Source organism: Pseudomonas kielensis (genome assembly GCF_030505375.1).
Taxonomy (GTDB): Bacteria; Pseudomonadota; Gammaproteobacteria; order Pseudomonadales; family Pseudomonadaceae; genus Aquipseudomonas; species Aquipseudomonas kielensis.
The window spans coordinates 222501-446126 of record NZ_CP130043.1 but is presented as its reverse complement, the minus strand read 5'-3'; the positions used below and the strand labels follow the sequence as shown (position 1 = coordinate 446126).

The 223626-nt window shown below is 61.1% G+C and carries 224 protein-coding genes, 4 tRNA genes, 1 rRNA gene and 6 pseudogenes (1 of these 235 cut by a window edge); 155 read left to right on the top strand and 80 right to left on the bottom strand.

Annotated features, from left to right (window positions below; translation table 11 throughout):
- Positions 1–9 precede the first annotated feature (9 nt).
- The 4 genes from Q1W70_RS02320 to Q1W70_RS02305 all read left to right on the top strand — a co-directional run bounded on the left by Q1W70_RS02320 (position 10) and on the right by Q1W70_RS02305 (position 3178).
- A complete protein-coding gene (locus tag Q1W70_RS02320; RefSeq protein WP_166591293.1) occupies positions 10–669 on the top strand; it encodes a transglutaminase-like domain-containing protein in 660 nt (219 codons plus the stop codon).
- A gap of 43 nt (positions 670–712) precedes the next feature.
- Positions 713–1336: a glutathione S-transferase family protein gene (locus tag Q1W70_RS02315; protein WP_166591294.1), complete on the top strand. Its 624-nt coding sequence runs from the start codon at positions 713–715 to the stop codon at positions 1334–1336.
- Between the two features lie 133 nt (positions 1337–1469).
- Entirely contained in the window at positions 1470–2402 is a 933-nt protein-coding gene (locus tag Q1W70_RS02310; protein WP_166591295.1) for an ABC transporter ATP-binding protein, read from the top strand.
- Positions 2399–3178 carry an ABC transporter permease gene (locus tag Q1W70_RS02305; protein ID WP_166591296.1) on the top strand — a complete coding sequence of 260 codons (780 nt, stop codon included), beginning with the start codon at positions 2399–2401 and terminating at the stop codon, positions 3176–3178. The genes Q1W70_RS02310 and Q1W70_RS02305 overlap by 4 nt, the downstream gene beginning before the upstream one ends.
- 50 nt (positions 3179–3228) lie before the next feature.
- Here the strand turns inward: Q1W70_RS02305 and Q1W70_RS02300 are convergent, their stop codons facing one another.
- Positions 3229–3750 (bottom strand): DUF2062 domain-containing protein, encoded by a 522-nt coding sequence (locus Q1W70_RS02300; protein WP_095167612.1) that lies wholly within the window; start codon positions 3748–3750, stop codon positions 3229–3231.
- 135 nt (positions 3751–3885) lie between these two features.
- Here Q1W70_RS02300 and Q1W70_RS02295 point away from each other — a divergent pair, with 135 nt between their 5' ends.
- The 11 genes from Q1W70_RS02295 to Q1W70_RS02245 all read left to right on the top strand — a co-directional run bounded on the left by Q1W70_RS02295 (position 3886) and on the right by Q1W70_RS02245 (position 14408).
- Positions 3886–6141, top strand: coding sequence for a DNA internalization-related competence protein ComEC/Rec2 (locus Q1W70_RS02295; protein ID WP_302098607.1), 2256 nt, complete (start codon positions 3886–3888; stop codon positions 6139–6141).
- A gap of 105 nt (positions 6142–6246) precedes the next feature.
- Complete coding sequence (locus tag Q1W70_RS02290; protein ID WP_162530197.1) at positions 6247–6882, top strand: MotA/TolQ/ExbB proton channel family protein; 636 nt, start codon at positions 6247–6249, stop codon at positions 6880–6882.
- A complete protein-coding gene (locus tag Q1W70_RS02285) occupies positions 6879–7307 on the top strand; it encodes an ExbD/TolR family protein (protein ID WP_166591298.1) in 429 nt (142 codons plus the stop codon). The genes Q1W70_RS02290 and Q1W70_RS02285 overlap by 4 nt, the downstream gene beginning before the upstream one ends.
- Entirely contained in the window at positions 7307–8317 is a 1011-nt protein-coding gene (gene lpxK, locus Q1W70_RS02280) for a tetraacyldisaccharide 4'-kinase (RefSeq protein ID WP_302098606.1), read from the top strand. The genes Q1W70_RS02285 and lpxK overlap by 1 nt, the downstream gene beginning before the upstream one ends.
- Before the next feature lie 23 nt (positions 8318–8340).
- Positions 8341–8526 (top strand): Trm112 family protein, encoded by a 186-nt coding sequence (locus Q1W70_RS02275; protein ID WP_095167619.1) that lies wholly within the window; start codon positions 8341–8343, stop codon positions 8524–8526.
- Positions 8523–9287 (top strand): 3-deoxy-manno-octulosonate cytidylyltransferase, encoded by a 765-nt coding sequence (gene kdsB, locus Q1W70_RS02270; protein ID WP_166591300.1) that lies wholly within the window; start codon positions 8523–8525, stop codon positions 9285–9287. The genes Q1W70_RS02275 and kdsB overlap by 4 nt, the downstream gene beginning before the upstream one ends.
- Entirely contained in the window at positions 9287–9751 is a 465-nt protein-coding gene (locus Q1W70_RS02265) for a low molecular weight protein-tyrosine-phosphatase (RefSeq protein ID WP_166591301.1), read from the top strand. The genes kdsB and Q1W70_RS02265 overlap by 1 nt, the downstream gene beginning before the upstream one ends.
- Positions 9748–10767 (top strand): UDP-N-acetylmuramate dehydrogenase, encoded by a 1020-nt coding sequence (gene murB / locus Q1W70_RS02260; protein ID WP_166591302.1) that lies wholly within the window; start codon positions 9748–9750, stop codon positions 10765–10767. The genes Q1W70_RS02265 and murB overlap by 4 nt, the downstream gene beginning before the upstream one ends.
- A 238-nt stretch (positions 10768–11005) precedes the next feature.
- Entirely contained in the window at positions 11006–11476 is a 471-nt protein-coding gene (locus tag Q1W70_RS02255; protein WP_166591303.1) for a (2Fe-2S)-binding protein, read from the top strand.
- The gene (locus tag Q1W70_RS02250; protein WP_302098605.1) at positions 11473–13788 is read left to right on the top strand and encodes a xanthine dehydrogenase family protein molybdopterin-binding subunit; all 2316 of its coding nucleotides are present in this window, start codon (positions 11473–11475) and stop codon (positions 13786–13788) included. The genes Q1W70_RS02255 and Q1W70_RS02250 overlap by 4 nt, the downstream gene beginning before the upstream one ends.
- Complete coding sequence (locus Q1W70_RS02245) at positions 13788–14408, top strand: nucleotidyltransferase family protein (protein WP_436799876.1); 621 nt, start codon at positions 13788–13790, stop codon at positions 14406–14408. Before Q1W70_RS02250 ends, Q1W70_RS02245 begins: the two co-directional genes overlap by 1 nt.
- A 99-nt stretch (positions 14409–14507) precedes the next feature.
- On the opposite strand, the gene rne is transcribed toward Q1W70_RS02245, so the two are convergent.
- Positions 14508–17705, bottom strand: coding sequence for a ribonuclease E (rne, locus tag Q1W70_RS02240; protein WP_166591305.1), 3198 nt, complete (start codon positions 17703–17705; stop codon positions 14508–14510).
- Between the two features lie 740 nt (positions 17706–18445).
- On the opposite strand from rne, the gene rluC reads away from it, so the two are divergent.
- The 3 genes from rluC to sppA are packed head-to-tail and all read left to right on the top strand — an operon-like array spanning position 18446 to position 21071.
- Positions 18446–19408 (top strand): 23S rRNA pseudouridine(955/2504/2580) synthase RluC, encoded by a 963-nt coding sequence (gene rluC / locus Q1W70_RS02235; RefSeq protein WP_166591306.1) that lies wholly within the window; start codon positions 18446–18448, stop codon positions 19406–19408.
- Positions 19395–20060, top strand: a complete 666-nt coding sequence (locus Q1W70_RS02230; RefSeq protein ID WP_166591307.1) for an HAD-IA family hydrolase — start codon at positions 19395–19397, stop codon at positions 20058–20060. Before rluC ends, Q1W70_RS02230 begins: the two co-directional genes overlap by 14 nt.
- Positions 20061–20081: 21 nt before the next feature.
- Positions 20082–21071, top strand: a complete 990-nt coding sequence (gene sppA / locus Q1W70_RS02225) for a signal peptide peptidase SppA (protein WP_185818833.1) — start codon at positions 20082–20084, stop codon at positions 21069–21071.
- 160 nt (positions 21072–21231) lie between these two features.
- On the opposite strand, the gene Q1W70_RS02220 is transcribed toward sppA, so the two are convergent.
- Positions 21232–21810, bottom strand: a complete 579-nt coding sequence (locus tag Q1W70_RS02220; protein WP_166591309.1) for a Maf family protein — start codon at positions 21808–21810, stop codon at positions 21232–21234.
- Between the two features lie 105 nt (positions 21811–21915).
- Here Q1W70_RS02220 and Q1W70_RS02215 point away from each other — a divergent pair, with 105 nt between their 5' ends.
- The 12 genes from Q1W70_RS02215 (at position 21916) to Q1W70_RS02160 (ending at position 31731) form a co-directional block, all read left to right on the top strand.
- The gene (locus Q1W70_RS02215; protein WP_008152342.1) at positions 21916–22443 is read left to right on the top strand and encodes a YceD family protein; all 528 of its coding nucleotides are present in this window, start codon (positions 21916–21918) and stop codon (positions 22441–22443) included.
- A gap of 13 nt (positions 22444–22456) precedes the next feature.
- Positions 22457–22639: a 50S ribosomal protein L32 gene (gene rpmF / locus Q1W70_RS02210; RefSeq protein ID WP_003179396.1), complete on the top strand. Its 183-nt coding sequence runs from the start codon at positions 22457–22459 to the stop codon at positions 22637–22639.
- Between the two features lie 3 nt (positions 22640–22642).
- The gene (gene plsX / locus Q1W70_RS02205) at positions 22643–23653 is read left to right on the top strand and encodes a phosphate acyltransferase PlsX (protein ID WP_182343966.1); all 1011 of its coding nucleotides are present in this window, start codon (positions 22643–22645) and stop codon (positions 23651–23653) included.
- Between the two features lie 125 nt (positions 23654–23778).
- Positions 23779–24717, top strand: coding sequence for an ACP S-malonyltransferase (gene fabD / locus Q1W70_RS02200; protein ID WP_302098604.1), 939 nt, complete (start codon positions 23779–23781; stop codon positions 24715–24717).
- Positions 24718–24733: 16 nt separating this feature from the next.
- The gene (fabG, locus tag Q1W70_RS02195; protein ID WP_166591312.1) at positions 24734–25477 is read left to right on the top strand and encodes a 3-oxoacyl-ACP reductase FabG; all 744 of its coding nucleotides are present in this window, start codon (positions 24734–24736) and stop codon (positions 25475–25477) included.
- Positions 25478–25669: 192 nt separating this feature from the next.
- Positions 25670–25906 (top strand): acyl carrier protein, encoded by a 237-nt coding sequence (gene acpP / locus Q1W70_RS02190; RefSeq protein WP_003175607.1) that lies wholly within the window; start codon positions 25670–25672, stop codon positions 25904–25906.
- A 109-nt stretch (positions 25907–26015) separates the two neighbouring features.
- The gene (gene fabF / locus Q1W70_RS02185; RefSeq protein WP_166591313.1) at positions 26016–27260 is read left to right on the top strand and encodes a beta-ketoacyl-ACP synthase II; all 1245 of its coding nucleotides are present in this window, start codon (positions 26016–26018) and stop codon (positions 27258–27260) included.
- Complete coding sequence (pabC, locus tag Q1W70_RS02180) at positions 27260–28075, top strand: aminodeoxychorismate lyase (RefSeq protein WP_182343968.1); 816 nt, start codon at positions 27260–27262, stop codon at positions 28073–28075. Before fabF ends, pabC begins: the two co-directional genes overlap by 1 nt.
- Positions 28076–28078: 3 nt before the next feature.
- On the top strand, positions 28079–29251 hold the full coding sequence (gene mltG, locus Q1W70_RS02175) for an endolytic transglycosylase MltG (RefSeq protein WP_166591315.1): 1173 nt from the start codon (positions 28079–28081) through the stop codon (positions 29249–29251).
- A 19-nt stretch (positions 29252–29270) separates the two neighbouring features.
- Entirely contained in the window at positions 29271–29903 is a 633-nt protein-coding gene (tmk, locus tag Q1W70_RS02170; protein ID WP_166591316.1) for a dTMP kinase, read from the top strand.
- Positions 29896–30882 carry a DNA polymerase III subunit delta' gene (locus tag Q1W70_RS02165; protein WP_166591317.1) on the top strand — a complete coding sequence of 329 codons (987 nt, stop codon included), beginning with the start codon at positions 29896–29898 and terminating at the stop codon, positions 30880–30882. Before tmk ends, Q1W70_RS02165 begins: the two co-directional genes overlap by 8 nt.
- Positions 30883–30942: 60 nt before the next feature.
- Complete coding sequence (locus tag Q1W70_RS02160; protein ID WP_166591318.1) at positions 30943–31731, top strand: TatD family hydrolase; 789 nt, start codon at positions 30943–30945, stop codon at positions 31729–31731.
- 241 nt (positions 31732–31972) lie between these two features.
- Here Q1W70_RS02160 and Q1W70_RS02155 read toward each other — a convergent pair whose 3' ends face one another.
- The gene (locus tag Q1W70_RS02155) at positions 31973–33106 is read right to left on the bottom strand and encodes an aminotransferase class V-fold PLP-dependent enzyme (RefSeq protein WP_166591319.1); all 1134 of its coding nucleotides are present in this window, start codon (positions 33104–33106) and stop codon (positions 31973–31975) included.
- Positions 33107–33186: 80 nt separating this feature from the next.
- Here Q1W70_RS02155 and Q1W70_RS02150 point away from each other — a divergent pair, with 80 nt between their 5' ends.
- The 4 genes from Q1W70_RS02150 (at position 33187) to Q1W70_RS02135 (ending at position 36185) form a co-directional block, all read left to right on the top strand.
- Complete coding sequence (locus tag Q1W70_RS02150; RefSeq protein ID WP_095167659.1) at positions 33187–33825, top strand: TetR/AcrR family transcriptional regulator; 639 nt, start codon at positions 33187–33189, stop codon at positions 33823–33825.
- A 140-nt stretch (positions 33826–33965) separates the two neighbouring features.
- A complete protein-coding gene (locus Q1W70_RS02145; RefSeq protein WP_166591321.1) occupies positions 33966–34934 on the top strand; it encodes a GTP 3',8-cyclase MoaA in 969 nt (322 codons plus the stop codon).
- Positions 34935–35001: 67 nt separating this feature from the next.
- Complete coding sequence (locus tag Q1W70_RS02140; protein WP_166591322.1) at positions 35002–35607, top strand: DUF4823 domain-containing protein; 606 nt, start codon at positions 35002–35004, stop codon at positions 35605–35607.
- Between the two features lie 17 nt (positions 35608–35624).
- The gene (locus Q1W70_RS02135; protein WP_166591323.1) at positions 35625–36185 is read left to right on the top strand and encodes a DUF1285 domain-containing protein; all 561 of its coding nucleotides are present in this window, start codon (positions 35625–35627) and stop codon (positions 36183–36185) included.
- A 69-nt stretch (positions 36186–36254) separates the two neighbouring features.
- Here the strand turns inward: Q1W70_RS02135 and Q1W70_RS02130 are convergent, their stop codons facing one another.
- Positions 36255–37475 (bottom strand): MFS transporter, encoded by a 1221-nt coding sequence (locus Q1W70_RS02130; RefSeq protein WP_166591324.1) that lies wholly within the window; start codon positions 37473–37475, stop codon positions 36255–36257.
- A gap of 213 nt (positions 37476–37688) precedes the next feature.
- On the opposite strand from Q1W70_RS02130, the gene Q1W70_RS02125 reads away from it, so the two are divergent.
- Positions 37689–38171, top strand: a complete 483-nt coding sequence (locus tag Q1W70_RS02125; protein WP_095167667.1) for a GNAT family N-acetyltransferase — start codon at positions 37689–37691, stop codon at positions 38169–38171.
- Between the two features lie 8 nt (positions 38172–38179).
- Here Q1W70_RS02125 and Q1W70_RS02120 read toward each other — a convergent pair whose 3' ends face one another.
- Complete coding sequence (locus Q1W70_RS02120) at positions 38180–39232, bottom strand: NAD(P)-dependent alcohol dehydrogenase (protein ID WP_166591325.1); 1053 nt, start codon at positions 39230–39232, stop codon at positions 38180–38182.
- 179 nt (positions 39233–39411) lie between these two features.
- On the opposite strand from Q1W70_RS02120, the gene Q1W70_RS02115 reads away from it, so the two are divergent.
- Positions 39412–40302, top strand: coding sequence for an AraC family transcriptional regulator (locus Q1W70_RS02115; protein WP_185818837.1), 891 nt, complete (start codon positions 39412–39414; stop codon positions 40300–40302).
- A gap of 84 nt (positions 40303–40386) precedes the next feature.
- On the opposite strand, the gene Q1W70_RS02110 is transcribed toward Q1W70_RS02115, so the two are convergent.
- Complete coding sequence (locus Q1W70_RS02110; RefSeq protein ID WP_166591327.1) at positions 40387–42051, bottom strand: electron transfer flavoprotein-ubiquinone oxidoreductase; 1665 nt, start codon at positions 42049–42051, stop codon at positions 40387–40389.
- A gap of 546 nt (positions 42052–42597) precedes the next feature.
- Between Q1W70_RS02110 and Q1W70_RS02105 the strand changes: the two genes are divergently transcribed.
- From Q1W70_RS02105 to Q1W70_RS02040, 14 genes and pseudogenes are all read left to right on the top strand, one after another.
- The gene (locus Q1W70_RS02105) at positions 42598–43347 is read left to right on the top strand and encodes an electron transfer flavoprotein subunit beta/FixA family protein (RefSeq protein WP_003226982.1); all 750 of its coding nucleotides are present in this window, start codon (positions 42598–42600) and stop codon (positions 43345–43347) included.
- Positions 43348–44278 (top strand): annotated as a pseudogene (locus Q1W70_RS02100) (electron transfer flavoprotein subunit alpha/FixB family protein). It abuts the gene before it with no gap.
- An 81-nt stretch (positions 44279–44359) separates the two neighbouring features.
- Positions 44360–45184 (top strand): substrate-binding periplasmic protein, encoded by an 825-nt coding sequence (locus tag Q1W70_RS02095; RefSeq protein WP_166591329.1) that lies wholly within the window; start codon positions 44360–44362, stop codon positions 45182–45184.
- 9 nt (positions 45185–45193) lie between these two features.
- Positions 45194–45550, top strand: coding sequence for a DUF4398 domain-containing protein (locus Q1W70_RS02090; protein WP_166591330.1), 357 nt, complete (start codon positions 45194–45196; stop codon positions 45548–45550).
- Positions 45547–46350 carry an OmpA family protein gene (locus Q1W70_RS02085; protein WP_302098603.1) on the top strand — a complete coding sequence of 268 codons (804 nt, stop codon included), beginning with the start codon at positions 45547–45549 and terminating at the stop codon, positions 46348–46350. Before Q1W70_RS02090 ends, Q1W70_RS02085 begins: the two co-directional genes overlap by 4 nt.
- A gap of 201 nt (positions 46351–46551) precedes the next feature.
- The gene (locus tag Q1W70_RS02080) at positions 46552–47991 is read left to right on the top strand and encodes an aminotransferase-like domain-containing protein (RefSeq protein ID WP_166591332.1); all 1440 of its coding nucleotides are present in this window, start codon (positions 46552–46554) and stop codon (positions 47989–47991) included.
- A gap of 90 nt (positions 47992–48081) precedes the next feature.
- A complete protein-coding gene (locus tag Q1W70_RS02075; protein ID WP_185818838.1) occupies positions 48082–48585 on the top strand; it encodes a translation initiation factor 2 in 504 nt (167 codons plus the stop codon).
- 159 nt (positions 48586–48744) lie between these two features.
- Positions 48745–48999 (top strand): YkgJ family cysteine cluster protein, encoded by a 255-nt coding sequence (locus tag Q1W70_RS02070; RefSeq protein ID WP_095167692.1) that lies wholly within the window; start codon positions 48745–48747, stop codon positions 48997–48999.
- Positions 49000–49040: 41 nt separating this feature from the next.
- A complete protein-coding gene (locus tag Q1W70_RS02065; RefSeq protein ID WP_182343976.1) occupies positions 49041–49646 on the top strand; it encodes an START domain-containing protein in 606 nt (201 codons plus the stop codon).
- A gap of 149 nt (positions 49647–49795) precedes the next feature.
- Complete coding sequence (locus tag Q1W70_RS02060) at positions 49796–50032, top strand: hypothetical protein (protein ID WP_166591334.1); 237 nt, start codon at positions 49796–49798, stop codon at positions 50030–50032.
- A 203-nt stretch (positions 50033–50235) separates the two neighbouring features.
- The gene (locus tag Q1W70_RS02055; protein ID WP_095167696.1) at positions 50236–50577 is read left to right on the top strand and encodes a ribonuclease E inhibitor RraB; all 342 of its coding nucleotides are present in this window, start codon (positions 50236–50238) and stop codon (positions 50575–50577) included.
- 389 nt (positions 50578–50966) lie between these two features.
- Complete coding sequence (locus Q1W70_RS02050) at positions 50967–52376, top strand: circularly permuted type 2 ATP-grasp protein (protein WP_182343978.1); 1410 nt, start codon at positions 50967–50969, stop codon at positions 52374–52376.
- A 12-nt stretch (positions 52377–52388) separates the two neighbouring features.
- Entirely contained in the window at positions 52389–53339 is a 951-nt protein-coding gene (locus Q1W70_RS02045) for an alpha-E domain-containing protein (protein ID WP_166591336.1), read from the top strand.
- A complete protein-coding gene (locus Q1W70_RS02040; RefSeq protein ID WP_166591337.1) occupies positions 53336–54145 on the top strand; it encodes a transglutaminase family protein in 810 nt (269 codons plus the stop codon). Before Q1W70_RS02045 ends, Q1W70_RS02040 begins: the two co-directional genes overlap by 4 nt.
- Positions 54146–54461: 316 nt before the next feature.
- On the opposite strand, the gene Q1W70_RS02035 is transcribed toward Q1W70_RS02040, so the two are convergent.
- Positions 54462–55229, bottom strand: coding sequence for a c-type cytochrome (locus Q1W70_RS02035; protein WP_302098878.1), 768 nt, complete (start codon positions 55227–55229; stop codon positions 54462–54464).
- A 623-nt stretch (positions 55230–55852) separates the two neighbouring features.
- On the opposite strand from Q1W70_RS02035, the gene Q1W70_RS02030 reads away from it, so the two are divergent.
- From Q1W70_RS02030 to Q1W70_RS01985, 10 genes are all read left to right on the top strand, one after another.
- The gene (locus Q1W70_RS02030) at positions 55853–57058 is read left to right on the top strand and encodes an acetyl-CoA C-acetyltransferase (RefSeq protein WP_166590820.1); all 1206 of its coding nucleotides are present in this window, start codon (positions 55853–55855) and stop codon (positions 57056–57058) included.
- A gap of 27 nt (positions 57059–57085) precedes the next feature.
- Positions 57086–59230, top strand: coding sequence for a 3-hydroxyacyl-CoA dehydrogenase NAD-binding domain-containing protein (locus Q1W70_RS02025; RefSeq protein WP_166590819.1), 2145 nt, complete (start codon positions 57086–57088; stop codon positions 59228–59230).
- Positions 59231–59326: 96 nt separating this feature from the next.
- Positions 59327–60055, top strand: coding sequence for an amidotransferase (locus Q1W70_RS02020; RefSeq protein ID WP_166590818.1), 729 nt, complete (start codon positions 59327–59329; stop codon positions 60053–60055).
- A 485-nt stretch (positions 60056–60540) separates the two neighbouring features.
- Positions 60541–61257 carry an MgtC/SapB family protein gene (locus Q1W70_RS02015; protein ID WP_166590817.1) on the top strand — a complete coding sequence of 239 codons (717 nt, stop codon included), beginning with the start codon at positions 60541–60543 and terminating at the stop codon, positions 61255–61257.
- An 82-nt stretch (positions 61258–61339) separates the two neighbouring features.
- Positions 61340–61966 carry a response regulator transcription factor gene (locus tag Q1W70_RS02010; RefSeq protein ID WP_182343984.1) on the top strand — a complete coding sequence of 209 codons (627 nt, stop codon included), beginning with the start codon at positions 61340–61342 and terminating at the stop codon, positions 61964–61966.
- Between the two features lie 9 nt (positions 61967–61975).
- Positions 61976–65602, top strand: a complete 3627-nt coding sequence (locus Q1W70_RS02005; protein WP_302098602.1) for a transporter substrate-binding domain-containing protein — start codon at positions 61976–61978, stop codon at positions 65600–65602.
- 144 nt (positions 65603–65746) lie between these two features.
- Positions 65747–66952 (top strand): EAL domain-containing response regulator, encoded by a 1206-nt coding sequence (locus Q1W70_RS02000; RefSeq protein ID WP_302098601.1) that lies wholly within the window; start codon positions 65747–65749, stop codon positions 66950–66952.
- Positions 66953–67078: 126 nt separating this feature from the next.
- Complete coding sequence (locus tag Q1W70_RS01995; protein ID WP_166590814.1) at positions 67079–67513, top strand: ANTAR domain-containing protein; 435 nt, start codon at positions 67079–67081, stop codon at positions 67511–67513.
- Between the two features lie 134 nt (positions 67514–67647).
- Positions 67648–68295, top strand: a complete 648-nt coding sequence (locus tag Q1W70_RS01990; RefSeq protein ID WP_166590813.1) for a response regulator transcription factor — start codon at positions 67648–67650, stop codon at positions 68293–68295.
- Between the two features lie 12 nt (positions 68296–68307).
- A complete protein-coding gene (locus Q1W70_RS01985) occupies positions 68308–71538 on the top strand; it encodes a transporter substrate-binding domain-containing protein (protein ID WP_302098600.1) in 3231 nt (1076 codons plus the stop codon).
- Positions 71539–71548: 10 nt separating this feature from the next.
- Here the strand turns inward: Q1W70_RS01985 and dkgB are convergent, their stop codons facing one another.
- Positions 71549–72352, bottom strand: a complete 804-nt coding sequence (gene dkgB, locus Q1W70_RS01980) for a 2,5-didehydrogluconate reductase DkgB (RefSeq protein WP_166590811.1) — start codon at positions 72350–72352, stop codon at positions 71549–71551.
- 138 nt (positions 72353–72490) lie between these two features.
- A complete protein-coding gene (locus tag Q1W70_RS01975; protein WP_166590825.1) occupies positions 72491–73399 on the bottom strand; it encodes a LysR family transcriptional regulator in 909 nt (302 codons plus the stop codon).
- A gap of 104 nt (positions 73400–73503) precedes the next feature.
- On the opposite strand from Q1W70_RS01975, the pseudogene Q1W70_RS01970 reads away from it, so the two are divergent.
- From Q1W70_RS01970 to Q1W70_RS01960, 3 genes and pseudogenes are all read left to right on the top strand, one after another.
- Positions 73504–74371, top strand: a pseudogene (locus Q1W70_RS01970) (pirin family protein).
- A gap of 149 nt (positions 74372–74520) precedes the next feature.
- Positions 74521–75147 (top strand): isochorismate family cysteine hydrolase YcaC, encoded by a 627-nt coding sequence (gene ycaC / locus Q1W70_RS01965; RefSeq protein ID WP_166590809.1) that lies wholly within the window; start codon positions 74521–74523, stop codon positions 75145–75147.
- Positions 75148–75321: 174 nt separating this feature from the next.
- On the top strand, positions 75322–76764 hold the full coding sequence (locus Q1W70_RS01960; RefSeq protein ID WP_302098599.1) for a mechanosensitive ion channel domain-containing protein: 1443 nt from the start codon (positions 75322–75324) through the stop codon (positions 76762–76764).
- 22 nt (positions 76765–76786) lie between these two features.
- Here the strand turns inward: Q1W70_RS01960 and Q1W70_RS01955 are convergent, their stop codons facing one another.
- The 4 genes from Q1W70_RS01955 to Q1W70_RS01940 all read right to left on the bottom strand — a co-directional run bounded on the left by Q1W70_RS01955 (position 76787) and on the right by Q1W70_RS01940 (position 81283).
- The gene (locus Q1W70_RS01955) at positions 76787–77176 is read right to left on the bottom strand and encodes a VOC family protein (RefSeq protein WP_166590807.1); all 390 of its coding nucleotides are present in this window, start codon (positions 77174–77176) and stop codon (positions 76787–76789) included.
- Between the two features lie 87 nt (positions 77177–77263).
- Positions 77264–79615, bottom strand: a complete 2352-nt coding sequence (locus tag Q1W70_RS01950) for a TonB-dependent siderophore receptor (RefSeq protein WP_256669857.1) — start codon at positions 79613–79615, stop codon at positions 77264–77266.
- Between the two features lie 169 nt (positions 79616–79784).
- Positions 79785–80798 carry a DUF4880 domain-containing protein gene (locus tag Q1W70_RS01945; protein WP_232534590.1) on the bottom strand — a complete coding sequence of 338 codons (1014 nt, stop codon included), beginning with the start codon at positions 80796–80798 and terminating at the stop codon, positions 79785–79787.
- Entirely contained in the window at positions 80768–81283 is a 516-nt protein-coding gene (locus tag Q1W70_RS01940) for a sigma-70 family RNA polymerase sigma factor (protein WP_166590805.1), read from the bottom strand. The genes Q1W70_RS01945 and Q1W70_RS01940 overlap by 31 nt, the downstream gene beginning before the upstream one ends.
- A 189-nt stretch (positions 81284–81472) precedes the next feature.
- On the opposite strand from Q1W70_RS01940, the gene Q1W70_RS01935 reads away from it, so the two are divergent.
- From Q1W70_RS01935 to Q1W70_RS01920, 4 genes and pseudogenes are all read left to right on the top strand, one after another.
- Positions 81473–81859: a type 1 fimbrial protein gene (locus Q1W70_RS01935; protein WP_302098598.1), complete on the top strand. Its 387-nt coding sequence runs from the start codon at positions 81473–81475 to the stop codon at positions 81857–81859.
- Positions 81860–81973: 114 nt separating this feature from the next.
- Positions 81974–82474, top strand: a complete 501-nt coding sequence (locus tag Q1W70_RS01930; RefSeq protein ID WP_166590803.1) for a sigma-70 family RNA polymerase sigma factor — start codon at positions 81974–81976, stop codon at positions 82472–82474.
- Positions 82475–82514: 40 nt separating this feature from the next.
- Entirely contained in the window at positions 82515–83489 is a 975-nt protein-coding gene (locus Q1W70_RS01925) for a FecR family protein (RefSeq protein ID WP_302098597.1), read from the top strand.
- A 97-nt stretch (positions 83490–83586) separates the two neighbouring features.
- Positions 83587–86038, top strand: a pseudogene (locus tag Q1W70_RS01920) (TonB-dependent siderophore receptor).
- Positions 86039–86062: 24 nt separating this feature from the next.
- Here Q1W70_RS01920 and Q1W70_RS01915 read toward each other — a convergent pair.
- Entirely contained in the window at positions 86063–87214 is a 1152-nt protein-coding gene (locus Q1W70_RS01915; protein WP_166590801.1) for an MFS transporter, read from the bottom strand.
- A 159-nt stretch (positions 87215–87373) separates the two neighbouring features.
- On the opposite strand from Q1W70_RS01915, the gene Q1W70_RS01910 reads away from it, so the two are divergent.
- A complete protein-coding gene (locus Q1W70_RS01910; protein ID WP_166590800.1) occupies positions 87374–88366 on the top strand; it encodes a diaminopimelate epimerase in 993 nt (330 codons plus the stop codon).
- A 112-nt stretch (positions 88367–88478) separates the two neighbouring features.
- Here the strand turns inward: Q1W70_RS01910 and codA are convergent, their stop codons facing one another.
- The 8 genes from codA to Q1W70_RS01870 all read right to left on the bottom strand — a co-directional run bounded on the left by codA (position 88479) and on the right by Q1W70_RS01870 (position 94090).
- On the bottom strand, positions 88479–89726 hold the full coding sequence (gene codA, locus Q1W70_RS01905; RefSeq protein ID WP_166590799.1) for a cytosine deaminase: 1248 nt from the start codon (positions 89724–89726) through the stop codon (positions 88479–88481).
- 13 nt (positions 89727–89739) lie between these two features.
- Positions 89740–91011: a cytosine permease gene (gene codB / locus Q1W70_RS01900; protein ID WP_185818644.1), complete on the bottom strand. Its 1272-nt coding sequence runs from the start codon at positions 91009–91011 to the stop codon at positions 89740–89742.
- Positions 91012–91248: 237 nt separating this feature from the next.
- Positions 91249–91605: a 6-carboxytetrahydropterin synthase QueD gene (gene queD, locus Q1W70_RS01895; RefSeq protein WP_007955941.1), complete on the bottom strand. Its 357-nt coding sequence runs from the start codon at positions 91603–91605 to the stop codon at positions 91249–91251.
- 63 nt (positions 91606–91668) lie between these two features.
- A complete protein-coding gene (locus Q1W70_RS01890; protein ID WP_302098596.1) occupies positions 91669–91881 on the bottom strand; it encodes a helix-turn-helix transcriptional regulator in 213 nt (70 codons plus the stop codon).
- A gap of 41 nt (positions 91882–91922) precedes the next feature.
- Positions 91923–92648, bottom strand: coding sequence for a hypothetical protein (locus Q1W70_RS01885; RefSeq protein ID WP_302098595.1), 726 nt, complete (start codon positions 92646–92648; stop codon positions 91923–91925).
- Positions 92645–92890, bottom strand: a complete 246-nt coding sequence (locus Q1W70_RS01880) for a hypothetical protein (RefSeq protein ID WP_302098594.1) — start codon at positions 92888–92890, stop codon at positions 92645–92647. Before Q1W70_RS01880 ends, Q1W70_RS01885 begins: the two co-directional genes overlap by 4 nt.
- Positions 92891–92939: 49 nt before the next feature.
- Complete coding sequence (locus Q1W70_RS01875) at positions 92940–93368, bottom strand: hypothetical protein (RefSeq protein ID WP_302098593.1); 429 nt, start codon at positions 93366–93368, stop codon at positions 92940–92942.
- Positions 93369–93451: 83 nt separating this feature from the next.
- Positions 93452–94090 (bottom strand): phiTE_072 family protein, encoded by a 639-nt coding sequence (locus Q1W70_RS01870; protein WP_302098592.1) that lies wholly within the window; start codon positions 94088–94090, stop codon positions 93452–93454.
- A gap of 48 nt (positions 94091–94138) precedes the next feature.
- Between Q1W70_RS01870 and Q1W70_RS01865 the strand changes: the two genes are divergently transcribed.
- Positions 94139–94642: a hypothetical protein gene (locus tag Q1W70_RS01865; protein ID WP_302098591.1), complete on the top strand. Its 504-nt coding sequence runs from the start codon at positions 94139–94141 to the stop codon at positions 94640–94642.
- A 22-nt stretch (positions 94643–94664) separates the two neighbouring features.
- Here Q1W70_RS01865 and Q1W70_RS01860 read toward each other — a convergent pair whose 3' ends face one another.
- Positions 94665–95588 carry a DNA cytosine methyltransferase gene (locus Q1W70_RS01860; protein WP_302098590.1) on the bottom strand — a complete coding sequence of 308 codons (924 nt, stop codon included), beginning with the start codon at positions 95586–95588 and terminating at the stop codon, positions 94665–94667.
- Between the two features lie 177 nt (positions 95589–95765).
- On the opposite strand from Q1W70_RS01860, the gene Q1W70_RS01855 reads away from it, so the two are divergent.
- Positions 95766–97082, top strand: coding sequence for a hypothetical protein (locus tag Q1W70_RS01855; protein ID WP_302098589.1), 1317 nt, complete (start codon positions 95766–95768; stop codon positions 97080–97082).
- A gap of 290 nt (positions 97083–97372) precedes the next feature.
- On the opposite strand, the gene Q1W70_RS01850 is transcribed toward Q1W70_RS01855, so the two are convergent.
- The 6 genes from Q1W70_RS01850 to Q1W70_RS01825 form a co-directional block, all read right to left on the bottom strand.
- Positions 97373–98188, bottom strand: a complete 816-nt coding sequence (locus Q1W70_RS01850) for a YfdQ family protein (protein WP_302098588.1) — start codon at positions 98186–98188, stop codon at positions 97373–97375.
- Positions 98189–98214: 26 nt separating this feature from the next.
- Positions 98215–98562 (bottom strand): YfdP family phage-associated protein, encoded by a 348-nt coding sequence (locus Q1W70_RS01845; RefSeq protein ID WP_302098587.1) that lies wholly within the window; start codon positions 98560–98562, stop codon positions 98215–98217.
- Between the two features lie 91 nt (positions 98563–98653).
- A complete protein-coding gene (locus Q1W70_RS01840; RefSeq protein ID WP_302098586.1) occupies positions 98654–98968 on the bottom strand; it encodes a hypothetical protein in 315 nt (104 codons plus the stop codon).
- Positions 98965–99381 (bottom strand): hypothetical protein, encoded by a 417-nt coding sequence (locus tag Q1W70_RS01835; protein ID WP_302098585.1) that lies wholly within the window; start codon positions 99379–99381, stop codon positions 98965–98967. The genes Q1W70_RS01840 and Q1W70_RS01835 overlap by 4 nt, the downstream gene beginning before the upstream one ends.
- A 129-nt stretch (positions 99382–99510) precedes the next feature.
- Positions 99511–99993 (bottom strand): Lcl C-terminal domain-containing protein, encoded by a 483-nt coding sequence (locus tag Q1W70_RS01830; RefSeq protein ID WP_302098584.1) that lies wholly within the window; start codon positions 99991–99993, stop codon positions 99511–99513.
- Positions 99994–100061: 68 nt separating this feature from the next.
- The gene (locus Q1W70_RS01825; RefSeq protein WP_302098583.1) at positions 100062–100214 is read right to left on the bottom strand and encodes a hypothetical protein; all 153 of its coding nucleotides are present in this window, start codon (positions 100212–100214) and stop codon (positions 100062–100064) included.
- A gap of 385 nt (positions 100215–100599) precedes the next feature.
- Between Q1W70_RS01825 and Q1W70_RS01820 the strand changes: the two genes are divergently transcribed.
- On the top strand, positions 100600–100917 hold the full coding sequence (locus Q1W70_RS01820; protein ID WP_302098582.1) for a DUF1654 domain-containing protein: 318 nt from the start codon (positions 100600–100602) through the stop codon (positions 100915–100917).
- Between the two features lie 53 nt (positions 100918–100970).
- Here the strand turns inward: Q1W70_RS01820 and Q1W70_RS01815 are convergent, their stop codons facing one another.
- On the bottom strand, positions 100971–101801 hold the full coding sequence (locus Q1W70_RS01815) for a S24 family peptidase (RefSeq protein WP_302098581.1): 831 nt from the start codon (positions 101799–101801) through the stop codon (positions 100971–100973).
- A 90-nt stretch (positions 101802–101891) separates the two neighbouring features.
- Here Q1W70_RS01815 and Q1W70_RS01810 point away from each other — a divergent pair, with 90 nt between their 5' ends.
- The 35 genes from Q1W70_RS01810 (at position 101892) to Q1W70_RS01640 (ending at position 130041) form a co-directional block, all read left to right on the top strand.
- Positions 101892–102098 (top strand): hypothetical protein, encoded by a 207-nt coding sequence (locus tag Q1W70_RS01810; protein ID WP_302098580.1) that lies wholly within the window; start codon positions 101892–101894, stop codon positions 102096–102098.
- Positions 102099–102166: 68 nt separating this feature from the next.
- Positions 102167–102589, top strand: coding sequence for a phage regulatory CII family protein (locus tag Q1W70_RS01805; RefSeq protein ID WP_302098579.1), 423 nt, complete (start codon positions 102167–102169; stop codon positions 102587–102589).
- 198 nt (positions 102590–102787) lie between these two features.
- Entirely contained in the window at positions 102788–103549 is a 762-nt protein-coding gene (locus Q1W70_RS01800) for a helix-turn-helix domain-containing protein (protein ID WP_302098877.1), read from the top strand.
- The gene (locus tag Q1W70_RS01795; protein ID WP_302098578.1) at positions 103546–104223 is read left to right on the top strand and encodes a replication protein P; all 678 of its coding nucleotides are present in this window, start codon (positions 103546–103548) and stop codon (positions 104221–104223) included. Before Q1W70_RS01800 ends, Q1W70_RS01795 begins: the two co-directional genes overlap by 4 nt.
- Entirely contained in the window at positions 104216–104425 is a 210-nt protein-coding gene (locus tag Q1W70_RS01790) for a hypothetical protein (protein WP_302098577.1), read from the top strand. The genes Q1W70_RS01795 and Q1W70_RS01790 overlap by 8 nt, the downstream gene beginning before the upstream one ends.
- Positions 104422–105717, top strand: a complete 1296-nt coding sequence (locus tag Q1W70_RS01785) for a tyrosine-type recombinase/integrase (RefSeq protein ID WP_302098576.1) — start codon at positions 104422–104424, stop codon at positions 105715–105717. Before Q1W70_RS01790 ends, Q1W70_RS01785 begins: the two co-directional genes overlap by 4 nt.
- A gap of 5 nt (positions 105718–105722) precedes the next feature.
- Positions 105723–106031: a hypothetical protein gene (locus tag Q1W70_RS01780; protein WP_302098575.1), complete on the top strand. Its 309-nt coding sequence runs from the start codon at positions 105723–105725 to the stop codon at positions 106029–106031.
- Positions 106028–106723 carry a hypothetical protein gene (locus tag Q1W70_RS01775; protein ID WP_302098574.1) on the top strand — a complete coding sequence of 232 codons (696 nt, stop codon included), beginning with the start codon at positions 106028–106030 and terminating at the stop codon, positions 106721–106723. The genes Q1W70_RS01780 and Q1W70_RS01775 overlap by 4 nt, the downstream gene beginning before the upstream one ends.
- 21 nt (positions 106724–106744) lie before the next feature.
- The gene (locus Q1W70_RS01770; protein ID WP_302098573.1) at positions 106745–107611 is read left to right on the top strand and encodes a hypothetical protein; all 867 of its coding nucleotides are present in this window, start codon (positions 106745–106747) and stop codon (positions 107609–107611) included.
- Between the two features lie 189 nt (positions 107612–107800).
- On the top strand, positions 107801–108109 hold the full coding sequence (locus Q1W70_RS01765) for a DUF2513 domain-containing protein (RefSeq protein ID WP_302098572.1): 309 nt from the start codon (positions 107801–107803) through the stop codon (positions 108107–108109).
- Between the two features lie 271 nt (positions 108110–108380).
- Positions 108381–108713, top strand: coding sequence for a phage holin, lambda family (locus tag Q1W70_RS01760; protein WP_302098571.1), 333 nt, complete (start codon positions 108381–108383; stop codon positions 108711–108713).
- Positions 108713–109048 carry an HNH endonuclease signature motif containing protein gene (locus Q1W70_RS01755; RefSeq protein WP_302098570.1) on the top strand — a complete coding sequence of 112 codons (336 nt, stop codon included), beginning with the start codon at positions 108713–108715 and terminating at the stop codon, positions 109046–109048. The genes Q1W70_RS01760 and Q1W70_RS01755 overlap by 1 nt, the downstream gene beginning before the upstream one ends.
- Positions 109049–109197: 149 nt before the next feature.
- The gene (locus tag Q1W70_RS01750; protein WP_302098569.1) at positions 109198–109647 is read left to right on the top strand and encodes a terminase small subunit; all 450 of its coding nucleotides are present in this window, start codon (positions 109198–109200) and stop codon (positions 109645–109647) included.
- Positions 109648–109652: 5 nt separating this feature from the next.
- Positions 109653–111332: a terminase large subunit gene (locus Q1W70_RS01745; protein WP_302098568.1), complete on the top strand. Its 1680-nt coding sequence runs from the start codon at positions 109653–109655 to the stop codon at positions 111330–111332.
- Between the two features lie 187 nt (positions 111333–111519).
- Positions 111520–112716, top strand: a complete 1197-nt coding sequence (locus Q1W70_RS01740) for a phage portal protein (protein ID WP_302098567.1) — start codon at positions 111520–111522, stop codon at positions 112714–112716.
- Positions 112709–113356 carry an HK97 family phage prohead protease gene (locus Q1W70_RS01735; RefSeq protein WP_302098566.1) on the top strand — a complete coding sequence of 216 codons (648 nt, stop codon included), beginning with the start codon at positions 112709–112711 and terminating at the stop codon, positions 113354–113356. The genes Q1W70_RS01740 and Q1W70_RS01735 overlap by 8 nt, the downstream gene beginning before the upstream one ends.
- A gap of 10 nt (positions 113357–113366) precedes the next feature.
- On the top strand, positions 113367–114572 hold the full coding sequence (locus Q1W70_RS01730; RefSeq protein ID WP_302098565.1) for a phage major capsid protein: 1206 nt from the start codon (positions 113367–113369) through the stop codon (positions 114570–114572).
- Positions 114573–114613: 41 nt separating this feature from the next.
- Positions 114614–115027: a hypothetical protein gene (locus Q1W70_RS01725; RefSeq protein WP_302098564.1), complete on the top strand. Its 414-nt coding sequence runs from the start codon at positions 114614–114616 to the stop codon at positions 115025–115027.
- The gene (locus Q1W70_RS01720; RefSeq protein ID WP_302098563.1) at positions 115020–115337 is read left to right on the top strand and encodes a head-tail connector protein; all 318 of its coding nucleotides are present in this window, start codon (positions 115020–115022) and stop codon (positions 115335–115337) included. The genes Q1W70_RS01725 and Q1W70_RS01720 overlap by 8 nt, the downstream gene beginning before the upstream one ends.
- 8 nt (positions 115338–115345) lie before the next feature.
- Positions 115346–115654 carry a phage head closure protein gene (locus Q1W70_RS01715; protein WP_302098562.1) on the top strand — a complete coding sequence of 103 codons (309 nt, stop codon included), beginning with the start codon at positions 115346–115348 and terminating at the stop codon, positions 115652–115654.
- Positions 115651–116121, top strand: coding sequence for an HK97-gp10 family putative phage morphogenesis protein (locus Q1W70_RS01710; RefSeq protein ID WP_302098561.1), 471 nt, complete (start codon positions 115651–115653; stop codon positions 116119–116121). The genes Q1W70_RS01715 and Q1W70_RS01710 overlap by 4 nt, the downstream gene beginning before the upstream one ends.
- Before the next feature lie 5 nt (positions 116122–116126).
- On the top strand, positions 116127–116474 hold the full coding sequence (gp17, locus tag Q1W70_RS01705; RefSeq protein WP_302098560.1) for a tail completion protein gp17: 348 nt from the start codon (positions 116127–116129) through the stop codon (positions 116472–116474).
- Positions 116475–116482: 8 nt separating this feature from the next.
- The gene (locus Q1W70_RS01700) at positions 116483–116950 is read left to right on the top strand and encodes a phage tail tube protein (protein WP_302098559.1); all 468 of its coding nucleotides are present in this window, start codon (positions 116483–116485) and stop codon (positions 116948–116950) included.
- 41 nt (positions 116951–116991) lie between these two features.
- Positions 116992–117420 carry a phage tail assembly chaperone gene (locus tag Q1W70_RS01695; RefSeq protein ID WP_302098558.1) on the top strand — a complete coding sequence of 143 codons (429 nt, stop codon included), beginning with the start codon at positions 116992–116994 and terminating at the stop codon, positions 117418–117420.
- A 23-nt stretch (positions 117421–117443) separates the two neighbouring features.
- On the top strand, positions 117444–117749 hold the full coding sequence (locus Q1W70_RS01690; protein WP_302098557.1) for a phage tail assembly protein T: 306 nt from the start codon (positions 117444–117446) through the stop codon (positions 117747–117749).
- A gap of 59 nt (positions 117750–117808) precedes the next feature.
- Complete coding sequence (locus tag Q1W70_RS01685) at positions 117809–118327, top strand: hypothetical protein (protein ID WP_302098556.1); 519 nt, start codon at positions 117809–117811, stop codon at positions 118325–118327.
- Between the two features lie 60 nt (positions 118328–118387).
- On the top strand, positions 118388–121753 hold the full coding sequence (locus tag Q1W70_RS01680; RefSeq protein WP_302098555.1) for a tape measure protein: 3366 nt from the start codon (positions 118388–118390) through the stop codon (positions 121751–121753).
- Positions 121750–122235 (top strand): DUF1833 family protein, encoded by a 486-nt coding sequence (locus Q1W70_RS01675; protein ID WP_302098554.1) that lies wholly within the window; start codon positions 121750–121752, stop codon positions 122233–122235. Before Q1W70_RS01680 ends, Q1W70_RS01675 begins: the two co-directional genes overlap by 4 nt.
- Positions 122236–122667, top strand: coding sequence for a hypothetical protein (locus Q1W70_RS01670; RefSeq protein ID WP_302098553.1), 432 nt, complete (start codon positions 122236–122238; stop codon positions 122665–122667).
- Positions 122609–125716: a host specificity factor TipJ family phage tail protein gene (locus Q1W70_RS01665; protein ID WP_302098552.1), complete on the top strand. Its 3108-nt coding sequence runs from the start codon at positions 122609–122611 to the stop codon at positions 125714–125716. The genes Q1W70_RS01670 and Q1W70_RS01665 overlap by 59 nt, the downstream gene beginning before the upstream one ends.
- 12 nt (positions 125717–125728) lie before the next feature.
- Positions 125729–126205 carry a hypothetical protein gene (locus Q1W70_RS01660; RefSeq protein WP_302098551.1) on the top strand — a complete coding sequence of 159 codons (477 nt, stop codon included), beginning with the start codon at positions 125729–125731 and terminating at the stop codon, positions 126203–126205.
- A gap of 65 nt (positions 126206–126270) precedes the next feature.
- Complete coding sequence (locus Q1W70_RS01655) at positions 126271–128184, top strand: hypothetical protein (protein WP_302098550.1); 1914 nt, start codon at positions 126271–126273, stop codon at positions 128182–128184.
- A 15-nt stretch (positions 128185–128199) separates the two neighbouring features.
- Entirely contained in the window at positions 128200–128934 is a 735-nt protein-coding gene (locus tag Q1W70_RS01650; protein WP_302098549.1) for a hypothetical protein, read from the top strand.
- 99 nt (positions 128935–129033) lie between these two features.
- Positions 129034–129543: a glycoside hydrolase family 24 protein gene (locus Q1W70_RS01645; RefSeq protein ID WP_302098548.1), complete on the top strand. Its 510-nt coding sequence runs from the start codon at positions 129034–129036 to the stop codon at positions 129541–129543.
- A gap of 9 nt (positions 129544–129552) precedes the next feature.
- The gene (locus Q1W70_RS01640; RefSeq protein WP_302098547.1) at positions 129553–130041 is read left to right on the top strand and encodes a DUF1353 domain-containing protein; all 489 of its coding nucleotides are present in this window, start codon (positions 129553–129555) and stop codon (positions 130039–130041) included.
- On the opposite strand, the gene Q1W70_RS01635 is transcribed toward Q1W70_RS01640, so the two are convergent.
- Positions 130010–130375 carry a hypothetical protein gene (locus tag Q1W70_RS01635; protein WP_436799875.1) on the bottom strand — a complete coding sequence of 122 codons (366 nt, stop codon included), beginning with the start codon at positions 130373–130375 and terminating at the stop codon, positions 130010–130012. The two genes, Q1W70_RS01640 and Q1W70_RS01635, sit on opposite strands and share 32 nt — an antisense overlap.
- Before the next feature lie 348 nt (positions 130376–130723).
- Here Q1W70_RS01635 and Q1W70_RS01630 point away from each other — a divergent pair, with 348 nt between their 5' ends.
- Both Q1W70_RS01630 and Q1W70_RS01625 read left to right on the top strand, forming a co-directional pair.
- Positions 130724–131050 (top strand): type II toxin-antitoxin system RelE/ParE family toxin, encoded by a 327-nt coding sequence (locus Q1W70_RS01630; protein WP_302098545.1) that lies wholly within the window; start codon positions 130724–130726, stop codon positions 131048–131050.
- A 167-nt stretch (positions 131051–131217) separates the two neighbouring features.
- Complete coding sequence (locus tag Q1W70_RS01625; protein WP_302098544.1) at positions 131218–131502, top strand: helix-turn-helix domain-containing protein; 285 nt, start codon at positions 131218–131220, stop codon at positions 131500–131502.
- A gap of 122 nt (positions 131503–131624) precedes the next feature.
- On the opposite strand, the gene Q1W70_RS01620 is transcribed toward Q1W70_RS01625, so the two are convergent.
- The 4 genes from Q1W70_RS01620 to Q1W70_RS01605 all read right to left on the bottom strand — a co-directional run bounded on the left by Q1W70_RS01620 (position 131625) and on the right by Q1W70_RS01605 (position 135015).
- Entirely contained in the window at positions 131625–131834 is a 210-nt protein-coding gene (locus Q1W70_RS01620; RefSeq protein ID WP_302098543.1) for a hypothetical protein, read from the bottom strand.
- Between the two features lie 93 nt (positions 131835–131927).
- On the bottom strand, positions 131928–132470 hold the full coding sequence (locus tag Q1W70_RS01615) for a hypothetical protein (RefSeq protein WP_302098542.1): 543 nt from the start codon (positions 132468–132470) through the stop codon (positions 131928–131930).
- Between the two features lie 15 nt (positions 132471–132485).
- Positions 132486–133658: a tyrosine-type recombinase/integrase gene (locus tag Q1W70_RS01610; RefSeq protein ID WP_302098541.1), complete on the bottom strand. Its 1173-nt coding sequence runs from the start codon at positions 133656–133658 to the stop codon at positions 132486–132488.
- Positions 133659–133935: 277 nt separating this feature from the next.
- Positions 133936–135015 (bottom strand): patatin-like phospholipase domain-containing protein, encoded by a 1080-nt coding sequence (locus Q1W70_RS01605; protein ID WP_185818643.1) that lies wholly within the window; start codon positions 135013–135015, stop codon positions 133936–133938.
- Between the two features lie 124 nt (positions 135016–135139).
- Here Q1W70_RS01605 and Q1W70_RS01600 point away from each other — a divergent pair, with 124 nt between their 5' ends.
- The 4 genes from Q1W70_RS01600 to Q1W70_RS01585 are packed head-to-tail and all read left to right on the top strand — an operon-like array spanning position 135140 to position 137741.
- A complete protein-coding gene (locus Q1W70_RS01600) occupies positions 135140–135448 on the top strand; it encodes a PepSY domain-containing protein (RefSeq protein ID WP_185818642.1) in 309 nt (102 codons plus the stop codon).
- Positions 135448–135759, top strand: coding sequence for a PepSY domain-containing protein (locus tag Q1W70_RS01595; protein ID WP_166590795.1), 312 nt, complete (start codon positions 135448–135450; stop codon positions 135757–135759). The genes Q1W70_RS01600 and Q1W70_RS01595 overlap by 1 nt, the downstream gene beginning before the upstream one ends.
- Before the next feature lie 3 nt (positions 135760–135762).
- Positions 135763–136431, top strand: a complete 669-nt coding sequence (locus Q1W70_RS01590; RefSeq protein ID WP_166590794.1) for a response regulator transcription factor — start codon at positions 135763–135765, stop codon at positions 136429–136431.
- Complete coding sequence (locus Q1W70_RS01585) at positions 136428–137741, top strand: sensor histidine kinase (protein WP_182344011.1); 1314 nt, start codon at positions 136428–136430, stop codon at positions 137739–137741. Before Q1W70_RS01590 ends, Q1W70_RS01585 begins: the two co-directional genes overlap by 4 nt.
- 49 nt (positions 137742–137790) lie before the next feature.
- Here Q1W70_RS01585 and Q1W70_RS27210 read toward each other — a convergent pair whose 3' ends face one another.
- Entirely contained in the window at positions 137791–138546 is a 756-nt protein-coding gene (locus Q1W70_RS27210; RefSeq protein ID WP_371927853.1) for a methyl-accepting chemotaxis protein, read from the bottom strand.
- 102 nt (positions 138547–138648) lie between these two features.
- A pseudogene (locus Q1W70_RS27205) lies at positions 138649–138795 on the bottom strand (HAMP domain-containing protein); the annotation flags it as partial.
- A 1363-nt stretch (positions 138796–140158) separates the two neighbouring features.
- Between Q1W70_RS27205 and Q1W70_RS01575 the strand changes: the two are divergent.
- Positions 140159–141475 carry a Na+/H+ antiporter family protein gene (locus tag Q1W70_RS01575; RefSeq protein ID WP_166590822.1) on the top strand — a complete coding sequence of 439 codons (1317 nt, stop codon included), beginning with the start codon at positions 140159–140161 and terminating at the stop codon, positions 141473–141475.
- Positions 141476–141646: 171 nt separating this feature from the next.
- Here the strand turns inward: Q1W70_RS01575 and trhP are convergent, their stop codons facing one another.
- Positions 141647–142972 carry a prephenate-dependent tRNA uridine(34) hydroxylase TrhP gene (trhP, locus tag Q1W70_RS01570; RefSeq protein ID WP_302098539.1) on the bottom strand — a complete coding sequence of 442 codons (1326 nt, stop codon included), beginning with the start codon at positions 142970–142972 and terminating at the stop codon, positions 141647–141649.
- Positions 142973–143128: 156 nt separating this feature from the next.
- Between trhP and Q1W70_RS01565 the strand changes: the two genes are divergently transcribed.
- Complete coding sequence (locus tag Q1W70_RS01565) at positions 143129–144190, top strand: AI-2E family transporter (RefSeq protein WP_166590790.1); 1062 nt, start codon at positions 143129–143131, stop codon at positions 144188–144190.
- On the opposite strand, the gene Q1W70_RS01560 is transcribed toward Q1W70_RS01565, so the two are convergent.
- The 3 genes from Q1W70_RS01560 to Q1W70_RS01550 all read right to left on the bottom strand — a co-directional run bounded on the left by Q1W70_RS01560 (position 144187) and on the right by Q1W70_RS01550 (position 145252).
- Positions 144187–144342, bottom strand: coding sequence for a hypothetical protein (locus Q1W70_RS01560; protein WP_166590763.1), 156 nt, complete (start codon positions 144340–144342; stop codon positions 144187–144189). The two genes, Q1W70_RS01565 and Q1W70_RS01560, sit on opposite strands and share 4 nt — an antisense overlap.
- Positions 144343–144456: 114 nt before the next feature.
- A complete protein-coding gene (locus tag Q1W70_RS01555) occupies positions 144457–144651 on the bottom strand; it encodes a hypothetical protein (protein ID WP_166590789.1) in 195 nt (64 codons plus the stop codon).
- A 247-nt stretch (positions 144652–144898) separates the two neighbouring features.
- Positions 144899–145252, bottom strand: coding sequence for a hypothetical protein (locus Q1W70_RS01550; protein WP_166590788.1), 354 nt, complete (start codon positions 145250–145252; stop codon positions 144899–144901).
- A gap of 245 nt (positions 145253–145497) precedes the next feature.
- On the opposite strand from Q1W70_RS01550, the gene Q1W70_RS01545 reads away from it, so the two are divergent.
- Positions 145498–146316, top strand: coding sequence for a shikimate 5-dehydrogenase (locus Q1W70_RS01545; RefSeq protein ID WP_302098538.1), 819 nt, complete (start codon positions 145498–145500; stop codon positions 146314–146316).
- Between the two features lie 36 nt (positions 146317–146352).
- Here the strand turns inward: Q1W70_RS01545 and Q1W70_RS01540 are convergent, their stop codons facing one another.
- The gene (locus tag Q1W70_RS01540; protein ID WP_166590786.1) at positions 146353–147000 is read right to left on the bottom strand and encodes a YceH family protein; all 648 of its coding nucleotides are present in this window, start codon (positions 146998–147000) and stop codon (positions 146353–146355) included.
- A 128-nt stretch (positions 147001–147128) separates the two neighbouring features.
- On the opposite strand from Q1W70_RS01540, the gene Q1W70_RS01535 reads away from it, so the two are divergent.
- Positions 147129–147638, top strand: a complete 510-nt coding sequence (locus tag Q1W70_RS01535) for a DUF1993 domain-containing protein (RefSeq protein ID WP_159994581.1) — start codon at positions 147129–147131, stop codon at positions 147636–147638.
- Positions 147639–147703: 65 nt separating this feature from the next.
- Here the strand turns inward: Q1W70_RS01535 and sstT are convergent, their stop codons facing one another.
- Positions 147704–148936 (bottom strand): serine/threonine transporter SstT, encoded by a 1233-nt coding sequence (sstT, locus tag Q1W70_RS01530; protein ID WP_166590784.1) that lies wholly within the window; start codon positions 148934–148936, stop codon positions 147704–147706.
- 300 nt (positions 148937–149236) lie between these two features.
- Between sstT and Q1W70_RS01525 the strand changes: the two genes are divergently transcribed.
- On the top strand, positions 149237–150391 hold the full coding sequence (locus Q1W70_RS01525) for an MFS transporter (protein WP_166590783.1): 1155 nt from the start codon (positions 149237–149239) through the stop codon (positions 150389–150391).
- A gap of 4 nt (positions 150392–150395) precedes the next feature.
- On the opposite strand, the gene nhaR is transcribed toward Q1W70_RS01525, so the two are convergent.
- Positions 150396–151292 carry a transcriptional activator NhaR gene (gene nhaR, locus Q1W70_RS01520; RefSeq protein WP_166590782.1) on the bottom strand — a complete coding sequence of 299 codons (897 nt, stop codon included), beginning with the start codon at positions 151290–151292 and terminating at the stop codon, positions 150396–150398.
- A gap of 136 nt (positions 151293–151428) precedes the next feature.
- Between nhaR and Q1W70_RS01515 the strand changes: the two genes are divergently transcribed.
- Together Q1W70_RS01515 and Q1W70_RS01510 are read left to right on the top strand one after the other, a co-directional pair.
- Positions 151429–151677 carry a hypothetical protein gene (locus tag Q1W70_RS01515; protein ID WP_166590821.1) on the top strand — a complete coding sequence of 83 codons (249 nt, stop codon included), beginning with the start codon at positions 151429–151431 and terminating at the stop codon, positions 151675–151677.
- A gap of 29 nt (positions 151678–151706) precedes the next feature.
- On the top strand, positions 151707–152456 hold the full coding sequence (locus Q1W70_RS01510; protein WP_166590781.1) for a TerC family protein: 750 nt from the start codon (positions 151707–151709) through the stop codon (positions 152454–152456).
- 77 nt (positions 152457–152533) lie between these two features.
- Here the strand turns inward: Q1W70_RS01510 and Q1W70_RS01505 are convergent, their stop codons facing one another.
- Positions 152534–152737, bottom strand: coding sequence for a hypothetical protein (locus Q1W70_RS01505; RefSeq protein WP_178117399.1), 204 nt, complete (start codon positions 152735–152737; stop codon positions 152534–152536).
- 179 nt (positions 152738–152916) lie between these two features.
- On the opposite strand from Q1W70_RS01505, the gene Q1W70_RS01500 reads away from it, so the two are divergent.
- Positions 152917–153591, top strand: coding sequence for a peptidase C39 family protein (locus tag Q1W70_RS01500; RefSeq protein WP_436799874.1), 675 nt, complete (start codon positions 152917–152919; stop codon positions 153589–153591).
- Positions 153592–153629: 38 nt separating this feature from the next.
- Here the strand turns inward: Q1W70_RS01500 and pbpG are convergent, their stop codons facing one another.
- Both pbpG and folD read right to left on the bottom strand, forming a co-directional pair.
- On the bottom strand, positions 153630–154568 hold the full coding sequence (pbpG, locus tag Q1W70_RS01495; protein ID WP_166590778.1) for a D-alanyl-D-alanine endopeptidase: 939 nt from the start codon (positions 154566–154568) through the stop codon (positions 153630–153632).
- 237 nt (positions 154569–154805) lie between these two features.
- Complete coding sequence (folD, locus tag Q1W70_RS01490; protein ID WP_095167791.1) at positions 154806–155660, bottom strand: bifunctional methylenetetrahydrofolate dehydrogenase/methenyltetrahydrofolate cyclohydrolase FolD; 855 nt, start codon at positions 155658–155660, stop codon at positions 154806–154808.
- Positions 155661–155936: 276 nt separating this feature from the next.
- Here folD and Q1W70_RS01485 point away from each other — a divergent pair.
- From Q1W70_RS01485 to Q1W70_RS01435, 11 genes are all read left to right on the top strand, one after another.
- Positions 155937–156013: transfer RNA gene (locus tag Q1W70_RS01485), tRNA-Arg, on the top strand.
- A 32-nt stretch (positions 156014–156045) separates the two neighbouring features.
- Positions 156046–156121 (top strand) — tRNA-His (locus tag Q1W70_RS01480).
- Positions 156122–156178: 57 nt separating this feature from the next.
- Positions 156179–156263: transfer RNA gene (locus Q1W70_RS01475), tRNA-Leu, on the top strand.
- 78 nt (positions 156264–156341) lie between these two features.
- Positions 156342–156417 (top strand) — tRNA-His (locus Q1W70_RS01470).
- A 403-nt stretch (positions 156418–156820) separates the two neighbouring features.
- Positions 156821–158131: a trigger factor gene (gene tig, locus Q1W70_RS01465; protein ID WP_265537395.1), complete on the top strand. Its 1311-nt coding sequence runs from the start codon at positions 156821–156823 to the stop codon at positions 158129–158131.
- A gap of 91 nt (positions 158132–158222) precedes the next feature.
- The gene (gene clpP, locus Q1W70_RS01460; protein ID WP_095167796.1) at positions 158223–158858 is read left to right on the top strand and encodes an ATP-dependent Clp endopeptidase proteolytic subunit ClpP; all 636 of its coding nucleotides are present in this window, start codon (positions 158223–158225) and stop codon (positions 158856–158858) included.
- Positions 158859–158971: 113 nt separating this feature from the next.
- Entirely contained in the window at positions 158972–160255 is a 1284-nt protein-coding gene (gene clpX / locus Q1W70_RS01455; protein WP_095167797.1) for an ATP-dependent Clp protease ATP-binding subunit ClpX, read from the top strand.
- 182 nt (positions 160256–160437) lie between these two features.
- A complete protein-coding gene (gene lon / locus Q1W70_RS01450; RefSeq protein WP_095167799.1) occupies positions 160438–162834 on the top strand; it encodes an endopeptidase La in 2397 nt (798 codons plus the stop codon).
- 147 nt (positions 162835–162981) lie between these two features.
- Positions 162982–163254, top strand: a complete 273-nt coding sequence (locus Q1W70_RS01445) for an HU family DNA-binding protein (protein ID WP_002552737.1) — start codon at positions 162982–162984, stop codon at positions 163252–163254.
- Between the two features lie 231 nt (positions 163255–163485).
- Positions 163486–165345 carry a SurA N-terminal domain-containing protein gene (locus tag Q1W70_RS01440; protein WP_166590776.1) on the top strand — a complete coding sequence of 620 codons (1860 nt, stop codon included), beginning with the start codon at positions 163486–163488 and terminating at the stop codon, positions 165343–165345.
- Positions 165346–165557: 212 nt separating this feature from the next.
- Positions 165558–166457 (top strand): DUF2242 domain-containing protein, encoded by a 900-nt coding sequence (locus Q1W70_RS01435; protein ID WP_166590775.1) that lies wholly within the window; start codon positions 165558–165560, stop codon positions 166455–166457.
- Between the two features lie 339 nt (positions 166458–166796).
- Here Q1W70_RS01435 and Q1W70_RS01430 read toward each other — a convergent pair whose 3' ends face one another.
- Together Q1W70_RS01430 and Q1W70_RS01425 are read right to left on the bottom strand one after the other, a co-directional pair.
- Positions 166797–167837 (bottom strand): AraC family transcriptional regulator, encoded by a 1041-nt coding sequence (locus tag Q1W70_RS01430; RefSeq protein ID WP_182344019.1) that lies wholly within the window; start codon positions 167835–167837, stop codon positions 166797–166799.
- 3 nt (positions 167838–167840) lie between these two features.
- Complete coding sequence (locus Q1W70_RS01425) at positions 167841–168971, bottom strand: carbon-nitrogen hydrolase family protein (protein WP_166590773.1); 1131 nt, start codon at positions 168969–168971, stop codon at positions 167841–167843.
- A 211-nt stretch (positions 168972–169182) separates the two neighbouring features.
- Here Q1W70_RS01425 and Q1W70_RS01420 point away from each other — a divergent pair, with 211 nt between their 5' ends.
- Positions 169183–171222 carry an NADPH-dependent 2,4-dienoyl-CoA reductase gene (locus Q1W70_RS01420; protein ID WP_302098536.1) on the top strand — a complete coding sequence of 680 codons (2040 nt, stop codon included), beginning with the start codon at positions 169183–169185 and terminating at the stop codon, positions 171220–171222.
- 256 nt (positions 171223–171478) lie between these two features.
- Positions 171479–172411 (top strand): 1-aminocyclopropane-1-carboxylate deaminase/D-cysteine desulfhydrase, encoded by a 933-nt coding sequence (locus Q1W70_RS01415; RefSeq protein ID WP_302098535.1) that lies wholly within the window; start codon positions 171479–171481, stop codon positions 172409–172411.
- Here the strand turns inward: Q1W70_RS01415 and Q1W70_RS01410 are convergent.
- The 3 genes from Q1W70_RS01410 to Q1W70_RS01400 all read right to left on the bottom strand — a co-directional run bounded on the left by Q1W70_RS01410 (position 172408) and on the right by Q1W70_RS01400 (position 175171).
- The gene (locus Q1W70_RS01410; protein WP_166590770.1) at positions 172408–172956 is read right to left on the bottom strand and encodes a cytochrome b; all 549 of its coding nucleotides are present in this window, start codon (positions 172954–172956) and stop codon (positions 172408–172410) included. The genes Q1W70_RS01415 and Q1W70_RS01410 overlap by 4 nt on opposite strands.
- Positions 172957–173154: 198 nt before the next feature.
- Positions 173155–173982 carry a phosphonoacetaldehyde hydrolase gene (gene phnX, locus Q1W70_RS01405; protein ID WP_166590769.1) on the bottom strand — a complete coding sequence of 276 codons (828 nt, stop codon included), beginning with the start codon at positions 173980–173982 and terminating at the stop codon, positions 173155–173157.
- Between the two features lie 79 nt (positions 173983–174061).
- A complete protein-coding gene (locus Q1W70_RS01400) occupies positions 174062–175171 on the bottom strand; it encodes a 2-aminoethylphosphonate--pyruvate transaminase (protein WP_166590768.1) in 1110 nt (369 codons plus the stop codon).
- Positions 175172–175280: 109 nt separating this feature from the next.
- Here Q1W70_RS01400 and Q1W70_RS01395 point away from each other — a divergent pair, with 109 nt between their 5' ends.
- Complete coding sequence (locus tag Q1W70_RS01395; RefSeq protein ID WP_302098534.1) at positions 175281–176141, top strand: LysR substrate-binding domain-containing protein; 861 nt, start codon at positions 175281–175283, stop codon at positions 176139–176141.
- Positions 176142–176255: 114 nt separating this feature from the next.
- Here the strand turns inward: Q1W70_RS01395 and Q1W70_RS01390 are convergent, their stop codons facing one another.
- A complete protein-coding gene (locus Q1W70_RS01390; protein WP_166590766.1) occupies positions 176256–177128 on the bottom strand; it encodes a LysR family transcriptional regulator in 873 nt (290 codons plus the stop codon).
- Positions 177129–177420: 292 nt separating this feature from the next.
- Here Q1W70_RS01390 and Q1W70_RS01385 point away from each other — a divergent pair, with 292 nt between their 5' ends.
- Positions 177421–178746, top strand: coding sequence for an MFS transporter (locus tag Q1W70_RS01385; protein ID WP_302098533.1), 1326 nt, complete (start codon positions 177421–177423; stop codon positions 178744–178746).
- Positions 178747–178821: 75 nt separating this feature from the next.
- Positions 178822–180219 carry an FAD-dependent oxidoreductase gene (locus tag Q1W70_RS01380; protein WP_302098532.1) on the top strand — a complete coding sequence of 466 codons (1398 nt, stop codon included), beginning with the start codon at positions 178822–178824 and terminating at the stop codon, positions 180217–180219.
- A gap of 7 nt (positions 180220–180226) precedes the next feature.
- Here the strand turns inward: Q1W70_RS01380 and Q1W70_RS01375 are convergent, their stop codons facing one another.
- The gene (locus Q1W70_RS01375; protein WP_302098531.1) at positions 180227–182089 is read right to left on the bottom strand and encodes a type VI secretion system Vgr family protein; all 1863 of its coding nucleotides are present in this window, start codon (positions 182087–182089) and stop codon (positions 180227–180229) included.
- Positions 182090–182308: 219 nt separating this feature from the next.
- Between Q1W70_RS01375 and Q1W70_RS01370 the strand changes: the two genes are divergently transcribed.
- Positions 182309–183013: a YebC/PmpR family DNA-binding transcriptional regulator gene (locus tag Q1W70_RS01370; RefSeq protein ID WP_095167828.1), complete on the top strand. Its 705-nt coding sequence runs from the start codon at positions 182309–182311 to the stop codon at positions 183011–183013.
- Positions 183014–183123: 110 nt separating this feature from the next.
- On the opposite strand, the gene Q1W70_RS01365 is transcribed toward Q1W70_RS01370, so the two are convergent.
- The 3 genes from Q1W70_RS01365 to Q1W70_RS01355 all read right to left on the bottom strand — a co-directional run bounded on the left by Q1W70_RS01365 (position 183124) and on the right by Q1W70_RS01355 (position 185776).
- Positions 183124–184437: a leucine-rich repeat-containing protein kinase family protein gene (locus Q1W70_RS01365; protein ID WP_302098530.1), complete on the bottom strand. Its 1314-nt coding sequence runs from the start codon at positions 184435–184437 to the stop codon at positions 183124–183126.
- Positions 184438–184520: 83 nt separating this feature from the next.
- Positions 184521–185273: an anti-sigma factor family protein gene (locus tag Q1W70_RS01360; protein ID WP_302098529.1), complete on the bottom strand. Its 753-nt coding sequence runs from the start codon at positions 185271–185273 to the stop codon at positions 184521–184523.
- Positions 185270–185776, bottom strand: coding sequence for a sigma-70 family RNA polymerase sigma factor (locus tag Q1W70_RS01355; RefSeq protein ID WP_166592372.1), 507 nt, complete (start codon positions 185774–185776; stop codon positions 185270–185272). The genes Q1W70_RS01360 and Q1W70_RS01355 overlap by 4 nt, the downstream gene beginning before the upstream one ends.
- Positions 185777–185934: 158 nt before the next feature.
- Here Q1W70_RS01355 and Q1W70_RS01350 point away from each other — a divergent pair, with 158 nt between their 5' ends.
- Positions 185935–187020 carry a catalase family peroxidase gene (locus Q1W70_RS01350; RefSeq protein WP_265537413.1) on the top strand — a complete coding sequence of 362 codons (1086 nt, stop codon included), beginning with the start codon at positions 185935–185937 and terminating at the stop codon, positions 187018–187020.
- Entirely contained in the window at positions 187017–187559 is a 543-nt protein-coding gene (locus tag Q1W70_RS01345) for a cytochrome b (RefSeq protein WP_166592374.1), read from the top strand. Before Q1W70_RS01350 ends, Q1W70_RS01345 begins: the two co-directional genes overlap by 4 nt.
- Here the strand turns inward: Q1W70_RS01345 and Q1W70_RS01340 are convergent.
- A pseudogene (locus tag Q1W70_RS01340) lies at positions 187451–188440 on the bottom strand (MFS transporter); the annotation flags it as partial. The gene Q1W70_RS01345 and the pseudogene Q1W70_RS01340 overlap by 109 nt on opposite strands.
- Before the next feature lie 83 nt (positions 188441–188523).
- Between Q1W70_RS01340 and Q1W70_RS01335 the strand changes: the two are divergent.
- Positions 188524–188976, top strand: coding sequence for a winged helix-turn-helix transcriptional regulator (locus Q1W70_RS01335; protein ID WP_166592375.1), 453 nt, complete (start codon positions 188524–188526; stop codon positions 188974–188976).
- A gap of 37 nt (positions 188977–189013) precedes the next feature.
- Here the strand turns inward: Q1W70_RS01335 and Q1W70_RS01330 are convergent, their stop codons facing one another.
- Positions 189014–190165: a M14 family metallopeptidase gene (locus tag Q1W70_RS01330; protein ID WP_182344032.1), complete on the bottom strand. Its 1152-nt coding sequence runs from the start codon at positions 190163–190165 to the stop codon at positions 189014–189016.
- 524 nt (positions 190166–190689) lie between these two features.
- A complete protein-coding gene (locus Q1W70_RS01325; protein ID WP_182344034.1) occupies positions 190690–191031 on the bottom strand; it encodes a DUF6124 family protein in 342 nt (113 codons plus the stop codon).
- A gap of 130 nt (positions 191032–191161) precedes the next feature.
- On the opposite strand from Q1W70_RS01325, the gene Q1W70_RS01320 reads away from it, so the two are divergent.
- Positions 191162–191821, top strand: a complete 660-nt coding sequence (locus tag Q1W70_RS01320) for a S24 family peptidase (protein ID WP_302098528.1) — start codon at positions 191162–191164, stop codon at positions 191819–191821.
- Between the two features lie 42 nt (positions 191822–191863).
- Here the strand turns inward: Q1W70_RS01320 and Q1W70_RS01315 are convergent, their stop codons facing one another.
- From Q1W70_RS01315 to Q1W70_RS01300, 4 genes are all read right to left on the bottom strand, one after another.
- The gene (locus tag Q1W70_RS01315) at positions 191864–193813 is read right to left on the bottom strand and encodes an acetyl/propionyl/methylcrotonyl-CoA carboxylase subunit alpha (RefSeq protein ID WP_302098527.1); all 1950 of its coding nucleotides are present in this window, start codon (positions 193811–193813) and stop codon (positions 191864–191866) included.
- The gene (locus Q1W70_RS01310) at positions 193813–194628 is read right to left on the bottom strand and encodes a gamma-carboxygeranoyl-CoA hydratase (RefSeq protein WP_166592380.1); all 816 of its coding nucleotides are present in this window, start codon (positions 194626–194628) and stop codon (positions 193813–193815) included. The genes Q1W70_RS01315 and Q1W70_RS01310 overlap by 1 nt, the downstream gene beginning before the upstream one ends.
- Positions 194629–194733: 105 nt before the next feature.
- Entirely contained in the window at positions 194734–196341 is a 1608-nt protein-coding gene (locus Q1W70_RS01305; RefSeq protein WP_159994630.1) for a carboxyl transferase domain-containing protein, read from the bottom strand.
- A gap of 11 nt (positions 196342–196352) precedes the next feature.
- Positions 196353–197516 carry an isovaleryl-CoA dehydrogenase gene (locus Q1W70_RS01300; protein ID WP_095167847.1) on the bottom strand — a complete coding sequence of 388 codons (1164 nt, stop codon included), beginning with the start codon at positions 197514–197516 and terminating at the stop codon, positions 196353–196355.
- A gap of 218 nt (positions 197517–197734) precedes the next feature.
- Between Q1W70_RS01300 and Q1W70_RS01295 the strand changes: the two genes are divergently transcribed.
- Positions 197735–199432 (top strand): AMP-binding protein, encoded by a 1698-nt coding sequence (locus tag Q1W70_RS01295; protein WP_182344039.1) that lies wholly within the window; start codon positions 197735–197737, stop codon positions 199430–199432.
- Positions 199433–200129: 697 nt separating this feature from the next.
- Here the strand turns inward: Q1W70_RS01295 and Q1W70_RS01290 are convergent.
- The 3 genes from Q1W70_RS01290 to Q1W70_RS01280 all read right to left on the bottom strand — a co-directional run bounded on the left by Q1W70_RS01290 (position 200130) and on the right by Q1W70_RS01280 (position 202493).
- Positions 200130–201029: a hydroxymethylglutaryl-CoA lyase gene (locus tag Q1W70_RS01290; RefSeq protein WP_166592382.1), complete on the bottom strand. Its 900-nt coding sequence runs from the start codon at positions 201027–201029 to the stop codon at positions 200130–200132.
- Positions 201030–201046: 17 nt separating this feature from the next.
- Positions 201047–201457 (bottom strand): MerR family transcriptional regulator, encoded by a 411-nt coding sequence (locus Q1W70_RS01285; protein ID WP_095167852.1) that lies wholly within the window; start codon positions 201455–201457, stop codon positions 201047–201049.
- 100 nt (positions 201458–201557) lie between these two features.
- The gene (locus Q1W70_RS01280; protein ID WP_166592383.1) at positions 201558–202493 is read right to left on the bottom strand and encodes a LysR family transcriptional regulator; all 936 of its coding nucleotides are present in this window, start codon (positions 202491–202493) and stop codon (positions 201558–201560) included.
- A 164-nt stretch (positions 202494–202657) separates the two neighbouring features.
- On the opposite strand from Q1W70_RS01280, the gene Q1W70_RS01275 reads away from it, so the two are divergent.
- Entirely contained in the window at positions 202658–203887 is a 1230-nt protein-coding gene (locus tag Q1W70_RS01275) for an acyl-CoA dehydrogenase (RefSeq protein ID WP_185818633.1), read from the top strand.
- A gap of 61 nt (positions 203888–203948) precedes the next feature.
- Here Q1W70_RS01275 and ftrA read toward each other — a convergent pair whose 3' ends face one another.
- Positions 203949–204926 (bottom strand): transcriptional regulator FtrA, encoded by a 978-nt coding sequence (gene ftrA, locus Q1W70_RS01270; protein ID WP_166592385.1) that lies wholly within the window; start codon positions 204924–204926, stop codon positions 203949–203951.
- A gap of 100 nt (positions 204927–205026) precedes the next feature.
- On the opposite strand from ftrA, the gene Q1W70_RS01265 reads away from it, so the two are divergent.
- A complete protein-coding gene (locus Q1W70_RS01265) occupies positions 205027–205461 on the top strand; it encodes a rhodanese-like domain-containing protein (protein ID WP_185818632.1) in 435 nt (144 codons plus the stop codon).
- A 7-nt stretch (positions 205462–205468) separates the two neighbouring features.
- Here Q1W70_RS01265 and Q1W70_RS01260 read toward each other — a convergent pair whose 3' ends face one another.
- A complete protein-coding gene (locus Q1W70_RS01260; RefSeq protein WP_182344044.1) occupies positions 205469–206128 on the bottom strand; it encodes a type 1 glutamine amidotransferase in 660 nt (219 codons plus the stop codon).
- Between the two features lie 258 nt (positions 206129–206386).
- On the opposite strand from Q1W70_RS01260, the gene Q1W70_RS01255 reads away from it, so the two are divergent.
- On the top strand, positions 206387–207166 hold the full coding sequence (locus Q1W70_RS01255) for an ABC transporter substrate-binding protein (protein WP_095167862.1): 780 nt from the start codon (positions 206387–206389) through the stop codon (positions 207164–207166).
- Between the two features lie 251 nt (positions 207167–207417).
- The gene (locus Q1W70_RS01250) at positions 207418–208134 is read left to right on the top strand and encodes an alpha/beta hydrolase (RefSeq protein WP_166592388.1); all 717 of its coding nucleotides are present in this window, start codon (positions 207418–207420) and stop codon (positions 208132–208134) included.
- 9 nt (positions 208135–208143) lie between these two features.
- Here Q1W70_RS01250 and Q1W70_RS01245 read toward each other — a convergent pair whose 3' ends face one another.
- The 3 genes from Q1W70_RS01245 to Q1W70_RS01235 form a co-directional block, all read right to left on the bottom strand.
- Positions 208144–208740 carry a DcrB/PsbP domain-containing protein gene (locus tag Q1W70_RS01245; protein WP_166592389.1) on the bottom strand — a complete coding sequence of 199 codons (597 nt, stop codon included), beginning with the start codon at positions 208738–208740 and terminating at the stop codon, positions 208144–208146.
- 82 nt (positions 208741–208822) lie between these two features.
- Positions 208823–209617 carry a hypothetical protein gene (locus Q1W70_RS01240; RefSeq protein WP_265537417.1) on the bottom strand — a complete coding sequence of 265 codons (795 nt, stop codon included), beginning with the start codon at positions 209615–209617 and terminating at the stop codon, positions 208823–208825.
- A gap of 190 nt (positions 209618–209807) precedes the next feature.
- Positions 209808–210740, bottom strand: coding sequence for a LysR family transcriptional regulator (locus Q1W70_RS01235; RefSeq protein WP_166592391.1), 933 nt, complete (start codon positions 210738–210740; stop codon positions 209808–209810).
- A gap of 115 nt (positions 210741–210855) precedes the next feature.
- Between Q1W70_RS01235 and Q1W70_RS01230 the strand changes: the two genes are divergently transcribed.
- The 3 genes from Q1W70_RS01230 to Q1W70_RS01220 all read left to right on the top strand — a co-directional run bounded on the left by Q1W70_RS01230 (position 210856) and on the right by Q1W70_RS01220 (position 212101).
- On the top strand, positions 210856–211353 hold the full coding sequence (locus Q1W70_RS01230; RefSeq protein ID WP_232534592.1) for a DMT family transporter: 498 nt from the start codon (positions 210856–210858) through the stop codon (positions 211351–211353).
- A 2-nt stretch (positions 211354–211355) separates the two neighbouring features.
- Positions 211356–211811 carry a DMT family transporter gene (locus Q1W70_RS01225; RefSeq protein WP_265537418.1) on the top strand — a complete coding sequence of 152 codons (456 nt, stop codon included), beginning with the start codon at positions 211356–211358 and terminating at the stop codon, positions 211809–211811.
- A 122-nt stretch (positions 211812–211933) separates the two neighbouring features.
- Positions 211934–212101 carry a metallothionein gene (locus tag Q1W70_RS01220; protein ID WP_166592393.1) on the top strand — a complete coding sequence of 56 codons (168 nt, stop codon included), beginning with the start codon at positions 211934–211936 and terminating at the stop codon, positions 212099–212101.
- 57 nt (positions 212102–212158) lie between these two features.
- Here Q1W70_RS01220 and Q1W70_RS01215 read toward each other — a convergent pair whose 3' ends face one another.
- Positions 212159–212386, bottom strand: a complete 228-nt coding sequence (locus Q1W70_RS01215; protein WP_095167875.1) for a DUF6555 family protein — start codon at positions 212384–212386, stop codon at positions 212159–212161.
- Between the two features lie 151 nt (positions 212387–212537).
- Between Q1W70_RS01215 and selD the strand changes: the two genes are divergently transcribed.
- Complete coding sequence (gene selD / locus Q1W70_RS01210) at positions 212538–213572, top strand: selenide, water dikinase SelD (protein ID WP_185818631.1); 1035 nt, start codon at positions 212538–212540, stop codon at positions 213570–213572.
- Positions 213572–214675 carry a tRNA 2-selenouridine(34) synthase MnmH gene (gene mnmH / locus Q1W70_RS01205; protein ID WP_185818630.1) on the top strand — a complete coding sequence of 368 codons (1104 nt, stop codon included), beginning with the start codon at positions 213572–213574 and terminating at the stop codon, positions 214673–214675. Before selD ends, mnmH begins: the two co-directional genes overlap by 1 nt.
- A 38-nt stretch (positions 214676–214713) precedes the next feature.
- Here mnmH and Q1W70_RS01200 read toward each other — a convergent pair whose 3' ends face one another.
- Together Q1W70_RS01200 and Q1W70_RS01195 are read right to left on the bottom strand one after the other, a co-directional pair.
- Positions 214714–215766, bottom strand: coding sequence for a permease (locus tag Q1W70_RS01200; RefSeq protein ID WP_166592396.1), 1053 nt, complete (start codon positions 215764–215766; stop codon positions 214714–214716).
- Positions 215767–215842: 76 nt separating this feature from the next.
- A complete protein-coding gene (locus Q1W70_RS01195) occupies positions 215843–216517 on the bottom strand; it encodes a histidine phosphatase family protein (RefSeq protein WP_095167910.1) in 675 nt (224 codons plus the stop codon).
- A gap of 332 nt (positions 216518–216849) precedes the next feature.
- On the opposite strand from Q1W70_RS01195, the gene Q1W70_RS01190 reads away from it, so the two are divergent.
- The gene (locus Q1W70_RS01190; protein WP_302098526.1) at positions 216850–217551 is read left to right on the top strand and encodes a glutathione binding-like protein; all 702 of its coding nucleotides are present in this window, start codon (positions 216850–216852) and stop codon (positions 217549–217551) included.
- 45 nt (positions 217552–217596) lie between these two features.
- On the opposite strand, the gene Q1W70_RS01185 is transcribed toward Q1W70_RS01190, so the two are convergent.
- Positions 217597–218217, bottom strand: coding sequence for a LysE family translocator (locus Q1W70_RS01185; RefSeq protein WP_166592398.1), 621 nt, complete (start codon positions 218215–218217; stop codon positions 217597–217599).
- 233 nt (positions 218218–218450) lie between these two features.
- Between Q1W70_RS01185 and hemB the strand changes: the two genes are divergently transcribed.
- Positions 218451–219425 carry a porphobilinogen synthase gene (gene hemB, locus Q1W70_RS01180; RefSeq protein ID WP_166592399.1) on the top strand — a complete coding sequence of 325 codons (975 nt, stop codon included), beginning with the start codon at positions 218451–218453 and terminating at the stop codon, positions 219423–219425.
- A gap of 18 nt (positions 219426–219443) precedes the next feature.
- On the opposite strand, the pseudogene Q1W70_RS01175 reads toward hemB, so the two are convergent.
- Positions 219444–220013 (bottom strand): annotated as a pseudogene (locus Q1W70_RS01175) (FAD-dependent oxidoreductase); the annotation flags it as partial.
- Positions 220014–220059: 46 nt separating this feature from the next.
- Positions 220060–220674, bottom strand: a complete 615-nt coding sequence (locus tag Q1W70_RS01170) for a LysE family translocator (RefSeq protein ID WP_166592400.1) — start codon at positions 220672–220674, stop codon at positions 220060–220062.
- A 150-nt stretch (positions 220675–220824) separates the two neighbouring features.
- Between Q1W70_RS01170 and Q1W70_RS01165 the strand changes: the two genes are divergently transcribed.
- Complete coding sequence (locus tag Q1W70_RS01165; protein WP_182344057.1) at positions 220825–221919, top strand: DUF1615 domain-containing protein; 1095 nt, start codon at positions 220825–220827, stop codon at positions 221917–221919.
- Between the two features lie 70 nt (positions 221920–221989).
- Here the strand turns inward: Q1W70_RS01165 and Q1W70_RS01160 are convergent, their stop codons facing one another.
- The gene (locus tag Q1W70_RS01160; RefSeq protein ID WP_166592402.1) at positions 221990–222295 is read right to left on the bottom strand and encodes a hypothetical protein; all 306 of its coding nucleotides are present in this window, start codon (positions 222293–222295) and stop codon (positions 221990–221992) included.
- A 703-nt stretch (positions 222296–222998) separates the two neighbouring features.
- On the opposite strand from Q1W70_RS01160, the gene Q1W70_RS01155 reads away from it, so the two are divergent.
- A 16S ribosomal RNA gene (locus Q1W70_RS01155) occupies positions 222999–223626 on the top strand; it runs 909 nt beyond the window's last position.

Below are 223626 nucleotides of genomic sequence, written 5' to 3'. Positions count from 1 at the left end.
AGCGTTCTCATGCACGAGTATCTAAGTCCCGGCCGCTTCATCGATAGTGACCACCCCTCGGTGGTGGAGTTCGCCGAAAAACATCGGGGCAGCAGTCGTGACCCGATCGCGCAGGCGGTCAATCTCTATTACGCGGTGCGCGAGGCCGTGCGCTACAACCCCTACACCTTCAGTCGTGATCCCGAGACACTGCGCGGCAGCTATGCCCTGGCCACCGGTGAAAGCTACTGCGTGCCCAAGGCCACTTTGCTGGCCGGCTGTGCCCGGCATTGCGGGATAGCCGCACGCATCGGCCTGGCGGACGTGCGCAATCATCTGTCGACTCCGCGCCTGATCGCCTTGCTCAAGAGCGATGTATTCGCCATGCACGGCTACACCGAGTTGTATCTGCAGGGGCGCTGGGTCAAGGCGACGCCGGCGTTCAATGCGCGGCTGTGTGAAGTGTTCGATGTGCCGGCGTTGGAGTTCGACGGGGTCAACGACAGCGTATTCCATGCCTTCAACCGGCAGGGGCAGCAGTCCATGGAGTACCTGGTGGATCATGGCCAGTTTGCCGATGTCCCCGAGGTGTTCTTTTTCGAGCACCTGCAGCAGTGCTACCCCCATTTGTTCAGCGAGCAAATGCCGGCCCTGTTGGGTGACATGCAGAGCGATTTGTCTGACGCCTGATCCGGCGTAGACTGCTGCGGCATTCATCCATTGAGGGAAGATCATGCTGAAGATCTGGGGTCGGAAAAACTCGTCGAACGTCAGGAAACCCCTGTGGGCGGCGCAGGAACTTGGCCTGGCCTACGAGGCCATCGACGCCGGCGGCGCGTTTGGGCTGGTCGATACGCCCGAGTACCGGGCCATGAACCCCAACGGCCGAGTGCCGGTGATCGAAGATGACGGGTTTGTCCTTTGGGAGTCCAACACCATCGTGCGTTACCTGATGGCCCGTCATGCCAATGGGACCCCTTGGTATCCGGCCGATGTCCAGGCCCGTGCCAGTGCCGAAAAGTGGATGGACTGGACCACTTCCAGTTTCGCCGGTCCGTTCCGCACTGTGTTCTGGGGGGTGTTGCGCACCCCGCCCGCGCAGCAGGACTGGTCGGCGATCAAGGCCGCGATCAAGGAGTGCGAAGCCTTGCTGGCGATGGCGGATCAGGCATTGGCCAGCCAGCCCTATCTGTCCGGTGCCGAGATCGGCATGGGCGACATTCCCCTGGGCAGTTTCATCTATGCCTGGTTCGAGATGCCTATCGAGCGCACCCATCAGCCCCATCTGCAAGCCTGGTACGCGCGCCTGAAACAGCGCCCGGCCTATCAGCAGGCGGTCATGACCGCGTTGACTTAATACTGACTATCAATACGCATGACTGTACTTGTGCGGCGTCGCCAAGCACCATAACGCTCATGCGCCGCGGTGGTTTTGCTCGCCGCGAGCCCCAACGTATTCCTCACTTCCCTTCTTGGTGCGTAAATCCGATATGAGTTCTGCTCTGTCCATCCGGCAGCTAACCAAAACCTACGGCAACGGTTTCCAGGCCCTGAGTGGTATCGATCTGGATGTCGCTGAAGGTGACTTCTTCGCTTTGCTCGGCCCCAACGGTGCCGGCAAATCCACCACCATCGGCATTCTCTCGACCCTGGTGAACAAGACCAGTGGCAGCGTGAATATCTTCGGTCACGACCTGGACCGCGACCCGGCCGGGCTCAAGCGCTGTATCGGCGTGGTGCCCCAGGAGTTCAACTTCAACCAGTTCGAAAAGACCTTCGACATCGTGGTGACCCAGGCCGGTTACTACGGGATTCCGTCCAAGGTGGCCAAGGAGCGGGCCGAGCAGTACCTGACCCAGCTTGGCCTGTGGGACAAACGCGATGTACCGTCGCGCTCACTGTCTGGCGGCATGAAGCGCCGGCTGATGATCGCCCGGGCGCTGGTTCACGAGCCGCGCCTGCTGATCCTTGACGAGCCCACTGCCGGCGTTGATATCGAACTGCGTCGCTCGATGTGGAGCTTTCTCACCGAGCTGAACCAGAAGGGCATCACCATCATCCTCACCACCCACTACCTGGAGGAGGCTGAGCAACTGTGCCGCAACATCGGCATCATCGACCACGGCACCATTGTCGAAAACACCAGCATGCGTAATCTGCTCGGCCAGTTGCATGTCGAGACGTTCCTGCTCGACCTCAAGCACGACATGCAGGTGGCCCCGCAGTTGATCGGCTACCCGAGCCGGCTGATCGACAGTCATACCCTGGAAGTCCAGGTGGATAAAGCGGTGGGCATCACTGCGTTGTTCGCTCAGTTGGCGACGCAGAACATCGAAGTGTTGAGCCTACGCAATAAAACCAATCGCCTCGAGGAGCTGTTCGTGTCCCTGGTGGAGAAAAATCTGGCGAAGGTGGCCGTATGAGTTCCGAACTGCAACCCAACCTCGTTGCCCTCAACACCATCGTTTACCGTGAAGTCCGCCGGTTTACCCGGATCTGGCCGCAGACCCTGCTGCCGCCGGCGATCACCATGGTTCTGTACTTCGTGATTTTCGGTAATCTGATCGGCCGGCAGATCGGTGACATGGGTGGCTTCACCTACATGGAGTACATCGTGCCGGGATTGATCATGATGTCGGTGATCACCAACTCCTACGGCAACGTGGTGTCGAGTTTCTTCGGCAGCAAATTCCAGCGCTCCATTGAAGAGCTGATGGTGTCACCGGTGTCCCCGCACACCATTCTGATCGGCTACACCCTGGGCGGCGTGCTGCGTGGCTTGATGGTCGGGGTCATCGTGACTTTGCTGTCGTTGTTCTTCACCGACTTGCAGGTGCATCACCTGGGCGTGACTGTCCTGGTGGTGGTGCTGACAGCCACTATTTTCTCGTTGTTGGGGTTCATCAACGCGGTGTTTGCACGTAACTTCGACGATATCTCGATTATCCCGACCTTTGTGCTGACTCCCCTGACTTACCTGGGCGGGGTGTTCTACTCCATCAGCCTGCTGCCGCCATTCTGGCAGACGGTGTCGCTGGCCAACCCGGTGCTGCACATGGTCAACGCCTTCCGCTACGGCATTCTTGGCGTGTCGGACATCAAGATCAGCATCGCCATCACCTTCATGCTGGTGGCCACCGTGGTGCTGTATGTCGGTTGTGCACGGTTGCTTGTCAGTGGTCGCGGGATGCGCACCTGATACCGTCACTCGGTGACAACAAAAAACGGCACCTCAGGAGGTGCCGTTTTTCATTTGGTCCGTCGGGCTTTCTTGCGTCGCGTCCACTGCCGGCCGACCCACCAACGCCAGTAGGTCATGGTCATGCAGTAAGCCAGGGCGCCGAGCACCAGGCCGGCCACCACCGAACCCAGCAGGAACGGTTGCCACAGCGTTGACAGTTCGCCGCTGATCCATTCCCAGGTCAGCTCCTCCGGCAGGCTGCGGGCGGGGACATTCATCAGCCAGGCGCCAGTCTGGTAGGTACAGAAAAACACCACCGGCATGGTGATCGGGTTGGTCAGCCAGACCAGGCTCACCGCGATCGGAATGTTTCCGCGCACCGAAATTGCCAGTGCCGCGGCCACCAGCATCTGCATGGGGATCGGCAAAAAGGCGGCAAACAGGCCCACGGCCATGGCTCGGGCTACAGAGTGGCGGTTGAGGTGCCAGAGGTTCGGGTCATGCAGCAGGGTGCCGAGAAAGCGTAAGGACTTGTGTTCCCTGATGCTGCTCGGGTCTGGCATGTAACGTTTGAATAAGCGCCGGGGCATAGGGCTTCTCGGTCAGTTCAGGCGGCAAGTATGCCCGGATTCGAGGAAACGCCCATTCAGACTTTGTGACAATTAATAAATGCGCGGCATCGTGACTCGGCTAATCCAAGAGAGGGAACTCTCAAGGACGGGCTTATGCGCACAGGGATGTTGGCGCTCGCGCTGGGTCTGTTGACCCTGGTTTTTTTGCCGGCCTTACCACCGGTCGGGATGTTGCTGGCGATGGTGTTGCTGGCGATGGTGTTGCTGGCGTTGATGCTGTTGCCGTTTCGCACCTATCCGCTGGCGTTTTTTCTGTTGGGCCTGGTGTGGGCCTGTATCAGTGCGCAGTGGGCACTCGATGACCGTCTGGCGCCGGAGCTCGACGGCCAGACTCGCTGGATTGAAGGCCGGGTCGTCGGCTTGCCCCAATACTCGCCAGGGGTAGTGCGTTTTGAATTGGCCGATGCCCGGGCGCGGCGTACCGAGGTGCCGACGTTGCTCCGGCTGGCCTGGTATGACGGGCCACGGGTCAACAGCGGCGAACGCTGGCGGCTGGCCGTGACGCTCAAGCGGCCAGTGGGCCTGCTCAACCCCCATGCTTTTGATTACGAGGCCTGGCTGTTGGCGCAACGCATCGGTGCCACGGCCACCGTCAAGGACGGACACCGTCTGCAGTCTGCGCAATGGGCCTGGCGCGACGCGGTTCGCCAGCGCTTGCTGGCCGTCGACGCCCAAGGCCGGGAGGGGGCGCTGGCGGCGTTGGTGCTGGGCGACAGCTCTGGGTTGAGCCGTGCCGACTGGCAGGTCTTGCAGGACACCGGCACCGTGCACTTGCTGGTGATATCCGGACAGCACGTGGGTTTGCTGGCGGGGATGGTCTATCTGCTGGTTGCGGGCCTCGCGCGGTATGGCCTGTGGCCGCAGCGCCTGGCGTGGTTGCCCTGGGCCTGTGGCCTGGCGTTCGCCGCAGCGCTGGGCTATGGGCTGCTGGCCGGATTCGAGGTGCCCGTGCGCAGGGCCTGCGTGATGATCGGCCTGGTGTTGTTATGGCGCCTGCGCTTTCGCCATCTGGCGGCCTGGTGGCCCTGGCTGCTGGCGCTGAATGCGGTGCTGCTGCTGGACCCATTGGCCAGTCTGCGCCCGGGGTTCTGGCTGTCGTTTGCCGCGGTGGCGGTGCTGATCTTCACCTTTGGCGGGCGACTGGGGCCGTGGCGCTGGTGGCAAACCTGGACCCGCGCCCAGTGGCTGATTGCGCTTGGCTTAGGTCCGGTGCTGTTGATCCTCAACCTGCCCATCAGCCTCACCGGTCCCTTGGTCAATCTGCTGGCCGTGCCCTGGATCAGCCTGCTGGTCCTGCCACCCGCCTTGCTGGGGACGTTGTTGCTGCCGGTGCCCTATGTCGGGGAGGGGCTGTTGTGGCTGGCTGGCGGCTTGCTCGATGGGTTGTTCAGTGCACTGAGCTGGGTGGCAGGGAAACTGCCGGCCTGGGTGGCGCCAGCAGTGCCTTTGTGGGCCTGGGCGATCGCTGTGCTGGGCGCGGTATTGCTGTTGCTGCCCAAGGGGGTGCCGTTGCGGCCACTTGGTTGGCCGATGTTGCTGCTGCTGGTGTTCGCGCCGCCCCGGGTGGTGCCCGAGGGCCGGGCCGAAGTCTGGCAGCTGGATGTCGGCCAGGGCCTGGCGATTGTGGTGCGTACCCGGCAACACACCTTGCTCTATGACACGGGGCCGGGTTTTCGCGGGTTTGACCTCGGCGCGCAAGTGGTCCTGCCGGCGTTGCGCAAGTTCGGTGTCCGCCACCTGGACCTGATGTTGATCAGTCACGCCCATGCCGATCATGCCGGGGGCGCACGCTCAATCTGGCGTGGCCTGCCGGTCAGGCAAGTCATCAGCGGCGAACCGCAGGATCTGCCGAATGAATTGCGTGCGTTGCCCTGTGCCAGTGGCAAGCAGTGGGAGTGGGACGGTGTGCGTTTTACCCTGTGGCATTGGTCTGGGGCGACTGACAGCAATCAGAATTCCTGCGTGTTGCAGATTGAGGCCAACGGTGAGCGCTTGCTGCTGACCGGCGATATTGACGCCCGTGCCGAGCGGGTGTTGCTCGATTCGCCGCTGGCGGTCAGCAGCCATTGGCTGCAAGCGCCGCACCACGGTAGCCGCAGCTCCTCGTCCGAGGCGTTTGTCCGTGCGCTGGCGCCCCAGGGGGTGCTGATTTCCCGGGGGCACGGCAACAGCTTCGGTCATCCCCATCCCCAGGTGGTCGAGCGCTATCAACGCCTGGGTGTGCAGATCTATGACAGTGCCGAGCACGGCGCGGTGCGCCTGCTTCTGGGGGAGTTCACGGCGCCGCAGGCGATGCGTCGCGCCGCGCGTTTCTGGCGCAGTGCGCCGTCTGTCAGCCCTGCGCCCTGAGGCGGCCCGGACTGGTGTCATGGCCGGGCACGGTCGTCGGCGGGCCCGGTCTCTACGGCCTGTCTGTATGCTAAAGTGGCGCACTTTTTCGAGGGGACTGTCACTGTGTGGGAATTGGTCAAATCCGGCGGCTGGATGATGTTGCCGATCATTTTGAGTTCGATCGCTGCATTGGGCATTGTTGCCGAGCGCCTGTGGACCCTGCGGGCCAGCCGTGTGACCCCGGAGCATTTGCTCGGGCAGGTCTGGGTGTGGATCAAGGACAAGCAACTCAATAAGGAAAAACTCAAGGAACTGCGCGCCAACTCGCCGCTGGGGGAAATCCTCGCCGCGGGCCTGGCCAACTCCAAGCATGGTCGCGAGATCATGAAGGAGTGCATCGAAGAGGCTGCCGCCCGGGTCATTCATGAGCTGGAGCGCTATATCAATGCACTCGGCACCATAGCTGCCATGGCGCCATTGCTGGGGCTGCTGGGTACGGTGCTGGGCATGATCGATATCTTCAGCTCGTTTATGGGCTCGGGCATGACCACCAACGCCGCGGTGCTGGCCGGTGGTATCTCCAAAGCCTTGATCACCACCGCCGCAGGCCTGATGGTGGGGATTCCGTCGGTATTCTTCCACCGGTTCCTGCAGCGCCGCATCGATGAACTGGTGGTTGGCATGGAGCAGGAGGCGATCAAGCTGGTTGAAGTGGTGCAGGGCGACCGTGACGTTGACCTGACCGAGGGCAAAGCGTGAAATTCCGCCGCAAACCACGGGAGAATGTGGACATCAACCTGGCGTCGCTGATCGACGTGGTGTTTATCCTGCTGCTGTTTTTCGTCGTGACCACCACTTTCACCCGGGAAACCCAGCTGCGGGTCGACTTGCCGGAAGCGGTCAGCGGCTCGCCGGCCGAAGACCAGCAGGCCAAGCAACTGGACGTCGCCATCAGCGCCGACGGGACGTTCTCGGTGAACAACCAGGTGCTGCCCAAGAACGACCTGGCCAGCGTGATCGATGCGCTGAAAAAAGAGTCCAATGGCGACACCAACCTGCCGCTGTCCATCAGCGCCGATGGCAAGACCCAGCACCAGGCGGTCATCACCGCCATGGACGCCGCCGGCAAGCTGGGGTTCACCCATTTGCGCATGACCACTGTTGAGGCGGCTCCGGCACCCTGATGGCCATGTCCGATCGATTGCTCACTGCGTGGTACGCCGGTCATCCGGCGCTCAAAGTCTTGTGGCCACTGGAGTGGTTGTACCGGCGCGTGGTCACGGCCAAGCGCCAGCGGTTCCTGGCGGGCGAAGGCGAGATCTACCAGCCCCCGGTGCCGCTGATCGTGGTCGGCAATATCACCGTCGGGGGTACCGGCAAGACACCATTGATTCTGTGGATGATCGAACACTGCCAGCGCGCCGGCCTGCGGGTCGGGGTGGTCAGTCGCGGCTACGGGGCGACGCCGCCCCAATTGCCCTGGCGGGTAGAGGCGCAACAGACTGCCGCAGTGGCCGGCGATGAGCCGCTGCTGATCGTCCAGCGTACCGGCGTGCCTTTGATGATCGACCCGGACCGCAGCCGTGCCGTCCAGGCGTTGCTGGCCACCGAGCCGCTGGACCTGATTCTTTCTGACGACGGCATGCAGCATTACCGCCTGGCGCGCGACCTGGAACTGGTGCTGATCGATGCGGCGCGCGGCCTGGGCAATCGTCGTTGCCTGCCGGCGGGGCCGTTGCGCGAGCCGGTGGAGCGTCTGCAAAGCGTCGATGCGGTGCTGTTCAACGGCGCCCTGGCCGATGCCGACGAGGGTTTTGCATTCCGCTTGCAACCCACAGCGCTGGTCAACCTGCTGACCGGTGAACGCCGCGGCCTCGAGTATTTCCCCGCGGGGCAGGCGTTGCACGCAGTGGCCGGGATCGGCAATCCGCAACGTTTCTTCACTACCCTTGAAACGCTACACTGGCAGCCTGTGTCACATGCGTTTGCCGACCACGCGCAATACAGCGCGGCGGCCTTGAATTTCACGCCATCGCTGCCACTGGTCATGACGGAAAAGGATGCGGTGAAATGCCGAGCCTTTGCTGCTGCCGACTGGTGGTACCTGGCGGTCGATGCTGCGCCTTCACCGGCTTTCGTGGCCTGGTTCGATACGCAGTTGATGCGGCTGTTGCCCGCACGTCTTTTGCCTTAAAACGCTTTTTCCAGGGAGTTTTCATGGACACCAAATTGCTCGACATCCTCGCCTGCCCGATCTGCAAAGGTCCGCTCAAGCTCAGCGCCGACAAGACCGAACTGATCAGCAAGGGTGCTGGCCTGGCATTTCCGATTCGTGATGGCATTCCGGTCATGCTGGAAACCGAAGCCCGTACCCTGACCACCGAAGAGCGCCTGGACAAATGAGTCACGCGTTCACGGTGGTGATTCCGGCGCGATTTGCCTCCACGCGCCTGCCAGGCAAGCCCCTGCAGATGATTGCCGGCAAGCCGATGGTCCAGCATGTCTGGGAACAGGCGCGCAAAAGTGCCGCCCAGCGAGTGGTGATCGCCACTGACGACGCGCGCATTGTCGAGGCCTGCCAGGCCTTTGGGGGTGAAGTGGTGATGACCCGGGTCGACCACAACTCCGGCACTGACCGCCTGGCCGAGGTCGCCAGCCAACTGGGTCTGGCGCCAGATGCCATTGTGGTCAATGTCCAGGGCGACGAGCCATTGATTCCGCCGAGCGTGATCGACCAGGTCGCCGCCAACCTGGCAGCCCATGCCGAAGCGGGCATGGCGACCCTGGCCGAACCGATCGAAGACCTTGAAACCCTGTTCAACACCAATGTGGTCAAGGTCGTCAGCGACCTCAATGGCCTGGCGTTGACCTTCAGCCGGGCGACCCTGCCGTGGGCGCGCGACCAGTTCGCCAAGAGCCAGACGCAAATGCCCGAGGGTGTGCCGTACCGCCGTCATATCGGGATCTACGCCTACCGTGCCGGCTTCCTGCATGACTTCGTCAGCTGGGGCCCCTGCTGGCTGGAAGACACCGAGTGCCTGGAGCAACTGCGCGCACTCTGGCATGGCGTGCGAATCCATGTCGCCGATGCCCTCATTGCCCCGCCAGCGGGGGTCGACACCCTTGAAGACCTCGAGCGCGTCCGTCGCCTGCTGGAGGCCTGATGCGGGTTCTGTTTGTCTGCCTGGGCAATATCTGCCGTTCGCCGACGGCCGAGGGCGTACTGCGGCATAAATTACGTACCGCCGGATTGACCGGGCAGGTCGACGTGGCTTCTGCCGGCACCGGCGACTGGCATGTCGGCAATCCGCCGGACAAGCGCAGCCAGGCCGCGGCGTTGCGCCGTGGCTACGACCTGTCGGCGCAGCGGGCGCAACAGGTGACGCGGGCCGACTTCTCCAGCTACGACCTGATCCTGGCCATGGACCAGAGCAACCTGCGCAACCTCAAGGCCCTGCAGCCGGCCCAGGGCAAGGCCGAGCTGGACCTGTTCCTGCGTCGTTATCAGTCGAGTGTCGATGACGTGCCGGATCCTTATTACGACGGTGAGCATGGCTTCGAACAGGTACTGGACCTGATCGAGCAGGCCTGCGATTTGCTGGTGATTGAATTGAAGGGACGCTTATGACTTTGCACCTGCAGTCGCAGGTTTCGCTCAAACCATTCAACAGCTTTGGCGTGGACGTGCGTGCGCAACTGTTCGCCGAGGCCCGTAGCGATGCCGACGTTCGCCAGGCGCTGGCGTATGCCGACGAGCACGGGCTGCCATTGTTGGTGATTGGGGCGGGCAGCAATCTGCTGCTGACGGCGGATATCCAGGCGCTGGTGCTGCGCATGGCCACTCGCGGTATTCGCCAGTTGAGCGACGACGGCACGCGGGTGGTGATCGAGGCCGAGGCCGGCGAAGCCTGGCACCCCTTTGTACAGTGGACGCTGGCGCAGGGCTTGTCGGGCCTTGAAAACCTCAGCCTGATTCCCGGTACGGTAGGGGCGGCGCCGATGCAGAACATCGGGGCCTATGGGGTGGAGATCAAGGACGTGTTCGCCGGGTTGACGGCCCTCGATCGCCAGACCGGCGAGCTGCGGGATTTCACCCTGGCCGAATGCAACTTCGCTTACCGCGACAGCCTGTTCAAACAACAGGTTGGCCGCTGGTTGATCCTGCGGGTGCGGTTTGCCCTGGACCGGGTCGAGCATTTGCACCTGGAGTACGGCCCGGTGCGCCAGCGCCTGACCGAGCAGGGCATCGAGCAGCCAAGCGCCAGTGATGTCAGTCAGGCGATTTGCAGCATTCGCAGTGAGAAGTTGCCTGACCCGGCGGTGCTCGGCAACGCCGGCAGCTTTTTCAAGAATCCGGTGGTCGGCGCCCAGCTCGCTGCACACATCCGCCTCGCGCACCCGGGCCTGGTCGGTTATCCGCAAGCTGATGGCCAGGTCAAGCTGGCGGCTGGCTGGTTGATCGAGCAAGCGGGCTGGAAAGGCTTTCGCGAAGGCGACGCCGGGGTGCACCGCTTGCAATCGCTGGTGCTGGTCAACTACGGCGGCGCCACCGGGCTTGAACTGCTCGAACTGGCGCAGCGGATCCAGAAAGACATACTCGAGCGTTTTAATGTCGAGCTGGAAATGGAACCGAATCGCTATTGAGCTACGCTTGAACGCTGAACCCAGAGCCCTGCACGCCCTAATGGTTGCAGGGCTTTTTTGTTAATGATCAGTTAACGTGATCTTCTGACGATGTTTTCCTTTGCTCCAACAAAGGCCCGGTGAAGACCCATCTTCACAAGAGAGCCCATCAGCCTGAGTCGATCTGCGTGTTCCGAACCCTCGCTACAGCGCGGCAGATAACTCGACCCCATAACCTCATGCATATGCGGGCGTGCCCATGATTACCCTGAAGCTCAATGGTCAAGACCATCAACTGGATGTCACCGAGGACATGCCGCTGCTCTGGGCGATCCGCGACGTTGCCGGTTACCGCGGCACCAAGTTTGGCTGCGGTATGGGCCTGTGTGGTGCATGCACTATCCATATCGACGGTGCCCCGGCACGCAGTTGCATCACCCCGATCGGCTCGGTGGTCGGCCAGGCTGTCAGCACTATCGACAATCTGCACCGCGATCCGCTCGGTCAACTGGTCCAGCAAGCCTGGCTCGATACCGCCGTCGCGCAGTGCGGGTTCTGCCAGGGTGGCCAGATCATGTCGGCCACGGCATTGCTCAAGACCCATCCCAATCCCAGCGATGAGCAGATCGAGACTGCGATGGTCGGCAATATCTGCCGCTGCGGTACCTATAACCGGATCAAGACCGCGATCCGCCAGGTGGCGACCCATCTGCAGGAGGCCAAGGCATGAGCCGCTTACCAATGGATTTTGTCCTGAGTAACCTCAGCCGACGCGGCTTCCTCAAGGGCGTAGGGGCCACGGGAGCGCTGGTGCTGGCGGCCAGTTGGGGCTGGCAGGACGCGTTCGCCGAGGACAAGAAGTTCGGTGCCGACGGCATGCCCAACGGCTGGGTCGATGACCCCACGGTGTACGTCAGCATCGCCGCCGATGGCACCGTGACGGTGCTGTGCAACCGCTCGGAAATGGGCCAGGGCGTGCGCACCAGCCTGAGCATGGTGGTGGCCGATGAGCTGGACGCCGACTGGGCCATGGTCAAGGTTCGCCAGGCGCCGGGCGATGAAGTGCGTTTCGGTAACCAGGACACCGACGGCTCGCGCAGCATGCGCCACTGGTATGAGCCGATGCGCCGGTGTGGGGCCGCGGCGCGGAGCATGCTGGAACTGGCGGCGGCCAATCAGTGGCAAGTGCCGGTCGGCGAATGCCGGGCGCAATTGCACACCGTCCTGCACCAGCCCAGTGGGCGTCAGTTGGGTTATGGCGCGCTGGCCGAGGCGGCCGCTGCCTTGCCGGTGCCGGCGCGAGAAAGCCTGCGGCTCAAGCAGCCTTCGCAGTTTCGTTATATCGGCAAGGAGTCGGTGCGTGCCATCGATGGCGAAGACATTGTCACTGGGCGGGCGGTCTATGGTGCCGATGTGCACTTCGAAGGCATGCTCTTTGCCACCGTGGCGCGGCCGGCGGTGTATGGCGGCACGGTCAAGTCCTTTGATGCCAGTGCGGCGCTGAAGGTGCCGGGGGTGGTCAAGGTGATGCAGATCGACAGCCGGCCGATTCCCTCCGAGTTCCAGCCGTTGGGCGGTGTGGCGGTGATTGCGAGCAATACCTGGGCGGCGATCAAGGGGAGCGAGGCACTGAAGATTGTCTGGGACGACGGCGCCAATGCCGGTTATGACTCGATCGCCTACCGCAAGGTGCTGGAAGCTGCGGCGCTCAAGCCGGGCAAGGTGGTGCGCAGCACCGGTAATATCGACGAGGCGCTGAACAGTGCCGACAGCAGCCTGGAGGCGACCTATTACTTGCCTCACCTGGCGCAGTCGCCGATGGAACCGATGGTTGCCGTCGCACGCTTCCAGGACGGTCAGTGCGAGGCTTGGGCGCCGAGCCAGGCCCCTCAGGTCACCCGTGAGCGTATCGCCGAACGCCTGGGCATACCTTTCGACAAGGTCAGGGTGAACGTCACCTTGCTCGGTGGTGGTTTCGGGCGCAAGTCCAAGCCGGACTTCATCCTTGAGGCGGCTATCCTGGCCCAGGCGCTCCCTGGCAAGGCAGTGCGGGTGCAGTGGACCCGTGAAGACGATATCCACAACTCCTACTTTCACACGGTTTCGGCCGAATACCTCAAGGCCAGTCTCAACCAGGACGGCATGCCCTCCGGTTGGCTGCACCGCACCGTAGCGCCAAGCATCACCGCGTTGTTCGCGCCGGGGATGAATCATGAAGCCGCTTTTGAGCTGGGCATGGGCTTTACCAACATGGCCTATGCGATTCCCAATGTGCGCCTGGAAAACCCTGAAGCCGCTGCCCATACCCGGGTCGGCTGGTATCGCTCGGTGTCGAACATTCCCCATGGCTTCGCCATCCAGAGTTTTGTCGACGAGCTGGCGCACAAGGCCGGCCAGGATCCGCTCAAGTACCAGATCAAGCTATTGGGGCCCGATCGGCAGATCGATCCACGGACCTTGAGCGAGGAGTGGAACTACGGCGAATCCCCGGAACGTTACCCGATCGACACCGCGCGTTTGCGTGCTGTGCTGGAAACCGCCGCCCAGGCCGCCGGCTGGGGGCGCGAGTTGCCCCGGGGGCGTGGCCTGGGGCTGGCGGTGCACTACAGCTTTGTCACCTATGTGGCGGCAGTCATCGAAGTGGAGGTCAGCGGCGACGGTACGTTGCTGGTGCACAAGGCGGACATCGCCGTCGATTGTGGTCCGCAGATCAACCCCGAGCGTATTCGCTCGCAGTTCGAGGGGGCTTGCGTGATGGGCCTGGGCAACGCCGTGCTGGGGGAGATCAGCTTCAAGGACGGTAAGGTCCAGCAGGACAACTTCCATATGTACGAGGTGGCGCGCATGTCCCTGGCGCCAAAGGTACTGGCGGTGCATCTGGTCACGCCCCCCGGCAATGTGCCGCTGGGCGGGGTTGGTGAGCCGGGCGTGCCTCCGATTGCACCGGCCTTGTGCAATGCGATCTTTGCCGCGACGGGCAAGCGCATCCGCAGTTTGCCCGTGCGTTATCAGTTGCAAGGCTGGCAGCAGGAAAAGGCGTGATGAGGCGCGTGCAGTGTAATGTCGGCGCGATCATTCTCGCGGCAGGGCAGGGCAGTCGTTATCGGCAAGTGGCCGGCGCCGACCAGGACAAGCTGCTGGCGCGGTGTAAAGGTCGCGACGGTGTTGTCCGGCCGGTGCTCGAACACAGCCTGCGCAATTTGCCGGACAGCGTCCAACCGCGCTGGCTGGTGACCACGCCGGACCGCCCCGAGGTTGCCCGACTGGCCCGTGCCTACGGCTGCGAAGTGCTGTGGCTGGCCTCCACGGGGATGGGCGACAGCATTGCTGCGGCAGTGGCGGCCTGCCCGGGACTGGGCGGCTGGCTGGTGGTGCTGGGGGACATGCCGTTTATCTTGCCGGCGAGTATCGATGAGGTCGTGGCACAGGTGACGGCCGATGCCATCAGTGTGCCGGTGCGGGCCGGCGAGTTCGGCCACCCTGTGGGGTTTGGCGCGTCGTTTGGCCCGGCGTTGATGGCGTTGTCCGGAGACCGTGGGGCCAAGCCGTTGTTTGCCAAGGCCAGGGTGGTCGAGGTGGTGGTGGACGATGGGGGCGTTTTGTGGGATGTGGATGTGCCACAGGCGCTGGTCTTTGATCAGTCCGCCGGGGGATACCTGTAGGCGCTTGCGGTTTGCTCGCGATGGGTGCGAGGGCGCAACCCGAATATAAAAAAAGCCCCGCCTGATTGCTCAGGCGGGGCTTTTTAGTGGCCGATGGAATCAGGCGAGGGGTTTAGGCTCGTGCTCTTTTTCCAGGGCCTCAGGGTGTTGCTCTACCACTTCTTCGACGGAACGCAGGTTTTCGTCGATGGCAGGGGCAGCAGGCTCGGCAGCGACTTCAGCGACCGGTGCAGCAGCGGCAGCCAGTTCGGCTTCCTTCTGCAGGCGCTCGGCTTCACGCTTGCGGCGACGCACTTCACGTGGGTCGTTCGGTGCGCGACCGTTTTCGGTCAGGACCACGGCTGGTGCAGCTTCGACAACGGGTGCAGTTTCGACAACCGGGGCAGCCGCTTCGGCCACGACTGGCGCTTCAACTGGCGCTGGCTCGGCAACCACAGGGGCAACCGGTGCCACAACCTCGGTGACTACGGCTTCAACCACGGCTGGCTCGGCTACCCAGTTGAAGGCGGTCTGCTCTTCGCGGGCTTCAGGTGCCTGTTCGGCTACCGGCGCTTCGACAGCAGGTGCTTCAACCACCACAGGGGCTTCGACTACCGCTTCTACAGCGACAGGTGTGTGCACCACGGCTTCGGCTTCAGCCACTACTTGCGGTTGTGCTTCAACAACCTGGGCTTCAACCACGGGCGCCACTTCTACAGCAGGAGCGGCTGGCGCTTCGACTGGGGTGGTGGCTTCCACGGCGGGTGCTTCAACCTCAGCGGTTGGCTGAGCAACGTCTTCAGTCACGGCGGCGGTAGCGCGCTCAGCTTGCTGATGAGCCTCGGCTTCGGCTGGAGCACTGATCACGCTGCTGGCAACCGCTGCGGTCACGGCCAGGCCGGCAGCCAGTTCAGCGCCCGTAGGCTCTTCGTTGCCTTCGGACTCTTCCGAGCCTTCGATCACGTTGCCGTTGGCATCACGTTGACGCTCGCGACGGTTGCTGCGGCGACGCTGGCCACGGGAGCGGCGACGTGGACGATCGCCTTCGGCGTTGTCCTGACCATCTTCCGACAGTTGCTCTTCGCTGGTTACCAGTTCTTCTTCGGCAACCGGGGCAGCAGCCTGTTCGGCACGTGGTTGACGCTCTTCACGCGGCGGACGCGGTGCACGCTCTTCGCGTGGCTGACGAGCTGGGCGCTCTTCAGCGACGGCGGTAGCAGCAACAGCGGCAGTAGCAGCGGCGGGGGCGGCATCCAGAGGCTCACGCAGTTCACGTACCGGACGGTCTTCACGATCGCCACGTGGCTTGCGCTCTTCACGGGGTGGGCGTGGAGCACGCTCTTCACGTGGGGCGCGAGGTGCGCGCTCTTCGCGAGCAACGGTCGGGGTCTCTTCACGGGCTTCGCGTGGTTGGCGCTCTTCGCGCGGCTCACGTGGAGCGCGTTCTTCACGCGGTGCACGTTCTTCGCGTGGCTTGCGTTCTTCATCGCGGCGACCGTTACGGTTGCGGCTCTGCTGACGGCCGTTGCGACGCTCTTCATTGCGGGCTGGACGCTCGGCGGCAGGTTTTTCAACCACTACCGGAGCGGCTGGCTCTTCCTTGGTGGCGAACAGGCTGACCAGCGACTTCACCAGGCCCTTGAACAGGCTTGGCTCTGGCACGGCAGCCGGAGCGGCTACCGGAGCTGCTGCGACTTCAACCGGCACCGGTGCGTTGGCACGGGCTGGGGCAGTCTTCACCGCGGCTTCCTGGCGAACCAGGGTGCGGGTGGCGGCGGCCGGTTGCACTTCTTCCACTTCAGCCGCGGCAGCTGCGATTTCGTAGCTGGACTGGTTGGTGTGGGCTTCCGGGCTGTCATCGCGCAGGCGCTGCACTTCGAAGTGCGGTGTCTCGAGGTGATCGTTCGGCAGGATGACGATGCGGGCGCGGGTGCGCAGTTCGATCTTGGTGATCGAGTTGCGTTTTTCGTTGAGCAGGAACGCTGCCACCGGGATCGGCACCTGGGCGCGAACTTCGGCAGTGCGGTCTTTCAGGGCTTCTTCTTCGATCAGGCGCAGGATCGCCAGCGACAGCGATTCAACGTCACGGATGATGCCGGTGCCGTTGCAACGCGGGCAGACGATGCCGCTGCTTTCGCCGAGCGATGGACGCAGGCGCTGACGGGACATTTCCAGCAGGCCGAAGCGCGAGATGCGACCGACTTGCACGCGAGCGCGGTCGGCTTCCAGGCATTCGCGGACTTTTTCTTCCACGGCGCGCTGGTTCTTGGCAGGGGTCATGTCGATGAAGTCGATGACGATCAGGCCGCCGATGTCGCGCAGGCGCAACTGACGGGCGATTTCTTCGGCGGCTTCAAGGTTGGTCTGCAGGGCGGTTTCTTCGATGTCGCTGCCTTTGGTGGCGCGCGCCGAGTTGATGTCGATGGACACCAGGGCTTCGGTTGGATCGATGACGATGGAGCCGCCGGAAGGCAGTTCAACGACGCGCTGGAAAGCGGTCTCGATCTGGCTTTCGATCTGGAAACGGTTGAACAGCGGCACGCTGTCTTCGTACAGCTTGATCTTGCTGGCGTACTGCGGCATCACCTGGCGGATGAAGGTCAGGGCTTCGTCCTGGGCTTCAACGCTGTCGATCAGCACTTCGCCGATGTCCTGGCGCAGGTAGTCGCGGATCGCGCGGATGATCACGTTGCTTTCCTGGTAGATCAGGAATGGCGCGGAGCGATCCAGCGAGGCTTCTTTGATGGCGGTCCACAGTTGCAGCAGGTAGTCGAGGTCCCACTGCATTTCTTCGCTGCTGCGGCCAAGGCCGGCAGTGCGCACGATCAGACCCATGTCAGCCGGGGCAACCAGGCCGTTCAGGGCTTCACGCAGTTCGTTGCGCTCTTCACCCTCGATGCGACGGGAGATACCGCCAGCACGTGGGTTGTTTGGCATCAGCACCAGGTAACGACCGGCCAGGCTGATGAAGGTGGTCAGGGCGGCGCCCTTGTTGCCACGTTCTTCTTTTTCGACCTGAACGATGACTTCCTGGCCTTCGCTCAGGACGTCCTTGATGTTGACGCGACCTTCAGGAGCTTTCTTGAAGTATTCGCGGGAGATTTCTTTGAGGGGCAGGAAGCCGTGGCGCTCAGAGCCGAAATCGACAAAGGCAGCCTCAAGGCTTGGTTCGATGCGAGTAATCCGGCCTTTATAGATGTTGGCCTTCTTCTGCTCGCGTGCACCGGATTCGATGTCCAGGTCGTAGAGGCGCTGGCCATCTACCAGTGCAACACGCAACTCTTCGGGTTGAGTTGCGTTAATCAGCATTCTTTTCATGTAGTACCGTCGGTTTCCGGGCTGCCGGAAACGGCGTTCGGCACACACGACTTCTCACGGTCGGTGTCAGGTGCGTCAGGAGTGGTTGGCCATTCCCGTGTCCAGCGAAGTCCGGCCAATGTGGGCCTTCATCGCGACGTACGCGTCCTGCTTGCTGTGGCTACTTAAGCACTCAGTCAGGAGGAGGAATCAACCGGCGACTGTGGACGAGATGAAGCGTCTAAATATAAGCCTAGTGCTACACGGTCCGACGGTTGTGCATCTCCACCCTACACGTATCCCTGATAATTCGGGTGCTGCCGCGCGCAGAATCCGCAGCGGGTTGGCATTTACCGTGTTCTCCAATGGGGAGTCCACGCTCATGGCTACACAAGACTGGGTGAAAGCTGTTTGGCTGGCTCCCAGCTTGTAACAGGCGTTGTTTCCGAAACTCTCGACCCAGGTGTGATTCGGGACTGACTGCACTTTGTGAACTGGCCGTAAATATCGGCGCAACAGACGAGTGGTACTCTGTTTGTTGCACTCGCTTCAGGCCTCATGTCACCTGCGCTTGTTACAATCACGAACCTTCCAGAAGATGCGAAAGCCCCGTAGGACGGCCTCGCGTCCTGATGAATTGCGTTGGTCAGGGCCGGCAGCTTGCCGTTTGTCCTCTGTCCAGCCGCTTTTGGCGGCGTTCGCGACTATAGCAGCAATGATTAAGTGCTTCAATTCCATAAAAAATTGTTATCATTCGCGACATGACGACGACTACCCCCCCGACCCCAGCCGTACAACTGCTGGAGGTCTCGCCGGAATATGCCGGCCAACGAATTGACAACTTCCTTCTTGCTCGGCTCAAAGGCGTGCCCAAGACCTTGATTTACCGCATTTTGCGTAAAGGCGAAGTGCGAGTGAACAAAGGTCGGATCAAGCCCGAGTACAAACTGCAGGCGGGCGACATCGTGCGCGTGCCGCCGGTGCGTGTGCCGGAGCGTGACGAGCCGGTGCCCTTGGCCCAGGGGTTGTTGCAACGCCTGGAAGCCTCGATAGTCTTTGAAGACAAGGCGCTGATCGTGATCAACAAGCCGTGCGGCATTGCCGTTCACGGTGGCAGCGGCTTGACCTTCGGGGTGATTGAGGCTTTTCGTCAGTTGCGTCCCGATTGCAAGGAGCTGGAACTGGTTCACCGTCTCGACCGTGACACCTCCGGCCTGCTGATGATTGCCAAGAAGCGCAGCATGCTGCGTCACTTGCACACGGCATTGCGCGGCGATGGCGTGGACAAGCGCTACATGGCGCTGGTACGCGGCAACTGGGCGAGTTCGATCAAGCAAGTCCGGGCTCCGCTCGGAAAGAGCAATCTGCGCTCCGGCGAGCGCATGGTCGAGGTCGACGAGGAGGAGGGCAAGGAGTCCGTGACCGTGTTCAAGGTCCTGCGTCGCTTTGGCGACTTTGCCACCTTGATCGAAGCCAAGCCGATTACCGGTCGGACTCACCAGATCCGTGTCCATACCTTGCACGCCGGGCACTGCATTGCTGGCGATACCAAGTACGGCGAGGAGGGGTTCTCCAAGGAGATTCGCGATCTGGGTGGCAAGCGATTGTTCCTCCATGCCTACATGCTGACTGTGCCGCTGCCGGACGGCAGTGAGTTGAAGTTGCAGGCGCCAGTGGATGAAATGTGGGCCAAGACCGTGGAGCGCCTGAGTGCACCCCTCTGATTGCAAACTACTGATTTTCGATTGGGATGGGACGCTGGCCGATTCCATTGGCCGGATCGTCGAGGCGATGCATGTCGCGTCCGAGCGCTCAGGTTTTGCGCTGTGCAGCGATCTGGCAGTCAAAGGCATTATCGGGCTGGGTCTGCCAGAGGCGATTCGCACCTTGTACCCGCAGATCGGTGATGCAGAGTTGGTGGCGTTTCGTCAGCATTATGCCGATCACTACATCGCGTTGGAGGCCGAGCCTTCGCCGTTGTTCGAGGGTGTGCTCGAGTCGCTTGAGGCATTTCGTGACGAGGGTTATCAGTTGGCCGTGGCCACCGGCAAGGCGCGTCGCGGCCTGGATCGGGTGCTGAAGTCCCATGGCTGGGAAGATTATTTTGATATCACCCGCGCCGCCGACGAAACCGCCAGTAAGCCGCACCCCTTGATGCTCGAGCAGATCCTGGCGCATTGCGCGGTCAGGCCTGAGCAGGCGCTGATGGTGGGGGATTCCTCGTTTGATCTGCAGATGGCTCGCAATGCCGGGATGGCGTCTGTCGCCGTCAGCTATGGCGCCCAATCCATAGAGGCGCTGCGCGCGTACGAGCCGTGCCTGGCTATTGATCATTTTTCGCAATTGCGTGCCTGGCTGGGTCAGCGGGCCAATTAAGTTCGGGTTGGGGTAGATGCAATGACTGACGAATGGAAGGCGCCTGTCAAAGCCAGTGCTGCAGATGGCGAAGACAAGAGCTGGAAACTGCTGGAAAAAACCCTGCTGGCCGGTGTGCAGGAGCAGCGGCGCTCGCGGCGTTGGGGGATTTTCTTCAAGCTGCTGACCTTTGTGTACCTGTTTGTCGCGCTGATCCTGTTCACGCCGCTGATGGATATTGAAAAGAGCGCGACGCGTGGTCCGGGCTACACCGCGTTGATCGAGATCACCGGGATGATTGCCGACAAGGAGCCGGCCAGCGCCGACAATATCGTTGGCAGTCTGCGTGCGGCGTTCGAGGATACCAAGGTCAAGGGTATCGTGCTGCGGATCAACAGTCCGGGCGGCAGTCCGGTGCAGTCCGGTTACGTCTATGACGAGATCGTGCGGTTGCGCGCCTTGCACCCGCAGATCAAGGTTTATGCGGTAATTTCCGATCTGGGTGCCTCGGGTGCCTACTATATTGCCAGTGCCGCGGACCAGATCTATGCCGACAAGGCCAGTCTGGTGGGCTCCATCGGTGTCACAGCGGCCGGCTATGGCTTTGTTGGCACCATGGAGAAGCTGGGTGTCGAGCGGCGTACCTACACCTCGGGTGAGCACAAATCGTTCCTCGATCCGTTCCAGCCACAAAAACCGGAAGAAACCCAATTCTGGCAGAGCGTGCTGGACACCACTCATCAGCAGTTCATTGCCAGTGTGAAGAAGGGGCGTGGTGACCGGCTGAAGGACAAGGAGCATCCGGAGCTGTTCTCCGGGCTGGTCTGGTCTGGCGAGCAGGCTTTGCCGCTGGGCTTGATCGATGGCCTGGGCAGTGCCAGTTCGGTGGCGCGGGACGTGATCGGCGAGAAGGAGTTGGTGGACTTCACCATCCAGGAATCGCCGTTCGATCGCTTCTCGAAAAAACTTGGCGCCAGTGTGGCTGAGCAATTGGCCATGTGGATGGGCTTTCACGGCCCGGCCTTGCGCTGATTACTGCACGACATGAAAAACCGGCCTGCGTGGCCGGTTTTTTTATGGTCTGTAGCCGCTGGCGCAGCCTGTGTTGGGTGGCGTAGTGACCCTGTGCACATTGTCGGGCCGAGCGAACGTCCTGCGGTCGTTGGTGTTGTCTCGCGCGGCTCGGCAGTGGCTACGGGATCTGGATGCCTTCGGCCAATAGCATGTCCACCAGGCGAATGAGCGGCAGGCCGACCAGGCTGGTGGCGTCCGGGCCTTCGGTGCGCTGGAACAGGCTCACCCCCAGTCCTTCGGCCTTGAAGCTGCCAGCGCAGTCGTAGGGCTGCTCGGCGCGCAGGTAGTGCTCCACGCGCGCGGGGTCGAGTGTGCGCATATGGACGGTGAAGGGGATGCAGTCGAGCTGGCAGTGGCCGCTCTGGCTGTTGAGCAGGGCCAGGCCGGTGAGGAAGGTCACGCTGGCACCGCTGGCGGCCAGCAGCTGTTCGCGAGCCTTGTCGAAGGTGTGGGGCTTGCCGATGATCTTGCCGTCGAGTACCGCGACCTGGTCCGAGCCGATGATCAGATGCCCCGGATGGCTGGCAGCCAGTGCCTGGGCCTTGGCCTGTGCCAGGCGTCTGACCAGCTCGATGGCGGACTCGCCTGCCAATGGGCTTTCGTCGATATCCGGGGAGCTGCAGGTAAAAGGCAGCTGCAAGCGAGCCAGTAATTCACGGCGATAAACCGAGCTTGAAGCGAGTAATAAAGGCAGCATAGGGCTCTCCAGAAGTCAGTCGCAAATTCTAGCGGGGGCTGCAAGTGACGGACAGGACTGAATTTCCTTTGACAAGGGCGGGTGCATCCCTATAATGCTGCGCCTATGTTGAATGACCCGATTCCACCTCACGTTGACCCGCGCAAATTGGCTGATCGTGGCACCACCCTCCAAGGTGAAATGCTGCTGGCCGATTTGGAGAGACTCTGCGACCCGCTTTCCGACACTGTCGGTACGGTGCAGGCTAAATTCGTTTTTGAACGAGATGAACGTAAATCTGTGGTGATCCACAGTTTTATCGACACCGAGGTCAAAATGGTTTGCCAGCGTTGTCTTGAGCTGGTCACCCTGCCGATTCACAGCGAATGCAGTTATGCTGTGGTAAAGGAGGGTGCGAATACCCAGTCGTTGCCGAAAGGTTATGACGTGCTGGAACTGGGCGAAGATCCTTTGGATCTGCAGTCACTGATCGAGGAGGAGCTTTTGCTCGCCTTGCCCATTGTGCCTGCTCATCATCCGGAAGAATGCCAGCAGCCGGCGGGTCTCGATGAGCCCGAACCGAGCGAGGACGAGGTAACGCGGTCCAACCCGTTCAGTGTATTGGCGCAGTTAAAGCGTGACCCAAACGTTTAGGAGTTAATCAATTATGGCTGTTCAGCAGAACAAAAAATCCCGCTCCGCCCGTGACATGCGTCGTTCGCACGACGCTCTCGAGGCAAGCACTCTGTCCGTAGAAAAGACCACTGGTGAAGTTCACCTGCGTCACCACGTATCGCCAGAAGGCGTATACCGTGGCCGTAAAGTGATCGACAAGGGCGCTGACGAGTAATCCTTGTCCGCTCAAGTCATCGCGATTGACGCAATGGGCGGGGACTTCGGTCCCCGCAGCATTGTTCAGGCCAGCCTTGCTTGTCTGTCTGCTACGCCCTCGCTGCACCTGACCCTCGTCGGTCAACCCTCCCTTCTTGAAGAATTGATCGCTGGCCAATCGGCTGTGGATCGCGCGCGCCTGTCGATTGCTCCGGCATCCGAAGTCATCACCATGGACGAAAAACCCGCCCAGGCCCTGCGTGGCAAGCCCGATTCGTCGATGCGCGTGGCGCTCGAGTTGCTGCGTGACGGCAAGGTCCAGGCCTGTGTCAGTGCTGGCAACACCGGCGCGCTGATGGCGTTGTCGCGGTTCGTGCTCAAGACGTTGCCGGGAATCGATCGTCCAGCGATGGTTGCGGCGATCCCGACACAAAAGGGTTATTGCCAGTTGCTGGATCTGGGGGCCAACGTCGATTGCAGTGCCGAGCACCTGTTCCAGTTCGCGGTGATGGGGTCGGTGGCGGCCGAGACGCTGGGGATCACCCGGCCCAGGGTGGCGTTGTTGAATATCGGCACCGAGGACATCAAGGGCAATCAGCAGGTCAAGCTTGCGGCGACCCTGTTGCAAGGTGCCCGGGGCTTGAACTACATCGGTTTTGTCGAGGGTGATGGCCTGTACCGGGGCGAGGCGGATGTGGTGGTCTGTGACGGTTTTGTCGGCAACATCCTGCTCAAGTCCAGCGAAGGCCTGGCGACCATGATTGCCGGGCGTATCGAAGCCTTGTTCAAGCAAAATCTTGCATCAAGGCTGGTCGGGGCCCTGGCATTGCCCTTGATGAAGCGCTTGCAGGCCGACCTGGCGCCTGCGCGGCACAACGGCGCGAGCTTCCTCGGGTTGCAGGGGATTGTGGTCAAGAGCCACGGTTCGGCTGGCGTGCAGGGCTTTCAGAGTGCGATCCAGCGAGCCTTGATCGAGATTCAGGAGAATCTGCCGCAGCGACTCCATGGGCGTCTCGAGGATTTGCTGCTTTAGGCATTTTCGTCGGACAATGCTTAAATGTGACCGCTCGGTTCAATTGGCCATCCAACTGTCAGTTTCTTGCGTCCCCACAGCGGGGCGTCAACTCTCCGACGACAAGATCATTAGGGGCTTGTTACATGTCTGCTTCCCTCGCATTCGTCTTTCCAGGACAGGGTTCGCAGTCCCTCGGCATGCTGGCCGAGTTGGGCGCGCAATATCCGCTGATCCTCGAAACATTCAAAGAAGCTTCCGATGCTCTGGGTTACGACCTGTGGGCACTGACCCAGCAAGGGCCGGAAGAGCAGCTCAATCAAACCGACAAGACCCAGCCGGCCATCCTGACCGCCTCTATCGCCCTGTGGCGCCTGTGGCTGGCTGAAGGTGGTGCGCGTCCGGCTTATGTGGCCGGTCACAGCCTGGGCGAATACAGCGCCCTGGTCGCGGCAGGCAGCCTGAGCCTGGGCGACGCCGTGAAGCTGGTGGAGCGTCGTGGCCAACTGATGCAACAAGCCGTTCCGGCCGGGCAGGGCGCCATGGCGGCGATTCTCGGCCTGGACGATGCTGACGTGCTGGCGGCCTGTAGCGAAGCGGCGCGGGGCGAGGTGGTCAGTGCCGTCAACTTCAACTCCCCGGGCCAGGTGGTGATCGCCGGTGCCAAGGCGGCAGTCGAGCGTGCCATCGAAGGCTGCAAGGCGCGGGGTGCCAAGCGCGCCATGCCGTTGCCGGTCAGCGTGCCGTCTCACTGTGAGCTGATGCGTCCGGCGGCCGAGCAGTTTGCCGAGTCCGTCGCTGCGATTGACTGGCAGGCCCCGCAGATTCCGCTGGTGCAGAACGTCAGCGCGCAAGTGCCGGCCGATCTGCAGACCCTCAAGCGTGATCTGCTCGAGCAACTGTACAAGCCAGTGCGCTGGGTCGAGTCCGTACAGGCGCTGGCGGCCAAGGGCGCGACCAATCTGGTCGAGTGCGGCCCGGGCAAAGTCCTGGCCGGCTTGAACAAGCGCTGCGCCGAAGGCGTGTCGACATCCAACCTCAATACCCCAGACGCTTTCGCTGCCACCCGTGCAGCGTTGGCCTGAATCAGGAGAAGCTTGCATGAGTCTGCAAGGTAAAGTTGCACTGGTCACTGGTGCGAGCCGTGGCATTGGCCAGGCTATCGCCCTGGAATTGGGTCGTCAGGGTGCCATCGTGGTTGGCACCGCGACTTCCGCCTCGGGTGCCGAGCGCATTGCCGCCACCCTGAAGGAAAATGGTATTCAGGGCACGGGCCTGGAACTCAACGTCACTAGCGACGAGTCCGTGGCCAGTGTTCTGGCAAGCATCCAGGAGCAGTTCGGTGCGCCAGCGATCCTGGTCAATAACGCCGGTATCACCCGCGATAACCTGATGATGCGGATGAAAGATGACGAATGGCATGACGTCGTCGATACCAACCTGAACAGTCTGTTCCGCCTGTCCAAGGGCGTTTTGCGCGGCATGACCAAGGCGCGATGGGGTCGAATTATCAGTATTGGTTCGGTTGTGGGTGCCATGGGCAACGCAGGCCAAGTAAACTATGCAGCCGCCAAGGCAGGTCTGGAAGGTTTCAGTCGCGCTTTGGCCCGTGAAGTGGGTTCGCGCTCGATTACGGTCAACTCGGTGGCCCCTGGGTTCATCGACACCGATATGACCCGCGAACTGCCTGAAGCGCAGCGTGAAGCCCTGCAGACACAAATTCCGCTGGGTCGTCTGGGGCAAGCTCAAGAGATCGCGTCTGTGGTCGCTTTTCTTGCGTCGGACGGTGCGGCTTACGTTACTGGGGCTACAATCCCGGTGAACGGCGGGATGTACATGAGTTAAATGTGACGGATCGCTTCAAAAAAATGTCATACGAGCTGTCTAAAATCCGTTATAAAGCTGCAATCTATTTATAGGCAGCCGGTCGTCAGGGTTTGAGGAGTGAAGCTTTCAGTTGAAAAACTGAAAAGCCTTTCTATACACTTACCCACTGGCCAGCTGCCTGAATTTGTCCATTAGGAGTGAAAACAAGGTATGAGCACCATCGAAGAGCGCGTCAAGAAAATCGTTGCTGAGCAACTGGGCGTTAAAGAAGAAGAAGTGGTGAACACTGCTTCCTTCGTTGAAGACCTGGGTGCCGACTCCCTTGACACCGTTGAGCTGGTGATGGCTCTGGAAGAGGAATTCGAGACCGAAATCCCTGACGAAGAAGCTGAGAAGATCACTACTGTACAAGCTGCCATCGATTACGTTACTAGCCACCAGGCGTAATAGTTTGTAATCGTTGTTCGCTGTCATGGAAAAACCGCACTGCCATCATGGCGTGCGGTTTTTTCTTTAGGTCTGATGCAAAGTCGTCATTTGAAAAAAGGAGAGTGCTGTGTCGCGTAGACGCGTCGTAGTCACCGGTATGGGTATGTTGTCGCCACTGGGCACGGATGTGCCGAGCAGCTGGCAGGGCATTCTGGCTGGCCGCAGTGGCATTGGTCTGATCGAGCACACTGACCTTTCTGCCTATTCCACTCGTTTTGGCGGCTCGGTAAAGGGCTTCAATGTCGAGGAGTACCTGTCGGTCAAGGAAGCTCGCAAACTCGACCTGTTCATTCAATACGGTCTGGCGGCCGGGTTTCAGGCAGTGCGTAATGCCGGCCTGGAAGTCACCGATGCCAACCGTGAGCGTATCGGCGTGGCCATGGGCTCGGGTATTGGCGGTCTGACCAATATCGAGGAAACCAGCCGCACGCTGCATGATTCCGGGCCGCGACGGATTTCTCCGTTTTTCGTGCCGGGCTCGATCATCAATATGATTTCCGGTTTCCTGTCGATCCACCTGGGTATACAGGGGCCTAACTACGCCATCGCCACCGCCTGCACCACCGGTACCCACTGTATCGGCATGGCTGCGCGCAACATTGCCTACGGCGAAGCCGACGTGATGATTGCCGGTGGTGCCGAAATGGCAGCCTGTGGCCTGGGTATGGGCGGCTTTGGGGCTGCCCGTGCACTCTCCACGCGCAATGACGAACCGACTCGCGCCAGCCGTCCATGGGACAAGGGCCGTGATGGTTTTGTACTGTCCGACGGTGCCGGGGCCCTGGTTCTCGAAGAGCTGGAGCACGCCAAGGCGCGCGGGGCGACCATCTACGCCGAGCTGATTGGTTTTGGTACCAGCGGCGATGCCTATCACATGACCTCGCCTCCGGCGGACGGTGCCGGTGCTGCGCGCTGCATCGCCAACGCCCTGCGCGATGCGCGGATCAATGGCGATCAGGTGCAGTACATCAATGCCCACGGCACCTCGACCTCGGCCGGCGACCTCGCCGAAGCCCAGGCGATCAAGACCGTGTTCGGCGATCACGCCTACAAGCTGGCCGTCAGCTCGACCAAGTCCATGACTGGCCACCTGCTGGGTGCCGCGGGCGCCGTCGAGGCGATCTTCAGCGTGCTGGCAATCAATGGCCAGGTGGCGCCGCCAACCATCAACCTGGACGAGCCTGACGAAGGCTGCGATCTCGATTTTGTGCCGCACACCGCGCGCAATATGGATATCGACGTGGTGCTGTCCAACTCCTTCGGGTTTGGTGGCACCAACGGCTCCCTGGTGTTCCGTCGGTTCGCCGACTGATGGAAAGCTGGGTCGACGGTCAGCCGGCTGACGCACTGTCGCTAAAAGACCGCGGCCTGGCCTACGGCGATGGCTTGTTCGAGACCATCGCCGTCAGGGGCGGCCAGCCCGTCTTGTTGGAGCGCCACCTGCAACGCTTGGCCGAGGGGTGCTCACGGCTAGCGCTGGCGGCGGATCACGGGTTGATTCGCGCCGAGCTGGTGGCGTATGCCGCTGCGCTTGGCGACGGCGTGCTCAAGCTGATCCTGACCCGCGGCGACAGCCAGCGCGGTTATGCCTTCGACCTTGCTGCCGCGCCGCGGCGTATCCTGCAAGGCAATCCCCCCGCACGTTATCCGGATGTTCATGCCGAGCACGGTGTGCGCCTGTTCCCCTGCGCTACACGTTTGTCCAGCCAGCCGCTGCTGGCCGGCCTCAAGCACCTCAATCGCCTTGAGCAAGTCCTTGCTCGCGCCGAGTGGCAGGGGCCTGAGTACGCAGAAGGGCTGATGCTGGATCTGGACGCCCGCGTCATCGAGGGCGTCTTCAGTAATCTGTTCATCGTGCATGAAGGTGTGCTGGTAACCGCCGATTTGCGCCGTTGTGGCGTCGCCGGCGTGATGCGTGGCGAATTATTGTTTCAAGCCAAGTCACTGGGGATCCCCACTGAAATCACTGACATCAGCCTCGAACAACTGCAACAGGCTGATGAGGTTTTCGTCTGCAACAGCGTCTACGGCATCTGGCCGGTGAACGCGTATGCTGCGCTGAGCTGGCCGGTTGGGCCGCTCACCCGTAAACTGCAGGGAATTGCCCGCGCGCTACTGGATGCTTGATTCGTGAGACGTAAACTCTTGCTACTGCTGGAAACCGGATTGGTTCTGGCGGGGCTGCTGCTGGGCGCTTCGGCCTGGAAAATCAATTCGGCGCTGGAACAGCCGCTCAACATTACTCAGGAAGAGTTACTCGACGTACCCACTGGCTCGACACCGTCCGGGACCTTCAATCGCCTGGAAGCCGACGGCGTGCTCGAGGACGCTTTCTGGCTGCGCCTGTACTGGCGCTTCAACCTGGCCACCCAGCCCCTGCACAGCGGCGAGTACCGCATGTTGCCGGGCATGAGCGCCCAAGGCCTGATCGGCCTGTGGCAGCGCGGCGAAGTGGTCCAGTACAGCCTGACGCTGGTGGAAGGCTGGAACTTCCGCCAGGTGCGTGCAGCGCTGGCGAAAAACGACAAGCTCGAACAGACCCTCGCCGGCCTCAGCGACAGCGAACTGATGGAAAAGCTCGGCCATGCCGGCGTGTTCCCCGAGGGCCGGTTCTTTCCGGACACCTACCGTTTCGTTCGCGGCATGACCGACGCCGAAGTGCTGGAAAAGGCCTACGATCGACTGGAAGAAGTGCTAGCCAAGGAGTGGAGCAAGCGCTCCCCGGATGTGCCGTACTCCGAGCCCTACCAGGCGCTGATCATGGCGTCCCTGGTGGAGAAGGAAACCGGCGTGCCGCAGGAGCGCGGGCAGATTGCCGGAGTGTTTGTACGGCGCATGCAGATCGGCATGATGCTGCAGACCGATCCGACCGTGATCTATGGCCTGGGTGAGCGCTACAACGGCAAATTGACCCGCGCGTCCCTGCGCGAGCCGACCCCCTACAACACTTATGTGATTTTCGGCCTGCCGCCGACGCCGATTGCCATGGTCGGTCGTGAAGCAATTCACGCGGCCCTCAACCCGGTGGCGGGCAGCAGCCTGTACTTCGTGGCGCGTGGCGATGGCAGCCATGTGTTCTCCGATGACCTGGATGCCCACAACAACGCCGTGCGCGAGTATCAGCTCAAGCGCCGCGCCGACTATCGTTCCAGCCCTGCGCCGGCCAATGGTGCGGTGACGCCCGAGGAGCCGGTGCCGGTCGTGCCCGAGGTGCCAGCGGTACCGGAATCGCCTGAGGCGGCCCCGCAGGCACCCGCACCGGCGTCGGCGCCTGACACCCAGGCACCGCAAGGCCCGCAATGACTCTGACTAAGGACTGCCTGTGACTGGCTTGTTTATTACCCTGGAAGGCCCAGAAGGCGCCGGCAAAAGCACCAATCGCGAATACCTGGCCGAACGCCTGCGTGACGCCGGTATCGAGGTGGTGCTGACGCGCGAGCCGGGGGGGACCCCTTTGGCCGAGCGCATCCGCGAAGTACTGTTGGCGCCGGTCGAGGAAGTCATGCACCCTGACACCGAGCTGTTGCTGGTGTTCGCGGCCCGCGCCCAGCACCTGGCCGAGGTCATCCGCCCGGCGCTGGCGCGCGGTGCGGTGGTGCTCTGTGACCGGTTTACCGATTCGACCTACGCCTATCAGGGCGCCGGCCGCGGGTTGTCGCTGGAGCGTATCGCCGCGCTGGAGACCTTCGTCCAGGGCGATTTGCGCCCGGACCTGACCCTGGTGTTCGATTTGCCGATTGAGATTGGCATGGCCCGCGCCAGTGCCCGTGGCCGACTGGATCGGTTCGAGCAGGAAGGCCGTGTGTTCTTCGAGGCCGTGCGCGCGGCTTTCCTGCAGCGTGCCGCGGCAGATCCGGGGCGTTACCTGTTGGTCGACGCCGCCCAGCCATTGACGCAGGTGCAGCAGGCGCTGGACGTCTTGCTGCCACAGTTGCTGGAGCGTCACCGTGGCTGAAGCCTATCCGTGGCAGGACAGCCTCTGGCAGCAACTGGCCGGCCGCGGGCAGCACGCCCACGCCTATCTGCTCCATGGCCCCAAGGGCATTGGCAAGCGCGCCCTGGCCGAGCGCCTGATGGCGCGCCTGCTGTGCCAGCGGCCAGAGGGCCTGGACGCTTGCGGGCAATGCAAATCCTGCCTGCTGCTCAAGGCCGGCAGTCACCCGGACAATTACATCCTCGAACCGGAGGAGGCGGACAAGGCGATCAAGGTCGACCAGGTCCGTGAGCTGGTCAGTTTCGTGGTCCAGACCGCGCAGTTGGGCGGGCGCAAGGTGGTGCTGATCGAGCCGGTGGAGTCGATGAACACCAACGCCGCCAACGCCTTGCTCAAAAGTCTCGAAGAGCCGTCCGGTGACACCGTGCTGTTGCTGGTCAGCCACCAGACCAGCCGCCTGTTGCCGACCATCAAGAGTCGCTGTGTGCAGCAGGCCTGTCCCTTGCCCAGCGAGGCCATGAGCCTGGCGTGGCTGGCCCAGGCCTTGCCTGATTGCTCTGAAGAGGAGCGCGTCGAGTTGCTGACCCTGGCGGCCGGCTCGCCGTTGGCAGCCGTCACCCTGCAGGCCCAGGGCGTACGCGAACAGCGGGCGCTGGTGGTCGACGGGGTCAAGAAACTGCTCAAGCAACAGCAGTCACCCACCCAACTGGCCGAAGGCTGGAATGCGATCCCGCTGCTGTTGTTGTTCGACTGGTTCTGCGACTGGTCGAGCCTGATCCTGCGTTATCAGCTGACCCAGGATGAAGCCGGCCTGGGCCTGGTGGATATGCGCAAAGTGGTGCAGTACCTGGCGCAGAAGTCCTCCCAGGACAAAGTGCTGAACATCCAGGACTGGATTCTCGCCCAGCGGCAGAAGGTCCTGAGCAAGGCTAACCTCAACCGTGTGCTGCTGCTCGAAGCCCTGCTGGTGCAGTGGGCCGGGTTGCCGGCTCAACGTTAAACCGCGCTGCCCGGACGTTGTCCGGGTGCCCCACCCATACGATTTAGTTGCAGCCTCACTATGCTTGTAGATTCCCATTGCCATCTCGACCGTCTCGACCTTGCCGCCCACGACGGCTCCCTGGACGCTGCCCTGGAAGCGGCGCGCCAGCGTGGGGTCGGGCATTTCCTGTGTATCGGCGTCAGTGCCGACAACGCGGCCGACGTCAAGGCGCTCGCCGAGCGTTATGACGACGTCGACTGTTCAGTGGGCGTGCACCCGCTGGACGTCCAGCCGGGCGCGGCGCCGGCGCTGGACTGGCTGTTGCAGGAACTCAACCACCCGCGGGTGGTGGCCATTGGCGAGACTGGCCTGGACTACCATTACGAGCCAGAGGCGGCCGAACTGCAGCAGCAATCCTTCCGCCTGCACCTGCAAGCCGCCCAGCAAACGGGCAAGCCGGTGATCGTCCACACCCGTGGTGCGCGCGCCGACACCCTGGCCTTGCTGCGTGAGGCCGCCTTGCCTCAGGCGGGCGTGCTGCATTGCTTCACCGAAGATTGGGACATGGCCAAGGCGGCGCTGGACCTGGGCTTCTACATCTCGTTGTCCGGCATCGTCACCTTCCGCAATGCCGATGCCCTGCGCGACGTCGCGAGCAAGGTGCCGGCCGATCGCCTGTTGGTGGAAACCGATTCCCCCTACCTGGCGCCGATTCCCTACCGTGGCAAGCCGAACCTGCCGCAATACGTGCGCGAAGTGGCGGAGTTCCTGGCGATGCTGCGCGGTGAATCCTACGAGCGGTTTGCCGAGCAGACCACCGAAAACTTCAAGCGGCTGTTCCCCCTGGCCCACGTCAAGTCGGCGTGAGCGACGGCCCTGGGGAGGGGGCAAATCGCAGGCAAAAAAAACCCGGGTTCTGGGGGGTGAATCCGGGTTAAGACCATTAGGAGTAAAACAAAGGCACGCGGTCCGTTGGTACCTATATCCACGCGCCACTTGGGGGAGATGACGCGCCGACATTTCAAGTATTGATCAGTATTGCGCCGAGTCCAGTCTGCTCCCCCGGTTTCTTAAACATATTTGGAATACCGGCGCTTCGCTTGAGTTCTCACTGCTTGGCGATGACCGAGACGATGGCGATAGTTTCGTCGATCACGCGTTTTTCAGTATAGAAATGCGGGGAAAAGCGCACGCCGGGCCCGCGCGGAATACACACCACCTGCTGGGCGGTGAGGGCCTTGTGCACGACCTGGTTATCGATGCCGTCGATGCTGAAGGACAGAATCCCCCCGCGCCGGGCCGGATTGAGCGGGCTGTGCAGGGTGATCCCGGCGATTGCGCCCAAACCGTCCTGCAGCCACTGCACGCGTTCGGCGATCAGGGCGGCCACGGTTGGCATGCCGACTTCTTCCAATAACGACAGACTCGCCTCCAGGGCCATCGCGCCGAGCATGTTCGGGCTGCCGCACTCGAAACGCCGGGCACTCTTGGCCGGCTCCCAGGTGGTGCGGCTGTAGTCGCCCATGTGTTCAAGCATGTGCCAGCCGAACTCGTGCAGCTTGAGTTGTTCGCGCAGTTCGCTACGCACGTAGAACACCCCTAAGCCCTCCGGGCCCAGCAACCATTTGTGGCCGTCGGCCATGGCAAAGTCGCATTGATAGCTCTGGACATCGAAGGGCAGGGCGCCGAGTTGCTGGATGGCATCGATGCAAAACAGCACGTTTTGCTGCTTGCAGCCGGCTCCCAGGCGCTGCAGGTCCAGGCGCAGGCCGCTGGCAAATTGTACGGCGCTGACCGACATCAAGCGCGTGCGGGGGCCGCAGGCAGCCAGCAGCGCGCCTTCCGGGTCATCGCCCTTGAGGCTGGCCTGGATCACTTCGACGCCTTGCGCCGCCAGGGCTTCCCAGACGATGCGGTTGGATGGGAACTCCTCGTCACTGATGACGATCTGGTCACCGCTCTGCCAGGGCAGTCCGAAGGCGACAAAAGACAGCGCTTCAGAAGTATTTTTGACCAGGGCGATATCGTCCGTCGATGGCGCGTTTAGCAGGCGCATCAGGCGTTCACGCAGGCGTTGCTCCAGCGCCATCCAGTCCGAATAGTCCCGCGCGCCCAGCAAAACGTTCTCCTGGGCGAAGCGCGCCACGGCGCTGGCCGCTCGATTTGGCCACGGCGCGACGGCCGCATGATTCAAATAGCGAAGCCCTGGAGCCTGTACAAATTCATCAAGAAACGTAGTCATGGTCGGATGATCCGTGCAATTTGGCGCAAGTTAGGCATAATACGCGGCTTCGAATTTTGACCCCTACAGACCTTTTTCTTATGCACAAAGAACCTCGTAAGGTCCGTGAGTTTCGTCGCCGCGAGCAAGAAATTCTCGACACCGCGCTCAAGCTGTTCCTCGAACAAGGTGAAGACAGTGTCACCGTCGAGATGATCGCTGATGCCGTGGGTATCGGCAAAGGCACCATCTATAAGCACTTCAAGTCCAAGGCGGAGATCTATCTGCGCCTGATGCTCGATTACGAGCGTGACCTGAACGAGCTGCTGCACTCTGCCGATGTCGATAAGGATAAGGAAGCCCTGTCCCGGGCCTACTTCGAATTCCGCATGCGCGACCCACAACGCTACCGGTTGTTCGATCGCCTGGAAGAGAAGGTGGTCAAGGGCAACCAGGTGCCGGAGATGGTCGAGGAGCTGCACAAGATCCGCGCCTCCAACTTCGAGCGCCTGACCCTGTTGATCAAGGGCCGCATCAGCGAAGGCAAGCTCGAAGACGTGCCGCCGTATTTCCACTACTGCGCATCCTGGGCGCTGGTGCACGGCGCGGTGGCGCTGTATCACTCGCCGTTCTGGAGCAATGTGCTGGAAGACCAGGAAGGCTTCTTCCAGTTTCTGATGGATATCGGCGTGCGCATGGGCAACAAGCGCAAGCGCGATACCGACACCCCAGGCAGCTGACTCATTCAGCGGCCTTATTGCGCCATGTTTTCCCTGTATGGCGCAGTGCCCCAGGAATATACTCAGGCTTAGGTATTGCTAAAACTTGATTTGTGAGTCAAGTTTTAGCTTTTCCGCACCGACTTCCGCCGGAGTAATCCATGATTGTTGACCGACAAGGCAGGCGCTTCCGCAATTTGCGAGTCAGCCTGACCTCCGCCTGCAACTATGCCTGTACCTACTGCGTGCCTAACGGCAAGCGACTGGTGGCTGCGCAGGACGAATTGTCGGCCGAAGCCATGGCGCGCGGGGTCGCGTACCTGATCGAGGCGGCTGGCATCGAGCGGCTGCGCATTACTGGCGGTGAACCGCTGGTGAGCCCGAAGCTGGAAACCTTCATGCAGGCGGTCGGGCAAATGGGCCTGGCCGACATCAGCCTGACCACCAACGGTCAGTTGCTGGGCAAAAAGCTGCCTTTGCTGGTGGATGCCGGCATTCGCCGAATCAACGTTTCCCTCGATACCCTCGACCCGGCAGCCTTTCGCAGTATCGCCCGGGGTGGCGATCTGCCGACGGTGCTTGATGGCATGCAGCAGGCCCGTGCCGCGGGCATCAAGATCAAGGTCAACATGGTACCGCTGCGCGGGCAGAACCTGGATCAGGTGATGCCCTTGCTCGATTACTGCCTGGAGCGCGGCTATGAGCTGCGCTTTATCGAATTGATGCGCATGGGCCACCTGGCGTCTGACTCGAATGCCTTCCTGCAACAGTTCGTCAGCCTCCAGCAGTTGCTCAGCCTGATTGGCGAGCGCTACGAATACCTGCAAGCCGATGCGCCGGTGGATGCCACGGCGGTGCGCTATGAAATCCCCGAACTCGGCCATTTCGGCGTGATCGCCAATGAAAGCGTTCCGTTCTGTCGGACTTGCTCGCGCCTGCGCCTGTCGTCCACGGGCTGGTTGCATGGCTGCCTGTCATCGAGCAATCGGCACTATGTCGGCGACCTGCTGGACAAGCCCCGTCACCAGGCCTTGCCGGCGTTGCAACGGCTGTTGGTCAAGGCGCTGGGGGACAAGCAGGAAGTGGCATTTTCCGGTGGCGCGACCGTGATGAAAATCATCGGCGGCTGAGCTGGCGCGGAAGCTGCATCTTGCCCGGATTCGCCGGTTTTCCGTCACCGGCTTCTGGAGGGTAAGGATGCGTAGCCTGGTTTTGCTGCTGGCGGTTGTCACGCTTGGCGGCTGCATGACTGTCAGCGACATGGGCGAAGGGGTTCGCTATCAGATGAGCGACGCCGGTTTTCTCGATCACAGCGACAGCCGTCGAGTGAACAACCTGCGTATTCAGCCAGACTCGTTCATCTACATTGCCCAGGGGCCGTTCGCCCCGCCGGGCAGTGCCGAGCCGCGCCCCAACGTGGTTGCCGAACAAGCCTTCAACGGTTTTATCGAGTATTTCCCGATGGTCCGTCGCGCCCGCGCGCCCGAGGGGCTGGATGCCGCCATGGGTGAGGCTCGGGCCGCCGGCGCCCATTACCTGCTCTACACCCGCTTTGCCAGCGCTGACGACCGCATCGGCAACTCCGATGAGTGGCTCGATCAAGAGGCGGTAGATCGCCTGGGCATCGACAAAGGGGTGATTCAACTGATGTTGATCGAGACCAGCACCCAGTATTTGATTGATACTGCACGGATCAAGAGTCGTGGCGGTTTACTGACGTTCCACGACACCAGGCCAGAAGATCTGCTGGGCCCGCCGCTGGCGCAATATGCGCGTAGCCTGCTGGGCCTGGGTGATCAATAGTTCAACGGGAGAACAACATGAGTGGTGCGCAGAAAGCTAACGATCTGCTGGGGCAAATCCCCAAGTCCAAAGGCTTGCCGCCGGTTCATCTGTGGAATCCCGACTTCTGTGGCGACATCGACATGCGCATCGCCCGCGACGGCACCTGGTACTACCTGGGTACGCCGATCGGGCGCAAGCCGATGGTCAAGCTGTTCTCCACCATCATGCGCCGAGATGGTGACGATTATTTCCTGATCACGCCGGTGGAGAAGGTCGGGATCACAGTTGATGACGCGCCCTTCGTGGCCGTGACTCTGGAGGTGCAAGGCGAGGGCGAAGCCCAGGTGCTGCGTTTCACCACCAACGTCGAGGACGTCACCGAAGCCGGGCCTGAGCACCCCTTGCGAGTGGTCATCGACCCGCAGACCCAGGAACCCGCCCCCTATGTGCACGTACGGACCAACCTCGAAGCCTTGATCCATCGCAATGTGTTCTACCAACTGGTCGAGCTGGCCGTCACCCGCGAACTCGACGGTCAGCGTTGGCTGGGGGTTTACAGCGGTGGCGAGTTTTTCCCCATCGGGCTCGAACCCTGATCGCGACTGGCACGAACACCCCCCTATCTCCTGTAGGAGCATGGCTTGCCCGCGAGCAGGCCAGCGCCCCTAAGCCTCCTGCAATGCCTGGCTCGCGAGCCGCCAGCGCCACAACAACCGCCCGACCGTAATCAACCAGTTCAACAGCGCCACGCCCAGCACCACCAGCAGCATCGTCGGCAGCCCTTGCTCGACGATGATCCTGCCCGCCAGCCAGGGAAAGCCGAACACCCCGACAAAATAGCCCAGGCTGAACAGCAGCAGGGCTTGTGGGGTGCTGCCGGGCGGCGCTTCGTTGGCCGCCAGGCCATTGATCACCGAGTAGGTCAGGCCGTAGCCGATACCCAGCACCACGGCGGCGAGCAGGTAGCTCAAGGCATCGTCGACGACGAAACTGAACATCAGCACCGACATCACCATCAACCCCGACAGTAGGCAGGATGCCCAGTAAGGGTCGCGCCTGACCACGAAGCTGGCAATCAACATGCGACTGGTAATCGCCGCGCTCATGAAACCAAGAAAAAACAGCGAGTAATCCAGCGCGCGCTCAGCGGCGTAGCTGGTCTGGAAGCTCGACAGACCGCCGAATACGCAACCACCGAGGCCCACCATAATGATCGGGAACAGCGCCCTGGAGGACATTACCCGAACCGTCGCCGCCCAAGTGATGCGCGATAGCGAGGCGTTGCCCAACTGGTTGGGTCGTTGTGCAAGCACCGTACCCAGGCGCCAGAACAGCAGTGCGCCGATCAGGCTGGCGAGGGCGGCGAGGAAAAATGCGCTGCTCAGCGGATAACCCAGGGCGCTGGCGGCGCGCCCCAGCAAGGGCCCGGACCCGATGCCGGTCATCATGCTGCCCGACAGCAGGGCGAAATACCTGGCCCGTTGCGCCGGGGTGACCAGCATGGCCACGATGATCGGCCCCAGGGTGTAAAACACGCCCCAGCCCAGGCCCAGGGTCAGGCCGAAAAACAGCAAGGCACTGCCAAATCCCGGCGTCAGGGCAAACCCCAGGCTGGCCAGCACCAGCAGGCCGCCGAACAGGGCAATCGAACGCGCTGCGCCGAACACGTCCGACAAGTGCCCGGAAACAAGCACCGCGGCGAAAGTGCTGAGTATCGCCGCAGAAATCACGCTGCCGGCATCGTGCTCGTTGCCGCCCCGTGAGCTGATCAGCAGGGACAGTAAAAAGGTTGAGCCGTAGGACAACGACAGCAGGTAGCTGGCGAGGCAGAACAGAGCAAACAGTTTTCCCGCGACGGCGGAGTCCGGAGTAGGGCGACGGGGCATGGACAGATCTCGTGACCGGTAGGTTGTCGAGCCCCTATCTACCACGGCCGGCCCGGGCGTTTGTTCTGTGGTTGGCGGTTTCAGGGTTAGTGAAGAGCGGAGTAACCCCTTTGCTCAGCAACAGCGTGGCCTGCACAAAGATTGACAGTGCTATGTGACGAACGGCGATTGGCGACATAGTATGGCGTTTTAATTCGTTCTCAAGGGACGTCCATGTCGATCGAGATCCGCCCGGCCACACCCAGCGATGCACCCCAAATTCTCGCCTTCATCACCGAGCTGGCGGATTACGAGCGCGCCCGACATGAAGTCATCGCCAGTGTGGCTGACATCGAGCGCAGCCTGTTCAGCGAAGGTGCCACCGCCCACGGCCTGATCTGCCTGCGCGATGGCCTGCCGATCGGGTTTGCGGTGTTTTTCTTCAGCTATTCAACCTGGCTGGGCAGTAACTGCCTGTACCTTGAAGACCTGTACATCACGCCCGAGCAGCGCGGTGGTGGCGCAGGCAAATACTTGCTGCGCCACTTGGCGAAGATTGCGTGCGCCAACGACTGCGGGCGCTTTGAGTGGAGTGTGCTGGAGTGGAACACCCCGGCCATCGAGTTCTACAAATCCCTCGGCGCCCAGCCCCAGGAAGAGTGGGTGCGCTATCGCATGGACGGCAATGTCCTGCGTGATTTCGCCGAGGGGCGCTGACGCCGTGCTCAGGCCTTGAGGGTCGCCATGTCGATCACAAAGCGATACTTCACGTCACCGGCGATCATGCGCGCGTAAGCCTCGTTGATCTGGCGGATATCGAGCATTTCGATGTCACAGGTGATTGCGTGCTCGGCGCAGAAATCCAGCACTTCCTGGGTTTCGGCAATGCCGCCAATCAATGAGCCGGCGAGGACCCGGCGGCTCATCACCAGTTTGCCGGCGTGGACCGGCGGATCGACGGGTTCAATCAAGCCCACCAGGATGTGCACACCGTCAAAGCGCAGCGTGTCGAGGTAGGGGTTGAGGTCGTGCTGCACCGGAATGGTGTCGAGCAGGAAGTCGAACTGTCCGGCCGCCGCTTCCATTTGCGCGGCGTCGGTGCTGACGATCACATGGTCGGCGCCCTGGCGACGACCTTCTTCAGCCTTGCTGGCCGATCGGGTGAACAGCGTCACTTCGGCGCCCATGGCCTTGGCGAACTTGATCCCCATGTGGCCCAGGCCACCCATGCCGAGAATGCCGACCTTGTCGCCTGCCTTCACGCCGTAGTGCTTGAGCGGCGAATAGGTGGTGATACCGGCGCAGAGAATGGGTGCGGCGCTGGCCGGGTCCAGTTGCGGCGGGATGCGCACCACAAAGTGTTCACTGACCACGATGCTGTCGGAGTAGCCGCCCATGGTGTTGCTGCCGTCGACCCGGTCCGGGGTGGCGTAGGTCATGGTCGGGCCTTCGAGGCAGTACTGCTCCAGGTCGGCCTGGCAGGCTTCGCAGTGGCGGCACGAGTCGACCATGCAGCCGACGCCGACCAGGTCGCCGACTTTATGCTGGCTGACGTGGGAGCCGATGGCCGTGACCCGGCCGACAATCTCGTGGCCCGGCATCAACGGGTAAACGGCAATCCCCCATTCATTGCGTGCCTGGTGGATGTCCGAGTGACAGACGCCGCAGTAGAGGATCTCGATCGCCACGTCGTCAGCCCGGGGGCTGCGGCGTTGGAATTGCACAGGGGCGAGGGGAGTGGTGGCCGACTGGGCGGCGTAACCGATGGCGGTGTACATGGTGAACCTCGCAAAAGCAGTGACAGGTGAGGCGGCGCATTCTGGGCGTCCGATCGGCCAGCGGCCATGGCGATTCCTCCGGGTGTCATGCCTAATCCTCCGGCATCGGCCGGCAAAGGCTCGCATTGGCGAGCAGACCTGCGATGATGCTTTCATCCCATTTTTGCGAAGTTTTTTCTATGTTGCTGACCCGTCATCTCGACGCCAATGCCAACCTGGTGGCGCTGATCGAGCCGCTGGCCGCCGGCGATGGTTTCACCCCGACCGCGTTGCCCGGCGTGCAGGTGCTGCGCGCCAGTTGCGACGTTGCCCGCGGCCCGCATATCTATGAGCCGAGCCTGATGATCATCGCCCAGGGCAGCAAACTGGCCTACCTGGGACCGCGGACCATGGAGTACGGGGCCGGGCACTACCTGATCCAGGCGTTGCCGGTGCCCTTCGAGTGCGAAACCTTTGCCTTGCCCAACGCCCCCTTGCTTGGTGTCTCGGTGGCGATTGACCGGGTGCTGCTGGGGGAGTTGGTGCTGGCCATGGGGCTGGCGCCGGGGCGCGGAGGCGCCGCGCAGACGCCCGAGTCGATGACCTCGGTGGTGCTCGATGACGGCATGCGTGGTTGTGTCGAGCGGCTGTTGTCGTGCCTGCACGATCCGCTGGAAAGCCGGATCATGGGCCCGGCGCGCCTGCGTGAATTGTTGTTCACCGCTTTGCGCGGGCCCCAGGCCGATGTGCTGCGGGCGCTGGTGGAGCAGCAAGGCCAGTTCGCCCGTGTTGCAGCGTCGATCAGCCATCTGCATGCGCACTACAACGAGCCATTGAACGTCGAAACCCTGGCCAGTTGCGCCAACATGAGCGCCTCGACCTTTCATGAACACTTCAAGCGCAGCACCCTGTTGTCGCCGGTGCAGTATTTGAAGCGCCTGCGCCTGCTCAAGGCGCAGACCTTGCTGGTGGCCGAAGGCCTGGGCGTGGCGCAGGTGGCGCATCGGGTGGGTTATCAGAGCACGTCGCAGTTCAGTCGCGAGTACAAGCGCTACTTCGAGCGCAATCCGGGGGATGAGCGCGCCGCCTGACGCCGCCTTGCGCGACTCCGAAGTGTTTTATTGCGGGCAACAAAAAGGCCCCCATTCGGGAGCCTCACTGTTCAGGCATACGGCTTACATGTTCGGGTAAGTCGGTCCGCCCGCGCCTTCCGGCGTCACCCAGGTGATGTTCTGCGCAGGGTCCTTGATGTCACAGGTCTTGCAGTGCACGCAGTTCTGGGCGTTGATCTGGAAGCGTTTCTCGCCGTCTTCCTTGGTGATCACTTCATACACGCCGGCCGGGCAGTAGCGCTGCGCAGGCTCATCGTAGAGCGGCAGGTTCTTGCTGATCGGGACGCTCGCGTCGGCCAGCTTGAGGTGGCACGGTTGCTCTTCTTCGTGGTTGGTACCGGAGATGAACACCGAGCTGAGCTTGTCGAAGCTGAGTTTGCCGTCTGGTTTCGGGTAGTCGATCTTCTTGCAATCGGCCGCCAGCTTCAGGCACGCGTAGTCTGGCTTGGTGTCGTGCAGGGTGAACGGCAGTTTGCCGCCGAAGATGTTCTGGTCTAGCCAGTTGACCCCACCGCCGATGATCGCGCCGTACTTGTGGATCGCCGGACCGAAGTTACGGCTGGCGAACAGTTCTTCGTACAGCCAGCTGCTCTTGAAGCTGTCGACATAGGCAGTCAACTCGTCGCCGCCTTCGGATTCGGCGAACAGGCGATCGGCCACCGCTTCAGCGGCGAGCATGCCGGATTTCATCGCCGTATGGCTGCCTTTGATCTTGGCGAAGTTCAGGGTGCCCAGGTCGCAACCGATCAGCGCGCCGCCTTTGAAGACCATTTTCGGCAACGAGTTCAGGCCACCTTTGCAGATTGCCCGAGCGCCGTAGCTGATGCGCTTGCCGCCTTCCAGGTACTGCTTGAGCACCGGGTGATGCTTGAGGCGCTGGAATTCGTCGAACGGCGACAGGTAAGTGTTGCTGTAGGACAGGTCGACGATGAGGCCCACGACCACCTGATTGTTTTCCAGGTGATAAAGGAACGAACCGCCCGTGTTCTCTTTGCCCAGGATGTCCAGCGGCCAACCGGCGGTGTGGACCACCAGGCCAGGCTGGTGCTTGGCCGGGTCGATTTCCCAGATTTCCTTGAGGCCGATGCCGTAGTGCTGGGCGTCGGCATCGCTGTCCAGGTTGAAGCGCTTGATCAGTTGTTTGCCGATGTGGCCACGGCAACCTTCGGCGAACAGCGTGTACTTGCCACGCAGTTCCATGCCAGGGGTGTACAGGCCTTCTTTCGGATTGCCTTCGCGGTCGACGCCCAGGTCACCGGTGATGATCCCGCGGACCACGCCATTTTCGTCGAACAGGGCTTCCTGTGCGGCGAAGCCAGGGTAGATTTCCACGCCCAGGTTCTCGGCCTGCTGGGCGAGCCAGCGGCACAGGTTGCCCAGGGAGATGATGTAGTTGCCTTCGTTGTGCATGGTCTTGGGCACAAAGAAGTCAGGAACCTTGATGGATGCCTCGGTGTTGCGCAGCACATAGATATCATCGCGCACGACCGGGGTGTTGAGCGGGGCGCCGAGCTCTTTCCAGTCCGGGAACAGTTCGTTCAGGGCCCGAGGTTCGAACACCGCGCCGGAGAGGATATGAGCACCGACTTCGGAGCCTTTTTCGACCACGCAGACGCTAATTTCCTTACCGGCTTCGGCGGCCTTCTGCTTCAATCGGCAGGCGGCGGAAAGACCAGCGGGGCCGGCACCGACGATGACCACGTCGAATTCCATGTATTCGCGTTCCACAGGTTATCTCCTACTCAAGGCTCAACAGTTTTTTTTCTAATTGGAGGTTTGGTGTCGCCCCGATCAATTACGCTGCCCTGTGGGCAGGAGGACAATCGAGGCCCACCTTTCTCTCTAGGTGGCGCATTATATCTACACCACTCTCAGCGTCCAATACAAACGTTTGTTTGAAATTGCTGGAAGCCAGATAAATCAAAGAAGCGCGGCTTATAACTGGCCATTTTGCCGTATTGACCGGAATAGGCGTTCCGGTCAAGATACGGGCGGTTTTGCGCTCGCCGTAGGCTGACTGTTGGTTTCAAGAGCACCTCTAAAGACAGGGCGAAGGCAGTATAAGGTGATGCGCAACGTGGGTTCGCGGCGAAGTCTACACGCTGTGAAAACGAATGACTTGTCAGTCACCACTGATGAACGGTCATTTACCTCCCGAGCAGGATTACCCGATACCCAGGCCGGCGTTTTTAGAGGTGCCCTTGTGCCCGATGAGCATCAACCGCCAGGTTCGCCTAGGCGACTTTCTTTTCACCGGAGAGTAACGAGGAATCCATGAAGGTTCTTGTAGCTGTCAAACGAGTGGTCGACTATAACGTCAAGGTCCGCGTCAAAGCGGATAACTCCGGCGTCGATCTCGCAAACGTCAAGATGTCGATGAACCCTTTCTGCGAAATCGCAGTGGAAGAAGCCGTACGCCTGAAAGAGAAAGGCGTTGCGACTGAAATCGTCGTCGTCTCCATCGGCCCGTCCACCGCTCAAGAGCAACTGCGCACCGCGCTGGCTCTGGGTGCCGACCGCGCCATCCTCGTCGAATCCGCCGAAGACCTGACTTCCCTGGCCGTTGCCAAGTTGTTGAAAGCTGTTGTCGACAAGGAACAGCCTCAGTTGGTGATCCTGGGCAAACAAGCGATCGACAGCGACAACAACCAGACTGGCCAGATGCTCGCTGCATTGAGCGGCTACGGTCAGGGCACCTTCGCTTCGAAAGTTGAAGTGTCCGGCGACAGCGTTGCCGTGACGCGTGAAATCGACGGCGGCGCGCAGACAGTTTCCCTGAAACTGCCAGCCATCGTCACCACCGACCTGCGTTTGAACGAGCCGCGTTATGCGTCCCTGCCAAACATCATGAAAGCCAAGAAGAAGCCGCTTGAAGTGCTGACTCCGGATGCTTTGGGCGTTTCCACCGCCTCCACCAACAAGACCCTGAAAGTCGAAGCGCCTGCTGCACGCAGCGCGGGTATCAAGGTCAAGTCGGTGGCTGAACTGGTCGAGAAACTGAAAAACGAAGCGAAGGTAATCTAAATGACTATCTTGGTTATTGCTGAACACGACAACAAAGTGCTGGCCCCGGCCACACTGAACACCGTTGCTGCCGCTGCCAAGATTGGCGGTGACATCCACGTTCTGGTTGCAGGCCAGGGCGCTGGCGCCGTGGCTGAAGCCGCTGCGCAAGTGGCTGGCGTGAGCAAAGTATTGGTCGCTGATAACGCCGCCTACGCACACCAACTGCCGGAAAACGTTGCGCCGCTGGTTGCCGAATTGGGCAAGGGCTACAGCCACATCCTGGCCGCTGCCACTTCCAACGGCAAAAACATCCTGCCGCGCGTTGCCGCGCAACTGGACGTTGACCAGATCTCCGAGATTATCTCGGTCGAAAGCGCTGACACCTTCAAGCGCCCGATCTACGCCGGTAACGCGATCGCCACCGTGCAATCGAACGCCGCGGTAAAAGTGATCACCGTGCGTGCCACCGGTTTCGACCCGGTTGCAGCCGAAGGTGGTTCGGCTGCTGTTGAAGCGGTGGCTGCAGACTCACGACGCTGGCACCTCCAGCTTCGTTGGCGAAGAGCTGGCCAAGTCCGATCGTCCGGAACTGACTGCTGCCAAGATCGTCGTTTCCGGCGGTCGCGGGATGCAGAACGGCGACAACTTCAAACACCTGTACGCCCTGGCCGACAAGCTGGGCGCTGCTGTCGGCGCTTCCCGTGCCGCGGTCGACGCAGGTTTTGTACCTAACGACATGCAGGTCGGTCAGACCGGCAAGATCGTTGCTCCACAGCTGTACATCGCCGTCGGTATTTCCGGCGCGATCCAGCACCTGGCCGGCATGAAAGACTCCAAAGTGATCGTTGCGATCAACAAGGACGAAGAAGCGCCGATCTTCCAGGTGGCCGATTACGGCCTGGTGGCGGACTTGTTCGAAGCCATCCCTGAGCTGGAGAAGCTGGTCTAATCCAGCGGCTTCACTTATAAAGAGCCCGGCCTTTTGGCCGGGCTTTTTTTTGTCCGCGAGTTGAGAGTGGAGACATACGCCATGGATTTGCGTCGCTTGAGCGGTTGGTCGATGTTCCTCGGCCTGGCGCTATTGCCCCTTGTATCGAACGCTGCCGGCAAATGCGAACGCCTGGTGGTGACCGGCAGCCCCGATGCGCCGCCCTATCTGTGGCAAGACCCGCAGGACCCCGTGCACCTGATCGGCGCCAATGCCGACGTGCTGCAGCAGGTGGCGGCGCAGATGGGGATCAAGGTCGAGTTGCGGTATGCCGGCAAGCGCTCCCAGGCGCTGGAGGAGGTGCGCAGCGGGCGTATCGACATGCTGGCGGATGCTTCGCTGACAACCGAGCAACTGGAGGCGCTGGACTACATACACCCGGCGCTGGCCAGCAATGACTACCTGGTATGGACTCGCAATGGTTCGACGCTGGACTACAGCGAGGCCAAGGATTTGAGCGGGCATGTCGGCGCGGTGTCGCAGCAGGCACGGTTGACCCAGGATTTCGCAGCATTCGCCCAATCGCAGCTGACCCTGGTCAGTACGCCGAACCTGACCCAGGCGTTTCAGAAGCTGTTGCTGGGCGAGGTGGAGTTTGTGTTGGCTGGGCGGTACGCCGGGATGGCCATGACCCAGACCCTGAGCATCGCCAACGACGTGCAGGCTTACGCCCAGCCGGTGGATAAACCCGGGCTATTCCTGGCTATTTCCCACAACTCGGCGTGCAACGATCCATGGTTGCGCGGACAGTTGGCCAAAAAGATGACAGAATTGCCCGCGTCCGGTCTGACTGAGGCCGTGCTACAGCGCAATCTGGAGCGCTGGAAGGCACAATTGAAACAGCCCGTCAGCACCCCAAAACAGTAGGGATTTTTAGTGACTATTCGACCTCTTTTCGCTGCCCTGGCCGTCACGGCTCTGGCGGGTTGTGCAGCCGATCCGGCGCCGAATGAACAAATGCGTTTGACCGGGCAAGCCCTGGAGCAGGCGACCGCGGTGGGAGCCACCGTGGAGGACGTGCCGGAACTGAAACTGGCGGAAGGCAAATACAGCCAGGCCAAGGCCGACATGGCCGACCAGTCATTCAAGGATGCCCGCGTCCAGGCCGAGCAGGCCGAGCTGGATGCACGCCTGGCCGAAGCCAAGGTCCTGACGCTTAAAAGCCAGGAGCAACTGAACGTTCTCAACACCCGCATCGCGCGCCTGCGCAAGCAGTTGGGAGACGCCCAATGAAACTCAAGAATGGCGTCCTCGGCGGCCTGCTGCTGGCCAGCCTGTACGGCTGTGCGGGCCAACACAGTGATGTGGCACTGCAACAAGCCTACAACGACTTCCAGAAGGTCAAGGAAGACTCCAACGTACTGCGCATCGCGCCCAAGGACGTGATCCGGGCCGGTGAATCCCTGGCCCGGGCCGATCGTCTGTCCAGCTATTGGGGCAGTGGCGCCGATGTGCAGCACTACGCCTACCTGAGCCAGCGTTACAGTGAGATCGCCCGGCAACATAGTGAGAAAGTGCTCAACGAAGAACGCGCAGCCAAGCTCGAGCTGGAGCGCCAACGCCTGCAGCTGGCGTTGCGCGAAGCCAAGTTGCTGAGCGTGCAGCAGCAGGGCAAATGGCTGGAAGAGCAGATCATCAGCCTGGCTACCACCCAGACCGATCGTGGCCTGGTGATGACCCTGGGCGATGTGCTGTTCGACACCGGCGAGGCGGAGCTCAAGAGTTCGGCCAACCGCACGGTGCTGAAAATTGTCCAGTTCCTGCAGCTCAACCCCAAGCGTGTCGTGCGCATCGAGGGTTACACCGACAGCACGGGTGGCAAGCAGGAAAACCGCAAACTGTCCCGGGACCGCGCCCAGGCCGTGGCCGACATGCTGATGGACCTGGGGATTGACGACAAACGTATTCACGTCGAAGGATATGGCGACGAATACCCGGTCGAGGCCAACGCTTCCGAACGGGGCCGGGCGCAGAACCGCCGGGTGGAAATTGTGTTCTCCGACGAAAAAGGCCAGCTCGGCGCTGCCCGCTAAGGTCAGCGTTACTGGAAAGCCCGGCACCTGTAGAGGTGCCGGGTTTTTTTTGGCCTGCCAATCGGCGCACAAAACAGTACAGTTTTTACTGACACTGGACTGTACGGTCGACTATTGTGGCAACTGTCCCCGTACACTTCTAAACTGTGCCGGTATAGTTCTCTACAAAAATAATATGCCCGTGAAATCGAGTGCTGCGTCATGACCAATCTTTTGCTCTATCAACGTATCGCTCAGCAACTGGCTGAGGATATCCGGCGCGGCGTCTATCAGCCTGGCGAGCGTGTGCCTTCAGTGCGCAAGATGAGCTCGCAGCTCAATGTCAGCCACGCGACGGTGCTCCAGGCCTATGCCAACCTGGAAGACCAGGGCCTGATTCGCGCACGTCCTCAGTCGGGTTACTACGTCCATCAGACCCCGGCCCTGACCGCGCCGACCCCGGATATCGCCCGGGTCGAGCGCCCTGGCCTAGTGACCCGCAGCAGCATCATCCAGCAAGTACTGGTGGAGTCACGCCGCGAAGGGGTGTTCCCGCTGGGCGCAGCCGTGCCCAGTGTCGACTATCTGCCGGTGCGGGCGCTGCATCAGCAATTGGCCAAGGTCACGCGCTTTCACAGTCCGCGGGCGTTCAGCTACATGTTCAGTCCCGGTTTCGAACCCTTGCGCCGCCAGGTAGCAATTCGCATGCGCGATGCCGGGGTGGTGGTCGACCCATCCGAAGTGGTGATCACCCACGGCTGTGTCGACGCCCTGCAGATGTCCTTGCGCGTATTGACCCGTCCCGGTGATCTGATTGCCGCGGAGTCGCCGACCTACTATGGCCTGTTGCAACTGGCCGATCTGCTCGGCCTCAAAGTCATCGAGATTCCCAGTGATCCGTCCACCGGCATGAGCCTGGAAGCCTTGCAACTGGCCGCCAACCAATGGTCGATCAAGGCCTTGGTGCTGACCACGCGTCTGAGCAACCCCCTGGGTGGCACCATGCCGGAAGACCGGCAGAAACAACTGCTGCGCCTGGCCTCGGACTTTGATATCCAGGTGGTCGAAGACGATATCTACGGCGAATTGATGTTCGAGCAGGGGCGCACCAAGTCCCTCAAGGCCTATGACCGCCTGGACCGGGTGATCTACTGTTCGAGTTTTTCCAAGACCCTGTCCCCCGGGGTGCGCATCGGCTGGATGATCGCCGGCAAATACCAGCAGGAAATCCAGCGCCTGCAGACCTTCAGTACCCACTCGGCCTGCAGCGTCACCCAGATGGGCATCGCGGCCTACCTGGAGAATGGCGGTTACGATCGACACCTGCGCTACATCCGCCAGGAATACCGCAAGAACCTCAGTGCGTTCCAGCTGGCAGTGCAGCAGTATTTCCCCGAAGGCACCCAGATGACCCGGCCCACTGGCGGTTTTATCCTGTGGGTCAGTTTGCCGGGACGGGTCAATACCCAGGAACTGCATGTGCGGGCCCTGCAACAGGGGATCAGCATCGCTCCAGGACTGATTTTCAGTAACACCGAGCAGTTCAACCACTGCATTCGCTTGAATTGCGGCATTCCCTGGAACCGTGAGGCCGAGCGCGCCTTGATGACCCTGGGCATGCTCGCGACCCAGCTGTGCCAGGAAACCGCCAGCGGATTTTGAGGCGTCGACGGGGCTGATCGAGATGGGCGCTTGTCAGCGTCCCTTCAACAGGCGAGCATATGGCCCTCTGCCGTTAGTGCTGTAGGGGTTATGAAAGCGATTTTTCCTGCTGGTGTGGTGTTGGTCTGCCTGCTGAGTATGTTCAATGGGGCGCGCGCGATGGCGGCGACGACTCCGGATCAAGCGGTTTCCAGTACGTCAACGACTAAGGTGGCAACCACCACTGCGGTCAAAAAAGTCGCGCCTGTGAAAAAGCCAGACACCGCGAAAAATCCCGCTGCCCACAAGCAACGACCGCCGATTGCCTCGAAATCCAGGGCAGCGAGCGAAGTGGTGCGCACCACTGAGTTGCCATCCACCAATATCGACCTGAGCCTGCCACCGGAAATGGTCCGTCAGTTGCAACCCATTGGCACCGTCCCGATCGTCAAGCGCGCGCCCTTGCTGCCGCCACTGTTCGAGGAAAAGCCCAAGGAAGAAAGCAAGTTCCAGCTCAACGGCCGGCTGATTACCAACGAAATGCAATTGCAGCTGCGCAATGAAGATCGTCGGGAAATCGAAGGGGCGGCCCTGGAATTCCAGTTCAATCAGTAAAAACCGACGGCAGGTGTGACCTGGCGACCTGACGCTTTGTCGCAAGACTGATCAGTCACGCGTATTTGCGCGAAAAACCCCTGGGCGGCCAATTTCAAACGGCTGTTTAAGCGGGTACTCTAGTCCCCGTCATTCCACACTCCCGAGGAGCTTGTCGTCATGAAATGCCGAGAAGGCTGTGGCGCCTGCTGCATTGCCCCTTCCATCAGCACACCGATTCCCGGCATGCCCCATGGCAAGCCTGCGGGCGAACGTTGTGTGCAACTGTCTGTCGATAATCTGTGCAGTATCTTCGGCCAGCCCGAGCGTCCTGCCGTCTGTGGCGCGTTCCAGGCGGATATCGAGGTCTGCGGCAGCAGCCAGGAACAAGCCATCACGCTGATCGGCTGGTGGGAGCAAATGACCGCGGCGTAGTGTGTTCAACGAACGGAACTTCAACAAGAAGGAACAAGACTATGGGTTCGCTGCATCGTATCGCTGTGTTGTGTGGGTTGAGCGCTGTTCTGGCCTCCACGGGGGTTCAGGCCGAAGACTGGAAAGTTGCCAAGAACGAAGACGGGATCAAGATCTCCCTGAGTGAAGTGCCAGGCTCCGACTACAAGTCCTATCAGGGCGTGACCTTGATGAAGACCACTGTCGCCAAGCTGCGGGCGCTGCAGGATGACGTGGTCGGGGCCTGTGCCTGGATCCACGATTGCAAGAGCCAGAAGCTGCTCAAGCAAGAAGGTGACCAGATCTGGACCTACACCCAGTTCAATACGCCTTGGCCCGTGACTGCGCGTGATTCGGTGATGCATATCACCGTCGTCAATGGCGCCGACGGCAGCCTGACCCGCAACCTGGAAGGCGTGCCGAAATACGTTCCGGAAGAAAAGGGTTTTGTCCGGGTGACCGAGGTCAAAGGCTTCTGGAAGTTTGTGCCCAAGGGCGATCAGGTCGAAGTGACGTATCAAGTGCACACCGAGCCAGGTGGCAGTGTGCCGGCGATGGTCGCCAACAAGTTTGTGGTCGATGCACCTTTCAATACCCTCAAGGCCCTCAAGGAGCGTGCCGAGAAGTAAGCACGCCTGTTCCTGGTCATCGGAACAACAGGGTTGGTGATAGCAACCCTGTTGCCAGGGCAAATCTTCGAGGGGCGGGGAACGAATGCCCGCCGACCCGGGTCGAGATGGAAGTAAGCCCATCTACGGGTTTTATCGAGGAGGCACCGATGCAAAAGTGGGAAATCACCTTTGTGGATGATCATGGTGTGCAAAGCATCGAACGCTTCGACTGCGAGCACCAACCTGACATGGAAAAGGCTGCGCAACTGATTCGCGCCAAACTTCTCCCGGTCCCGGCGGAGCTGGATCTCAATGACCTGGAAGGTCGCACCAACGACCCGACGCTCAAGAGCCTCAAAGATCAGAACAGCATTCAAATCCTCAGCATCTCCCCGATTCCATAATCCCACCTGTAACAAGGCCTTGGCACGCGCTCCGAGTTAGGGCTACTCTGCAAACGAGATCAGCGAATGGATCGCTAAGGTCTGGTCTTGTCAGCTACATGCTTGTTTCCCGGCGGCAATCTGATTGTCGTAGCGCCTGCACCATTCGGTTGCAGGCGCGGGGAGTACGGAAAGTCTATCCATTGGAAGTAGGAGGACGTTTCATGAGCACAGCCTATCAAGAAGACATCAGCAGCAGCGTGCTGCGCCGCATGAAAGAAGGCGGTTTTGATTTTTCACGGTTCCATCCCATCGAGTTCTACGCCATTTTCCCCGACGAGGAGGGGGCACGCAGGGCGGCAGGGCAATTTCGCGGTGAATCCTTGAATGCACAGATCAGTGTGCGCGACGACGGTGCCTGGTACCTGGAACTGAGCAAGGTGATGTACGCCACCTACGGCGGCATTGGCGATTTTGAGCAGGACTTCGAGGCGGTGGTCGAGCCTTTGGGGGGAATCATCGAAGGTTGGGGCGTCAAGCAGGAGGTACGAGGGCAACTCGCATAACACTATGAATAGCGACAACACTCAGCGACGGCTGACCCTTGGGGTCGGCCGTTTTCATTTGGGCCGGGGCAAATGCCAGGCAAAAAAAAGCCACCTGAGCAGGTGGCCAAAAGGGAAGAGGGGTAGCCAGCAAGCGAACGGTGCCGCTTGCTGCGTGATGGGCCAATTATCCGCGTGCCCGGGCGGGCAGTGAAATGAACTATGGCTATGCTGCTAATAGCCATAAGCATTGCTTCGCAATGAAGCGCGAGTGATCAGGTGAGGGTGTTTGCTGCACGGGATTGGTGCGAAGCCTTCGGGGTGAAAATCCAACTGATTGATATTAAAGGGTTTATGCCGCTGGCACGGGCCTTGCGATGCCAAGGTGTCCGGGTGACAAGGAGTACGGCATGATCCGCACCTATTTTGATGAGATGTACGATGCCAGCGGCCAGGTCCGCGCGCATTATCGAGAATTCGCCCGTTGGCTGGCAGAAACGCCTGACGAGCTTCTGGCTCAACGCCGACGCGAGGCCGATCTGTTGTTTCATCGCGCCGGGATTACCTTCACGCTCTATGGCGATGAGCAGGGCACCGAGCGCCTGATTCCCTTCGACACCATTCCGCGCAGCATCCCCGCCAGTGAGTGGCGGATTGTCGAGCGTGGCTGCATCCAGCGGGTCAAGGCGCTGAACATGTTCCTCGCCGACCTCTATCACGAGCAACGCATCATCAAGGCCGGCATCATCCCGGCCGAGCAGGTGCTGGCCAACGAACAGTACCAATTGGCCATGCAGGGCCTGGACCTGCACCGCGACATCTATTCGCACATCTCCGGGGTCGACCTGGTGCGCGATGGCGACGGCAGCTACTACGTGCTGGAAGACAACCTGCGCACCCCCAGCGGCGTGAGCTACATGCTCGAAGACCGCAAGATGATGATGCGCCTGTTCCCTGAGCTGTTCGCGGCCCAGCGCATCGCGCCCATCGATCACTACCCGAACCTTTTGCTCGACACCCTGAAAAGCTCGAGTCCCATCGATAACCCCAGCGTGGTGGTGCTGACCCCGGGACGCTTCAACAGCGCGTTCTTCGAGCACGCTTTCCTGGCCCGGGAAATGGGCGTGGAGCTGGTGGAAGGTGCGGACCTGTTCGTGCGTGACGACAAAGTCTTCATGCGTACCACCGATGGCCCCAAGGCCGTCGATGTGATTTACCGGCGGCTCGATGACGCCTTCCTCGATCCGCTGGCATTCAACCCGGACTCGATGCTCGGGGTTCCCGGCCTGCTGGCGTCCTATCGCAGCGGCAACGTGGTGTTGGCCAACGCCATCGGCACGGGGGTGGCGGATGACAAGTCGGTGTATCCATTCGTCACCGAGATGATCCGTTTCTACCTCGACGAGGAGCCGATTCTGAAAAACGTACCGACCTGGCAGTGTCGCAACCCCGCGGAACTGTCCCACGTGTTGGCCAACCTGCCCGATCTGGTGGTCAAGGAAACCCAGGGCTCCGGCGGCTACGGCATGTTGGTCGGGCCAGCGGCGACGGCGGCCGAGATCGAACAGTTCCGCGCACGGATCAAGGCCAAGCCCCATGCCTATATCGCCCAGCCGACGTTGTCCCTGTCGACCTGCCCGACCTTCGTCGAAAACGGCATCGCCCCGCGGCATATCGACCTGCGCCCGTTCGTCCTGTCGGGGCGCGAAACCCGGGTGGTGCCTGGCGGCCTGACCCGCGTCGCCCTGCGCGAGGGCTCCCTGGTGGTCAACTCCTCCCAGGGTGGCGGTACCAAGGACACTTGGATTGTCGAGGATTAAAGGAAGCTTGCCATGTTGAGTAGAACTGCCTCGGATCTGTACTGGATGTCGCGTTACCTGGAGCGGGCGGAAAACCTCGCACGGATGCTCGACATCAGTTATTCGCTGTCGTTGATGCCACAGGATGGCCGCGGCGATGGCCTGCACGAACTGGCGATGCCGTTGTTGATCACCGGCACGCTGGAAGACTACCTGGAGCGCCATGGCGCGTTGCACGCCGAGCGCCTGCTGCACTTCTTCGCCCTGGACGCCGCCAACCCGGCCAGCATCTACAGCTGTCTCGGGGCCGCGCGGGCCAGCGCCCATGCGGTGCGTGGCCGGATCACCGCCGACATGTGGGAAAACATCAACGCCACCTGGCTGGAAATTCGCGGCATTGCCGAACAAGGCCTTGGGCGTTATGGCATGAGCCGGTTCTGTGAGTGGATCAAGGAACGTTCCCACCTGTTTCGCGGGGCTTCCTACGGCACCATCATGCGCAACGATGCGTTTCGCTTCATTCGTCTGGGCACCTTCATCGAGCGGGCGGACAACACCTTGCGCCTGCTGGATGCGCGCTACGAAATGGCCGGCGACCAGGGCGAGGCGGTCAGCGATGGCACCGCCCACGCCTACTACCAGTGGAGTGCGTTGTTGCGGGCCCTGTCCTCATTCGAGGCCTACACCGAAATCTACCGTGATGCGCCCGGTGCCCGTCAGGTCGCCGAGCTGTTGCTTTTGCGCGCCGATGTCCCCCGTTCGTTGCGCGCCTGCACCGAGGAAATCGACCAGATCCTCGCCCAGCTGCCGGGCGCCAACGGCCGTCCGGCCCAACGCCTGGCGGCGGAAATAGACGCGCGCCTGCGCTACACCGGCATCCAGGAAATCCTCGACGAAGGCCTGCATGCCTGGTTGACCGAGTTCATCCCGCTGGTACGCCAGTTGGGCAATGCCATACACAGTTCCTACCTGGAGGCTGCATGAGACTTTCCATAAGCCACGAGACCACCTATCACTATGAGGATCAGGTGCGGGCGAGCATCCAGTATGTGCGGTTGACCCCCCACGACAGCGAGCGCCAGCACGTACTCAGCTGGCAACTGGAGCTGCCGCGACCGGTGCGTGCGCAGCTCGACCCGTTCGGCAACATCCTGCATGTGCTGACCCTGGACGAGCCCCATGAAGCCATCATCATTGGAGCGCGAGGGCAGGTGGACATCGATGAGTTGCGCGAGGCCGAACACGAGAGCCAATCGGCCCTGCCATTCCTGCGCTTTACCCGCCTGACCGAAGCCGACGAGGCCCTGCAGGCTTTTGCCTTACAGCAATGTCGGCAACGTCGCGACCGCAGCGCGCTGATCGACCTGATGCATGGCCTGAACCAGCACATCACCTACACCCCGGGCGCCACCGAAGTGCAAACCAGCGCCGCGCAAGCCTTCGCCGGCCGTGCCGGGGTCTGCCAGGACCACGCCCACACCTTTATCGCTTGTGCCCGCAGCCTGGGGATCCCGGCGCGTTATGTGTCGGGCTACCTGTACAGCGAAAGCAGCGAACACCTGGCCAGCCACGCCTGGGCCGAAGCCTGGCTGGACGACGCCTGGTACAGCTTTGACGTGACCAACCAACTGGCCCGTCCCGAACGCCACCTGAAGCTGGCAGTGGGCCTGGACTACCTCGACGCCTGCCCGGTACGCGGCATGCGTCGCGGTGGTGGCTTTGAGCAGATGCACGCCAAGGTGTTCGTCTCGCCGCTGCCGGCCCCGGTGATGTCGGTGCAACAGCAGTAGGCGGCGATAGCCCATCGCTCGCTCCCACGTGAACGGATGCTCAGTCCGGGGGCATCGCCTCCGGTTTGCTGCGCTGCACCTCCTGCCGATGTATGCGGCTTCGCCCCACGGCGCTAGGCGCCTCCCCCCGGATGGACACCTTCGCTCAGCCTGCCGATGGGGCGGGTGGATCAAGAGCTGCAGGCGAGCTAACGCTCGGCCTGTTGAGTGGTAAGGGCCGGCGAGGCGGCCTGCTTTATTCCAGGTGTATGAATTTTCCTGTGGGAGCGAGCCTGCTCGCGATGGCGCCCGCCCGGGCGCCGCATCCAGCGACCCGTCAGGGCTTCACCTTGCGTCCCGCCATATGGCGCAAATACGCCAACAATTGCGTCAACTCCTCATCCTTCAGCACCGCTTGGGAGAACCCCGGCATCTTCGCCTGGGGCCATTGGCGCAGGCTTTGCGGGTCGCGGATGTAACGTTCGAGAAACGGTGCACCAAAATATTCGGTGGGGTTGAAGGGGATGTTCAGGTCCGGTGCGAACTGCGCGTCACCTGCGCCGTTGAGGCGGTGACAGGCCAGGCAGTTTTTCTGGAACAGGGCAAAACCCAGGTTGATCGGGTCATGGGCGGGGAGGGCGGGGTCCGGCAGCAGGGCCGGGAAGCGCTCGGCGACGGCGGCCAGGCGCTTGATGGTCGCGACCTGGAATGGCCATTGCTCCGGGCTGATCCCCGCGGCCTGGGGGTGAGTCCACACCAGGTAGAACGGACCGGCGCTCGGTTTGCCAGGCGCCAGCGCCGGCCAGGGGTGCGCCGGGTCTTCAATGGCCAGCCAGGCCTGGGCGCCCTGTGTCGCGAGCAAGGGGGCCGCCGCCAGTTCGGCGGCAAAACCATCCAGGGCCACGGCCTGCAGGTGATGGTCGGCCTCGACGCCCATCAGCAGCGCCGCCAGGGGCACCGCACGGTAGTCCATGTCGCGCTTGTAGGAAACGTCGTCAGTCACATGAATGGTCTGTGCCAGCCGATGCTGCAGCAGCTCTTCTGTCTGCCAGGTGCGGCTGTCGGCACCCAGGTCCAGCACCAGTTGTGCGGCATGCAAAGGCATGCCCAGTAGCAGGGCTCCAAGCAGAATCAAAGCTTTCACGTGATTGCCATCCGGTCGTGGTCGTGCCGCCAAGGTTGGCACAAGCACACGAGTGCGAACAGTCAGGTTGAGCAAACCCCAGGCGCTGGATCAGCCAATCACCTTGGTCAGGTTCGGCAGAATCAGCAGCAGGGTGGTGGCGAATAGAATGAGCCCGGCTTGACGCACTTTCGATTGTTTGAACATGGCTGACCGCCTTTTTTGTTATTTCCTGAGCGTCGAATGCTTGCCTGCACATCTCCATCGGCAAAGCGCTGTAGGGTCAAGCTAACGGGCACCTCGGCAAAACCCGACGGCAACCTCGTAAGCTTTACCTTAGGGGCCACGCGGGCTGTGGCTTAGATCCATTTCATATCAGCTAAGCGCCAAAGGCATCTAAAAAAGCATGAGGCCTATTGCCACCTGCTTGGTCGCCCTTTTGCTAGACAGTTCGCCGACCTGAAACGGTTAACCCGATTGCTGGCGACCGTTCGTCTGAGCATGAGCGTCAAGGCCGTTGAGCGTATCGGTCATTGAATCCCACGCCCGGCAGCCTAAGGTGGACACTCATTGATCTTTTACCTGCCCGGCAGTCCGAGGATGTCATGACCCAAGCTTTGATTTTCGATGCGATACGCACGCCCCGTGGCCGCGGCAAGGCGGATGGCGCCTTGCACAGCGTCAAGCCGGTGAACCTGTTGGCGGGCCTGCTGGGGGCGCTGCAACAGCGTACCCAGCTCGACACCAGCCAGGTCGACGACATCGTGCTGGGGTGTGTGACGCCGGTCGGCGACCAGGGCGCCGACATCGCCAAGACCGCCGCGCTGGTGGCCGATTGGGATGTCAGCGTTGCTGGGGTGCAGATCAATCGCTTCTGCGCCTCGGGTCTGGAGGCGGTGAACCTGGGGGCCATGAAAGTGCGCTCCGGGTTCGAGGACCTGGTGGTGGTCGGCGGTGTCGAGTCCATGTCGCGCGTGCCGATGGGCAGCGACGGAGGCGCCTGGGCGCTGGACCCACAAACCAACCTGCACACTCACTTCACCCCGCAGGGCGTGGGTGCTGACCTGATTGCCACGCTCGAAGGCTTCAGTCGCGAGGACGTCGACACGTTCGCCCTGCAGTCACAACTCAAGGCCGCCCGGGCGCGGGCCGCGGGCGCGTTCAACAAGTCGCTGATAGCGGTGCAGGACCAGAATGGCATCGTGCTGCTCGAGCAGGACGAATTCATCCGCGCCGACACCACCCTCGAAGGCCTGGGCAAACTCAAGCCGAGTTTCGAGATGATCGGGCAGATGGGCTTCGACGCCACCGCGTTGCGGGTCTACAGCCATGTGGAGCGGATCCGCCACGTGCATACCCCGGGCAACAGTTCCGGAATTGTCGACGGCGCGGCACTGATGCTGATCGGCTCCGAAGCCAAGGGCAAGGCGCTGGGCCTGCAACCACGGGCGCGGATCGTCGCCACCGCGGTCACCAGCACCGATCCGACCATCATGCTTACCGGTCCTGCCCCGGCCACCCGCAAGGCCTTGGCCAAGGCCGGGTTGCGGGTCGAGGACATCGACCTGTTCGAGGTCAACGAAGCCTTCGCCTCCGTGGTGCTCAAGTTCATCAAGGACATGGCCATCGATCCGGCCAGGGTCAACGTCAACGGCGGCTCGATTGCCATGGGCCACCCGCTGGGCGCCACCGGCTGCGCGATTCTCGGCACCTTGCTCGATGAACTGGAAGCGCGCCAGCAGCGTTACGGCCTGGCCACGCTCTGTGTCGGTGGCGGCATGGGTATTGCCACCATCATCGAGCGCCTCTGAGCCCCCTGACTTCAAGGAAACCTGTTCATGACTGATGCCATTCGCTACGAAAAAGGTCAGGACCACATCGTGGTACTGACCATCGATATGCCGGGCCAGAGCGCCAACACCATGAATGCGCTGTACCGCGAGGCCATGGCGGCCTGTGTCGCGCGGCTGCTGGCCGAGCAGGACAGCATCGCCGGAGTGATCATCACCTCGGCCAAGAAAACCTTTTTTGCCGGCGGCGACCTCAACGAATTGATCAAGGTCGGCAAGCCCGAGGCCAAGGCGTTCTACGCCATGGTCCTGGAGCTCAAAAGCCAGCTGCGCAGCCTGGAAACCTTGGGTAAACCGGTGGTCGCGGCGATCAACGGCGCAGCGCTGGGCGGTGGCTGGGAGATCTGCCTGGCCTGCCATTACCGGGTCGCCCTGGACCACAGCGCAGTACAGATCGGCCTGCCGGAAGTGACCCTCGGCCTGTTGCCGGGCGGTGGCGGTGTGGTGCGCATGGTGCGCCTGCTGGGCCTGGAGAAGGCCTTGCCGTACCTGCTTGAAGGCAAGAAGGTCCGCGCCCGGCAAGCACAGCAAGCCGGACTGATCGATGAGCTGGCGGTGGATCACGCTGACTTGCTGGCCAAGGCCCGGGCCTGGATCCTGGCCAATCCGGCGGCGGTGCAGCGCTGGGACGTCAAGGGTTACCAGATTCCCGGTGGCACGCCGGCCCATCCCAAAGTCGCGCAGATGCTGGCCATCGCCCCGTCGATCCTGCGCAGCAAGACCCAGGGTTGCCTGCCGGCGCCGGAGAAAATCCTCTGCGCGGCCGTTGAGGGCGCCCAGGTCGATTTCGCCACGGCACAGTTGATCGAAACCCGCTACTTCACCGAACTCACCACCGGCCAGGTGGCGAAGAACATGATCGGCACCTTCTGGTTCCAGCTCAACCAGATCAATGCCGGCGGTTCGCGGCCGGCGGGTTTTGCGCCGTACCAGACACGCAAGGTCGGGGTGCTCGGTGCAGGCATGATGGGCGCCGGCATTGCCTACGTCAGCGCGGTGGCGGGCATCGAGGTGGTGCTCAAGGACATCAACCTGGCGGCGGCCGAGAAGGGCAAGGCCCATTCGGCGGCGTTGCTTGAGCAGAAGGTCGCCCGTGGCCAGTTGAGTGCCGAGCAGCGCGACGCCACGCTGGCGCGGATCACGCCTACCGAGCAGGATGCCGACCTGGCTGGCTGCGACCTGGTGATCGAAGCGGTGTTCGAAGACCGCGAACTCAAGGCCCGAGTCTCGGCGGCCGCCCAGGCGGTGGTCGGTGCCGATGCGGTGATCGCCTCCAACACCTCGACCCTGCCCATCGGCGGCCTGGCGCGGGCAGTGCCGGACCAGGGCAAATTCATCGGCCTGCACTTCTTCAGTCCGGTGGAAAAAATGCCCCTGGTGGAAATCATCAAGGGTGCCCACACCCGCGATGAGACCCTGGCCCGGGGCTTCGATTTTGTCCTGCAAATCAACAAGACCCCGATTGTGGTCAACGACAGCCGGGGCTTCTTCACTTCGCGGGTATTTGGCACCTTTACCAACGAAGGCATTGCCATGCTCGGCGAGGGTATTGCCGCGCCCATGATCGAAACCGAGGCCCGCAAGGCCGGGATGCCGATTGGCCCCCTGGCGATCTCCGACGAGGTCTCCCTGAGCCTGATGAGCCATATCCGCCAGCAGACCGCCAAGGACTTGCAAGCCGAAGGCAAACCACTGCCAGAACACCCGGCGTTTGCCGTGATCGACTTGCTGCTCAATGAATACAAACGGGCGGGCAAGGCTGCTGGTGGGGGGTTCTACGACTACCCGGCCGGCGCGCCAAAACATCTGTGGGCGCAACTGAAAACCCGCTTCGAGCAGGCTGACGGGCAGATATCGCCGCAGGACGTGCGTGACCGCCTGTTGTTCGTGCAGGCCATCGAGACCGTGCGCTGTGTGGAGGAGGGCGTGCTGATGTCGACGGCCGACGCCAACATCGGTTCGATCTTCGGCATCGGCTTTGCCCCATGGACGGGCGGGGCACTGCAGTTCATCAACCAGTACGGGATCAAGGACTTTGTCGCCCGTGCCCGCTACCTTGCCGAGCAATACGGTGAGCGCTTTGCGCCGCCGGCGCTGTTGCTGGAAAAAGCCGCCACGGGCGAACTGTTCTGAGGCGGTGAGGGGGCATCTCGGGGCTTGCCTTGCCAGGGTGTTTCAAGGCAGGCTCTGGGGTGTCAATTATTCCCATCATCGTGTCAGGTATTTTTTATGTCGCTACGCATCTGCATTCTGGAAACCGACATCCTGCGTCCAGAACTGGTCGATCAATACCAGGGTTACGGGCAGATGTTCCAGCGCCTGTTTTCCCAGCAACCGATTGCCGCCGAGTTCACCGTGTACAACGTGATGCAGGGCGAGTATCCCAGCGATGACCTGACATTCGACGCCTACCTGGTCACCGGCAGCAAGGCCGATTCGTTCGGTACCGACCCCTGGATCGAAACCCTCAGGACTTACCTGCTGACGCGCTACGAGCGCGGCGACAAGCTGCTGGGCGTGTGCTTCGGCCATCAATTGCTGGCGTTGTTGCTGGGTGGCAAGAGCGAGCGCGCGACCCAGGGCTGGGGCGTGGGGACCCACAACTACAAAATGGCGGCCAAGGCCCCCTGGATGAGCCCCGTGCGCGAGGAGCTGACGCTGCTGATCAGCCACCAGGACCAGGTCACCGCACTGCCGGAGAACGCCACGGTGATCGCCTCCAGCGATTTCTGCCCCTATGCCGCGTATCACATCAACGATCAGGTGTTGTGTTTCCAGGGGCATCCCGAGTTCATCCATGACTATTCGCGGGCGTTGCTCGACATTCGCCAGCAGTTTCTCGGCGAGCAGATCTACCAGCAGGGTGTTGCCAGCCTGGACAAGGACCACCACGGCAGCACCGTGGCCGAGTGGATGATGCGCTTTGTCGCGCACAAGCCTGACACCCAGGCGTCCTGATCCCAGGGGTTATCGTGGCGGGCTCGCGCCCTCAATCTGAACCGATGCTGAACGCCAGGGTGATTGCCCCGGCGCAGGCAAACAGCAAGGTTTACGCAGCGCCAGGCGCTGCGTAAGCTGCGCGCGTTTTCAACCTTTACGGAGACCCACAGTGGGTACTTGTTCGAGCGACAGTCGTCGGCCGGTTTCGATAACCGGCACCTTCTCGGCAAGATAACGCGCACCCCGCTTGTGCCGTTGTCTCGCCGATAAACAGCGAGCAGCGGTTTCCTCCGGTCACGGCCAGTCCTGGCTGACGTGTGACACCTCTCTCATCGACACTGAACAGCCTGTTCTGGCCACCTGGGGTGGACGTGACCGGCTGTCGACACGCCAGTCTATTGTCCGGCGCGTCACCCCCGGCCTGGTTGTTTACCGGGGCAGCGTTCGGTCGTACCGGCTTGATGGTCTTCCTGCACTTGGCAATTCAGTCAGGAAATCTACCGATGCAAGCACTCAACAACATCAATCTCGATTCACTGGTCGACACCCTGGTCAGCCTCAGCGCCGCGTTCATCCTGGGTGGGCTGATCGGCTACGAGCGCCAGTACCGCCAACGCACGGCAGGCCTGCGCACCAACGTGCTGGTGGCCGTCGGCGCGGCCATATTTGTCGACATGGCCAACCGCCTGGCCGGCGCCGAGGGGGCCGTGCGGGTGGTGGCCTATGTGGTCTCCGGCATCGGTTTTCTCGGCGCCGGGGTGATCATGCGCGAAGAGGGCCATGTCCGCGGCCTGAATACCGCCGCGACGCTCTGGGCCTCGGCGGCCGTCGGCGCCTGTGCCGGCGCCGACCTGGTGCTCGAAGCGCTGCTGGGTACCTTGTTCGTGTTGGCGGCCAATACCTTGCTGCGGCCGATCGTCAATAACATCAACCGCCAACCGCTGGATGTGATCTCGGCGGAAGTGACCAACATCGTCTATGTCATTACCCAGCGCTCCCGGCAAAAAGCCGTGTTTGCCTTGCTCGAAGCCGAGTTGGAGCGCAGCAACTACCCGGCCAGTGATGTCGATGTGCATGCCTTTGGCAGCGATGAAGTGGAGATCGAAGCGACCCTGGCCACCACCTCGGTGGACGGCGACGAACTGGACGCCCTGGTGGCGCGCTTGAGCCAGTCGCCGCTGGTGCAACAAGCCTTCTGGAGCCCGAGCACCACCGAGTGATGGCCCCGCCCCGCGCACTGGGCGGGGAATGTTGCGGCCAGACGGGATATCATGGCGTTTTGCTTGGTCTGCAGGGGTCTCCATGTACAAGGCATTGATCGTGGACGATCACCCGTTCATTCGGTCTTCAGTCAGGGTGCTGCTGGAACAGGAGCAGTTTGCCGTGGTGGCCGAGGCGGGCAACGGTGCCGATGCCGTGCAACTGGCGCGCGAACACGTGCCCGACCTGGTGCTGCTGGACATCACCATGCCCAAGCTGGACGGCCTGGAGGTCATCAGCCGGATCAGCGCCTTGCGCCTGCCCATCAGAATCCTGGTGCTGACCTCCCAGGCGCCGCAATTCTATGCCATGCGGTGCATGAAGGCCGGTGCTGCCGGCTACCTGTGCAAGACCGATGACGTGGGCGAATTGCGCAAGGCGATTGCCGCGGTGATGCACGGCTACACGTTTTTCCCCAACCTGGCCGACAGTTCGGTACGCCGCAGCGACGGCCAGACCAGCGAGCTGGAGCTGATCCAGAGCCTGACTGACCGGGAACTGAGCATCCTCCAGCAACTGTCCAACGGCTTGAGCAACAAGCAGATCGCCGAGGCAATGCTGCTGAGCAGCAAGACCGTGAGCACCTACAAGACCCGCCTGATCGAGAAGCTCAACGTCAAGTCGGTGGTGTACCTGGCGGACTTCGCCAAACGTAATAACCTGCTGTAGATGAGGTCCATGGGAAGGTACCTGGGCGCCCTCGGTGTCGTACTCCTGTTGCTTGCGAGCAGCGTGCTGGCGGCCGAGCCATTGACCTACAAGCTGTTGGGGCGCTCCACGGTCGAGGGGTATCAGGTCGAACTCGACGACAGCGACCGGCAGTGGTTGCGCAGCCAGGGCACTCTGGTGCTCGGGGCATCGGAGCCGGAGTACCCACCGTTCGGCATCACCAGCAATGGCCGTGACTATGAAGGCATCACCGCCGACTTTGCGCACCTGCTCGGGCAACTGCTGGGCGTTGAGGTCAAAGTTCGCAGCTACGGCTCGCGGGGCGAAGTGATCGCGGCACTCAAGGCGCGCCAGATCGATTTTCTCGGCACCTCCAACAGCTTCGAAGTAGCCGATCCGCAGGTGGTGCTGTCCAGCGCCTATGCCGATGACCAGCCGACCCTGGTCAGCCGAATCGATGCTCCCCAGGAGGTCACGCCGGACCTGGCGGGCAAGCGCCTGGCCATGGTCTATTACTACCTGCCTCCCGAACAGGTGCAGGCGTTCTACCCCAAGGCGCAGTTGCAACTGTACCCCTCGACCCTGAGTGCGATCGGTGCGGTCGCGTTTGGTCAGGCGGATGTCTACATCGGCGACGCCATCGGTGCCAACTATCTGATTCTGAAAAACTACCTGAACAACGTTCAACTGGTCGATTTCTCGCGCATGGAGGTCAAGGATTTTTCCTTCGCCCTGGCCCGAAACAACCCGCGCTTGCTGCACATAATCAATGCCGCGTTGGCCGCGATTCCCGCGGAAGAACGGCAGACTATCCTGCGGCGCTGGCATGCCGGCAGCGCCAGCCTCTCGGGGAAAAACCGTGTGCAGTTCACGGCCAGCGAACAGCGCTGGATGGACGCTCATCCCCGGGTTCGGGTGGCCGTCGACAGCAGCTTTGTACCGCTGTCGTTCTACAGCAGCGAGGGTGAGTTTCGCGGCGTGACGGCCGATCTGCTGGCCAAGATCAGCCTGCGCAGCGGCTTGAAATTCGACGTCCAACAAGGTTTCGCCGTGCCTGAACTGGTTGATCGGATCGAGTCGGGCCAGGCCGATCTGCTGGTGTCCCTGACCCCCAGTGCCGATCGAGTCGGCAAGTTGCGCTTCACCCGCCCTTATCTCAATACCCCCTACGTGCTGGTCAGCCGCGCGGGCGACAACGCGGCGGCGACCCTCGATCAACTGGACGGGCGGCGCCTGGTCCTGACCCAGGGCAGCGCCGTCAAGGACATGATCGCCACGCGCTATCCGGGCATTCAATTGCGCGAGGCGGGCAACGCCCTGGAGGCCATGGCCATGGTGGCCAGCGGCGAGGTGGATGCGGCGGTCAGCTCGCTGATCACCGCGCGCTACATGATTTCCTGGCAGTACCGCGATCAATTGCAGATCACCAGCACCGTCGGCACGTCTGCGGCCTATATGGCCTTTGCCACCGGGCTCGAGGCGCGGGAACTGCATTCGATCCTGGACAAGACGATGTTCAGCATCCCCCCGGAAGAAATGGACGAACTGACCAATCGCTGGCGCAGCGAGGTGGTGGTCGATGACAGTTACTGGCTGCGCTACCGTTCGACGATCATCCAGGGGTTTGCCATTGCCGGCCTGTTGTTGGTGGTGGCGCTGGTCTGGATCGGCTATTTGCGCCAACTGATCCGCAAGCGCGAACAGGCCGAACGGGCGCTCGGCGATCAACTGGAGTTCATGCGCGTGTTGATCGACGGCACTCCGCACCCGATCTATGTGCGCGATCGCCAGGGCTGCCTGATGGTCTGCAACAACGCCTATTTGCAGGTGTTCGGGGTTGAGCGCGAGTCGGTCATCGGCAAGACGGTGATCACCGGCAAGCTCAAGAGCGTGGTCGAGGCCAGGGTTTTCCACGAAGAGTATCTGCAGGTGATGGCGCAGGGACTGCCGCGTGTGCTCGATCGGCAGTTGACCCTGTCGGCTACGGATGTGCGCACCATCTATCACTGGATGTTGCCCTACCGGTGCAGCGATGGTCGGGTCAAAGGCATCATCGGTGGCTGGATCGACGTCAGCGAACGCCAGCAGTTGCTGGAACAGTTGCGCGAAGCCAAGAACGAGGCCGACGCGGCGAATCGGGCCAAGACCACCTTCCTGGCGACCATGAGCCACGAGATCCGCACCCCGATGAATGCGGTGATCGGCATGCTCGAGCTGGCGATGAAAAAGGCCGAGCAGGGGGTCATGGACCGCTTTGCCGTCGAGGTGGCCTCAGGGGCGGCGCGCGGCCTGCTGGAGTTGATCGGCGACATCCTCGACATCTCGCGTATCGAGTCCGGGCACCTGTCGCTGGCGCCCGAGCGCGCCAATCTGCGCGCCCTGGTGGAGTCGGCCGCACGGATTTTCGAAGGCCTGGCCCGCCAGAAGCAGTTGCACCTGCACCTGGAGGTGGATGCCGCCGCCAACCAGGACGTTTTGATCGACCCGTTGCGCTTCAAGCAAATCATTTCCAACCTGTTGAGCAATGCCATCAAGTTCACTGAACAGGGTCAGGTGCGCCTGCGTGTACAGGCCACGCCGGACGGTGACGGCCAGGGGCTGACGGTGCGCCTACGGGTGGAAGATTCCGGCAGCGGGATTTGCCTGGCGGACCAGCAACGGCTGTTCAACCCCTTCAGCCAGGCCAGCAACAACCAGCAGTCGGCGCGCAGCGGCTCCGGTTTGGGCTTGATGATCAGTCGCACGCTGTGCGAGATGATGGGCGGCACGCTGCAACTGTCCAGCATGCTGGGGCAGGGCACGCAGATTGAAGTGGGCTTGCACTTGCCGGTTCTCGAGTCCCTGGCCACCGCCCTTGTGCACAAGGAGGCGCCCCCAGTGCAGGGCCAGGTGCTGAGCATCCTGGTGATTGATGACTATCCGGCCAATCGTCTGTTGTTGTCCCAGCAACTGACTTACCTGGGGCATCGGGTCAAGGAAGCCCAGGACGGCGCTCACGGTTTGTGTGTCTGGCGCAGCCAGCATTTCGATGTGGTCATCACCGACTGCAACATGCCTCTGATGAACGGCTATGAACTGACCCAGGCGATTCGCGCCGAAGAGCGCACCTGGGGCATTGAACCCGGTCTGATCCTGGGCTTCACGGCCAACGCGCAGCCGGAGGAAAAAGTCCGTTGCCGCGAGGCCGGGATGGATGGCTGCCTGTTCAAGCCCATCAGCCTGCAGGACTTGAGTGCGTGCCTGGCATCCGTGGCCCCCGACACCGTGCCGGTCCCGACCCTCGAGGAGCGTCGCGAGCCCACCGATGCCATCGACCTGGACAACCTCGAACAACTGACCCGTGGTGACCGCGCGGTGCTCCGGAGCCTGTTGGGCGACCTGGCCAGCAGCAACGAAGAGGACATGTCGCGGCTACTGAAGTTGTTCACCCGCCATGATGTCAACGGTTTGGCAGACCTGGCGCACCGGGTAAAGGGCGGCGCGCGGATCATCAAGGCGCAAGCCCTGATTCACTGTTGTGAACGCTTGGAGGCCGCCTGCGAGGGGTTCGATGAGGCGCAACTGACGGCGGCGGTGGATCAATTGCAGCAGGCCATGGAGCGCCTGGGCGAAACCCTGGAACAACAGGTGGGCTAAGGGGCGAGGGGGAGCCGACTGTGCGGGGTCAATAGGTATGGGTAACTCTGGGAAATTTCCTACAAGTTTTAGGACGTTTCCTAATTAAGTTCAGGAAGTGGGCGGAGATAATCAGGCATCTTTTTTACATAACGGGCCGCCCAAATGATACTGCCGATCAGGGTTCTGGTACTTGAGGATCACCCCTTTGTCCGCGCTGTAGCCGTCAAGATGCTCACGCAATTGGGCTGTGAGGCGGTATTCCAGGCCAGTGACGGCGCGCAGGCGCTGGCAGTCCTGGAAGAAGTCGGTGCCGTGGACATCGCGCTGTGTGACCTGTGCATGGAGGGCATGGATGGCCTGGAGTTCTTCCGCCAGGTCGGGCAGTGCGGGTTGGTCGGCTCAATCATCATCAGCAGCTCGCTGTCGGCGGATCTGCGCCGCGCGGTGCGGCAGATCGTGGCGTTGTCGGGGCTCAGGCTGCTGGGGGATGTCGGCAAACCCCTGCATCCACGGGCGCTGGGCCAGTTACTGGAAAAACACCTGATCAGTCCCCGGGAAGAGCGAGTGCCGCCGCCAGCACCGCCGCCACCAGCCTGTGCCAACGAAGTGCGCCACGCCCTGCACGATGGCCAGTTCCAACCCTACTACCAGCCTAAAGTCGACCTGATGAGCAGTGCGGTTTGTGGTGTGGAAGTGCTGGTGCGCTGGCATCACCCGTTTCGTGGGGTGCTGTCGCCCGTGGCGTTCCTGCCGGAACTTGAGCGTGCCGGCTTGTTGGACTCGCTGTTGTTCACCCAGATCGACCAGGCCCTGACCCTGCAACGCCAGGCGCGCGAGCAGGGCTTTGCGATCAACGTTGCGTTTAACCTGCACGCCCAGCAACTGGCCAATCCGCTGCTGGTCTCCACCATCCGCGGCATTCTTGCGCTGCAGGGTACGCCAGGCTCGAGCCTGACCTTCGAACTGACCGAAAGCGGCCTGCTTGAAGCCCCGGCTACCAGCCTTGAGAGCCTGGTGCGCCTGCGCATGATGGGCTGCCAGCTGTCGATCGATGACTTCGGTGCCGGCTTTTCCTCGTTGCAGCGCCTGTGCCAGCTGCCGTTCAACGAGATCAAGCTGGACGCTGAGTTCGTCCGCACCTTTGAGGATCAACCACGTTGCCGGGCCGTGATCAGCAGCACCCTGGCCCTGGGGGATGCCTTGGGCATGTCGGTGGTCATCGAAGGGGTCGAGACCGAGCAGCAGCGCCAGCAGTTGCTTGCTTTGGGCTGCACCCAGGCTCAGGGCTACCTGTTTGCCCGCCCCATGAGCGGTCCCGATCTGTTGCATTGGCTGCAGGTGTCTGCAGTCGCGCAACAAAAAACTTGATCGAGCATGGAACTGTTTCTTTAGGAATAGTCCTACAGAAACGTCGCGGTGTTGCCCTTAGTCTTACAGCCTCTTGAAAGGGCTGGTTAAAGACCGGTCGCATTGTCTTTGCAGAGTTAGTCAACCATGCCAAATAAAGCCTTACGCATCCTTATCGCCGATGAGCAGCATTTTCATCGCATGAAAATCGAACGTGGCCTGAACCAGCTCGGTTACTACCGGATTGCCCCCGTGCACTCGCTCGAAGAGCTGCTGACGGTGGTGGAGTACGGCTGCGAACCCTTTGACCTGGTCATCCTCGATGCCAACCTGGCCGCCGGCGGCGGGCTGGACCCGCTGGGCTTGTGCCAGGACAACCTGCAGATCCGTCATGCCTTGATCTACGATGCCGAGCAAGCCGGGCTGCCTGCCCTGTATCCCGCTGCACAGCGCAAGGTGCGGCTCCATCAGGCCCGTCTACCCGACCAGGAAACCCTGGAGAGCCTGATGCGGCGTGTCGATACACCCATCCCACTGTCCGAGCGTGGACACGGCTGGCCGCGTGACAGTTTGCGTGCCTGAATAGCCTTGAACCGGACTACCGTTCGTCGGAACTATCAGATCTGACAGGTAGTCCGGGCCTTATCCCCGTGCAATAGTCTTGGCGCAGCCGTCGTGTCTGCGTTGGCGTACGCCTTCTACATCAGGAACTACCCATGAGTTCACTGTTGATCATCGATGATCATCCAGTTATTCGTGCCGCTCTGAAAATGGTGCTGGGAGCCCTCAAGGACGCCCGCAATCGGACGGTCTTCCAAACCATCATGGAGGCCTCCGACGGGATTGAAGGCCTGCAGATGATTCGTCAGCACGCGCCCACTCTGGTGGTGCTCGACCTCAATATGCCAGGGCTCAGCGGGCTGGATTTTCTCAGCCGCCTGCAGCGTGAGCGAATCTCCACGCGGGCGGTGGTGTTCACCGCCAATGAACCGCGGTTTTACATGGAGCGCTGCACCCGGGCCGGGGCCATGGGCTTCGTCGAAAAAACCAACGACCTGCAGGAGCTGTGCAAAGCCGTTCAAGCGTTGCTCAGTGGCTACACCTATTTCCCCCGGCTGGAGACCAGCACGGTCAATCTCAGCAGCGTGCAAATCGACGAGCAGCAGATGATCGACACGCTCTCGGACCGCGAGCTGAGCATCTTCCAGGCACTTGCCCAAGGTATCACCAACCAGGAAATCGCCGAGCGCCTGCACCTGAGCCACAAGACGGTCAGCACCTACAAGACCCGGCTGATCATAAAACTCAACGTGGAATCCCTGGTCCACTTGAGGGATTTTGCCAAGCGCAATCATCTGATCTGAAGGGCCATCGACATGCGTGCCTGGCTGCTGCTGTTGACGTTGCTCAACCTGTGCTGGTCGCCGAGCAGTCCTGCTGCCGGGCCGCAACCCTTGCAGTTGATGGGGCGCTCGAGTGTCGAAGGCTATCGGGTCGAGCTCGCGGCAACCGACTGGCACTGGCTGAGGAACCAGGGCCGTTTGCGGTTGGGGGCCTCGGCGCCGGATTACCCGCCTTTTGAAAACACGATCAACGGGGACAATTTCGAGGGCATCACCGCCGACTTTGCGGAGTTGATCGGTCAGTTGCTGCATATCCGGGTGGAGGTCCAGCGCTACGACTCGCGTCAGGCCGTGATCGCCGCGCTGAAGCAGGGTGAGATCGATCTGCTGGGGGCGGCCAATGGTTTTGAAGCGGCCGATCCGCAGTTGGTGATGTCCCAGGCCTATGCCGAGGATGCGCCCATCCTGGTGACCCGCCGGGGCGACAGTGCGCGCCTGGTGCCGGACCTGGCGAACCTGCGGGTGGCGATGCTCGACCATTACCTGCCGCCGCAGACTATCAGGGCGGCTTATCCCAAGGCGCACCTGCAGCTGTATAGCTCGACCCTGAACGCCGTCGGCGCGGTGGCGTTCGGCGGTGCGGATGTCTACCTGGGTGACTCCATCAGCGCCAGCTACCTGATCAACAACCACTACCTGAGCAACGTGCAACTGGCCCAATTCGCGCGGCTGGAAGTCAACCCGTTCGGCTTTGCCCTGAGTGTCGACAACCGGCGCTTGCGGCGCATCATCGACGCCGCGCTGGCGGCAATTCCGGAGCAGGAGCGCACCACCATACTGCGCCGCTGGAGCACCGGCAGCAGTTTTGGCGGCAGCCAACAGGTGCAATTGAGCGCGAGCGAGCAGCGTTGGCTGGAGCACCACCCCCAGGTCAAGGTTGGCTTCCTGCGCAACTTCGCACCGCTGTCGTATGAAGACGAAAATGCACAGTTTTCCGGGCTCGGCGCCCAGGTCCTGGACCGCATCAGCCTGCGCACCGGGTTGAAATTCCAGGCACTGGCGGGTGACTCCCTCGATGGCCAGATCGCCCGGCTCAAGGCCGGCGAGCTGGACGTACTGGCCGGGATCACCCCGACCCTCGAACGCCAGGCCATCCTGCGGTTCACCCGACCCTACCTGATCAACCCGTATGTGCTGGTCTGCGCGATCGGCAACAAGGCCCCAGTCACCCTCAAGGATCTGGCCGGCAAGCGGGTGGCGGTGGTCAGCCGCAACCCGCAACGCGATCTGATCCGCAGCCATGCCCCCAACGTGCGCTTCATCGAGGTGGACAGTCCCGCCCAGGCGATGGCGCTGGTGGCCAGCGGCGACGCCGAGGCGGCATTGAATACGTTGATCAGCGCGCGCTACATCATTGCCCGGCAATACCGCGACAAGCTCCAGGTGGCCAGTACCGTGGGCGCCGAACCGGTGCACATCAGCTTTGCCACGCAGCGTGGGGCCGTCGAGCTGCAGTCGATCCTGAACAAGGCGTTGCTCAGTATTGCGCCGGAAGAAATGGACGAATTGGCCAATCGCTGGCGCACGGGACTGCCGGTCGACGACAGTTATTGGGCGCGCTACCGCACCCCGATCATCCAAGGCTTTGTGGCCGCCAGCCTGCTGTTGCTGCTGGCGCTGGGCTGGATCACCTATCAGCGGCAGTTGATCCGCAAACGCCAAGTGCTGCTGGATCAAGTGCAGCAGGCCAGGGCCGCCGCCGACGACGCCAACCGCGCCAAGACCACCTTCCTGGCGACCATGAGCCATGAAATCCGCACGCCGATGAACGCGCTGATCGGCATGTTGGAACTGGCGAGCAAACGTGCCGAGCAGGGGGTGACCGACCGCGTCGCGATTGAAGTCGCATCGAATGCCGCGCAGCACCTACTGGAGCTGATTGGCGACATCCTCGATATCTCGCGGATCGAGTCCGGGCATTTGGCCCTGGTGCCGGAGCGGACCAACCTGCCGCTGTTGGTGACATCGGTGAGTGCGGTATTCGAAGGCCTGGCGCGGCAGAAAAAACTGGCGTGGCAGGTGGAGCTGGACGTGCGCTGCCAGCGCGATGTGTTGATCGACCCGATGCGCTTCAAACAGGTCCTGTCCAACCTGTTGAGCAACGCCATCAAGTTCACCCACACCGGGCACATTCGCCTGATGCTGCGGGTGGTGCCTGGCACCATGGCCGGGCATGTGGCGGTCAAGGTGGTGATCGAGGACAGCGGGATTGGCATCAGCCACGCCGACCAGCAGCGCCTGTTCAGCCCCTTTGTGCAGGCGGGCCAGGGCTCACAGGATGGGCGCAGTGGCTCGGGCCTGGGCCTGGTGATCAGCCGCACCTTGTGCGAGATGATGGCAGGACGTCTGCAACTGAACAGTGTGCTGGGCCGCGGGACCCAGATTGAAATTTCCCTCGATCTGCCAACACTGCCCCCCTTGAGCGAGTCGCCACCCGCCAGCGAACCCCCGACGACGAAGCCAGGGCGTTCGTTGAATGTGCTGGTGGTGGATGACTACCCGGCCAATCGCCAGTTGCTCGCCCAGCAATTGAGCCATCTGGGGCATCGGGTGCAGTTGGCCAAAGACGGAATAGAGGGGTTTCAATTCTGGCGCGAGCAGGTGTTTGACGTGGTCATCAGCGACGTCAACATGCCCGCGCTCAACGGGTATGAGTTGGCGGTCGCGATCCGCGACGAAGAACGCCGCCAGGGCTTGTCTTCCTGCCTGATCCTGGGCTTTACCGCCAATGCCCAGCCCGAGGAGAAGACCCGCTGCCTGGAGGCGGGGATGGATGATTGCCTGTTCAAGCCCATTGGCCTGCACGACCTCAGTACCGCCGTTACGCGGGGCACACTGAACACCCATGAGCCGCCGCCCCCTGCGTCCGTGGTCGATGCGGCCATTGACCTTAGTGGGCTGCGGCAGATGAGTGGGGATGATCCAGCGATGATCGATGATCTGCTGGTGCAACTGGCGGCCAGCAATGCCGAGGACATGGCACGGCTGCAGGCGCTGCATGCAGAAGGCCATGTGCCGGGCTTGCTTGAGCTGGCTCACCGCATCAAGGGTGGGGCGAAAATGGTCAGGGCCCGGCAGCTGATTCACGGTTGCGAGTTGCTTGAGGCCGCCTGCCAGGAGTCCGCCGACAGTGCGGCCCTGGAGCAGGCGGTGCAAGGCCTGGGGTCAGCCATGCGAGAGCTGGATCAGTACCTCAAAGGCTGAGCCGCGTGGGTCAATCCCAGTTCGGTGCGATGCCCTTGGGGCTGGTCAGGCGCTGACCGCGCTCCAGTCCGGCGATCAGTGCCATCTCGGCGTCACTGAGGGTCAGCCCGACCGCACCCAGGTTACTTTGCAGGTTGGCCCTCCGGGTCGATGACGGAATCACTGCGTAACCCAGCTGCATGGCCCAGGCCAGGGTCACTTGCGCGGCCGTCGCCTGATGCTGCTGGGCAATCTGCTTGATGACGGGGTCGTTGAGGATTTCGCCATAGGCCAGGGTCATGTAGGAGGTGATCTGAATACCGTGGCGTTGGGCAAATTCCACCACCTTGCGGTTCTGCAGATAGGGGTGCAGCTCGATCTGGTTGGTCGCGATGTTCTGCGCACCCACTGCGTCGATGGCTTGCTGCATCAGCTCGACGGTGAAGTTGGAAACCCCGATCTGCCGGGTCAGGCCCAGCTCCCGGGCTTGTTGCAGGGCCGCCATGAATTCCTCCACCGGTACCTGGTTTTCCGGGGACGGCCAATGGATCAAGGTCAGGTCCAGGTAATCGGTCTTGAGCTTGCGCAGGCTGTCCTTGAGGCTGGCGATCAGGTTGTCCCTGGCGAAGTTGGCGATCCAGATCTTGCTGGTGATGAACAACGCTTGCCGGTTGATACCGCTGGCGGCGATGGCTTCGCCGACATCGGCTTCGTTGTCGTAGATCTGTGCGGTGTCGATGGCCCTATAACCCAGCTCCAGGGCCGTGCTGACCGAATCGATGAGCACCTGGCCCTGCAGGCGAAACGTACCGAGGCCGAAGGCGGGAACAGACATGGGTGACTCCAGGAGGTGATGACGGGAATGACCCTGAGTATCCCGTGCCCCTGCCTTTAGAAAAACCGCTGTCCCGGCAAAGCATTGTTTACTGAAAATCACGAATGGGACCAGCCGCTGGAAGCTCCACGCTTGCCCCTAGGCAATATCGCTGTGGCTGAACTCTTCTCCCAGGAAATCGATCAGCGTGCGCACCGACGGCAGCAAGCCGCGGCGTGACGGGAAGATCGCATGGACAATCCCGCACTTGGGCGCCCAGCCCGGCACCAGTTCGATCAGGCGCCCGGCGGCCAGGTCGTCGCGCACCACCACGGCCGGCAAGTGGGCGATTCCCAGGCCTTGCAGCACGGCGGTGCGCAGGGCGATCAAGTCGTCGGTGACCAGGCGTGGATGATGGCGGATCAGCGCCGTGGCGCCCTGCGGGCCGAACAGTTCCCACTGGTATTCCCGTTGCGCCGCCCCCCAGTGCAGGCTGGGCAGGCCGCTCAGGTCGGCGGGCAGGGCGGGCGTCGACAAGCGCTGGGCGAACGCCGGGCTGCCCACCAGCACCTGGGTGCTGTTGCCTAGCACTTTCATCACCAGGTCGGTGTTTTCCAGGGGCGGAAACCGTACCCGCAGGGCGATATCAAACCCCTCGTGGATCAAGTCGACGCGGCGGTTGGTGCTCTCGATGAACAACTCCACCAGAGGGTACTTGAGCATGTAGCGCGTCAGCATCGGCCCGACCCAGGAATTGAGCAGCGCGGTCGGGCAGCTGATGCGCACCAGGCCCTGGGGTTCGGAGCGATTGCGCTCGATCAGTTCGGCGGCGCTTTCCGCTTCCACGCGCATTGCCAGGCAGCGTTGGTAATAGGCCTGGCCGATTTCGGTGAGCGAGCAATGCCGGCTGGTGCGGTGGATCAGGCGCACGCCCAGGCGTTCCTCGAGCTGGGCAATACGCCGGCTGAGCTTGGATTTCGGCATGTCCAGGGCACGCCCGGCCGCGGCAAATCCGCCGTGTTCGACCACCTCGGTGAAGTAATACAGGGTGTTCAGGTCTTCCACTATCGTTCCTCAAATAGAACGCTAAGAGCGATTTTTGCAGTCTATCCCATCAATGGTGGCGGATTTAAGCTTTGTCCATGTTCTGACTCAGCCCATTCGGAGGCACCATGAAAAACATCATCGGTATCTACACCAGCCCAAAAATGCACTGGGTGGGCGATGGTTTCCCGGTTCGCACGCTGTTTTCCTACGACAACCTGGGCAAACACATCAGCCCGTTCCTGCTGCTCGACCATGCCGGTCCTGCTGAATTTACCCCCACCAATGCCCGGCGGGGCGTTGGCCAGCACCCGCACCGCGGTTTCGAAACCGTGACCATCGTCTACGACGGCGAAGTGGAGCACCGTGACTCCACCGGCAGCGGCGGCAAGATTGGCCCTGGCGATGTGCAATGGATGACCGCGGCCTCCGGCATTCTCCATGAGGAGTTCCACTCCCAGGCATTCGCCAAGCGCGGCGGCACCCTGGAAATGGTGCAGTTGTGGGTCAACCTGCCGGCCAAGGACAAAATGGCCGACGCCGGCTACCAGACGCTGCTCGACGCCGACATCCCGAACATCGCCTTGCCGGACCAGGCCGGCAGCCTGCGCCTGATCGCCGGTGAGTTCGCCGGCCAGCGGGGGCCGGCACGTACCTTCACCCCGATCGACGTCTGGGACCTGCGCCTCAAAGGCGACAAGTTGCTCAACCTCGACCTGCACGATGGCCGCAACACGGCGCTGGTGGTATTGCGCGGCACGGTGCAGGTCAACGGCGTGGGAGCTGGTGCGTCAAGGGCAGTTGGCCCTGTTGGAGCGCAAGGGCGATCAACTGAGCCTGGAAGCCAATGGCGATGCCGTGGTGTTGCTGCTCAGCGGCGAACCGATTGACGAACCCATCGTCGGCCACGGCCCGTTTGTGATGAACAGCGAGCAAGAGATTCACCAGGCGTTCGCCGACTTCCAGTCCGGGCGCTTCGGCCAGATGCAGGGTTGACCCCTGCCGCTTCAAATCATGACTACGCTCCTTGAGCTGTAAGGGCTCACAGGTGGCGAACGAACAGCCGGTGCTGGACGTCCAGCATCGGCCGGGTACCCCCAACGCCGACGTTCACTCGGCATCGATAACACGCGAGGACTACTGCAATGACTACTTCTTACAAGCGTCTGGACAAGGATAATGCCGCCGTTCTGTTGGTGGATCACCAGGCAGGCCTGCTGTCGCTGGTGCGCGACATCGACCCCGACCGTTTCAAGAACAACGTGCTGGCCCTGGCCGACCTGGCCAAGTACTTCAAATTGCCGACCATCCTGACCACCAGTTTTGAAACCGGCCCCAACGGTCCGCTGGTGCCCGAGCTCAAGGCGATGTTCCCGGATGCGCCTTACATTGCCCGGCCTGGCCAGATCAACGCCTGGGACAACGAAGACTTCGTCAAGGCAATCAAGGCCACCGGCAAGAAGCAACTGATCATCGCCGGTGTCGTGACCGAGGTCTGCGTGGCATTCCCGGCCCTCTCGGCCCTGGCCGAAGGTTTTGAAGTGTTCGTGGTGACCGACGCGTCCGGCACCTTCAACGAACTGACCCGCCAATCGGCCTGGGACCGCATGTCGTCCTCGGGCGCCCAATTGATGACCTGGTTCGGCCTGGCCTGCGAGCTGCACCGCGACTGGCGCAACGATGTGGAAGGGCTGGGCACCTTGTTCTCCAACCACATCCCGGACTACCGCAACCTGATGACCAGCTACAACACCCTGACCAACAGCAAGTAACACTTGCCCGGGTGGCGTACGCCGATTCGGTACGCCATCCCTCATCCCCTGCAGGAGCAAAGTTGTGCTCCTGCAGGTTTTTCTGTGGTCCCTTCTTTGCCTGCCATCAATTGCTCCTACACTGTGTCGCAGTCCGTGCAATCGTCACGGCATTGGCATGGCTGGAGTGGTTCGATGCTGTCTTTTTTCACTGATCACCCGCTGATCTGCGCCTTGGCCCTGATTCTCCTCGACATGCTGTTGTGGCGGTTGCTCAGCGCCACCAGCAGTTACTGGAAGCTGCTGGTGCGGGTACTGATTTTCGCGTTGTTCAGCGTGGTGCTGTTCAACGAAGGCCTGAACCCGCTGCAGACTGCGCCCTGGCCGGACAATGTGCCGTTGCACCTGGCGGCGACCGGCCTGCAGATCGGCTGGTGGCTGTTCGCTGCGAGAACCCTGACGGTGCTGATCGGCGCGCTGATGATGCAGCGCGTCGGGCATACCGGGCGGTTGTTGCAGGACCTGCTGGGCGCGGTGATTTTCCTGATTGCGGTGATTGCCGCGCTGGCCTATGTCCTCGACCTGCCGGTCAAGGGCGTGCTGGCCACCTCCGGGGCAGTGGCGATCATTGTCGGCCTGGCGTTGCAAAGTACCCTCAGTGACGTGTTCTCGGGGATCGTGCTCAACACCACCAAACCCTATCAACTCGACGACTGGATCTCCATCGACGGCATGGAGGGCCGGGTCATCGACATCGACTGGCGTGCCACCCGCCTGCAGACCGCCCAGGGCAGCATGGCGGTGATTCCCAACTCGCTGGCGGCCAAGGCCAAAATCATCAACTTCAGTCGCCCCAGCGACATTTTCGGCATCGCGGTCAGCGTGCAGGTCAGCCCCCATGCGCGCCCGCAAACGGTGATCGAAGCACTGGAGCGGGCGATGCAAGGTTGCCGGCAATTGCTCGCGAAACCGGCCCCCAGCGTGGCATTGAAAAGTGCCAGCAGCAGTGGCGTGGAATACGAGATCAGCGCCTTTGTCAGCGCCATGCTGCACAAGCGCGAAGCGCGCAATGCCCTGTTCGACCTGGCCTTCCGACACTTGCAGGCCTCGGGTGTGAGCCTGTTGTCCAGCGCGGAAAACCAGGCACCAGAAGGCTTCTCGCGGCCGCGGGCACTGCTGGAAAGCTCGAGTATTTTCTCCACCCTGCGCCCGGACGAAAAAGACACCTTCAGCCAGAACATGCAACTCGTAACCTTGCGTGCCGGCGAGACGATCCTGGCGGCGGGCGACGTCAGCGATTACCTGTTCATCATCGAGTCGGGAGTGGTCTCGGTGACCCTCAGCCGCGACGGCAGCCCGTTGGAAGCCGGGCGCATGGGGCCGGGGGAGGTGATCGGTGAAGCCGGCATCCTCTCCGATGCTTCGCTGCCGGCGGACTTCTCGGCCAAGACCTTCTGCAGCCTGTACCGCATCGAAAAGGCCTACCTCAAACCCTGCCTCGACGCCCGCCATGACATCAGCGAAGCCATCCACGCCTTGCTCGACTACCGTCTGCACAGCGCCCAGACCCTGAGCCAGGAAGTGCCGAAAGTGCTGGCGAAAAAAGGCTTTCTACAGTGGTTGCGTCGTCGGCCCTAGCGCTCGGTCAATCAGAGAGATGTCAGGCAATCGGCGAGCAGAGTTCCACCAGCGTGCCGTCCGGGCAGCGCACGTAGGACACGGTCTGCCCCCAGGGTTTGTGGGTGGGGGCGGCGATTTCCCGGGCGCCAGCCTGCAATGCGCGAGCGTGGGCCGCCACCACGTCGTCGGTGACCAGGGCCACTTCCATGCCCAGTGGCTTGGCCGAGGCATGGGCCGAGACGTGGCCCGTGCTGAAATTCATGCCGGCCAGCTCATCGGCGGCAAAGGCCAGGGCGGTTTCGCCGGTTTCCAGTTCGCCGTAGGTGCCCGATTCATGGAGGAAACGGGTGGCCAGGCCGAAGGCCGAGGAGAAGAATTCGAGGGACGCGCGAACGTCGGGGACGTAGATGATCAGGTAGCCGAACTTCATCGGTGGACACTCCTTGTTGTGCCGGTTGGCGGGCGAATCTAGCACGAGACAACGCTGGCCTGCGACCTGGCAGGCCAGCGTCCGGCTTCAGAAGTTGTACTTGAAGCTGGTCATCAGGTTGCGCGGTGCGCCGTAGTTGCCGTAATAGCCGGCGTAGCTGTAGTACTCGCGGTCGAAGAGGTTGTTGAGATTGACCGAGGCACTGAGGTTCTTGCTGATGTCGTAGCGCGCCAGCAGGTTGGTGATCGCGTAGCTGCCCTGAGTGAAGGTATGCAAGTCGCTGCCGACCTTGCTCTGCCAATTGACACCACCGCCGACGGTCAGCTTGTCGAGGTCGCCGCCCAGGCGGTAGGTGCTGAAGGTCTTGAGGCTATGGCGGGGCAGGGTGGTGTTGATACGCTGGTCGTCGGCATCGGTGGTGACGGTGTAGGCGTAGCCCGCGCCGACCTGCCAGCCGTCGAGCAATTGCCCATCCAGTTGCATCTCCATGCCTTGGGAAGTGGTGTCCTGCTCGGACTTGTAGACGTTGCTGCCGGGGTACTCGGCTTGCCACACCGCGAGGTTGTCCTGTTCCAGCTTGAACAGCGCCAGGCTGGAGTTTAACTGGCCATCGTAATGGCTGCCTTTGATCCCGACTTCATACCCGGTGCCCTCCATCGGGTCCAGCGGCTTGTTGTTTTCATCCCGAACCCAGGAGGCTTGCGGGTTGAAGATTTTGGTATAGCTGGCATACAGCGACCAGACCTCGTTCAGGTCGTAGACCACCCCGGTGTAGGGAATGAAAACCCCGGTCTCGCGGGACTGGGTTTCGCTGGCCTGCGCGCCATAGGGGCGATCTTCGGTGTCGCGTTTCCAGTCCACCAGGCGCCCGCCGAGGATCAGGCTCAGGTCGTCGCTGACGTGGAAGCGTCCGGTGAGGTAGGCGGCATACTGGGTCTCGTCGATGGACGACTTGCCGGTGACCGGGAAGTCCGGCTTGGGGTTGTTGCCGTGGTAGTCGAACAGGTTGTCGATGGCGCCCGCCGGTGAGCCGGAATAGTCATAGCGCCAGCCACCGTAGCTGGGGACGTTCTCGTTGTACTTGGACAGGGTCAGGCCACCGATGATTTCGTGTTCGCGACCCAGCAGGCTCAAGGGGCCGGTCAGGTAAAGGTCGAGGTTGTCCTGGCGCGGTGTGCCGGCAAACTTGACCGGCAACAGGCTGGTGCCGCTGCCATCGGTCTGCAGGGTACCGTTGAGGTAGGTGAAGACCTCGTCGAATTTATTCTCGGTGTGGGTGAACTCGACCTTGCCGCTCCAGCCGTTGCCCAGTTGCTGCTCGATGGAGGTGAAGTAACTGGTCTGCTCGTGGTCATTGTGCGACCAGTCCGGCGAGGCGTTGGTCGAGCGGCTGAGATCGGTGCGCTGGCCATTGGGGAAACGTGTCGGCAGGCCGGAGCGCAGTGGCGAATCGACATCGGTGCGCAGGTAGCTGAAGCCCAGGGTCAACAAGGTTTCCTCAGTGAGGTCGAATTCGCTGATGCCATACAGCAGTTGTGAGTCCTGCTTGAAGCGGTCGACCCAGGCACCGCCGGTCTTGTAGTCCGCCACCACTCGACCGCGCACGTTGCCGCTCTCGGTCAGCGGGCCGGACACGTCAAAACCGCTACCGTAACGATCCCAGTTACCGGCTTCGCCCGTCACGCTGGCCTGGGCCTCGGCGGTCGGGCGCTTGCGGATCAGGTTGATGGTGGCGGACGGGTTGCCCATGCCACTGATCAGGCCGGTGGCGCCTCGCACCACTTCCACGCGGTCGTACTGGGCCATGCTCTGGGCGTAGTTGTCCATGCGCGTGACGGTCGGCACGCCGTCGATCTCGAAGTTCTGGATCTCGAAACCCCGGGACCAGAAACTGTCGCTTTCTGCGCCCAGGCCGTCGCGCAGCACGATGATCCCCGGGGTCGCGTCCATGGTGTCGCTGAGGGTGGTCAGGCGCTGGTCATCCAGGCGCTGGCGGGTCATCACGGTCAGCGATTGCGGGGTCTCCTTGGGGGTCAGGTTCAGCCGTGTCGAACTGCTGGACGACAGCGTGGTGTAGGAGCCGCTGCCTTCGGTGGTCGAGCCGGGCGCCTTGCCGGAAATGCTCAGGACGTCCAGCTGCAACGCATCGGTGTGCTGCCGCCGGGCGATCTGGTATCCACCGTTAGTGCTGCGCAGGGCCTCCAGGTCGGTGCCGGCCAACAGGGTGGCGAGGCCGTTATCGACCTCGAAGCGACCGTTCAGGCCCTGGGTGGTGCGGCCCTCGGTAAGCTCGGCGGGATAGCTGAGCAGCAAGTGCGCGGTTTCGCCAAACTGTGCCAGGGCGTTGCCCAGGGCACCTGCGGGAATGGCAAAGTCCAGTTGCTGCTGCGTTGCCTGCACTGCGCTCGCGGCCAGCAGTAACGGGCTGGCGAGGCTCATGCAGGCCAGGCCTTGCAGCACGGCGGCGGCCAGCTGTTGCTTGATCAAGTGTGGCCGCCCGTGGCGTGTTGGATGCGCGTGCTGCATAGGTGATTCCCCAATAAAAGTGATCTTTGGGGATACGAGTCTCGCCAGAAACGGAAACGGCTCACCCGTGTGCAAAAAAACGTCAGGCCAGGTTAGGCCTGGCTTTGAGGGTGACCCAGTAGCGGGTCAGGTGCTGCACGTCGAGGTTGAAGGTTTCACTCAGGGCGAGCAGCACCTGGTCGGTGTCGTGCAGCGGAAACGTCCCCGAGACCCGTAAGTCGCCCAGGCTCGGATCGCAGCCCAGATGGCCTCGCCGGTAGCGTGCCAGCTCCGCGAGGAAGTCGGCCAGGCGCTGGCCCTGGGCGACGATCATGCCGTGGCTCCAGGCCAACTCGCCCGCACGCAGGGGGCGTTGGGCGAGCAGGCTGTGCCGATCGAAGCTGACCACTTGCCCGGGGGCCACGCTGATCGACGGATTGCCTCGCGCCTGCGGGTAAATACCCAGGCCGCCGCTCTGGCTGCTGGCCTGGGTGAACCCCTGGCGTTGGCGCACGGCCAGTTGCTGACCGAACATCTGCACTCGACCTTCGGTGGTTTCTACCCATAAGGGAAGGGCCGTGGCCGAGTTGAGCAGCATTTCGCCGCGCAACAGACGTATCACCCGCTGCTGCGGATCGAAGCGCATTTCGATGGCGCTGTCGGTGTTGAGTTGCACCTGTATCTGGTCAGCCAGTTGAACGGTATGGTGCTCACCGACCGCACTGCTGAAGTCGCTGCGCCAGTCCTGTACCAGCGCGCTGTCGCGGGCGCTCCACGCGGTACCGCCGGCGGCCAGCAACAGGGCAAGGTTTTTCAAGGCGCTGCGCCGCGACAGCATGGGCGCCAGCGCGGCGTTGGCGAGTGGGCGCTGGCCCGGTGATCGCAGGCTGCTCATGCGCGAAGAAAACGCCTGGGCCCGTTGCCAGGCCATTTCATGCAGGGCGTCGGCCTGGCGCCACTGCAGCCAGTGTGCGCGGGTTTGTTCGCTGACGTGGGGGGCCTGCAACTCCAGCAGCCAGTGCATGGCCTGCTCGGCGACGGGCAGGGGAATCGGCGCTTGGGTGGATGACGCGCCCCGCGACTCCATCAGCTCCAGCCCCCATCCAGCAGGATGCACTGGGCACCGGCCTTGATGATGTAGCGTTTGACCGTGGCAATCGACACCTGCAGGCGCTCGGCAATCTCGCCATGGCTCAAGCCGTCCAGTTGCGACCAGAGGAAGGCCTTGCGCACGGGCATCTCCAGACGTTCCAGCACGGCATTCAGTTCGAGCAGGGTCTCCAGGAGAATGGCTTGGGTTTCGAGGTCAGGTATCACTGCCTCAGGCAGGGTGGCCAGGGCTTGCAGGTAAGCCTTTTCGAGTTTCTGCCGGCGGTAGTGGTTGGACAGCACACTCTGCGCCACCGTCGCCAGGAAACTGCGTGGGGCCTGGACCTCGATCAGTTCGGTCTTGGCCAGCAAGCGCACGAACACGTCCTGCGCCAGATCCGCGGCACTGTGGGAGCAGCCGAGCCGACAGCGTAACCAGCGTTGCAGCCAGGAGTGCTGCTCGCGGTACAGGGTGGCGAGTCCGTGATGGCTGGCGGGAGAGGTCGAGGGCATGGGGATTCGCACGGCGTGAGAGGCGGGAAAGTTACAAATGATAATGATTATCATATTTGCCGTTGGCCTGGCTGGCAAGCACCGTGAAATATCCCTTCTGGCATCCCCCAAAACCGCCGTCGCTTTAAAAACTCAAGATTTCAGCCAGACTTGCCGATGCAGTCCTTGACCCCCCAAGGAGCGTTGATCATGAACCGCAAGCAACTGTTGCTCGGAATCAGTTTGTACGCTGCATTCAATGGCCTGTGTGTGGCGGCCAGCGCGCCCTCCCAGGGCGTTATCCACTTTCAGGGTGCGATTGTCGAACCCGCCTGCACCTCGAGTGCGGGCGAGGGTGCCGTCGTGGCGCTGACGGGGTGCTCGGCACAGAGCCGCGGGACGACTATCGAGGCGCAACGCCTGGTTCCGGTCAGCCAGGTCACGGCCCTCGACGCTTCGACGGTCAAGGTCAAGGTCAAGTTGCTGGCCGAGACGGGCCGGGACAGTCGGTATTTCGATCGGCAGTATCAGTTGCTGGACGAAACGGGCAAGCCGGTCCGCTCGGGCAATTACCTGATCACCCTGATCATGCCGTGAGATCGGGCACAGCTAACGTAGGCGAGGGTTGAGAGGACGGGTGGCCAGGCGCTGCATTGCCGGCATTAATAGGAAGCATTACTATTCACGCCATCGCCAACACAGCGCTCCGCAATGACCCCCAAGCTGCCCCGCAGACCCGGATTTTTCGAGCACTACGAAGAGTTGGTCGGTACTTGGACACGCCGGTTACGCAACCGGGCGTCAGCCGAGGACCTGGCCCACGACACCTTCGTGCGGGTGCTGGAATCCGACTCGAGCCAGGTGCAGCAACCACGGGCCTATTTGCACCAGACGGCGCGCAATATCGCGGTGGATGGTTACCGGCGTGAGGACCGTCGGGGGGCCATGGAGTCCGAGGCGCTGGATCTTTGTGGATCGTCGAGCGATGACCCGGAGCACTACATGCACGCGATCCAACTGGCTGACTGCATCGAGCGGGCGCTGTCCGAGTTGCCCGTCAACTGTCGCACGGTGTTCATCTGGCAGAAGCTCGAAGGGCTGACCCAGGCGGAAATCGCCGAACGCCTGGGACTGTCTAAAAACATGGTGGAAAAGTATATGATCCGCACCCTGCGGCATCTACGTGAGCGCCTAGACGGGGCTGCGCCATGAATCCCCCGCCATTCCAAGCCACCGCCCGACAGGACCTTCCATGATGGATAACCGTGATTGCGCGTGCGGACAGGCCACGGTTCGCGACGAGGCGGCGCTGTGGTTTACCCGTGTGCAGGACGCACCGCTGAACCCTGGCGACCAGCAACGGTTTAGCGCCTGGCTGGCGCAACACCCTCAGCACCGCGATGAGTATCAACTGCTGCAAGGCCTGTGGAGTGCCACCGAGCTGGTGCCCAAGGCGCGCCTGCAAGCCCTGTGCGCCACCCCGTCCACGCGGATCAAGCGCCGGCCTCTGCTGCAGTATGCGGTGGCGGCCAGTGTGCTGGCGGTGGCGGTGGGTGTCGGCCTGTTCAATGGCCTGGCTGGCCCGACCAGCTACCAGGCGCAGTTTTCCACCGTGTTGGGCGAGCGCCGCCAGGTGAACTTGCCGGACGGCTCGCTGATCGAGCTCAACAGTCGCAGTCAGGTCCGGGTGAATTTCCAGGGCGACCACCGGGGCATCGAGCTGACCCAGGGCGAAGCCATGTTCAACGTCGCGCACGACAGCCATCGGCCGTTCGTGGTGGTGGCGGGTACGGGCAAGGTGACGGTGACCGGCACTCGCTTTGATGTACGCCGCGACGCTCAGCAAACGCGGGTCGTGGTGGAGCAGGGCAGGGTCAAGGTGCAGGGGCGCGACAGTGAGTGGGTCAGCCTCACGGCAGGGCTGGCGACCCGGATTGACGCTCAGGGGCGGGTTGCCCGGGCCCAGGCGGTCGATGCCCAGGCGCTGACCGCCTGGCGCAGCGGCAAGCTGGTGTTCAACGATGCCAGCCTCAGTGAAGTGGCGGCCGAGGTCTCGCGTTATCGGGAGCGGCCGTTGACCGTGGGCAGCGCAGCGGTGGGCAATCTGCGTCTGACCAGCGTGTTCAAGTCCGACGACACCGAGGCCTTGCTCAAGGCCTTGCCGAGCATCCTGCCCGTGGCGATCCGTACCCGCGAAGACGGCAGCCAGGAAATAATTGCGCGATAGATTCAGGTTTTTTTCGAGTTCTTCGTCTTCTTGTCCAACTGCAACTGGTTTGCATTAACGGCCGCATCTATTTGCGATCAACAGGACAAGGTTCGACGTGAAAAACTCCCGCGCGAAAAACAACAATCCCGCCATGCTTTCTTCCCGTTGGCTGCCCCTGGCGCTGGCACTGGTCGTCAATGCGGGCATACCGCTGGCGTCTGCCGAGGCGGCTGGCGGCAATATCCACATTCAAGCACAACCCCTGGGGGCGGCCCTGAGCCAACTGGGCCAGCAAACCTCCCTGCAGGTTTTTTTCGATCCGCAACTGGTGGCCGGCAAGCAGGCGCCGGCGGTGGACGGCAACCTGTCGCCGGAGCAAGCCTTGGGCCAGTTGTTGCAGGGCAGCGGCCTGGAGTATTCGATTGACCAGGGCTCGGTCACTTTGAGCCCGGCCGCCACGTCGGCGTCTGGATCGGGCCCGCTGGAACTGGGGGTGACCGCCATCACCGTGGTCGGCGACTGGCTGGCTGATGCCAATGCAGCCGTGGTGCAGAACCACCCCGGTGCGCGCACGGTGATCCGTCGCGAAGCCATGGTCGAGCAGGGCGCGATGACCGTCGGCGACGTGCTCAAGCGCGTACCCGGGGTGCAGGTCCAGGACGCCAACGGCACGGGCGGCAGTGACATCTCCCTGAACGTCGGCGTGCGAGGCCTGACCTCGCGCCTGTCACCGCGCTCCACGGTGTTGATCGATGGTGTCCCGGCTGCCTTCGCCCCCTACGGCCAGCCGCAAGCTGTCGATGGCGCCGATTTCCTCCGGCAACCTCGACAGCATCGACGTGGTGCGAGGCGCCGGTTCGGTTCGTTATGGCCCACAGAACGTCGGCGGGGTGATCAACTTTGTTACCCGGGCTATCCCGGAGAAAGCCACCGGGGAAATCGGCAGCACCCTGGAGACCTCCCAGCGCGGTGGCTGGAAGCACATCGACACGGCGTTTCTCGGCGGCACCGCGGACAATGGCATGGGCGTGGCGCTGTTGTACTCCGGGGTCAACGGCAACGGCTACCGGGCGAGCAACAACGGCAACGACATTGACGACGTGATCCTCAAGACGCACTGGGCGCCCACCGATGTCGACGATTTCTCGCTGAACTTCCACTACTACGACGCCAAGGCCGACATGCCCGGCGGGCTGACCCAGCAGCAGTACGACGAAAATCCCTACCAGTCGGTGCGGGACTACGACAGCTTCAGCGGTCGACGCAAGGACGTGTCCTTCAAGTGGGTGCGGATGATCGACGACCGCACCCAGGCCGAAGTGCTGACCTACTACTCCGACAGTTTTCGCGGTAGCACCATCGCCGCCCGTGACCAGAAGACCCTGAGCGCCTACCCGCGGACCTACTACACCTTCGGCATCGAGCCACGGGTGTCCCATGTGTTCGATGTCGGCCCGACGTCCCAGGAAGTCAGCGTGGGTTATCGCTACCTCAAGGAGGGCATGCACGAGCAGGCCAGCCGCCTGGCGCTGGTGAACAACCAGCCGGTGCAGACCCCGACCGCCGACGGCCACGTGTACCAGGACCGCACCGGCGGCACCGAAGCCAACGCTGTCTACGTCGACAACAAAATCGATGTCGGCAACTGGACCGTGACCCCGGGCATTCGTTTTGAAGACATCCGCACCGAGTGGCACGACCGCCCGGTGCTCGATACGTCGGGCAAGCCGGTGCAGGAGAAACGCCGCAGCATCGACAGCCATGAACCGCTGCCGGCCTTGAGCGTGATGTATCACCTGTCCGATGCCTGGAAGCTGTTCGCCAACTACGAAACTTCGTTCGGCGCCCTGCAGTATTTCCAGCTCGGCCAGGGCGGTTCGGGTGACGAGACCGCCAGCGGCCTGAATCCGGAAAAGGCCAAGACCTACGAAATCGGTACGCGCTACAACGATGATGTGTGGGGCGGTGAAGTGACGCTGTTCTACATCGACTTCGATGAAGAACTGCAATACATCAGCAACGATGCCGGCTGGACCAACCTCGGCGCCACCACCCACCAGGGCATTGAAGCTTCGGTGCACTACGACATGGCCGCGCTCGACCCTCGGCTCGATGGCCTGACCGCCAATGCCGGCGTTACCTACACCCGTGCCGTGTATGAAGGCGAGATCCCGGGCTTCAAGGGCCGTGACCTGCCGTTTTATTCCCGGCAGGTGGCCACCGTCGGCTTGCGTTACGACGTCAACCGCTGGACCTACAACGTCGACGCGTTCGCCCAGTCCAAGCAGCACTCACCGGGCACTGCGGTGAATGCCGATGGCAGTTTCAGTGGCGACTACATCACCGAAGGCACTGCCGACGGACAGTACGGCGACATTCCGGGTTACGTGACCTGGAACGTGCGTGGCGGCTATGACTTTGGCGCGCAACTGTCGAACCTGAAGCTTGGCGCCGGGGTGAAAAACCTCTTCGACAAGCAGTACTTCACCCGCTCCAGCGACAACAATGCGGGCATGTACGTCGGTGCGCCACGGACCTTTTTCGTCCAGGCCAGCGTCGGTTTCTGACCGCGCGCAGTGCTTGCAAGGCGATCACACCTTTAACACTTTCCCGCCAATGGCCACCGCCACCAGCAACACCGCCATCAAGCCGAAGGCGAAACTCAGGCTGCTGGCGTGGGCGACAAATCCGATCACTGCCGGCCCGGCGAGAATGCCGGCATAACCCAGGGTGGTGATGGCCGGGACGGCGATGCTTTCGGGCATCACCGTCTGTTTGCCCACCGCGGTGTACAGCACCGGCACGATGTTCGAGCAGCCCACGCCCAGCAGGGCATAGCCCACCAGGGCCGCTTCCCAGCTCGGGGCGAAGGTCGCCAGGAACAAGCCCGCAGCGGCGGTCAAACCACCGAACACGATGACCCGGGTAGCGCCCAGCCGGCGGACAATCCGGTCGCCGGTCAGGCGTCCGATGGTCATGGTCAGGGCGAACGCCGCATACCCCAATCCCGCATAGGCCGTGTCGATCCCGCGCTCCTGGGCCAGGAACACCGCGCTCCAGTCCAGTGCCGCGCCTTCGGCGAGGAACACGATGAAGCACATGCCGCCGATGAACAGCACGATCCCGTGGGGCACCGCGAACGCCGGCCCGGTGCTTTCGCTGCCGTAGGTCAGCAGGTGGGGCGCGGCCTTGAACAGCGCAGCCAGCAGCATGACGATCACCACGGCCATCGCCCCCAGCGGGGAAATCCCCAGGCCCAGCAGGGCGCTGACCCCGCCCGCGCCGACAATCCCGCCGAGGCTGAACATGCCATGAAACCCCGACATCATGGTCTTGCCGCTGGCGCGCTCGACAATCACCGCCTGCAGGTTGGTCGTCGAGTCCACCGTGCCCAGGCCGGCACCGAACAGGAACAGCGCGGCGATCAGCAAGGGCACCGTGGACACCGTGGCCAGCAACGGCAGCGCCAGGCAGATCAGCAGCGTGCCGCCGCTCAGCACCCGCCGACAGCCGAAGCGCGTCGCCAGCACGCCGGCCAGCGGCATCGCCAGGATCGAGCCCACCCCCAGGCTCAACAGCAGCAAGCCGAGGGTCCCTTCATCCAGCCCGGCCCGTGCCTTGGCGTAGGGCACCAGCGGCGCCCACGCGGCAATGCCAAAACCGGCGATGAAGAACGCGATGCGGGTCGACATCTGCTCGAGGCGCCCAGGGACTACCTGGGCGGGTGATGTGATGGCGGTCATGGAACATCCTTGGTCTTTCAATGGAAGCGGCAAACAGGGGCACATCCTTGCACATCAACGACCGTCAGACGACCTCGGGGTTCGTCACCAGGCGGTTCGTTGATCCGAGGAAATCGCCTACAGTAGGCAATCATTCCAGACTCAACCCAGGAGCTGTTCATGACGTCGTTGTTTGATGCACGCGGGAATATCTATGCCGTGGTCAGCCCCGTGCAATTGCGCGAACTGGGGATCGACCTGCCCGACGCCGCCGCCGAGGCGGCGCAACAAGCAATGGCCTGGACAACACGGGCGATCCAGGCCTGCTGCAGTTGGGCGCCGGGCACGCGACCCGCTGGGGCCAAGGCACATCGCAGCGATGGTTTGCTGGTCGGCCCGTTTCAGCAGACCGCGCCGTTTGACCTGTTGATCGTCAACACCGACGGGACCCTGGCCGAGCGCAGCGGCAACGGCTTGACCATCTTCGCCCAGGCGCTGACCGAGCAGGGCTTGATGCCGGCCAAGGGCGGCTGTTTGCTCAAGGTCCATCATGACCAGGGCAACGCCCGGTCGCCCGTGCACACCTCGGTGCAGGCGGCCGAGGTCGAGGGTGTGCAAGGGTTCTGGCTGGACCTGGGCAAGCCTGCGTTCGGCCCGCCAGCGGTGACGGCTCAGGGGGTGTCAGCGGCGCAGCTCAATCAACGACCATTGAGCCATGTGCCGCAACTGGCCCGGGTCAATCGGCAGTGGTCACACAGTCAATTCGTGCGCATCGGCAACCCCCATTGCGTGACGCTGGTGGCCCAGGCGCACGAGCTGCCGAGCAACCCGCAGATGGCCGCTCCCGGCCTGGCTGACGACCTGACCCGCATCGCTTTTGCCCCGCCCAGCGGCGGGGGCCAGCCGTGTGCCGCCGGGGTCAATCTGCAATGGGCAATGCGCGAATCGGCCAATCGCCTCAGCGCCCGGGTGTTCGAGCGCGGCGAAGGCCCGACCGCGTCCTCGGGCACCAGTGCCAGCGCGGTGGCCTGTGCGGCGTGGAGTGTCGGCTGGGTGAGCGCAGGCACGGTGGCGGTGGTGATGCCCGGCGGCACGGCCCCGGTGTTGCTCGAAGAGCAGGGCGGTGAGTTGAGCCGGGTCAGCTTGTTCGGGACGGCGCGCTTGATGCGTTGAATTCACATCCACCATCACCGCAGCAACGGCTAAGCCCACAAACCCAGTCTCGACAACCGCGACGCAGATTTGCGCGATGCGTGGCCCCCTGTGCGAGCCTGCTCAATATCCCCTACAAAGCCGAGCCAAACATCTCGATCACCGGCATCTGCCGTTTCATCAACACCTTGCCACCGCGGATCGAGTACAACGGCAGGCCCTGGCTGCGGATCACTTCGTAGTCGCTGTCGGCCGAGAGGATCAGCAGGTTGGCCGGCCGTCCCGGTTCCAGCCCGTAGCGGTCACCCAGGGCCATGGCCTTGGCGCTGTTGTCCGTCACCAGGTCCAGCGAGCTTTGCAGGTTGCGGTAGCCGAGCATGTGGCAGATGTGCAGGCCGGCTTCCAGGACCCGCAGGATGTTGCCGTTGCCCAGCGGGTACCAGGGGTCGACGATCGAGTCCTGGCCAAAACACACGTTCATGCCGGCTTCGAGCAATTCGTTGACCCGGGTCACGCCCCGGCGTTTCGGGAAATTGTCGAAGCGCCCTTGCAAGTGAATGCTCTCGGTCGGGCAGGAGACAAAACTGATCCCCGAGTGCCCCAGCAGGCGAAATAACTTGGCGCAGTAAGCGTTGTCGTACGAACCCATGGCCGTGGTGTGGCTGGCGGTCACCCGCGCACCCATGTCGCGGCTGCGGGCTTCTTCGGCCAGCACTTCAAGAAAGCGCGAGTGCGGGTCGTCGGTTTCGTCGCAATGCACGTCCACCAGGCAGCCGGTGCGCTCGGCCAGGTCCATCAGGAACTTCACCGAACTGACGCCCTGGTCGCGGGTGTATTCAAAGTGCGGGATCCCGCCCACCACGTCGGCCCCCAGGCGAATCGCTTCCTCCATGAGCTCGCGGCCGTTGCGGTAGGACTCGATGCCCTCCTGGGGAAAGGCGACGATCTGCAGGTCGATCAGGTGCCGACTCTCTTCGCGCACTTCGAGCATGGCCTTGAGCGCGGTCAGTTGCGGGTCGGTGACATCGACGTGGGTGCGCACATGCTGGATACCATGGGCGGCGAGGGCGTCGATGGTCTTTTTCGCCCGGGTCTTGGTGTCTTCCTGGGTAATGGTCGCCTTGCGCTCGCCCCAGCATTCGATGCCTTCGAACAGCGTGCCGCTCATGTTCCAGCGCGGCTCACCGGCGGTCAGCGTGGCGTCGAGGTGAATGTGCGGCTCGACGAAGGGCGGCACCACCAGGTTGCCACCCGCGTCGAGGTCTTCGGGGCCCAGGGTCGGCGCTTCGGTCTGGCGGGCGATCCCGGAAATAATGCCGTTTTCCAGGTGCAGTTCGTGCAAACCTTCACGGTTGCGCAGGCGGGCGTTGATGATGTGCATCAGGCGAATCCCTTTATAGATCGGGTAGTGCTGCGCTGGAGGTACGGGTCCCCAGGACGCAGGTCAATGCCACATACGTTAGCGCGGCAGCGCCTATGCCGACCAGCGGCGCGACCCACGGCGAGCCGAACGCGGCGACGGTGCCCACCCCATAGGCGGCGAGTCCGGCCCAGTTGAAGGCTGGCAGCCGGGTATCGGCCAGGCGCGGATAGTGACCACGATAACGGTAGAAGAAGTCCGCCATGATCACCCCGCCAATCGGCGGAATCACCGTGCCCAACAGGATCAGGTAAGGCACCAGCATGTCGTACATGCCCAGCAGCGCCAGCAGGGTGCCGATCACGGCGCCGGCCAGGGTCACGGTTTTGCGACGCCGGGTGCGCAGCAGGTTGCAGCCGGCGACGGCGAAGTTGTAGATGGTGTTGTCCTGGGTGCTCCAGATGTTGAGCAACAGCATGGCCATCGCGGCCATGGCGAACCCTTGCAACAGCAGGACCTCGACCACGTCCGGCTGCTGATAGACGATGGCCCCGTAGGCGCCGATCAGGACCATCAGGCCGTTGCCAAGGAAAAACCCGATCAGGCTCGCCAGCACCGCGACCTTGGCGGAGCGCGAGAAGCGGGTCCAGTTGGTGGCCTGGGTCGCGCCGCTGACGAAGGTGCCGAACACCAGGGTGATGGCGGTCGACCAGTCCAGGTGGGTGCTTGGCACCACTGCCAGCAGCGCGTCGAGGCCACCGATCTTGAGCGTGGCGACCCACATCGACAGCATCAACAACAGCATCATGGCCGGCACCGCGATGTAGGAGAGGATTTCCAGGCCGCGATAGCCGACATAGGCCGTGGCGCAGAACATCAGGCCGAACAGCACCATCAGCCCCAGCACCGTGTCGTCGCTCAACTGCAAGTATTTGCCCAGCACCACGGCAGCCGTGGCCGTGCCCCAGGCATACCAGCCAATCTGGGTGAAACCGAGGATCAGGTCGCTGAGTTTGCTGCCCAGCTCACCAAAGCAGAAACGCCCCATCAGCACCGAATTGAGGCCGCTCTTGAAGGCGATGTAACCCAGGCCCGCGGCATACATGCCCAGCAGCAGGTTGCCGAGGGCAATCACCGCGAGCATCTCGCTAAAACTGAACGCCACCCCGAGCTTGCCCCCGGCAAACATGGTCGCGGTAAAAAAGGTGAAGCCCAGCAGCACCATGGCTGTCGACATCAGGCCCTTGCGGGCATGCATCGGCACTTCACTCAAGGGGTAGTCATTGCCCGGATCGTTCTGCGTCATGTGGCGTTCCTTGCGGGAGAGGAGGACACGGGGATGTAGCAGTGCGCGTGCCAAAGCAGCGATTGGCCCTGTTACTTATAGTCGAGCGCGGGTATTTGGCCCAAGGCGGGCACGAAAGCAGTGCGTCTGAGGAAACACGAGACCCAAGTGGGGGCGAGTCTGCAAGGTCATGAGAACCCCCAAGGCACAGGCACAAAAAAACCACCGGGGGGACGGTGGTTTTTTTGACGGCCTGGCTTATTCGCCGCGGTAGATGCAACCGCTGGTGCAGGTCTCGTGGATGCGGATTGCACTGAGTTCCGGCAGCAGCGGCTTGAGTTCATTCCAGATGAACTTGGCCAGCACTTCACTGGTCGGGTTTTCCAGGCCTGGGATGTCGTTCAGGTAGTTATGGTCCAGGCGCTCGTACAGTGGCTTGAAGATCGCCTTGATTTCCGAGAAGTCACGGATCCAGCCCGTGTGCGGGTCGAGGTCACCGCTCAGGTGAATCGCCACTTTGAACGAGTGGCCGTGCAGGCGCCCACACTTGTGGCCGTCCGGAACGTGGGGCAGGCGGTGGGCGGACTCGAAGGTGAATTCTTTGAAAATTTCCACGGTTGGACCTGTAGGGCTTGATATACGGGGGTTCTGGAGTTTGGTCAGTCGCTGGTGTACTGATCAATGTACTGATTGGTCGTTGCTGGGGGTCACAGCGGTCATCCATTGCGAGATTGCCGACTGGCGCCAAGCGACCGAGTTGGGGCCTATTCTAACCTGTTTTGGGAAGGTGCCTTCCCTGATGCGACGATAAACAGTGTTACGGCCCAGGCCGGTGGTGTGAAGCACCTCGTCGAGGCGCAGGAAGCGATCAATTTTTTCTGCTACTGCCATGATGATGCTCCGGGCCGCGCGTGGCGGCAGAAGGTGGTGGATTAGATGGCCATCTCGGCCTGGGTCTCTCGTTGCCAGATGGGCGAACTGTTGTGCGATTCGATGCGGTCAGCGATGACGTTGGCGCGCTGGCCGGCGGTCGGTGGGGCATACATGCCGAAACGGCTGATGCTCCCGCCGTTCACTGCTGCGTTCGTGGAGTCGGCGGAGGCGAATGGCAGATGCTGGAAGATCGCAGGGTCGAGCATTCGTAGGCCGTGAAGCCTGCAAGCTGGGCGGCCTTGGTCGTCGCAGATGGCGTCCATCGCGGCGCCCATCCGCTTCCACCATGATCCAGTGCCCGGTGTAGCCCATTGCCCAGAACTGCCCAGGGCAACCGTTCGCCAACACCTCGCCAGCCGCTCCAACCGCTCAAGCGATTCGTGCAAGTGCCAGACAGGCACGCCGCGAAGCTCCTCTGGCCACTGCCGAACAAGGTCGTCGTTGGCCTTTTCGTCGCCGTCGATGACGTCCGGAATAAGCGCCCAAGTGAATCCAGGGTGACGGTGCCAGTCTTCGACCCAGCGTGTGTAGCCTTCGACGTCTACCTGGCCGCCTTTCTTCCACACTGTGAATGCGCCGTTATCGAAAACAAACGATTTGCATACATCGGCGACAATCCCGAGATCGTCCTTGCGTGGGAACGGCACCAGCGCGTGCCGGCCGGCCAGGAACTTAGCGGCGTCCTCGCGCTTACCGCCGACAGGCGTGCCGTGGTAATGAATCATCCGCTGAGCCTCACTGTTTCGATCTCGACGCCCTGGTGTGTGGCAATGATCGTCTGATCACCACCCAGTGCTTCGGACAGGCGATCGGCGATCTGTTCGTGCCAGCCTTTTTTGATGATCGCGGTCGCGGCCTTGATGTGCTCGACGTAGATCATCGCCGGCGACCGAACTTCAAGCCGATAGATGATCAGTTCGCAGTCCGACGGGCAGACGGCTGCTAAGGTGTGTCGGTAGGTATTCATCACCGCGGCCCCTTGTAGCAGTACACGTAGGCGAACCAGGCAAGGGCGATCATGGCGTCACCTGCGGACTTTCTTCTGCGACATTGCACGACCCGCAACCATCATCGCAGGCGCCGCAGAACTCTTTACCGGCGGCTACTGCATCGACTTCACGCTGCAAGCTCGGCACATACCGGACCCAAACGCAGATCGGGCCATCATCAGTGTCGTGGATCGAGAAGATGAACCAGCCTTCGCCGGCGGGCGGAGTTGGCTCCCAGGCCGAGCAATTTGCAATCCCGCTGGCGAACCAGGCCGCCTGCAGTTCCTCCGGGGCGTCACCCTCGAAATTTCGCTCACGAACCTCCAGTCCCCGCTCGGTGAACCATGCGTAAGGGATCAGTTCGTCATCGGTGGATGGCCAAGCCGGGTGAGTCCAGCACCCAGTAGCGTCTCGATGAATCGGCAGCGGCTGGATAAAAACAATTTCTTCAGGCATGACTTCGTCCTTGCCGCTATAGCGGCTGACTTTGAAGGGGGAGGGGTTACAGGTTTTGCGGGTGGAGTACAGATGTACTCCTATCAGGAAGTCTTCTGCTGTTCCTGGCCAAGCGCTGCCTGGACGGCCTCGACAACTCGGCGCAGGTACGTGAATTTGTGGTTCTCTTCGACGGCCTTACCGTCGAGTGGATAATGCCATTCATCGCCGAACAACTCGGTCAGCAGCGCGCTTTGGTGCCAGCATTCGCTCGGGCTCTCGATGCTGCGCAGCACGTCGATGCCATGCCAAAGCTCGCAGGCTTCATCTTTGCTCAGCTCGCCCAGTTCCCATTCGTGGCGACCGGTCTGTTGCCGTCGGCGCTGGACGATGCACTTCTTGGCCAAGTTGTGCAGCGCGTCACCGCTGAAGACGGTGGGGCTGATCCCTCGATCCAGGCAATTCAGAATGTAGTGCCAGTCACAGTCGGCGACAAACTCGGCAACGGTGCGTGGCCCCATGCCGCCCCAGTAAGCGTTCCAGCTGTTGTCCCAGCAATTGATGGTGATCTTGCCCTGGGCGGTCTGATAGTGCGGATTGGATTCGGTTGGGCAATCACGCCGGCCGAAGTCCTCGAGGAACACGGTGATCGGATCAAGTCGCGGGGCACCGGTGATTACGAGCTTCGTGACAGTCAAGCGCTCAACCTGCATCGGCTCGGCCGGTTTGTTTTCTGTGGGCATGGGGATACCTCGCCGGTATATAGTCTCGGCTTTCAGGAAGGGATGAATATGTCATTAGACGTCGTATTGACTTGGCTTGAGAGCCACCCAGGCTTGGCAGCGTGGTTTACATTCATCGGTGGTTTAGCTCTAGGGGCGGCTGGATGGTTCATCCGAGCTTATTCTCGCGGAGCTAGTCAGCGAAAGGCGCACCGGATCGGAATCGCCGCGACCAAAGAAGCAGCTTTGAACGGTGCCATAGCGGTCGAAGACGCAGCATCAGAGTTATTGTTGCTGGCAGAGGCGGCCAACAGCGCAGGGAAAGAAGAGAGGCAGGCTCTAGCGAGTAGGGCTGGGGAGCATTTAGAGATAATTCAAGCGATTGAGCTGCGCGCTACAGCTTCAGAGTTGAAGTCTGAACTGTCGAAAGCGTGTCGTGGGATCAAAGACTTTCAGCGAGCAGTCATCAAGTGGCACGGCGAACATGACTGTGATGACTCTCAGCGACAGGCAGGAAAGGCAGCTATAGACCAAATCCAACTTTCCGCTGCGAAACTAAATCAACACGTTTGATGCGTGGGGTGGGCTTGGTCACTCAAGCTGCCTCCATCATCGCTTCGATAATTCGTTGCCCGGCCAGCGGCGGTACCGCGTTACCTGCCATATGCATAGTCAGCCGATGATTGTCCGGGCGTTTCGTGTCGGCCGGAAACGACATGGCTGCAAGCGCCTCGTTGGCCGAGAGCATCCGCATCTCATCCCCGCGCACCAGGGCCCAACGATCCAGAGTGGTGATGGTTCCAATTGGACGCTCAAGGCAGCGGCCAGTCAGACCGGAGCCGGACCCGTAATAGGGCATGATGAAGCGATCACCGAAGCGCTCCCGGCCATTCTTCACGCGGAGCAGGGTCGATTCAGCCCGGCCCGGCTTCACAACCGGGCTCCACTTGCCCGCTTCGAAGTCGATGAAGGATGAGGCTGGCACATGCCGGCGCAGGTGAAGCTGAAGGTTGAGCGGTGCCTTGCTTCGGGTGCAGACCAGAAACAGTCGCACGCGGTGTTGCGGCACACCGAGATCTGCGCAATCAACGACATGCGGTGCGATCATGTAGCCCAGCGCTGCCATTGCCTGCGACCAGGCAGGGTACAAGGCCCAGGCCGTGAATTCTTCGACGTTCTCGACCAGCACCACTTCCGGCCGGTGGAACTCGGCAGCCGACACCACTGCCCAGGCTGTGGACCGCGATGCATCGTGCTGAGCGTTGCCGGACTTCTTGCCTCGCGCCTTCGAATGCCCCTGGCAACAAGGCGAGGCAAGCATGATGTCGTGGGCTGGAACCTTCGACCAATCCGCCTGGTGCAGGTCCTGGCAGATGTGAATTGCATCCGGGTGGTTGGCGCTGTGCCACTCAACCGCTTCCGGCCAGTGGTTAGCGGCCCAAAGAACGTCGATACCGGCATTGCGGGCACCGGTAGACCATCCGCCGAGACCGGCGAACAAATCGATTGCTGTAGGCATGGAGCGTCCTATGCCGGGGCATGCCCAGTTTGCTGACGATGGAGTTGGAAGAGGAGCCCCAGTGAAAGATGGCGTACCTTGATCACTAGGAGATTTTTGCGACGCAGTACAAAAAGTGAATCCTCCACGGCGTTGTGCCACCATATCGCAAAGTCTCCGAAAACAAGGAATGTGGCTGTGAACGATACCGTTGTGAGTAACGAGGAACCGGGCGAAGAGGTTGGAAGTGAGCCTGTGCAGAAAATCAATCCTATTTCTAACGCAGTGAATCGTTTTGTACATAAGGTTTTAGATATCGAAGAGTGTGCAAAAAGCTGCATACCACAAGCAATACAGGTTTATAAGAAACGTGCTAGGTCGATAAATACTGCGTTTAAGAAGAATCAGGCAATACTAGAGGGTAAGGAATCTCGCGAAGAAAAATTGGTCGCTGCTCGTGAATTAAGGCAGGCCCTTCGAAGGGCGAAAAGGTTTGAGTTGGATACGAGTGTGTTCACTCTTGAGCGCAGTTTGTTTATCGGTCTTTTTTCTTGTTTTGATAAGTTCGTTGGCGAGCTTATGTTCGCTGTATATCAGGTTTCTCCTGATTTATATAAGGGCCTTAATTGTCAGTTAACGGTGTCGGAGATACTCGGTTATCCGTCACTGGATGAACTGCGTGAAGCGGTCCTTGATAAGGAAATTGAAACCGTCAGGCGGAAAAGTTATTCGGAGCAATTTAAGGAGTTTGAGAGAAGGTTTAGTTTTGAGACTCTTACGAAGTTTGAAAATTGGCCGCGATTTATCGAGTCGGCTCAGCGCCGGAACCTGTTTACGCACTGTGATGGAGTAATTAGCCAGCAGTACTTGAAGGCGTGTGTTGAAGTTGGTTACAAGGTTCCGGATGACGCTGTGGTTGGTCATCAGCTTAAAATAAATAGCGAGTATTTCTTCAAGACTTGTCTCGTCGTTGCAGAAGTTGGCGTTATGCTTGGTCAGACGATATGGCGAAAAATGCTTCCGGATGAAATTAAAGAGGCGGATTCAGCGTTAAACACTTTGATATATGACTACTTGCAAAATGGAGATTTTGAGAAGGTTATTTCATTGTGTAAGTTTGCAAATGGACTTCCCAAGATCTCCAATGAGGTTATGGCGAGGATGTTTACAATTAATTATGCGATTGCTGTTAAAAATGTGAGCGGGCTCGCTGCCGCTAAGAAAATTTTGGATAAAAAGGACTGGTCCGCGACAATATATGATTTCAAATTGGCAAGGGCTGTGTTGTTAGATGATTTTGATTCAGCTAAAGAGCATATGCTGAAAATTGGGCAGTCGAGCGATTTAGTATTCGAAGACGCCTATCATGACTGGCCATTATTTAAGCAGTTTCGGGAAAGTGAACAGTTTTTAGAAGGTTACGAACAAGTGTTTGGAGTGAAGTACTTGGCTAAGCTTTCGGAACTGGTTGCGAGTACACAGGCTGCTGCTGCAGAGGACGCACAAGAAGGGTAACTGTTGCGGGTGCCACCGCCTTTCGCGGTGGCGTACCCCAATAATTCGAGCTTAAAAATCCCTTGCTCTTCATCGTTCTTTCATAGCAGCTCCATTTTCTGCGACGGGGTAACCTCACTAGCCAGTGCTAGCAAAGGCAATGTGCTACTGCAGATTGCTTCGTTCGATGATGGGCTGTCAAGTCAATGATCCCATCCGCTAACAATTTTGCTTGCTGCCTTAATTTGAGAGGCCGCGACCCTCCATGACGGGGTGCCACAGAGAGCAAGCTGGTTGCCCGGGAGTGTTGCTTACTTCGGATCGAATGCGCCCAAAGACAGGGCTGCTGCATCACCGATCCTGTCCTGCAGAACCGTCTTGAATTCCTGTGCGATGTCCTCGCGCTGAACTTCCTCGCCGACCCAGCGAAGTTTCAGCACCGGCTGCGCGCCGCTAGTGATTACCGATACGCGGAGCATGATCTGCTGTTCGGTCAGGCCTTCGAATGGAATCACATTGAACAGCAAGGTGGTCGGCAGCGTCTCTTTGCTGCGGGCCTCGATCTGGTCCAGCGTGCTGCGGCTGGCGCTGGTTTCACCGACGGTGTGATCCGATTCGGACGCGGCCTTGATGGTGATGGTGCGCACTGCGGCGATGGCCTTGGCGATTGTCATCGACTGGCCGCCCTCATCGGCGGCAGTGAGGAACTGATTCCAGTCCTCGATCCAGTCGCTGAGTTCTTTCTGCGACATCGCACGGCCACCGATTGCCTGGGCTGCCTTGTAGCCGGCCGATGCCTTCAGCTTCAGTACTGCGCGGTCATCTGCGTGGCCCGGATTTTCGTCAGTGCCCAGGTTGAACAGCAGCGTGCAGGTCATTTCGTCCTGGTCGATGAAGCCCTTTGCGGTTGCGATTGCGCGGTCGGCCACGTAGGCGCTGAAGTCGGCCAGGGAGTGGGTGGAGTAGATACCGCGGAATCGGCTGCGACCGGCCTGCCATTTTTCCAGCGTGACGACTTGGCAGCCTTCAGGCAGCACGATGGCTGGTGTTTGGGTAGCCAGAGTTTTGCCGCTCGCTTCGAGCGCGGTGTCGGTGATGAGCTGGATCGCTTCTTTGGTCAGAGACATTGGTCAGTTCCTTGATGGTCAGGTGTTCAGGTGCGTGGGGTGATTGGGGCTTGCTCACGACTGAAGAGCTGGTCGTGCTTTTCCGCGAAGAGGGTGATCTTGCCGCCGGAGCCGACGTGCATGGGGGTATCCAGGCTGGTGTTTTCACTGCGTGTGCCGCGCTTGGTCGGCACCTTGTAATCGAGCTTGTGCTTGATCTTCACCTGGCTCGATTCCCCGATTTGGCTGAAGTCCAGGGTGATTACCAGCTTGCCGGCCTTGCCGTGGTCAACTACTCCGGCGGCCACTTCGGAAAGGGCGTGGCCGATCTGGCTGGCGAAAGCGCCGCCGTTCAGCTCTTCGAGGAACTCTGCGGTATCGGTAGGGGTGGACATGGCTGTTTCTCCGGGGTGGCCAACAGGCCGCTGGGTGGAAGGTTGAATTGCGACTGGCGAAGGCGCTGGCGCACCTGGTTGTTTATCCGCCTCATGCGGTTTCGGAAAACGTGAAGCCGTTTTCACGCGCAATGAGTTTCACCCGGCCGGGTCGCATCTTCAGCTCTGCCGCGGCGGCGGCAACGGTCTTGCCTGCGTCGGCCTGGGCCTTGACCATGGGAGCCAGCTTGGCGCGCTCGGCCTTGAGCCGGTCCTGATGGGTAGATGCGCCATAGCCGACCATTTCCGCGCTGACGCCGCTGTCGATCTCCTGCACCGTCTTGCCGGCGCCGAAGAACTGATCCAGCTTCTGGTTCAGGTCCGCGATGATCGAGTCACGCGGGTTAGGCATTGGGACGCCGATCATTGCGCACCTCCTGATCGGCGGTTGGCCTGCTCTTCGAACTGCATGGCGAGGTCGTAGGCCGCTTTGAAGGTTTCGCGGAAAGCGCGGGGTTTCCCTGTGCTCCGATCGACCACCTGGTACATGCCATGGCCCTTGCCGGAAACCTGAAAGCGCACTTTCTTTGGAGGCATGACGCGGTCGACGCGCTCGAAGAACTCGAGCCGGGCGGCATGTGTCTGACGCAGTAGCGCACCGAGTTCGTCGATGCGCTCTTGAAAGGATGGGTGCATGGCTGATCCCTCGGTGTTTGGTTGCGTGTATTCGTCAGCACTCTGGCCGCCTGCTTGCTGCCGTTGGGCGCAGAGGGGAGTGCTGACGGATAAAGGCAGGCGTAAAAAAGCCCGAGGGTTCCCGGGCTTTTCGTTGTGCTCCACACAGGCCTCCCGATGTGAAAGCTTTTGCCGCCGTTGGGCGGGCTTCGGTATGCGCTATTTCATTGCCAATCCTCCGTGCTGGGTGGGTGATATGCAGGTGGCCGGCGCTGGGCCGGGTGTTCGTCCGCACTAGTGAGCAGGAAACCTCCTGGCGGGGCGCACGAAGAAAGCTGCTCCCTCGCCGTAAGGGCTTTGTGTGCCGTCATCAAAGTCCATGAAGAAAGCGTTATGGGCTGATCGCTGCGTGCTACTCCAGTACCAGCCGCTATCGAGGCTTGCGGCAATGCTCTGCCACGCTTGGCTCAGCTCGCCAATGCATGGCAGGTAAAAGTCGTGATGACCGTCTGCTGAGTAGCCGTGGGCCGCCTGAGCCGCTGGAAACAATCCGTTGCCGCTCAGAAGGATTGCCGTGTTCTGGAATCCGTTGGTCTCGCTGGTGGCGTCAGTGCCGACGCCGTACTCGCCCCAGGCATGCTTGCCAGCATCCTTCTCCGCGAATATCAGGTGGTACATCTCGCCGCCATCTTGATAAACGCCGGCGTAGATACCGCCTTGGCTTGGCCAGATTGCGCCGATTACTGGGACAATTACGTTCTTCTGTTCGGCGCTCATGGTTTTTCCTTGTCGGTTGTCATCCCGCTGCCCACTCAATGAATGGGCAGAAGTGATGCTCATTGAGCTTAAAGGGCTTCGATTGCCTGCCGGTAGTCGGCGGCGTTCGTGCGGTTGTTCGCGGCGTCTTCGTACTGACCTTCAGCCTCCTGGATCACTGCGTTGTTCTCGCAGTTGGAGGCGTGGATTTCGAGCTGGGCGATTGCGGTTGCGTGCTTCATGGTTGATTACCTGTCGGTTGTCATCCCAAGCAACCCTCGCGAGAAGGTTGCTCAGTGATGCTGTCCTACTACTCAGCAAACCTTGCGTGCCGAATGACCGGACACGGAAGCAGGCTGTGTTGCGTTGTTGTTCCCTGATCGCAATCAGGGTCTGTCTTCTGGTTGTTAAAGAGCGGTAATGCTTTGCAGTGGCTGTGTGTCGCTGCGATGGATGCAATTTAGAAAACTAAACAAAAAGAGTCAACAATAATTTTAGATAACTTAACAAAAGAGTCGGCCGTGTACCGATATGGAATCGCCACGTCAAGACTTACGGTTTACGAAACTACAGGTTATGCTGCGCTTTTACTGTACGTATATACAGTATATGAGGAGAGGGCAGGGCATGGCTAAGAAACAGGCTAAACAGGCAGTGCGTCAGGAAATGAGCGGCATCGAAAGGCTTGGTCTAAGGGTTTCATCGATGATCAATCACCCGATCGCACAGGACCAGCGGTGGGTCAAAATCCATCGATTAGATACAGACGGCGACAGGGAGTGGGACGAGGTTATGGGATTGCTGTCCGAAACGGACGGGATAGAAATGACGTTCAACGATGAGGATGAGTCGGTCACACTGAAGTGGGAAGCGTCATCAGAGAACGACCATCAAGTGGAGGTCCATGACGAGTTCCTGGCAGTGGAGGAGGTCGCCCCATTCTGACAGACAAAGAAAAGCCCGGCGCTTGGCCGGGCTTCGTAGTCGCGATCAATGGATCAGGCCTTGCGCCCATTCCATATGAACAGGACTTTGGCGTGGATCGTCACGTCGTCGATTCTGGCCGTCTGATTCTCGTAATGCTGATTGTCTGAAATAAGTCGGTAGTGCTCTTCATCCAGACGCATCATTCGCTTGATGTAGAGCTCCTGGTGCCAGGTCAGCACGTAAATCCCGTCTCCGACAAAATCCTTGATGCCCTTGTCAACAATGACCAAATCCTTGTCATTGATTGTGCCTTCCATGCTTTGACCCCAACCATTGATCATCGCCAATGCCGCGGTGGAGGTATAGGTGACGCCTTTCTCTCGCAGGATATCTTCGCGCACCACCAGGTTCCGAACCACTTCCGTGTAATCAGGTGGAACCTGACCATGACCCATGGCTGCCCTGATGTCGTACTGCGGAATCAGAATCTCGTCATTGGTGGGGCGTAGCGCTGCGTAGTTACCGGGCAGATGTTGCTGACTATTTGCGGCAGGACTATCCGCCTCAGCTGCCGCTGCAAGCATCATCTCACGTGCTTTCTCAGACAGATTTTTGCCCGCCTTGGTTGCGAGCATATGCGCCACCAACTCCGCACTCGTTGACCCTGCCTTTGGGCCATCCACAGACGATACATCACCCGGTAGTCCAGTTCCCTCAGACAGCCAATCGGGTGAGCACTCCAGGGCCTTCGCCAACGCGAGCAGGTTTTTCCCTTTGGCCCCATTGGTGCCGGATACCCAAAAGCTGACCGTCGCTTTCGATACGCCAGTCAATTTGCTGATGTCCGTTGCGCTGAGGCTCAGCTCTCTCATGCGCGCGGTAACGCGGTCTTTAAATTCCATATTTAGGATTCTAAACATTTTACAGTTTAGATAACTTGCCTTGTATTGTTAAGAACTCTAAACTCGGCGCAGACAATGGAGACAGACCCCATGACCTACAACGAAGCCCTGAAACACTTCGGCACCGGCCGCGCTATCGGTGATGCCCTTGGGGTGAGCGGAAGCCGCGTATCCCAATGCCGTACGACTGGTGGTTTTTCTTACCCGATGCAGTGCGTTCTTGAAAAAGAGTCGCGCGGAGCTTTGATTGCCAAGCGCGAAGACGATCCCGCCCAAGCATTGAAGAAGACTGCATAGCCTCCACGAAACTGATTTTGCAATCAGTACTAGCACCGCGCCACTGAAACAAACATGAGGTTTTACGAATGGAAGATTTCTTGAGGGCTTGCCACACCACCATCAAGGAAAGCGGGGCAGAAGAGTTGGCGGGAAAAATGTGCCTGGCGCACGTGAGTCTGCTGCAGCGCTCGAACCCGGACAACGACAAGCACCACCTGACCATCGAGCATCTGTTCGGGGTTTTGCTGCACACCGGTGACATGAGGCCGCTGAAGGTACTCGCCAATGAGTTTGGCTTCGACCTGGTTGCCAAGACTGCGCCTGCTCCGAAAGCGCTTACGACCTCCTTGATCAGCCTGGGCAAAGAGGTGGCGGATCTGACCATTGCGGTGCATGAGGCCCTAGATGACAACCATGTTTCCCCACTGGAGAAAGCGTCGATCCGCAAAGAGCTCGGGCATGTTCGGCAAAGCCTGGATGTGATGGAAGCGTCAGTAAAGGTCGCCTGAATCGCAGGCATAAAAAAACCGCCTGGCAGGGCGGTTCTTCCAACAACTTGTAAAACACTGTGGGGCCATTATGAACACGATAGCTACCCCCGGCAATACCCCTCGATCCAATGAGCGACTCAGCGTAGGGCGTAGTGCATCACCGCGTCTTGCCCCTACCAAAAAATACCAAGGAAATTCGTTGTGAGTGTCCAAGCAATGTCCTGGGCGCTCTCTCTGCCCATCCGGTCACTGAAAGACTCTAGCGCTCGGCACGTCCTGCTGTGCCTGGCCAACTACGCCGGCTCAAGTGGTGCAGGGGCTTTCCCATCAGCCAAAACACTTACCGATGACACGGGGCTTTCCGAACGTACCGTGCGGACAAAGCTCGATCTTCTGGAGGAACTTGGGTTCATCGTTCGCGGCAACCAGGCACTGGCCGCCGTGTACATCGACCGTCATGACCGCCGTCCGGTGGTGTATGACCTGATGATCAAGCGGGGTGCAGTAGTTGCACCCCGTGAAGATGTAACGGGGTGCAGCCTTGGTCAGAACGGGGTGCAGCCTACGACAGAACGGGGTGCAGCCACTGCACCCAATACATCAATTAACCATCAAGGAACCGAACAGCAGCAGCCGCACGCGATTGCCGATGTGATTGCTGAACAGGATCAAGCCGCGATTGATGCTCTGGATGAACGTCAACGCTTCGCGATGTTCGCAACCTGGATCCCGAACGAAAAGGCGCTGTCCGACCAGCTCGCAATCGCCAGGCTCCCCGCTGAAGCCGTCACCGAGCAACTGCTGGAGACGTTCCTGGGTTTTTACGTCGCCCGTCCGGCGTCGGTTCACAGTGCTGCGGGCTGGTGTTTCGAACTGGTGAAGTGGGTGAAGCGGGACAAGACAACCACAGCCGGCGCCGTGGCCGGTGAACAACAAGCTGCCGGTGACAACTGGGCAGCCAAGGGGGTGATGCTTTGAGCGGTCCAGTAAGAGCCGGGTACCTGGCTGTCAATCGGAGAACAGATCCGGCCTACGCCTACGCACCTGATGCCCCTGCGGTGATCGAAATTGACCCGGCTACCCAGCAGGTGATTGATGACCTTTTTCTACGGCTGCAGGGTGCATGCGGTGCCTGGCGCCAGTCGTGGCCTAACCAGAAAGTCATGGACGCGTCGAAGCTCGAATGGCTCGCCGAGTTCATGCGCTCCGGGATCACCTCCATGGATCAGATCCGGCACGGGATGCGCCTGGTGAGTGCGAGTAAGTCAGCGTTTGTACCGGCTCCCGGTGTTTTCGTCAGTTGGTGTTTTGCGCCTGAAGGGCTCGGTCTCCCTGGGGTGGAGACGGCCTACCTGCAGGCGCTGCGCAACTCCCATCCTGGCATGGAGGGCAGGGGCAAATGGTTTCACCCGGCCATCTATCACGCCACTGCCGCGGCCGGGTTTCATAGCTTGCAGTCGCTCAGCCGGGAGCTGGGCATTGTCCGCTTCGAGCAGAAGTATCTCGATCAGTGCCGAAAGATTTGGCGGGGTGAGACGTTGCCGCCCGTTCCAGTCGCGCAACTCGCGGCTCCCGGGCGCTGCATGACACCTGAAGTCGGCAACGGCGCGTTGGCCCGTCTTCGTGCCCAGCTCGGAGGTTCCCGTGGCTGATCGCCTTCTTGCTGTTCCTGTTCCCGAAAACTACCGATTCGCGGTGTTTTGCTGCTCGTTCAAGTGGGAGCTGGGCAGTACTCCCGATCATGCCTTGGCGCTGTTCGTTGACCAGGGCATGGCTGAGCGTTATGGCGCGTCGATGTGGCCAAGCACCTTCGAAGTTGTTGACCTTCATGCCCCAACAGGTACCCAAGCATGATCGCTCTAATCAAAACCCTGACGGTGAAGCTGTCGGACGCCGAGATCCAGCGCAACGCGAAGCTCGAGCATGTGCGCGACCTGCGTGATGCCGGTCACCCAGCGTTGCACTTCCGATTTGCCAAGAATCGCACCCGCGGTTCCTGGTTCTTGCTCAACAAGCGCCGGTGGCACCGGATCGGCGCGTTCCCCGACCTGTCCACCAAGCAGGTGATCGCGGCCCTGCCGGCCGTGCGTTTGCGCGTGGCGGCGGATGGCGCTGCCAGCGTGTCGGGCTGGGTGACGGTGGGTGAGCTGTTGGACTGGTTTGGCGATCGCATGGCCCGCTCGCGTGCGCTGTCCGAGAAGCGCCGGTCCGCCGGCAAGTCGGCCATCAGTTGCCAGCTCAGGCCGCGGCTGGGCGACCTGCTCATCCGTGATGTGAACGCCCAGACCCTGGACAAGCTGCTGATGTGGCCAGCCCAGGAGGAGCTATCGCTGTCGTATGTCCAGCAGCTGTACCGACTGCTCGCAGTGGCCTTTCGTCAGGCCCGCAAGTTGGACCTGATCCCGGCCAATCCGATGGCGGAACTGAAGTTCGTCAACTTCACCACGGCGCGCATCCTGCCCAAGCCGGCACGCCTGCGTGATGTCCAGGTGCCCGAGTTGGTGCAACTGCTGGCCGAGCGCTTCGAGCGTGCGCCCGGTGACGCCATGCTGGCCTTAATGATGCTGTGCCACGGTACGCGCATTGGCGAAACCCGGCAGGCGCGCTGGGCCGACATCGCACTGCCGGAGCGTGAGTGGTTTCTGCCGGCTGAGCACACCAAAACCAAGACCGAGCTGCGGGTGCCGCTGACCGACCAGGTATGTGCGCTGCTGCGCCGTTACCGCAATCAGCAGGCCGCCCAGGGTTACGAGGGGCCGTTCCTGTTCCCGTCCCGCCGCGGCAAGCCGCTGAGCGATCACCAGGCCAGTGCCGTGTTCACCCGGTTGGGGCAGGGCGCCTGGACCAGTCACGACCTACGCAAGGTGGCCCGCACTGCCTGGACCGACCTCGGTGTGGATGGGCACATCGGCGAGATGCTGCTCAATCACTCGCTGGGCAAGATCGCCTCGACCTACATCAACACCCAGGCCAAGGAGCAGCGTCGGCTGGCACTGGTGAAGTGGCACAACTGGTTAGATGAACGCGGCTTCAAGGCGATCCACACGCAGACAGGCGCTAGATATGAAGATTCGCAAAACCTCGTAGACGCCTTGAACGGCACGGCCTGCGAGTCGATTCCGCAATTTGTTAAGGGCGAGGTTTAAAAATGATGAAAAAGCAGCATGGCCCCGCCCTTGTGCGCAGTTTGATACCTATGACCGAGTGCCCGTCATGTGGCGGAAAGGGCGTGATCAAGGGGCTGCTTCATGAGCTCGACTGCATCGGCTGTCATGCATCTGGCTTCGCCCATGCCCAGACCATGGAGCCGCTGTTGATCGAAGACCTAGTGGTCCAGTTGGTCGGATGGTTCGCTGGGAGCGGCAATGTTCACCAGCGGTTGGTGGGGTTGTCGCGCAATACCAAGACATTAATCGTCGCGGGCCGTGCGGCTCGTCGTTCAAGGGGGATTGAACAATGATTTATCCAGGCGTTTTGCATGCAGTTGTTTCGGCCTTGGCGGCGGAGGCCATCGACAACACCAGCAAGCAGGCTTGGCAGAAGCTATACAACTCTGCCGACGAGGAAGAGGGTGGTGATCTGGCAACATTAGTTCGCTCCCGCGGTGCCTGCAACGTTGACCGAAAGCAGGTGGATTGCTGGGTTTCGGCCAGGCTGCACCACGGGTTGAAGCCAAAGCATTGGGATGCTCTGGTCGCCAAGTACAGCACGCACAAGGGTAGGAAGGTGCAGGCTCTGGCGGCGCTGCAAACCATCATCATCACCCCGGCGCCGAAGTTGTTCCTCTATAAGGCAGTCACCGCCTGGGCGATTCCACAGTTGAAGGGCGCTCGTCCAAAAACAGTGAGTTCAGTATCTGTCGAGATTCCGCTCGATGCTCCGGCATGGCGACGCGAAGCCACGGTGAATGCGGCTATAGCTGCCGGGAAGGCGAAGGCAAAAAAGGATGCATTCCGATCCGCAGGCATGATTGTGTTGAAGGACAGTTTCTATGACATGAACACCTGGGATTTGGATGCTGCGCCCGAGTCTACGCGACGCCGATGGAGGGCTGAAATCAACAGGAAACTGGATGATCTGATTGCTGATGCTCTGGTACATGTCGAAGAGCTATTGCGTTACGAGGAGCTGCTTGCAGACAATGCTGCTTGACCTTAGAGCCGGGCAGGTAACATGGAAAGTATCAATGCACACGTGAGAACGTTTGCTCCAGAGCAATGGGGGGAGATCGATTTTTTTAAGATCTTTCATAAAGGTACACATAATTTAAAGCGAGACGCGCAGAAGGCTTTAGGAGGCGCGTCTAGTCACTTTTCGAAAGCTGAAATTCTGTATGGCTTGGCGATGAAGTTGCTGCCAAATTTACAGATTGACGAGCAAGAGCTGAACGAGAAAGGCCATACGGCTGCCAGAAATGGCGCCGAATTCACCGCCGTCGTGGAGGAGGTGTTTACGGAGCTTTATTCTTCGGTTGAGTGTGCTCGAAAAGTCATCACTGATATTTATCGTGGTGTCCCCAAGCTGCCGACTGATTCGACACGAAAATTTTTTGAGAGGTTTAAGAACGGAGAAGTTGGTGCGTCTTTTCCATCTGAGCTTAGGATGCTGATTGAGTCCTGCGACTGGTATGAAGAACTAAGGATAATAAGGGACGAGCTCACTCATGCAGATATCGGCCACTGCAGCCTAGAAAGGGGAACTGAGTTTGTGACCTATATGCATACAGGGGTGCGAGCAAACGGGTCTGCGCTGATAGTTAATAATGTTATGGGTCGGATTGATGAGCTAGCCGCAGAAATTAATAGCTTTCTGGGCGGGGTTTTCAATTTCCTCAATGGACAATTGCAACCTACTGAGGTCGATCATCTATGTGGATTTTTCTTTGGAAGAGCATATCTTCGAAAGCTGCCACTTCAGAGGCCGCTCGATTTCCACTCTGGCCGCTGCGTATCTTTGCAATGGTTCGAAGAGGCCGAGGGATTTAGGTGCCCCATGGCGGACAACTGTGGGGCGTACTACACCGCACGAGAAAGTATTTGACAGAGAGTGAGCGATTGAGCGAAATTATACCCATCCTGTCATTCTTGCGCGTTGCAGTGGATTGACTCAGAAAAGCCCGGCCATTGAGTCGGGCTTTTTTGTTTTCGCATTTCTCTAGTAGACTCGTCTTTTAGATGTCATTTTGCCGTGAGCCGGCTACTTCAGTGGAGGAAGGTAATGCGAAGAAATATGGATTGGTCGATAAGCCTTCTTGGTTACATTCAAAACCAGGATCATGAGGGTATCGGGCTTTATAGGTCTGAGATTCGCCAGTTGTTCGAGAATGACCCAGAAGTGAGCGACGATGCGAAAGAGGAGTCTTGGGTCGTCGCGGACTATCACCTGCACTTGCTTGAGACCGCCGGCTTCGTTGTTCAAACTCCTTCCCAGGAACAGGGGGACAGGGATCACGATAACTTCGAGTTGACGTGGGAAGGGCATAACTTCCTCGACGAGCACGGTCCTACTGAATATTTCGATTTCACAGACATTAATTGAGCTGAGATTTCACTGGGCCCCGCTATCTGCGGGGCTTTTTGCATTCTGGAGATGAGCAAAGCCCGACGGAAACGTGCAGGGGTAACAGTCAGCGTGGGGACTGGAGCGAAACGCCACGACAGAGACCTGCCAGGGTCTCCATCTCCACCTACATCGAGCCTCGGTATTTGCCGGGGCTTTTTCGTTTTCGGCTCCACCACACCCATCGCTCTGAGCTGGGAGTGCTGCTGGAGCCGGACTTAATCGCCCCCCAGATCGGGGAGGACAGCGGATGCCTAACATGCCCGATAAGCCAGACACCTGGGTTCTTGTACTCGCGTGGCTGAGTCAGCACGCCCCGGCCTTTTACGCCGCAGGCTTTGCGATATCGATCTCCGCGCTGCGGATCATCTACGGCGGTGGCACACGCAAGGCTGCGTTCTTCGAGAGCCTGTTGTGTGGCTGCATCACACTGTCGATGCTGTCCGGCCTTGAGCTGATCGGCATCCCGCAGTCAGCGGCCAGCCTGATCGGCGGCATGGTCGGGTTGCTGGGTGTGGACAAGGTCCGCGCCTTTGCTGATCGGGTCACGGGCCTTAAGTTCCCGGGTAGGAGCCCTGATTGATGACGAAGCTGAGAATGCACAAATCAGCACTGAAGATGGCTCAAACCCAGGTCGTAAAGGTGTTGGCCATTGCGGATAGACGTATTACTGGGCGCCGGCTGCAGGCCCGCCGCCTTGCGGTCTGGAAGCGTGACCCGGTTTGCTCGATGTGCGGCCGAGTAGTCGACTACCCACAAGGCTTTGAGCTTGATCATAAGGTGCCACTCTTTATGGGTGGCGAAGACATTGAGGCGAACTGCCAGGTGCTGTGCGTTCGCGTTGAGGTGATCGAGGGTCGACGGATCAAGACGGGTTGCCATGCCTCCAAGACGGCGAAAGAGGCGCCCGGATCCTGATATGTCTCGGCGCACCGAAACGGTGCGATATCGGGGCGATGGCGTGCCACAAGGGTAGGGGAGGGGGTAAAACCTCAGACCTCTTTTGTTCGGAAACCTCACCCTCTCCCATTCGTAGATTTTTTCCCCGTTAACAGGATCCGTTAACTATGGCGTTAACCGAACAAAAGCGCCGGTACGCCGAAGCGCGGCTGTCCGGTGAAGGCAAAAAACAGGCGGCAATATCTGCTGGGTGCCCCGAAAAGACTGCATCGCAGGCGGCATCACGGCTCGAAAAAGATCCTGAAGTTCAGGCTGCAATGGGTCGGGCGGTGGTTGTTAACTCCACCCAAAAACTTGCTCAGCCAGCAGCCGACCCCAACCCCTACATTCCAGCGGCAGCGGATGACCCTATCGACTTTCTAAAAGGGGTCATGAAGGACTTGGTGGCAGACCCCAAGCTTCGGATCGACGCCGCAAAAGCGCTGCTCCCCTACACCCACGGGAAGGTGGCGGAGCAAGGTAAGAAAGATCAGAAGGCCAGTGCGGCCAAGAAAGCTTCGGCAGGCAGATTCGGCCAAGGTGCGCCACCAAGACTAGCGGTCGATAACACACGGTGATTTGAATGGAGTGGTCAACCGCTTGCCTTGACTGGGAAGCAAGGATCATTGCCGGCCAGTCACTGGTGCCTATCAAGCCGCTCTTCCCGGAGGAGGCATCAGCCGGCCTTGAGGTCATGCAGCAACTGCGCATCGTGGACGCCCCCGGTAGCCCAACTATTGGCGAAGCATGCGCGCCCTGGGTGTCAGATTTCGCCGGCTCCGTGTTCGGCTCCTATAACCCAGACACAGGTCGGCGCGAGATCAAGGAATTCGCCCTGGTCATCCCGAAGAAGAACTCAAAGTCCACTATCGCCGCAGCGATCATGTTGACGCTGCTGATCCGCAACTGGCGGCAATCGGCGGAGCTGATCATTCTGGCGCCAACGATTGAGGTTGCGCAAAACGCCTTTGCTCCGGCCAGAGACATGGTCAAGCACGATGAGGAGCTGGCAGATCTGCTCCATGTTCAAGAGCACATCAGGACTATTACCCATCGAGAGACGGGCGCAACGCTGAAGGTTGTAGCGGCTGACTCGAACACGGTCGGCGGCAAGAAGGCCAGCTTCATTCTGGTGGACGAGATTCACCTGTTCGGCAGTAATCACAATGCAGAGAACATGCTGCGCGAGGCCACTGGCGGTCTAGCCTCGCGGCCAGAGGGCTGCATAATTTATCTGACAACTCAGTCGGACAAGCCTCCGGCCGGGGTTTTCTTGCAAAAGCTGCAGTACGCCCGCGGCGTCCGGGACGGAAAGATTAAAGATCACCGCTTCTTGGCGGTGATTTACGAGTTCCCTCGCTCGATGATCGAGGCCGGCGAGCATCGCAAGCCAGAGAACTTTCATGTCGTAAACCCGAACCTCGGGTACTCAGTCGATCGCGAGTACCTTGAGCGCGAATTGGCGAAGGCCGAAGAGTCAGGTGAGGAGTCGCTGCGCGGCTTCCTCTCAAAATTCCTCAATGTTGAGATCGGCCTGGCGTTGATGTCGAGCCGCTGGGCCGGCGCGGAGTTCTGGGAGTCTCAGATCCGCCAGTGCGTCACGTTGGACTACATCCTCGAACGCAGCGAGGTAGTGACGATTGGTGTTGATGGGGGAGGCCTTGACGACTTGCTTGGTCTGGCAGTGCTTGGTCGTGATCGGGAAACCCGAGAGTGGCTTGCCTGGTGCCGGGCCTGGGCGCATCCATCGGTACTTGAGAGGCGCAAGGATATCGCTGCAAACCTCCACGACTACGCCCGAAGTGGTGACCTGGTGCTGGTTAAGCACATTGGCGATGACGTGGATGAAGTGGCGGACATCGTGGATCAGGTTGACTCCTCCGGTCTCCTGCATCAAGTGGGGCTCGATCCGGCTGGCATCGGCGCAATTCTCGAAGCGATCACCGCTCGCGGCGTCAGCCAGGAGAAGGTGGTCGGTGTCAGTCAGGGTTGGCGACTCGGTGGCGCGATAAAAACGACTGAGCGAAAGCTTGCCGAGGGCGGGCTCATTCATGCCGACCAGCCCTTGATGAATTGGTGTTGCGGTAACGCAAGGGTCGAGCCTAAAGGCAACTCAATCTTGATTACAAAGCAGGCCAGCGGCTCGGCAAAGATCGATCCGCTCATGGCTCTGTTCTGCGCGGTTTCGATAATGGCAACGAACCCGAAAGTGGAAGGCACCCTTTCTGACCACATCATGAAACACGGACTAAGAACCCTATGACCGATGAAATTAAGGCGCCAAAGCTTGCCGCGCTGAAGGAAGCCTTGCCTGACGTTATCGGGATACTTGGGCTTGGCCTGCTGACTCGGGGGTTGTGGGCATGGATGGGCGAACCTCTGGCCCTGACTGTTTGCGGCGCTCTCCTGGTCACCCTGTCTGTTGTCTCGATAGTGCGGGGTGGTCGGTAATGCTTCGATCACTTCTTGGAAGAAAGAGCGCCTCCCAGGCTATCGATACGTCGGAGAAGCTCGCTCAGGCCCTTGGTGCAGGATACGAAACCAACTCCGGGCAGCGAGTCACCACGAATAGCGCAATGCAGCAGTTGGTTGTCTTCAACTGCGTCCGGGTTTTGGCTGAGTCGATGGGAATGCTCCCTTGCCGCCTGCTGAAGCAAACTGGTCGGGTGAGATTGCCCGCAACGGCTCACCGGCTTTATCCACTAATCACCATGGCGCCCAACAGCTACATGACTGCCCAGGAGTTTTGGGAGCTGCTGGTGGCGTGCCTGTGTCTGCGCGGTAACTTCTATGCCTACAAGGTATCGGCGCTTGGGAATGTGGGAGAGCTGTTGCCACTGAACCCGGACATCGTCACACCCAAGCTCAAAGACGACTGGACGGTGGAGTACACCGTTAACTTCAAGTCAGGCACCAAGGTTCTGACGCAGGATGAAATTTGGCATGTCCGGCTGTTCACGCTGGACGGCCTGAATGGTCTGAATCCGATTGCTTACGCCCGCCAGGCGCTGGGTCTTGGTCAAGCTATGGATGCTCATGCAGCCAAGCTTTTCACTAACGGTGCAGTTACAAGCGGCGTGCTTCGGACAGAGCAGGAGCTCAGCCCAGAAGCATTTGGCCGGCTGAAGGCTGAGTTCCAAGGCGAGCACATGGGCGTTGCGAACGCCTACAAGCCCATGATTCTAGAGATGGGGCTTGATTGGAAGCCGATCAGTCTCAGCGCTCAAGACACCCAGTTCATCGAATCCAAGAAGATGACCGAGTCGCAGATCTGCGGCCTGTTCCGTGTGCCGCCGCACTTGGTGGCCAGCATGGAAAAGATGACGCTCAACAACATCGAGCACATGGGCATGAGCTTCGTGAACTACTCGCTTGTTCCACTCATGACCCGCATTGAACACCGCATCCAAGTCGGCCTGCTCAGTGAGAAAGACCGCCTAACTCATTACGCCAAGTTCAACGCCGGCGCGCTGATGCGCGGCGACCTGAAAGGGCGGTACGAGTCATACGGTAAGGGCATCCAGTGGGGGATCTTGAGCCCCAACGATTGCCGCGAACTCGAAGACGAGAACCCCCGTGAAGGCGGCGATATCTATCTGACTCCGATGAACATGACCACCAAGCCAGAGGATAACAACCGTGCTTAAGAAAATGCGCGTCCCTTTCGAGCTCAAAGCGCTGTCCGAGGCCGGTGAGTTCGAGGGGTATGGCTCCGTGTTCGGGGTCAAGGATCATGGCTCCGATATCGTCATGCCAGGCGCCTTTACCGACTCGCTGATTGAGTGGAAGGGCAAGAACAAATTGCCGCCGGTTCTTTGGCAACACAAGACCCACGAGCCCATCGGCCCTCACACCGACATGAAGGAGGATGAGAAGGGCCTGTATGTGAAAGGCCAACTACTGATCGATGACGATCCGCTCGCTCGCCGCGCCCATGCCCACATGAAGGCTGGCAGCGTGACTGGGCTATCGATCGGCTACACGCTCGATGATTGGGAGTGGGACAGCGTCAAGGGCGCCTACCTGCTCAAGAAGATCACCCTGTGGGAGGTGTCGGTGGTCACGTTCGCCATGAACGAGGCGGCCTATGTCACCGATGTGAAATCTCTGCTGGAACGAGGCGAAACACCGCCCCCCAGCAAAGTGGAGCGAGCCCTTCGTGAGGTTGGGTTTTCTGGCTCCCAAGCCAAGGCTTTCATGGCCAAAGGCTACGGCGCAGTTTCACCGCGAGAGGCGGGTGCCGACGAAGCACTGCAATCCCTTAAATCACTTTTGAATCGAATGTAAGGAGCCTCTCATGGCTGTTGAAAAGAAAGACATCGAAGACGTCGCTGAAGCCTTGGGCGCCAAGTTCGACGAGTTCAAGAAGTCGAACGATAAGCGTATCGACGGCCTGGAAGCCGAAAAGGGCAAGCTGTCCGGCCAGGTCGATACACTCAATGAAAAGCTGAGCGAGCTGGACGAGCTGAAAAGCAATCTGGAAAAAGAGCTGCTGTCCTTGAAGCGCCCAGACGGCACTGGCACCAAGGCCGCCAGTGAGCACAAGACCGCGTTCATGCAATTCGTGCGCAAGGGGATCGAAACCGGTCTGGGCGAGCTCCAAGCCAAGGCACTGCAGGTTGGTGTTGATGCTGATGGTGGTTTCGCGGTTCCAGAAGAGCTGGACCGCAGCATCATTGAGCTGCTGCGCGACTCTTCGCCGATGCGCCAGGTGTGCAACCAGATCACTGTCGGCAGTCCAGACTACAAGCGACTGGTGAATCTCGGTGGTAACGGTGCTGGCTGGGTTGGCGAAACCGATCCGCGCCCGGCAACCAATACTCCGAAGCTGGGTAACATCTCTGCCTTTATGGGCGAGCTGTACGCCAACCCACAAGCCACTCAGACCAGTCTTGACGACATCTACTTCGATGCCGAGGGCTGGTTGAATGGTGAGGTTGCCCGCGACTTCTCCGAGAAAGAAGGCAGTGCTTTCCTGAAGGGTGATGGCGTTAACAAGCCGAAAGGCCTGCTGGCTTACGGCCTGGATTTGAAGGGCGACGACGAACGTGCTTTCGGTGTTCTGCAAAAGCTCGTTTCTGGTGCCGCCGGCGCGATCACTGGCGACAGCCTGATCAACCTGATTCACGCCCTCAAGGCGGGCTACCGTGCCAACGGGACCTGGATGATGGGCAACCTGACCGTTGCTTATGTCCGCAAGCTGAAGGACAGCGAGGGTAACTACCTGTGGCGCCCAGGCCTGGAAGCGGGCGCCCCGTCTGTACTTCTGGGCTACGGCATCACCGAAAACGAAGACATGCCGGATGTCGCCGCCGATGCCAATGCTATTGCGTTTGGCGACTTCAAGCGCGCTTACACCGTTGTCGACCGTATCGGCACCCGCGTGCTGCGCGATCCCTACACCAACAAGCCGTTTGTTGGCTTCTACACCACCAAGCGCGTCGGCGGCATGCTGGTCGACTCCCAGGCGGTGAAAATTCTCACCCTGAGCGCCGCTGCCTAAATGGGCGGGCGCCTACGGGCGCCCAGCCTGCCGGAGGATTTATGCCGATCATTATTGTGAAAAAGCCGTTCCCATTCTCTGCGGATGGGAACCATGTAGTTGAGGTTCCTGCCGGCGAGCAGGATGTTTCTGAGCGTTGCGCTCTGGTGGCTGTTGAGCACCTAGGCGTGGCGTCTTACCTCAATCAACTGGACGCCAATGGTCTGAAACTGGATGGCCCTACCATTGCTGAGTTTGTTGAAGCCGGCTACCTGGCGGTGAATTACCCACCTGAGAGTTACGCGGCGCGCAGCTCGCAGGAAGAAATCGACGCGGCGATCGAGACGCAGAAAGAAACTGACCCGCTCAAGATGAAGGTTCCCGATCTGAAGGCCTGGCTCATCGGCAAAGGGGTCGAGTTCGATCCGTCCGCCAACAAAGAGGCACTTCAGGCGCTGGTACCGAAGGGTGATTGATCTTCCTATCGTCAAGGCTCACTTGCGGGTCGACCATGACGATGACGATGCGCTGATTCAAGGCTATATGGATGCGGCCCTCAGTGCGTTTGAGACCTGGACCAATCGGACGCTTGTCGATCCGAGCGAGTCTTTGCCTGATCCTGTCGGCAATGCGCTCTTGATGAGCAAGGCCATCAAGCAGGGTGCGCTCCTATTGGTTGGCACTTGGTATAACAGCCGAGAGTCGGTAGTGGTGGGCACCATTACTGCTGAATTACCAATGGCGACCAATGCTCTTTGGAAGCCGCACCGCTGGGTGAATCTATGAGAGCGGGAGTGCTGCGACATCTGTGTACGCGCCGAGGCTACATCGAAGGCAAGGATGCCCTAGGTCAGCCATCCAAGGTGTGGGGCGATCTCGGCAAGCTCTGGGCAGAGATCAACATCCCCTCCGGCCGCATGTACGAAGCCGCGTCACAGATGCAGGTCACGGTCACCGCCGAGATCAATATCCGTTACCGCAAGGGCGTGATGGCCGGACAGCACCTGGTGCACGACGGCATTGCCTACGAAATCATAGCCCCGCTGGCCACCAACCAACGGGACATGCTGAAACTCATGTGCAAAACGGTGAAACCAAAATGAGCAACGGTTCGCTGACTGTGCTGGGCCTTGGTGAGTTGCAGGCTGACTTCGAGCGACTGGCCAGGTCCGTCGGCAACAAGATTGCCAGGGATGCGGTTATGGCTGGCGCCCGGGTTGCCAGAGATAAGGCACGTAACACTGCCCCGGTTCGCACCGGAAAACTAAAGAAGAACATCATTGCCGTGAGCGTGAAGCAGGCAGATACACCCGGCGGGGCGACCGCAGGCATCCGCGTGAAGAAACCCGCCGGCAAGCAGGCCAAGGCGCTCAAGCGTCCCGGCAAAAAGGGGCGCACCTCAAAAATGGATTATGACGCGCCGTTCTACTGGAAGTTTCTTGAGCTGGGCACTTCAAAGATGCAGGCCCACCCATTTATTCGCCCCGCCTGGGACGGCAGCCTGCCTCAGATTGAGAAGGCCGTCGCTGACAAACTGGCCGAAGGCATAGACAACGCCATCACCCGGTAAACCCAATGATTGAGAAATCTCTAATCGACAGGCTCTCGCCTCTTGTCGACGGGCGAGTGTACTTCGGCGTTGCGCCGGAGGATGCAACTCAGCCGCGCTTGGTGATTCAGACGGTCAGCAGCATCGCCGGTTTTACGCTTGCTGGGTGGGATGGTTCCAGCGATTTGACGATCCAGCTCGACGCCTGGGGCGAGAGCTTCCTCCAGGCGCTGGCACTGGCCGGCCAAGCGTTCGCCGTCATGACCACCGACGGTGCCGACTTCACTACCGGCAGCGCTGATCGACTGCCGGATTCTTTTGAGAGCGACACCAAACTTTTCAGCGTGAGCTGGGAATACACCCTGCAACCATAGGAGGCCTCATGGCCGCTCAAAACCCAACGAAAGCGAAGTTCGTCAAAACGCAGGGCACGGCTCTCAGCGTTTCAAAACTCACCACCATTGACCCGAAAGATCCAGACCTGACCTGGGCTGATCTCTCCGTCACCATCAAGCAGCCCCAGTTCCAGGGCGGTCAGTCTGATGAAATTGACGTGACCACCCTGGCCAGCGAGGCCAAAGAGTTCGCTGTGGGCCTGGCTGATAACGGCACCTTCAGCATGTCCGGCAACTGGAAGGCTGACGACGAGGCCCAGACAGTGCTCCGTACTGCCCGTGCTGATGGTGAGCCGCGGGCCTTCAAGTCGGCGTTCAAGGACGGCACCTCTTCGGCGTTCCTCGGCCTGGTCACTCAGTTCACATGGGACGCCGCGCCGAACGGCACTGTGAACGGCACGTTTAACGTGCGAATCACCGGTGCTGTTTCCTTCGACCTGCCGGTGACACCGTAATGGCTCGCGTAAAGACTGGCGGCCCCGTGGACCTTCGATCCATGGCGCTGGACCCGATGCGCAACTTCAAGCACGAGCGCCTGACCATCGAAGAGTGGGAGGGCGCGCAGGTAGCAGTCCGTGCGTTGAGCGCGGGTGACTGGATTGAATACCGCCGCCGAGCCGCGCTAGCTGTTGCAGAGGCTCGGAATGACGCCGGCCTGCCAGCTAGACACATGGCGTCCGCCGATGACGAAGACGCGCCGGTAGAGCAGCTTGTAGAAGTCCACTCTTCGCCGCTGTATGCGTTTGTCCTGGTGCGCGCATTGCTAGACGAGAACAACGTACGAGTGTTCACGGATGACGATGTGCCAGCCGTCGCAGAGGCGTTCAGCCCCGTACATGACCGTCTTGTAGGAAAGGTCTTCTCGTTGAGCGGCGTAGCTGCCGCCGGTGCAGAAGACCCGGTGGACGCAGCGGGAAACGCTTAAAGGAGGAGCCGGAGCTCGTGTTCATGCTGACTCTGGCCCTCCGGTTAGGGATGACGCTCAAGGAGCTGCGCGAAGGAATGAGCGCAGAAGAGCTATTTCTTTGGATGGCCTACAACCAGGAGTCACCGCTCGGCGATGCCAGGGGCGATGTTCAGGCGTCGATCATCGCGGCCTCGGTTTTTCAGGCTCAGGGCGCGAAGGTTTCCGCTGTTGATTTACTTCCGAAGTGGAAAGTCGAACCTGAACAAATTATTGATGAGGCCGCTCTGGCCGATGAGGGAGCAGAGTCCTTTAAAGCTTTCTTGATGGGTAAGGCCAATGAGGTTTGAATCTGGTGCCATGGAAGGCAAAGTCAATCTGATGGTAAGGTTCGCTTTTGTAATCGAGGATGAAGAAAGTGAATAGGGATAAGTGGGACGGATGGATTGTTTTTTGCTGGCTTGTTCTTTTTGTGGCAATTGCATTGTCAGCTTTGTTTGTCTTCAACTTCGGAACGTTTAAAGTCGGCGCAGGCTACGGGCTTTACAAAACTGCATATAACTGGCCACTTATTTTTGGTGGGTTGCTGAGTCTTGCTTTCACAGTTGTACTGGGTGTTGTGATTGCGATGCTTAGGGATGTTTATAAAATGGCTGCCGCGCATCACGTGCCTCTCCCCGCAGAAGGCCCAGGTGCACTGGTCAAGGATGTCGCCGATGACTCGGTAATTGCCCCTTACATTGGGGCTGGCTATTACATTTTGTCAGTGAATGGCACGACCGTCGGCGGTCCTCTAAGTGTCAAGCAGGGCTTGCAGGCAGTAGAAAAGGATTCTGCCGGCCACAAGATCGTCGTTAGATCGCCGGGCGGGGATGTCAGAGAGATCGTCTTAGACGCATCAGTCGAAGACTTGAAGTTGGTTTTCTAAAAGGCACCAGTATGTAAGCGCCCGGCTATGTGCCGGGCTTTTTAATGCCCGGAGAAAAGTATGGCAGGACAGACCCTACGTTCACTGATTGTCAGTGTGTCGGCGGAAACAAGCGCCTATCAGCGTGAGATGGCCAGAGCAGGTCGAATGGGGCAGAGCTACCTGCGGACAATTACTTCGGGCAACCGAGATGCGACAAGTTCGTGGCGATCTCAGGAGGCTGCCGTGCGCGCTCAGGGTGCTGCAATGCAGTCGCTTACGTCCACGGTTGGTAGTTATGCAGCGGCCATGGCTGGTGCATTGGCAGTCGGTAATGTCATCCATCAAGCTGATGCTTGGAACCAGGTCAATGCTCGACTGAAGCAAGCCACGACAGGAAGCGAGGACTTCGCGATCAGTCAGAAGTCATTGTTTGAGTTGAGTCAAAAAACTGGGACCGCTTTCGCGGATAACGCGGGACTTTACAGTCGCTCCGCGTCCTCAATGCGTGAGTTCGGATTTTCTACCTCTGATGTGCTGGGGGTTACTGAAGCGCTTGCTGTTGGGCTTCAGCTATCCGGAGCTGGAGCAGCCGAGACGTCATCGGTCATTACCCAGTTTTCCCAAGCTCTCGGGCAAGGGGTTCTAAGGGGAGAAGAGTTCAATTCAGTAAATGAGAACGGCGACAGAGTGATCCGCGCTCTTGCTGCTGGAATGGGAGTTGCTCGAAAAGACCTCAAGGCTATGGCGGATGATGGACTTCTGACTATTGATAAGCTTGTTCCTGCGTTAATCAGCCAGCTTGGTGCGCTGAACGATGAGTTCGATAAGATGCCTCCTTCGGTGAGTCGATCAACGACAGCACTGACTAACGCCTTCCAATCTTGGATTGGCGGTGCGGACGCGGCCACGGGAAGCACTGCTGTTCTGGCAGGATCAGTAGACTTTGTCACCAAACACATGGATGCCCTTGCTGCTTCTGTTTTGATTGCCGGTGCAGCATATGGTGGTCTGAAGGTAGGCGAGTTGGCCAAGGGGTTGAAGGATCAAGCCTACGCATTGCGTGATGCGCAATCGGCAGAGATCGGCCGAGCCAAAGCTCAGTTTGACGCAGCGACTGCCGCTGCGCGCCGCGCGGCCGCCGAGGTTGTAGCCGCGGAAGCAGAAGTCGCGGCAACAAAGTTCACCGACGCGCATGCGGCCGCGCTCAGCCGTTTGCGCTTGGCAAGGCTTGCCGATACGCAGGCGACCATGGCGCAGACGTCTGCCCAGACCGCTCAGACGGCTGCGACCTCGCTGGCGGGTCGAGCTGGCGCTGGGCTTCTGGGAGTTCTTGGCGGTCCTGTAGGGCTCGCGGTCACGGCTGGCGCAGTGGCTGCCAGCTATCTTTTGTTCAGCGACAACAGCGAAAAGGCCAGGAAGGCCACTGTTGACTTGAAGCGTCCCATCGAAGAGTTGCGCAAAGAGTTCGCTGAACTGGGTAAAGAGCAGGCCCGCTACAAGCTGGACGGAGTTATCCAGCAGCAGGCTGATGCGCAGGTGGAAGCGCAGAAAGCGCTTCGCGAAATCCGCGCTGCTGCCCAGGGTAATGACAAGTGGGGCGAGACCTACAAGGCCAATCCATTTCAGCGTGATCGCGCGGTAACGGATTTCAATCGGCGTATTGCCAGCGGTCAGAGCATCGATTCGGCAAGCCAGGAACTCGTTGCGGCCATTGGCCCCAATGAGGAGATGACCAAGGCTATCAACGCTTCCTCTGCCGCTTATGGCGAAGCAGTGAAAGCATCCGGTGAGTATGGCGATGTTGCAAACATGCTCTCCGCACGACTGAATGATGTGGCTCTTGCTGCAGGTCAGGCTGGCGCTGGCCTCAAGACGATTGAGGGGCCGGATCAGAAAACCATTGATGGCTGGACCAGCTATTCCAAGACTCTCGTCGAGCGCCTGAACTCTGTCAGGGATGGCGGCGACTTGGTTGGCGAGGTCAACCGACGCATTGAGCGAGAAGGTGTTGACCCAAGCACCGCCGAAGGTTGGCGCATTCTTGCGGGCGCTATCAAAGGGTCAGAGGCTGCAGCCAAGGCATCGGAGGAGGCACAGCAGAAGGCGAAAAAAGCATCTGAGGACATCCAGCGCCAGGCGGAACAGATCACCAATGCATACCAGCAAACACTGGCGAACCTCACCCAACAGGTTGCACTTTATGGTGAAACCACAGAGTTGGGCCGGCTACGGTATGACCTGACGGTTGGCGAGCTTTCCAAGCTGACCGACCGAAACAAGGTGATGCTCGAAGGAAAGGCTATTGAGCTGGATGCGCTCAACGCCAGGAAGGCTTACGACGGATTGATGTCTGGCCTGCAAACGAAAGAGCAGGCACTGCTGGCAACGACCAAAGAGCGGATGCAGGTGCTGGAAACTGCCAACCGTGCCGGGAAACTGAGCTCCGACGACTATCGCGCTGGTGCTGATGCTATTTCGAAGGCCACCGTAACCGAAGCCCCGGAGTTTGGCGGCATAGATTCCTCGGTGGGCGGACCATCAGGCGAACTGGTCAAGATCGCCGAGGCGGAATCTGCGCTCAAAAAATGGCACGACAAACAAATTTCAATGCAGGGCGAACTGCGTGATCAGATTTTGGCCGATCAGCAATCAACCAACGAGCAGAAGCTTGCGGCAGAGCAGCAGTACCTGGACCGCGTAGTCGAGATCAACCAGACCAACCAGGCCAAGCTCTCGGATATCCAGGGCGCCTACAAGGTGGCCGTGATGGGCACCTTCAGTGAGCTTTCCGGTCAGGCCGCCGACATGGTTGGCAAGATCGCCGGCGAGCAGTCCGGCGCGTACAAGGCTCTGTTTGTAGCTCAGAAGGCTTTTGCGGTCGCCTCGATCATCATGAACGCACAAATTGCTGCAGCGAAGGCGCCGGCTGAGCTGACCATCTTGGGCGGTATTCCAGTTGGTGCGGCCTTGCTCGCGGCGGGCTATGCCAACGCGGCAATGGTTGGCGGCATGGCGCTCGCCGGTTTCTCGTCCGGTGGCTACACCGGCGATGGTGGCAAGTTTGAGCCGAAGGGGGTGGTGCATGGCGGCGAGTTCGTACTGCGCAAGGAGGTGGTGCAACTGCCAGGCATGCGAGATTACCTTGAGGGTGTGAACAAGCGAGGGTATTCCGCCGGCGGCTATGTCGGTTCCGCCGCTTCGCCTGTTGCGCCTAGTTTCTCCATGCCTGTCATGGAGGGTAGTGGCATAGAAGTGCCCAATACGCCACCGCCAAAGGTTGAGCTCAGCATCCACGAGGATGCGAGTCGCGCCGGCCAAGTGCAAACCAGCACAGGACCAGACGGTAAGCAGATGATGGAAATCTTCGTCTCGAACTTCAAAGGGCAAACGGGTCCTGCAAAAGCCTTTGAGCAAATGTACGGGCTGAAGAGGGTAGGTCGATGACTGCACTTGAAACGCTTTACGCCTCTGGCGGCAAGGCCGTGATCATTCCCACGCTGGAGCTGAGCTGCCCGGCGTGGGCCGCGCCGATCTACCTCTGCCATGGGTTTGATGACACCACGGCGACCACCGAAGCAGGTGCGACAGTGAAGTTCACCGCTTCTGGCTTTGCTGCGGCGCTGCCCAAGCGGGACAACAGCGGCAATCAGACGCTGACCTTCGCTATCGACAACGTCACAGGGGAGGCCCAGCAGCTGATTGATAAGGCGCTCAATGCCCGGGCGAGGATCAGCCTGGTATTCAGGGTGTTCATTTCCTCCGACCTGAGCGCTCCAGCAGAGAAGCCCTACCGGATGACGGTGCTGAACGGGTTCATGCAAGGGGCGAGTGTCCAACTTAACGCTGGCTATTTCGACTTGATCAACCTCGGCTGGCCCCGTCGCAAGTACAACTTGGCCTTCGCGCCCTGCCTTCGGTACATCTAAATGTTCGACAAATACCTGAGCGCTTCCTACGAGGATGGCGGGCGAAGCCCTGCGCGGCTTGATTGCTGGGGCTTGGTCCGGCTAGTCCGGCATGAGGTCTACGGCCTGCCCCTGCTGCCGAGCTGGGGCTACGTCCGCAACACCATGCCGAAGGAGTTCACCCGGGCGGTGAATGAGGGCGCCGCCGCCATGGAGCGCTGCGAACCGCAGATCGGCGCGATCGCCTGCGTCTGGCGTGGGCGCATTTGCTTCCATGTCGCCGTCATCGTCGAGGTCGACGGCCGTCTTCATGGCATGGAGATGAAGTCCTCCGGCGCAACCATCAAGCCGTTGCGCAAATTTCAAGACCAATATCTGACAGTGAGTTATCACCGTGATCGAACTCTACCCGAGCAAGCTGGAAGGCCAGCCGTTGGAGCGCTACAAGACTGATCGCGTAATGACCATCGAAGCATGGCTGTTTGAAAACGTGAGAACTTACCAGGTACTGGAGTCGCCACCGATCAGTATTGAAGTCAACGGGCTGTTCATCGACCCTGTGAGCTGGTGCAAGGTTGAGTTTGGTCCAACTGATACCGTTCGCATCTACCCAGAGCCAAAGGGTACGGGCCTGGAGATCGCAGCCTGGGCGATCGTGGCCGCCATGGTGGCGGTCACCTTGGTCATGCTGACCCAGATGCCGTTGGCAGCACCAATCTCAGCGAACAATCCAGCCGGCAAGGGGTTGGGGTTGGCCAAGACCACAGCCAACCAAGTGAAACTGGGCGACGTGATTCGTGAGTGTTCGGGCAAGAACGAAATTTTTCCCGATTACCTGACCCCGACTCGCCGGTACTTTGGCAGCGATCCAAAGGTACAGTGGGTCGAGATGCTGTTGTGCGTAGGAGTGGGTGAGTTCGATATACCGCCCGGGCAGGTGCGTATCGGCGGAACACCAATCGCTTCGCTGGGTAGCACGGCCAGCTACACGATTTATGGTCCTGGCGAATCGGTAGCAGCCGAACCTGCACGATTGTGGTGGCATAACTCGGACGAAGTCGGTTCGACCTCGACCGGCAGCGCCGGCCTGACCCTGACTACCACCACGGACATCGACCAGCAGTTGGCTGCCGAAACAGTGCAGTTCAGCGAGTTCGTGGTCTCGGTACCACCGTCGGCCGGCTGGTTCCCACACGGCTGGGACGCCGGACTGATTGCCCGCATTGAGGTTATGTACCCATACCTCTTCATTGCGCCGGCGGACGGTTCTGCGACGGTGATCACCGGTGACTATGTCCCGATGCTCAACCCATTCGTGGGCATGAAGATAGAAATTACGGGCGCCAATGCGGGTGAGTACGTGGTGGCCACCTATGACCCGTACGTGCCAGGTTTGCCGGCTGTCGCGGGGAGCGCATCCCGGGTGACCGGTAACTCTGCTCCTGCCCGGTATGACTTCGACGTCACCCCGCTGACTTTCACCGTGAGCCGCGGGGCCAGTACTTTCACCGTGGATCTCGACGTGGCCGCGACGGACCTCGCGGGGCTGGTGGTGGCCGTGAATGCTGAGCTGATTGGGTCGGGCTTGGTTGCCAGCGCTTCGGGCGGATTCTTGCGGATCGCTGAATCGGCCTCGCCTTACAGCGGCAGCGCGCTGTCCCTGGGCGGTTCGACGTCAACAGTATTTGGTTCATCGCCAGTATTCGTCACGGGCGTGCAGACGGTTGCTGCAGTTGATGCGGTACCGGCAAAGATCACGCTTGCCTACGATGGCGGCGCGCCGGTTATCGGCCTGCAACCCGGCACCCTTTGGTCCTGCATCGGTTATCGCGATCTGCGGTACCGGATCAGCTCTGTCTCGGACGACGCGGTAGATGATGACGAAGCCACGGAGGACATTGATGAGAGCCACGGTCCTTCGGCAATCACCGTCATTCGCCTGACCGATACCGGCGCCGAGGATGAGGATTGGCTGGGCTTCGACGACATTGAGACCAACACCGCCTCGATCGCGCTCGACGGCTCGACCACCGAGGGTGACTGGGCAGGGCCGTTCTACGCCTGCCCAGAGGGGGAGACCATCCGGCGTTTTGAGGTCGACTTCTTCTTCCCGCAAGGCTTGGTTCGTTACACGGAAAAGAACGGCAACAAGCGCTCCCACTGGGCTCGCGCCGAGGTTCAGTATCGCGATGCAGCGACGGCAGGGGCTTGGACCAGTGTTCCTTATCGCTTTGAAGCAATGAGTTCGGATCAGCAGGGGCACACCAGGGCCATCACAGCTCCGACGTACATCCGCCCTGAAGTCCGGCTTCGACGCATCGGCGAGGAGTCACCAGAAAACTTCAAGTTCAACCGGGTCCAGTGGTATGGCCTGCGTGGCCGTATCGACAAGGCCCCGACCAAGTACGAGGGCTGCACAGTCATGGCCTTGTACGTGCGTGGCGGCGACAAACTGTCTGCGCAATCACAGAGCCAGGTCTCCGTGGTAGCAACCCGCAAGCTTCCGGTGCTGGTTGAGGGTGCCTGGAGCGTGCCGACGCCGACGCGTGACATCGTGCCGTGGGTCAACTACGTGCTGAAGTCTGTCGGCGGTACCGATGACGACATGGATGTCGAAGAGCTGGCGCGCTATGGCGCGATCTGGAGCGGTCGAGGCGATCACTTCGACTACCGGGTCGAAGACGACAGCACGGTCAAGGAGTGCCTCAACGACGCGCTGCTGGCCGGCTTCGCCGAGTTAACTCTTGAGCGCGGTCGGGTTACCCCAGTTCGGGACGAGCCGCGGAGCCAGATCGGCCACATGTACACGCCGCAGAACATGACCCAAGAGCTCAAGCGCAACTTTACGCTGATCGAGCCTGATGCTTACGACGGCGTGGACATCAAGTACGTCGACGAGGTGACTCGGGCGACAGAAGTGGTCGAGTGCCGGCTGCCGGGGGATGCTGGCCACACAGTTCAAACGGTCACGGTAAAGGGGATAACCAACCGAGACAGAGCTTGGCGCTACGGCATGCGCTTGCGACGGGCCCAGGTCTACCGCAACAAGACCTACAGTTGGGGCACTGAGCTTGATGCACTCAACAGCGGCTATCTCAGCTACGACGCCGTGGCCGATGACATTCCTGGCTATGGGCAGTCAGCCATCCTTGTTGACTACACAGATGGTATAGGACCGGTAATTCTCGAGAGCACGGAGCAGTTCAACTGGACCGCCGGGTCTTCTCATGTTGTGGCGTTACGCCGGCCGGATGGGTCGCTCAGCGGTCCTTGGGCGGCATCGAGGGTTGATGACTTCCGTTTGGCCATTCCGGCCCTCGATTTTGTTCCTGACCTGTCATGGGACATTGACCCGCCCCATTTGCTGTTCGGCGAGACCACGCGGTGGTGCTACCCGGTACTCATCACCTCAATTGAACCAGGCGACCACTCGGCGGACGTGGAGGCCGTCAACTACGACCCGCGTGTTTATGCGGATGACGATAACTTCGCCCCCACATAAGGACTGCGGAAAATGCTGACAATGCCTGATGGAGTTCCGCTTCCATTGCGTGATGGCTACGGCTTCACGCCTACCGATCCGATTGCGCGAACGCCATTTTTGACTGGGCGGGCGCGCAATCGCCGCCGGTACCGCAGCGTGCCAACTGAAGTGTCGGTGACGTGGCTGTGCAATGCCGAACAGGCTCGTCTATTTGAAGGTTGGTGCAAGTGGGGGATTGGCTGGGCCGATTGGTTCATGTGCCCACTCAGAAGCCCGCTTGGCCTCATGCCAACTCAAGCCCAGTTCACTGGGATTTACAAAGGTCCGGAGCTCGTAGGTGTCGATCACTGGCGATACACGGCTGTTTTGTCCCTCTTCGAAATGCCCGTCATCAGTGAGGCCGAGCTGACCGAGATGATGGCTGGAATGGATCTTGGCGTCATGAACTCCCTTCTGCGTGGAGAGCTGAAGCGGTGGTACACGAAGTCATGGCCTGGCGCGACATAGGCCCCCAATCAGTTTTCAATTTTGTAGCCCGCCACTGAGTGGGCTTTTTTTCGCCTGGAGTAAATATGAGCGGACCATCGGATCTCGCCCGGCTTGCCGTGACAATCGATACAGCGAACGAACTGCTGCTGTCCGAGCAAATCAAAATGATGGACGTTGGCGGCGTGATGAGGCCGACCCTCGCTATGGTTATGACCAACCTGGCAACGCTGCTGGGCGGGGCGATGCCCTACACGACCGTAGAGCGGGGGTTGACTGGAACCGCACCGGGAACGAATTTCAGTGTCCTTTCCAGTGCCGCCGACGAGTATGTGACGGTCTATCGTAATGAGGCAGGGGTGCCCCAAGAACTCGACACATACCCGAACGCTACTGCACTGACGGCAATGCGCGAACTGATCGACTTTAACAGTGGTGGGGATGGTACCGTCGCCTGCTCATTCCTGGATGCCAACCGCTTCACCCTGTTGAAGCTCATGGCAGATGGCGCGCTGGATATGCTGGGAGCGAAGCTGCGCAATGCGGGTGACGGCATGGAGCTCACGGACTCAAACGGGTTCATGATCGCTCGATTGGGCGCCGCCGGGGGGGGGGTCAACGGCCTGTTCACCAAACCTACTGAGCACCCTGGGATCGAGTTTGTTGACGGCCATGGTTTTGTGATCGGTGGACTCAACAGCGCCAGGGCGTTTTTTGGTCCGTCGTCAGGGCCAGCGGCGCACGCATTGCCGCCGTTCGCGTTGCTCGATCAGCAGCTGAGGACCGACATCAAGCAAATCATTGAGTACGGTCAATCGCTGGCTAGAGGCGTCCAGGCGCTGCCGGCTATCTCCCTGACTCAGCCTTTTCAAAACGTCATGCTGGCAAGCGGCGTCAAGGTGCGCGCGGGGGAGGGGGCGTACGATCCGTCTGCTTTTGCTCCTCTGGTTGAAAGCACCGGTACCAGCGAAGGTGAAACGCCTGTGACCGGCATTTGCAACGGTGTCACTCGCCGCGCAGTGGCGGCAGGTGAGGCTGTAGATCGCTGGGTTATGGCTGGAATGTCGCCTGGCCGCTCCGGTCGATCGGTGGAGCAGCTGTCGCCGCTGCCGATGGGTATCAGCAACGACTTCGAAAACATGGTGCAGAGCATCGCCGACTGCAAGCGCTTGGCCGACCTTGAGGGCAAGTCGTACTCCGTCTGGGCCTACTCCTGGACGCAGGGAGAAAGCAACTATATCAGCGCTCAGTTCGACGACTCGCCTTACCAGTACATGCAATATCAGCTGTACCTGTTCGACACGCTGACGGAAAAAATCGTTGGGATTACCGGGCAGAAGTTTCGCCCTTACCTCTTCTCGTACCAGGTGGGCGCTCACCGTCGCTACAGCCGCGATGATATGCCGATCGCACTGACCCAGTGGCGCATCAGTCGCCAGCGTGATGACGTGGCCCTTGCCGTTCCGGTCTACATGTTCCCGGTAGCGTCGGACAACCTGCACTTGACCAATGAAGCGAGCTGGTTGTTGGGCGAGTACAAGAGCCGTGCGATTTACGAAACCATGATTCGGCGCGGTGGCAAGTGGCGCCCTCTGGAGCCCACCGCCGTGGATTGGAGTGATGAGCACGTCGACATTCAGTTCCACGTTCCGCGCGGTGAGTTGGTGCTGGATGCCGAACTGGCCGCGCTAACGCATAACTTTGGCTTTGACATTAGAGAGGGAGGGGTCGTGGTGCCGGACCTTATCACTGGCGTATCCATCAATGCGCCAGGTTCAGTTCGTCTCGCATTGTCACGACCGGCCGCCGCCGATGCGACGTTGAGTTATGCGCGAGGCCGTCCTGGCGACGCGGCACATTCCGGTCCTGTATCCGGTGCGCGGGGAAACTTGCGTGACACTCACGGCCTTTACGACACCGCGGTATCGCCACTGGGTAACACCTTTGCCCTTCACAATCCTTGCGTGATGTTTCAGTACGACCGCAAGGCTGGTTTCTAAAAAGAGGATTTATTGATGAGTGGTGTTCAAGTAGTAGCCAAAGGCGTTGATGCCGAACAATACGCAACCGAGTATGCCGCCCCGGTTCGACGCGGCCTGGAGGGGATTTTTTTTCTGAATACCTCGCTGGAGAAGTGCGCCCGCAACTACGCCCCGGGTAAGTTGCAAGGCAGCATTGTTGGCAATCCAGCACCCTTCCCTGGATATGTCAGCCTGAAAGGAGCCACGAACTACATTCAGACGCAGATCCCGGAAACCACCGAGCTGACCATGCTGGTTATTGCCCGGCAAGTCTCCGACCCGGCAAACCCAGCGGGGATTGCCATGTTTTGCGGTTCATACCTAAGCGGAGCCCTGAGTGGCGTCAGCATGTATTGCCCGATCGTTATGGGTGATCGCCTCTCTGGTACGGCTGGCTTTGGTATAGACGAAGCCGGTAACAGCAACGTCGTGACCTCTATCACCCCGGTCAATCTGGCGGCATTTGGCCTGTATTCGGTCACCATCTCGGCAGCTGGTGTTACGACCAAGTCGCACACTGCGAACCTGACCAACACCAACACGCAGCTTGTCCCTCGTCGTCTAGCGCCACGAACCATTCGAATTGGCTCGGGCTACCTGAGTTCACACAACGGGGTGAACGATGTTGCCGTGTTCCAGCATCACAGCGTGGCACTGACCGCCGACGAGTTGGCGAAGACCGTCGCCGACCTCCGTGCCTACGCGGCACGCAAGGGCATCATTGTCTGAACCAACGCCCCGTTTCAACGCGGCCGCCTTGAGCGGTTTTTTTGTGCCCGAAATTTGATAGCCCGCCGAGTGCGGGTTTTTTTGGCTTGGAGAAAAGCGATGGCAAGACTTTCAGAGAGCAGGGCAGGGAGCCGCAACGCACTCGCCTTCCTCGATATGCTGGCTTGGGCAGAGGGTACCGGCACATCGCCGGCCACGGCCATGAATGGCTACGACGTGATCGTCACCGGCATCGACGGAAAGCCGGAGGTGTTCAAGGACTTCACCGATCATCCCTTTGCTAGGGGCCGGAAGTCCAAGGTCATCAACAGCAAGGGCCTGACCTCGAACGCCTCCGGCCGCTACCAGCAGATGCTCAAGGACTGGCCGCATTACCGGGCACTGCTGAAGCTTCCGGACTTCAGTCCGATCAGCCAGGACCTGGTGGCCCTACAGCACATACGCGAATGCCGAGCTCTGCCCGACGTGCACGCCGGCCGGATCGAGACGGCCATCAGCAAGTGCCGGAACATCTGGGCCAGTCTGCCCGGGGCCAACTACGGCCAGCGGGAGCACCGCCTCGAGGACTTGATCAAGCAGTTCCGCCTGGCGGGCGGCACGTTGTCGTGAGGGGTAGGGATGCACTCATTTACCGCCCCGCTGGATATCCGTTACGACGCCGAGGCCAGCAAGATCCTCGGCGCCGATCACTGGCGGGTGATCACGTCGTTCCGCTACTACCTGAGCAGCAAGTACAGCGAGCAGTGGGTCACTGTCCCGGCGGGCTATCTCACCGACGGGGCCAGCGTGCCGCAGTTGCTATGGAACCTGATTCCACCGTGGGGGAGCTACGGCCAGGCTGCCGTTGTGCACGACCTGCTGTGCGAGTACCTGGCGATCGTGGTCGCCGGCGAGCTGGTGAGCATCACGCGTGTGCGCTGCGATGAGATCTTCTGCGAGTCCATGGGAGTGCTTGGAGTGCCAGAGTGGAAGCGCTGGGCGATCTATCAGGGGGTGAGCATGTACCGAGAGCTGGCCCGCATCGAAAAGCCCTCCACCACGCCATTGAAGCGCAAGCTCGAGGCAGCCTGGAAGGCTACGTCGAGGGATGATGCTCGCTTGTCTTGATGTCGTTGTGGATTCCCATCTGCCGGAGCAAGTGGTCGCGCTGGTCTTTGATGAGGAGGAGGCTCCTGACTTGAATGTCCATCTCTGAAGTTTTGGTGTGAAGGCGCTCGATCTGCGTGTTGGCGGTGCCGAGCTCGATCTTGAGTTTCGACTTCTCATTGGAAAGCTGGCCGTTCATCTGAACCAAGCCGAAGATGTCCTCCCGGGCTTTGCGCAGTTGCAGGGTAAGCTCCTGGACTTCGTTCTCCAGCATGAGCATGTACTGCTGGCAGGTTTCTAGCTCGGTTGGCGAGCCGAGCCAGTCGGAGGTGTCTTCGATTTCGTAGGAATTCACGGTCATGCCTTATGAATACTGTCTGTACATACAGTAATCGAGCTGGGCGCACCAGACGAGGTGAATTCGACAAGCTGTGAGGCATCGTGACAAAAACCCTCACTATTGCGGTCAACATTATGATGGAATTTTGACGTATATCTATATCGAGATAATATTCAGCCGTTTGCTTGACGTTATCTCGAAACGGATATAATATTTTCTTCGCTGCAGTCGCAAACCCCGTTTAACGCCACAAAAGTGAGGCAACGGGTACGCAGCCAATCAACAACCACAGGATGTAGACCATGACCAAGACTGGACCAATGTTTCCGCGTAGGCGACGACAAAATTTATGGAGATCCAAACATGCAGGACCAGCAAAAACCGATCGAATGGGTTGGCAGTAGTAAGGAAGACCTGCGGGAATTTCCGCCTGTGGCAAGACAGCGGGCCGGATATCAGCTTGAGTTAATTCAGGATGGCGATGACCCCGCCGACTGGAAACCAATGGATAGCGTAGGGCCGGGAGTACGGGAAATCCGTATCAAATGCAAAGATGGGGCTTTTCGCGTGTTTTATGTGGTCAACCTGCCGGACGCAATCTATGTCCTGCATGCGTTCAGGAAGACTACTGAAAAGACGGAAAAGCACGACATTGACCTGGCGAAAGCTCGGTTCAAGTCGCTGGGCTGACAGCTATACCCAACCCTTCACCCTAACGGGTGAAGGAGGGCGGCACTAACCTCTTCACCCTCCGGTTGAAGGGGTAGGCCTTCACCTGCAGCGCAACTCAATCGTAATTTATTGTTCGAGTACTGTGAAAAACTCACCGTTATACTAGTAAAGAGAGGAACTCTTGAATGGCAAACGAACGCTCTACCTCCGTGTGGGATGCGTTGGTTGATTCGCCAGAAGAAGCCGAAAACCTTCGGCTGCGCTCCAAACTGATGCGCGTACTGACCCGGACCGTCAAGTCTTGGGACATTCCGCAGAAGGACGCGGCGCGACAGCTGCACGTAACACAGCCGCGACTGAGCGACTTGCTCAATGGAAAAATTGAGAAATTTTCCCTTGATGCTCTGGTAAATTTGTTGACCAACGCCGATCTGGAAATCGATTTTATTGTAAAGCAGAAAGCCGCCTGACCTGACTCAGGTGTTGATTTAAAAACGGGCTGGCCATGGGGCGGGCCCGTTTTTTTTTGGAAGTAGCTTGCCCCCCAGGCAAGTTACGTGAACACCATCGGAAAATTGCGGCGAGCCTCTGTTCATACAGGTGCCATCAAGACCGCAAGCGTCAACTTGATGAATTCTTCATTTTTGTCGATCGTGTCCAGGGCGCCACGCACGTTATCGGCGATTTCGGGCGCGCCTCGCTGCTCGACCCAGTTCGTGAGTTCCATGATGGCGGCTTCCAGGGCGAGCTGGTTTTCATTGATCTTGAACAGCAGGGAAGGGAGTAGGTCAGAATTGGGCATGGTGTTCCTCCGTGGAAGAGGAAAGCGTAGCAGGCGCAGGGGTGGGTGTTCGGAAGTGACGCCGAAGCGATCGGCGCCAGGCAAAGCTAATTATCAAAAAGGGAAGATGGCCAACTGCTTTGCTGCGCGCATCTCGGTTCTTGCCTCCAGCGCCGGATCACTCTCTATGGCGTTAGTGAATCGCTCTGCCGAAGCGATCCATAGGTCAAAAAGATCCATACAATGAACTGCAACCACTTCATCAGCAGTCAGGCCAATTTGAGGTAGCTTTGAATCAAGCTCTGCTTTTACCTCTGCATCTGATCGGCGCTGCCCTACGGCATAGAAAATTTGTTTAGCTTTGCCATGACGGTAAAGTTTTGATTCTGCAGAGCCCGCGTGAAGAAGTCCGCATCGCGCAGCCCATAGATCTTCAGCGTTTAATGCGAAGTTGGTATTGACCAAAAAGTAGTCGTCAACCCATTTCTTGAATTCTTTGCCGCCATGATCGATGTTGCTGCTGGATAACCATGCCATTTTATCGACTGAGCTGAACATGGCGGCGAGGGCATGAATGTCGCACTGGTTCTTCGTAAGCGCAGTAACTGCACGCATATCTGCTTGTATCGATTTCCATACGTTTTTTGGGACTGGCATGTGGCCTCCATTTTTTTATGTAGGGGAAACTAAATCGGCCCATTGCTGCATCATTTCTCGGCGCTGCTCGAGATAGGCCGCATGATTGTACACGTCACGAATGAAGCTGCTGTCGGCGTGAGCCAGCTGCCGCTCGATCCAGTCCCGGTTATAGCCGCGCCCGTTCATCTCGGTGGAAAACAAGTGGCGGAACCCGTGGGGGGACTGTTTGCCGGTCAGGCCGCAGATTTCCATGACGCTGTTCGCATAGTTGGTGCCGATTGGCATGGTTGGGTCGCTTCGGTTCGTGAACACGTAGCGCAACCCGCCAGTGATCGGCAGCATGCTCTTCAGAAGGTCGATAGCCTGGGCGGGGAGTGGTACCGAATGATCGCGGCGCATCTTCATCTTGGATGCCGGCGTTGTCCAGGTGGCCGCTTCCAGGTCGATTTCAGACCACTCTGCATGCCTGACTTCGCCCGGGCGTGATGCGGTATAGATCATCAACATGATCGCCGACCGCAACTGGTGGCCCGCAACGCACTCCTTTATGGCCGCCATCGTCTTGGGCAGTTCGCTGAACGGCAGGAACGGGTGCGGCCTGCTCTGGGCGCCTTTCTCGGTGACCGCATGCATTTCAGCGGTTGGGTTGGCTTCGATAATTCCGGTGGCGATGGCATAGCTGAACACCTGGCCCATCCGCTGGCGGACCTTCACGGCCGTGACTACCGATCCCCGCTTTTCGATTCGGCGAATCAGGCTGATGACGTCAGCTCGCTTTATCGAGTCAATTTGCCTGGGCCCGAATGTTGGCAGTACGTCCAGATCCATCAAGTTGCTGATGATTCGATGGGTGCCAGGGGAGATACTGCTTTTTCTGAAGGCGAGCCACTCTTCGTACACCTTGCGAAAGGTGCGACCGCTGGCATCGATCAATCCCTCTTTTTTCTCCTTTCTCGATTCGCGTGGGTCAATCCCTTTCGCGATATCTTCCCGCGCTTCATCTCTGCGTGAGCGCGCGTCCTTTAGGCCGGTATCCGGGTACGTCCCGAATGAAATTCGCGCCTGCTTTCCAAGCCAAGTAAATCTGAAATGCCAGCTCTTGATGCCACTGGTGGCCACGTAGAGCGAAAGCCCCAGTGCGTCGGGGAGGGTGTACGCTTTTTCTTTTGGCTTCGCCTGCCTGGCTGCCGTATCCGTGAGGGCCACTAGTACATCCTATGCTTTCAGTTCTCGATGTACTGGATGATGTACTAACAGGGTTGCATTGGGAAGGTACTGCGCGGTACTGGGTGATACGGGAATTGGCCGAAAGGCCGGCGCTACGGGGAGATTTTGGTACGGAGAGGTTTTTGGCGGGATCCCACCGTGGAATCTTTGAAAATTTCCACAGTGGTTTGAGCTCTGTCAGGTGGCTATCGCCCGCGGCGATGGGGGCAGGGGGCGAGTTTAACAGCTTGAAATAACGCTTGCGGGAAAACACTGACTAAAGGGTCAGCAAGTGCTCGCCCAGGCGGCCGTTGGTGGCCAGTTCGAGGAACTCGTCGCCCAGGCGCTGGCTTTCCTGCATGGTGGTGCGCCAGTACTTCTGGCGGCCTGCTGCATCGTCCATGAAACGCTTGAAGTCGTTGCGGTCCGGGAGTTTGCCGTAGGGCAGGCGGGCCAGGTAGTCCTTGGACGGCGCCAGCAACAGCACATCCTGCAGGCGTTGGGGGCAGGCGCGACGCCAGGGCAGGGTCTTGTCGAACCAGCCGGGGATCACCCGGTCGGTGAAGTGCGGGTAGAGCACGATGTCGTCGCCGCTGTAGGGCAGGTCGAGGTGATAGTCCAGCAGGCCACCGTCGCGGAAGGTACCGGGCCCGGCCCCTGGCAGATCGCGCACGCCTTCCATGACCATCGGGATCGAGCCCGACGCGAGCAAGGCCTGGCGCAGGTTACCGGCATTCAGCGCGACATAGCGCGAGGGGAAGTCATGCAGGGCATTGAGCGGAGGCGCCAGGCGCGGGTCGTGGATGATCAGCCGTTCGAAATGCCGCGACAAGCGCGCGCGTCCCCGCAGGTTGTCGGCGATCACCGACGACAGCCCCAGGCCCAGGCGGCCGCGGTGATCATCCGCCAGCAGGCCGTGGCTTTTGACCACCATGATGTTCAAGCGGTAATGGGGGTTGTCGAGGATCCGCGCATCGCGGCCGTCGAGCAGTTCATCGAGCATGCGCCGCGAGCTCTGGCTGATCTGCGCCATGCTCACGCCCTTGCTGAAGTGCTGTTCGGTGTAGAGCTGGCCCAGGCGCCGGATGCCTTCGGCGGCGTCCGGCAAGCAAGCACTGGCGAAGCGCCAGGAACCCACCGAAGCGCCAATCAGCGAGCGCTCACGGGGTGCGGTCGGCAGCCACTCACCGAACAGCGCCAGGTCCAGGCCCTGGATACCCAGGGCTTTCGGGCCGCCGGCGGCACCGGGCAGCGTGCCCACCTGCATCGCGTTCAGGCCCTGTTGACGAATCCGCGTGAAAGCCCGCGGTCCGGCCTTGAGGGTCAGGGCCGGGAATTTGATGTGGATAGCGCTCATGCAGCTCTCGCGTTGTGCAAGCCTGGCTTGCGGGGTGGGTGTACGCCGTCCATCGATGATGACGATTCAGTTTCAATTAAGTTGTTGCCGGTAGTCTGGGTCCCTACGGATCTGGAGACCGCCGATGAAAACCCTGATCACCCTGTTCACCGCCAGCCTTGTCGCCCTGACGGCCAACCTGGCCCACGCCCGCGACCTGGGCCCGGATGAAGCCCTGAGATTGCGTGACGCTGGTACCATTGTGTCTTTCGAGAAGCTCAATGCCAGCGCACTGGCCAAACACCCCGGCGCGACCATTACCGAAACCGAACTGGAAGAAGAGTACGGCAAGTACATCTATCAGATCGAGTTGCGTGACCAACAAGGCATTGAGTGGGACCTGGAATTGGACGCTGTCACCGGGCAGCTACTCAAGGATCATCAGGATACGTAATGAAGGTAAATCTGCGCGCTTATGGGCTGGCTGCCCTGGCGCTACTGGCGGTCTGTTCACTGGCAGTGGCCCGCGATCTCGATCAGGACGAAGCCCTGCGCCTGCGCCAGCAAGGCGTGATCCTGCCGCTGGAGCAACTGCTGCAGCAGGCGCTGGACCGCTACCCCGGCGCCAAGCTCCTGGAGGCGGAGCTGGAAGAGAAACATGACGTCTACATTTATGAAGTCGAACTGCTGACCCCCCAGGGCGTGGTGCGTGAGCTGGACCTGGACGCCAGGACCGGCCGTTTACTCAAAGACAAGGAAGATTGATCGATGCGTTTGCTTCTGGTGGAAGACCACGTGCCGCTGGCCGACGAGTTGCTGGCCGGACTCAATCGCCAGGGTTACGCGGTGGACTGGCTGGCCGATGGACGCGATGCCGTGTACCAGGGCAGCAGCGAACCCTATGACCTGATCGTCCTTGACCTCGGCCTGCCGGGGATGCCGGGCCTGGAAGTGCTCAGCCAATGGCGTGCGGGTGGCCTGGCCACGCCGGTGCTGGTGCTGACCGCGCGCGACTCCTGGGCCGAACGCATCGAGGGGCTCAAGGCGGGCGCCGACGACTACCTGACCAAACCCTTTCACCCCGAAGAGCTGCACCTGCGGATTCAAGCACTGCTGCGCCGTTCCCACGGCCAGGCCAATCAGCCGACGCTCAAGTCCGCCGGCCTGCATCTGGACGAAGGCCGGCAGTGCGTGGTGCGCGATGGTGCCGATATCCAGCTGACCTCCGCCGAGTTCCGCCTGTTGCGCTACTTCATGCTGCACCCGCAGCAGATCCTCTCCAAGAGCCACCTGGCCGAGCACCTCTACGACGGCGAAACCGAGCGCGACTCCAATGTCCTCGAAGTCCACGTCAACCACCTGCGGCGCAAGCTGGGGCGCAGCGTGATCGAAACCCGTCGAGGCCAGGGCTACCTGTTCGGCGGGCAGGCGCAGTGAGGTCGATCCAGCGGCGTTTGAGCCTGGGCCTGGTCAGTGTGCTGCTGATTGTCGGCCTGGTGCTGGTGCAGACCAGCCTGTGGCTGTTCGAACAGGGGCTGCAACGTTACCTTGAAGCGGGCCTGCGCAACGACAGTGAAAATCTGCTGGTGGCCCTGGTGCGTGGCCCACAGGGGATCCAACTGGATGAGCGCCGCCTGTCGCCGGCCTATCAGCGGCCGTTCTCCGGGCATTATTTCCGCATCGACTTTGCCGACACCCACTGGCGTTCGCGTTCGTTGTGGGACAAGGAGCTGCCGTTGCTCGAGCAGCCCGGCCTGCACAGCAACCCGCAATTAGGGCCGGAGGGTCAACATCTGCTGGTGCTGCGCTCGGACTACCGGCGCCTGGGCCAGTCGATCTCCATCAGCGTGGCCCAGGACTACACCCCGGTGCAGGAGAGCTTTCGGCGTATGCGCCAGATCGGCCTGGGCCTGGGCCTGGCCGGCCTGCTCCTGATTCTGTTGTTGCAGCGGGTCACTGTACGCCGCGCCCTGCGGCCGCTGGAAAACGCCCGTGAGCAGATCGCTCAATTGCAACAGGGGCAGCGCTCGCAACTGGACGCCCAGGTCCCCGAAGAACTGGAACCCCTGGTGGCGCAGATCAACCACCTGCTGGCGCACACCGAAGACAGCCTCAAGCGCTCGCGCAACGCCCTGGGCAACCTCGGCCATGCACTGAAGACCCCGTTGGCGGTGTTGCTGAGCCTGGCTTCCAGCGACAAGCTCGATGCCCATCCCGAGCTGCGCAAAGTCCTGCAGGCGCAACTGGAGCAGGTGCAGCAGCGCCTGAACCGTGAACTGAACCGCGCGCGACTGGCCGGTGACGCCTTGCCCGGCGCGTTGTTTGATTGTGATGCCGAGCTGCCGGGGCTGCTGGCAACCCTGAACATGATTCACGGCGAGCACCTGGACCTCAGTTACGTCGCGCCGGCCGGCCTGCACCTGCCATGGGATCGCGAGGACCTGCTGGAATTGCTCGGCAACCTGCTGGACAACGCCTGCAAATGGGCTGATGCCGAGGTGCGCCTGAGCGTGGCGCAGACGCCCGAGGGGTTTGTGCTGGCGGTCGAAGACGATGGCCCGGGGATTCCCGAAACCCAGCGCGACCAGGTATTGAGCCGGGGTACGCGCCTGGATGAACAGACCGACGGGCATGGCCTGGGGTTGGGCATCGTGCGCGATATCGTCGAGGCGTGGGGTGGGCAATTGCGTTTGGAAGAAAGCCAGTGGGGCGGGTTGCGGGTAGTGATCGAGTTACCCAGGATCTGATGGCCGATCAGGCCGGTGGGGCGCATCTGGTCGCCCCACCGGCGGTGGTTTACACCCGGAACTGATCCATCAGGCTCTGCTGCTGGTTGGCCAGGCTGTTGAGCGACTGGCTGACTCGCGCCGATTCATTGGCCTGGCCCGACAGCGACTCGGTCACGTCGCGGATGGTGGCCACGTTGTTGTTGATCTCTTCGGCCACCGCGCTCTGTTCTTCGGCGGCACTGGCGATCTGCAGGTTCATGTCGGTAATCACCGTCACCGCGTCGCCGATCTGGCGCAGCGCGGTCACGGCCTGGCCAACCTGCTCGACGCTACCCTGGGCCTGGCGGTGGCTGTTGCCCATGGCGCCGACCACTTGCTGGGTGCCGCTTTGCAGTTGCTCGATCACCTGGCGGGTTTCCTCCACCGACTCTTGTGTGCGGCGGGCGAGGTTGCGCACCTCGTCGGCCACCACCGCAAAGCCGCGCCCGGCTTCCCCGGCGCGCGCCGCTTCAATGGCGGCGTTGAGCGCCAGCAGGTTGGTCTGCTCGGCGATGGCGCGGATCACTTCCAGCACCGAACCGATTTTCTCGCTGTTGGCCGCCAGGCCTTCGACCTGGCCCATGGCGGTGCTCATGTCGGCGGCCAGGCTGTCGATGCTGGCGGTGGTGCGGTCGATCACGGTCAGGCCCTGGCGGGTGGCCTGGTCCGCGTCGCGCGCCGCTTGTGCCGCCTGCGCCGCGCTGCGGGCGACGTCCTGGGCGGTGGCGCTCATTTCGTGGGAGGCAGTGGCCACTTGATCGACCTGGCGGTACTGCTGCTCCATCCCGGCGCTGGTCTGGGTGGCGATGGCCGAGGACTGGTCGGCGGTACTGCGGGCGTCCTGCACCGAACGTTTGACCTCGGCAATGATCGGTTGCAGCTTGTCGAGGAAGCGGTTGAACCAGCCGGCCAGTTGCCCGAGTTCGTCCTGCTTGTCGTAGGCCAGGCGCCGCGTCAGGTCGCCTTCGCCGCTGGCGATGTCTTCGAGCATCCGGGCCACGCCGAGAATCGGCCGGGTCACGCTGCGGGCCATCAGCCACACCAGCAGCAGGCCGATGACCGCGGCGATCAGGCCAAGGGCCAACTCGATCAGGGTGCCGGTGGTGTTGGTGGCGTCGAGTTCGGCCTGCAGGGCCTGCGCCGGGCCGACCACGACCTGTTGCGGCACGTCGAGCAACACCCCCCAGGCCTTGCCGCCGGGAATCGGTTCGAATGGCGACAGCACCTTGAGTTGCTGCTGGCTGCGCAGGCTCTGGGTCTGGTGGGCGGCGCCCAGCATGCGCAGCAGTTCGGCGCCGTCCGGGTCCACCGCGTCCAGGCGCTGGCTGAGTTTGCTGGCGTCCGGGCTATAGCCGGCGAGCAGGCCGACCGGGCTGAGGATGCTGACGCTTGTCTGGCCGTCGTAGAGCTCGCGGCTCGCCTGCTGGCTGACGGCCTGCAGGCTGTTAAGGTTGATGTCCACCGACAGCGAGGCGATGACCTTGCCGTCCACCAGCAGGGGGAAGACGATGCTGGTCATCAGCACGTTCTGGCCGTCGATCACATAGAAATAGGGTTCGATCACGCAGGGCTTGAGGGTTGCGCGCGGGCAAGTGAACCAGGCATTGGCCGGTTCGCCGCTGGGGCCGGTGCGGGTGTCGGCCATGTCGCTTTCGGGCAGCGCCATCGAGTTCAGCTTGCCGGCGGTCGGCTGCGACCAGTACAGGGCAAAGCGGCCCTTGTCATTGCTGCCCAGTTCCTCCTGGCCGGCAAACAGCTCATCCTTGCCATCCAGGGCGTTGGCTTCGAACACCAGCGACAGCCCGAGCAGTTGCGGGTTGGCCAGCAGCGCCGACTTGACCTGGCGGGTCAGGTCTTCGCGCAGGTCGAAGGCGTCGAGGAACCGTTTCTCGGCCTGTTCGCGCAGGAACAGCACCTGGCGCGAGAAGCCATGGCCATATTGATAGGCGTCCATGAACTGCTGGCGAATCCCCAGCGCCTGGACTTCGCCCTGGGCTTCGATGCGCGATTGAGCCGCTTCATTGAGCATGCTCATGCTCGATGCCTTGACCAGTTCGGAACTGTGCTCCATGCGATACAACGACAGACCCACCAGCAAGGTCACGACGCCGGCCAGGCACAGCCCGGCCAGCAGGGTGATTTTCCATTGAATCGACAGCTGTCTGAGTGACATGGAGGCGCCCTTAATCGATAAATATCCAAGACCTGGACCTGTAACGGCCTCATCAGCGCTTTCTTGAGGCCGCGTAGCTTTTGACAAGCGCGGCGGGCTGCGGCACAGTGCGCGCCCTCTAATAAAACCTCTATTCCACCCGGTGTCGGCCCTTGCAGCTGGCAGGCCGGACTCATCCCGTTTGCGCCGCGTTCAGCGGCGACTGTGCCTTGAGGTAACGATGATTAATGCAGTAATTGCCGCGGTTGGCGTCATGCTGGTGCTCAGCCTGTCCCGCGTGCATGTGGTGATCGCGCTGATCGTTGGCGCGCTGGTGGGTGGCCTGACCGGCGGCCTGGGTATGGAAGCGACGCTCAAGGCCTTCAACAGTGGCCTGGGCGGCGGGGCGACCGTGGCGTTGTCCTACGCCTTGCTCGGCGCCTTTGCGGTGGCAATTGCCAAGTCCGGCCTGGCCCACGCCCTGGCGGACAAAGCCCTGGCCCTGGTGGATCGCCAGGACGCCAACGGCGGTGGCCAGATCAAATGGGTGCTGATCGGTTTGCTCTGGGCGGTGGCGATCGCCTCGCAGAACATCCTGCCGATTCACATTGCTTTTATTCCCCTGCTGGTGCCGCCGCTGCTGTACGTGCTGACCAAGCTGCAACTGGATCGCCGCTTGATCGCCTGCGTCATGACCTTCGGCTTGATCACGCCATACATGTTCCTGCCGGTGGGTTTCGGCAATATCTTCCTCAATGAGATTCTGCTGGCCAACGTGGCCAAGAGTGGCGTCGACATCAGTGGCGTCAACGTCACCCACGCCATGGGTATTCCGGCGTTGGGCATGGTCTTCGGGTTGTTGCTGGCGTTTGTCAGCTACCGCAAGAAGCGCGTGTATGACCTGGAGAAGATCGAGCGGGTCGAGCAGGTGGCTGTCCAGTACAACCCGCTGACGTTGATGGTGGCAGGGCTGGCGATTGCCGCCGCCTTCATCATCCAGTTGCTGCTGGACTCGATGATTATCGGCGCGTTGGCCGGGTTCCTGATCTTCTCGGTATCGGGGGTGGTGCGCTGGCGCGAGACCGACGACCTGTTCACCGAAGGCATGAAGATGATGGCGATGATTGGTTTCATCATGATCGCCGCCTCCGGGTTCGCCGAGGTCATGAAGGCCACCGGCGAAGTGCAGACCCTGGTTGAGACGTCGGCGGCGTGGATCGGCCACAGCAAGGGCGTCGGCGCGTTGTTGATGCTACTGGTTGGGCTGCTGGTGACCATGGGCATCGGCTCGTCCTTTTCCACGGTGCCGATCCTGGCGGCGATCTTTGTGCCGCTGTGCGTGCAGTTGGGCTTCAGTCCATTGGCCATCGTCTGCATCGTCGGCACCGCCGGGGCCCTGGGCGACGCCGGTTCACCGGCCTCGGACTCGACCCTGGGCCCGACGTCGGGCCTGAACATCGACGGCCAGCATCACCATATCTGGGACACCGTGGTCCCGACTTTCCTGCATTACAACCTGCCGTTGCTGGCGTTTGGCTGGGTGGCAGCGATGGTGCTGTAAACCTTCGAACACACCTTCTGGAGGCGCTTGCGGCGTGCTCGCGAAAAACCTGAGCGCGCCGCATTTATTCAGGAAACCCGCGTCATCGTTGACGTCCATCGCGAGCAGGGCTCGCTCCTACAAGGTCCTGGGTGTGTGCCTAGAGGGATTGTGTAGGCGCGAGGGCCACGGTCAGCCCTTGTTCACATCCCGCATCAGCAGTCCATATTGCAAGTCCACCGCATCCGGAATCGGCAGGTAGACGATGTGGCCGTCTCCCGGCGCCACTTCCAGCGGCTCGCCCTTGGCGCTCTGCAGCTGCTGCAGGTCGAAGTGGAAATTGCCCTTGGGGGTCATCAGTTCCATGTGGTCGCCCAGGGCAAAGCGGTTTTTCACCTTGACCTCGGCCAGGCGCTCACGGCGCTCGCCGGTCAGTTCGCCGACGAACTGCTGGCGGTCGCAGACCGAGCTGCCGTTCTGGTAGTTCTGGTATTCGTCGTGGACGTGGCGGCGCAGGAAACCTTCGGTGTAGCCGCGCTGGGCCAGGGACTCCAGGTCCGTCATCAGGCTGCGGTCGAACGGGCGGCCGGCCACGGCGTCGTCGATCGCGCGTCGGTAGACCTGGGTGGTACGTGCGCAATAGAAGTGCGACTTGGTCCGGCCTTCGATCTTCAGCGAATGCACGCCCATGTGCGTCAGGCGCTCCACGTGCTGCACGGCGCGCAGGTCCTTGGCGTTCATGATGTAGGTGCCGTGTTCATCTTCGAAGGCCGGCAGCAGTTCGTCCGGGCGATTGGCTTCCTGCAACAGGAACACCTGGTCGGTCGGTGTGCCGAGGCCCAGGGTCGGTTCCGGCGCAAACTGCTGGACGATCTCGCCCACGTTGTTTTCCGTCGCCGGCTGGGCTGAATACTTCCAGCGGCAGGCATTGGTGCAGGTGCCCTGGTTGGCATCGCGCTTGTTCAGGTAGCCCGACAGCAGGCAGCGCCCGGAATAGGCCATGCACAGCGCGCCGTGGACAAACACTTCCAGCTCCATGGCCGGTACCTGCTGACGGATCTCGGCGATTTCCTCCAGGGACAACTCACGCGAGAGGATGATCCGGCTCAGCCCCTGTTGCTGCCAGAACTCGACACTGGCCCAGTTCACGGTATTGGCTTGCACCGAAAGGTGGATCGGCATCTGCGGGAAATGCCGGCGCACCAGCATGATCAAGCCCGGGTCGGACATGATCAGCGCGTCCGGGGCCATGGCAATCACTGGTTCGAGGTCCTTGAGAAAGGTCTTGAGCTTGGCGTTGTGCGGGGCGATGTTGACCACCACGTAGAAGCGCTTGCCCTGGGCCTGGGCTTCGCTGATCCCGAGGGCCAGGTTGGCGTGATCGAACTCGTTGTTGCGCACCCGCAGGCTGTAGCGCGGCTGACCGGCATACACCGCATCGGCGCCATAGGCGAAGGCGTAACGCATGTTTTTCAGGGTGCCGGCGGGGGCGAGCAGTTCGGGTGTGGCGAGAGTCATGGTGGCGTCGATCGCAAAAGGGCGCGAGGGTAGGGCAGGTGCGCCGGGCGTTTATTGATCTGGATCTATGTTCGCTGAAGAAATCACGGCACTCGGGCGTTTCGTGGCTGACTAACCTGTAAGGCGCAGTCGGCGTCTATCAGACATGGATCGGACATGAACCACTCCTCGATACAGAACAAATCCCTGATGGTCCTGTTGGTCCTGGTCACCCTGGCGTTTATCTGGATTCTCCTGCCGTTCTACGGCGCGGTGTTCTGGGCGGTAATCCTGGGCATTGTGTTTGCCCCGTTGCAGCATCGGCTGCAGTTGAAATTTGGCTGGCAACGCAACCTGGTCTCGCTGTTTACCCTCAGCGTGTGCCTGGTGATTGCGATCTTGCCGGTGATCATCATCAGCGCCTTGCTGGTGCAGGAGGGGTCCACGCTCTACAAGAATATCGAGAGCGGCGAATTGGACATTGCCGGCTATCTGGCGCAGTTCAAGCACAGCCTGCCGCCGTACTTCCAGCACCTGTTGGATCGGTTCGGCATGGGCGACCTGAGTGGCCTGCGGGAAAAAATCGTCAAGGGTGCGATGCAGGGCAGCGAGTTCTTTGCCACCCAGGCGTTCAGCTTCGGTCAGGGCACGTTTGAGTTCGTGGTGAGTTTTTTCATCATGCTGTACCTGCTGTTCTTCTTTTTACGCGACGGCCCGGAGCTGGCGCGCAAGCTGCGCACGGCGGTGCCCCTTGAGGAGCATCAGAAACGCCGCCTGCAACTCAAGTTCAACCGCGTGGTGCGGGCCACGGTGAAGGGCAACCTGCTGGTGGCCGTCACGCAGGGCGCGCTGGGTGGGCTGATCTTCTGGTTCCTGGACATTCCCAGTGCGTTGCTCTGGGCAGTGTTGATGGCGTTTCTGTCGCTGTTGCCAGCGGTGGGGGCGGGGATTGTCTGGGCGCCCGTGGCGGCCTGGTTCCTGCTCAGCGGTGCGGTCTGGCAGGGGGTGGTCCTGGGGTTGTTCGGGGTGTTCGTGATCGGCCTGGTGGATAACGTGCTGCGCCCGATTCTGGTGGGCAAGGACACCAAGATGCCGGATTACCTGATCCTGATCTCGACCCTGGGCGGCCTGGCGGTTTTCGGGCTCAATGGTTTTGTCATTGGTCCGTTGATCGCCGCGCTGTTTATCTCCAGCTGGGCGCTGTACGTCGAAACCAAGCCGCGGGTGCAGTTGCCTTAAGCACTCAGGGTGATGCGTTGCGACAGGGCCTGGGCGGCGGGAAGCGAGGTCAGCGGACCACTGATGGCCTCGCCGTCCTGCACCAGGTACCAACAGGCGAGCAATCCCAGCTCCCTTAGGGGCGCGGGCACGGCGCTACCAATTACGGACATGATCTGAACCTTGGGCATAAGTACCTCCATCAATCGATGGAGGTACCTTACCGGTGCGCTGATTCTGCGGACAATCAACGCGCTCGATAGTGGACATTGACGGCGTTGGGGCGGTCAGTCGACGACCTGGTCGAGCATGTTCATCACTTCGTGTTCATTGAGCAGGCCTTTGCGCACCAGGTTCTCGGCCAGTAGGGAGAGAAACTTGGCACTGCGATGGCCCTCAAGGTGCTTGAGTTCGGTCAGCGCGCTATAGACCTTGCTGGAGGTGCAGAGTCCGACAACGCGGTGCGGGTTTTGCGTGGGCATAGAGGGTCGTCCTTGTTTTTATTAACCGTTTGTGACGGACAGAACAGAGCTTGCGGTTCTGCCATGACATAAATATGACACCTGGGCGACGCAAGCCAGGGTATTCGTCGGATCCATCATGCGCCATCTTGCCGCAGGCATTGTCCCGGCAGCGACCTTGGCGAGATTTATTCAGACATGGAATCGGCTGCAAAACGACAACAGGCCCCGTTGCGATGCGAGGCCTGTGGGTTTTATCCGCCAGCGATTACCAGCGCGGACCGTAGTACCGGGGTGGGCCGTAGTAACCATGGGGTGGTCCGTAGTACACCGGCGCCGGGCGGTAGTAGATCGGTTGTTGCACATACACCGGCTGCGGCTGGTAGTAGACCGGCGGCGGTTGCTGGATGTACACCGGTTGCGGCTGGACGTAGACCGGTTGCTGGACATACACCGGGCGTTGCGAGTTGGCGATCACCGAGCCTGCGACCACGGCACCCACTACCGCGCCGACTGCCGCCGGCGCGCCCCATCCGTGGTAACCACCACCGTGGGCCTGAGCCTGTCCTGCGACAGCGAAGGCTCCGATCAGCATGGCAATTGCAGGGAGTTTACGGAGCATGATGGTTCCTCGTTGTGTCTCCCCGGCGCCTGGTTCTGCGATAGAGCCAGCAAGTGTCGCGGGGATACCTCTCAGACAACGTTTTTTGGCGAATTCACGAGGCGCCTGGGTAAATTTTGTGTAAGGTCTGTAGCGCCGTCCGGACCCGGCTACGCCAACAGGGCCGGGTACCTCGTCATGATTGATCAACGCTTGCGGACTGGCTAATCCCGTTGGTCTGAAAGTGTTTAGCGAAGGAGTTCCACATGCTGATGAACCCGAACAAAGACACCCAACTGTGCATGTCATTGTCGGGGCGCCCCGGAAATTTCGGCCTGCGTTTCCACAACCATCTGTACGAGCAACTGGGCCTGAACTTCTACTACAAAGCGTTCAGCAGCCAGGACCTGCCGGGGGCGGTGGCCGGGATTCGGGCCTTGGGTATTCGCGGCTGTGGGGTGTCGATGCCGTTCAAGGAAGCCTGCATTGCCCTGGTCGATGAGCTGGATGCGTCGGCGGCGGCCATCGCCTCGATCAACACCATCGTCAACACCAACGGTCATCTCAAGGCCTACAACACCGACTACATCGCGATCGCACAACTGCTCAAGAGCCACGCGGTGCCCCAGGCATCGAGCTTTGCCTTGCGCGGCAGCGGTGGCATGGCCAAGGCGGTTGCCAGTGCCCTGCGCGATGGTGGCTATCGCAACGGCCTGATCCTGGCCCGCAACGAACACGCCGGGCGCGCCCTGGCCGACGCGCTGGGGTATCGCTGGCAAGCGGAACTGGGCGAGGAGCGCCCGCAGATGCTGATCAATGTCACGCCCATCGGCATGGCCGGTGGCAGCGAGGCCGAGCAGTTGGCGTTCCCGGCCGAGGTGATCGAGGGGGCGCAGACCGTGTTCGATGTGGTGGCGATCCCGTCGGAAACGCCGCTGATCGTGCAGGCTCGGGCGGCTGGCAAGCAGGTAATCACCGGCCTTGAAGTCATCGCCATCCAGGCGCTGGAGCAGTTTGTGCTGTACACCGGCGTTCGCCCCAGCGAAGCGCAATTCCAGCAAGCGGTAGCGTTTGCCCGCGCCTGACCAGGCAGCGGGGCAGGCTAGACAGGCCTGGCGGGGCTACTCGAGCCGGGCCAGGCGCTCCTCTAACGCGGCTATTCGCGCTTCCAGTTCTTCAAGGCGCTCCAGCGACACGCCGCTGGCACTGCCACGTTCCGCCGGGTTCTGGCGCGCTTCGAGGATCGCTTCGATGTCCGCCGGGTCGCCCAAGGCGTGCATGTAGCGGTCTTCGCGCTGGCCCGCCTGGCGCGGGATGAGCATCGCCAGACCCCGGGCGATCAGGCGTTCAAGTTGATGCACGACTTGCTCGGCATCTTCGAAGTCGTGCATGCGCCCGCTACGGGTCAGCAGTTCGTTGACCGTCTGCGGTCCCCTCAAAAACAACAGCCCAGTCAGAATCACCTGCGCGGGCACCAGTTCCAGTGCCTTGTCGACCTTGTGCTCCCAGCGATCGGCACGGCTGCCCATCACCAGTCGGGTGAAGCCGCGCCCTTCGAGGGCGCGCAGGCTCTGGCCGACCTGGCCCTGGCTCAGGTTCATCACCGGTTCGCGGCTGGTTTTCTGGTTGCAGGCGATGACCAGCGCATTGAGGGTCAGCGGGTAGGTTTCCGGGCTGGTGGCCTGTTTCTCGATCAAGGAGCCGAGGATGCGCAGCTCGGTGCTGCTCAGGCGCAAATCTTCGGTGGACGTCTCTGGTTCTGTGCTCATCGCGCTTTCCCTATGCAGTCGAAGCCGTCTAGCCTAATCCTTGCACAGTAAAAGACAAGCCGCACCGCGCCTCAGGCATGGCTATAATCGCGCCATCCTTCACAGCCCCACTCTCCAGCGAGACTGCCATGACTATTTCTCTGTACGCTGCATCCGTTCCGGTCTTCAAGCAAATGCTCAATGCCCTGAGCGATGTGCTGAACAAGGCCGAGGCCCATGCCACGGCCAAAAACATCGACCCAAATGCCCTGCTGCAGGCGCGCCTGTTCCCGGACATGTTCCCGCTGGTGCGTCAGGTGCAGATCGCCGTGGATTTTGCCAAGGGCGTTTCGGCCCGCCTGGCTGAAGTCGAGTTGCCGAAGTACGACGACAGCGAAGTGACTTTCGCCGAGCTGCAAGCGCTGATCGCCAAGGTCCTGGCGTTCATCGACGGCATCCAGCCTGCGCAGATCGATGGCAAGGAAGGTATCGAGATCGTTACCCGTCCGGGCACGCCGAAGGAAAAGCGCTTCAGTGGCCAGTCGTACCTGCTGACCTACGGCCTGCCGCAGTTCTTCTTCCACGTCACCACCACGTACGCGATCCTGCGTCACAACGGTGTGGAAGTCGGCAAGCGCGATTACATGGGCGCGTTCTAAACCCCCGCGCGACAAAAAAGCCCGCCCTGGTGAGAACCGGGGCGGGCTTTTTGTTGCGGCGGGTTTTAGGCGGTTTGTTCGCGGTTGGGTTCTTCGGCCATGCAGGCTGCGGCGGTGAAGAGCACATCGGTGGAGGAGTTCAGGGCAGTTTCCGCCGAGTCCTGCAACACGCCGATGATGAAACCGACGGCCACCACTTGCATGGCGATATCGCTGGGGATGCCGAACAGGCTGCAGGCCAGGGGAATCAGCAGCAGCGAGCCGCCGGCGACACCCGAGGCGCCACAGGCGCAGATGGCCGCGACAATGCTCAGCAGGATGGCGGTGGGGATGTCCACGGCAATACCCAGGGTGTGCACGGCCGCCAGGGTCAGCACGGTGATGGTGATCGCCGCGCCGGCCATGTTGATGGTGGCGCCCAGCGGGATGGAAACCGAGTAGGTGTCTTCATGCAGGCCCAGGCGCTTGCTCAACTCCAGGTTGACCGGGATGTTGGCTGCCGAGCTGCGGGTAAAGAAGGCGGTGATCCCGCTTTCGCGCAGGCAGGTCAGCACCAGCGGGTAGGGGTTGCGGCGCAGTTTCCAGTAGACGATGGCCGGGTTCATCACCAGTGCCACGAACAGCATGCAGCCCAGCAGCACGGCCAGCAGGTGCAGGTAGCCGACCAGCGCACCAAAGCCCGAGGTGGCCAGGGTCGAGGCCACCAGGCCAAAGATACCCAGCGGCGCAAAACGGATCACCAGGCGCACGATCAGGGTCACCCCGTTGGACAGGTCGCCCAGTACGGTGCGGGTGGTTTCGCCGGCATGGCGGATGGCCACGCCCATGCCGATGGCCCAGGCCAGGATGCCGATGAAGTTGGCGTTCATCAGCGCGCTGACCGGGTTGTCGACCACGCTCAGCAGCAGGCTCTGCAGGACTTCGCTGATCCCGCCCGGTGCGCTGATCGTCGCCTCGTGGGTCGCCAGCACCAGGTTCGATGGGAACAGGGTACTGGCCACCACCGCGACTGCTGCCGCGGCAAAGGTGCCCAGCAGATACAGGAACAGGATCGGGCGGATGTGGGTTTCCTGACCGTGCTTGTGGTTGGCGATCGAGGCCATGACCAGCACGAACACCAGGATCGGTGCGACGGCCTTGAGTGCCGAGACAAAGAGCTTGCCGATGAGCGCGGTGGACTTCGCCGCGTCAGGCGCAAGCAGGGCCAGGGCAATCCCGGCGATCAGGCCGATGACGATCTGGGTGACCAGGCTGGTGCGTTTGAGTCTTTGCAAGAGAGTAGGCGGGGCAGCAGTCATAACGGTATCTCTGATTTTTTTAGGGTGCCGTGAATCCATGGGGGCCGCCAGCAACACGGGGGCAGGCTAGCGGAACCGGCAGGCAACGCGAACTGTCCAGTCTTTCGCGGGCGCGGACTTTAGCACAGCGTAGGCCGTATCCTGCAGGCGTGTGACGATCTGACGCCAGCAGGTTCCGCGGTTCGGTGCGTGTTGCTGCGGTACGGGGACGCATTCTGTTAAGATTCGCCATCCTTTTTTTCATCTCTGTGCAGTGAGCCCCCGGGCTGTCGCTGGCGTTGTCGTTTTCTGGAGTTTTCCATGCTGTTGCCCATCCTGCTGTTGTCAGCCGCCGGATTTACCGTGCTGACCACGGAATTTGTCATTGTCGGGCTGTTGCCCTCGATTGCCCGCGATCTTGAGGTCAGTGTTTCCCAGGCGGGGCTGTTGGTGACCCTGTTCGCGTTTACCGTCGCCGCCTTTGGTCCGTTCCTGACCGCGTACTGTGCTCGGTTCGAACGTCGCCGGCTGTTTATCAGCGTGCTGATTCTGTTCGGCCTGGCCAATACCCTGGCGGCGCTGGCACCCAATATCGGGGTGATGGCCCTGGCTCGGCTGATACCCGCCCTGGGGTTGCCGGTGTTCTGGGCACTGGCCAGCGAAACGGCAGTGGACATTGTCGGGCCGCAGTACGCCGGCCGGGCGATTGCCAAGATCGGCTTCGGGATTGTCTGCGCCACGGTGTTCGGCATCCCCGTGGGCACGCTGATCTCGGATGCATTTGGCTGGCGCAGTGCGTTCGCCATCCTCGCGGTGATTGCCTTCGCCAAGGCCTTGCTGCTGTTTATCTACTTGCCCCGCACCGATCTGCACCTGCAACAGGTGAGCTTGCGCGCCCAGTTCAAGATCCTGCGCAGTCCGCTGATGCAAGGCCATGTGCTGTTGTCGATCCTGGTGTTCAGCGGCATGTTCACTGCCTACACCTACCTGGCCGACATCCTTGAGCGCCTGGCCGGTTTCAACGGCACGCTGGTGGGGTGGTGCCTGATGGGCTTTGGCGCAGTCGGCCTGATCGGCAATTCGCTGGGCGGACGCATGGTCGACCGTCATCCGCTGATCGCCTCGATGGTGTTTTGTGGCTTCATGATCGGCGGCATGGTGGCGCTGGTGCCGAGTATCCATTCGACACTCGGGCTGGCGGCGGCGATGGGCGTCTGGGGCGTGACGCAGGCGGCGCTGTTCCTGGTCAGCCATGTGCGCCTGATGAAGGCCGCACCTCAGGCGCCGGCCTTTGCCGCGTCATTGAACATCGCCGGGGCCAACCTGGGGATTGGCCTGGGTGCCCTGGTGGGCGGACGGGTGATCGACACCCTGGGGCTGGGTAGCCTGGGTTTTGCCGCGGCCGGGTTCATCCTGCTGTCGATCGTGCTGGCCCTGGTGCTGATGAAGTTCAAGGCCCCAGTGGCCTGCGCCTGAAGCCTTAGATACTGGTGAACAGCTCGCGCCCCCCTTCGGTAATGGCGACGATGCCCGGGTGCTTGACCTTGCGCTCCACTGAAATGGCGTAAAACGACTCTGTCACCGCGTCGGTCTGGCCGATCAGTTGCACGCCGTACTGGCGCCGGACTTCATCGGCGATCACGCTGGGGCCGATGAAAATCCCGCTGCCGGATTGGCCAAATGCCTGCATCAGGGCGCTGTCATCGAACTCGCCGACAATCCGCGGCTGGATTTTCTGCTCGGCGAACCAGCGTTGCAAACGGCTGCGCACCACGGTTTCCTGGCCGGGAATCAGCAGTGGGGCGCCGTGCAGGCAGTGGGGGAAGTCGCTGCCGTAGCGTTGCGCGAGTTCCTGGGTGGCAAAAAAGCTGATGCCACATTCGCCGAGCTTCTGGCTGTAGCCCTTGATGTCCAGGTGCGAGGGCATGGGGCTGTCGGAAATCACCAGGTCCAGGCGCTGGATCGCCAGGTCGGCCAGCAACCGCTCCAGCTTGTCCTCGCGACAAGTGATGCGCAGCGGCTCGGTCAATTCCATGGTGGGCGCGATCAGGCGATAGACGATGGATTTGGGCACCACGTCCGCGACCCCGACCCGAAACACGATCTGCTGCTCATTGGGCTGGGCTCGCAGCAGGGCTTCCAGTTCACCCCCCAACTGAAACATCTGCTCGGCGTAGGGCAGGGCCTGGCGTCCGGCCTCGGTCAACTCCAGTTGACGCCCGACCCGACGAAACAGCTCGATGCCGTAGGTCTGTTCGAGCAGGCTGATCTGACCGCTGATGGTCTGTGGTGTCAGGTTCAGTTGTTCGCATGCGCGCACGATGCTGCCGGTCTTGGCCACGACCCAGAAGTAGTGCAATTGACGATAGTTGAGCATGGAGGGTGCCGATTCGTAAAAACCGAAGTATAGCCGCTAAAAATACGAATTTTCCTGAAGTGTTAGTCTGCTTAGAATGCCTCGCTATCGACGGGCCGCTGATACGGCCGTCTCTGTTCTAACGAGGAAAACCATGATGACATTCAAGACCCTGACGGCAGCGTCCGTGCTGGCCGTTTCCGCACTGCTGTTGACGGGCTGTGACCAGGCCGAGAAAAGTGCCCAGCAATTGATGGGCAAGGCGGCCGAATCGGCCAAGCTGGCGATTGATGAGACCCACAAGGCGGCGGAACAGGCACTGAGCGATGCCACCGGTAATATTATTGGCAAAAAAGACAGCCCGGCCGATAGCGATAAAGAAGAAAGTTCGTCGCAGGAAATCTAATCCGTCTAACACCGAGTCAGGACTGACCCATGGAATACCTTTTACAACTCGCTGCAAGCCCCACCGCCTGGGTCGCCCTGGCTACCCTGATCGTCATGGAAATCGTGCTCGGCATCGATAACCTGATCTTCATTTCGATCCTGACCAACAAACTGCCGGAGCAGCATCGGGCCAAGGCGCGCCGGATCGGTATCAGCATGGCCCTGGTGCTGCGCCTGGGCCTGTTGAGCACCATCGCCTTCATCGTGCAGTTGACGACGCCGGTGATCGAGGTGCTAGGCCACGCGTTCTCCTGGAAAGACATGATCCTGATCGCCGGTGGTCTGTTCCTGTTGTGGAAGGCCACCACGGAAATCCACCACAGTATGGACCCGGCGCCGGATGATCCGATGTCGAAAACCTCTGGCGTGACCTTGGGTTTTGCCGCGGCTATCGGCCAGATCCTGATGCTCGACCTGGTGTTCTCCATCGACAGCATCATCACCGCCGTCGGCATGACCGAGCATTTGCCGATCATGATCATCGCGGTGCTGGTGTCGGTGTTGGTGATGTTGTTGGCGGCTGAGCCTCTGGCCAAGTTCATCAATGAAAACCCGACCGTGGTAATGCTGGCCCTGGGCTTCTTGATCATGATCGGCATGACCCTGATCGCCGAAGGTTTTGGCGCCCACGTACCAAAAGGTTACGTCTATGCGGCGATGGCGTTCTCGGCGGCAATCGAGGTGCTGAACATGCTGTCGCGTCGGGCCCGGCAGAAGAAGGCGGCCGAACAGGCGTAACGTCTGAAGGCAGTGATCAACGGTCGTCTGCACCCAGGGTGCAGGCGGCCGTTTTGTTTTGTGGGGGGAAGTACCGTTCAGTGGGCAGAGGCGTGGGGTTGCTCGGGTTTGTGCTCTGGCGCCGGGGCTTGTGGCGTACGGTAGGCGTGGTGATGCCGGCGGGTTATGCGCAATACGCCCCACAGCATGGCCGCCGCTACGGCCAGCCAGCCAATGATCAGCAGCACAACGGTGGTGGTCAGGCTCATCAGTGCCTCCTTGTTGCCCTGCATCGGGCACATGCTTGTCGCAGGTGTCAGTCTAGCTGCTGTGATGTTGCAGGCTATTGACCAATGGTCGTGAGTCTCCAACCAGTTTGCTCTATCAGCCGCAGCCGACTGCCGTTTAAGGCTATACCGCTGCTATGATCAGCGGCGAAGCCGGGACGCTGACCGCCCGGCACCTGAACAAGTGAGTGATGATGTTGCCGGTACTTCCTCGATTTCGCTTTGCCTTGCTGGCTACGGCCTGCGTCTTGAGCCTGGCCGGGTGTGCCGGCACTGTGCAACCGGAAATCAAGCGTCTGCCCGAGCGTGTCGAGCTCAGCGGCCGCTTCTACCGGGGCGACGCCTACCAGGGTGGCCCGCAGACGTTGGCCAGCCTGCTGTCGCAGCAAGGCGTGACGATTACCCCGGGATTGCTGGAAAAACCCCTGCATTTGCCCGGCGCCGAGGCGCAGTTGCAACACAACATGCAGGAACTGGCCCGCGAATACGGGATGGTGGTCTATCCGCTGGACAGCAATCTGCCAGCACTGTTGACCCAGGTGGCCGCGGGTTACCCGGTGTGGCTGCGCTACACCGAGGGTTCGGCATTCTGGAAGGCGCCGAGGTATGCCTTGCTGGCCGGCTACAACCGGCAGAAGCAAACGGTACTGTTGCGCTCGGGCTTGGAAAAGCGCCTGTTGATGGACTTCAGGTCCTTTGAGTCGGCTTTTCAAAGCGCAGGGGGGTGGGCCGTGCTGGTACAGGCGCCGACGCAGATACCGGCCAAGGTCGATCGCCAGCGCTGGTTGCAGGCGGCCAATGAGCTGAGCCAGGCAGGACGGGAAGAGGCGGCAGCCCAGGCGATCCAGGCATTGAATAGCCAGAAATGAAAAACGGCGCCCTTGGCGGCGTTTTGCTGTGGGGCGGATCAATCCGCCGTTTGTGCCACGCCGCTCTGGCGGCTCTTGAGGTTCTTGTCGGCCTTGTACTGCAAGGCCACCGCAGGCACCGTGCTGCTCTTGCCGGTTTCGACCCATTGGCGGATCCGGCTGGCGTCGGCGAAGTGCGTGTATTTGCCGAAGGCATCGAGGATCACCAGCGATACCGGGCGCCCCCCCATCTGGGTAATCAGCACCAGGCAATGGCCCGCTTGGTTGGTAAACCCGGTCTTGGTCAACTTGATGTCCCAATTATCTTTGCGCACCAGGTGATCGGTGTTGTGAAAGCCCAGGGTGTAGTTGGGCTTGCGGAACGCCACGGTCTTTTCCTTGGTGGTGCTCAGTTCGCTCAGCAGTGGGTACTTGCGTGCCGCTTGCACCAGTTTGCTCAGGTCGCGGGCGGTGGAGACGTTGCTGGTCGACAGACCGGTGGGTTCGACATAGTGGGTGCTGGTCATGCCCAGCGCCTTGGCCTTGGCGTTCATGGCCGCGATAAAGGCCGCATAGCCGCCCGGGTAGTGGTGGGCCAGGCTCGCGGCGGCACGGTTTTCCGAGGACATCAGGGTGATCAGTAGCATTTCCCGGCGTGGCAGCTCGCTACCAATCTTGACCCGCGAGAACACGCCTTTCATTTCCGGGGTGTCGCTGATCGACACGGAAATGTATTCCTCCATGTTCTGTTTGGCTTCCAGCACCACCATGCCGGTCATCAATTTGGTAACCGAGGCGATGGGCACCACCACGTCCGGGTTGCTGGCGTAGATCAGCTTGTTGGTCTGCAGGTCGATCAGCATGGCGCTGCCGGAGGCGATATGCAGTTTCGAGGTGTCGCGAGGTACCGCTGTGGTTTCTGCCGCGCTGACGCTTGGCGTCATGACAGTGCCTGAAAATGCCAAGAAGAGACTCAGGATAGAAAGACGGATTTTCACGCGAGTGGACTCGATAAATGTGGGGATGCCGTTGTGCAACGGGCTTTTTTCAGAAAAGCGTTACATTTTATGAGCGTAGCTGAGGAACTGTCGAATGTTCTTCGCTGGGCAGCGCAAAGCCCTTGTTTTGGAGCAAAAAACAGGGTTATTCGACGAGTAGCCGCTGGCGGGGCCGGAAACGACAAACCCCGCCAAAGGGCGGGGTTTGCGTTTTAAGGCACTCGTTTGAGCCCTGACTCAGCCGTGCAGGGTTTCCGCGGCATACAGGGTGTTTTCCAGCAGGCAGGCACGGGTCATCGGGCCGACGCCGCCTGGTACTGGGGTGATCCAGCCAGCGCGGGGCAGGGCGGTTTCGTAGATCACGTCGCCGACCAGTTTGCCGTCGTCCTGGCGGTTGATGCCGACGTCGATCACGATCGCGCCTTCCTTGATCCATTCGCCCTTGACCAGGCCCGGCTTGCCGGCGGCCACTACCACCAGGTCGGCGCGGCCGACGTGGCCGGCTAGGTCCTTGGTGAAGCGGTGGGTCACGGTCACGGTGCAGCCGGCCAGCAACAGTTCCATCGCCATCGGGCGACCGACAATGTTGGATGCGCCGACAATCACTGCGTCCATCCCGTAGAGATCGGCCCCGGTGCTTTCCAGCAGGGTCATGATGCCTTTAGGGGTGCACGGGCGCAGCAGGGGGATGCGCTGGGCCAGGCGACCGACGTTATAAGGGTGGAAACCGTCGACGTCTTTGTCCGGACGAATGCGCTCCAGCAGTTTGGAGGCGTCCAGGTGTTCGGGCAGAGGCAGTTGCAGTAGCACGCCGTCGATGTTCGGGTCTTCATTGAGACGGTCGATCAGGTCGGTCAGGGCTTGCTGGGTGGTGTCAGCGGGCAGGTCGTAGGCTTGGGAGAGGAAGCCGACCTCTTCACAGTCTTTACGCTTGTGCGAGACATAAACCTGAGAGGCGGGATCGCTGCCGACCAGGATCACCGCGAGGCCTGGCGTGCGCAGACCTTGCTGGCGACGCTCGGCAACACGTTTGGCGATCTGCTGGCGCAGGCTGGCGGCGATCGATTTGCCGTCGATTAGTTGTGCAGTCATTGCGCGTGATTAACCATCGAGAGGGGGAAGAAAAGAGAGCGCATTCTCGCATGCCAGGACGTGAGGGCAAAGGCGCTTGGTCTGCAAATTCCCCTAAGCCCTTTAATTAAATGAATTTTTCTCAAAAATCATTTGACGACCTGTAGGTGGCTCTATACTATTCGTCGCACTTGTCGGGCACAGCCTAGCACTGGTTAAGAAGGTCAAGCGGAATCAACATTCTGCAAGACTGGAAAGCACTTAGTTTGTAGTCCTCCATGAGTACAGATTAATAAGGCGCCCGTAGCTCAGCTGGATAGAGCATCCGCCTTCTAAGCGGATGGTCGCAGGTTCGAGTCCTGCCGGGTGCGCCATTAGGCAGCTTTGGCACAAGTAACGCGATATGGTGGGCGTAGCTCAGTTGGTAGAGCACGGGATTGTGACTCCCGTTGTCGTGGGTTCGATCCCCATCGTCCACCCCATATTTCGAAAGGCGCCAGATTAACAGTCTGGCGCCTTTGCTTTAAAGGCTTCAACTCGCGGATGTGGTGGAATTGGTAGACACACTGGATTTAGGTTCCAGCGCCGCGAGGCGTAAGAGTTCGAGTCTCTTCATCCGCACCAAATAAAGCTTCATTCATGCCGGTTGGCATGGGCGGGGCTCAACGAAGAAGTGATTTGGCTTCTTTGTTACGCAATATGGTGGGCGTAGCTCAGTTGGTAGAGCACGGGATTGTGACTCCCGTTGTCGTGGGTTCGATCCCCATCGTCCACCCCATATTTCGAAAGGCGCCAGATTTAACAGTCTGGCGCCTTTTTTGTTTTTGCTGGCTAGAAAGTTCAGCGGCTGCGGGTTTTGGGCTGCTGGGGCAGGGCGTTTTGTCGTATTTATGTTTCTCGATGATGCTGCGCTGCCCGCCGGTCCTGCTCGCGGGATTGGCTGTCGGGGTTGTGGCCCGTTGCCTCTTCTATATAAGGAGGGGTTGGCGCAGAGCCCTGGCGTGATTGGCTGTATTTGCCATTGGGGCGAGGTGCTTTGGTGTATCCGCCCTTATAAATTGCCTGCTGCTTTTTTACCCGTTCTCAGTAGGGTGACTTCTTGAGTTTGACCCACTAGAATGCATGCCCTTGATTCTGGGGTCGGAAACGGCCGGCTAACGTCTGTGCAACGAGGAATATCCATGCAAGTTTCTGTTGAAAATACTTCTGCTCTTGAGCGCCGCATGAGCGTCACCGTGCCGGCTGAGCGCATCGAGACTCAGGTCAACAAGCGTCTGCAGCAGACTGCCCAAAAGGCCAAGATTGCTGGCTTCCGTCCAGGCAAAGTGCCAATGAGCGAAATCAAGCGCCGTTTCGGTGCTGATGCTCGCCAGGAAGCTGTAGGCGACGTGATCCAGTCCTCCTTCTACGAAGCTGTGGTTGAGCAGAAGCTGAACCCGGCAGGTTCGCCATCGATCGAGCCAAAATCGCTCGAAGCTGGCAAAGACCTGGAATACGTTGCTGTGTTCGAAGTGTTCCCTGAGTTCACCGTTGCCGGTTTCGAGTCCATCGCAGTCGAGCGCCTGAGCGCTGACGTGGCAGACGCCGATCTGGACAAGATGCTGGACATCCTGCGCAAGCAGAACGTGCGTTTCGAAGCAGTCGATCGCGCTGCGCAGAACGACGACCAACTGAACATCGATTTCGTTGGCAAGGTTGACGGTGAAGTGTTCGCCGGTGGTTCCGCCAAGGGTACTCAGCTGGTGCTGGGTTCCGGCCGCATGATCCCGGGCTTCGAAGAAGGCCTGGTCGGCGCCAAGGCAGGCGAAGAGCGCGTTCTGAACCTGACCTTCCCGGAAAACTACCAGAACCTGGACCTGGCTAACAAAGCAGCCGAGTTCACCGTGACCGTGAACACCGTTTCCGAGCCGAAACTGCCTGAACTGACCGAAGAATTCTTCGCCCAGTTCGGTATCAAAGAGTCTGGCATCGACGGTTTCCGCGCCGAAGTTCGTAAGAACATGGAGCGCGAGCTGCGTCAGGCGATCAAATCCAAGGTCAAGAATCAGGTAATGGACGGTCTGCTGGCTGCCAACCCGATCGAAGTGCCAAAGGCCCTGCTGGAGAACGAAGTGAACCGTCTGCGCGTGCAGGCTGTTCAGCAGTTCGGTGGCAACATCAAGCCTGATCAACTGCCTGCCGAGCTGTTCGAAGAACAAGCCAAGCGTCGCGTTGTGCTGGGTCTGGTCGTGGCTGAAGTGGTCAAGCAATTCGACCTCAAGCCTGACGAAAACCGCGTACGTGAACTGATCCAGGAAATGGCTTCGGCCTACCAGGAGCCAGAAGCAGTAGTGTCCTGGTACTACAAAAACGACGAGCAGCTGAACGAAGTTCGTTCGGTTGTGCTGGAAGAGCAAGTTGTGGATACTGTTCTGCAGAAAGCTAGCGTGACCGACAAATCGGTCTCTTACGAAGAAGCGGTCAAGCCGGTAGAAGCTCCAAAAGCCGACTGATTGTTTTTGCGTTAGAAGCACACACATAAGCCAGCCTTCGAGCTGGCTTATGCGTATTCAAGACATAACTATTTGGGAGTGACTGCAGAGCATGTTCCGTAATTCGTATATTCAGCAGAACTCTGATATCCAGGCCGCAGGCGGCCTGGTCCCGATGGTTGTCGAGCAGTCTGCTCGTGGCGAACGCGCCTATGACATCTACTCGCGCCTCCTCAAGGAGCGGGTGATCTTTCTGGTTGGTCCGGTAGAGGACTACATGGCCAACCTGATCTGTGCGCAGCTGCTGTTCCTTGAAGCGGAAAACCCGGACAAGGACATCCATCTCTATATCAACTCCCCGGGCGGTTCGGTGACAGCGGGCATGTCGATCTACGACACCATGCAGTTCATCAAGCCAAACGTGTCGACTACCTGTATCGGTCAAGCGTGCAGCATGGGTGCATTCCTGCTGACGGCCGGTGCTGCCGGCAAGCGTTATTGCCTGCCGAACTCGCGTGTGATGATTCACCAGCCACTGGGTGGTTTCCAGGGCCAGGCCTCGGATATCGAAATCCATGCCAAGGAAATCCTCTTCATCCGTGAGCGTCTCAATACGCTGATGGCCAAGCATAGCGGGCACACGCTGGAAGAAATCGAGCGTGACACCAACCGCGATAACTTCATGAGTGCAGAAGCCGCACGTGAGTACGGCCTGATCGACGAAGTGATTGCCCAGCGCCCAGCTTAAAAATAAGCAGCTCAAAATAGGCTTGGTGGGCTGGTCTGATCACCGGCGGGCTTGAAAAAGCCCGCAATAGCCTTCATCTTGTGTTGCAAGCCTATCGGATTTGGATCGAACGAATGACTGACACCCGCAACGGCGAGGACAACGGCAAGCTGCTCTATTGCTCCTTCTGTGGCAAAAGCCAGCATGAAGTGCGCAAATTGATTGCCGGCCCCTCGGTCTTTATCTGCGACGAGTGCGTCGACCTGTGCAATGACATCATCCGTGAGGAGGTGCAGGAAGCCCAGGCCGAGAGCAGCGCGCATAAATTGCCTTCGCCTAAAGAAATCAGCGGCATCCTTGATCAATATGTGATTGGTCAAGAACGTGCGAAAAAGGTTCTGGCCGTAGCGGTATACAACCACTACAAGCGCCTGAACCAGCGTGACAAGAAGAATGACGACGTCGAGCTCGGCAAGAGCAACATCTTGCTGATCGGCCCGACAGGCTCGGGTAAAACCCTGCTTGCCGAAACCCTGGCTCGTCTGCTGAATGTGCCGTTCACCATCGCTGACGCGACCACCCTCACCGAGGCGGGTTACGTGGGCGAAGATGTCGAGAACATCATTCAGAAGCTGTTGCAGAAGTGCGATTACGACGTAGAGAAAGCTCAAATGGGCATCGTCTACATCGATGAAATCGACAAGATTTCGCGCAAGTCTGACAACCCGTCCATCACCCGGGATGTTTCCGGTGAGGGCGTGCAGCAAGCCTTGCTCAAGTTGATCGAAGGCACGGTCGCTTCCGTTCCACCTCAAGGTGGTCGCAAGCATCCGCAGCAGGAATTCCTGCAGGTCGACACCCGTAACATCCTGTTCATCTGCGGTGGTGCATTCTCCGGTCTGGAAAAGGTTATTCAAAACCGTTCCACCAAGGGCGGCATCGGTTTCAACGCAGAAGTTCGCAGCAAGGAAGAAGGCAAGAAAGTCGGTGAATCCCTGCGTGAAGTCGAACCTGACGATCTGGTCAAGTTCGGTCTGATCCCGGAATTCGTTGGCCGTCTGCCGGTGCTGGCGACGCTGGACGAGCTCGACGAGGCTGCGCTGATGCAGATCCTCACCGAGCCAAAAAATGCTCTGACCAAACAGTATGCCAAGCTGTTCGAGATGGAAGGCGTTGATCTGGAGTTCCGCTCCGACGCCCTGAAATCGGTCGCCAAACGTGCACTGGAACGCAAGACCGGTGCCCGTGGATTGCGCTCGATCCTCGAAGGTGTGCTGCTCGACACTATGTACGAAATCCCCTCGCAGTCCGAGGTGAGTAAAGTAGTGATCGATGAAAGCGTTATAGAAGGCAAGTCCAAGCCACTGTATATCTACGAAAACAGTGAGCCGGCTGCCAAGGCAGCGCCAGACGCGTAAGCGTCGCACTGCTGGATAAAGAAGGGGCCTTCGGGCCCCTTTGCTTTTGTACGGGCTGTTGCCGGCTGCGATCTTTATCGAGCTCTGCTAATCAGCTTGTTTTTTTGCAAGGCAGCCCCCATCTTGGTTTCAAGCTTACTTCCATCTGTTTACGGCCTTATGGCCGCCGTAGAGGCGAAATCATGAAGACAACCATCGAATTGCCTCTCCTGCCATTGCGTGATGTCGTGGTTTATCCGCACATGGTTATCCCGCTGTTCGTGGGGCGCGAGAAATCTATCGAAGCCCTCGAGGCCGCGATGACGGGCGACAAGCAGATTCTGCTGCTGGCCCAGAGAAACCCTGCCGACGACGATCCCGGAGAAGACGCGCTGTACCGCGTCGGGACCATCGCCACCGTGCTGCAACTGCTCAAGCTGCCTGATGGCACCGTCAAGGTGCTGGTCGAGGGTGAGCAACGTGGTGCTGTCGAGCGTTTCATTGAAGTGGACGGCCACTGCCGTGCCGAAGTTTCCCTGATCGACGAAGTCGACGCGCCAGAGCGCGAGTCGGAAGTGTTCGTTCGCAGTTTGCTGTCGCAGTTCGAACAGTACGTTCAACTGGGCAAGAAAGTCCCTGCCGAAGTCCTGTCGTCGCTCAACAGCATCGACGAGCCAGGCCGCCTGGTCGATACGATGGCCGCGCACATGGCGCTGAAAATCGAGCAGAAGCAGGAAATCCTCGAGATCCTCGACCTGTCGGCCCGTGTCGAACACGTGCTGGCGTTGCTGGATGCGGAAATCGACCTGCTGCAGGTCGAAAAACGTATTCGTGGCCGGGTCAAGAAACAAATGGAGCGCAGTCAGCGCGAGTACTACCTGAATGAGCAGATGAAGGCCATTCAGAAAGAGCTCGGCGACAGCGAAGAGGGCCACAACGAAGTCGAAGAGCTGAAAAAACGCATTGATGCCGCCGGCCTGCCAAAAGATGCTCTGGCCAAGGCCTTGGCTGAGCTGAACAAGCTCAAGCAAATGTCGCCAATGTCGGCAGAAGCGACCGTGGTGCGCACCTACATCGACTGGCTGGTCCAGGTGCCGTGGAAAGCGCAGAGCAAAGTCCGCCTGGACCTGGCCCGTGCCGAAGACATTCTCGACGCCGACCACTATGGTCTGGAAGAAGTCAAAGAACGGATCCTCGAATACCTCGCCGTGCAAAAGCGCGTGAAGAAAATTCGTGGTCCGGTACTGTGCCTGGTCGGTCCTCCTGGGGTAGGTAAAACTTCCCTGGCGGAGTCGATTGCCCACGCCACCAACCGTAAATTTGTTCGTATGGCCCTGGGTGGCGTGCGTGACGAAGCGGAAATTCGTGGTCATCGCCGTACTTACATCGGTTCGATGCCAGGAAGATTGATTCAAAAGATGACCAAAGTGGGCGTGCGCAACCCGCTGTTCCTGCTCGATGAAATCGACAAGATGGGCAGCGACATGCGAGGCGATCCGGCATCGGCTTTGCTGGAAGTGCTCGACCCCGAGCAGAACCACAATTTCAACGATCACTACCTGGAAGTCGATTACGACCTCTCGGATGTGATGTTCCTGTGCACCTCGAACTCGATGAACATTCCCGCGGCGCTGCTCGACCGTATGGAAGTGATCCGCCTGCCGGGTTACACCGAAGACGAGAAGATCAACATCGCGGTCAAATACCTCTCGCCGAAACAGATCCAGGCCAACGGCCTGAAAAAGGGCGAGCTGGAATTCGAAGCTGAAGCGATCCGCGACATCATCCGTTACTACACCCGCGAAGCCGGTGTGCGTGGGCTGGAGCGCCAGATTGCCAAGGTCTGCCGCAAGACTGTCAAAGAGCACGCGTTGGAAAAACGCTTCTCGGTGAAGGTCACGGCCGACATGCTCGAGCACTTCCTGGGCGTGCGCAAATTCCGCTACGGCCTGGCCGAGCAGCAGGATCAGGTGGGCCAAGTGACGGGCCTGGCGTGGACCCAGGTGGGCGGTGAATTGCTGACTATCGAAGCGGCCGTGGTGCCGGGCAAGGGTCAATTGATCAAGACCGGTTCGCTGGGCGATGTGATGGTCGAATCGATCACCGCTGCGCTGACGGTCGTACGCAGTCGGGCCAAGAGCCTGGGGATTCCCCTGGACTTCCATGAGAAGCGCGACACCCACATCCACATGCCGGAAGGGGCTACGCCCAAAGACGGTCCTAGTGCGGGTGTAGGCATGTGCACGGCACTGGTGTCGGCACTGACCGGGATCCCGGTGCGGGCGGATGTCGCCATGACCGGCGAAATCACCCTGCGCGGTCAAGTCCTGGCTATCGGCGGCCTGAAGGAAAAACTGCTGGCGGCACATCGCGGCGGGATCAAGACGGTGATCATTCCTGAAGAGAACGTACGCGATTTGAAGGAAATTCCCGACAACATCAAGCAAGATCTTCAGATTAAACCGGTTAAATGGATTGACGAGGTCCTGCAAATTGCGCTGCAATACGCGCCGGAGCCCTTGCCCGATGTGGCTCCCGAGATAGTTGCAAAGGATGAAAAACGCGAGTCTGACTCTAAGGAAAGAATTAGCACGCATTAGTACGTATTAGCCTGGGGGGCTTCCTTGACAGCTTTTTAGAGCCCTTGTTATAAAGCGGCTCTTAAGTGTCTGTAGGCCATTCAGCACTCGTTTTTGCTTTCACCAAAAAACTTAGAATCATCTCAAATAGATATAAGGGGACTTAGAGTGAACAAGTCGGAACTGATTGATGCTATCGCTGCATCCGCTGATATCCCGAAAGCTGCTGCTGGCCGTGCGCTGGACGCTGTAATCGAATCCGTCACTGGTGCCCTCAAGGCCGGCGACTCTGTAGTTCTGGTAGGTTTCGGTACTTTCTCCGTGACTGACCGTCCAGCTCGTATCGGTCGCAACCCACAGACCGGTAAGACTCTGGAAATCGCTGCTGCCAAAAAGCCAGGCTTCAAAGCCGGTAAAGCACTGAAAGAAGCTGTCAACTAAGCCTCACTCGGTTTTTTGCCTATCCGGGTCGGGGTCATGCCTGACCTGGCAGCGGGGCGGTAGTACGGGCGATGGGAATATTGCCTGGCACGCCGGGGATCGCGGGTTCGAGCCCCGACCGCTCCGCCAGTTACGAGAAGGCGCATCCTCGGATGCGCCTTTCTTCTATCCGGATTCTACCCACGCTCCACGGTTGCCTAATTTTGAAGTTCAACCGTTTCTGGGGGACGCATGCTGCAAAATATCAGGGACAATTCACAAGGCTGGATTGCCAAGACTATTATCGGGGTCATCGTTGCACTGATGGCCTTGACCGGTGTCGATGCCATTTTCCAGGCCTCCTCTTCGAAGAACGAAGTGGCCAAGGTCAATGGTGAAGAAATCAGCCAGAACGAGCTGAGCCAGGCGGTTGATATGCAACGCCGCCAACTCATGCAACAGCTGGGCAAGGACTTCGACGCCTCCTTGCTGGATGAAAAAATGCTGCGCGAATCGGCCCTCAAGGGCCTGATCGATCGCAAACTGCTGCTGCAAGGCGCCCATGATTCGAAGTTCGCTTTCTCCGAAGCGGCTCTGGACCAGGTGATCCTGCTGACACCTGAATTCCAGGTCGACGGCAAGTTCAGTGCCGAGCGATTTGACCAGGTAGTTCGTCAGTTGGGCTACAGCCGCCTGCAGTTCCGCGAGATGCTGGCTCAGGAAATGCTGATCGGTCAATTGCGTGCCGGCCTGGCAGGCAGCGGTTTTGTCACCGATGCCCAGGTACTGGCCTTCGCCCGTCTGGAAAAACAGACCCGTGATTTCGCGACCCTGACCGTCAAGGCTGATCCTGCCTCGGTCAAGCTGACCGATGCCGAGGTCAAGGCTTACTACGACGAGCACGCCAAGGAATTCATGACCCCTGATCAGGTAGTCATCGACTATCTGGAACTGAAGAAGTCCTCCTTCTTCGACCAGGTCACCGTGAAAGACGAAGCGCTGCAGGACGCCTATCAGAAAGAAATCGCCAACCTGGCCGAACAACGCCGGGCTGCGCACATTCTGATCGAAGTCAACGACAAGGTGACCGAGGCGCAAGCCAAGGCCAAGATCGAAGAGCTGCAAGCGCGCCTGGCCAAGGGTGAAAGCTTCGAGGCCTTGGCCAAGGAGTTCTCCCAGGATCCAGGTTCGGCTGCCAATGGCGGTGACCTGGGTTACGCAGGCCCAGGCGTCTATGACCCGGACTTTGAAACAGCGCTGTACGCGCTTGACAAAGACCAGGTCTCGGCGCCGGTTCGCTCCAGCTTTGGTTACCACCTGATCAAGTTGCTGGGCGTCGAAGCGCCAGAAGTGCCGAGCTTTGCCAGCCTCAAGGACAAGCTGACCCGCGACCTGAAAACCCAGCAAGTGGAACAGCTGTTCGTCGAGGCGACCAAGCAACTGGAAGACTCCTCGTTCGAATCCTCCGACCTGGCCCAGCCAGCGGCCGATCTGAAGTTGACCGTACACACTTCCGCGCCGTTTGGCCGTGAAGGTGGCGAAGGTGTTGCGGCCAACCGTGCCGTGATCACTGCAGCGTTCAGTCCGGAAGTGCTGGATGAGGGTGCCAACAGCACCGCCATCGAACTGGATCCGGAAACCGTGATCGTGCTGCGCGCCAAAGAGCATCGCAAACCTGAGCAACTGCCTCTGGCCAGCGTTGAAACAGCGATTCGTGCGCAACTGGTCAAGGAGCACGCCAGTGCTGCGGCCAAGACCAAGGCCGAGGAGCTGGTAACCAGCCTTCGCGACGGCAAGACGGCGATCGACAGCCTGGGCTGGAAAGTCACCGAAGCGGCCACCCGTGGTCAGGAAGGTGTCGAACCTGCCGTGCTGCAAGCCTTGTTCCGCATGCCCAAGCCTGCTGCCAAGGACAAGCCGAGCTTCGATAGCGTGACCCTGCCTGACGGCAGCCTGGTGATCGTGCGCCTCAATGGGGTGAACGAAGCTGCAGCGCCAACTGACGAGGAGAAGGCCGAGTACCGCCGCTTCCTCGCTTCGCGTGTCGGCCAGCAAGACTTTGCTGCCTACCGCAAGCAGTTGGAAAGCGAGGCCGACGTCAAGCGTTACTGATAACGGACTGACGCGTACAGCTGCAAACAAAAACCCCGGCCACCAGGCCGGGGTTTTTTATTGTTCATCTGTTCATCGGTCACCTGAGTGCGCGACTTTTCCGGCAAACGATGGTCAGTAGAGGGGTCAGGTGTACAAGTCACTAATCCATGCGCCGTCACAGGGTGAACTGTTGCACAATACGCCCCGTACCGATTTCCTCAGGATGTTCAATGTTCACATCATTCCCTATGCGTACCGCGGGACTGGCGCTGGTGCTGGCTGCCGCAGCCGGTTGCGCGAAGGACCAAGCCATTTATGAGCATGAGAACTTCGACGACTCCGGAACCTTCTCGCGCAAATACCCGGTGACCGACACCGCGTCCTGTGAAGCCGCCCGCCGGGCGTTGCTGAGCCAGGGCTATATCATCACCAGTTCCGACCCGAAACTGATCAGCGGTCACAAAAGCTTCCAGCAGACCGGCGACACCCACATGGAGATCAGCTTCAGCGTGGTGTGCGCCGAAGACAGCAGCCATCACGCGACCATGTTTGCCAACGCCTTGCAGGACCGCTATGCGTTGAAGAAGACCAACAACTCCGCCAGCCTCGGCGTCGGCGTGTTGGGGTCGGTGTCGATGCCGATCGGCTCCTCCGATGATTCGATGGTCAAGGTTGCGAGCGAGACGGTCACCTCGGGCAAGTTCTATGAGCGCTTTTTTGCCCTGGTGGAATTGTTCCTGCCACCGGATGTGAAGAAAGCCGCCCATATCACCGAGAAGCCCAAGACTGACCTCGGTGTGCCGGAAGCCAAGCTCGCGCCGGTCGCGCCGACGCCTGCCGCAGAACCTGCGCCAATGCCTGCCGCCGAACCTGTGGTCCCCGCCATGCCTGAGCCGGCACCGGCTGCACAGGCCGCCTCCGAGCCGGTAGCACCGCCGCCCGAAGCCGCACCGATCACGCCCGAGAAGGCCATCGAAGCCGCCCCTCAGGCCGCCCCGCAACCTTCGCCGCAGCCGGTACCGGAACCTGTGCCAGAAACCGCGCCTACAGTGACCCCACCCCCGGCCAACCCTGATTCGCTGCCTGCCCCGAGCGAGCCGATCACGCCCATGCCGTCCTCCGGCCAGTAACCCGTCCGCCAGTGCTGCGGCCCCTCTTGGGGTAACGCAGCCGGGCGCTTGACCTGCATCAAGCTGCGCTCACCGGCGCCCATGATAAATTTTGAAGTGTCTGCTACGTTTTATGAGCAGGAGCCACCGTGTACCCGCGTCATTTTTCTTTCATGCGGGCACTTTATGCTGATGGCGCAGGTCATTTGGGCAACGGTTTTCGACACGACTAAAAAAGGAATTGGCAATGGACGATTATCAAGAAGAGCTGCTGGAATATCAGGCATTCGAACTCGACCCGCTGGAGCCGGCGGACGACGCTACAGAGTTGTAGTGGCGCTGCTACCAGTTACGTTGGCTTCACGCCGATTGCCGATGGCTGCGGCGAAACTCGCCGGGCGTCTGGCCGTTCCAGCGTTTGAAGGCGCGTTGAAAGGCTTCGGCCGAGGCAAATCCCAACAGGTAGGCGATTTCGCCAAAGGCCAGTTCCGTGTCGCGGATGTAGGTCATGGCCAGGTCGCGGCGGGTGTCGTTGAGAATCGCGCGAAACTGCGTACCCTCTTCAGCGAGCTTGCGGCGCAAGGTCCAGGTTGGCAGCTTCAAGCGTGCCGCCACTTCTTCCAGGTCGGGTTCACGACCGCCATTGAGCAACGGCCCCAATAGCTGCGTGATGCGTTCGCGCAGGCTACGGGTGCGGGTCAACTGCTCCAGTTCCCGTTCACACAGCTTGAGCAGCAGGCGCCAGGTGCTGGGGCAGTGCTCGGGGTTGCGTTGCGCCAGGCTGGCCTGGCTCAGGCGCAACTGATTGTGCTCGGCGCCAAACTGCAGGGCGCAGTCCCCCAGCACGGCATAGCGTTCTGAGTAGTCGGGTGCCTGGAATTCAATCTCGATGCGCTCGGCCCGCAGTGGCTCGGGGCAGAGGCTGGACAGCTGCTGTAACCAGCCGGCGATGATCGAGTCCACCACAAAACGGTTATAGGCGTTGTATGGACTGATGGAGTAGAACCGCAGCCAGGCCCCCTGGGTGTCCTCATGGAAGCTCGACTGGCCGCGATAGTTGGAGCCGTACAAGGCCTCGAAGCGAATCAGGCAACGCGCCGCTTCGCGCACCGTCGGCGCCTGGGCAGCCGTCACCCCGGCCAGCCCGACCTGACTCAGCCGACTGAGCTGGCCCATGCGCAGGCCCAGGGCCGGGTCCCCGGTCAGTTGGATGGCGGCGTGGCCCAGGCGCATGTAGCGCGGAATCGACAGCCGGGCACCGGCCTCGGCCAGACGCGCGACGTCCAGGCCGTATTGCTCCAGCAGGGGTTGCGGGTCACAGCCGTGGCTGCGCACGGCATCCGCCAGACTATGGACAAAGCCGACGGACAGGTCCCCCAGGCGCATCGGCAGCGGTTTCATGGGTTACAACCAGATATTCAACAAACGGGCGCCGCGGGCTTCGCCATCGGCGAAGTGCTGCCCATTGCTGCTGAGGAAACTCTGACCAGCGCTGCCCTGGTTCCAGAACTGGCCACGCAGGAACACGCTGACCCCGGCATTGGCCAGGCTGCTGGGCGGCTGTGCGGTCAGGGTCAGGCGATGCCAGGCCTGGCCTTCGCTGAGCTCACCCGGCTTGAGGCTGATTTCACTTGGGGTGAAGGGCCCCTGGTAACCGCGCCAGGGTTGATCCCAGGTACTGCGGCCGGTGACGAAGGCCGGCACGGCGATCAATTCGGCACCCTGGTCGTTGAGCTTGCGGTAGTTGTCCGGGTACCAGCTGTCGTTGCCGATCAGCACCCCAAGGCGCCCGGCGGGGGTCTGGATCACGTTGATCGCCCGGTCGCCACTGGGCCGGATAAACCCTTGCTCGGCGAGGCTCGGGCTCAACTGCCGTTGCGGCTGGCCGATGGGCGCACCGTCCCGGCCAAACACCAGGCTGGTGTTGTACAACGGACCCTTGCCAATACTCAGGGCGCCGTCTTTGACGCTCGGCTCCGGCAGCACGATGCTGCCCGCCACCAGGGTGATGTCGAATTCCCGGGCCAGGCCGCCGAACAGCGCCTGGTACTGGCCGGCCATGCTCTTGGCCTTCATGCGCAGGTGGGCATCCTCCAGGCGGCTGTCACCCTGGGCGCCGATCAGCGCCCGCAGGAAAGGCAGGGGATTGCTCACCGCCAGCCAGTTCATGGCTTCGTCGAACGTGCTGGCCTGGTACAGCTCGTCCTTCTCGCCGCTGACCATCAACCAGGTGCCGATATGTTCAGGCAGCACGACGATGGTCTTGGCGTTGAGCAGGCCCTGGTCGCGGGCTTGCTGCAAGTAGGCCGCGAGTTTGCGATGCAGGCGTTCGGGACTTTGGTAGTCGGTGGGGAACAGTTCTGGCTGGATCCCCAGCAGGTTGCCCCGGTCACCGGGTACGCCCTGATCCACCGCGAGCTGGATGCGCAGGTCGGACAGGTAATGCCCCACCGGGCGTTCGGCGGTCCACATGGCGTAGGTGGTGAGGGCGGCGAGCAAGGCCATGGCGAATGTCAGGTAAAGAAGTTTGCGCATGAGAAAACTAAGGATCAGCCGTGTGCAGGGTTCGCCGACTAGGGTAGGCGCCATGCCGGCGAATGCCAAGGGGTGCTGCACATTTGGATCAATAACTTGTCAGTTACGGTCATTGAGTGCGGGCGGGCCTGCTCTTAGTCTGTGACCCATAACCGATGGACGCCCAAGAGCGTCCGCACTTTTTCCGTGATTACTCGTTGTGGAGTTACCGATGGCCGCCGTTCACTACCCGCACCTGCTGGCCCCGCTGGACCTGGGCTTTACCACGTTGCGCAACCGCACCCTGATGGGCTCGATGCACACCGGGCTGGAAGAGAAGCCGGGCGGTTTCGAGCGCATGGCGGCCTACTTTGCCGAGCGTGCCCGTGGCGGCGTTGGCCTGATGGTCACCGGCGGTATCGGCCCGAACGAAGAGGGCGGCGTGTACGCTGGCGCGGCCAAGTTGACCACCCTTGAAGAAGCGCTGAAACACCAGATTGTCACCCGTGCGGTGCATGAAGCCGGTGGCAAGATCTGCATGCAGATCCTCCACGCCGGGCGTTATGCCTACAGCCCGAAACAGGTGGCACCGAGCGCTATCCAGGCGCCGATCAACCCGTTCAAGCCCAAAGAGCTGGACGAGGAAGGGATCGAGAAACAGATCAGCGATTTCGTCACCTGCTCCACCCTGGCGCAAACCGCCGAGTACGACGGCGTCGAGATCATGGGCTCGGAAGGTTATTTCATTAACCAGTTCCTCGCCGCCCACACCAACCATCGCACCGACCGCTGGGGCGGTGCCTACGAAAACCGCATGCGCCTGCCGGTGGAAATCGTGCGTCGCGTGCGCGAAGCGGTGGGCCCGAACTTCATCATCATCTTCCGCCTGTCGATGCTCGACCTGGTGGAAGGCGGCAGCAGTTGGGAAGAAATCGTGCAGTTGGCCAAGGCCATCGAGCAGGCCGGTGCAACGATCATCAACACCGGGATCGGCTGGCACGAAGCGCGGATTCCAACCATCGCCACCAAGGTGCCGCGTGCGGCATTCAGCAAGGTCACCGCCAAATTGCGCGGTTCGGTGGGTATTCCGCTGATCACCACCAACCGTATCAACACCCCGGAAGTCGCCGAGCAGATCCTCGCCGAAGGCGATGCCGACATGGTCTCGATGGCCCGGCCGTTCCTCGCCGATCCGGAGTTCGTCAACAAGGCCGCTGCCGGGCGGGGTGATGAAATCAACACCTGCATCGGCTGCAACCAGGCCTGCCTGGACCACACCTTTGGCGGCAAGTTGACCTCCTGCCTGGTCAACCCGCGTGCCTGCCACGAAACCGAACTCAACTACCTGCCGGTGCAGCAGATCAAGAAGATCGCGGTGGTCGGTGCCGGGCCTGCGGGGCTGGCGGCCGCCACCGTTGCCGCCGAGCGCGGCCATCAAGTGACGCTGTTCGATTCGGCCAGCGAAATCGGCGGTCAGTTCAACGTCGCCAAACGTGTGCCGGGCAAGGAAGAGTTCTTCGAAACCCTGCGCTACTTCAATCGCAAGTTGCAGACCAGCCATGTCGAGCTGTGCCTGAACACTCGGGTCGATGTGCCACAACTGGTCGCCGGCGGCTACGACGAAGTGATCCTGGCCACCGGCATCGCACCACGGCTGCCAGCGATCCCCGGTATCGACCATGCCAAGGTGCTGAGCTACCTGGACGTGATTCTGCAGCGCAAGCCGGTGGGTAAAAAAGTCGCGGTGATTGGCGCCGGCGGTATCGGTTTCGACGTGTCGGAATTCCTCGTGCATCAGGGCGTGGCCACCAGCCAGGACCGTGAAGCCTTCTGGAAGGAGTGGGGCATCGACACTCACCTGCAAGCGCGCGGTGGCGTGGCGGGCATCAAGGCCGAGCCCCATGCCCCGGCCCGTGAAGTGTTCCTGCTGCAACGCAAGAAATCCAAGGTCGGGGACGGCTTGGGCAAGACCACCGGCTGGATTCACCGCACCGGTCTTAAGAACAAGCAGGTGCAGATGCTCAACAGCGTCGAGTACCTGAAGATCGACGACGCCGGCTTGCACATCCGCATCGGCGAGACGGGCGAGCCGCAACTGTTGCCGGTGGACAACATTGTGATCTGCGCCGGCCAGGATCCGCTGCGCGAACTGTACGACGGCCTGCTGGCCGCTGGGCAGAACGTGCACCTGATCGGTGGTGCAGACGTGGCGGCGGAGCTGGATGCCAAGCGCGCGATCAATCAGGGATCGCGCCTGGCGGCTGAGCTCTAAGTCAACCTGGGTCCGGCCGGAACAGCCGTCACCCGACACCGCGATTGTGCAAAGCAATCGCGGTGCTTTCACTTCGATCAGTATTGGTAGCAGCTGCCGAGCGCGCGAGGCTGTGTTCGAGGACGCAGTCCTCGCCGGGTTGGCGTGGGTCCTTGGCGCCCGCTTCGCAGCCGAACGCAGCGTCGCAGGCTCGGCAGCTGCTATGAGGTGCATGGCTGGTAGACTGGCGTTCCACGTCTTGTGAACGATGTTGCCGATGCTTTGCCTACCTGCCGATTGGTCTCCCCAAGCCCCCCTCGAACCCCTGCACCTGGACTGGCTCGACCGTGCCGGTGTCGAGGTCGCGGTGCTGCGTCTGGACCTGATCGACCCGCTGATCTGTGGCAACAAGTGGTTCAAACTGATGGATCACCTGCGGCTTGCCGGCGAGGCGGGGGCGCAGGGTGTCATCAGCCTGGGCGGTGCCTGGTCCAATCACCTGCACGCCCTGGCGGCGGCCGGCAAGCGCTTTGGTTTTGCCACCGTCGGCCTGTTGCGTGGGCATCCCCAGTCCAACGCCACGGTGCAGGACCTGCAGGCGTTCGGCATGCACCTGCACTGGCTGGGTTACGGCGGCTATCGAGCCCGGCATGAGCCTGGGTTCTGGCAGCCGTGGCTGGCGCAGTACCCGGGGTTTGAGCCCATTCCCGAGGGCGGTGGCGGCTTGGCGGGGGCGCGTGGTTGCGGGCAACTGCTGGGCCTGGTCGCTGAACAGCTGCCTGGCCTGGGCTGGACCGATCATCACGGTTGGTGGCTGGCCTGCGGGACGGGTACCACGCTGGCGGGTCTGGTGCTGGCCGAGGCGGGCAGGCATCCGGTGCAGGGGGTGTTGGCGGTACCGCACGACCATGGCGTGGCAGAGCAGGTCGCAGCGATCCTGGCGCAGGGCGGGTGCTCAGTGGGCGACTATGGGCTCATCGATGGCAGCCGCGGCGGTTTTGCCAAGGTCGACCCGGTGCTGCTGGCGTTCATCGAGGCCACCGAGCAGGCCAGTGGCCTGCCGCTGGAACCGCTGTACACCGGCAAGGCCTTGCTGGCGCTCAAGCAGCAGGTCGAGGCGGGGCAGGTGGCGTCCGGTACGCGCTGGATCTTTGTGCACACCGGCGGCTTGCAGGGCCGCCGGGGTTTTGCCACCCAGGCGCAGGTTTAACCGCGTTTGGGCATCATCCGCAGCAGGGTGTTGTCGCGGTAGTAATAATGGTGCGCCAGTCCGGCCACGGCGTGCAGGCCGATCAGCCAGTAACCGATGGTGCCGCCCAGCACATGCCAGCCTTCGATCTGCTTGGCCAGCTCCTTGTCTTCGCCGATCAACAGCGGCAGGTCGATGCCATAGAACATCACTTGATGGCCGGCGGCGCTGGTGATCAGCCAGCCGAGGATCGGCATGCCGATCATGAACACATACAGCGCGACGTGCATCAGGGTCGCCAGCAGGCTTTGCCAGCGGGGTGGAGTCGGTACGATTTTCGGTGCCACTCCCAGGCTGCGGGCGAACAGGCGGAGCCAGACCAGGACGAACACGGTCAGGCCGAGCATGAAGTGCGCTTCCTTGATCAGGGTCCGACCGCCACTGCCTTTGGGAAAGATCCCACGCAGTTCGATGGTGGCATACACCACGGCCAGCAGCACCAGCATCAACCAGTGCAGCGCGATCGATACGGTGCTGTAGCGTGAGACAGAGTTCTTCCAGGGCATAGGGTCCATTCCTCAGTATTCAGGTCATAAATCTCCATTCTTGTGCGACGGAGTGCGCTAACTGTAATCCTGTTAGGGGGAAATTGCCTGAGCCAAGTCAGGCTCTTGTCCTACGTCCAGCGCTCTGCCACAGGCTTTTGTGCAAAAAAAAGCGCCAGCCCCGGTCAAGGGCTGGCGCTTTGTCGGGCGCGTGAGCTATCAGCTGCTTTGTGGCATCTCACCCTGGGCCAGGCGTTTGTTGATGTCGGCGATCACCTGGGGCAGGTCGGTGATGGTGTCGATCATGTAATGCGGGCGCGAACCTTCGAACAGGCCATGAATGCGTTGGCGCTCGTTGGCCAGGGTGTCGCTGCCCAGGGCGCGATAGCCCTCGTACGTCAGGCCCAGCGCGTTGCCGGAGCAGATCAGGGCCACGGTCCACATCCCGGCGCGCCGGCCTTCGAGGATGCCGGGCACGGTGTCGTCGATCTTCACGCAGGCGGCGACGTCGTCGATGCCCAGGGCGATGACGTTGGCCAGGGCCTGGGCCGGCCATGGGCGGCCGTTGGGCACTTCGTCGGTGGCGACCACGTGATCGGCGATGTAGCCGTTGGTGGCGGCCAGTTCGACCACCTTGTCCATCACCTGCTTCGGATACCCAGAGCACGAACCGATCTTGATGCCTTGCTGGCGCAGGTTGGCAATGGTCTCCAGGGCACCGGGGATCAACGCCGAGTGCTCGGCGATCTTTTCGATCTGCAGCGGCATGAAACGTTGGTAGATGGCGGTCACGTCATCGTCGGTCGGGGTGCGGCCAAACACCTGGCGATAGCGCTCAGCCACTTGTGGCTGGTCACACAGGGTGCGGATGTGGTCCCACTTGCCCATCCCCATCGGGCCCCGGGCTTCCTCGATGGACACCTGCACGTCGAATTCGGCGAAGGCCTCGACAAAGATCTGGGTCGGCGCGAACGAGCCGAAGTCGACCACGGTGCCGGCCCAGTCGAGGATGGCGGCTTGCAGCTTTGTTGGGTTGGTGTAGTTCATAGTGTGCGAATCCTGTATTTGGAGAATGATGAACCCTGTAGCCGCTGGCGTACCCAGCGGCCGGCTGATCGCTGAAAAGTCAGATCTCGAGTACTTCCATCTCGCGCAAGACCTCGGCCACAGCGGCCACCGCTGCACGCATCTCGGCCTGGTTGACGTGGCCGATGCAGCCGACGCGGAAGGTTTCGACCTGGGTCAACTTGCCTGGGTAGAGGATGAAACCCTTGGCCTTTACCCGTTCGTAGAACGCTTTGAATTGATAGCGCGGGTCCCGGGGGGCGTGAAAGGTGACGATGATCGGCGCCTGGATGGCCGCCGGCAGGAAGCTGCGCAAGCCAAGCCTGGCCATTTCCTCGAGCAGCACCTGGCAGTTGTCGGCGTAGCGCTGGTGGCGTACCGGCAAGCCGCCTTCTTCGTTGTATTGCAGCAGGGCCTCGTGCAGCGCCGCGACCACGTGGGTCGGCGGGGTGAAGCGCCACTGGCCGGTCTTGGCCATGTAGCTGTGCTGGTCGAACAAGTCCATGGCCAGCGAATGGGAGTTGCCGGCCGCAGTGGCCAGGGCCTGCTTGTTGGCGAAGACAAAACCCATGCCGGGCACACCTTCCAGGCACTTGCCGCTGGCGGCGATCAGCGCGTCGAAGGGGACTTGCCGGGCATCGATCGGTAGCGCGCCAAAGGAACTCATGGCGTCAATGATCAGGCGTTTGCCGTGCTGGGCAATGACCTGGGCGATGTCCGCCAGTGGGTTGAGAATCCCGGTGCTGGTTTCGCAGTGGATCAGCGCAACGTGGGTGATGCTGGCGTCGGCCCGCAGCAGGCGGTCGACATCGGCGGCAGTGGTCGGCTCGTCTTCAGCGGTTTCAAAGGTGCTGAACGAGCGGCCCAGGTACTCACAGATTTTCGCCAGGCGCTTGCCATATGCGCCGTTGATCAGCACCAGCACTTTACCGTCGCGGGGCACCAGGGTGCCGATCGCCGCTTCGACGGCGAAGGTCCCGCTGCCTTGCAGGGGGACGCAGTGGTGGCTGTCGGCGCCGTTGACGATGCTCAGCAGTTGTTCACAGAGGCTGGCCGTCAGTTGATTGAAGCGGTCATCCCATGAACCCCAGTCGACCATCATCGCCTGGCGGGTGCGGGCCGAAGTCGTCAATGGGCCGGGGGTGAGCAGGATGGGTTCGGCAGTGCTCATTCGCGTGTCCTCGTTATCGATGGGATGAAGCTACGGGAGATAAATTGCAATTTGCCGCGCCATCAATCAAATTGTTTGTTGTTATGCCAATCATCAGTAAGGCTTATTCATGAACCTGTTCCAGTTGCGCGCATTCGATGCGGTGGCCCGTGAGGGCAGCTTTACCCGGGCCGCTGCCCGTCTGTTCATCAGCCAGCCGGCAGTGACCGGGCACATCAAGGCGCTGGAGGAGCACTACCAGATCACGCTGTTGCGGCGCACCGCACGGCGGGTCGAACTGACGGAGGAGGGCATCAAGCTGGCGGCGATCACCCGGGCGATGTTTGGCCTGGCCGAAGAAGCCCAGGTCATGCTCGAGGCCAACCGGCAGTTACTGACCGGGCGCCTGGAAGTGGCGGCGGACGGGCCGCACATGGTCATGCCGATGCTCGCCAGCCTGCGGGCGCGCTACCCGGGCATCACGGTCAACCTGCGCTTGGGCAATGCCCAGGAAACCCTCGCGGCGCTGCTGTCCGAACACGCCGACGTGGCGGTCCTGACCGAAGTCGAGCCGCGCAAGGGCCTGCACCTGCAAGCACTGAGCGAGTCGCGGATCTGCGCGTTGGTGCCCGCCGGTCACCCCTGGTCGAGCCTGGACCAGGGCGTCAGCCTCGAGGCGCTGGACCAGGTGATCATGGTCCTGCGTGAGCCGAGCTCCATCACCCGGCGCACGTTCGATGAGGCCTGCAGCCAGGCGCGCATCACCCCGCGGGTGCTGCTGGAGCTGGACAGCCGCGAGGCGGTGACCGAGGCGGTGGCGGCGGAGCTGGGGGTGGGGGTGGTGTCGTCAGTCGAGGTCAGTCACGATCCGCGGGTGCGGGCGGTGCCGATCATCGGTAAGGGGTTGGTCAATCGACACCTGATTGGCTGCATGGAGCGGCGCCGGGACCTGCGCCTGATCCAGGCGTTTTTCGCCCTGGCGCCTGTCTGATGACGTGTGGCGCGGCTATCGCTAGCAGGCTCGCTTCCACTTGGCTGGTGTAGGGTTGTGGAACTGTGGGAGCTGTGCCCGCTTGCGGCCTACCCGCGATAGGGCCGGACCTGCTTACTCCAGGCTCTCACGCACCATCTGCAGAAATGTCGCCACCACGCGCCGTGAACTCTGCTCGCGCAGACACACCAGGGTTTCGGTCAGGCGCCGGGTGCAATCGATAATCGGCAGTGCGCAAACCCGTGAATCGGCGCCAAACTCGGCGGCCGAGACCACGCCCACGCCAATCCCGACCACCACGGCTTCCCGTGCGGCCTCGCGGCCTTCCACCTGGATCGCCGGTCGAATGCGCAAGCCGGCCCGGGCCATTTCTTCTTCCAGGGTCTGGCGGGTCACCGACCCGACTTCACGCAATACCAGCGGGGTGTCGTCCAGGTCCGCCAGGCGGATCGACTCGCGGTCGGCCCAGGGGTGGTTGCGGGAAACGAAGGCCACCATCGGGTCGTTGCGCAACGGCAGTGTCAGCAGGCGCGCATCGTTGACGTCCCGTCCGAGCAAGGCCAGGTCGGCCTGATAGTTGAACAGGCGAAACAGCGATTCGTCGGTGTTGCCGGTTTCGATCTTCACGCTGATGCCCGGATAACGCTCGCAGAACCGGGCGATTTGCGGCAGCACGTGGACCGGGGCATCCACCGCCAGGATCAGGCTGCCGGTCTGCAGGGCCTGGGAGTCCTGCAGCAGTTCCTGGGCCTGGGCTTCGATCACGAACAGGCGCTGGGTGATGCTCAACAGGCGTTCGCCCAGGTCGGTCAGGCGCACAGAGCGCTTGTTGCGATGAAACAACAACACCCCAAACCGTTCTTCGAGTTTGCGCACCTGGTCGGAGATGGCTGGCTGGGTCAGGAACAGGCGTTCGGCCGCTTTGGTGAAGCTGCCGTGCTGGGCCACGGCATGGAAAGCCTTGAGCTGGGCGTGGGATACCGACATCGCATGACCTCTTACAAGCTGAGCTTATATTTGAAATACGATAAATCGATTTCACTTATTAATCAGTAATTGTTTTTATCGCCCCTAGCCCCGCTGACTGGTCAGTCGACCCGCGGCGGTGGCCATGATCCTGGCGCGCATGGAAAATCTCGAGACAGGGATGGAACAGGACTCATCTGACCGGCAACGCCCGCCCTCCTAGGGGCCTTGCCGCAGTGCTCAACAATAAAAAACACAGGCGTTTAGTTTTCTGAATCTGCCGGCACACTCACACCCTGAGGTCAGATCCACCATGAATAAGCACATCGGCACTATCAAGCGTTGGCGCGTGCAAATCTTCGCCATCACCTGGCTCGCCTACGCGGCCTTCTACTTCACTCGCAAAGCGTTCTCCGTGGCCAAACTGGGGATCGGCGAAGACCCTACCTTCCACCTCGACAAAATGGCCATGGCCAACCTCGACGGGCTCTACCTGGCCGCCTATGCCATTGGCCAGTTCACCTGGGGCATCCTCGCCGACCGCTACGGACCGCGGGTGGTGGTGTTCGGTGGGTTGTTGATCTCAGCCCTGGCGGCGCTGGTGATGGGCACCTTTGCCACCTTGCCGATCTTTGCCACCTGCATGGTGATCCAGGGCCTGGCGCAGTCCACGGGGTGGTCGGGCCTGTGCAAGAACCTGGGCAGTTTCTACCCTGCCGAACAACGCGGTCGGGTACTGGGCCTGTGGAGTTCGTGCTACGCCTTTGGCGGCCTGGTGGCCTCGCCTTTTGCCGGTTGGTGGGCCTACACCCTGGTGGGCAGCTGGCATGCGGCGTTCATTTCCAGTGCCGCGGTGGTGGCGGTGGTGGCGCTGCTGTTTTTTATCTTTCAGCGCAACAAGCCTGAAGACGTCGGCTTGCCGGCGGTGGAGCCTGCGCCGCAACTGACCGCCGCCGAGGCGGATGCGCAAAGCCGGATCAGCATGTGGGCGCCGCTGCGTGAAATCCTGCGCAATCGCACGGTGCTGACCCTGGGCCTGGCGTACTTCATGCTCAAGCCGGCGCGTTACGCAATTCTGTTGTGGGGCCCGGTGATCGTCTTCGAGCAAATGCCCTCGGTGGGCAAGGTGGGCGCTGCGATCATCCCCACCGCGTTCGAGCTGGCGGGGTTGCTGGGGCCGATCATGATTGGCCTGGCCTCGGACAAACTGTTCGGAGCGCGGCGCTTGCCGGCCTGTGTCTTGAGCCTGCTGGCCCTGACGGTCTCGCTGGCGCTGTTCATGGGCGCCTTGCAAACCGGCAGCGTGTTGCTGGTGGTGGCCTTGTTGTTTGTCATGGGCCTGACCCTGTACGGACCTGACTCGATGATCAGCGGTGCGGCCGCGATTGACTTCGGCACCGCCAAGGCCGGCGCCACCGCCGCCGGTTTCGTCAACGGCTGCGGTTCGGTCGGCGCCATCCTCGGCGGCCTGTTGCCGGGCTACTTCGACACGGTCACGGTGTTCATCGTGTTTGCCGGTTGCGCGTTGTTTTCGGCCCTGGTGCTGGTCCCCCACTGGAACAGCCGCCCGGCAAGCCTGCAACCAGAGCGTGCGTTTGTGCCCAATGTGCCCATGGCGATCAAGCCACTGCGCAGCTGATAACTCTACCCCCGCGACCTCGCCGACGCTCATGGCCTGATCGGCGGCGGGGCCGTGCCCCCTCGATATGGAGATTTGCCCATGAGACCCTTTTGGCTGGCCCAGGCACTGGAAGCCGACACCAGCGCTCCTTGTGTGCCCCTGGCGCAGGACACCGATGCCGATGTGTGTATTGTCGGTGGCGGCTACACCGGGCTGTGGACCGCCGTCATGCTCAAGCAGCAGGACCCCGGGCTGGATGTGCTGCTGATCGAAGCCGATGTCTGCGGCGCCGGCGCCAGTGGGCGCAATGGTGGGTGTGCGCTGTCCTGGTCGGCCAAGTACTTCACCCTGGAGCGCCTGTTCGGTGTCGAGGAGGCGGTGCGCCTGGTCAAGGAGTCGGAGCACAGCATCCAGGCCATCGGCGCGTTTTGCGAGCAGTACGGGGTGGACGCCGACTACCGCCTTGATGGCACGCTGTACACCGCGACCAACCGTGCCCAGTGCGGCGCCACCGACAGCGTGATCGCCGCGCTGGAGCGCAATGGCATCAACTCGTTCAGCAAGCGTCCGGTGGCCGACGTGCAGCGCATGGCGGGCTCCAGCAAACACCTGGAAGGCTGGTTCTCGCCGGCCGCCGCCAGCATGCAACCGGGCAAGCTGGTGCGCGGCCTGCGGCGAGTGGCCTTGCAATTGGGCGTGCGAATGCATGAAAACACCGCGATGACTGGCCTGGAGGAAGGCCGGCCGGCGGTGATCCGCACGCCCCATGGACGCATCCGTGCCAAGCGGGTGGTGCTGGCGATGAATGCCTGGATGGCCCGTGCCTTTCCCCAGTTCGAGCGCAGCGTGGCGATTGTTTCCAGCGACATGCTGATCACCGAGCCGCGCCCGGAGTTGCTCAAGACCATCGGCCTGACCACCGGTGTGACCGTGCTCGACTCGCGGATCTTCGTGCATTACTACCACAATACCCCCGACGGTCGAATCATGCTCGGCAAGGGCGGCAATACCTTCGCCTATGGCGGACGCATGCTGCCGGTGTTCGATCAGCCATCGCCCTATGCGGGCCTGCTGCAAAAAAGCCTGGCGCAGTTTTTCCCGGCCTTTGCCCAGGTGCCGGTGGCGGCGACCTGGAACGGGCCGTCGGATCGCTCGGTGACCGGCCTGCCGTTTTTTGGCCAGATGAGCGCCAGTGGCAATGTGTTTTATGGGTTTGGCTATTCCGGCAGTGGCGTCGGCCCCTGTCACATGGGTGGGCAGATCCTCTCGTCGCTGGTGCTGGGGCTGGACAACCCCTGGACCCGCTCACCCCTGGTCAACGGCCCGCTGGGGTATTTCCCGCCGGAGCCGATTCGCTACCTGGGCTCGCTGCTGGTGCGTAACGCGATCCGGCGCAAGGAGCGCGCCGAGGATCACGGCCGGCGTCCACGGCATCTGGACGTGCGCCTGGCGAAATTTGCGGCGGCGGCCGGCAAGGCCGATAAAGGCTAGCGGCGGTTCAAGGCGCCTTGCCGGCGTGGGGCAGCAGCCAGTCGAATAACAGTTGGTTGTGCCCCGTGTGCGCAGGCGGGCTGGTGGGCCGGGCGCTCTCAATGAAGCTCAGGCGTTGCGCGCTGTTCCAGTGTTGCTGGAAGTATTCGGCCAGCGCCACGCATTGCCCCGGATACAGCAAGCACAGTTGTTCCGGGGTGCGGGCGAACTCGCAGGCCAGCTGTTTTTTCTGCGCGGGCGAAAGCGCCAGGTTACCCGACGCCAGGCTGGTGCCCTGCATGACCACGTCGCTGCGATCCAGGCCGGTCAGCTCCATGAGCCCGGGCTGCGGCATACGCACGATGTACCAGTTGGCGTGGGCCAAACAGTCGGTGGTGGCGGGCGGATGTTCGAACAGATAGATCTCACCGCTCCAGCCGCTGTGCTGGGGCTGAGGCCGTCCGGGATGTTCGAGCGGGGCCACGTCAGGGGCAGGGGTGGGGCTGAACAGCGGGCCGGACAAGGTGATGCTGTCTGCCGTCAGGTGCAGCACGTTGCCATTGGCCGAGAGGCTGATGGGCTGTTCTTTATCCTGCCAGGCTTGGTCATTGCGCGCGGCGCCAAGGTCGCAGGCATAGAGCACCGGTCGATCGGGATCACCATCCAGGAAACTGACCGGGACTTCGCTGCCGCCTGCGGGCAACTGCCCGGCGTCCGTGGCCACCTGGACCCTTGGCAACCAGAGCCCCGAGGGCGCGTCATCGGTGGCTTGCGCAGGCCACAACCAGACCTGTACCCGGCCTTGAGCGTCGAGCACCGGCGGCTCTGCCACCCGCCCGATGTGCTGGCCAGGGATGCGCGGCTTGAGGTGCGTGTGCGCTGGGCGGAACTCGCTGGACCAGGGGATGGCGGTGAATTGATTGCGGTAGTGGCTCGCGGTGCCTTCATGCTCCACCTCGCAGAGCAACCACTGGTCATTGAATGCCGCGACAGGATGGCCACTGACTTGCAGGATGCCCCCGCTGCGTAGACCGGGCTGCGTGCTGTGGCCCTGGACTTGCCGGTGCAGGCACCGCAGGCGTTCGAGCTCGCGCCGGCTCAACTGGCGCTGGTGCTGCTGGGTCGGGGTTGCCCGGGCGGTGGCCTGGGCGACTTGATTGGCGGCGTCTGCCGGCGCGGGGCCCGACTCCTGTGGTTCGCCCCGTGGCTGAACGCTGTGGCGCGGCGCGGAGCAGGGTGGGTTGTGACATTGAAACAACTGGCTGATCACCGCGTGGTCGGCACCGGGCGCAAAGGCGGTCTCGAGCGGGTGCTGGGTGAAGCTGGCACTGTCCTCGGCAAATACCAGTACGTGTCGGTCGTCGTGGTGTTCAAAATGAAAGTGGATGCCTTCCTCTTCGCACAGCCGATGCAGCAGGTGCAGGTCGGTTTCGTCGTACTGGATGCACAGCGCCCGCGGTGGGTACTCGCCATGGTGCAGTTCGAAGCGGTAACTGTCGGCGGGCAGGCCGCGCTCCTCGAGCAACTGGTGCAGCAGTTGCGGCACGCTCAACTCACGCCGTATACGCCGCCGTGGCGGTTGCTCCAGGGCGAGCAGGCGGGGGGCGAGCGTCAGGCGGTACGTGATCTGCTGGGCGTTGGCATCGATCAGCCCGGCGCGCTGGACGATCCCGTGGCGGCCGATACGCGGCCCCAGGCAAAGGTAGGCCGGCTGGTGCAGCCACTGCTCAAGCCGAATCGCCGGTGCCGGGCCGAGCAGTTCGATGTCCAGTTGGTAGAGTTGGTTGAGGGCTTCGTGCCCCTTGAACTGACGTACCGCAAAACTCAAGGCGAGCTCAGGGAGGGTCAGGGTTGGGTTCAGGCCCAGGGGGCTTTCCATGTCGTTGTGCATCACACACTCTTCTGCCATGAAGTTCGGGGCATCGAGGGTACGAAACACTGAGGGTCAATAGTCAGCCCATCAGCGCATTTCAGAAAGACCCTACAAGTGCTTGTGATGATGTCGCTCATCCGCTGCACTTTTTGGTCGATTGCCAACTTTTTGCCGTATAAACTTGCGCAACGCGTCGGCCAATAGATGTCTCGGCGCCACAGATCAAGAGAGTGAGTTATGGGCGCACAGTGGAAGGTTAAACACAAAGAAGCGGCAGCCAACGCCAAGGGGAAAATCTTCGGCAAGCTGGTGAAGGAAATCACCATTGCTGCGCGTAACGGTGCCGATACCGCAACCAACGCACATTTGCGCCTGGTGGTGGAACAGGCCAAGAAGGCTTCGATGCCCCGTGAAACCCTGGAACGTGCGATCAAGAAAGGTTCGGGTCAACTGGGCGAGACCGTGCAGTACCACCGTGTGACCTACGAAGGTTTTGCCCCGCACCAGGTGCCGCTGATCGTTGAGTGCGTGACCGACAACATCAACCGCACCGTGGCGGAAATCCGCGTGGCGTTCCGTAAGGGGCAATTGGGGGCTTCCGGCTCCGTGGCCTGGGACTTCGACCACGTGGGCATGATCGAGGCATCGCCGGACACCCCGGACGCTGACCCGGAAATGGCGGCGATCGAAGCCGGTGCCCAGGATTTCGAACCAGCCGAAGACGGCGCGACCCTGTTCATCACCGAAGCCACCGACCTCGACTCGGTACAGAAAGCTTTGCCGGAGCAGGGCTTCACCGTGTTGTCGGCGAAACTGGGCTACAAGCCGAAGAACCCTGTCAGCGGCTTGACTGACGCGCAAATGGAAGAAGTCGAAGCGTTCCTCGAGGGCCTGGACAACCACGACGACGTGCAGGACATGTTTGTCGGGTTGGCCGGCTAAGCCAGGCGAACAGCGCACCATCGCCGGCAAGCCGGCTCCTACCTCTCTGGTCCCGACAAATCACGGGCATACCGAGCACTGTGTAGGAGCAAGGCTTGCCCGCGTGCCATTCAGGCCTGGTGCAAAGCGGCCAGGATCTGGTTGAACCCGGGACGTGCCAGCACCTGGGGCTGACAGCATTGCCGCTGCAACTCCTCCCATACCTCGCGCCGTGTCGCGCTCAGGCCGGAGTCGATCCGCGCCAGCAACTCCCCCAGCAGAATCCCGAAGGCTCGCACTTCGATGCGTTGCAGCGCGCGGGTTTCCAGGGTTTCGGCGCGGGTATGGAAGGACGCCGCGCCGAAGTCCCCCAGCAGGCAGTCGCCCTGATCGTTATACAAGGTGTTGTGGCCATAGAGGTCGCCGTGGGTGATGCCCTGTTGATGCAGGTGCGCAGCGGCCGAGGCGATGCCGCGGGCGATGTTCAACGCCACTTCGGCGGTAAAGCGCGTGTCAGGCTGATACACGTCGCGGCTGCAGGAATCCAGGCTGGGTAAATCGGCCAGGTTGCGATAACTGCGGTCGATCAGCCCCATCACCAGGCCGGCCTGCTGCTGCGGATGGTCGACGATGCGCCCCAGCACACTGATCAGTTGCGCATGACTGCCGGCGCTGAGGCAGGCGTTCATTTCATGCAGGGGCGAGCCGTCGCTGGTCATCGGCCCTTTGTAGAGTTTCACCGCGACCTCGCGCGCCGGCGCTGATGGCGGCTGCCACAGCGCCTGATGAATCACCCCCGAAGCCCCTTCGCCCAGGCGCTGCTGCAGCTGCAGTTGCGCCCAGGGAATGTGCGCGGTGGCGGCCAGCGCGCTGGCATCGGCCTCGGTTTCCAGCGGGTTGCCGGCATACGCCAGCCAGGCCAGGGCCGGCAGATTCAGTAACCACTGGGGCAGTTCGCTGAGGCGATTTTCGGCAATGCGGATCAGCTCCAGCCGATGGCACTGGCTCAGGCTGGCGGGCAGGCTGCGCAGGCGGTTGCCGGCGAGCATGAGTTTTTGCAGCAGGGGGCGCTGCCCCAGTTCGCTGGGCAACTCCTCCAGTTCATTGTCGGTCAGGATCAACCAGCGCAACTGTGGCGGCAGCGCCTCGCCCGGGACCCGCTGCAGGCGATTGCTCTTGAAACCGATCATGCTCAATTGTTGGCACTGGCCCAGGCCGGCCGGTAGTTCGCGCAAGCGATTGTTCGAGCAGAACAGCACCCGCAAGTGGCGCAGTCGGTGCAGGTCGTCCGGCAATTGGCGCAAGGCGTTGCCGCTGAGGTTGAGCACCTCGAGCGAGTCCGCCAGGCTGAAAATTTCCTCGGGAAATTCCTCCAGGCCGCACGACAGGTCCAGTCGTTTGATCCCGGCCAACTCGCCGGATCGCAGTTGTGCAAGGGTATGCATGAACACATCCAGTCAAGGGAAGAGGGGGCGGCGTCGAGCCTGCAAACGTGGGAATGATAGCGGTAAACGTCCGGGGTGGGCGGCTAGAACTTCAGGGTCTGCCGGATGATCTGGGTGGCCGGATCGCGGGCTTCGCTGACCATCGCATAGTTGTAGCCGGCCCCCGACCAGTATTGCGCCTGCAATTCACCGTCGCTGCGACTGCCTTTGGGTAGCAGGTAGTTCCGCGGGCCGGGCGGACGGATGTAGAAGCTGATCTTGCGCCCGCCTTGATCTTCATACATCACCATGGCTGCCGGGCCCTGGTCGGTGCTCAGCAACCGTGCACTGACCGGTTGGAAACCCGAGTTGGCGAGGTCCGGCAGGCGGTTGGCGTGGGCAAAATACTGGTCGAGCCAGCCCTGCATGTCGCCGTCGTCACGGACCCGATAGTCGGCCGGCAGCAGGCCTTGCTGGGCGAACATCCGGTACGCCTGCATCGCGTCCGTCATCGGCAGGGTGCCACTGCCAAAGGTCATTTGCCGTGCCTGCCAGCCGCCCAGGCCGCCGACGCTGACCGCGATCAGCAGCAGGGCAGCATTGGCCAGGTGACGCCGGGACTGGCGCTTGCGGCGTTGGCGAATCAGGCTCGGGTCGAGGTCCGGGTTGTTCGGCTGTTGCAAGGCGCCGCCCAGGGCTGCCCGCAGTTGCTGGGCATCCTGCTGCCAGGCGCGGACCTGCTCGGCCATCTGCGGGTTGGCCGCCAGGTACGTCTCCACCAGGCGCCGGTCGGCATCGTTGAGCTGATGGTCGACGTAGGCGTGCAGGTCATTGACGCTGGGAGGCATGCTGATCATTTGAGTCTCCGCAGGGAAGGGCTGCTGATTTCACCGTCGCTCAGTTGGCGCAAGGCCTGGCGCGCCCGGGACAGACGAGACATCACGGTGCCGGTAGGGACACCGAGGATCTCGGCGACCTCTTTATAACTCAAGCCCTCCACCGACACCCAGAGCAACAGCGCCCGTTGCTCAGTGGGCAACCGGTCGAAGGCTTGCAGGGTGGTCTGCGCGATCACCGTACGCTCCAGCGAAGGCTGCGGCTCGTCGCGGCCGGTGAAAAACTCGAGCATCCGCGCATAACGCCGGGAGCGGCGATGGGCGTCGAGAAACTGCCGGTACAGAATCGCAAACAGCCAGGCCCGCAGATCGCCCTCCGGGTGTTTGCTGCCCCAACTCGACAGCGCGCGCTCCAGGCAGGACTGCACCAGGTCGTCGGCGCTGCTGCCATTGCGGGTCAGCGAGACGGCAAAGCGGCGCAGCCTGGGGATCAGGTCACGTAACTGTTCGTCGAGATTATTCATGGTGGGCGGGCCAGTCACTACGCTTGGGACCAGAGAGACGCTTGGCAGTGGAGGTTATTCCCGTGGCGCAGAAATAAACACCGGGCCATGGAATAAACCTCGGCGGGCAACGTCTGCCTGATCCTTGCCACAAGCCGTTCCCGGCCCTGGAGTGTTACATGGTAGATCGTTCCCCGACCCCCGACAGGCCCCCTTTGAGTCCCGTCAGCCTGGCCCTGCGCCTGGCCGCGATTGGCCTGGTGGTTGGCGCTATGGCTGTGGCCCTTGCCTACGTCAACGGTTCTCTCGACCCACAGCGCCTGACCCCCAAGGCACTGGTCAACGTGCTCGAAACCAACAACGGTGTTCATCCAGGATTTCGCCGCAATCACGCCAAGGGCGTGTGCGTGATCGGCTATTTCGAGAGCAGTAACGAGGTGCGTGCCTATTCCACCGCGCAGGTGTTCAATGCGGCACGAACCCCGGTGGTGGGGCGGTTTGCCTTGCCCAGCGGCAATCCCTACGCGCCGGATAGCAGCGTGCCGATCCGTAGCCTGGCGTTGCGTTTCACCCAGGCTAACGGACAGCAATGGCGCACCGGGATGAACAGCATGCCGGTGTTCCCGGTCGGTACGCCGCAGGCGTTCTATCAGTTGCAGCAGGCGCAGAGCCCGGACCCTGCAACGGGCAAGCCGGATCCGGCGGCGGCCCCGGCATTTTTTGCCGCACACCCGGAAACCGCGCCGTTCCTGCGCTGGGTCAAGAGCGCCAAACCCTCGGCCAGCTACGCCACCGAGACTTATAACGGCATCAATGCGTTTTATCTGGTGAATTCGGCGGGTCAACGCCAGGCCGTGCGTTGGGGGGTAGTCCCGCTGGCCCAGGACGGTGCATCCACCGGCGCCACGCAAGGCGCTGATTTTCTCGAACAGGACTTGCGCGAGCGCCTGCAGGCCGGGCCGCTGCGCTGGCAGTTGCTGATTACCCTGGCCGAGCCGACGGACCCCACGGATGACGCCAGTCAAGCCTGGCCGGCCGCACGCAAGGTGTTGAACGCCGGGACGCTGGTGCTGCAAAGCAGCCAGGCGCAAAACAGCGGCGAGTGCCGGGATATCAACTATGACCCGCTGATTCTGCCCAGTGGCATCGAGCCCTCGAACGACCCTTTGCTGGCGGCGCGCTCGGCCGCCTACGCCAGCTCTTACCTGCGCCGGACCAGCGAAGTCGGCCAGTTGCCTGGCGCTAAACAGGAGGCCGCCCAATGAGCGCGCAACCGAATCACTTCGCGCCCCTGGCGCGGCTGCTGCACTGGCTGATGGCGTTGCTGGTGATCGCCATGCTGTTCATCGGTGCCGGCATGGTCGCCTCGGTGTCCGAGCGCCATGAATGGCTGATCCACCTGCACAAGCCGTTGGGCGTGGCGATCCTGTTGCTGGTGATCGTGCGCCTGTTTGTGCGTTTCTCGACGCGCCAGCCGCCCTTGCCGGCGGACTTGCCCGGCTGGCAGGTGCTCGCGGCCAAGGCGTCCCATGGGTTGCTGTACGCCCTGATGCTGATCTTGCCAGTGCTCGGCTGGGCGATGATTTCGGCCGCGGGCGATCCGGTGACGCTGGGGATTGGCGTGCAACTGCCGGCAATCGTACCGGCCAATGCCACGCTGTTTGCCTTTTTGCGCAAAGCTCATGGTTACCTGGCCTACCTGCTGTTCCTCACGGTATTGCTGCACCTGGCCGCGGCACTGTTCCACGGCTGGGTCCGGCGTGACGGCGTGTTGCAGAGCATGCTGTCCGGCAAGGATCGCTGATCGGGCAGGGCGCTGCCGCGTTGGTGGGCAGCGCTTCTTCGGGTCGACAGCCAGTAGACCAGCGCCAGGGCATTGATCCCGGCACCCAGCAGGCACACGCCGAACCAGTCGGCCCAGGCGTAGACGGCGGTCGAGGCGAGTGAACCCAGGGCACTGCCAATCGAGTAGAACAGCATGTACCCGGCGGTCAGCCGGCTTTGCGCCTCGGGCCGTACGCCGTAAATCAGGCTCTGGCTGGTCACGTGCATGGCCTGCAGGCCGAGGTCGAAGGTGATCACCCCCAGGAGCAAGGCCCAGAGCGACGACTGGGCCAGGCCGATCGGCAACCACGAGGCAAGCATCAGCAGCAGGGACAGGCCGCTGACCCAGTGGCCCAGGCCACGGTCGGCCAGATGCCCGGCGCGGGCAGCGGCCAGGGCCCCGGCGGCACCCGCCAGCCCGAACAGGCCGATCTGACTATGGGACAGCGACAAGGGCGGCGCGCTCAGCGGCAACACCATGGGCGTCCACAGCACCATGGCGCTGGCGAACGAGAGCGAGGCCAACACCGCCCGCTGGCGCAGCACGGGTTCTTCCTTGAACAGCACAAACACCGAGCCGATCAGGCGCCAGTAGCGTTGCTGGGGCTGCGCGGCCTCCTGTTTGGGCAGCACGTAAAGCAGCAGCAGGGCCATCAGCAAGGTCAGCGCGGCCGACAGCCAATAGATCGAGCGCCACCCGGCCAGGTCGGCCATGGCCCCGGACACGGTACGGGCCAGCAGGATGCCGACGACGATGCCGCTGGTGACCACGCCGACCACCCGACCCCGTTGCTGCGGCATGGCCAGCGTGGCGGCATAGGCCACCAATACCTGGGTCACCACCGCGAGCAACCCGGTTAGGGGCACACTAGGCTTCATAGTCGATCTCGTATGTGGATTTATATTGCAACTACATTTTCGATGGCCTGCCTGTGAGCTTACCCATGGTCAAACGCACTGCCTTTGCCGACGCCGAATGCCCCGTCGCCCGTTCACTGGACGCCATCGGTGATGTCTGGTCGTTGCTGATCGTGCGGGATGCCTTCGATGGCATCTGCCGTTTCGGTGAGTTCCAGCGCAACCTGGGCATGGCCAGGAACATCCTCTCGGCGCGCCTGCGGGCGCTGGTCGAACATGGGATTTTCGAACTGCTGCCGGCAGCCGATGGCAGCGCCTACCAGCAATACCGATTGACCGAGAAAGGCCGCGGGCTGTTTCCGTTGATCATTGGCTTGCGCCAGTGGGGCGAGGCGTTTTTCTTTACCCAGGGCGAGGCCCATTCGCGGCTGGTGGATCGCCAGACGGGGCAGCCAATCAGGCCACTGGAACTGCGCGCCGAGGACGGCCGCTTGCTGGGGCCAGAAGATTGCCGGCGGCTGCCTGCCGGCGAGGCCTGAGGGCCGCATGCGCTAAGGCATGCGGCCAGTTGAGCGATCAGCGCAGGGTTTTCACCAGTTCGGCGACGGTCGACAACACATCTTTGCCCAATTGCATCGAGCGCTTGCCGGACCAGCCGGTGAGGGCGTTCGGGGCGTCGTTGTGGTCCTTGAACGGCATCTCCAGGGTCAGAGACAGGCAGTCGAACTTCTGCCCGACGCTGTTGCAGGCCAGGGTCATGTTGGCTTGGCCCGGCAGGTCGCGGGTGTAGCCGTGGGTGGTCTGGAAGTCGCGGGTCTTGTGTTTCAGATGGCTGCGGAAGTGCTCCTCCAGCGCGGCCAGGCGTGGCGTGTAGCCAGGGTTGCCTTCGCAGCCAGCCGTGAACACGTAGGGGATTTCTTCGTCGCCATGGATATCCAGGAACAGGTCAACCCCGTATTGGTCCATGTGCTGCTGCACGAACAACACTTCCGGGCTGATCTCCTGGCTTGCGCTCTGCCAGGCACGGTTGAGGTCCTGGCCCATGGCGTTGGTGCGCAGGTGGCCGTGGAAAGCCCCGTCCGGGTTCATGTTAGGCACCAGGTACAGGTCGGCACTGGCCAGCAGGCTGTTGAGCTCTGGATCATTGTGCTGCTGCAGGCGTTCGATCACCCCCTCCATGAACCATTCGGCCATGTGTTCACCAGGGTGCTGCTGGGCGATGATCCAGACCTTGCGCTGGCCTTCGGCACCACTGCCCTTGCGCAACAGTTGAATGTCACGGCCTTCGACGCTCTTGCCGGTCGCCAACAGCTCGGTACCCGCCTTGCCCAGCGCCTGCTCGATCAGCCAGTCATGGCGGCCGCGGCTGTAGGGCTCGAAGTAGGCGAACCAGGCGTGAGTCTCGCTGGCTTCCAGGCTGAAGCGCAGGCAGTCGCCTTCAAAAATGGTCGGCACCCGGAACCAGTTGACGTGGTCGTAGGAGGCCACGGCCTGGTAACCGTCCCAGGCCTTATTGTAGGAAGACTTACTGGCGTTGCTCAGGCGAAACCAGTGTTCTTCGCCCACATGCAGGCCGCTGGCCTTGAAGTGGAACCACTGGAAATGTGGGCTGTGGGTGTCGGGTCTGATGGCCAGCAGGGCCTGTAGCGGGTTGCTGAGGTCCAGCACTTCGATGTTGCCGCTGTCGAAGTTGGCAGTGATATCAAAGGAGCGTTGAGCCACGGTCATAATCTCATCCTGGATATGATTTTTATGGCGTTACTTTACACGTGCGGGGGGCAAAGCCGAGGGCAATTTACCGGGAAAGGCGGGGGGGCGTCGTCCTTGACGCTGCAGCAGCTTAGTGGCTATGCGATTGATTCTCAAGTGCTATTTATCAGTGTTTAATTCGGGTTTTTGTGAGTCGTGTTGCAAAAAGATGGTCTTTTGATATCATTCGCGCCATCGAATTCAGCAGTACCCATCTTCATTAGCCTGAAGCCAAAGCCAGAATAACTGGCAAAAAAAAGACCCGGCAAAAAGCCGGGTCAAAAACCGTGATTAGCCTGATGAGGAGATATTCCAAGAGTCCGACCTAAGGTCCCTTGGTCTATCGACTGATCTCGCGACCAGTTGCGTGCAATAATAATCATTATCATTTGCAAGTCAACTATTTTTACCCCTCACCTGGGAAAAATCTTTCCCGTCGCTTTGCCAGACGCTGCCGATCTGATCCTGATCCGCACGTTTTCCTCGGTTTCAACCGGCTTTTCTCAATAGATCTGTTCTGCGTCCAGTGACCTGTCCACCATGGCTTTTGCCATGTCGATCATGTGCACCACCGAAAACGCCAGGTCGCGGCTTGCGCCCTGCAGGCTGTCCGCCGATTCATGGGCGCAGGCGGCTGCACAGCGCAGCAGGTCCGAGGCATGCACCAGGGCCTCCTCGCGGCTGACGTGGCGGCTGACATCGAAGAGTTGTTCGATGACCTGAGGCTCTGAAACAGCGGGTTTCAAGTAATAGTCCAATGCGCGCTGGGCGGCGGCGCAGTTGTTGAGCGCGGTGAAGTCGCCGGTGGTTTGCGGCGCGGGCAACGTGTTGTCGGTGTTATCCATGGTGAGTACTTACTCCGTGGGTGGTGCCGTTGGTGTTGCTAGAGAATAGTACCAACTGTATTCATGACCAAAAATTAAATACTACAATGTGTGTGTTGAGGGTCAGCCAACGCGAAGTATTGTTCCGCCCATGGATAAATGGATTGAATTGGTCAAGGCCAAGATGAGTGAACTGCGGATCACTCAGGAAAAACTCGCAGAGCGTCTCGCCATGTCACAGGGCGGTGTCGGGCATTGGCTGAACAAACGCCGGCAGCCCAGCCTCGATGACATGAACCGGGTGCTGCGGGAACTCGGATTGGGTTTTCTCGAAGTGGCCATGGTGCTCAGGGAGGTCGAGCAGGCGCAGGACGCTGGCGATGAGCAGTCGGGGTCGCTGGCGCAAAAGTACAACCCGTACTTTCGTTACCCGGTGAGCGACTGGCGGCTAGTGTCGCAAGTGCGCGAAGTCCAGGTGCCGGCCTACGGCAACGGGCGCTCCGAGATGTCGGATTACCGTGCCCAGGGTGCAGCCTTCTGGTTGGTGGTGGTGGGGGACGCGATGACCGCCCCCACGGGCATCAGCATTGCCCAGGACATGCTGATCCTGGTCGACCCGGCGGTGGAAGCGGTGCCGGGCAAGCTGGTGATCGCGCAATGGGCCGACAGCGCCGAAGCGACCTTTCGCAAGTTGATCGAGGAGGGCGGGCAACGGTATCTGGTGCCCTTGAATCCGACCTACCCCAAGGCCCTGTTTACCGACCAGTGTCGGATCATCGGCGTGGTGGTGCAGGCCACCGCGCGGTTTTAACCCGGCAGGTCCTGGCTCACAGGACCTGCCGGTGACTCCCGGTTACTCCAGCTCGACCAGCGCGCTGCCTTCGGTGACCATCTCGCCCTCCTGGCAATACAAAGCCTTGATCACGCCATCCTGGGGCGCCCGAATGCTGTGCTCCATTTTCATCGCTTCGAGCACCACCAGTGGCGCACCGGCTTCCACCGTCTGCCCGATTTCGACCAACACCCGGACAATGCTGCCGTTCATTGGAGCAGTCAGGCCGCCTTGATGGCTGTGGCTGGCTTCCACGGCGGCAATCGGGTCGTACTCGCTGATGCAGCGCAACTCGCCTGCCCATTGCAGGTACAGCTGCCGGTCCTGGCGAATCGCCCGCAACTGGCGGCGCAGTCCCTGATGCTCGACCTGCAGCTGCTCGCCCTTGAGCTCAGCAGTGTGGGCGTTGGCCGGTGCCAGGGTAATGGCCCGGTCCTGGCCTTCACAGCTCAGGTGCAGGGTGGTTTCAGCCGGCAAGCCGGCACGGAAACCGTTGCCGTTGGCCCACGGTGAGCTCGGGTCGTCGCCGCGCACGCTGGGGCGTCGGCTTTGGGCGAAGGCCTGGGCGGCAACGTGCCAGAACTCATCGCTGAGTGCCTGGGGTGCCGGCAGCAATTGCTCCTGGTAGCGTGGGATAAATCCGGTATCCAGTTCGGCTGCGGCGAATGCCGGGTGGGCGACGATTCTGCGCAAGAAGCTGATGTTGGTCTTCAAACCGCCAATGGCAAACTCATCGAGCATGCTCAGCAAGCGCAGGCGCGCCTGTTCGCGGTCCTCGCCCCAGGCAATCAGCTTGCCGAGCATCGGGTCATAGTATGGCGAAACAACGTCGCCTTCCTCGACGCCACTGTCCACTCGACGCCCCGGGCCCGGGGTGGATTCGCGGTACAGCGCCAGGTGCCCGGTGGCCGGCAGGAAGTCATTGCTCGGGTCTTCGGCGTACAGACGCACTTCAATCGCATGGCCGATCAGCGGCACCTGCGCCTGGGTCATCGGCAGTGGCTCGCCCTGGGCGACGCGAATCTGCCAGGCCACCAGGTCCAGGCCGGTGATGGCTTCGGTGACAGGGTGTTCGACCTGCAGGCGGGTGTTCATTTCCATGAAGAAGAACTCGCCACGCGAGTCCAGCAGGAACTCCACAGTGCCGGCACCGACATAACCGATGGCCTGGGCAGCGCGTACCGCCGCCTCGCCCATGGCTTTGCGCAGCTCGGCGCTGAGGCCGGGGGCCGGGGCTTCTTCCACCACTTTCTGGTGGCGACGTTGAATCGAGCAATCCCGTTCGTTGAGGTACAGGCAGTTGCCGTGCTGGTCGGCAAACACCTGGATTTCCACGTGGCGCGGCTTGAGCAGGTATTTTTCCACCAGCATCCGCGAGTCGCCGAACGATGACAGGGCTTCGCGTTGGGCCGAGGCCAGGGCCTCGGCCAACTGGCTGGTGTCCTCGACCACTTTCATGCCCTTGCCGCCGCCCCCGGCCGTGGCCTTGAGCAGCACCGGGTAGCCGATGCGCTCGGCGGCGATGCGGAAGGTCTCCAGGTCCTGGGCTTGCCCGTGATACCCCGGGACCAGCGGTACGCCGGCGGTTTCCATCAAGGCCTTGGCGGCAGACTTGCTGCCCATGGCGTCAATGGCCGAGGCCGGTGGGCCGAGGAAAATCAGCCCAGCGTTTTCGATGGCGCGGGCAAAGCCGGCGTTTTCCGAAAGGAAGCCGTAGCCGGGGTGAATCGCCTGGGCGCCACTGGCCTTGGCCGCGGCCAGCAACTTGTCGATCTGCAGGTAACTGTCGGCCGCTTTGCTGCCGCCCAGGTCCACGCGGATATCCGCTTCGCGGCTGTGGCGGGCGTCGCGGTCAGTGGCGCTGTGCACGGCCACGGTCGTCAGGCCCAGGGCCTTGGCGGTGCGCATGACGCGGCAAGCGATTTCGCCGCGGTTGGCCACCAGCAGGGTGGTGAGTACAGGTGCGCTCATCAACGTGGCTCCTGGGGGGTGGAGGGTGCCTGCCAGCTCGGCGGACGTTTGTGCAGGAAGGCCCGTAAGCCTTCCTGGCCTTCGGGGCTGACCCGGATCCGGGCAATGGCGTTTTCGCAGTAGCGGCGCAGGGCTGGGTTCAGCGCACCGCTGCCGACTTCACGCAGCAACTCTTTGCTCGAGCGCATGGCTTGCGGGCTGTTGAGCAGCAGGTTGCTGATCCAGCTTTCGACCTGTGACTCCAGCTCGCTGGCCGGATAGCTTTCGCTGAGCAGGCCCAGCTCCCGGGCCCGCTGGCCACTGAAGCGCTCGGCTGTCAGGGCATAACGACGGGCCGCACGCTCGCCGATGGCTTGCACGACGAAGGGGCTGATCACCGCGGGCGCCAGGCCGATGCGCACTTCCGACAGACAGAACTGCGCGTCATCGGTGCCGATCGCCAGGTCGCAGCAACTGACCAGGCCCACCGCGCCGCCAAAGGCCGCGCCTTGCACCACGGCCAGGGTCGGGAGCTTCAGCTTGGCCAGGTTGTACATCAACTCGGCGAGCTCGCGGGCATCGTCCAGGTTGGTGTGATAGTCGAGCTCGGCCGATTGCTGCATCCAGGCCAGGTCGGCGCCGGCACTGAAATGTTTGCCACGCCCGCGCACCAGCAGAAAACGCAGGCTCGGATCGGCCTGGACCTTGTCCAGCGCCAGGATCAGCTCACGAATCATTTCGGCGTTGAACGCGTTGTTCTTGGCTTCGCGGCTGAGCCAGAGCGTGGCGAAACCACGGGGATCGGTCAGCAGTTCCAGGGTATTGAAGTCGCTCATGTCTAACCTCTGCACAACTCTTCGATGCAGGCCTCGGGCTTGCCGGCGAACGTCATTGCGCCTGTCTCAAGCGCTCTTTTCGCGGGCAGCCTGACGCCTGCGGGATCACATCCGGAACACGCCAAAGCGAGTCGGTTCGACCGCTGCGTTCAGCGAAGCGGACAACGCCAGCGCCAGCACGTCACGGGTTTGCGCCGGGTCAATGACCCCGTCGTCCCACAACCGCGCACTGGAGTAGTAGGGGTGGCCCTGTTCTTCGTACTGATCGAGGATCGGCTGCTTGATTTCGGCTTCCTGGGCGGCGCTGAAGTCCTGGCCGCTGCGTTCGGCCTGCTCGCGCTTGACCTGCACCAGCACGCCAGCGGCCTGCTCGGCCCCCATCACGCCGATGCGCGCGTTGGGCCACATCCACAGGAACCGCGGATCGTAGGCGCGCCCGCACATGCCGTAGTTGCCGGCGCCGAAACTGCCGCCAATGATCACGGTGAACTTCGGCACCTTGGCACAGGCCACCGCGGTCACCAGCTTGGCGCCGTGCTTGGCGATGCCGCCGGCTTCGTACTTCTGGCCGACCATGAAGCCGGTGATGTTTTGCAGGAACAGCAGGGGAATCCCGCGCTGGCAGGCCAGTTCGATGAAGTGCGCGCCTTTCTGTGCGGCTTCGGCGAAGAGGATCCCGTTGTTGGCGAGGATCGCGATCGGGTAACCGTGCAGGTGGGCAAAACCGCACACCAGGGTGGTGCCGAACAGCGCCTTGAACTCATCGAACACCGAGCCGTCGACCAGGCGCGCGATCACTTCGCGGACATCAAACGGTTGCTTGGCGTCAGCCGGAACCACGCCATACAGCTCGTCGCTGGCAAACAGCGGAGCAATCGGCGTGCGCTGTTGCAGCTCGCCCAGCTTGCGCCAGTTGAGGTTGGCGACGCTGCGTCGGGCCAGGGCCAGGGCATGTTCGTCGCTGTCGGCGTAGTGGTCGGCGACCCCGGAAATCTTGCAGTGCACATCGGCCCCGCCAAGGTCTTCGGCACTCACCACTTCGCCGGTCGCGGCTTTCACCAGCGGGGGGCCGGCGAGGAAGATCGTCGCCTGCTCACGCACCATGATGGCTTCGTCGGCCATGGCCGGCACATAGGCCCCACCGGCGGTGCAGGAGCCCATGACCACGGCGATCTGGGGAATGCCCATGGCACTCATGTTGGCCTGGTTGAAGAAGATCCGGCCGAAGTGCTCACGGTCCGGGAACACCTCATCCTGGCGTGGCAGGTTGGCACCGCCGGAGTCCACCAGGTAGATGCACGGCAGGCGATTCTGCTGGGCAATGGTCTGGGCCCGCAGGTGTTTTTTCACCGTCAGTGGGTAGTAGGAGCCGCCTTTGACCGTGGCATCGTTGGCGACGATCATGCATTCAACGCCTTCGACCCGGCCGATGCCGGCAATCACACCCGCTGCCGGGACGTCTTCGCCATAGACTTGGTACGCCGCCAACTGGCTGATTTCCAGGAAGGGCGAGCCAGGATCGAGCAAGCGGTTGATCCGCTCGCGGGGCAGCAGTTTACCCCGCGAGGTATGCCGCTCCTGGGCTTTGGCGCCGCCGCCTTGCTGGACCTGGGCGAGCAGGGTGTGCAGTGCGTCGACCTGAGCGAGCATCGCCGCGCTGTTACTGGCGAACTCCGCCGAACGGGGGTTGAGCTGGGTGTGCAGGATGGCCATGGACAGCTCCGTTAGCGGGTTTCGTTAAACAGTTCGCGACCGATCAGCATGCGACGGATCTCACTGGTGCCGGCACCGATTTCGTACAGCTTGGCGTCGCGCAGCAGGCGACCGGCCGGGAATTCGTTGATGTAGCCGTTGCCCCCCAGGATCTGGATCGCGTCGAGGGCCATCTGGGTGGCGCGTTCGGCGCTGTAGAGGATCACCCCGGCGGCGTCCTTGCGGGTGGTTTCGCCACGCTCGCAGGCCTGGGCCACCGCATACAGGTAGGCGCGGCTGGCGTTGAGCTGGGTGTACATGTCGGCGACCTTGCCCTGGATCAGCTGGAATTCGCCGATGCTCTGGCCGAACTGCTTGCGGTCGTGGATGTAAGGCACGATCAGGTCCATGCAGGCTTGCATGATCCCGGTAGGACCGCCGGACAGGACCACGCGCTCATAGTCCAGGCCGCTCATCAGGACTTTGACGCCGCCGTTGAGCACGCCGAGGATGTTCTCTTGCGGGACTTCGACGTCGTCAAAGAACAGCTCGCAAGTGTTGGAGCCACGCATGCCCAGCTTGTCGAACTTGTTGCTGCGGCTGAAGCCTTTCCAGTCACGCTCGACGATGAACGCGGTGATCCCGTGCGGACCCTTTTCCAGGTCGGTCTTGGCGTAGATCACGTAGGTATTGGCGTCCGGACCGTTGGTGATCCAGGTCTTGCTGCCGTTAAGCACATAGTGGTCGCCACGTTTATCGGCGCGCAGCTTCATCGAGACCACGTCGGAACCGGCATTCGGCTCGCTCATGGCCAGCGCGCCGATGTGCTCGCCGCTGATCAGCTTGGGCAGGTACTTGGTTTTCTGCTCGTGGTTGCCGTTACGGTTGATCTGATTGACGCACAGATTGGAATGAGCGCCGTAGGACAGGGCGACCGAGGCCGAGCCGCGGCTGATTTCTTCCATCGCGACCACGTGGGCCAGGTAGCCCAGGCCGGCACCGCCGTACTCTTCCGCGACGGTGATGCCCAACAGCCCCATGTCGCCGAACTTGCGCCACAGGTCCGCGGGGAACAGGTTGTCGATGTCGATCTGGGCGGCGCGGGGCGCGATCTCTTTGCTGACGAATGCGCGGACCTGGTCACGCAGCATGTCGATGGTTTCGCCGAGGGCAAAGTTCAGAGACGGATAGCTCATGGGGCACCTTCAAACTTGTTTTTATCAATGGAGAATCGGCCTGCGATGCGCGCCGAGTCGACTGTCACCTTTACGTTAACGTAAACCTGAGACGAATGGCTGTCAATCGCCCTTTACGTTAACGTCAACTTGAGCGAGAGTAGAGGCAGTTCAGGTCGGGTCCGGCGGCATGATGCCGGGCTTCCACACACCCGCTAATAAAGACAATAGGGGTCGTCATGGATCAACACAGTGCTCACCCACAGCACAGCTACACCCGTGGCTCACAGGACAAAGCCTTGCTGGCGATGACCATTGGCCAGGCATTCGACAACACGGTCGCCCGTTACCCGCAGGGCGAAGCGTTGGTGGTCCGCCACCAGCAGTTGCGCTACAGCTGGACGCAACTGGCCGAGGCGGTGGAGTTGCACGCCAGGGCGCTGCTGGCGCTGGGCCTGCAGGCCGGGGATCGCCTCGGCGTCTGGGCGCCCAATTGTGCCCAGTGGTGCATCAGCCAGTTCGCCAGCGCGAAGATCGGGGTGATTCTGGTCAACATCAACCCGGCCTATCGCAGCTCGGAGCTGGAGTACGTGCTCAAGCAGTCCGGTTGCCAGTGGCTGGTATGTGCCGGCTCCTTCAAGACCTCCGATTACCACGCCATGCTGCAAGGCCTGGCGCCGGAGTTGGCGCAACACCCGGTCGGCCAATTGCAGTGCGAGCGCCTGCCGCAACTGCGCGGCGTCATCAGCCTCGACCCGCAGCCGCCCGCAGGCTTCCTGCCCTGGTCGCAACTGACAGAGCTGGGGGCAGGGGTGCCGCCCGAGCAGCTCAAGGCGCGGCAGAACAGCTTGCATTTCGACCAGGCCGTGAACATTCAGTACACCTCCGGCACCACCGGTTTCCCCAAGGGAGCCACCCTCAGTCACTACAACATCCTCAACAATGGCTACATGGTGGGCGAAAGCCTCGGGCTGACGGCCGACGATCGCCTGGTGATCCCGGTGCCGCTGTACCACTGCTTCGGCATGGTGATGGGCAACCTGGGGTGTATCACCCATGGCACCACCATGATTTACCCCAACGACGCCTTCGATCCCCTGTTGACCCTGGAAACCGTGGCCCAGGAAAAGGCCACCGGCTTGTATGGCGTGCCGACCATGTTCATCGCCATGCTCGATCACCCGCGGCGCAAGGAGTTTGGCCTGTCGTCCCTGCGCACCGGCATCATGGCCGGGGCGACCTGCCCGATTGAGGTGATGCGCCGGGTCATCAGCGAAATGCACATGAACGAAGTGCAGATTGCCTACGGCATGACGGAAACCAGCCCGGTGTCGTTGCAGACCGGTCCTGCGGACAATCTGGAGCTGCGGGTGACGACCGTCGGCCGCACCCAGCCGCAACTGGAAAGCAAGATTATCGATGAAGCCGGCAACCTCGTGCCCCGCGGCACCATTGGTGAACTGTGCACCCGCGGCTACAGCGTGATGCTCGGCTACTGGAACAACCCTGAGGGCACCGCCGAAGCCATCGATCAGGCCGGGTGGATGCACACCGGCGACCTGGCGACCATGAACGAAGAGGGCTACGTCTGCATCGCCGGGCGTAACAAGGACATGATCATTCGTGGCGGCGAGAATATTTATCCGCGCGAGCTGGAAGAATTTTTCTTCACCCACCCGGCGGTGGCGGATGTACAGGTAATCGGCATTCCCTGCGAGAAATATGGCGAGGAGATTGTCGCCTGGATCAAATTCCACCCCGGTCACAGCGCCAACGAACTGGAGCTGCAAGCCTGGTGCAAGGAGCGCATCGCCCACTTCAAGACGCCACGTCACTTCAAGTTCGTCGAGGAGTTCCCGATGACCGTGACTGGCAAGATCCAGAAGTTCAAGATGCGCGAGATCTCCATCGAGGAGCTGCGGGAGGTCAAGGGCTGACTGCAGGGGCGAGCAAGCCGCACGCGGCTTGCTCGCGATGGCGATGGTATGTCCAGCATGGATGTCGGATGAGCCACCGCTATCGTGAGCACGCTCGCTCCCACAGTGGGTGATGGGTTGATCCGCTGCTTCTGCAAATGGGGGTGGCGGGGACCTTAAACCCCAGACAGCACAAAGGGGAGCCGAGGCTCCCCTTTAATTTGTCGTTGCGTGCTCTATTTTTATTATTAAGGGGCGGTCTGTTGTTGTTTTTGGCAACCGTGGCCCTTTACCGCTGTTTTGTGCGACCCCCATGCGGGGTCAAGAGCAAACGTATTTTTTTGAGCGCTGATCTGCTTTTTCGCCAAGCGATCCAACCAGTTCGGGAGCTACCTGAAGGTAGTTTTATTGTTCTCTGCCCGGTTGCGGGTCACTGCAAGCAGCACCCTGAAAGCACACCTTCTCCAAAAAAATCTGTTAGCTGCGTCTCTGCCGTGTTGTTTTTGTTATGTCAGAGTCGTTACGTCTTATTTTTATTAGGTTTGCCGCTTTTTTTGTTCTTGTTATGCCATAGAGATAGCAGAACCCGTGCCAACTTTTAAAAGTCCTTTAAAATCAATGACTTAATATTTTGTCGAACAAGCCCAGGCTAAAAATTCCCTCAGGTTGTTTCCGTGTTACTCGTTTTGGTGCGGGGCGGTAACACCCCGGCACACATTTACTGGGCGCTGCGGGCCTTGGCCACGCGCGAACCCGTTACTCGCCCCAGGACGTCGCAGATCTGCTGGCCGGCCACCAGCAATTGCGGCATATCCACCCCCGTCTCGATCCCCAGGCCGTTGAGCAGGTACAGCACGTCTTCGGTGGCCACGTTACCGCTGGCACCCTTGGCGTACGGGCAGCCGCCCAGGCCGGCGATGGAGCTGTCGAACACCGCGATGCCTTCGAGCAGGCTGGCGTAGACGTTGGCCATGGCCTGGCCGTAGGTGTCATGGAAGTGGCCGGCGAGTTTGTCCCGTGGCACCTGGGCGCCCACCACCTCGAACATCCGCCGGGTAGCGCCGGCGGTGCCGGTGCCGATGGTGTCCCCCAGGGACACCTCATAACAGCCCATGGCATACAGCTCGCGAGCAACCAGGGCCACTTGCTCCGGGGCCACGTCACCTTCGTACGGGCAGCCCAGCACACAGGACACGTAACCGCGCACACTGACACCGTGCTGGCGGGCGGCGTCCATGATCGGCACAAATCGCTCCAGGCTTTCGCTGATCGAGCAATTGATGTTGCGTTGCGAGAAGGCTTCGGAGGCGGCGGCAAACACCGCGACTTCCTTGACCCCGGCGGCCATGGCGTCTTCGAACCCACGCAGGTTCGGCGCCAGCGCACCGTAGGTAACCCCGGGCTTGCGCTGGATCTGCGCGAACACTTCGGCGGAGCCGGCCATTTGCGGTACCCACTTGGGCGAAACGAAGCTGCCGACTTCGATGTAACCCAGGCCGGCGGCCGTCAACGCGTCGACCAGCCGCACCTTGTCGGCGACGCTGATGGGTTGGGCTTCGTTTTGCAGGCCATCGCGTGGGCCGACTTCGATCAGGCGTACATGGGAGGGGAGGGACATATCAGGTTCACCTGTGGTTAGGAGTGTGAAGGCGCGGCCTGCTGGCTCTTGAGGGTCTGTTCCAGCGCCTGGACACAGCGCTCTTCGGCGGTGTCGAGCTCCAGCTTCATCTGTTCGATGTCCAGCAGTTGCTGTTCCAGCTGTTCCCGGCGTTCGCTGATTTTCGCCAGCATGCTGTTCAACTGCTTGGTGTTACCGCTGGTGGGGTCGTAGAGTTCGATCAGCTCGCGGCATTCGGCCAGGGAAAAGCCAATGCGCTTGCCCCGCAGGATCAGCTTCAGGCTGACCTTGTCCCGAGGCGAGTAGATCCGCTCCTGCCCGCGCCGCTCGGGGCTGAGCAGTCCTTGCTCTTCATAAAAACGGATGGCGCGGGTGGTGATGTCGAGCTCGCGGGCGAGGTCGGAAATGCTGTAGGTCTGGCTGCTCATGGCACGCTCGAAAAAGGGGCTTGGCGCTAAGCTAATGTCAGGTTGACGTAAACGTCAAGCAGCAAGCGCTGCACCAGACCCCATTGTCCGATACCCGCCCTCAAGCCTGCTGCTTATCCAGCTTCTTCTCGTGCGCCGTGACCTGCTGGCACAACTCGATCATCTGCTCGCGCATCCAGCGGTTGGCCGGGTCCTGGTCGGTGCTTTCGTGCCAGTACAGGTGGGTTGCCACCGGGGGCACATCGTTGACCGGCAGCAGGAATGATTGCAGTTCATGGCGGCGGGCAAAACGTTCCGGCACGGTCATCACCATGTCGGTTTGCTGCAGGACCTGAGAGGCCATCAGGTAATGCTGCGACCGCAGGGCGATCTTGCGCTGGATGCCCATCTTGCCCAGTGCCAGGTCGACATGGCCCAGGCCGCTGCGACGGCTGGAAATATGGATGTGGGTCAGGGACAGGTAATCGTCGAGGCTGAACTTTTCCTTGCCGGCCATGGGGTGCCCCTTGCGCATGGCGCAGACGTACCGGTCTTCCATCAGCTTGACGTGGCGCACTTGCGGGTCGGTGTTGAGCGGCGCATCGACGGCGAAGTCCAGGCGTCCGGCGGCCAGTTCCTTGGTGGTCTCGCGGCGCTTGGACAGGAAGCTTTCGATGACCACGCCCGGGGCCAGGCGGCGCAGGCGCTGGAACAACGGCGGCAGGATCACCGCTTCCGTGAGGTCGGTCATGCTGATGCGGTAAGTCTTGACCGCCTGCAACGGGTTGAAGATGCGGCTTTCCTGGACCGAGACCCGCAACAGCGAGAGCGCATTGCGCACCGGGCCGATGATGTTCTGCGCCATCGGTGTCGGCACCATGCCCTGGGCGGTGCGCACGAACAGCGGGTCGTTGAAGGTCTCGCGCAGGCGGGCCAGAGCGTTGGACACTGCGGGCTGGGTAATGCCGACGATCTGCCCGGCGCGGGTCAGGTTGGCTTCGGTATAGATGGCATCGAAGACGATGAAAAGGTTGAGGTCGACCTTGCTCAGATTCATGTCACTACGCTCTTGTTGTAGGTGGGCTCGATCAGTCGATCATATATCGGTGATGAATGTTAATACACGCCGAGAATAGGCTAGGTAAATTATCAACGCTGATCTAGCATCAATTCATGCCCTCAATAACGACTTCATCACCTCGTCAAAAAAGGTAGCCGCCCATGGATTTCGCTTATTCGCCCAAGGTTCAGGAACTGCGTGAACGCGTGACTGCGTTCATGGATGCTTACGTCTATCCAGCCGAAGCCGTGTTTGAGCGCCAGGTCGCCGAAGGTGATCGCTGGCAGCCCACCGCGATCATGGAAGAACTCAAAAGCAAGGCCAAGGCCGAAGGCCTGTGGAACCTGTTCCTGCCGGAATCGGAACTCGGTGCCGGCCTGACCAACCTCGAATACGCACCGCTGGCGGAGATCATGGGGCGCTCCTTGCTGGGGCCGGAACCCTTCAACTGCTCGGCGCCGGACACCGGCAACATGGAAGTGCTGGTGCGCTACGCCAACGAAGAGCAGAAACAGCGCTGGCTTGAACCCCTGCTGCGCGGCGAGATCCGTTCGGCGTTCGCCATGACCGAGCCGGATGTGGCCTCATCCGATGCCACCAACATGGCGGCCCGTGCCGAGCGCGATGGCGATCAGTGGGTGATCAATGGCAAGAAATGGTGGACCTCCGGGGCCTGCGACCCGCGCTGCAAGATTCTGATCTTCATGGGCCTGAGCAACCCGGATGCGCCACGCCATGCGCAGCACTCGATGATCCTGGTGCCGGTGGACACTCCTGGGGTAAAAATTCTGCGTCCGCTGCCGGTATTCGGCTACGACGACGCGCCCCACGGTCACGCCGAAGTGCTGTTCGAAAACGTCCGTGTGCCCTACGAAAACGTACTGTTGGGCGAGGGACGTGGTTTCGAGATCGCCCAGGGTCGCCTCGGCCCGGGCCGCATTCACCACTGCATGCGTTCGGTCGGTATGGCCGAGCGCGCGCTGGAATTGATGTGCAAGCGCTCGGTCAATCGCACGGCCTTCGGCAAACCGCTGGCACGCCTGGGCGGTAACATCGACAAGATTGCCGACTCGCGGATGGAAATCGACATGGCGCGCCTGCTGACCCTCAAGGCTGCCTACATGATGGACACCGTGGGTAACAAAGTGGCGAAAAGCGAGATCGCCCAGATCAAGGTGGTCGCCCCGAACGTGGCCTTGCGGGTCATTGACCGGGCGATCCAGATCCATGGCGGTGCCGGGGTTTCCAACGATTTCCCGCTGGCCTACATGTACGCCATGCAACGCACCTTGCGCCTGGCCGATGGCCCGGACGAGGTGCACCGTGCGGCGATCGGCAAGTTCGAAATCGGCAAGTATGTGCCCAAGGAAATGCTCCGTAGCGGCCATTAAACCGCGCCTCACCTGACACCCGCCCGCGCCTTTGGCGTTGGCGGGTGCTGACGTTTCGGTCCTAGGCCGGCAGCGCCTGCTCGCCGCGACCAAACCGCTCGCGATACACCGACGGTGCCAACCCGACCACCGTGCGAAAGGCCACGCGAAAACTCTCCACACTGCGATAGCCGCACTGCTGCGCAATCTGCTCGGTCGTGTGCCGGCTGCTTTCCAGCAGTTCACGGGCGCGGGCCAGGCGTTGCTGTTGCAGCCAGGACTTGGGCGAAGCCCCGGTGGCTTCGCTGAAACGGCGCAGGAAGGTGCGCTCGCTCATTGCCGCCTGGCTGGCCAGGTCGCGTACTTCCAGTGGTTCGTGCAAGCGCTCGCGAGCCCATTGCATTACCCGTGACAGGTCGCTGCGGGGTGTGCGGCTGACCGGGGCGGGGATGAACTGCGCCTGGCCGCCGGTGCGTTGCGGTGACATCACCAGCCGGCGCGCCACCGAATTGGCCACCTGGGTGCCAAAGTCCCGCGCCACCAGGTGCAGGCAGGCATCGATGCCGGCGGCGCTGCCAGCCGAGGTGAGCAACTGGCCCGCGTCCACGTACAGCACGTCCGGGTCCACCAGGATGTTGGGGTAGCGTGCGCTCAGTTCGTCGGTGTAGCGCCAGTGGGTGGTGGCGCGCAAGCCGTCGAGCAGGCCACTGGCCGCCAGCACAAACACCCCGGAACAGATCGACACCAGGCGTGCTCCGCGCCCGTGGGCCCGGCGCAATGCCGCCAACAGAGTGGCGGGCACCGGATCGCTGCGGCTGCGCCAGCCGGGAATGATGATGGTGCGGGCGGTCTCCAGCAGTTCCATGCCGCCATCGGCCAACACCTGAATGCCGCCGGTAGCCCGCATCGGGCCCTGATCGACGGCGACGATCCGGTGCTGGTACCAAGGGAAGTCGAACTCGGGCCGTGCCAGGCCGAAGATCTCCACCGCAATGCCAAACTCAAAGGTACAGAGGCCGTCGTAGGCCAGGATCGCTACAGAACCGGGTGTGCTGTGCATTTGGCGGAAAGTTCCCAGTGAGTGTCTTGTGCGCCACTGTAGCGCTTCAGGTCGGTTCGATACAGTGCTGGCAAGCCCACACATGCTTTGGAGAACACCCATGACCAGCCTGGTTCGCGCGATTCCTGCAGCCCCTAGCGCCGTTGCCTTGATGCATTTCAGCAACCGCCTGACCTTTGAAACCGATTGTTCCGACGTCTTCAGCAGCCAGGAGGCCGGTGCAGTGGATTTTGTCCTGGTGGATGTGCGTGGGCCTTTGGCTTACCAGCGCGGTCATCTGCCGGGGGCGATCAACATTCCCGGGCGCCTGATCACGGCCGGGTTGTTGGCGGGTTACCCCAAGGACACCTTGTTCGTGGTGTATTGCGCCGGCCCCCATTGCAATGGCGCCAACAAGGCCGCGGTGAAACTGGCGGCGCTGGAGTACTCGGTCAAGGAAATGATCGGTGGAGTGACCGGGTGGCTGGATGAGGGATTTGTATTAAGTGCCGCAGGTGCAGCGCGGGCCGATGTGGCAATTGGCTGCGAGTGCTGAGCGTCCGTTACCGCGAGGCGGCGGTTGCGGCCAGGTGCCATTGATCCAGTGTCACCTGCAGCCAGTCGTACACCTGGCGGTAAGCGGCGCTGTGGTCCTGGTGGCGGGGCAGGGGCGATTCATCGGCGAAATGGGCGTTGAGTTGGGCAACCGACTCGGCGTTCCATTCCGGGTGGAATTGCAAGCCGATACGGGTCGAGCCGACGGCATACATCTGTTGCTCGCACAGCGCACTGCTGGCCAGCAACTGCGCGCCAGGCGGCAGGTCAATCGCGTCTTCGTGCCATTCAAGTACCTTCAATGCCGAGCCGTCGGCAAAGTTGACGGTGGTCCAGCCGGTTTCAGTCGTGGCCATGCGGCGCACTTGGCCGCCCAGGCTCAGGGCCAGCAATTGTGCGCCCAGGCAGATGGCGAACACCGGTGCCCCCTGCGCCAGGCTGGCGGCCAGCCACTGGCGTTCTTGCGCCAGCCACGCGGGGCCGGCGTTGGATTCGTATGGCCCTCCCAGAATAATCACCGGAGCGGCACTCACCGCTGGCAAGTGCCCGAGGTCAGCGCGGAATACCGCCAGGGTCAGGCCCCTGGATTGCGCCCAGGTGGCAATGGCGCCGGGGCCTTCGGCAGGGTGGTGCTGAATCAACTGCACTGAATTTGAAGGTGCGAGCATGGGCGGGAACCGTCGCAGGTGAATGTCGGACTGCGCGGGCATCATGACGCAAAGCGTGATGCTTCTGTAGGCCATTTCGGTAGGTCGAGGCAAGGGGTCATCTGTGCTCACACCTTTGCCACTTTTCTATAACTATTTGTCGCATATGCACAATTTGCTCGCTGGGTGCAGCTCTAGACTGCCGGCCACTTCGATAAATACTAGCCACAAGCTACCGTCGAGGTCGCCAACAAGAGTCTCCGCACACAGGAGTTATAAATGAAGAAGCTAGTGATGTTCGGTGCTCTGGCACTGTCCGTGTTGTCCCTCTCGGCCGTGGCCGCAGACGCCAAGCCGATCCGTATCGGTATCGAAGCCGGTTACCCGCCGTTCTCGATGAAAACCCCAGACGGCAAGCTGACCGGTTTCGACGTGGACATCGGCGACGCGCTGTGCGCGCAGATGCAAGTCAAGTGCACCTGGGTCGAGCAGGAGTTCGATGGCCTGATTCCCGCGCTCAAGGTCAAGAAAATCGACGCGATCCTGTCGTCCATGACCATCACTGACGACCGCAAGAAGAACGTCGACTTCAGCATCAAGTACTACCACACCCCGGCACGTTTCGTGATGAAGGCCGGTTCCGACATCAAGGATCCGCTGACCGAGCTCAAGGGCAAGAAAGTCGGGGTTCTGCGTGCCAGTACCCACGACCGTTTCGCCACCGAAGTGCTGCAGCCGGCCGGTATCGTGCTGGTGCGCTACGGCTCCCAGCAGGAAGTCAACCTGGACATGGTCTCTGGCCGCCTCGACGCGATGCTGGCCGACTCGGTCACCCTGGACGACGGCTTCCTGAAAACCGACGCCGGTAAAGGTTTTGCGTTTGTTGGCCCGACCTATGAAGACGCCAAGTACTTCGGTGGCGGTGCAGGCATTGCCGTGCGCAAGGGCGATAAGGAGCTGGCGGACAAGTTCAACACTGCCATCACTGAAATCCGCGCCAATGGCAAGTACAAGCAAGTGCAGGACAAGTACTTCAATTTCGACGTTTACGGCGAGTAATTTCACCGTTGGAAAAAGTGGCCACCGTTGACGCGGTGGCCACTTTTTTTATGCCTGGAGGGGGAGTCCGTTCGTGTTCATTTGGGTAGGCGCTGAGTTTTTGGGGGGGCAGATCCGCCGCACCGTATGTTTCGGCAATACCCCAATCCTCGCAGCCCTTGATCAAGGTCGGCGTGCCCGGCCTGTTTCATTCCCCGTTTTCCCTCGCATGCTACGCTGCCCCGCGAATCCGCCCCATTGAAGGAAGGTCCATGCTCAAGTTGTTTGCCGTATGCCTGTTGCTGGCATCCCCGGTCGTGCAGGCCCAATCGGTGTTGCATGACGATTTGCCGCTGCAGTACCTCGAACAATCGATCCCCGGCCCGGCCAATCAGCCGCTGGTGATTTTTCTTCATGGCTACGGCAGCAACGAGGCGGATCTGTTTAATCTCAAGGAGGGGTTGCCGGCGTCGTATACCTATTTGGCGGTACGTGCGCCGCAGGTGCTGGAGCAGGGCAGTTATCAGTGGTTTAACAAGAAGGGGGACGGGGCGTACGACGGGGACAGTGATGACTTGCAGCGCAGTGCCGCGTTGCTGATGGATTTTGTCGCGAAGGCGGCGAGCAAGTATCACACCACGGCCGATCGGGTGTTCCTGGTGGGCTTCAGCCAGGGGGCGATCATGTCGTATGAAGTCGCGCTACGCCATCCCACGGCGGTGCGTGGGATAGCGGCGTTGAGTGGCAAGGTGCTGCCGGTGTTGCGTGGTCAGCTCAAGGCGGACCCGGCGCTGGGTTCCCTGGCGATTTTCATCGGCCATGGCACGGACGACCAGCGCTTGCCCTTCAGCGATGGCACTGACGCCAACAGCCTGTTGTCGGGGCTGGGCCTGGTGCCGCAGTTTCATGCCTATCCGGGGCTCGGTCACAGTATCAGCGAGTCGGAGATCAAGGACCTCGATGCCTGGTTGTTACGGATCAATCAGTAGCTCGCCGGTTTACTTTTCGCCAAGGATGTTTTTCACCAGGGCCGCGTGCCCGGCCTTGTCGTCGGCGCGGGAGATGATCTGGATCAGCATCATCCGAGTGCCCGAGCCGGCCAGCAGGCTGGTGTTGAGGGTCGGGCCGCCGCCCTGGGTGGCGGTGAAGTCGATCTGGCGCAGTCCCAGGCCTTTGAGGGTCAGGCTTTTTTCGCTTTGTTTGTTGAAGTCGGCCAGGGCTTCGCGTTGCTGGCTGGCGAAACCGGAGATGGACTCGTCGAGGAATACCGCGTCGTTGTCCTTGACGCTGAGGCCTTCGGGCAAGGTGTTTTCGGCGATGATCAGCACGGTTTTGCTTTGCTGATTGGTGTACATGGTGCCCTTGGCGCCGGACGTGCCGTTGGCCGCGTCACCGCCGGGCAATGGGTTGGCAATGAAACCCTTGGGCAGGCTGAAGGTGAACTTGTTGCCCAGCACCGCGACTTTTTCTGCCGCGGCGGTCTTGGTCGTCGGCTGGCTGGCGGCGTAGACGCTGGCGGCGCCGAAGGTGGTGAGCGCTGTCAGCAACAGAACAGCGGCGTGTTTACTGGCGATGATTTTTTTCAGCAGCGACATGCGAGTCTCCGGGTGTGATCGCGCGGGGTGGCGATCATCCCACGGGGCCCCTCACTCACTCCAGCACGAACTTGCCGGTGGGTCAGTCTTCAAGCTTGACCGGCGGCGCTGTCCCGGTGCGCAGGGGCGAGGGTGCGGCCCGCCGCTTGGTCATCAGCAGCATCACCAGCGACACCGCCACCCCGAGCACAAAGGCCCAGCCGCCCCAACGCGGCAAGGTCAAGGCCAGGGTCAGGCAAAAGGCTGCGAAGGCGTACATGCCGGTCGCGGTGGCGCGCAGCAACGCGGCGGTGAATGCTGGCCCCCGGGTTTGCTGGGAGAACACTGCCATCACGCTGCCAAGCACCGGGAAGACCGCAAGCAAACCGCTCCAGCGCTCACCCAGGGTGCTGGCGAACCAGGTCACCGCCAGCGTCAGCAACGCCCCGGCCAGCATGCGCAGCAACAGTCTGTCGGACTTTGGCGCGGGGCCTGCGAGCAAGGGTTGTGCGGCGGGGAACAGGTAGGGAGCCGCGAGCAGGGCGGTCGCCGCGGCGATCACCGACAACAGCAGCGACGCGGGCATCACTGACAGCACCCAGGCCACCAGGCTCCAACTTAACAGGGCGATCAGCAGCGCCGCCGGCCAGTTGCAGCGTTGCGCGGCCTGGGCGTAGACCACGCAGAAGGTGATCATCGCCGACATGGCCGACAGCGCCGCGATCGCCGACTGGGTCGCAAATGCCGGGCCTTGTTCGACCGCGAGGAAAAACAGGATCGGCCCGACCACCACCGGCAACCCCGATAGCCATCCTGCGACGCTCGGTCCCCAGCGTTTGCCAGCCAGGGAAATCAACAGGAGAAAACCGGGGATCAGCACGAGTTTCAACAGCAGCACGGAGCGTTCCTTGTTCGATGGCGGGGCACACAGCATACAAGGCTTCGCCGTGGCGCCTGAACCCTCTGGTTGCAACATCCCCGTCACTTCAAGAGGGCTGCGTCGTCGATCGGTCTGGGGCTGTGTGTGATGATCCGCGCGGCGAACAGGTGGCTGATCGTGCAAGGGCTGGGTTGTACCCCCAGCCGGCTTACTGATCCCAGTAGGGCACTGCGCCAAAACGTTCGACGAAAAAGTCGATCACTGCGCGCACTTTCACTGACAAGCGTCGACTGCCTGGCCAGAGAATGGCGATCTGCTGGGGTTCGAGGCTGTTGGAGGCCTGGAAATCACCGAGCACCTGCACCAGCTTGCCCCGGCTCAGGGCCTCGCCGATCAGCCAGGAAGGAAACATCACCAGCCCCATGCCCTGTTCGGCAGCCTGGGTCAGGGTGTCGGCGTGGTTGCCGGTGAGCGGACCCCTGACCGAGTAGGGGGTCCACTCGCCCGGGTCCTGGCGGAAGAACCAGCGTTGCAGACCGGAGTCGCCCTTGTAGGCCAGGCACTGGTGCCGCGCCAGCTCCACGGGATGCTGCGGGGTGCCATGGTGTGCCAGGTACGCCGGGCTGGCGGCGACGTGATAGCGCTGCGGCGCGACCACGCGGCCCTGCATGCTGGAGTCGTGCAGGGCGCCGATACGAAACAGCAGGTCGCAGCCTTCCTGCAGTGGGTCGACGTAACGATCGGTTTGCTGGATGTCCAGCTGCAGCCTGGGATAACGCTGGCACAGCTCGGCGATCCAGGGCGACAGGTGCAACTGGCCGAACACCACCGGCGCGTTGATGCGCACCAGGCCACTGGGTTCGCTGGCCTGTTCCTGCAAGGCCTGTTCGGCTTCTTCCAGTTGCACCAGCATCACCCGGGCATGCTGGCCGAGCAGGCGCCCGGCCTCGGTCGGCGTCACAGCCCGCGTGTGGCGGTAGAGCAATTGCTGGCTGAGGGCCTGTTCCATCAATTGGATCTGCCGCGAGATCGATGAAGGCGCCAGGCCTTCGCGGCGGGCGACCTCGGAAAAGCTGCCGTGATCGAGAACCGCTACGAACAACCGTAGCGCCTTGAAACTGAGTTCATTGAGACCCTGCATGAAACAGCCTGCTGTGCGAGTTACGCAAAAGTGTTGTCGACAGAGTCGCATTTATCGCAAAGGTTGGGCAATTGATAATGCCCGTCATTCTTTTCACCTTTGTGCAGGAGTTGTCATGTCTTCAGTTTCTACCCGTGAGGCCCTCGGGGCCGCTGTCACGCCCCGGCCCAACCCGCTCACCCGCTTGTTGTTGCTACCGCTGGTGATCCTGGCGGGCATGGGCCTGTCGGTGGAGGCGGGTTTGCTGGGGCCTTTGGGCGCCCAGGTGGGGCATCTGTGGGCGACCCTGAGCATTTTCGGTGTCGGCTCGGCGATCCTGTTTCTGCTGTTGCTGTTCAGCGGGCCGCAACCGGGGCCGGCATTCAGCACTTTGCCGCGCTGGCAATTGATTGGCGGTTTGCTCGGGCCGATGTACGTGGTGGTGTTGACCCTGGCGACCCCGGTCATCGGGATTGCCATGACGATGATTGCGATCCTCTCCGGTCAGGTCGGCAAGAGTGTGCTGATCGACCATTTCGGCTGGTTCGGCGCGGCGCGCAAGCCGGTCAACCGGGAGCGTTGGCTGGCCTTGCTGCTGATCGTCGCTGCTCTTGTCCTGATTGCGCGGGGTTGAACATGAATCTGTTGGTGTTGTTGCTGTTGGTTGTCGCGGCCGGTGCGGTGTTGAGTGTGCAGGCGGCGATCAATGGCCGTTTGGGCCAGGCGGTCGGCGTGTTGCGCAGTAGCCTGTTGACCTTTGTGGTGGGGGCCATCACGACCGCCTTGCTGATTCTGTTCTTCGAACCAGCCCATGCCGTCAGCCTGCTGGAGGTGCCGAAGTGGCAGCTCAGCGGAGCCCTGTTTGGCGTGGTTTACATGCTGGTGATGGTCGGTGCCGTGCCCCGGGTTGGCACGGCGGTGGCGACGGTGGCGGTGATCCTCGGCCAGTTGGGCATGGGCATGCTGATCGACCATTTCGGCTGGCTGGGCAATCCGTCCATAGAGTTGTCCAGCCATCGCATTCTGGCCATGGTCTGCCTGGGGCTGGCGCTGGTGTTGATGTACCGCAGCAGTCGCCGGCAAGTGGCCTGAGGTTTATCGACTAACCTGTATCAGGAGCGAGGGGCCGCGTGGGTATGTCGGTGGGTGCGGTCACTGCTTGAGAGGTGACATTGGCGTCGCCTCTGGACGACCACACCAATGGAGTCAGACTGATGAAAGCAGACACCTGCGCTTGTCCCAACTGCTCGTGCAAACTGGGCGAGCATTCGATAGTCCGGCATGGCAAGCACTACTGCTGCGAGGGGTGCGCCAAGCATCACGAGCACGGCGAAGCCTGCACGACGGCGGGCTGCCAGTGCGCCAAAGGGACTCATGGCTAGTGGGTATGACCTTGCCGTTGACGCCGGGATGGCGCCCACGGCAAGGTCATGCACGCTTCAGCTGGTGGGCCGCCACGTGACGTTTTCGATGCCGAATTTCTCCGCTGCCGGCTTGCTGGTCTTCTTCACTTTCTCTCGGCCAAAGCGGCCGATGCGCCCAACCCCGGCGTCGCAACTGGCCCAGTGCCAGGCCTCGGCGTTGTCCATCTTTTCCTGACGGATGATGAAAGACTTGGGCACACCGTGAAGGGTGTATTCGATGACGAACAATTTTGCGTTGATCATGTGCCGCTATTCCTCCCTGTCGTACTAGAGTGATCCCCCGTCGCTGAAAAAATTCATTCCAATTGCTCGGCGGGCCTCAATCGACTGGCTTCTGGGGGGCGGCCAATGGGCTCTGTTAGACTGGGCGATCTTTTTTGCCGAGGTGCCCCCCATGAGCGAGCCCATTCGCCTGACTCAATACAGTCACGGTGCAGGCTGTGGTTGCAAGATTTCGCCCCAGGTGCTGGAAGTGATCCTGGCTGGCAGCGGCGCCCAGAACCTCGACCCGAAACTCTGGGTGGGCAACGCTTCGCGCGATGATGCGGCGGTGTATGCCATTGATGACGAGCGCGGCGTGGTCTCGACCACCGACTTTTTCATGCCGATTGTCGATGATCCCTACGACTTCGGGCGCATCGCCGCGACCAATGCCATCAGCGATATCTACGCCATGGGGGGCGATCCGTTGATGGCGATTGCCATTCTCGGCTGGCCGGTCAATGTGCTGGCGCCGGAGATTGCCCGGGAAGTGATTCGCGGCGGTCGGTCGATCTGCGATGAGGCGGGAATCCCCTTGGCCGGTGGGCACTCGATTGATGCCCCGGAGCCGATTTTCGGCCTGGCGGTCACAGGGCTGGTGCAAAAACGTCATATGAAGCGCAATGACACGGCGACCGTTGGTTGCCTGTTGTACCTGACCAAACCGTTGGGGATCGGCATCCTCACCACCGCCGAGAAGAAGGGCAAGCTGCGTGACAGCGACGTGGGCCTGGCTCGGGACTGGATGTGCACCTTGAACAAGCCTGGGAGCCGATTCGGCAAGCTCGACGGCGTGACCGCCATGACTGATGTCACCGGTTTTGGCTTGCTCGGGCATCTGGTGGAAATGGCCGACGGCAGTGCGCTGACGGCTCGGGTCTACTACGACCGCGTGCCGCGCCTGCCGGGTGTCGAGTACTACCTGGACCAAGGGTGTGTGCCGGGTGGCACCCTGCGCAATTTCGACAGCTACGCCAGTAAGCTGGGGCGTGTCCAGGAGTTGCACAAGCGTGTGTTGTGCGACCCGCAGACCAGTGGCGGCTTGCTGGTTGCCGTGACACCGCAGGGCAACGCGCAATTCCTGGCGGTGGCCGCCGAGTTGGGGTTGGACCTGGCGCCTATCGGTGAACTGGTCGAGCGACAGAGCAACGCGGTCGAGGTGATTTGATGCCTGTCGATATCACCGATTACCGCGACATCTTTCTCAACGATCGCCCGATGATGGACACCCGTGCGCCGATCGAATTCACCAAGGGTGCGTTTCCCGGGGTGGTCAACCTGCCGCTGATGACTGACAACGAACGTCAGCGTGTCGGCACCTGTTATAAGCAGCAAGGCCAGCAGGCGGCCATTGTCCTGGGGCACCAGTTGGTCTCGGGGGCTATCAAGGCCGAGCGGATCCAGGCCTGGGCCGATTTCGCGCAGGCCCATCCCGAGGGTTATCTGTATTGCTTTCGTGGAGGCCTGCGCTCGCAGATCGTCCAGCAATGGCTCAAGGACGAAGCGGGCATCGACTACCCTCGAGTCGGCGGTGGCTACAAGGCAATGCGTACCTTCCTGCTGGATACGCTCGACCAGGCTGTCGGCCAGTGCGATTTCGTTTTGCTTGGTGGCATGACCGGTACCGGCAAGACCGATGTCCTCACGCGATTGAACAATGGCCTGGACCTGGAAGGGCATGCCAATCACCGTGGCTCCAGCTTCGGCAAGCGGGCGAGCGGGCAACCGTCCAATATCGACTTCGAGAACCGCCTGGCAGTCGACGTACTGAAAAAGCGCGCCAGGGGCATCGAGCAGTTTGTGCTCGAGGACGAAAGCCGCATGGTGGGCAGTTGCGCCTTGCCGTTGCCGCTGTATCAGGGCATGCAGCGTTTTGCGATGGTCTGGCTGGAGGACAGCGTGCAGGGGCGGGTAGAGCGCATCCTGCGTGATTATGTGGTGGACCTGTGCGCCGAGTTTGTCGCGGTGTATGGCGATCAGGGCTTTGTACAGTTTTCCGAGCGCTTGCTGGACAGCCTGAACAACATTCGCAAACGTCTGGGGGGCGAGCGCCACCAACGGCTGTTCGGCTTGATGGAAGCGGCGTTGGCTGAACAGGCACGCAGCGGTGCGGTGGACCTGCATCGCGATTGGATCGAAGGGTTGTTGAACGAGTACTACGACCCGATGTACGCCTTTCAGCGCGAGAAGAAGGGCGATCGAATCGAGTTCGCGGGTGAGCAGGCCGCGGTGCTTGAATACCTGCGCGAACGCAGCCGCCGGCAAGCTTGAGAACAAGGCGCCGACCGTTCAGCGCCTTGCCACGTGCCTTACAGTATCAGCGCGCCGATCAGCCCGCACAGCACGCCGACCAGCATGGTCAGCAGGGCCACGGTCACCAGCACCCGGGTGTCGAAGTCTTTGCGCAGCATCAGCAGCGACGGCAGGCTGATGCTGGGCAGGGTCATCAACAGCGCAACCGCCGGGCCGGTGCCCATGCCCAGGGCCATCATGGTCTGCACGATCGGGATTTCCGCCGCGGTGGGGATCACGAACAGGGTGCCAACGATGGCCAGCGGTACCAGCCACCACAAGCTGTCTGCCATCGCCCCGTCAACGTGGGGAAACAGCCAGACCCGCGCGGCGCCCAGCACCAATACGGCCAGGATGTAGACCGGAATGGTGCTCCAGAACAATTGCCACAGGGTGCGGATCCAGCGGCCGAGGAAGGGTTGCGAATCCGTGGTGCTGACGTTTTCCACGGCTTGCAGGGCGGCTTGTGGCACTTGCTCGGGTCGCGAAATGCGCTGGGCCACCAGCGAAACCCCCAGCACCAACACGATGCCGGCGACCAGTCGCAGGGCGGTAAAGCCCCACCCCAGGACAAAACCCATGAATACCAGGGTGGCCGGGTTCAGCACCGGGTTGCCGATCCAGAATGCAAGCGCCGCACCCACGGATACGTTTTGCCGGCGCATGCCGGCGGCTACCGGCGCTGCACAACAGCTGCACATCATGCCGGGCAGGGCGAACAGGCCCCCGCGCAGGGTGGAGGCGAAGCCCGCGCGGCCGAACAGCCGCAGCAGCCAGTCCCGCGGGATCAGGACTTGCAGCAGGGAACCGAGGATTACCGCCAGGACGGCGGCCTTCCAGATTGCCAGGAAGTACACCTTGGCGTACGTCAATGCGGCGGCCAGGGGGGCGGTTTGCGCGTCGTTGAGAATCGAGGCGCCAATGCTGTGGCTGTCGGCAGCGGTAAAGGCCTTGAAGTAGTACGGGGACCACTTGACGTAGTAGAGGCCAATGCAGGCCACCAACAGGAACAGGGCCGGCTTGCACCAGAACGACCAGCCCCGGTTGGGGGTGGTTAAGGAGTTGGACATACAGGGGTTCCGGGTACAGGGGGACAGGTCGCGCATCATACCTCACCCCGGGCCATGCGCTGGTGCGGCCGCCCTGTCAGGTCGGGCAGCTCTCCTGGCCATTGTCCAGGCCCTGTTTGTAATGCTGGCTCTGCAAGGTGGCCTTGCCGTTGTGCCAGGTCAGGGTCAGGACGTACATCGAGTCGAAGTCGCCGGACTCCCAGTCCTCGGTGATCGACTGCTTGCTGCCCACCGCTTCGCGCGCCACCTTGTTGATCAGCTCTGGCAAGTAGCCATGGGACCAGGCGGTGTAGATGATCGAGTTGTGGTACTTGTCGTGGAGCAGTTCGTCCGCCAGTTCACTGGTGTCGTTGGCGGAAAACTCGATGTTCACCGGCAGGCCCAGCTTGATCGCGCTCGGGCTGATGGTCATCAGGGGACGGATGTAGCTGTAGGAGTTGTCGAGCTCGCCTTCCTCGACATTGCGGGTCGGGTTGGCGGCAAACACGAAATCGGCTTTGCCGAATTTTTCGGGCAGCAGCTGTGCCAGATCGATGGCGCGGTTCAGGCCCTGGCAATTGAGTTGTCCGAGACCGCCGGCCGGTTTTTCCGCATGCCGCAAAAACACCAGGGTCTGGGTGCCATCAACCGGCTGGGCGCGGCTTTCGCTCGACTCCAGCGACAGCAGCAGGGCGCAGGTAGTCAGCAGTGCAGGGAGGAACACGAAGGCGCGCTGTTTCAGGCGTTGGGTGATCTGCAGTGGGTTTCTCATCAAGTATTAGTTCTTCAGCACATTCAGGTTAAGGCTGACAAACCTTTCCACCGCAAGCTCCCGGCTTCGGATGGTTTTCCATGTCGTTGGGCGAGTCATCTTGCGCGCGCGCTGCCTTCAGAGTCCGCTGAGGGCTATTGGTTCGATTGGAATCTGCGGGCGCGCACTTTATCCGGGGTAACGCTGAGAATGGGGGAAGGTTAGCGACATAATGTTTCCGATTTAAGATGCCGGCGCCGGCAGGCTCGCTATAAGCTAGCCCGCGTACAGGCCGGCCGTGTGCCGCGTGTTAGGCCAAAACTCAGCCGTTGAATTGTCACTGGATGTTCACTATGACCGATTTGTCAGCGTTCCCGATTACTGAAAAATGGCCTGCCCAGTTCCCCGAGTGGCTTCAACTCTACTCGTTGCCTACGCCAAACGGGGTCAAAGTCTCGATCATGCTCGAAGAGATCGGCTTGCCGTACGAGGCCCATCGCGTGAGTTTCGAGACCAACGACCAGATGTCCCCGGCGTTCCTGTCGCTCAATCCCAACAACAAGATTCCGGCGATCCTCGACCCTCACGGCCCCGACGACAAGCCGATGGCGCTGTTCGAGTCCGGAGCGATCCTGATTTACCTCGCCGACAAGAGCGGGCAATTGCTGGCCCAGGAGTCGGCGGCACGTTACGAGACGATTCAGTGGCTGATGTTCCAGATGGGCGGTATCGGCCCGATGTTCGGCCAGTTGGGCTTTTTCAATAAATTCGCCGGCAAGGAGTACGAGGACAAACGTCCGCGGGACCGTTATGTCGCCGAGAGCACCCGCTTGCTGAAGGTACTCGACGAACGCCTGCAAGGGCGTGACTGGATCATGGGTGAGCGCTACACCATCGCCGACATCGCGATCTTCCCGTGGGTACGCAACCTGATCGGATTTTATGAGGCCGGCGATCTGGTGGGGATCAAAAACTTCCCCAATGTGCTGCGGGTACTGGAGCGCTTCCTGGCGCGCCCGGCGGTAGTGCGCGGGCTGGAAATTCCCAAGTCTTGAACCGGTCCGCCACTGCCTGGTGCAGTGGCGTACCTGGGCGCTGGGTTAGCGGTTGCTGGCCGCCAGCTTGAGGCCAAAGCCGATCAGCGCGATGGCTGCCACCCGGGTGGCAATGGTCCGGGCCAGGGGCAGGGCCTTCAAGCGGATCGCCGCAGCGTTGCCGATCAGCACCAGGGCGCCCTGGTACAGCAGGCTGATCAGGGTCACGTGGACCATCATCGCCACCAGGGTCACCGTCGACGACCCCGGGCTGATGAACAGCGGGAAGAACGCCACGAAAAACAGCATGACCTTCGGGTTGGTCAGGCTGATGACCAGGGCGTTGCGCAAATAGGTGCGCGCCGAGCGTCGCGGTTCCAGGGCCGCGTCATGTTGCGCCACCGGGGTGCGCAACATTTGTATGCCCATCCAGCACAGGTACGCTGCACCGAACCACTGCAGCCCCTGGAACAGCAGCGGGTTGGCGCTCATCAGCGCTGCCAGGCCGGCCGCAGCGGCAATCATGTAGGTCGCATCCCCCAGCAGGGTCCCCAGCACCGCGCCAAAACCGGCGCCGATGCCGTTGCGGGCGGTGGCATTGAGGATGGCAAAGGTGCCAGGGCCGGGGATCAGTTGGAAAATCACGATCGCCGCGATGAAACTGCCGTAGTTGTGTATCTCAAACATCTGGGCTCACTCCGTATCCTTCGGGGTTTGTCACCCACCGTGGGTGCGTTAGGCAGATTAGTTGAACTGTGAGTCACTGTCAGGGGATGGGGCCCCTCGGGTTCTATTGTTACTGTTTTCGCAATAAACTCTTGCCTCACCTGCATTTGTGCCAGCAGGGGCGAGGGGCATAAGCTCGCGCCTCCAGCACTTTTTGTCTTGTTCAGGCCTTTGGCCTCCTGCCAGGAAATTTCATGTCCAGCCAGTTCCCCGAAGCCCGTCCACGCCGTTTGCGGCGCACCCCGCAACTGCGCAAGCTGTTCCAGGAAACCGAGTTCAGCCTCAATGACCTGGTGTTGCCGATCTTTGTCGAGGAAGAAATCGACGATTTCGTACCGATCACCAGCATGCCGGGTGTGCGGCGGATTCCCGAGTCGAAACTGGCCGGTGAAATCGAGCGTTACGCCCGGGCCGGTATCCAGTCGGTGATGACCTTTGGGGTGTCGCACCACCTGGATGGCAATGGCAGCGACACCTGGCGGGAAAACGGTCTGGTGTCGCGCATGGCGCGGATCTGCAAGGACGCGGTGCCGGAAATGATCGTCATGTCCGACACCTGCTTCTGCGAGTACACCGATCATGGCCACTGCGGGGTGATGCATGGCGCCGAAGTCGACAACGACCTGACGCTGTTCAACCTTGGCCAGCAAGCCGTCGCCGCCGCGCGTGCCGGGGCGGATGTGATTGCACCCTCGGCGGCCATGGACGGGCAGGTGCAGGCCATTCGCCGCGCCCTGGACGCTGCTGGCTTCCACCAGACGTCGATCATGGCCTATTCGACCAAGTTTGCCTCGGCCCTCTACGGCCCGTTCCGCGAGGCCGGTGGCAGTGCGCTCAAGGGCGATCGCAAGAGCTACCAGATGAACCCGATGAATCGCCGCGAAGCCGTGCGCGAATCGCTGCTGGATGAGCAGGAGGGTGCCGATGCGCTGATGGTCAAGCCCGCCGGCGCCTATCTGGACATCATCCGCGATATCCGCGAAGCCTCGCGGTTGCCGCTGGCGGCGTATCAGGTCAGTGGCGAGTACGCGATGATCAAGTTCGGCGCGGCCGCCGGGGCGATCGACGAAGAGCGGGTGGTGCGCGAGAGCCTGGGTGCGATCAAGCGCGCCGGTGCGGACCTGATCTTCACCTACTTCGCCATGGACCTGGCGCTTAGCGGAATCTGACCCGCTACGGGCGCGCGCTCAGCTCATGAACGGCTTGATCCCATGAGCGTGAAAGTAGCGCTCGATGACTTTCGGGTCAGCGCCCGGGTCGGCGAGCGCTACGTAGCTGTCAGGCCGCAACAGGTAGAACCCATTGCACGCCAGGCCGGCTTTTGCATGGTCGGGCGTGTAGGCGAACACCTGCAGCGCCAGGTGATGATCGCTGCACCAGGCGCGCATTTCGTCGCTGGTGTCGCCGTACACATGCACCTGCCAGGCGGGGAGGGCGAGGCTGGAAAAGTTGTCGCGCTCAGCATCCTGTACCCACGGCAGGCGATCGCCACCGAACACCGTGCCGGCATGGCCCGCACTGAGTGGCATCGCGCGGTAGTTCAGGGTGATTTGCGACACGGTGCGGAACAACCACTCGCGAGCCCGCTCCAGTGCCGCCATTTTGGGTAACAGCAACGGTGCCACGCGGGTGCGCAACAGGTCGGCGATGGCGCCTTCGGCTGTGATGAAGCTGAATACCCGATCGGTGGTGCTCACCAGTTTGCGAGCAAAGGCCATGCGTTCGATGGCATAGCTGTCGAGCAACCTGTGATCTGCCGTTCTGGTAGTGGGTGGTGTCTTTATCATCGCCCCATGGGGAGGCTCAGCGCTGGGCAAACGCCAGGTTCAGGCCCAGTGCGGCGAACGATGCGGCAAATCCGCGGCGCAGCCAGTTCTGAACGGTGGGTGACTCGATGACGGCCGTGCGAAAAAAGTTCGCCAGTAAGCCATAGATCACAAATACCGCAAAGGTCATCAACATGAACACTGTGCTTAGGGTGAGCATCTGCACCGTGGCCGACGGCCCGTTGGGCGTGATGAACTGCGGCAGAAACGCCAGGAAGAATATCGTCAGCTTGGGGTTGAGCAGATTGAGCAGGCCAGCGCGCAGCATGATGGTGCCGCCACTCAGGTTGAGCGGTGTATCGCTGACGGCAAATGCCGAGCGGTCGCGCCAGGTGGCATAGGCCAGGTACAACAGGTAGGCGACCCCGGCAAACTTCAGCCCCTGGAATGCCAGCGCGCTGGTATGCAGGATTGCCGAGAGGCCCAGCATCGAGGCCATCAGGTGCGGCACTATCCCGCCCGTGCAGCCCAGCGCAGCGTAGACACTGGCCCGTTTGCCAGCGGCCAGCGCCGTGGAGAGGGTAAATACCACGCCAGTGCCGGGGATCAACACGACGATCAGTGAGGTCAGCAGAAAATCCATTGTCAGCATGCCAGCGAACTCCAGTCGGTGATCGGGTGTCAGAGCACCCGCAAGCAATCGTTCATTGAAGTGCAATGCGGGTTGCTTTTCCAGAGGAAAACACCGAAGTGTAGTGCGAGTCATTCGCCCGGTCGGTCAAAAGGACCCTTGAGCCACACCATGCAAGCCAATCAATTGATCATCAGCCTCGCTACGCTGCTATTGCTGGCCGGGTGTGCGAGTCAGGGTAGCCGCGATGCAGCGCCCAAGCCGGACCAGGTCAAAGCGCAGATCGTACGCTTGTTGCCCGCCAGTACGGTGGACCGGCAAGGTTGGGCTAACGACATCTATAGTGCCTTTGCCGCGCAGGCGATTCCCGCGACCTCGCAGAATCTCTGTTCGGTGCTGGCAGTGACCGAGCAGGAGTCGACCTTTCAGGCTGACCCGAAAGTGCCGGGGCTGGGCAAGATTGCCCGGGACGAGATCGACCGCCGTGCTGCCAGGGCGCATATCCCCAGTCTCCTGGTGCGGGGGGCCCTGCAGGTTAGTTCGACCAATGGCAAAAGTTACAGTGACCGGTTGAATGCGGCGCGTAGCGAAAAAGAGCTCAGCGCGATCTTCGATGACTTCATCGGCCGGGTGCCCATGGGCAAGACCCTGTTCGGCGGGTTCAACCCGGTGCACACCGGTGGGCCGATGCAGGTCAGCATCGCGTTTGCCGAAAAGCAGGCGCGCAACTATCCGTACCCGGTGGACGGCTCGATCCGCCGTGAGGTGTTCACTCGGCGGGGCGGCATGTACTTCGGCATCGCCCACCTGCTCGGTTACCCGGTGAGCTATAGCCAGCCGCTGTATCGCTTCGCCGACTTCAATGCCGGCTGGTACGCCAGCCGCAATGCGGCATTCCAGGCTGCACTGAACCGCGCGACCGGTGGTTCCCTGGCGCTGGATGGCGACTTGATCCGCTACGGTTCGCTACTGCCGGGTTCCACTGAACTGGCAGTGCGCAGCCTGGGTAAACGCCTGGATATGCGCAACAGCACGATCCGCGATCAACTGGAGTTGGGGGATAGTCTGGCTTTCGAAGACAGCAAACTCTACAAGCGGGTATTCGCGCTGGCCGAAAAGCCTCAAGGCCAGGCGTTGCCCAGGGCGGTGTTGCCGGGGATTGAGCTAAAGAGCCCGAAAATCACCCGTAAGCTCACCACGGCCTGGTTTGCCAAGCGTGTCGATGAGCGTTATCAGCGTTGCATGAAGCGCGCAGCCGCGGGTTAGGGCCGACGGAGGGCGAAAAAAGCCCGGCAGAGTGTGCCGGGCTTTTTGTTGAGGTGTGCGGACCGGCAATTCATGCACGGTTCTGGGTCAGGCGATCGGAGCCACCTTCGGCAACGCGGTTCTGTTGCAGGCGGTCGGAGCCACCTTCGGCGACACGGTTCTGTTGCAGACGATCGGAGCCACCTTCGGCAACACGGTTCTGTTGCAGGCGGTCGGAGCCACCTTCGGCGACACGGTTCTGTTGCAGACGGTCGGAGCCACCTTCGGCGATCACGGCGGGTTGTTGTGTGGCGCTGACGGGGGGTGTCAGGTCGGTGGCGAATGCACTGGTGGCCAGTACGGAGAAAGCGAGGCTGAGGATGATGTGGCGCTTCATGAGGGTGTGCTCCGGGGGTGTCGTGGTTGGTATGGAGCCAATGTTACGCGTCAGGATTTTTAAGAGAATTTCATTGGGTCGATGGTGAACATCGATGGCGGTGATGGCGCGGACAAGCAGGACCAGGAACTGATGGGGGCAGGGCAAGACATTGCTCTTCTATATAGAGAGTCGGGATTGAGGGCGGTTCTGGGGCTTTTGATAGAAAAACCAAATTAGCAGTTGACGGCAGATTCTATATGTCTATAATTCGCCCCACTTCCGGCGCAGTCGAAACGGAAAACTCCTTGGTAAACAACGAGTTACGCAGTTTTCGGCAGCAGGTTGCTTCAGTTCATCGAAGCGCGAAAGGAGTTGAAAAAGAGGTGTTGACAGCAGCGTGTAACGCTGTAGAATTCGCCTCCCGCTACCGAGTGATCGGAAGCGCAAGTGGTTGAAGTTGTTGAAGAAATCTTCGAAAGCTTCTGAAAAATACCACTTGACAGCAAATGAGGCTGCTGTAGAATGCGCGCCTCGGTTGAGACGAAAGATCTTAACCAACCGCTCTTTAACAACTGAATCAAGCAATTCGTGTGGGTGCTTGTGCTGTCAGACTGATAGTCAAAAAGATTATCAGCATCACAAGTTACTCCGCGAGAAATCAAAGATGTAACCAACGATTGCTGAGCCAAGTTTAGGGTTTCTTAAAAACCCAAAGATGTTTGAACTGAAGAGTTTGATCATGGCTCAGATTGAACGCTGGCGGCAGGCCTAACACATGCAAGTCGAGCGGTAGAGAGAAGCTTGCTTCTCTTGAGAGCGGCGGACGGGTGAGTAATGCCTAGGAATCTGCCTGGTAGTGGGGGATAACGCTCGGAAACGGACGCTAATACCGCATACGTCCTACGGGAGAAAGCAGGGGACCTTCGGGCCTTGCGCTATCAGATGAGCCTAGGTCGGATTAGCTAGTTGGTGGGGTAATGGCTCACCAAGGCGACGATCCGTAACTGGTCTGAGAGGATGATCAGTCACACTGGAACTGAGACACGGTCCAGACTCCTACGGGAGGCAGCAGTGGGGAATATTGGACAATGGGCGAAAGCCTGATCCAGCCATGCCGCGTGTGTGAAGAAGGTCTTCGGATTGTAAAGCACTTTAAGTTGGGAGGAAGGGCAGTAACCTAATACGTTGCTGTCTTGACGTTACCGACAGAATAAGCACCGGCTAACTCTGTGCCAGCAGCCGCGGTAATACAGAGGGTGCAAGCGTTAATCGGAATTACTGGGCGTAAAGCGCGCGTAGGTGGTTTGTTAAGTTGGATGTGAAATCCCCGGGCTCAACCTGGGAACTGC

Coding starts and splice junctions, on each gene's coding strand:
- Q1W70_RS02320 (WP_166591293.1), top strand. CDS start 10: ATGCACGAGTATCTAAGTCCCGGCCGCTTCATCGATAGTGACCACCCC.
- Q1W70_RS02315 (WP_166591294.1), top strand. CDS start 713: ATGCTGAAGATCTGGGGTCGGAAAAACTCGTCGAACGTCAGGAAACCC.
- Q1W70_RS02310 (WP_166591295.1), top strand. CDS start 1,470: ATGAGTTCTGCTCTGTCCATCCGGCAGCTAACCAAAACCTACGGCAAC.
- Q1W70_RS02305 (WP_166591296.1), top strand. CDS start 2,399: ATGAGTTCCGAACTGCAACCCAACCTCGTTGCCCTCAACACCATCGTT.
- Q1W70_RS02300 (WP_095167612.1), bottom strand. CDS start 3,750: ATGCCCCGGCGCTTATTCAAACGTTACATGCCAGACCCGAGCAGCATC.
- Q1W70_RS02295 (WP_302098607.1), top strand. CDS start 3,886: ATGCGCACAGGGATGTTGGCGCTCGCGCTGGGTCTGTTGACCCTGGTT.
- lpxK (WP_302098606.1), top strand. CDS start 7,307: ATGGCCATGTCCGATCGATTGCTCACTGCGTGGTACGCCGGTCATCCG.
- Q1W70_RS02275 (WP_095167619.1), top strand. CDS start 8,341: ATGGACACCAAATTGCTCGACATCCTCGCCTGCCCGATCTGCAAAGGT.
- kdsB (WP_166591300.1), top strand. CDS start 8,523: ATGAGTCACGCGTTCACGGTGGTGATTCCGGCGCGATTTGCCTCCACG.
- Q1W70_RS02265 (WP_166591301.1), top strand. CDS start 9,287: ATGCGGGTTCTGTTTGTCTGCCTGGGCAATATCTGCCGTTCGCCGACG.
- murB (WP_166591302.1), top strand. CDS start 9,748: ATGACTTTGCACCTGCAGTCGCAGGTTTCGCTCAAACCATTCAACAGC.
- Q1W70_RS02255 (WP_166591303.1), top strand. CDS start 11,006: ATGATTACCCTGAAGCTCAATGGTCAAGACCATCAACTGGATGTCACC.
- Q1W70_RS02250 (WP_302098605.1), top strand. CDS start 11,473: ATGAGCCGCTTACCAATGGATTTTGTCCTGAGTAACCTCAGCCGACGC.
- Q1W70_RS02245 (WP_436799876.1), top strand. CDS start 13,788: ATGAGGCGCGTGCAGTGTAATGTCGGCGCGATCATTCTCGCGGCAGGG.
- rne (WP_166591305.1), bottom strand. CDS start 17,705: ATGAAAAGAATGCTGATTAACGCAACTCAACCCGAAGAGTTGCGTGTT.
- rluC (WP_166591306.1), top strand. CDS start 18,446: ATGACGACGACTACCCCCCCGACCCCAGCCGTACAACTGCTGGAGGTC.
- sppA (WP_185818833.1), top strand. CDS start 20,082: ATGACTGACGAATGGAAGGCGCCTGTCAAAGCCAGTGCTGCAGATGGC.
- Q1W70_RS02220 (WP_166591309.1), bottom strand. CDS start 21,810: ATGCTGCCTTTATTACTCGCTTCAAGCTCGGTTTATCGCCGTGAATTA.
- Q1W70_RS02215 (WP_008152342.1), top strand. CDS start 21,916: ATGTTGAATGACCCGATTCCACCTCACGTTGACCCGCGCAAATTGGCT.
- rpmF (WP_003179396.1), top strand. CDS start 22,457: ATGGCTGTTCAGCAGAACAAAAAATCCCGCTCCGCCCGTGACATGCGT.
- fabD (WP_302098604.1), top strand. CDS start 23,779: ATGTCTGCTTCCCTCGCATTCGTCTTTCCAGGACAGGGTTCGCAGTCC.
- fabG (WP_166591312.1), top strand. CDS start 24,734: ATGAGTCTGCAAGGTAAAGTTGCACTGGTCACTGGTGCGAGCCGTGGC.
- acpP (WP_003175607.1), top strand. CDS start 25,670: ATGAGCACCATCGAAGAGCGCGTCAAGAAAATCGTTGCTGAGCAACTG.
- pabC (WP_182343968.1), top strand. CDS start 27,260: ATGGAAAGCTGGGTCGACGGTCAGCCGGCTGACGCACTGTCGCTAAAA.
- Q1W70_RS02160 (WP_166591318.1), top strand. CDS start 30,943: ATGCTTGTAGATTCCCATTGCCATCTCGACCGTCTCGACCTTGCCGCC.
- Q1W70_RS02155 (WP_166591319.1), bottom strand. CDS start 33,106: ATGACTACGTTTCTTGATGAATTTGTACAGGCTCCAGGGCTTCGCTAT.
- Q1W70_RS02150 (WP_095167659.1), top strand. CDS start 33,187: ATGCACAAAGAACCTCGTAAGGTCCGTGAGTTTCGTCGCCGCGAGCAA.
- Q1W70_RS02145 (WP_166591321.1), top strand. CDS start 33,966: ATGATTGTTGACCGACAAGGCAGGCGCTTCCGCAATTTGCGAGTCAGC.
- Q1W70_RS02140 (WP_166591322.1), top strand. CDS start 35,002: ATGCGTAGCCTGGTTTTGCTGCTGGCGGTTGTCACGCTTGGCGGCTGC.
- Q1W70_RS02135 (WP_166591323.1), top strand. CDS start 35,625: ATGAGTGGTGCGCAGAAAGCTAACGATCTGCTGGGGCAAATCCCCAAG.
- Q1W70_RS02130 (WP_166591324.1), bottom strand. CDS start 37,475: ATGCCCCGTCGCCCTACTCCGGACTCCGCCGTCGCGGGAAAACTGTTT.
- Q1W70_RS02125 (WP_095167667.1), top strand. CDS start 37,689: ATGTCGATCGAGATCCGCCCGGCCACACCCAGCGATGCACCCCAAATT.
- Q1W70_RS02120 (WP_166591325.1), bottom strand. CDS start 39,232: ATGTACACCGCCATCGGTTACGCCGCCCAGTCGGCCACCACTCCCCTC.
- Q1W70_RS02115 (WP_185818837.1), top strand. CDS start 39,412: ATGTTGCTGACCCGTCATCTCGACGCCAATGCCAACCTGGTGGCGCTG.
- Q1W70_RS02105 (WP_003226982.1), top strand. CDS start 42,598: ATGAAGGTTCTTGTAGCTGTCAAACGAGTGGTCGACTATAACGTCAAG.
- Q1W70_RS02095 (WP_166591329.1), top strand. CDS start 44,360: ATGGATTTGCGTCGCTTGAGCGGTTGGTCGATGTTCCTCGGCCTGGCG.
- Q1W70_RS02085 (WP_302098603.1), top strand. CDS start 45,547: ATGAAACTCAAGAATGGCGTCCTCGGCGGCCTGCTGCTGGCCAGCCTG.
- Q1W70_RS02080 (WP_166591332.1), top strand. CDS start 46,552: ATGACCAATCTTTTGCTCTATCAACGTATCGCTCAGCAACTGGCTGAG.
- Q1W70_RS02075 (WP_185818838.1), top strand. CDS start 48,082: ATGAAAGCGATTTTTCCTGCTGGTGTGGTGTTGGTCTGCCTGCTGAGT.
- Q1W70_RS02070 (WP_095167692.1), top strand. CDS start 48,745: ATGAAATGCCGAGAAGGCTGTGGCGCCTGCTGCATTGCCCCTTCCATC.
- Q1W70_RS02065 (WP_182343976.1), top strand. CDS start 49,041: ATGGGTTCGCTGCATCGTATCGCTGTGTTGTGTGGGTTGAGCGCTGTT.
- Q1W70_RS02060 (WP_166591334.1), top strand. CDS start 49,796: ATGCAAAAGTGGGAAATCACCTTTGTGGATGATCATGGTGTGCAAAGC.
- Q1W70_RS02055 (WP_095167696.1), top strand. CDS start 50,236: ATGAGCACAGCCTATCAAGAAGACATCAGCAGCAGCGTGCTGCGCCGC.
- Q1W70_RS02050 (WP_182343978.1), top strand. CDS start 50,967: ATGATCCGCACCTATTTTGATGAGATGTACGATGCCAGCGGCCAGGTC.
- Q1W70_RS02045 (WP_166591336.1), top strand. CDS start 52,389: ATGTTGAGTAGAACTGCCTCGGATCTGTACTGGATGTCGCGTTACCTG.
- Q1W70_RS02040 (WP_166591337.1), top strand. CDS start 53,336: ATGAGACTTTCCATAAGCCACGAGACCACCTATCACTATGAGGATCAG.
- Q1W70_RS02035 (WP_302098878.1), bottom strand. CDS start 55,229: ATGCCTTTGCATGCCGCACAACTGGTGCTGGACCTGGGTGCCGACAGC.
- Q1W70_RS02030 (WP_166590820.1), top strand. CDS start 55,853: ATGACCCAAGCTTTGATTTTCGATGCGATACGCACGCCCCGTGGCCGC.
- Q1W70_RS02025 (WP_166590819.1), top strand. CDS start 57,086: ATGACTGATGCCATTCGCTACGAAAAAGGTCAGGACCACATCGTGGTA.
- Q1W70_RS02020 (WP_166590818.1), top strand. CDS start 59,327: ATGTCGCTACGCATCTGCATTCTGGAAACCGACATCCTGCGTCCAGAA.
- Q1W70_RS02015 (WP_166590817.1), top strand. CDS start 60,541: ATGCAAGCACTCAACAACATCAATCTCGATTCACTGGTCGACACCCTG.
- Q1W70_RS02010 (WP_182343984.1), top strand. CDS start 61,340: ATGTACAAGGCATTGATCGTGGACGATCACCCGTTCATTCGGTCTTCA.
- Q1W70_RS02005 (WP_302098602.1), top strand. CDS start 61,976: ATGGGAAGGTACCTGGGCGCCCTCGGTGTCGTACTCCTGTTGCTTGCG.
- Q1W70_RS02000 (WP_302098601.1), top strand. CDS start 65,747: ATGATACTGCCGATCAGGGTTCTGGTACTTGAGGATCACCCCTTTGTC.
- Q1W70_RS01995 (WP_166590814.1), top strand. CDS start 67,079: ATGCCAAATAAAGCCTTACGCATCCTTATCGCCGATGAGCAGCATTTT.
- Q1W70_RS01990 (WP_166590813.1), top strand. CDS start 67,648: ATGAGTTCACTGTTGATCATCGATGATCATCCAGTTATTCGTGCCGCT.
- Q1W70_RS01985 (WP_302098600.1), top strand. CDS start 68,308: ATGCGTGCCTGGCTGCTGCTGTTGACGTTGCTCAACCTGTGCTGGTCG.
- dkgB (WP_166590811.1), bottom strand. CDS start 72,352: ATGTCTGTTCCCGCCTTCGGCCTCGGTACGTTTCGCCTGCAGGGCCAG.
- ycaC (WP_166590809.1), top strand. CDS start 74,521: ATGACTACTTCTTACAAGCGTCTGGACAAGGATAATGCCGCCGTTCTG.
- Q1W70_RS01960 (WP_302098599.1), top strand. CDS start 75,322: ATGCTGTCTTTTTTCACTGATCACCCGCTGATCTGCGCCTTGGCCCTG.
- Q1W70_RS01955 (WP_166590807.1), bottom strand. CDS start 77,176: ATGAAGTTCGGCTACCTGATCATCTACGTCCCCGACGTTCGCGCGTCC.
- Q1W70_RS01950 (WP_256669857.1), bottom strand. CDS start 79,615: ATGAGCCTCGCCAGCCCGTTACTGCTGGCCGCGAGCGCAGTGCAGGCA.
- Q1W70_RS01940 (WP_166590805.1), bottom strand. CDS start 81,283: ATGCCCTCGACCTCTCCCGCCAGCCATCACGGACTCGCCACCCTGTAC.
- Q1W70_RS01935 (WP_302098598.1), top strand. CDS start 81,473: ATGAACCGCAAGCAACTGTTGCTCGGAATCAGTTTGTACGCTGCATTC.
- Q1W70_RS01930 (WP_166590803.1), top strand. CDS start 81,974: ATGACCCCCAAGCTGCCCCGCAGACCCGGATTTTTCGAGCACTACGAA.
- Q1W70_RS01925 (WP_302098597.1), top strand. CDS start 82,515: ATGATGGATAACCGTGATTGCGCGTGCGGACAGGCCACGGTTCGCGAC.
- Q1W70_RS01915 (WP_166590801.1), bottom strand. CDS start 87,214: ATGACCGCCATCACATCACCCGCCCAGGTAGTCCCTGGGCGCCTCGAG.
- Q1W70_RS01910 (WP_166590800.1), top strand. CDS start 87,374: ATGACGTCGTTGTTTGATGCACGCGGGAATATCTATGCCGTGGTCAGC.
- codA (WP_166590799.1), bottom strand. CDS start 89,726: ATGCACATCATCAACGCCCGCCTGCGCAACCGTGAAGGTTTGCACGAA.
- codB (WP_185818644.1), bottom strand. CDS start 91,011: ATGACGCAGAACGATCCGGGCAATGACTACCCCTTGAGTGAAGTGCCG.
- Q1W70_RS01890 (WP_302098596.1), bottom strand. CDS start 91,881: ATGGCAGTAGCAGAAAAAATTGATCGCTTCCTGCGCCTCGACGAGGTG.
- Q1W70_RS01885 (WP_302098595.1), bottom strand. CDS start 92,648: ATGATTCATTACCACGGCACGCCTGTCGGCGGTAAGCGCGAGGACGCC.
- Q1W70_RS01880 (WP_302098594.1), bottom strand. CDS start 92,890: ATGAATACCTACCGACACACCTTAGCAGCCGTCTGCCCGTCGGACTGC.
- Q1W70_RS01875 (WP_302098593.1), bottom strand. CDS start 93,368: ATGCCTGAAGAAATTGTTTTTATCCAGCCGCTGCCGATTCATCGAGAC.
- Q1W70_RS01870 (WP_302098592.1), bottom strand. CDS start 94,090: ATGCCCACAGAAAACAAACCGGCCGAGCCGATGCAGGTTGAGCGCTTG.
- Q1W70_RS01865 (WP_302098591.1), top strand. CDS start 94,139: ATGTCATTAGACGTCGTATTGACTTGGCTTGAGAGCCACCCAGGCTTG.
- Q1W70_RS01860 (WP_302098590.1), bottom strand. CDS start 95,588: ATGCCTACAGCAATCGATTTGTTCGCCGGTCTCGGCGGATGGTCTACC.
- Q1W70_RS01850 (WP_302098588.1), bottom strand. CDS start 98,188: ATGTCTCTGACCAAAGAAGCGATCCAGCTCATCACCGACACCGCGCTC.
- Q1W70_RS01845 (WP_302098587.1), bottom strand. CDS start 98,562: ATGTCCACCCCTACCGATACCGCAGAGTTCCTCGAAGAGCTGAACGGC.
- Q1W70_RS01840 (WP_302098586.1), bottom strand. CDS start 98,968: ATGATCGGCGTCCCAATGCCTAACCCGCGTGACTCGATCATCGCGGAC.
- Q1W70_RS01830 (WP_302098584.1), bottom strand. CDS start 99,993: ATGAGCGCCGAACAGAAGAACGTAATTGTCCCAGTAATCGGCGCAATC.
- Q1W70_RS01825 (WP_302098583.1), bottom strand. CDS start 100,214: ATGAAGCACGCAACCGCAATCGCCCAGCTCGAAATCCACGCCTCCAAC.
- Q1W70_RS01820 (WP_302098582.1), top strand. CDS start 100,600: ATGGCTAAGAAACAGGCTAAACAGGCAGTGCGTCAGGAAATGAGCGGC.
- Q1W70_RS01815 (WP_302098581.1), bottom strand. CDS start 101,801: ATGGAATTTAAAGACCGCGTTACCGCGCGCATGAGAGAGCTGAGCCTC.
- Q1W70_RS01810 (WP_302098580.1), top strand. CDS start 101,892: ATGACCTACAACGAAGCCCTGAAACACTTCGGCACCGGCCGCGCTATC.
- Q1W70_RS01805 (WP_302098579.1), top strand. CDS start 102,167: ATGGAAGATTTCTTGAGGGCTTGCCACACCACCATCAAGGAAAGCGGG.
- Q1W70_RS01800 (WP_302098877.1), top strand. CDS start 102,788: ATGTCCTGGGCGCTCTCTCTGCCCATCCGGTCACTGAAAGACTCTAGC.
- Q1W70_RS01785 (WP_302098576.1), top strand. CDS start 104,422: ATGATCGCTCTAATCAAAACCCTGACGGTGAAGCTGTCGGACGCCGAG.
- Q1W70_RS01780 (WP_302098575.1), top strand. CDS start 105,723: ATGAAAAAGCAGCATGGCCCCGCCCTTGTGCGCAGTTTGATACCTATG.
- Q1W70_RS01775 (WP_302098574.1), top strand. CDS start 106,028: ATGATTTATCCAGGCGTTTTGCATGCAGTTGTTTCGGCCTTGGCGGCG.
- Q1W70_RS01770 (WP_302098573.1), top strand. CDS start 106,745: ATGGAAAGTATCAATGCACACGTGAGAACGTTTGCTCCAGAGCAATGG.
- Q1W70_RS01765 (WP_302098572.1), top strand. CDS start 107,801: ATGGATTGGTCGATAAGCCTTCTTGGTTACATTCAAAACCAGGATCAT.
- Q1W70_RS01760 (WP_302098571.1), top strand. CDS start 108,381: ATGCCTAACATGCCCGATAAGCCAGACACCTGGGTTCTTGTACTCGCG.
- Q1W70_RS01755 (WP_302098570.1), top strand. CDS start 108,713: ATGACGAAGCTGAGAATGCACAAATCAGCACTGAAGATGGCTCAAACC.
- Q1W70_RS01750 (WP_302098569.1), top strand. CDS start 109,198: ATGGCGTTAACCGAACAAAAGCGCCGGTACGCCGAAGCGCGGCTGTCC.
- Q1W70_RS01745 (WP_302098568.1), top strand. CDS start 109,653: ATGGAGTGGTCAACCGCTTGCCTTGACTGGGAAGCAAGGATCATTGCC.
- Q1W70_RS01740 (WP_302098567.1), top strand. CDS start 111,520: ATGCTTCGATCACTTCTTGGAAGAAAGAGCGCCTCCCAGGCTATCGAT.
- Q1W70_RS01730 (WP_302098565.1), top strand. CDS start 113,367: ATGGCTGTTGAAAAGAAAGACATCGAAGACGTCGCTGAAGCCTTGGGC.
- Q1W70_RS01725 (WP_302098564.1), top strand. CDS start 114,614: ATGCCGATCATTATTGTGAAAAAGCCGTTCCCATTCTCTGCGGATGGG.
- Q1W70_RS01710 (WP_302098561.1), top strand. CDS start 115,651: ATGAGCAACGGTTCGCTGACTGTGCTGGGCCTTGGTGAGTTGCAGGCT.
- gp17 (WP_302098560.1), top strand. CDS start 116,127: ATGATTGAGAAATCTCTAATCGACAGGCTCTCGCCTCTTGTCGACGGG.
- Q1W70_RS01700 (WP_302098559.1), top strand. CDS start 116,483: ATGGCCGCTCAAAACCCAACGAAAGCGAAGTTCGTCAAAACGCAGGGC.
- Q1W70_RS01695 (WP_302098558.1), top strand. CDS start 116,992: ATGGCGCTGGACCCGATGCGCAACTTCAAGCACGAGCGCCTGACCATC.
- Q1W70_RS01690 (WP_302098557.1), top strand. CDS start 117,444: ATGCTGACTCTGGCCCTCCGGTTAGGGATGACGCTCAAGGAGCTGCGC.
- Q1W70_RS01685 (WP_302098556.1), top strand. CDS start 117,809: ATGAAGAAAGTGAATAGGGATAAGTGGGACGGATGGATTGTTTTTTGC.
- Q1W70_RS01680 (WP_302098555.1), top strand. CDS start 118,388: ATGGCAGGACAGACCCTACGTTCACTGATTGTCAGTGTGTCGGCGGAA.
- Q1W70_RS01675 (WP_302098554.1), top strand. CDS start 121,750: ATGACTGCACTTGAAACGCTTTACGCCTCTGGCGGCAAGGCCGTGATC.
- Q1W70_RS01670 (WP_302098553.1), top strand. CDS start 122,236: ATGTTCGACAAATACCTGAGCGCTTCCTACGAGGATGGCGGGCGAAGC.
- Q1W70_RS01660 (WP_302098551.1), top strand. CDS start 125,729: ATGCTGACAATGCCTGATGGAGTTCCGCTTCCATTGCGTGATGGCTAC.
- Q1W70_RS01655 (WP_302098550.1), top strand. CDS start 126,271: ATGAGCGGACCATCGGATCTCGCCCGGCTTGCCGTGACAATCGATACA.
- Q1W70_RS01650 (WP_302098549.1), top strand. CDS start 128,200: ATGAGTGGTGTTCAAGTAGTAGCCAAAGGCGTTGATGCCGAACAATAC.
- Q1W70_RS01645 (WP_302098548.1), top strand. CDS start 129,034: ATGGCAAGACTTTCAGAGAGCAGGGCAGGGAGCCGCAACGCACTCGCC.
- Q1W70_RS01640 (WP_302098547.1), top strand. CDS start 129,553: ATGCACTCATTTACCGCCCCGCTGGATATCCGTTACGACGCCGAGGCC.
- Q1W70_RS01630 (WP_302098545.1), top strand. CDS start 130,724: ATGCAGGACCAGCAAAAACCGATCGAATGGGTTGGCAGTAGTAAGGAA.
- Q1W70_RS01625 (WP_302098544.1), top strand. CDS start 131,218: ATGGCAAACGAACGCTCTACCTCCGTGTGGGATGCGTTGGTTGATTCG.
- Q1W70_RS01620 (WP_302098543.1), bottom strand. CDS start 131,834: ATGCCCAATTCTGACCTACTCCCTTCCCTGCTGTTCAAGATCAATGAA.
- Q1W70_RS01615 (WP_302098542.1), bottom strand. CDS start 132,470: ATGCCAGTCCCAAAAAACGTATGGAAATCGATACAAGCAGATATGCGT.
- Q1W70_RS01605 (WP_185818643.1), bottom strand. CDS start 135,015: ATGAGCGCTATCCACATCAAATTCCCGGCCCTGACCCTCAAGGCCGGA.
- Q1W70_RS01600 (WP_185818642.1), top strand. CDS start 135,140: ATGAAAACCCTGATCACCCTGTTCACCGCCAGCCTTGTCGCCCTGACG.
- Q1W70_RS01595 (WP_166590795.1), top strand. CDS start 135,448: ATGAAGGTAAATCTGCGCGCTTATGGGCTGGCTGCCCTGGCGCTACTG.
- Q1W70_RS01590 (WP_166590794.1), top strand. CDS start 135,763: ATGCGTTTGCTTCTGGTGGAAGACCACGTGCCGCTGGCCGACGAGTTG.
- Q1W70_RS27210 (WP_371927853.1), bottom strand. CDS start 138,546: ATGGAGCAGCAGTACCGCCAGGTCGATCAAGTGGCCACTGCCTCCCAC.
- trhP (WP_302098539.1), bottom strand. CDS start 142,972: ATGACTCTCGCCACACCCGAACTGCTCGCCCCCGCCGGCACCCTGAAA.
- Q1W70_RS01565 (WP_166590790.1), top strand. CDS start 143,129: ATGAACCACTCCTCGATACAGAACAAATCCCTGATGGTCCTGTTGGTC.
- Q1W70_RS01560 (WP_166590763.1), bottom strand. CDS start 144,342: ATGTCCGTAATTGGTAGCGCCGTGCCCGCGCCCCTAAGGGAGCTGGGA.
- Q1W70_RS01555 (WP_166590789.1), bottom strand. CDS start 144,651: ATGCCCACGCAAAACCCGCACCGCGTTGTCGGACTCTGCACCTCCAGC.
- Q1W70_RS01550 (WP_166590788.1), bottom strand. CDS start 145,252: ATGCTCCGTAAACTCCCTGCAATTGCCATGCTGATCGGAGCCTTCGCT.
- Q1W70_RS01545 (WP_302098538.1), top strand. CDS start 145,498: ATGCTGATGAACCCGAACAAAGACACCCAACTGTGCATGTCATTGTCG.
- Q1W70_RS01540 (WP_166590786.1), bottom strand. CDS start 147,000: ATGAGCACAGAACCAGAGACGTCCACCGAAGATTTGCGCCTGAGCAGC.
- Q1W70_RS01535 (WP_159994581.1), top strand. CDS start 147,129: ATGACTATTTCTCTGTACGCTGCATCCGTTCCGGTCTTCAAGCAAATG.
- sstT (WP_166590784.1), bottom strand. CDS start 148,936: ATGACTGCTGCCCCGCCTACTCTCTTGCAAAGACTCAAACGCACCAGC.
- Q1W70_RS01525 (WP_166590783.1), top strand. CDS start 149,237: ATGCTGTTGCCCATCCTGCTGTTGTCAGCCGCCGGATTTACCGTGCTG.
- nhaR (WP_166590782.1), bottom strand. CDS start 151,292: ATGCTCAACTATCGTCAATTGCACTACTTCTGGGTCGTGGCCAAGACC.
- Q1W70_RS01515 (WP_166590821.1), top strand. CDS start 151,429: ATGACATTCAAGACCCTGACGGCAGCGTCCGTGCTGGCCGTTTCCGCA.
- Q1W70_RS01510 (WP_166590781.1), top strand. CDS start 151,707: ATGGAATACCTTTTACAACTCGCTGCAAGCCCCACCGCCTGGGTCGCC.
- Q1W70_RS01505 (WP_178117399.1), bottom strand. CDS start 152,737: ATGTGCCCGATGCAGGGCAACAAGGAGGCACTGATGAGCCTGACCACC.
- Q1W70_RS01500 (WP_436799874.1), top strand. CDS start 152,917: ATGTTGCCGGTACTTCCTCGATTTCGCTTTGCCTTGCTGGCTACGGCC.
- folD (WP_095167791.1), bottom strand. CDS start 155,660: ATGACTGCACAACTAATCGACGGCAAATCGATCGCCGCCAGCCTGCGC.
- tig (WP_265537395.1), top strand. CDS start 156,821: ATGCAAGTTTCTGTTGAAAATACTTCTGCTCTTGAGCGCCGCATGAGC.
- clpP (WP_095167796.1), top strand. CDS start 158,223: ATGTTCCGTAATTCGTATATTCAGCAGAACTCTGATATCCAGGCCGCA.
- clpX (WP_095167797.1), top strand. CDS start 158,972: ATGACTGACACCCGCAACGGCGAGGACAACGGCAAGCTGCTCTATTGC.
- lon (WP_095167799.1), top strand. CDS start 160,438: ATGAAGACAACCATCGAATTGCCTCTCCTGCCATTGCGTGATGTCGTG.
- Q1W70_RS01440 (WP_166590776.1), top strand. CDS start 163,486: ATGCTGCAAAATATCAGGGACAATTCACAAGGCTGGATTGCCAAGACT.
- Q1W70_RS01435 (WP_166590775.1), top strand. CDS start 165,558: ATGTTCACATCATTCCCTATGCGTACCGCGGGACTGGCGCTGGTGCTG.
- Q1W70_RS01430 (WP_182344019.1), bottom strand. CDS start 167,837: ATGAAACCGCTGCCGATGCGCCTGGGGGACCTGTCCGTCGGCTTTGTC.
- Q1W70_RS01425 (WP_166590773.1), bottom strand. CDS start 168,971: ATGCGCAAACTTCTTTACCTGACATTCGCCATGGCCTTGCTCGCCGCC.
- Q1W70_RS01420 (WP_302098536.1), top strand. CDS start 169,183: ATGGCCGCCGTTCACTACCCGCACCTGCTGGCCCCGCTGGACCTGGGC.
- Q1W70_RS01415 (WP_302098535.1), top strand. CDS start 171,479: ATGCTTTGCCTACCTGCCGATTGGTCTCCCCAAGCCCCCCTCGAACCC.
- Q1W70_RS01410 (WP_166590770.1), bottom strand. CDS start 172,956: ATGCCCTGGAAGAACTCTGTCTCACGCTACAGCACCGTATCGATCGCG.
- phnX (WP_166590769.1), bottom strand. CDS start 173,982: ATGAACTACACCAACCCAACAAAGCTGCAAGCCGCCATCCTCGACTGG.
- Q1W70_RS01400 (WP_166590768.1), bottom strand. CDS start 175,171: ATGAGCACTGCCGAACCCATCCTGCTCACCCCCGGCCCATTGACGACT.
- Q1W70_RS01395 (WP_302098534.1), top strand. CDS start 175,281: ATGAACCTGTTCCAGTTGCGCGCATTCGATGCGGTGGCCCGTGAGGGC.
- Q1W70_RS01390 (WP_166590766.1), bottom strand. CDS start 177,128: ATGTCGGTATCCCACGCCCAGCTCAAGGCTTTCCATGCCGTGGCCCAG.
- Q1W70_RS01385 (WP_302098533.1), top strand. CDS start 177,421: ATGAATAAGCACATCGGCACTATCAAGCGTTGGCGCGTGCAAATCTTC.
- Q1W70_RS01375 (WP_302098531.1), bottom strand. CDS start 182,089: ATGCACAACGACATGGAAAGCCCCCTGGGCCTGAACCCAACCCTGACC.
- Q1W70_RS01370 (WP_095167828.1), top strand. CDS start 182,309: ATGGGCGCACAGTGGAAGGTTAAACACAAAGAAGCGGCAGCCAACGCC.
- Q1W70_RS01365 (WP_302098530.1), bottom strand. CDS start 184,437: ATGCATACCCTTGCACAACTGCGATCCGGCGAGTTGGCCGGGATCAAA.
- Q1W70_RS01360 (WP_302098529.1), bottom strand. CDS start 185,273: ATGATCAGCATGCCTCCCAGCGTCAATGACCTGCACGCCTACGTCGAC.
- Q1W70_RS01355 (WP_166592372.1), bottom strand. CDS start 185,776: ATGAATAATCTCGACGAACAGTTACGTGACCTGATCCCCAGGCTGCGC.
- Q1W70_RS01350 (WP_265537413.1), top strand. CDS start 185,935: ATGGTAGATCGTTCCCCGACCCCCGACAGGCCCCCTTTGAGTCCCGTC.
- Q1W70_RS01345 (WP_166592374.1), top strand. CDS start 187,017: ATGAGCGCGCAACCGAATCACTTCGCGCCCCTGGCGCGGCTGCTGCAC.
- Q1W70_RS01335 (WP_166592375.1), top strand. CDS start 188,524: ATGGTCAAACGCACTGCCTTTGCCGACGCCGAATGCCCCGTCGCCCGT.
- Q1W70_RS01330 (WP_182344032.1), bottom strand. CDS start 190,165: ATGACCGTGGCTCAACGCTCCTTTGATATCACTGCCAACTTCGACAGC.
- Q1W70_RS01325 (WP_182344034.1), bottom strand. CDS start 191,031: ATGGATAACACCGACAACACGTTGCCCGCGCCGCAAACCACCGGCGAC.
- Q1W70_RS01320 (WP_302098528.1), top strand. CDS start 191,162: ATGGATAAATGGATTGAATTGGTCAAGGCCAAGATGAGTGAACTGCGG.
- Q1W70_RS01315 (WP_302098527.1), bottom strand. CDS start 193,813: ATGAGCGCACCTGTACTCACCACCCTGCTGGTGGCCAACCGCGGCGAA.
- Q1W70_RS01310 (WP_166592380.1), bottom strand. CDS start 194,628: ATGAGCGACTTCAATACCCTGGAACTGCTGACCGATCCCCGTGGTTTC.
- Q1W70_RS01305 (WP_159994630.1), bottom strand. CDS start 196,341: ATGGCCATCCTGCACACCCAGCTCAACCCCCGTTCGGCGGAGTTCGCC.
- Q1W70_RS01300 (WP_095167847.1), bottom strand. CDS start 197,516: ATGAGCTATCCGTCTCTGAACTTTGCCCTCGGCGAAACCATCGACATG.
- Q1W70_RS01295 (WP_182344039.1), top strand. CDS start 197,735: ATGGATCAACACAGTGCTCACCCACAGCACAGCTACACCCGTGGCTCA.
- Q1W70_RS01290 (WP_166592382.1), bottom strand. CDS start 201,029: ATGTCCCTCCCCTCCCATGTACGCCTGATCGAAGTCGGCCCACGCGAT.
- Q1W70_RS01285 (WP_095167852.1), bottom strand. CDS start 201,457: ATGAGCAGCCAGACCTACAGCATTTCCGACCTCGCCCGCGAGCTCGAC.
- Q1W70_RS01280 (WP_166592383.1), bottom strand. CDS start 202,493: ATGAATCTGAGCAAGGTCGACCTCAACCTTTTCATCGTCTTCGATGCC.
- Q1W70_RS01275 (WP_185818633.1), top strand. CDS start 202,658: ATGGATTTCGCTTATTCGCCCAAGGTTCAGGAACTGCGTGAACGCGTG.
- ftrA (WP_166592385.1), bottom strand. CDS start 204,926: ATGCACAGCACACCCGGTTCTGTAGCGATCCTGGCCTACGACGGCCTC.
- Q1W70_RS01265 (WP_185818632.1), top strand. CDS start 205,027: ATGACCAGCCTGGTTCGCGCGATTCCTGCAGCCCCTAGCGCCGTTGCC.
- Q1W70_RS01260 (WP_182344044.1), bottom strand. CDS start 206,128: ATGCTCGCACCTTCAAATTCAGTGCAGTTGATTCAGCACCACCCTGCC.
- Q1W70_RS01255 (WP_095167862.1), top strand. CDS start 206,387: ATGAAGAAGCTAGTGATGTTCGGTGCTCTGGCACTGTCCGTGTTGTCC.
- Q1W70_RS01250 (WP_166592388.1), top strand. CDS start 207,418: ATGCTCAAGTTGTTTGCCGTATGCCTGTTGCTGGCATCCCCGGTCGTG.
- Q1W70_RS01245 (WP_166592389.1), bottom strand. CDS start 208,740: ATGTCGCTGCTGAAAAAAATCATCGCCAGTAAACACGCCGCTGTTCTG.
- Q1W70_RS01235 (WP_166592391.1), bottom strand. CDS start 210,740: ATGCAGGGTCTCAATGAACTCAGTTTCAAGGCGCTACGGTTGTTCGTA.
- Q1W70_RS01230 (WP_232534592.1), top strand. CDS start 210,856: ATGTCTTCAGTTTCTACCCGTGAGGCCCTCGGGGCCGCTGTCACGCCC.
- Q1W70_RS01225 (WP_265537418.1), top strand. CDS start 211,356: ATGAATCTGTTGGTGTTGTTGCTGTTGGTTGTCGCGGCCGGTGCGGTG.
- Q1W70_RS01220 (WP_166592393.1), top strand. CDS start 211,934: ATGAAAGCAGACACCTGCGCTTGTCCCAACTGCTCGTGCAAACTGGGC.
- Q1W70_RS01215 (WP_095167875.1), bottom strand. CDS start 212,386: ATGATCAACGCAAAATTGTTCGTCATCGAATACACCCTTCACGGTGTG.
- selD (WP_185818631.1), top strand. CDS start 212,538: ATGAGCGAGCCCATTCGCCTGACTCAATACAGTCACGGTGCAGGCTGT.
- mnmH (WP_185818630.1), top strand. CDS start 213,572: ATGCCTGTCGATATCACCGATTACCGCGACATCTTTCTCAACGATCGC.
- Q1W70_RS01200 (WP_166592396.1), bottom strand. CDS start 215,766: ATGTCCAACTCCTTAACCACCCCCAACCGGGGCTGGTCGTTCTGGTGC.
- Q1W70_RS01195 (WP_095167910.1), bottom strand. CDS start 216,517: ATGAGAAACCCACTGCAGATCACCCAACGCCTGAAACAGCGCGCCTTC.
- Q1W70_RS01190 (WP_302098526.1), top strand. CDS start 216,850: ATGACCGATTTGTCAGCGTTCCCGATTACTGAAAAATGGCCTGCCCAG.
- Q1W70_RS01185 (WP_166592398.1), bottom strand. CDS start 218,217: ATGTTTGAGATACACAACTACGGCAGTTTCATCGCGGCGATCGTGATT.
- hemB (WP_166592399.1), top strand. CDS start 218,451: ATGTCCAGCCAGTTCCCCGAAGCCCGTCCACGCCGTTTGCGGCGCACC.
- Q1W70_RS01170 (WP_166592400.1), bottom strand. CDS start 220,674: ATGCTGACAATGGATTTTCTGCTGACCTCACTGATCGTCGTGTTGATC.
- Q1W70_RS01165 (WP_182344057.1), top strand. CDS start 220,825: ATGCAAGCCAATCAATTGATCATCAGCCTCGCTACGCTGCTATTGCTG.
- Q1W70_RS01160 (WP_166592402.1), bottom strand. CDS start 222,295: ATGAAGCGCCACATCATCCTCAGCCTCGCTTTCTCCGTACTGGCCACC.